This window comes from Desulfobacter sp. (assembly GCA_028768545.1).
Taxonomy (GTDB): domain Bacteria; phylum Desulfobacterota; class Desulfobacteria; order Desulfobacterales; family Desulfobacteraceae; genus Desulfobacter.
Genome location: CP054838.1, coordinates 4,231,715 through 4,462,400 on the forward strand (window position 1 = coordinate 4,231,715; position 230,686 = coordinate 4,462,400).

At 47.7% G+C, this 230,686-nt stretch carries 217 protein-coding genes, 2 tRNA genes and 14 pseudogenes (1 of these 233 only partly in view); 104 read left to right on the forward strand and 129 right to left on the reverse strand.

The features are described 5' to 3' along the window. The first annotated feature begins 163 nt into the window (after positions 1-163). Together HUN05_20550 and HUN05_20555 are read left to right on the forward strand one after the other, a co-directional pair. Positions 164-1,282 carry an ISAs1 family transposase gene (locus HUN05_20550; protein WDP87219.1) on the forward strand — a complete coding sequence of 373 codons (1,119 nt, stop codon included), beginning with the start codon at positions 164-166 and terminating at the stop codon, positions 1,280-1,282. 150 nt (positions 1,283-1,432) lie between these two features. Continuing rightward, positions 1,433-2,944 carry a hypothetical protein gene (locus HUN05_20555; GenBank protein ID WDP87220.1) on the forward strand — a complete coding sequence of 504 codons (1,512 nt, stop codon included), beginning with the start codon at positions 1,433-1,435 and terminating at the stop codon, positions 2,942-2,944. Positions 2,945-3,042: 98 nt separating this feature from the next. Here HUN05_20555 and yeiP read toward each other — a convergent pair whose 3' ends face one another. Beyond that, positions 3,043-3,609, reverse strand: coding sequence for an elongation factor P-like protein YeiP (gene yeiP / locus HUN05_20560; GenBank protein WDP87221.1), 567 nt, complete (start codon positions 3,607-3,609; stop codon positions 3,043-3,045). A 443-nt stretch (positions 3,610-4,052) separates the two neighbouring features. On the opposite strand from yeiP, the gene HUN05_20565 reads away from it, so the two are divergent. Further along, complete coding sequence (locus HUN05_20565; GenBank protein ID WDP87222.1) at positions 4,053-7,148, forward strand: trypsin-like peptidase domain-containing protein; 3,096 nt, start codon at positions 4,053-4,055, stop codon at positions 7,146-7,148. Here HUN05_20565 and HUN05_20570 read toward each other — a convergent pair. From HUN05_20570 to HUN05_20595, 6 genes are all read right to left on the reverse strand, one after another. Continuing rightward, a complete protein-coding gene (locus HUN05_20570) occupies positions 7,141-8,472 on the reverse strand; it encodes a replication-associated recombination protein A (GenBank protein ID WDP87223.1) in 1,332 nt (443 codons plus the stop codon). The genes HUN05_20565 and HUN05_20570 overlap by 8 nt on opposite strands. Beyond that, positions 8,469-9,929, reverse strand: coding sequence for a ribosome biogenesis GTPase Der (gene der, locus HUN05_20575; GenBank protein ID WDP87224.1), 1,461 nt, complete (start codon positions 9,927-9,929; stop codon positions 8,469-8,471). Before der ends, HUN05_20570 begins: the two co-directional genes overlap by 4 nt. Positions 9,930-10,103: 174 nt before the next feature. Then, positions 10,104-10,589 carry a tetratricopeptide repeat protein gene (locus tag HUN05_20580; GenBank protein WDP87225.1) on the reverse strand — a complete coding sequence of 162 codons (486 nt, stop codon included), beginning with the start codon at positions 10,587-10,589 and terminating at the stop codon, positions 10,104-10,106. A gap of 12 nt (positions 10,590-10,601) precedes the next feature. Further along, the gene (locus HUN05_20585) at positions 10,602-11,987 is read right to left on the reverse strand and encodes an adenylate/guanylate cyclase domain-containing protein (protein ID WDP87226.1); all 1,386 of its coding nucleotides are present in this window, start codon (positions 11,985-11,987) and stop codon (positions 10,602-10,604) included. 295 nt (positions 11,988-12,282) lie between these two features. Continuing rightward, positions 12,283-12,588, reverse strand: coding sequence for a hypothetical protein (locus HUN05_20590; protein ID WDP87227.1), 306 nt, complete (start codon positions 12,586-12,588; stop codon positions 12,283-12,285). A 390-nt stretch (positions 12,589-12,978) separates the two neighbouring features. Next, positions 12,979-13,926, reverse strand: a complete 948-nt coding sequence (locus HUN05_20595) for a DegT/DnrJ/EryC1/StrS family aminotransferase (protein ID WDP87228.1) — start codon at positions 13,924-13,926, stop codon at positions 12,979-12,981. Between the two features lie 162 nt (positions 13,927-14,088). Between HUN05_20595 and HUN05_20600 the strand changes: the two genes are divergently transcribed. Further along, positions 14,089-15,303 (forward strand): ISL3 family transposase, encoded by a 1,215-nt coding sequence (locus HUN05_20600; GenBank protein ID WDP87229.1) that lies wholly within the window; start codon positions 14,089-14,091, stop codon positions 15,301-15,303. A 118-nt stretch (positions 15,304-15,421) separates the two neighbouring features. On the opposite strand, the gene HUN05_20605 is transcribed toward HUN05_20600, so the two are convergent. Genes HUN05_20605 through HUN05_20615 form a run of 3 tightly spaced genes read right to left on the reverse strand, consistent with a single transcriptional unit; the run spans position 15,422 to position 18,144 of the window. Further along, the gene (locus HUN05_20605; protein WDP87230.1) at positions 15,422-16,606 is read right to left on the reverse strand and encodes a methyltransferase domain-containing protein; all 1,185 of its coding nucleotides are present in this window, start codon (positions 16,604-16,606) and stop codon (positions 15,422-15,424) included. A gap of 21 nt (positions 16,607-16,627) precedes the next feature. Then, the gene (locus HUN05_20610) at positions 16,628-17,635 is read right to left on the reverse strand and encodes an IS3 family transposase (protein WDP87231.1); all 1,008 of its coding nucleotides are present in this window, start codon (positions 17,633-17,635) and stop codon (positions 16,628-16,630) included. Beyond that, complete coding sequence (locus tag HUN05_20615; GenBank protein ID WDP87232.1) at positions 17,632-18,144, reverse strand: hypothetical protein; 513 nt, start codon at positions 18,142-18,144, stop codon at positions 17,632-17,634. The genes HUN05_20610 and HUN05_20615 overlap by 4 nt, the downstream gene beginning before the upstream one ends. A gap of 248 nt (positions 18,145-18,392) precedes the next feature. On the opposite strand from HUN05_20615, the gene HUN05_20620 reads away from it, so the two are divergent. Continuing rightward, a complete protein-coding gene (locus tag HUN05_20620; protein WDP88167.1) occupies positions 18,393-19,562 on the forward strand; it encodes an IS4 family transposase in 1,170 nt (389 codons plus the stop codon). A gap of 182 nt (positions 19,563-19,744) precedes the next feature. On the opposite strand, the gene HUN05_20625 is transcribed toward HUN05_20620, so the two are convergent. The 4 genes from HUN05_20625 to HUN05_20640 all read right to left on the reverse strand — a co-directional run bounded on the left by HUN05_20625 (position 19,745) and on the right by HUN05_20640 (position 22,251). Beyond that, the gene (locus HUN05_20625) at positions 19,745-20,956 is read right to left on the reverse strand and encodes an IS256 family transposase (protein WDP87233.1); all 1,212 of its coding nucleotides are present in this window, start codon (positions 20,954-20,956) and stop codon (positions 19,745-19,747) included. A gap of 72 nt (positions 20,957-21,028) precedes the next feature. Continuing rightward, positions 21,029-21,784 (reverse strand): hypothetical protein, encoded by a 756-nt coding sequence (locus HUN05_20630; GenBank protein ID WDP87234.1) that lies wholly within the window; start codon positions 21,782-21,784, stop codon positions 21,029-21,031. A 286-nt stretch (positions 21,785-22,070) separates the two neighbouring features. After that, positions 22,071-22,148, reverse strand: a tRNA-Glu gene (locus HUN05_20635). A 27-nt stretch (positions 22,149-22,175) separates the two neighbouring features. Continuing rightward, positions 22,176-22,251, reverse strand: a tRNA-Lys gene (locus tag HUN05_20640). 352 nt (positions 22,252-22,603) lie between these two features. Here HUN05_20640 and HUN05_20645 point away from each other — a divergent pair. From HUN05_20645 to HUN05_20710, 14 genes are all read left to right on the forward strand, one after another. After that, on the forward strand, positions 22,604-22,972 hold the full coding sequence (locus HUN05_20645; GenBank protein WDP87235.1) for a hypothetical protein: 369 nt from the start codon (positions 22,604-22,606) through the stop codon (positions 22,970-22,972). Between the two features lie 79 nt (positions 22,973-23,051). Beyond that, positions 23,052-23,375 (forward strand): hypothetical protein, encoded by a 324-nt coding sequence (locus HUN05_20650; GenBank protein WDP87236.1) that lies wholly within the window; start codon positions 23,052-23,054, stop codon positions 23,373-23,375. Further along, positions 23,372-24,223 carry a hypothetical protein gene (locus HUN05_20655; protein WDP87237.1) on the forward strand — a complete coding sequence of 284 codons (852 nt, stop codon included), beginning with the start codon at positions 23,372-23,374 and terminating at the stop codon, positions 24,221-24,223. Before HUN05_20650 ends, HUN05_20655 begins: the two co-directional genes overlap by 4 nt. Continuing rightward, positions 24,216-25,880, forward strand: coding sequence for a glycosyltransferase (locus HUN05_20660; protein WDP87238.1), 1,665 nt, complete (start codon positions 24,216-24,218; stop codon positions 25,878-25,880). The genes HUN05_20655 and HUN05_20660 overlap by 8 nt, the downstream gene beginning before the upstream one ends. Positions 25,881-26,083: 203 nt before the next feature. Next, positions 26,084-27,253, forward strand: coding sequence for an IS4 family transposase (locus HUN05_20665; protein ID WDP88168.1), 1,170 nt, complete (start codon positions 26,084-26,086; stop codon positions 27,251-27,253). A gap of 27 nt (positions 27,254-27,280) precedes the next feature. After that, the gene (locus tag HUN05_20670) at positions 27,281-27,517 is read left to right on the forward strand and encodes a hypothetical protein (protein ID WDP87239.1); all 237 of its coding nucleotides are present in this window, start codon (positions 27,281-27,283) and stop codon (positions 27,515-27,517) included. Positions 27,518-27,534: 17 nt separating this feature from the next. After that, complete coding sequence (gene pseB, locus HUN05_20675) at positions 27,535-28,536, forward strand: UDP-N-acetylglucosamine 4,6-dehydratase (inverting) (protein ID WDP87240.1); 1,002 nt, start codon at positions 27,535-27,537, stop codon at positions 28,534-28,536. Beyond that, complete coding sequence (gene pseF, locus HUN05_20680) at positions 28,533-29,249, forward strand: pseudaminic acid cytidylyltransferase (GenBank protein ID WDP87241.1); 717 nt, start codon at positions 28,533-28,535, stop codon at positions 29,247-29,249. The genes pseB and pseF overlap by 4 nt, the downstream gene beginning before the upstream one ends. A 271-nt stretch (positions 29,250-29,520) precedes the next feature. Next, positions 29,521-29,874 carry an Ldh family oxidoreductase gene (locus HUN05_20685; protein ID WDP87242.1) on the forward strand — a complete coding sequence of 118 codons (354 nt, stop codon included), beginning with the start codon at positions 29,521-29,523 and terminating at the stop codon, positions 29,872-29,874. A 15-nt stretch (positions 29,875-29,889) separates the two neighbouring features. After that, the gene (locus HUN05_20690) at positions 29,890-30,537 is read left to right on the forward strand and encodes an Ldh family oxidoreductase (GenBank protein ID WDP87243.1); all 648 of its coding nucleotides are present in this window, start codon (positions 29,890-29,892) and stop codon (positions 30,535-30,537) included. Next, entirely contained in the window at positions 30,537-31,088 is a 552-nt protein-coding gene (locus HUN05_20695; protein ID WDP87244.1) for a hypothetical protein, read from the forward strand. The genes HUN05_20690 and HUN05_20695 overlap by 1 nt, the downstream gene beginning before the upstream one ends. Continuing rightward, positions 31,051-31,263, forward strand: coding sequence for a hypothetical protein (locus HUN05_20700; protein ID WDP87245.1), 213 nt, complete (start codon positions 31,051-31,053; stop codon positions 31,261-31,263). Before HUN05_20695 ends, HUN05_20700 begins: the two co-directional genes overlap by 38 nt. Position 31,264: 1 nt before the next feature. Beyond that, on the forward strand, positions 31,265-32,443 hold the full coding sequence (locus HUN05_20705) for a Gfo/Idh/MocA family oxidoreductase (protein WDP87246.1): 1,179 nt from the start codon (positions 31,265-31,267) through the stop codon (positions 32,441-32,443). Next, positions 32,428-33,474, forward strand: coding sequence for a glycosyltransferase (locus HUN05_20710; protein WDP87247.1), 1,047 nt, complete (start codon positions 32,428-32,430; stop codon positions 33,472-33,474). The genes HUN05_20705 and HUN05_20710 overlap by 16 nt, the downstream gene beginning before the upstream one ends. Before the next feature lie 2 nt (positions 33,475-33,476). Here the strand turns inward: HUN05_20710 and HUN05_20715 are convergent, their stop codons facing one another. After that, a complete protein-coding gene (locus tag HUN05_20715; GenBank protein ID WDP87248.1) occupies positions 33,477-33,707 on the reverse strand; it encodes a hypothetical protein in 231 nt (76 codons plus the stop codon). A 93-nt stretch (positions 33,708-33,800) separates the two neighbouring features. Between HUN05_20715 and HUN05_20720 the strand changes: the two genes are divergently transcribed. Both HUN05_20720 and HUN05_20725 read left to right on the forward strand, forming a co-directional pair. Beyond that, positions 33,801-33,983 carry a hypothetical protein gene (locus tag HUN05_20720; GenBank protein ID WDP87249.1) on the forward strand — a complete coding sequence of 61 codons (183 nt, stop codon included), beginning with the start codon at positions 33,801-33,803 and terminating at the stop codon, positions 33,981-33,983. A gap of 56 nt (positions 33,984-34,039) precedes the next feature. Continuing rightward, positions 34,040-35,200, forward strand: coding sequence for a hypothetical protein (locus tag HUN05_20725; GenBank protein WDP87250.1), 1,161 nt, complete (start codon positions 34,040-34,042; stop codon positions 35,198-35,200). Here HUN05_20725 and HUN05_20730 read toward each other — a convergent pair. Continuing rightward, positions 35,131-36,015, reverse strand: coding sequence for an IS3 family transposase (locus HUN05_20730; protein ID WDP87251.1), 885 nt, complete (start codon positions 36,013-36,015; stop codon positions 35,131-35,133). The genes HUN05_20725 and HUN05_20730 overlap by 70 nt on opposite strands. Further along, entirely contained in the window at positions 36,015-36,524 is a 510-nt protein-coding gene (locus HUN05_20735) for a hypothetical protein (protein ID WDP87252.1), read from the reverse strand. The genes HUN05_20730 and HUN05_20735 overlap by 1 nt, the downstream gene beginning before the upstream one ends. A 739-nt stretch (positions 36,525-37,263) precedes the next feature. On the opposite strand from HUN05_20735, the gene HUN05_20740 reads away from it, so the two are divergent. From HUN05_20740 to HUN05_20815, 16 genes and pseudogenes are all read left to right on the forward strand, one after another. Further along, complete coding sequence (locus HUN05_20740) at positions 37,264-37,704, forward strand: hypothetical protein (protein WDP87253.1); 441 nt, start codon at positions 37,264-37,266, stop codon at positions 37,702-37,704. Positions 37,705-37,708: 4 nt separating this feature from the next. Further along, positions 37,709-37,987, forward strand: a complete 279-nt coding sequence (locus tag HUN05_20745; GenBank protein ID WDP87254.1) for an EscU/YscU/HrcU family type III secretion system export apparatus switch protein — start codon at positions 37,709-37,711, stop codon at positions 37,985-37,987. 518 nt (positions 37,988-38,505) lie between these two features. Next, positions 38,506-39,200: pseudogene (locus tag HUN05_20750) on the forward strand (flagellar hook-basal body protein). A gap of 16 nt (positions 39,201-39,216) precedes the next feature. Then, a complete protein-coding gene (gene flgG / locus HUN05_20755; protein WDP87255.1) occupies positions 39,217-39,999 on the forward strand; it encodes a flagellar basal-body rod protein FlgG in 783 nt (260 codons plus the stop codon). Between the two features lie 169 nt (positions 40,000-40,168). Next, positions 40,169-41,338 (forward strand): annotated as a pseudogene (locus HUN05_20760) (IS4 family transposase). 79 nt (positions 41,339-41,417) lie between these two features. Next, entirely contained in the window at positions 41,418-42,302 is an 885-nt protein-coding gene (flgA, locus tag HUN05_20765; GenBank protein WDP87256.1) for a flagellar basal body P-ring formation protein FlgA, read from the forward strand. Positions 42,303-42,321: 19 nt separating this feature from the next. Then, positions 42,322-43,041: a flagellar basal body L-ring protein FlgH gene (locus tag HUN05_20770; protein WDP87257.1), complete on the forward strand. Its 720-nt coding sequence runs from the start codon at positions 42,322-42,324 to the stop codon at positions 43,039-43,041. 13 nt (positions 43,042-43,054) lie between these two features. Continuing rightward, positions 43,055-44,101: a flagellar basal body P-ring protein FlgI gene (locus tag HUN05_20775; protein ID WDP87258.1), complete on the forward strand. Its 1,047-nt coding sequence runs from the start codon at positions 43,055-43,057 to the stop codon at positions 44,099-44,101. A gap of 19 nt (positions 44,102-44,120) precedes the next feature. Further along, complete coding sequence (locus HUN05_20780; GenBank protein WDP87259.1) at positions 44,121-44,534, forward strand: rod-binding protein; 414 nt, start codon at positions 44,121-44,123, stop codon at positions 44,532-44,534. Positions 44,535-44,581: 47 nt separating this feature from the next. Further along, positions 44,582-45,085, forward strand: a complete 504-nt coding sequence (locus HUN05_20785; protein WDP87260.1) for a hypothetical protein — start codon at positions 44,582-44,584, stop codon at positions 45,083-45,085. A gap of 3 nt (positions 45,086-45,088) precedes the next feature. Beyond that, positions 45,089-49,234, forward strand: coding sequence for a flagellar hook-associated protein FlgK (gene flgK / locus HUN05_20790; GenBank protein ID WDP87261.1), 4,146 nt, complete (start codon positions 45,089-45,091; stop codon positions 49,232-49,234). A 13-nt stretch (positions 49,235-49,247) separates the two neighbouring features. Continuing rightward, on the forward strand, positions 49,248-51,947 hold the full coding sequence (locus HUN05_20795; protein ID WDP87262.1) for a hypothetical protein: 2,700 nt from the start codon (positions 49,248-49,250) through the stop codon (positions 51,945-51,947). Between the two features lie 43 nt (positions 51,948-51,990). Next, the gene (locus HUN05_20800; protein WDP87263.1) at positions 51,991-52,098 is read left to right on the forward strand and encodes a hypothetical protein; all 108 of its coding nucleotides are present in this window, start codon (positions 51,991-51,993) and stop codon (positions 52,096-52,098) included. A gap of 13 nt (positions 52,099-52,111) precedes the next feature. Next, positions 52,112-52,354 (forward strand): carbon storage regulator CsrA, encoded by a 243-nt coding sequence (csrA, locus tag HUN05_20805; protein WDP87264.1) that lies wholly within the window; start codon positions 52,112-52,114, stop codon positions 52,352-52,354. Between the two features lie 6 nt (positions 52,355-52,360). After that, positions 52,361-52,807, forward strand: coding sequence for a flagellar assembly protein FliW (gene fliW, locus HUN05_20810; protein ID WDP87265.1), 447 nt, complete (start codon positions 52,361-52,363; stop codon positions 52,805-52,807). Positions 52,808-52,970: 163 nt separating this feature from the next. Further along, on the forward strand, positions 52,971-54,170 hold the full coding sequence (locus HUN05_20815; GenBank protein WDP87266.1) for an IS256 family transposase: 1,200 nt from the start codon (positions 52,971-52,973) through the stop codon (positions 54,168-54,170). Between the two features lie 201 nt (positions 54,171-54,371). Here the strand turns inward: HUN05_20815 and HUN05_20820 are convergent, their stop codons facing one another. From HUN05_20820 to HUN05_20840, 5 genes and pseudogenes are all read right to left on the reverse strand, one after another. Further along, positions 54,372-54,737: a flagellar protein FlaG gene (locus tag HUN05_20820; protein ID WDP87267.1), complete on the reverse strand. Its 366-nt coding sequence runs from the start codon at positions 54,735-54,737 to the stop codon at positions 54,372-54,374. A gap of 46 nt (positions 54,738-54,783) precedes the next feature. After that, entirely contained in the window at positions 54,784-55,164 is a 381-nt protein-coding gene (locus HUN05_20825; protein ID WDP87268.1) for a hypothetical protein, read from the reverse strand. Between the two features lie 24 nt (positions 55,165-55,188). Next, positions 55,189-55,646 (reverse strand): annotated as a pseudogene (fliS, locus tag HUN05_20830) (flagellar export chaperone FliS). A gap of 24 nt (positions 55,647-55,670) precedes the next feature. Further along, on the reverse strand, positions 55,671-57,359 hold the full coding sequence (gene fliD, locus HUN05_20835; GenBank protein ID WDP87269.1) for a flagellar filament capping protein FliD: 1,689 nt from the start codon (positions 57,357-57,359) through the stop codon (positions 55,671-55,673). A 131-nt stretch (positions 57,360-57,490) separates the two neighbouring features. Then, a complete protein-coding gene (locus tag HUN05_20840) occupies positions 57,491-60,433 on the reverse strand; it encodes a flagellar protein FlaB (protein ID WDP87270.1) in 2,943 nt (980 codons plus the stop codon). Between the two features lie 199 nt (positions 60,434-60,632). On the opposite strand from HUN05_20840, the gene HUN05_20845 reads away from it, so the two are divergent. Further along, positions 60,633-61,784, forward strand: coding sequence for a tetratricopeptide repeat protein (locus HUN05_20845; GenBank protein ID WDP87271.1), 1,152 nt, complete (start codon positions 60,633-60,635; stop codon positions 61,782-61,784). A gap of 64 nt (positions 61,785-61,848) precedes the next feature. Here the strand turns inward: HUN05_20845 and HUN05_20850 are convergent, their stop codons facing one another. After that, positions 61,849-64,668, reverse strand: coding sequence for a hypothetical protein (locus HUN05_20850; protein ID WDP87272.1), 2,820 nt, complete (start codon positions 64,666-64,668; stop codon positions 61,849-61,851). 111 nt (positions 64,669-64,779) lie between these two features. Between HUN05_20850 and HUN05_20855 the strand changes: the two genes are divergently transcribed. Then, a protein-coding gene (locus HUN05_20855; GenBank protein ID WDP88169.1) for an IS3 family transposase occupies positions 64,780-66,230 on the forward strand; the annotation gives its coding sequence in 2 pieces (ribosomal slippage) (positions 64,780-65,167 and positions 65,167-66,230; 1,452 coding nt in all). A 79-nt stretch (positions 66,231-66,309) separates the two neighbouring features. Here HUN05_20855 and HUN05_20860 read toward each other — a convergent pair. The 9 genes and pseudogenes from HUN05_20860 to HUN05_20900 form a co-directional block, all read right to left on the reverse strand. Beyond that, the gene (locus HUN05_20860; GenBank protein WDP87273.1) at positions 66,310-66,726 is read right to left on the reverse strand and encodes a hypothetical protein; all 417 of its coding nucleotides are present in this window, start codon (positions 66,724-66,726) and stop codon (positions 66,310-66,312) included. Between the two features lie 98 nt (positions 66,727-66,824). After that, the gene (locus HUN05_20865) at positions 66,825-67,127 is read right to left on the reverse strand and encodes a hypothetical protein (protein ID WDP87274.1); all 303 of its coding nucleotides are present in this window, start codon (positions 67,125-67,127) and stop codon (positions 66,825-66,827) included. A gap of 12 nt (positions 67,128-67,139) precedes the next feature. Then, complete coding sequence (locus tag HUN05_20870; protein ID WDP87275.1) at positions 67,140-67,550, reverse strand: hypothetical protein; 411 nt, start codon at positions 67,548-67,550, stop codon at positions 67,140-67,142. Beyond that, on the reverse strand, positions 67,495-68,661 hold the full coding sequence (locus HUN05_20875) for a hypothetical protein (GenBank protein ID WDP87276.1): 1,167 nt from the start codon (positions 68,659-68,661) through the stop codon (positions 67,495-67,497). The genes HUN05_20870 and HUN05_20875 overlap by 56 nt, the downstream gene beginning before the upstream one ends. 15 nt (positions 68,662-68,676) lie before the next feature. Next, positions 68,677-69,423, reverse strand: a complete 747-nt coding sequence (locus tag HUN05_20880; GenBank protein WDP87277.1) for a FliA/WhiG family RNA polymerase sigma factor — start codon at positions 69,421-69,423, stop codon at positions 68,677-68,679. Positions 69,424-69,443: 20 nt separating this feature from the next. Continuing rightward, positions 69,444-70,337 (reverse strand): MinD/ParA family protein, encoded by an 894-nt coding sequence (locus HUN05_20885; protein WDP87278.1) that lies wholly within the window; start codon positions 70,335-70,337, stop codon positions 69,444-69,446. After that, positions 70,338-71,423 carry a protein FlhF gene (locus HUN05_20890; protein ID WDP87279.1) on the reverse strand — a complete coding sequence of 362 codons (1,086 nt, stop codon included), beginning with the start codon at positions 71,421-71,423 and terminating at the stop codon, positions 70,338-70,340. Further along, positions 71,416-73,511, reverse strand: a pseudogene (flhA, locus tag HUN05_20895) (flagellar biosynthesis protein FlhA). The gene HUN05_20890 and the pseudogene flhA overlap by 8 nt, the downstream one beginning before the upstream one ends. A gap of 100 nt (positions 73,512-73,611) precedes the next feature. Beyond that, positions 73,612-73,983: pseudogene (locus tag HUN05_20900) on the reverse strand (EscU/YscU/HrcU family type III secretion system export apparatus switch protein). A 150-nt stretch (positions 73,984-74,133) separates the two neighbouring features. Between HUN05_20900 and HUN05_20905 the strand changes: the two are divergent. Beyond that, positions 74,134-75,348, forward strand: a complete 1,215-nt coding sequence (locus HUN05_20905) for an ISL3 family transposase (protein WDP87280.1) — start codon at positions 74,134-74,136, stop codon at positions 75,346-75,348. On the opposite strand, the gene HUN05_20910 is transcribed toward HUN05_20905, so the two are convergent. From HUN05_20910 to HUN05_20995, 18 genes and pseudogenes are all read right to left on the reverse strand, one after another. Then, the gene (locus tag HUN05_20910; protein WDP87281.1) at positions 75,337-76,005 is read right to left on the reverse strand and encodes an EscU/YscU/HrcU family type III secretion system export apparatus switch protein; all 669 of its coding nucleotides are present in this window, start codon (positions 76,003-76,005) and stop codon (positions 75,337-75,339) included. The two genes, HUN05_20905 and HUN05_20910, sit on opposite strands and share 12 nt — an antisense overlap. Before the next feature lie 3 nt (positions 76,006-76,008). Continuing rightward, positions 76,009-76,797, reverse strand: a complete 789-nt coding sequence (gene fliR / locus HUN05_20915) for a flagellar biosynthetic protein FliR (protein ID WDP87282.1) — start codon at positions 76,795-76,797, stop codon at positions 76,009-76,011. Between the two features lie 13 nt (positions 76,798-76,810). Then, positions 76,811-77,080, reverse strand: a complete 270-nt coding sequence (fliQ, locus tag HUN05_20920) for a flagellar biosynthesis protein FliQ (protein ID WDP87283.1) — start codon at positions 77,078-77,080, stop codon at positions 76,811-76,813. A 3-nt stretch (positions 77,081-77,083) separates the two neighbouring features. After that, entirely contained in the window at positions 77,084-77,848 is a 765-nt protein-coding gene (gene fliP, locus HUN05_20925) for a flagellar type III secretion system pore protein FliP (protein WDP87284.1), read from the reverse strand. Continuing rightward, on the reverse strand, positions 77,841-78,236 hold the full coding sequence (gene fliO / locus HUN05_20930) for a flagellar biosynthetic protein FliO (protein ID WDP87285.1): 396 nt from the start codon (positions 78,234-78,236) through the stop codon (positions 77,841-77,843). Before fliO ends, fliP begins: the two co-directional genes overlap by 8 nt. Further along, positions 78,233-78,574 (reverse strand): flagellar motor switch protein FliN, encoded by a 342-nt coding sequence (gene fliN, locus HUN05_20935; GenBank protein ID WDP87286.1) that lies wholly within the window; start codon positions 78,572-78,574, stop codon positions 78,233-78,235. Before fliN ends, fliO begins: the two co-directional genes overlap by 4 nt. A gap of 2 nt (positions 78,575-78,576) precedes the next feature. Then, a complete protein-coding gene (gene fliM, locus HUN05_20940) occupies positions 78,577-79,569 on the reverse strand; it encodes a flagellar motor switch protein FliM (GenBank protein ID WDP87287.1) in 993 nt (330 codons plus the stop codon). A gap of 7 nt (positions 79,570-79,576) precedes the next feature. Further along, on the reverse strand, positions 79,577-80,170 hold the full coding sequence (locus HUN05_20945; GenBank protein WDP87288.1) for a flagellar basal body-associated FliL family protein: 594 nt from the start codon (positions 80,168-80,170) through the stop codon (positions 79,577-79,579). A gap of 301 nt (positions 80,171-80,471) precedes the next feature. Next, on the reverse strand, positions 80,472-83,018 hold the full coding sequence (locus HUN05_20950; GenBank protein ID WDP87289.1) for a flagellar hook-basal body complex protein: 2,547 nt from the start codon (positions 83,016-83,018) through the stop codon (positions 80,472-80,474). 43 nt (positions 83,019-83,061) lie between these two features. Further along, on the reverse strand, positions 83,062-83,349 hold the full coding sequence (locus HUN05_20955; GenBank protein ID WDP88170.1) for a hypothetical protein: 288 nt from the start codon (positions 83,347-83,349) through the stop codon (positions 83,062-83,064). 12 nt (positions 83,350-83,361) lie between these two features. Beyond that, on the reverse strand, positions 83,362-84,171 hold the full coding sequence (locus tag HUN05_20960; GenBank protein ID WDP87290.1) for a flagellar hook capping protein: 810 nt from the start codon (positions 84,169-84,171) through the stop codon (positions 83,362-83,364). Between the two features lie 12 nt (positions 84,172-84,183). Further along, complete coding sequence (locus HUN05_20965) at positions 84,184-85,863, reverse strand: flagellar hook-length control protein FliK (GenBank protein ID WDP87291.1); 1,680 nt, start codon at positions 85,861-85,863, stop codon at positions 84,184-84,186. A 630-nt stretch (positions 85,864-86,493) separates the two neighbouring features. Continuing rightward, positions 86,494-86,943 (reverse strand): annotated as a pseudogene (locus tag HUN05_20970) (hypothetical protein). A gap of 157 nt (positions 86,944-87,100) precedes the next feature. Further along, on the reverse strand, positions 87,101-87,559 hold the full coding sequence (gene fliJ, locus HUN05_20975; protein WDP87292.1) for a flagellar export protein FliJ: 459 nt from the start codon (positions 87,557-87,559) through the stop codon (positions 87,101-87,103). Positions 87,560-87,569: 10 nt separating this feature from the next. Continuing rightward, positions 87,570-88,910 (reverse strand): annotated as a pseudogene (locus tag HUN05_20980) (FliI/YscN family ATPase). Continuing rightward, positions 88,907-89,908 carry a flagellar biosynthesis/type III secretory pathway protein gene (locus HUN05_20985; protein ID WDP88171.1) on the reverse strand — a complete coding sequence of 334 codons (1,002 nt, stop codon included), beginning with the start codon at positions 89,906-89,908 and terminating at the stop codon, positions 88,907-88,909. Before HUN05_20985 ends, HUN05_20980 begins: the two are co-directional and overlap by 4 nt. After that, the gene (gene fliG / locus HUN05_20990) at positions 89,895-90,908 is read right to left on the reverse strand and encodes a flagellar motor switch protein FliG (protein ID WDP87293.1); all 1,014 of its coding nucleotides are present in this window, start codon (positions 90,906-90,908) and stop codon (positions 89,895-89,897) included. Before fliG ends, HUN05_20985 begins: the two co-directional genes overlap by 14 nt. A 3-nt stretch (positions 90,909-90,911) precedes the next feature. After that, positions 90,912-91,988: a hypothetical protein gene (locus tag HUN05_20995; protein WDP88172.1), complete on the reverse strand. Its 1,077-nt coding sequence runs from the start codon at positions 91,986-91,988 to the stop codon at positions 90,912-90,914. Here HUN05_20995 and HUN05_21000 point away from each other — a divergent pair. From HUN05_21000 to HUN05_21010, 3 genes and pseudogenes are all read left to right on the forward strand, one after another. Then, positions 91,873-92,373 carry an Lrp/AsnC family transcriptional regulator gene (locus tag HUN05_21000; protein ID WDP87294.1) on the forward strand — a complete coding sequence of 167 codons (501 nt, stop codon included), beginning with the start codon at positions 91,873-91,875 and terminating at the stop codon, positions 92,371-92,373. The genes HUN05_20995 and HUN05_21000 overlap by 116 nt on opposite strands. A 36-nt stretch (positions 92,374-92,409) precedes the next feature. Continuing rightward, positions 92,410-93,672: pseudogene (locus HUN05_21005) on the forward strand (diaminopimelate decarboxylase). Positions 93,673-93,699: 27 nt separating this feature from the next. Then, positions 93,700-94,011, forward strand: a complete 312-nt coding sequence (locus HUN05_21010) for a divalent-cation tolerance protein CutA (GenBank protein WDP88173.1) — start codon at positions 93,700-93,702, stop codon at positions 94,009-94,011. A 20-nt stretch (positions 94,012-94,031) separates the two neighbouring features. Here HUN05_21010 and HUN05_21015 read toward each other — a convergent pair whose 3' ends face one another. The 3 genes from HUN05_21015 to HUN05_21025 are packed head-to-tail and all read right to left on the reverse strand — an operon-like array spanning position 94,032 to position 96,766. Further along, entirely contained in the window at positions 94,032-94,892 is an 861-nt protein-coding gene (locus HUN05_21015) for a tetratricopeptide repeat protein (protein WDP87295.1), read from the reverse strand. 9 nt (positions 94,893-94,901) lie between these two features. Beyond that, positions 94,902-95,525 (reverse strand): hypothetical protein, encoded by a 624-nt coding sequence (locus HUN05_21020; protein WDP87296.1) that lies wholly within the window; start codon positions 95,523-95,525, stop codon positions 94,902-94,904. A 26-nt stretch (positions 95,526-95,551) separates the two neighbouring features. Next, a complete protein-coding gene (locus HUN05_21025; protein ID WDP87297.1) occupies positions 95,552-96,766 on the reverse strand; it encodes an ISL3 family transposase in 1,215 nt (404 codons plus the stop codon). Between the two features lie 556 nt (positions 96,767-97,322). Between HUN05_21025 and HUN05_21030 the strand changes: the two genes are divergently transcribed. After that, entirely contained in the window at positions 97,323-98,171 is an 849-nt protein-coding gene (locus HUN05_21030) for a hypothetical protein (GenBank protein WDP87298.1), read from the forward strand. On the opposite strand, the pseudogene HUN05_21035 reads toward HUN05_21030, so the two are convergent. Then, positions 98,119-99,333: pseudogene (locus tag HUN05_21035) on the reverse strand (ISL3 family transposase). The gene HUN05_21030 and the pseudogene HUN05_21035 sit on opposite strands and share 53 nt — an antisense overlap. A 205-nt stretch (positions 99,334-99,538) precedes the next feature. Here HUN05_21035 and HUN05_21040 point away from each other — a divergent pair. Both HUN05_21040 and HUN05_21045 read left to right on the forward strand, forming a co-directional pair. Then, complete coding sequence (locus HUN05_21040) at positions 99,539-100,096, forward strand: hypothetical protein (protein ID WDP87299.1); 558 nt, start codon at positions 99,539-99,541, stop codon at positions 100,094-100,096. Positions 100,097-100,564: 468 nt separating this feature from the next. Beyond that, entirely contained in the window at positions 100,565-102,421 is a 1,857-nt protein-coding gene (locus HUN05_21045; protein ID WDP87300.1) for a GNAT family N-acetyltransferase, read from the forward strand. 183 nt (positions 102,422-102,604) lie between these two features. Here the strand turns inward: HUN05_21045 and HUN05_21050 are convergent, their stop codons facing one another. After that, the gene (locus tag HUN05_21050; GenBank protein WDP87301.1) at positions 102,605-104,365 is read right to left on the reverse strand and encodes an AMP-binding protein; all 1,761 of its coding nucleotides are present in this window, start codon (positions 104,363-104,365) and stop codon (positions 102,605-102,607) included. Between the two features lie 145 nt (positions 104,366-104,510). Here HUN05_21050 and HUN05_21055 point away from each other — a divergent pair, with 145 nt between their 5' ends. Then, on the forward strand, positions 104,511-105,509 hold the full coding sequence (locus HUN05_21055; protein WDP87302.1) for a tRNA-dihydrouridine synthase family protein: 999 nt from the start codon (positions 104,511-104,513) through the stop codon (positions 105,507-105,509). Between the two features lie 63 nt (positions 105,510-105,572). On the opposite strand, the gene HUN05_21060 is transcribed toward HUN05_21055, so the two are convergent. Then, entirely contained in the window at positions 105,573-107,573 is a 2,001-nt protein-coding gene (locus HUN05_21060; protein WDP87303.1) for an FAD-dependent oxidoreductase, read from the reverse strand. Positions 107,574-107,588: 15 nt separating this feature from the next. Continuing rightward, positions 107,589-108,293 carry a MerR family transcriptional regulator gene (locus HUN05_21065; GenBank protein ID WDP87304.1) on the reverse strand — a complete coding sequence of 235 codons (705 nt, stop codon included), beginning with the start codon at positions 108,291-108,293 and terminating at the stop codon, positions 107,589-107,591. Positions 108,294-108,858: 565 nt separating this feature from the next. Here HUN05_21065 and HUN05_21070 point away from each other — a divergent pair. From HUN05_21070 to HUN05_21080, 3 genes are all read left to right on the forward strand, one after another. Further along, positions 108,859-109,695, forward strand: a complete 837-nt coding sequence (locus tag HUN05_21070) for a DUF4405 domain-containing protein (GenBank protein WDP87305.1) — start codon at positions 108,859-108,861, stop codon at positions 109,693-109,695. 59 nt (positions 109,696-109,754) lie between these two features. After that, entirely contained in the window at positions 109,755-109,850 is a 96-nt protein-coding gene (locus HUN05_21075; GenBank protein WDP88174.1) for a hypothetical protein, read from the forward strand. 272 nt (positions 109,851-110,122) lie between these two features. Beyond that, positions 110,123-110,656, forward strand: coding sequence for a universal stress protein (locus HUN05_21080; GenBank protein WDP87306.1), 534 nt, complete (start codon positions 110,123-110,125; stop codon positions 110,654-110,656). A 90-nt stretch (positions 110,657-110,746) separates the two neighbouring features. Here HUN05_21080 and HUN05_21085 read toward each other — a convergent pair whose 3' ends face one another. Together HUN05_21085 and HUN05_21090 are read right to left on the reverse strand one after the other, a co-directional pair. Continuing rightward, a complete protein-coding gene (locus HUN05_21085; GenBank protein ID WDP87307.1) occupies positions 110,747-111,538 on the reverse strand; it encodes an alpha/beta hydrolase in 792 nt (263 codons plus the stop codon). 40 nt (positions 111,539-111,578) lie between these two features. Beyond that, positions 111,579-112,997 carry an MFS transporter gene (locus tag HUN05_21090; protein WDP88175.1) on the reverse strand — a complete coding sequence of 473 codons (1,419 nt, stop codon included), beginning with the start codon at positions 112,995-112,997 and terminating at the stop codon, positions 111,579-111,581. A gap of 103 nt (positions 112,998-113,100) precedes the next feature. Between HUN05_21090 and HUN05_21095 the strand changes: the two genes are divergently transcribed. The 4 genes from HUN05_21095 to HUN05_21110 all read left to right on the forward strand — a co-directional run bounded on the left by HUN05_21095 (position 113,101) and on the right by HUN05_21110 (position 116,442). Next, positions 113,101-113,481 carry a hypothetical protein gene (locus HUN05_21095; GenBank protein ID WDP87308.1) on the forward strand — a complete coding sequence of 127 codons (381 nt, stop codon included), beginning with the start codon at positions 113,101-113,103 and terminating at the stop codon, positions 113,479-113,481. Continuing rightward, complete coding sequence (locus HUN05_21100; protein WDP87309.1) at positions 113,393-114,373, forward strand: DUF1848 family protein; 981 nt, start codon at positions 113,393-113,395, stop codon at positions 114,371-114,373. The genes HUN05_21095 and HUN05_21100 overlap by 89 nt, the downstream gene beginning before the upstream one ends. After that, positions 114,370-115,344: a tRNA dihydrouridine synthase DusB gene (gene dusB / locus HUN05_21105; GenBank protein WDP87310.1), complete on the forward strand. Its 975-nt coding sequence runs from the start codon at positions 114,370-114,372 to the stop codon at positions 115,342-115,344. Before HUN05_21100 ends, dusB begins: the two co-directional genes overlap by 4 nt. A gap of 345 nt (positions 115,345-115,689) precedes the next feature. Next, the gene (locus tag HUN05_21110; GenBank protein WDP87311.1) at positions 115,690-116,442 is read left to right on the forward strand and encodes a hypothetical protein; all 753 of its coding nucleotides are present in this window, start codon (positions 115,690-115,692) and stop codon (positions 116,440-116,442) included. A gap of 52 nt (positions 116,443-116,494) precedes the next feature. On the opposite strand, the gene HUN05_21115 is transcribed toward HUN05_21110, so the two are convergent. The 6 genes from HUN05_21115 to hisI are packed head-to-tail and all read right to left on the reverse strand — an operon-like array spanning position 116,495 to position 120,700. After that, positions 116,495-116,794, reverse strand: a complete 300-nt coding sequence (locus HUN05_21115; protein WDP87312.1) for an HNH endonuclease — start codon at positions 116,792-116,794, stop codon at positions 116,495-116,497. Between the two features lie 14 nt (positions 116,795-116,808). Beyond that, on the reverse strand, positions 116,809-117,693 hold the full coding sequence (gene era / locus HUN05_21120) for a GTPase Era (GenBank protein WDP87313.1): 885 nt from the start codon (positions 117,691-117,693) through the stop codon (positions 116,809-116,811). Continuing rightward, positions 117,690-118,295, reverse strand: coding sequence for a YihA family ribosome biogenesis GTP-binding protein (locus tag HUN05_21125; GenBank protein ID WDP87314.1), 606 nt, complete (start codon positions 118,293-118,295; stop codon positions 117,690-117,692). Before HUN05_21125 ends, era begins: the two co-directional genes overlap by 4 nt. Then, positions 118,292-119,449, reverse strand: coding sequence for a pyridoxal phosphate-dependent aminotransferase (locus HUN05_21130; protein ID WDP87315.1), 1,158 nt, complete (start codon positions 119,447-119,449; stop codon positions 118,292-118,294). The genes HUN05_21125 and HUN05_21130 overlap by 4 nt, the downstream gene beginning before the upstream one ends. Position 119,450: 1 nt before the next feature. Beyond that, positions 119,451-120,326, reverse strand: a complete 876-nt coding sequence (locus HUN05_21135) for an ATP phosphoribosyltransferase (GenBank protein WDP87316.1) — start codon at positions 120,324-120,326, stop codon at positions 119,451-119,453. Further along, a complete protein-coding gene (gene hisI / locus HUN05_21140; GenBank protein ID WDP87317.1) occupies positions 120,326-120,700 on the reverse strand; it encodes a phosphoribosyl-AMP cyclohydrolase in 375 nt (124 codons plus the stop codon). Before hisI ends, HUN05_21135 begins: the two co-directional genes overlap by 1 nt. Before the next feature lie 200 nt (positions 120,701-120,900). On the opposite strand from hisI, the gene HUN05_21145 reads away from it, so the two are divergent. Further along, a complete protein-coding gene (locus tag HUN05_21145) occupies positions 120,901-123,306 on the forward strand; it encodes a PBP1A family penicillin-binding protein (GenBank protein ID WDP87318.1) in 2,406 nt (801 codons plus the stop codon). Positions 123,307-123,455: 149 nt separating this feature from the next. Here HUN05_21145 and HUN05_21150 read toward each other — a convergent pair whose 3' ends face one another. The 6 genes from HUN05_21150 to HUN05_21175 form a co-directional block, all read right to left on the reverse strand. Then, a complete protein-coding gene (locus HUN05_21150) occupies positions 123,456-124,505 on the reverse strand; it encodes a radical SAM protein (GenBank protein ID WDP87319.1) in 1,050 nt (349 codons plus the stop codon). A 12-nt stretch (positions 124,506-124,517) separates the two neighbouring features. Beyond that, positions 124,518-126,074, reverse strand: coding sequence for a ribonuclease III (rnc, locus tag HUN05_21155; protein ID WDP87320.1), 1,557 nt, complete (start codon positions 126,072-126,074; stop codon positions 124,518-124,520). 32 nt (positions 126,075-126,106) lie between these two features. Beyond that, a complete protein-coding gene (dksA, locus tag HUN05_21160; protein ID WDP87321.1) occupies positions 126,107-126,469 on the reverse strand; it encodes an RNA polymerase-binding protein DksA in 363 nt (120 codons plus the stop codon). Between the two features lie 115 nt (positions 126,470-126,584). Then, positions 126,585-127,862: a glutamyl-tRNA reductase gene (locus HUN05_21165; protein ID WDP87322.1), complete on the reverse strand. Its 1,278-nt coding sequence runs from the start codon at positions 127,860-127,862 to the stop codon at positions 126,585-126,587. Between the two features lie 19 nt (positions 127,863-127,881). Beyond that, positions 127,882-128,655 carry a cytochrome c biogenesis protein CcsA gene (ccsA, locus tag HUN05_21170; GenBank protein ID WDP88176.1) on the reverse strand — a complete coding sequence of 258 codons (774 nt, stop codon included), beginning with the start codon at positions 128,653-128,655 and terminating at the stop codon, positions 127,882-127,884. A 59-nt stretch (positions 128,656-128,714) separates the two neighbouring features. Continuing rightward, the gene (locus HUN05_21175; protein ID WDP87323.1) at positions 128,715-129,383 is read right to left on the reverse strand and encodes a bifunctional precorrin-2 dehydrogenase/sirohydrochlorin ferrochelatase; all 669 of its coding nucleotides are present in this window, start codon (positions 129,381-129,383) and stop codon (positions 128,715-128,717) included. Positions 129,384-129,480: 97 nt separating this feature from the next. Between HUN05_21175 and HUN05_21180 the strand changes: the two genes are divergently transcribed. Beyond that, positions 129,481-130,323, forward strand: coding sequence for an amidohydrolase (locus HUN05_21180; protein WDP87324.1), 843 nt, complete (start codon positions 129,481-129,483; stop codon positions 130,321-130,323). Positions 130,324-130,405: 82 nt separating this feature from the next. Here the strand turns inward: HUN05_21180 and HUN05_21185 are convergent, their stop codons facing one another. The 7 genes from HUN05_21185 to HUN05_21215 form a co-directional block, all read right to left on the reverse strand. Further along, positions 130,406-132,205 carry a PAS domain-containing protein gene (locus tag HUN05_21185; GenBank protein WDP87325.1) on the reverse strand — a complete coding sequence of 600 codons (1,800 nt, stop codon included), beginning with the start codon at positions 132,203-132,205 and terminating at the stop codon, positions 130,406-130,408. Between the two features lie 77 nt (positions 132,206-132,282). Continuing rightward, positions 132,283-132,972, reverse strand: coding sequence for a response regulator transcription factor (locus tag HUN05_21190; GenBank protein WDP87326.1), 690 nt, complete (start codon positions 132,970-132,972; stop codon positions 132,283-132,285). 25 nt (positions 132,973-132,997) lie between these two features. Next, positions 132,998-133,624: a phosphate signaling complex protein PhoU gene (phoU, locus tag HUN05_21195; protein WDP87327.1), complete on the reverse strand. Its 627-nt coding sequence runs from the start codon at positions 133,622-133,624 to the stop codon at positions 132,998-133,000. A 182-nt stretch (positions 133,625-133,806) separates the two neighbouring features. Continuing rightward, the gene (locus HUN05_21200) at positions 133,807-134,274 is read right to left on the reverse strand and encodes an ATP-binding protein (protein WDP87328.1); all 468 of its coding nucleotides are present in this window, start codon (positions 134,272-134,274) and stop codon (positions 133,807-133,809) included. 4 nt (positions 134,275-134,278) lie between these two features. Next, positions 134,279-135,406 (reverse strand): fused response regulator/phosphatase, encoded by a 1,128-nt coding sequence (locus HUN05_21205; protein ID WDP87329.1) that lies wholly within the window; start codon positions 135,404-135,406, stop codon positions 134,279-134,281. 3 nt (positions 135,407-135,409) lie between these two features. Beyond that, positions 135,410-135,730, reverse strand: coding sequence for an Hpt domain-containing protein (locus HUN05_21210; GenBank protein WDP87330.1), 321 nt, complete (start codon positions 135,728-135,730; stop codon positions 135,410-135,412). Positions 135,731-135,808: 78 nt separating this feature from the next. Beyond that, a complete protein-coding gene (locus HUN05_21215; protein WDP87331.1) occupies positions 135,809-136,978 on the reverse strand; it encodes an IS4 family transposase in 1,170 nt (389 codons plus the stop codon). A gap of 541 nt (positions 136,979-137,519) precedes the next feature. Here HUN05_21215 and HUN05_21220 point away from each other — a divergent pair. The 4 genes from HUN05_21220 to HUN05_21235 all read left to right on the forward strand — a co-directional run bounded on the left by HUN05_21220 (position 137,520) and on the right by HUN05_21235 (position 140,482). Beyond that, positions 137,520-137,768: a cytoplasmic protein gene (locus tag HUN05_21220; GenBank protein WDP87332.1), complete on the forward strand. Its 249-nt coding sequence runs from the start codon at positions 137,520-137,522 to the stop codon at positions 137,766-137,768. A gap of 135 nt (positions 137,769-137,903) precedes the next feature. After that, complete coding sequence (locus HUN05_21225) at positions 137,904-138,737, forward strand: substrate-binding domain-containing protein (protein ID WDP87333.1); 834 nt, start codon at positions 137,904-137,906, stop codon at positions 138,735-138,737. Between the two features lie 15 nt (positions 138,738-138,752). Further along, positions 138,753-139,439 carry an ABC transporter permease gene (locus tag HUN05_21230; GenBank protein WDP87334.1) on the forward strand — a complete coding sequence of 229 codons (687 nt, stop codon included), beginning with the start codon at positions 138,753-138,755 and terminating at the stop codon, positions 139,437-139,439. A 2-nt stretch (positions 139,440-139,441) separates the two neighbouring features. Continuing rightward, positions 139,442-140,482 (forward strand): ATP-binding cassette domain-containing protein, encoded by a 1,041-nt coding sequence (locus HUN05_21235; GenBank protein WDP87335.1) that lies wholly within the window; start codon positions 139,442-139,444, stop codon positions 140,480-140,482. 180 nt (positions 140,483-140,662) lie between these two features. Here the strand turns inward: HUN05_21235 and HUN05_21240 are convergent, their stop codons facing one another. The 3 genes and pseudogenes from HUN05_21240 to HUN05_21250 form a co-directional block, all read right to left on the reverse strand. Beyond that, positions 140,663-141,094, reverse strand: coding sequence for a hypothetical protein (locus HUN05_21240; GenBank protein ID WDP87336.1), 432 nt, complete (start codon positions 141,092-141,094; stop codon positions 140,663-140,665). Next, positions 141,069-141,593: an IS630 family transposase gene (locus HUN05_21245; GenBank protein ID WDP87337.1), complete on the reverse strand. Its 525-nt coding sequence runs from the start codon at positions 141,591-141,593 to the stop codon at positions 141,069-141,071. Before HUN05_21245 ends, HUN05_21240 begins: the two co-directional genes overlap by 26 nt. Continuing rightward, positions 141,590-141,862 (reverse strand): annotated as a pseudogene (locus HUN05_21250) (IS630 family transposase). The gene HUN05_21245 and the pseudogene HUN05_21250 overlap by 4 nt, the downstream one beginning before the upstream one ends. 151 nt (positions 141,863-142,013) lie before the next feature. Here HUN05_21250 and HUN05_21255 point away from each other — a divergent pair. Together HUN05_21255 and HUN05_21260 are read left to right on the forward strand one after the other, a co-directional pair. Continuing rightward, a complete protein-coding gene (locus HUN05_21255; GenBank protein WDP88177.1) occupies positions 142,014-143,144 on the forward strand; it encodes an IS4 family transposase in 1,131 nt (376 codons plus the stop codon). A 238-nt stretch (positions 143,145-143,382) separates the two neighbouring features. Then, entirely contained in the window at positions 143,383-144,594 is a 1,212-nt protein-coding gene (locus tag HUN05_21260) for an IS256 family transposase (protein ID WDP87338.1), read from the forward strand. Positions 144,595-144,650: 56 nt separating this feature from the next. Here HUN05_21260 and HUN05_21265 read toward each other — a convergent pair whose 3' ends face one another. Next, positions 144,651-145,277 (reverse strand): hypothetical protein, encoded by a 627-nt coding sequence (locus HUN05_21265; protein ID WDP87339.1) that lies wholly within the window; start codon positions 145,275-145,277, stop codon positions 144,651-144,653. 56 nt (positions 145,278-145,333) lie between these two features. Further along, the gene (locus HUN05_21270) at positions 145,334-145,516 is read right to left on the reverse strand and encodes a hypothetical protein (GenBank protein ID WDP87340.1); all 183 of its coding nucleotides are present in this window, start codon (positions 145,514-145,516) and stop codon (positions 145,334-145,336) included. Positions 145,517-145,603: 87 nt separating this feature from the next. Between HUN05_21270 and HUN05_21275 the strand changes: the two genes are divergently transcribed. The 4 genes from HUN05_21275 (at position 145,604) to HUN05_21290 (ending at position 148,330) form a co-directional block, all read left to right on the forward strand. Beyond that, positions 145,604-146,533, forward strand: coding sequence for an HD domain-containing protein (locus HUN05_21275; protein ID WDP87341.1), 930 nt, complete (start codon positions 145,604-145,606; stop codon positions 146,531-146,533). After that, positions 146,530-147,024 carry a hypothetical protein gene (locus HUN05_21280; protein ID WDP87342.1) on the forward strand — a complete coding sequence of 165 codons (495 nt, stop codon included), beginning with the start codon at positions 146,530-146,532 and terminating at the stop codon, positions 147,022-147,024. Before HUN05_21275 ends, HUN05_21280 begins: the two co-directional genes overlap by 4 nt. Before the next feature lie 98 nt (positions 147,025-147,122). Next, on the forward strand, positions 147,123-147,428 hold the full coding sequence (locus HUN05_21285) for a YhbY family RNA-binding protein (GenBank protein WDP87343.1): 306 nt from the start codon (positions 147,123-147,125) through the stop codon (positions 147,426-147,428). Between the two features lie 65 nt (positions 147,429-147,493). Further along, positions 147,494-148,330, forward strand: a complete 837-nt coding sequence (locus HUN05_21290; protein ID WDP88179.1) for an MBL fold metallo-hydrolase — start codon at positions 147,494-147,496, stop codon at positions 148,328-148,330. Here the strand turns inward: HUN05_21290 and HUN05_21295 are convergent. Further along, positions 148,313-149,236 (reverse strand): alpha/beta fold hydrolase, encoded by a 924-nt coding sequence (locus HUN05_21295; GenBank protein ID WDP88178.1) that lies wholly within the window; start codon positions 149,234-149,236, stop codon positions 148,313-148,315. The two genes, HUN05_21290 and HUN05_21295, sit on opposite strands and share 18 nt — an antisense overlap. A gap of 211 nt (positions 149,237-149,447) precedes the next feature. On the opposite strand from HUN05_21295, the pseudogene HUN05_21300 reads away from it, so the two are divergent. The 7 genes and pseudogenes from HUN05_21300 to ychF all read left to right on the forward strand — a co-directional run bounded on the left by HUN05_21300 (position 149,448) and on the right by ychF (position 154,219). Next, positions 149,448-149,831: pseudogene (locus HUN05_21300) on the forward strand (IS4 family transposase). A gap of 100 nt (positions 149,832-149,931) precedes the next feature. Continuing rightward, positions 149,932-150,114: a hypothetical protein gene (locus tag HUN05_21305; protein WDP87344.1), complete on the forward strand. Its 183-nt coding sequence runs from the start codon at positions 149,932-149,934 to the stop codon at positions 150,112-150,114. Between the two features lie 56 nt (positions 150,115-150,170). Then, positions 150,171-150,713 carry a hypothetical protein gene (locus tag HUN05_21310; GenBank protein WDP87345.1) on the forward strand — a complete coding sequence of 181 codons (543 nt, stop codon included), beginning with the start codon at positions 150,171-150,173 and terminating at the stop codon, positions 150,711-150,713. Between the two features lie 28 nt (positions 150,714-150,741). After that, a complete protein-coding gene (locus HUN05_21315; protein WDP87346.1) occupies positions 150,742-151,953 on the forward strand; it encodes an IS256 family transposase in 1,212 nt (403 codons plus the stop codon). Positions 151,954-152,099: 146 nt separating this feature from the next. Beyond that, positions 152,100-152,270, forward strand: coding sequence for a hypothetical protein (locus tag HUN05_21320; protein WDP87347.1), 171 nt, complete (start codon positions 152,100-152,102; stop codon positions 152,268-152,270). Between the two features lie 22 nt (positions 152,271-152,292). Beyond that, positions 152,293-153,048, forward strand: a pseudogene (locus HUN05_21325) (IS4 family transposase). A 100-nt stretch (positions 153,049-153,148) separates the two neighbouring features. Continuing rightward, on the forward strand, positions 153,149-154,219 hold the full coding sequence (gene ychF / locus HUN05_21330; protein ID WDP87348.1) for a redox-regulated ATPase YchF: 1,071 nt from the start codon (positions 153,149-153,151) through the stop codon (positions 154,217-154,219). A 79-nt stretch (positions 154,220-154,298) separates the two neighbouring features. Here ychF and HUN05_21335 read toward each other — a convergent pair whose 3' ends face one another. The 3 genes from HUN05_21335 to pyrR are packed head-to-tail and all read right to left on the reverse strand — an operon-like array spanning position 154,299 to position 155,750. Beyond that, complete coding sequence (locus tag HUN05_21335) at positions 154,299-154,703, reverse strand: hypothetical protein (GenBank protein ID WDP87349.1); 405 nt, start codon at positions 154,701-154,703, stop codon at positions 154,299-154,301. A 3-nt stretch (positions 154,704-154,706) separates the two neighbouring features. Further along, on the reverse strand, positions 154,707-155,210 hold the full coding sequence (locus HUN05_21340; GenBank protein ID WDP87350.1) for a molybdenum cofactor biosynthesis protein MoaB: 504 nt from the start codon (positions 155,208-155,210) through the stop codon (positions 154,707-154,709). Between the two features lie 3 nt (positions 155,211-155,213). Then, entirely contained in the window at positions 155,214-155,750 is a 537-nt protein-coding gene (gene pyrR, locus HUN05_21345; protein ID WDP87351.1) for a bifunctional pyr operon transcriptional regulator/uracil phosphoribosyltransferase PyrR, read from the reverse strand. Between the two features lie 147 nt (positions 155,751-155,897). Here pyrR and HUN05_21350 point away from each other — a divergent pair, with 147 nt between their 5' ends. The 6 genes from HUN05_21350 (at position 155,898) to HUN05_21375 (ending at position 160,094) form a co-directional block, all read left to right on the forward strand. Continuing rightward, positions 155,898-156,506: a molybdenum cofactor guanylyltransferase gene (locus HUN05_21350; protein WDP87352.1), complete on the forward strand. Its 609-nt coding sequence runs from the start codon at positions 155,898-155,900 to the stop codon at positions 156,504-156,506. Positions 156,507-156,564: 58 nt separating this feature from the next. After that, positions 156,565-156,924 carry a molybdenum cofactor biosynthesis protein MoaE gene (locus HUN05_21355; protein ID WDP87353.1) on the forward strand — a complete coding sequence of 120 codons (360 nt, stop codon included), beginning with the start codon at positions 156,565-156,567 and terminating at the stop codon, positions 156,922-156,924. 32 nt (positions 156,925-156,956) lie between these two features. After that, on the forward strand, positions 156,957-157,439 hold the full coding sequence (gene moaC, locus HUN05_21360) for a cyclic pyranopterin monophosphate synthase MoaC (GenBank protein ID WDP87354.1): 483 nt from the start codon (positions 156,957-156,959) through the stop codon (positions 157,437-157,439). Continuing rightward, positions 157,439-158,620: a DNA recombination protein RmuC gene (locus HUN05_21365; protein WDP87355.1), complete on the forward strand. Its 1,182-nt coding sequence runs from the start codon at positions 157,439-157,441 to the stop codon at positions 158,618-158,620. Before moaC ends, HUN05_21365 begins: the two co-directional genes overlap by 1 nt. Next, positions 158,613-159,845, forward strand: a complete 1,233-nt coding sequence (locus HUN05_21370) for a murein transglycosylase A (GenBank protein ID WDP87356.1) — start codon at positions 158,613-158,615, stop codon at positions 159,843-159,845. The genes HUN05_21365 and HUN05_21370 overlap by 8 nt, the downstream gene beginning before the upstream one ends. 99 nt (positions 159,846-159,944) lie before the next feature. After that, positions 159,945-160,094 (forward strand): hypothetical protein, encoded by a 150-nt coding sequence (locus tag HUN05_21375; protein ID WDP87357.1) that lies wholly within the window; start codon positions 159,945-159,947, stop codon positions 160,092-160,094. A gap of 37 nt (positions 160,095-160,131) precedes the next feature. On the opposite strand, the gene HUN05_21380 is transcribed toward HUN05_21375, so the two are convergent. Continuing rightward, positions 160,132-160,458, reverse strand: coding sequence for a pentapeptide repeat-containing protein (locus HUN05_21380; protein WDP87358.1), 327 nt, complete (start codon positions 160,456-160,458; stop codon positions 160,132-160,134). Between the two features lie 400 nt (positions 160,459-160,858). On the opposite strand from HUN05_21380, the gene HUN05_21385 reads away from it, so the two are divergent. Together HUN05_21385 and HUN05_21390 are read left to right on the forward strand one after the other, a co-directional pair. Beyond that, the gene (locus tag HUN05_21385; protein ID WDP87359.1) at positions 160,859-162,070 is read left to right on the forward strand and encodes an IS256 family transposase; all 1,212 of its coding nucleotides are present in this window, start codon (positions 160,859-160,861) and stop codon (positions 162,068-162,070) included. A gap of 620 nt (positions 162,071-162,690) precedes the next feature. After that, on the forward strand, positions 162,691-163,524 hold the full coding sequence (locus HUN05_21390) for a site-specific integrase (GenBank protein ID WDP87360.1): 834 nt from the start codon (positions 162,691-162,693) through the stop codon (positions 163,522-163,524). A 446-nt stretch (positions 163,525-163,970) separates the two neighbouring features. On the opposite strand, the gene HUN05_21395 is transcribed toward HUN05_21390, so the two are convergent. After that, positions 163,971-165,182 carry an IS256 family transposase gene (locus HUN05_21395; protein ID WDP87361.1) on the reverse strand — a complete coding sequence of 404 codons (1,212 nt, stop codon included), beginning with the start codon at positions 165,180-165,182 and terminating at the stop codon, positions 163,971-163,973. A gap of 56 nt (positions 165,183-165,238) precedes the next feature. Here HUN05_21395 and HUN05_21400 point away from each other — a divergent pair, with 56 nt between their 5' ends. After that, positions 165,239-165,907 (forward strand): hypothetical protein, encoded by a 669-nt coding sequence (locus tag HUN05_21400; protein ID WDP87362.1) that lies wholly within the window; start codon positions 165,239-165,241, stop codon positions 165,905-165,907. On the opposite strand, the gene HUN05_21405 is transcribed toward HUN05_21400, so the two are convergent. After that, a complete protein-coding gene (locus HUN05_21405) occupies positions 165,833-166,249 on the reverse strand; it encodes a hypothetical protein (protein WDP87363.1) in 417 nt (138 codons plus the stop codon). The two genes, HUN05_21400 and HUN05_21405, sit on opposite strands and share 75 nt — an antisense overlap. Before the next feature lie 224 nt (positions 166,250-166,473). Here HUN05_21405 and HUN05_21410 point away from each other — a divergent pair, with 224 nt between their 5' ends. The 6 genes from HUN05_21410 to HUN05_21435 all read left to right on the forward strand — a co-directional run bounded on the left by HUN05_21410 (position 166,474) and on the right by HUN05_21435 (position 170,737). After that, on the forward strand, positions 166,474-166,740 hold the full coding sequence (locus HUN05_21410; GenBank protein ID WDP87364.1) for a helix-turn-helix transcriptional regulator: 267 nt from the start codon (positions 166,474-166,476) through the stop codon (positions 166,738-166,740). Between the two features lie 180 nt (positions 166,741-166,920). Next, complete coding sequence (locus tag HUN05_21415; protein ID WDP88180.1) at positions 166,921-167,925, forward strand: hypothetical protein; 1,005 nt, start codon at positions 166,921-166,923, stop codon at positions 167,923-167,925. Positions 167,926-167,951: 26 nt separating this feature from the next. Next, positions 167,952-168,170 (forward strand): 4Fe-4S binding protein, encoded by a 219-nt coding sequence (locus tag HUN05_21420; GenBank protein WDP87365.1) that lies wholly within the window; start codon positions 167,952-167,954, stop codon positions 168,168-168,170. A gap of 143 nt (positions 168,171-168,313) precedes the next feature. Further along, positions 168,314-168,772: a MarR family transcriptional regulator gene (locus tag HUN05_21425; protein ID WDP87366.1), complete on the forward strand. Its 459-nt coding sequence runs from the start codon at positions 168,314-168,316 to the stop codon at positions 168,770-168,772. A 51-nt stretch (positions 168,773-168,823) separates the two neighbouring features. Next, entirely contained in the window at positions 168,824-169,390 is a 567-nt protein-coding gene (locus HUN05_21430; protein WDP87367.1) for a methyltransferase domain-containing protein, read from the forward strand. Positions 169,391-169,693: 303 nt separating this feature from the next. After that, positions 169,694-170,737 carry a 3-deoxy-7-phosphoheptulonate synthase gene (locus HUN05_21435; protein WDP87368.1) on the forward strand — a complete coding sequence of 348 codons (1,044 nt, stop codon included), beginning with the start codon at positions 169,694-169,696 and terminating at the stop codon, positions 170,735-170,737. 281 nt (positions 170,738-171,018) lie between these two features. Here HUN05_21435 and HUN05_21440 read toward each other — a convergent pair whose 3' ends face one another. The 11 genes and pseudogenes from HUN05_21440 to HUN05_21490 all read right to left on the reverse strand — a co-directional run bounded on the left by HUN05_21440 (position 171,019) and on the right by HUN05_21490 (position 188,911). Then, positions 171,019-172,152, reverse strand: a complete 1,134-nt coding sequence (locus HUN05_21440) for a hybrid sensor histidine kinase/response regulator (protein WDP87369.1) — start codon at positions 172,150-172,152, stop codon at positions 171,019-171,021. An 11-nt stretch (positions 172,153-172,163) separates the two neighbouring features. Continuing rightward, positions 172,164-174,503 (reverse strand): PAS domain S-box protein, encoded by a 2,340-nt coding sequence (locus tag HUN05_21445; protein WDP87370.1) that lies wholly within the window; start codon positions 174,501-174,503, stop codon positions 172,164-172,166. Beyond that, positions 174,504-175,361, reverse strand: coding sequence for a CoB--CoM heterodisulfide reductase iron-sulfur subunit B family protein (locus HUN05_21450; protein ID WDP87371.1), 858 nt, complete (start codon positions 175,359-175,361; stop codon positions 174,504-174,506). Further along, positions 175,358-175,909 (reverse strand): 4Fe-4S dicluster domain-containing protein, encoded by a 552-nt coding sequence (locus HUN05_21455; protein WDP87372.1) that lies wholly within the window; start codon positions 175,907-175,909, stop codon positions 175,358-175,360. Before HUN05_21455 ends, HUN05_21450 begins: the two co-directional genes overlap by 4 nt. A 22-nt stretch (positions 175,910-175,931) precedes the next feature. Beyond that, entirely contained in the window at positions 175,932-179,387 is a 3,456-nt protein-coding gene (locus HUN05_21460; protein WDP87373.1) for a response regulator, read from the reverse strand. A gap of 124 nt (positions 179,388-179,511) precedes the next feature. Continuing rightward, on the reverse strand, positions 179,512-180,633 hold the full coding sequence (locus tag HUN05_21465; protein WDP87374.1) for a formate dehydrogenase: 1,122 nt from the start codon (positions 180,631-180,633) through the stop codon (positions 179,512-179,514). A gap of 29 nt (positions 180,634-180,662) precedes the next feature. Further along, complete coding sequence (locus HUN05_21470) at positions 180,663-181,088, reverse strand: hydrogenase iron-sulfur subunit (protein WDP87375.1); 426 nt, start codon at positions 181,086-181,088, stop codon at positions 180,663-180,665. 15 nt (positions 181,089-181,103) lie between these two features. After that, positions 181,104-184,532, reverse strand: coding sequence for an FAD-dependent oxidoreductase (locus tag HUN05_21475; protein ID WDP87376.1), 3,429 nt, complete (start codon positions 184,530-184,532; stop codon positions 181,104-181,106). Continuing rightward, positions 184,525-186,258 carry a response regulator gene (locus HUN05_21480; GenBank protein WDP87377.1) on the reverse strand — a complete coding sequence of 578 codons (1,734 nt, stop codon included), beginning with the start codon at positions 186,256-186,258 and terminating at the stop codon, positions 184,525-184,527. Before HUN05_21480 ends, HUN05_21475 begins: the two co-directional genes overlap by 8 nt. Before the next feature lie 492 nt (positions 186,259-186,750). Further along, positions 186,751-187,387, reverse strand: a pseudogene (locus tag HUN05_21485) (P-loop NTPase). 135 nt (positions 187,388-187,522) lie between these two features. After that, complete coding sequence (locus tag HUN05_21490; protein ID WDP87378.1) at positions 187,523-188,911, reverse strand: sigma 54-interacting transcriptional regulator; 1,389 nt, start codon at positions 188,909-188,911, stop codon at positions 187,523-187,525. Positions 188,912-189,273: 362 nt separating this feature from the next. On the opposite strand from HUN05_21490, the gene HUN05_21495 reads away from it, so the two are divergent. The 10 genes from HUN05_21495 to HUN05_21540 all read left to right on the forward strand — a co-directional run bounded on the left by HUN05_21495 (position 189,274) and on the right by HUN05_21540 (position 196,317). After that, a complete protein-coding gene (locus HUN05_21495) occupies positions 189,274-189,657 on the forward strand; it encodes a hypothetical protein (GenBank protein WDP87379.1) in 384 nt (127 codons plus the stop codon). A gap of 31 nt (positions 189,658-189,688) precedes the next feature. Next, positions 189,689-190,549: a P-loop NTPase gene (locus HUN05_21500; GenBank protein WDP87380.1), complete on the forward strand. Its 861-nt coding sequence runs from the start codon at positions 189,689-189,691 to the stop codon at positions 190,547-190,549. Continuing rightward, positions 190,549-191,448, forward strand: a complete 900-nt coding sequence (locus tag HUN05_21505; GenBank protein WDP87381.1) for a P-loop NTPase — start codon at positions 190,549-190,551, stop codon at positions 191,446-191,448. Before HUN05_21500 ends, HUN05_21505 begins: the two co-directional genes overlap by 1 nt. Positions 191,449-191,497: 49 nt before the next feature. Next, positions 191,498-191,875 carry a NifB/NifX family molybdenum-iron cluster-binding protein gene (locus tag HUN05_21510; protein ID WDP87382.1) on the forward strand — a complete coding sequence of 126 codons (378 nt, stop codon included), beginning with the start codon at positions 191,498-191,500 and terminating at the stop codon, positions 191,873-191,875. A 25-nt stretch (positions 191,876-191,900) separates the two neighbouring features. Next, entirely contained in the window at positions 191,901-192,260 is a 360-nt protein-coding gene (locus HUN05_21515; protein WDP87383.1) for a NifB/NifX family molybdenum-iron cluster-binding protein, read from the forward strand. Between the two features lie 188 nt (positions 192,261-192,448). Next, the gene (locus tag HUN05_21520; protein ID WDP87384.1) at positions 192,449-192,703 is read left to right on the forward strand and encodes a zinc ribbon domain-containing protein; all 255 of its coding nucleotides are present in this window, start codon (positions 192,449-192,451) and stop codon (positions 192,701-192,703) included. 158 nt (positions 192,704-192,861) lie between these two features. After that, entirely contained in the window at positions 192,862-193,383 is a 522-nt protein-coding gene (locus tag HUN05_21525) for a PocR ligand-binding domain-containing protein (GenBank protein ID WDP87385.1), read from the forward strand. An 88-nt stretch (positions 193,384-193,471) separates the two neighbouring features. Then, a complete protein-coding gene (locus tag HUN05_21530; protein ID WDP87386.1) occupies positions 193,472-194,587 on the forward strand; it encodes an RNA methyltransferase in 1,116 nt (371 codons plus the stop codon). 95 nt (positions 194,588-194,682) lie between these two features. Continuing rightward, positions 194,683-195,498 (forward strand): protein phosphatase 2C domain-containing protein, encoded by an 816-nt coding sequence (locus HUN05_21535; protein WDP88181.1) that lies wholly within the window; start codon positions 194,683-194,685, stop codon positions 195,496-195,498. 78 nt (positions 195,499-195,576) lie between these two features. Continuing rightward, positions 195,577-196,317 carry a DUF547 domain-containing protein gene (locus HUN05_21540; GenBank protein WDP87387.1) on the forward strand — a complete coding sequence of 247 codons (741 nt, stop codon included), beginning with the start codon at positions 195,577-195,579 and terminating at the stop codon, positions 196,315-196,317. Here HUN05_21540 and HUN05_21545 read toward each other — a convergent pair. From HUN05_21545 to HUN05_21560, 4 genes and pseudogenes are all read right to left on the reverse strand, one after another. Next, positions 196,290-197,039: a glutamine amidotransferase gene (locus HUN05_21545; protein ID WDP87388.1), complete on the reverse strand. Its 750-nt coding sequence runs from the start codon at positions 197,037-197,039 to the stop codon at positions 196,290-196,292. The genes HUN05_21540 and HUN05_21545 overlap by 28 nt on opposite strands. Next, entirely contained in the window at positions 197,036-197,422 is a 387-nt protein-coding gene (locus HUN05_21550; protein ID WDP87389.1) for a CbiX/SirB N-terminal domain-containing protein, read from the reverse strand. The genes HUN05_21545 and HUN05_21550 overlap by 4 nt, the downstream gene beginning before the upstream one ends. 87 nt (positions 197,423-197,509) lie before the next feature. Further along, positions 197,510-199,084 carry a 4Fe-4S binding protein gene (locus HUN05_21555; GenBank protein ID WDP87390.1) on the reverse strand — a complete coding sequence of 525 codons (1,575 nt, stop codon included), beginning with the start codon at positions 199,082-199,084 and terminating at the stop codon, positions 197,510-197,512. Positions 199,085-199,100: 16 nt separating this feature from the next. Then, positions 199,101-200,056, reverse strand: a pseudogene (locus HUN05_21560) (DUF362 domain-containing protein). Positions 200,057-200,365: 309 nt separating this feature from the next. Between HUN05_21560 and HUN05_21565 the strand changes: the two are divergent. Further along, positions 200,366-200,983: a GAF domain-containing protein gene (locus HUN05_21565; protein WDP87391.1), complete on the forward strand. Its 618-nt coding sequence runs from the start codon at positions 200,366-200,368 to the stop codon at positions 200,981-200,983. Here the strand turns inward: HUN05_21565 and HUN05_21570 are convergent. Beyond that, complete coding sequence (locus tag HUN05_21570) at positions 200,980-201,645, reverse strand: NAD(P)/FAD-dependent oxidoreductase (protein WDP87392.1); 666 nt, start codon at positions 201,643-201,645, stop codon at positions 200,980-200,982. The two genes, HUN05_21565 and HUN05_21570, sit on opposite strands and share 4 nt — an antisense overlap. Before the next feature lie 128 nt (positions 201,646-201,773). On the opposite strand from HUN05_21570, the gene HUN05_21575 reads away from it, so the two are divergent. The 3 genes from HUN05_21575 to HUN05_21585 all read left to right on the forward strand — a co-directional run bounded on the left by HUN05_21575 (position 201,774) and on the right by HUN05_21585 (position 205,107). Next, a complete protein-coding gene (locus HUN05_21575) occupies positions 201,774-202,730 on the forward strand; it encodes a class I SAM-dependent methyltransferase (GenBank protein ID WDP87393.1) in 957 nt (318 codons plus the stop codon). Next, a complete protein-coding gene (locus HUN05_21580; GenBank protein WDP87394.1) occupies positions 202,730-203,233 on the forward strand; it encodes a DUF309 domain-containing protein in 504 nt (167 codons plus the stop codon). The genes HUN05_21575 and HUN05_21580 overlap by 1 nt, the downstream gene beginning before the upstream one ends. Before the next feature lie 380 nt (positions 203,234-203,613). Then, positions 203,614-205,107 carry a hypothetical protein gene (locus tag HUN05_21585; GenBank protein WDP87395.1) on the forward strand — a complete coding sequence of 498 codons (1,494 nt, stop codon included), beginning with the start codon at positions 203,614-203,616 and terminating at the stop codon, positions 205,105-205,107. Between the two features lie 15 nt (positions 205,108-205,122). Here the strand turns inward: HUN05_21585 and HUN05_21590 are convergent, their stop codons facing one another. The 8 genes from HUN05_21590 to HUN05_21625 all read right to left on the reverse strand — a co-directional run bounded on the left by HUN05_21590 (position 205,123) and on the right by HUN05_21625 (position 213,938). Beyond that, complete coding sequence (locus HUN05_21590) at positions 205,123-205,359, reverse strand: hypothetical protein (protein ID WDP87396.1); 237 nt, start codon at positions 205,357-205,359, stop codon at positions 205,123-205,125. A gap of 117 nt (positions 205,360-205,476) precedes the next feature. After that, complete coding sequence (locus tag HUN05_21595) at positions 205,477-206,646, reverse strand: IS4 family transposase (GenBank protein WDP88182.1); 1,170 nt, start codon at positions 206,644-206,646, stop codon at positions 205,477-205,479. A gap of 552 nt (positions 206,647-207,198) precedes the next feature. After that, positions 207,199-209,208 (reverse strand): ABC transporter ATP-binding protein, encoded by a 2,010-nt coding sequence (locus HUN05_21600; protein ID WDP87397.1) that lies wholly within the window; start codon positions 209,206-209,208, stop codon positions 207,199-207,201. Next, positions 209,205-210,128, reverse strand: coding sequence for an ABC transporter permease (locus tag HUN05_21605; GenBank protein ID WDP87398.1), 924 nt, complete (start codon positions 210,126-210,128; stop codon positions 209,205-209,207). Before HUN05_21605 ends, HUN05_21600 begins: the two co-directional genes overlap by 4 nt. 8 nt (positions 210,129-210,136) lie before the next feature. Beyond that, positions 210,137-210,586 carry an ABC transporter permease gene (locus HUN05_21610; GenBank protein WDP87399.1) on the reverse strand — a complete coding sequence of 150 codons (450 nt, stop codon included), beginning with the start codon at positions 210,584-210,586 and terminating at the stop codon, positions 210,137-210,139. After that, positions 210,480-211,013, reverse strand: coding sequence for an ABC transporter permease (locus HUN05_21615; protein WDP87400.1), 534 nt, complete (start codon positions 211,011-211,013; stop codon positions 210,480-210,482). Before HUN05_21615 ends, HUN05_21610 begins: the two co-directional genes overlap by 107 nt. Before the next feature lie 10 nt (positions 211,014-211,023). Further along, positions 211,024-212,238 (reverse strand): ISL3 family transposase, encoded by a 1,215-nt coding sequence (locus HUN05_21620; GenBank protein WDP87401.1) that lies wholly within the window; start codon positions 212,236-212,238, stop codon positions 211,024-211,026. Between the two features lie 395 nt (positions 212,239-212,633). Then, positions 212,634-213,938 carry a hypothetical protein gene (locus HUN05_21625; GenBank protein ID WDP87402.1) on the reverse strand — a complete coding sequence of 435 codons (1,305 nt, stop codon included), beginning with the start codon at positions 213,936-213,938 and terminating at the stop codon, positions 212,634-212,636. A 286-nt stretch (positions 213,939-214,224) separates the two neighbouring features. On the opposite strand from HUN05_21625, the gene HUN05_21630 reads away from it, so the two are divergent. Beyond that, a complete protein-coding gene (locus HUN05_21630; GenBank protein ID WDP88183.1) occupies positions 214,225-215,394 on the forward strand; it encodes an IS4 family transposase in 1,170 nt (389 codons plus the stop codon). Here HUN05_21630 and HUN05_21635 read toward each other — a convergent pair. The 12 genes from HUN05_21635 to HUN05_21690 form a co-directional block, all read right to left on the reverse strand. Next, positions 215,391-216,854 (reverse strand): hypothetical protein, encoded by a 1,464-nt coding sequence (locus HUN05_21635; GenBank protein ID WDP87403.1) that lies wholly within the window; start codon positions 216,852-216,854, stop codon positions 215,391-215,393. The genes HUN05_21630 and HUN05_21635 overlap by 4 nt on opposite strands. A 105-nt stretch (positions 216,855-216,959) precedes the next feature. Continuing rightward, positions 216,960-217,619, reverse strand: a complete 660-nt coding sequence (locus HUN05_21640; protein WDP87404.1) for a TetR/AcrR family transcriptional regulator — start codon at positions 217,617-217,619, stop codon at positions 216,960-216,962. Positions 217,620-217,821: 202 nt separating this feature from the next. Continuing rightward, positions 217,822-218,919, reverse strand: coding sequence for a dTDP-glucose 4,6-dehydratase (gene rfbB / locus HUN05_21645; protein WDP87405.1), 1,098 nt, complete (start codon positions 218,917-218,919; stop codon positions 217,822-217,824). Between the two features lie 13 nt (positions 218,920-218,932). Next, positions 218,933-219,475, reverse strand: coding sequence for a hypothetical protein (locus tag HUN05_21650; protein ID WDP87406.1), 543 nt, complete (start codon positions 219,473-219,475; stop codon positions 218,933-218,935). A 202-nt stretch (positions 219,476-219,677) separates the two neighbouring features. Continuing rightward, positions 219,678-220,019, reverse strand: a complete 342-nt coding sequence (locus HUN05_21655) for a hypothetical protein (protein WDP87407.1) — start codon at positions 220,017-220,019, stop codon at positions 219,678-219,680. Between the two features lie 13 nt (positions 220,020-220,032). After that, positions 220,033-220,605 carry a SurA N-terminal domain-containing protein gene (locus HUN05_21660; GenBank protein ID WDP87408.1) on the reverse strand — a complete coding sequence of 191 codons (573 nt, stop codon included), beginning with the start codon at positions 220,603-220,605 and terminating at the stop codon, positions 220,033-220,035. 137 nt (positions 220,606-220,742) lie between these two features. Continuing rightward, positions 220,743-221,063, reverse strand: a complete 321-nt coding sequence (locus HUN05_21665; protein ID WDP87409.1) for a hypothetical protein — start codon at positions 221,061-221,063, stop codon at positions 220,743-220,745. Between the two features lies 1 nt (position 221,064). Next, positions 221,065-221,916, reverse strand: coding sequence for a mechanosensitive ion channel family protein (locus HUN05_21670; GenBank protein WDP87410.1), 852 nt, complete (start codon positions 221,914-221,916; stop codon positions 221,065-221,067). Between the two features lie 180 nt (positions 221,917-222,096). Then, positions 222,097-224,061, reverse strand: a complete 1,965-nt coding sequence (acs, locus tag HUN05_21675) for an acetate--CoA ligase (protein ID WDP87411.1) — start codon at positions 224,059-224,061, stop codon at positions 222,097-222,099. 71 nt (positions 224,062-224,132) lie between these two features. Then, a complete protein-coding gene (locus tag HUN05_21680; GenBank protein ID WDP87412.1) occupies positions 224,133-225,404 on the reverse strand; it encodes an OFA family MFS transporter in 1,272 nt (423 codons plus the stop codon). A 282-nt stretch (positions 225,405-225,686) separates the two neighbouring features. After that, positions 225,687-227,066, reverse strand: a complete 1,380-nt coding sequence (locus HUN05_21685) for a sigma-54-dependent Fis family transcriptional regulator (GenBank protein ID WDP87413.1) — start codon at positions 227,064-227,066, stop codon at positions 225,687-225,689. A 77-nt stretch (positions 227,067-227,143) separates the two neighbouring features. Continuing rightward, positions 227,144-228,685: a cache domain-containing protein gene (locus tag HUN05_21690; GenBank protein WDP87414.1), complete on the reverse strand. Its 1,542-nt coding sequence runs from the start codon at positions 228,683-228,685 to the stop codon at positions 227,144-227,146. 205 nt (positions 228,686-228,890) lie between these two features. On the opposite strand from HUN05_21690, the gene HUN05_21695 reads away from it, so the two are divergent. Then, positions 228,891-229,334 (forward strand): hypothetical protein, encoded by a 444-nt coding sequence (locus HUN05_21695; GenBank protein ID WDP87415.1) that lies wholly within the window; start codon positions 228,891-228,893, stop codon positions 229,332-229,334. A 40-nt stretch (positions 229,335-229,374) separates the two neighbouring features. On the opposite strand, the gene HUN05_21700 is transcribed toward HUN05_21695, so the two are convergent. The 3 genes from HUN05_21700 to HUN05_21710 all read right to left on the reverse strand — a co-directional run. Next, positions 229,375-229,626 carry a hypothetical protein gene (locus HUN05_21700; GenBank protein WDP87416.1) on the reverse strand — a complete coding sequence of 84 codons (252 nt, stop codon included), beginning with the start codon at positions 229,624-229,626 and terminating at the stop codon, positions 229,375-229,377. A 3-nt stretch (positions 229,627-229,629) separates the two neighbouring features. Continuing rightward, positions 229,630-230,193 carry a YaeQ family protein gene (locus HUN05_21705; protein ID WDP87417.1) on the reverse strand — a complete coding sequence of 188 codons (564 nt, stop codon included), beginning with the start codon at positions 230,191-230,193 and terminating at the stop codon, positions 229,630-229,632. Between the two features lie 103 nt (positions 230,194-230,296). Continuing rightward, on the reverse strand, positions 230,297-230,686 hold the 3' portion of the coding sequence (locus HUN05_21710) for a dihydrolipoyl dehydrogenase (protein WDP88184.1). Its footprint extends 1,014 nt past the window's final position; only the last 390 of its 1,404 coding nucleotides appear in the window; its start codon lies off the right edge, out of view; its stop codon occupies positions 230,297-230,299.

Sequence of the window (230,686 nt, forward strand, 5' to 3'; positions counted from 1 at the left end):
CTATGCCGTCCTGGCGGGCCGCTCATTTACGCCACTCCACCCCCTTCACCCTATCCCAGCCTGGCTCTCCTGGCTTGTTATAGTATATGAGCATCGAACAAAATTTTCCTAGACATCGCTGCACAGATACGATATATATGGCAATAAACACAAGGAGTTGCCAATGAACGAAAAAAAATCTCTTGAAACTTTTTTTGACAATATTCAGGACCCCAGACACCACAATAAGCTTCATAATTTAATTGATGTCGTCATCATCGCAATTTGTGCGGTAGTTGCTGGCGCAGACACTTATGAGCAAATTGAAAACTTTGGCAAAAAGAAAAAAAGGTGGTTGTCAAAATTTCTAAGCCTTCCCCATGGGATACCCTCCCATGAGACCTTTGGCAGAATTTTTGAAAGGATGAACCCGAATGAATTTCAGAGCAGTTTTATGCACTGGGTTCAGTCGGTTGCAAAGATGACCAAAGGTCAAGTCATTGCAATCGACGGCAAAACTCTAAGGCGTTCACACGATACCTCCAATGATAAGAAAGCCATTCATATGATCAGTGCGTGGGCTTCGTCTAATAAAGTGGTTTTAGGGCAATTAAAAACCGAAGAAAAATCAAATGAAATTACGGCCATTCCAAATCTTTTAAAACTTTTAGATATCTCGGGCTGCATTATAACCATTGATGCCATGGGCACTCAAAAGAAAATCGCTGAAACCATAATAAACAAAGGGTGTGACTATGTCCTTGCCCTGAAAGAAAATCATAAAACCTTGCATGATGAAGCGGTACTTTTTTTCAATAAAATGGAAGAAATGAAAAATCAGGGGTACCAGTTTAATGAACAGACCAGTGTTGACGGAGGGCACGGTCGAGTCGAAACGCGCAGGGCTGTGATAACCTCTGATATTGATTGGTTTGAAGATAAAAAAAGTTGGAAAGGTTTGAAAAGTATTGGAATGATTGAATCCACCCGGGAAATGGACGGCCAGATCAGTCATGAAAAGCGATATTATATATCGAGCCTGGATAGCGACCCCAATATTTTTGGTAATGCTGTCAGGAGGCATTGGGGAATTGAAAATTCAGTGCATTGGGTATTGGATATTGCGTTCCGTGAAGACGAAAGCAGAGTCAGAAAGGGGAACTCTCCTGAGAATTTTGCAGCGATTCGGCACGTTGCATTAAATTTATTACGGAACAATAAGACATTTAAAGGGAGTGTAAAAACCAAAAGGTTGAATGCTGCTATGGATATCAAATATCTGGAGGAAGTTATGTTTGGATGATACTTGAACCAATCAAAACTATAGGCACTTTACAATATTTACATGCGTGAGCCCTGCCGATTTAAAACTCGTGATTGACAAACCCGGGCAAAAGCCCAAAAATGGTATGAGGTTAACCGCCAAACCCAATCAGCCTTTTAAGGATATTAAATGAAAACCAATGTTGTTGTTGCCGGATGGGGACAGGTGACCCAGCCCAAACAATTAAAAACCCTGCCCCAGGATCCCATGGGGATGATGGTTCAAGCCTCTGTTGCAGCAGCCCGCAACCTTAAAACCCCGGATCTGCTGCCACGGGTTGAGGCGATTTTAACGGTAAAAAGCCTGAGCGTCTATTATAAAACCCCTGCCCAGGACCTGGCCCAAAGACTTGGCGCCTCTCCAAAGATCAATTTTGAATCCCGGATCGGGGGCAACTCCCCCCAGACCCTGATCAATACGGCAGCGGGCATGATTGCCAGAAAAGAGGTAAATTCGGTATTGGTGGCCGGGGCCGAAACCTATGTGCCAAGGTCATTGGACCCGGAAACTCCGGATCGAATAAAGCCGGACAATGCCCTGCTCCAGGGCATCCCCAAAGATTATACAGGAAATGACGCCTCAGGGGTCACCCCCCTTGAAGCCAGGTACGGAATCCAGCACCCCATGCAGGGGTTCCCTTTGTTTGAAACCGCTCTTTGGGCGGCATCAGGCATGGATATTTCAACTTACCTCAACAAAGTGGCAGCGTTCTGGTCCCAATTCAGCCAGAGAGCCTCAACCCACCCCTATGCATGGACAAAAACAGCCAAAGCGCCCGAAGAAATCCTCAGGGTGTCAGACCAGAACCGGCCCATTGCCTTTCCCTATACCAAATTCATGAATTCATTTGTTACCGTGGACCAGGGTGCGGCCATCATCCTCATGTCCCAGGATTATGCCAAAACCCATGGATCGGCCAGGGGCAGAACCGTTTATTTTTCCGGTGGGGGATATGCCCAGGACCGACAGCAGTTCATGATCCAGAAGACTGATTTTACCTCAAGTCCGCCCCTGAAGGCTGCCGTTAACAAGGCCCTGCATAGGTCCGGATTCAGTTTAGAGGATATGGACGCATTTGATCTTTACTCCTGCTTTCCCTCTGCTGTTTCCATTGCGAAAAAAATGCTGGATATTAAAGAGAATGACCCAAGACCCATGACCCTCACCGGCGGGCTTGGCTTTTTCGGAGGACCGGGCAACAATTACAACCTTCATGCCGTGGCCACCCTCTGCAGCCGCATTGCCCAGGGCCTTACAAAAACCGGGATGGTCACCGCCCTTGGATGGTTTATGCACAAACATGCGGCAGGCATTTACTCTTGCCTGCCCCCTGAAAAGCCTCTGGATACCATGGATATTGAGGACAAAGAAAATTTTATGGCCGGACAAGCGCCTGTTAAACTAGATCCGAACCCGTCCGGAACGGGCATCATAGAAACATACACCATTGTCTACAACCGGGACCACTCCCCGGCCTACGGGGTTGTCTACGGAAAAACCCAACCCGGAGATCGCTTTATCGGCAGGACACCCTGGGACCCTGCCCTGTTTGAAAGATTATCAACAAGGTGCATGGTGGGCCGGAAGGTCTCTTTGACGATGGATCCCCAAACTGGCCTGACCCTTGCCAGGCTAACCTAAAGCCGGTCAAATAATTTCAATCCTGGGAGCCGCCTGTCCCGGAAAGGACTGTTGCCGGAAAAAATGCCTGAATTTAAATCCCGGCTGAACTCATATGCTCAGGCCCTGGATATAAACTTTCGGGTCTCGATATTCACCTTTATCATCTCCCCGGGTTCAAGATATTCCGGCACCTGGATTTCAACCCCGTTGGAAAGGGTGGCAGGCTTTGTCCTGGCCGTGGCAGAGGCCCCTTTGATACCGGGAGCGGTTTGGGATATTTCAAACACAAGCGCCAGGGGAATCTCAATGGCCACCATGTTTTCGTCAATGATCAGCCCTGTGATATCCTCCATCCCGTCTGTGAGCCATACCAGTTCATCTTCAATGGAATCTTGTGCAATCATGTACTGGGCGTATTCCTGACTGTCCATAAACACGTGGAAATCTCCGTCAGGATAAAGGTATTGAACCGGTTTTCGTAAAAGGGCCACATCTTCTAAAATGTCATTGCCCTTATAACTTGCCTCAAATTTCTGCTTGGTTTTGATATTGTTGAACCTGACCTTGTAAAGGGTAACCGCCCCTCTTGCAGAGGGGGTTCGGACATCAATGTGTTTTACCATGTATACTTGGTCATTGATCTCCACAACATTCCCTTTCTTTAAATCACAGGCCTTTGGCATCTTATCTTCTCCTGAAAATTGGTTTTAATCACACCCTTAAAAAAAGATATTATTATCATCCAGGCCCCAAATTTAAAAGCCATTGTTTAAAATCGGGAAGACGGCTGGGTCAACCCAAATCCACCGCCTAATTTTATATTTGCTTTAATATGGGGATATTCCGTGCTTTCCTGGCCACCAGCAAGGTACCATATTGCGGCGCCAAGCGAGCGACGAGTGAGGTGTATAAGCCATACTCCGCAGGGAGGAGCAAGCGAAGGCAACGCAGAAGATGGTGCCTTGATGGTGGATCAGGGGTCAAGCGAGTGCAAAACCTTGACTATCCATGGTAAAAAATCTATCATTTAAAGAGAATTGTCCATCTTGTTTTCATCATAGTACGCTCCGGATACAGACAAAAAATACCTGAATACCAGGCATCACCCCTTATTTAGGGAGGATGAATGAAACATTGCACATCATGCGGACAAATACTGGCCCAGGGTATTGCCACCTGCCCGGCCTGCGGCAGCAGCCTTATTGCCGGCATAAAAGCCATTGATGATTATCAAATCCAGGCCATCATCCATGAAGGCCGCTCCTCCCTTGTCTGCCGGGCAATCCAGAAGGGAAAGAAAACCCCTGTCACCCTCCGTCTGTTCACAGATCAGTCCGGGGTAGACCAGAAAATTGCCGCCCGGCTGGAAGAAGAGTTAAACACCCTGGACAAACTGCCCCAGGATCTTTTTGTCCGGCATTATGCCATTTGCCAGAGCAGCACAGGGCATTGGTACAGGGTGAGTGAATGGGTGGATGCGGACAATTGGGGCAGTATATTTGTTTCCGGCCTATTAAAAGACCAGCGCCGAATGGTCACCCTGTTCTACAATATCGCTTCAGCCCTTGCCTGCCTCCACCGCCACGACCATTTCATGCCCTATCTCATTCTTGAAGATATCCTTCTGCCCAAAGACAACCGCAAAAGCCTGGCAGTCAAAATCAACTATAAATTGTCCAGATTTCTTAATGCCAGGGCCACCCACCACGGCCCCATGCTGAAAAAACTGCTCAAATACCACCCGGACATTGTCAATAAAAGGGCCATTGATTTTAGAACAGGCATCTGGTCTTTGGGAAAAATTTTCATTGAACTGCTCACGGCTGACCACAACCTGACCCGGTTTTCATCCCGGGTGGACCAGATCAAGGGGCTGGACCAGGAGCTTACCGTGCTGTTAAAAATAATGCTCTCTGATGATCCTGACCTTCGCCCCCAGTCCATGGACAAGGTGGTCTCAGTCCTGGGAAAAATTCTGGAACACCTTCCTTCAAAACCCATTGACCGGGCAATGGACAGACAAAGGCCCAGAATGTACAGGGAAATCATCAGGTTCAAGCGGACCATGGCTGTCCTGATCATCCTCATCATAGGGTATGCAGCCATCACCACCTTTTTTTATTACACTGAAAAACCAGGCCGTGAAGAGGAAAGGTTTACCCAATTTCTGGAATCCCATACCCGGTCCATTGGATTTTTAATGGTGGAATACTGGTTAAAAGACCAGGACCGCATTCTTTACAAAAACAAGGTGGAAGGCACAGCCTTTCTTGTGGATGAAAAAGGATATCTGCTCACCAACCGCCATGTGGCCTGCCCATGGCTTGAAGATGCTGTCCTGTTCCGGATCCGTGCCAGGCTGAAGGAAAAAAATCTGGAATTGGGCCATAGGATGTTTCTCTGGTTTAAAGGGGCAAAGGCCTTTAACCGGTTCCAGGGATTTGACCAGAGCGCAGATCTTGCAGATCTCTATTATCTGGCCGGGGCCTTTAAGTCCGAGGGAAAAAGCAATCTCAGGGTGGTGGGAGTTCCCATGGGATTTTACCGGCCGGGCAACCGGATCCATTCTCCCTTTCAACAGGATTTTGCCGTATTAAAAATAGACACCCTGCCCGAAAGGCTCCATGCCCTGCCCATGGAAACCCGCCAGGACCCCGAAGACATCAAACGGCTCTCCCCCGTGATTATCATGGGATTTCCTCTGGGAAGCCAGACCCAGGATGAACGGATAAACGCAAGTATCACCAGGGGACATGTGAGACGGACATCCAGAGAACTCATCCAGGTGGATTCCTCCATTTACAAGGGAAACAGCGGCGGTCCTGCTGTAAATGAAAAGGGGCGGGTGATCGGGATTGCCTCGGGTGTGGTCATAGACCAGCCATCGACCCGGAACCCTTTGCACACCCCTTTATCTGACTTCGGCCTGGTACTGCCCATTTTAGAACCTGCAAAATTTGTTCAAAGCCTTAAGGCGGGCAAGCCCAAATGGGACGGATTTTTGGATTTTACCCTGGAAAAAAAACTTGACCAGGTATTGGCACTAGCCAATACCCAGGATTACCTGAATGCGGCTCAACTGGCCCATACCCTGCTTGAAACCAGCCAGGACCCGGCCCTTATCTTTACGACAGCACTGTTGGATTTTTGTGAAAACAATTTTAATTCCAGCAGAGCGCTTTTTACCCGCCTGATATCCATTGAAGGCGAAAACATGATGTCACGGCTGATGCTCTATATAATTGACTGGCTGACCCTTGGGGATAACAGCCAGGACCTTACCCAACCGCTGTTTTCCATAAACTGGCAGCACTCAGATGAATTTATAGGGTACCTGGCCCGGACTCTAAATTCAAAACAAATGATAAATCCTTCAATCATGGACTATGAAAACCCTTCTGAAAAAGCATGGCGATTTTTTATTCAAGGACTGATCCTGGAAAAACAAAATAAAATAGGCAGGGCCATGTCCATCTACAAGGAGATTGTATTGGCATCCGGTGCCAGCGACCATCTTTATTTCATGAGCTTTTCCCGGCTCAACACCCTCATGGACAGGGAAGCTGTTTTTACCAGGACCCGGCAAGAGCACCTTGGCCGTCAAAACAGGCTGTGGGAAAAGGCTCGTCAGCAAAGGCTTCAGGCCAAAGAGAAATATGCCAAAAGTCTTGCCCTGGTCCAGACATTTGAATCCCTGAAAACAGACCAGGCCCCAAAAGAGGCCGCCATTGAATCCCTGATTGCCTTGTCCCCGGACAACAGAACCATTATGGGCAGAGCCGCTTTTTTCTATGCAGCAGAATCCCAATGGGAAAAAGCCCTGGACCTCATTGATTTATACTTTAAGGTGCCTGCCAGGGCCCCCCCCCTAAGCCTGAGCCTGGGGCTTCTTAAAGGTCAGATGCTTAAAATGCAGGGCCGGATGGATGATGCCAGACAACATTTGATCAAATTCCAGGACAGCACCCATGCGCCCTGGTACAGAATTCTCATCAAACGATTGCTGGCAGATGCCAAAGAAGAAACCTTGATTAAGCTGGCCGCCAAGAGCCCTGCCAGGCTGATCACTCTGCATACGGCCCTGGGCATGGATGCCGAAGCCGGCAAAGACCTTAAAAAAGCCGCTCTCCATTACAGGGAGGCCCTGGGAACTTACCTGGAATCATGGAATGAATATGATCTGGCCCGGGCCAGGCTTTTGGGATTCAGGCAGGTCAATTAGATTTTTCGGCATCCTTTTTAAGGGCAATCCAGGCTTCAAGACGCTGTTTGACCGTTTTTTCATATCCCCGGGGACTGGGATAATAAAACCGGGTCCCTTCCATGGATTCGGGCAGATAGGACTGGGGCACGAACCCCTCCTTAAAATCATGGGCATATTGATACCCTTTGCCATACCCCATTTTTTTCATCAGCCCTGTGGGGGCATTTCGGATATGCATGGGCACAGGGGTGTACCCATGTTGTTTTACCGCCTCTTTTACGGCCTTGTGGGCGGCATACACGGCATTGCTCTTGGGTGCTGTGGCCAGATAGACCGCGGCCTGAAACAAAGACCCGTCCCCTTCGGGACGGCCCAGACGGCGAAAAGAGGCATCTGCATTCATGGCCATGGTCAGGGCTCCGGGATCTGCAAGCCCCACATCTTCTGTGGCAAACCGGATCATCCGTCTGAGCATGTAAATGGGATCATCGCCTGCGGCCAGCATCCGTTCCAGCCAATAGATGGCAGCATCCGGATCAGAACCTCTCAGGCTTTTGATAAAGGCGGAAATCAGATTAAAATGCTCTTCACCGGCCTTGTCATAGCGCAGGACTTTCTTTTCAACGGCCGCTTTTATATCCTGGATATCAATTGTTTTTTTATCAGCCCAGTGAAGGGCTGCGGTTTCAAGGCTGGCCAAGGCCATGCGGGCGTCCCCCTCGCACAGGGCGGCAATATGGGCCAAGGCCTGTTTTGAAAACAGGTTTTCGTCCAAGCCAAGGCCTTTTTTTTCATCTGTCAGGGCCCGTTTGAGGATCACAAGAATGTCATCCTGGCCCAGGCTCTTGAGGGTAAAGACCCTGCACCGGGAAACCAGGGCCGGATTGACCTCAAAGGAAGGATTTTCCGTGGTGGCCCCGATCAGGGTGATCAGCCCGTTTTCCACATGAAAGAGAAAGGCATCCTGCTGGGCTTTGTTAAACCGGTGGATCTCATCCACAAAAAGCAGGGTCCGCTTCTTGTAAAGCCGCCGGTCCTCTTTGGCCTGGCCAATGATCTGCCTGACCTCTTTGACCCCGGAAAGCACGGCAGATATTTTTACACACTTGCTCTGGGTCTCATTGGCAATGATATTAGCCAATGTGGTCTTGCCGCAACCGGGAGGCCCCCAGAGAATCATGGAAAACACCCGGTCTGCCAGAACTGATTTTTCCAGCAAAGAGCCCTGGGCCGTGATATGGTCCTGTCCCATCATATCGGCAAGGGTTTGGGGGCGCATCCGGTCGGCCAGGGGTGCGTCCTTGGCCATGTCTTCCTTGGCCTGTCGATCAAAGAGATTCATAGGGTTGAATTTTTCTGATCCCGTTCCCGTTTTTTCCGGCTCTGCTCCTTTCGCTGCTTGAACTTTTTAACGGTAATTTTTTGTTTCTTCTTCTTGATTCGTTCAAACTCCCGGGTGTTGCCGGAAAACTCAATCTTTCCTGTTTTTTCCCTGAAAAAAAGTTTTATGGGCGTAAGGCTCAACGGGATCATCTGGCGAAGCTGATTGACCAGATACCGTTTATAGGAAAAATGGACCGCCTTGGGATAATTGACAAAACAGACAAAGCAGGGCGGCCGTGTGGCCACCTGGGCGGAATAGAAAAATTTGAGCCGCTTTCCCTTGTAAAGGGAAGGCTCCTCCCGGTAAACAGCATCTTCAATGATCCGGTTCACCATGCCGGTATTAATTCGGTGACAATATTCGGTATACACCTTGAGCACCTCATCAAAGATTTTGTGGCAGCGCTGGCCCGTTTTGGCTGAAATGGTCATGGCAGGGGCATAGGCTAAAAATTTAGACATCTGGCGCAACTCTTTTAAAAAGGCCTGCTGCCCTTTTTCCGCCTTGTCCACCAGATCCCACTTGTTGAGTATAAAAATAGCACCACAGCCTCGTTTTTCCGCATACCCTGCAATGGTGATGTCCTGGTCTGTAATCCCCTCGGAGGTATCCACAAGAATCAGGGCCACATCACAGTCATCCAGGGAATCCAGGGCTTTGAGGATGGAAAATTTTTCCAGTTTATCACTGACCTTGCCCTTTCTTCTAATCCCTGCCGTATCCTTGAGAATAAACTGCCGGCCCTTGTGGGTCACACTCAGTTCAATGGCGTCCCGTGTGGTTCCGGCCTTGTTATTGACCACCACCCGTTTTTCACCGAAAAGCTTGTTGGCAAGGGAGGATTTGCCCACGTTGGGCCGGCCCACAATGGCAATGCGGATGGGGCCGTTCTCCTCATCTTCTTCCAGGTCGGAGACTGTCTCGGGCAAGGCTGCCACAAGATCATCCAGAAAATCTCCCACCCCCACCCCGTGCTCGGCAGAAATGGTATGAAAGTCGTCCACCCCAAGGGAGTAGAAATCGCCAAGTTCATCCTCCTGTCTTGAGCTTTCAATTTTATTGATCAAATAAAAAACTTTTTTTTCTGTCCTGCGGAGCAGGTCGGCAAGCTCCCGGTCATAGGGGGAAAACCCGGCTCTTCCGTCCAGGATAAACACCAGGACATCTGCCTGGTCCACCGCCTTTAAGAGCTGTTCCTTGATCTGGGAGGCAAAATAATCATCATCCGTACTCAAAAAACCGCCCGTATCCACCAGGGTGAATTCGGTCTCCTCCCATTTGGCATCTGCATAGTGCCTGTCCCGGGTGACCCCGGGCATATCATCCACCAAGGCCTGGCGGGACCGGGTAATTCTGTTGAACAATGTGGATTTGCCCACATTGGGCCGGCCCAGAAGGGCCACAACCGGTTTCATATTTTAAATCTCCAAAAATTTATATAAAAAATCAGGATATTATACACCAAATACCTGATTTTAGAAACAGTCCTGACCCACCCCGGGCTTAAAAGTTTCAAATGAGAAAGATTTTTTTACATTACATACAGGAAACAGCCTGGTTTCAACGCCGGAAATCCCTTTTTTGGGGGGTCAATCAAGGCCCAGTTCAGTCATTTTTTCTATGATCTTAGAGGCAAGCACCCTATCCTTATAGGGAAGCCTGGTTTCCCAGGTTCCAGGGGACTTTTCATAGATGGCCCTGGCAGCGGCCAGGGTTTCCTGGCGTGCTTTTTGAGAGTCTCCCAAAAGATCATAGGTCAGACCCAGATAGGCATGGACCGGCCAGAAATAGGGATCTTTGACCAGGGCCTGTTGGAATATGTCTGCAGCTTTTTCATACTCTTGGGACAGATAATAGGCATGACCAAGGTTCCATAAATACCAGGCCGGATATTTTGGATCCAGGCGCATGGCCTGTTCCAGGGATTTAATACCCTCTTGGGGGCGGCCGGCCCAGGTGAGCTGTTCCCCCAAAGAGGCCAGCCACTTGGCATTGCCCGGTTCAAGGGATATGGCCTTACGGATCTGGGCAATGCCCTTATCATGCTGATGGGTCCATAAATACACATGCCCCATGAGCCCGTACCCCTAACTCTCTTCAGGATTTACGGCAATGGGTTTTTCAGCCCAATCCATTGCCGTTTTAAGGGACTGGGGGTCCTGGTCCACCCCAAAGATCCACTGGATGAGAATGGCCTGACCCAGAGCGGCCTGTGCCCGGGCATAATCAGGCGCCAGGGCCAAGGCGCGTTCAAACATGACCTTGGCCTCAACCGCTCCGTTTTTCATCTTCCCGGACATGAGTTCAACGCCCCGAAGGTAATAGTCATAGGCCGCCGGATCCACACTTGTTTTCTTTGTAATCCGCTCCTGGTCATCAGAGGTGAGTTCCACGGCCAGGGCCTTCACAATTTTCAGTCTCACCTCATCCTGGACGGAAAACAGATCTGCCAGCTCCCTGTCATATCTCTGGGCCCAAATATGCCCTTCGGACTTGGCATCAATGAGCTGGGCCGTAATTCTCACCTGTTCGCCCTGCTTTCGCACACTGCCCTCCAGTACATAACGGACCCCGAGTTCCCTGCCGATCTGATCAATTTTCACAGGTTTTCCCTTGTAGACAAAGACTGAATTTCTTGCAATGACAAAAAGTCCGGACACCTGGGACAGATCCGTGATCAGATCTTCGGTCAACCCGTCTGAAAAATAATCCTGGCTTGGATCCTGACTCATATTCTCAAAGGGCAGTACGGCCAGGCTCGGTTTTTGGGGCAGGTGCAGGGCAAGCAGGGTGGAGGGTTTGGAATCGGAAAAATTATTTTTGTGCTTCAAGTGAGCCAGGCCCAAGGCAAGACAGACACATACAACCAAAAAAATGATCCTCTTTTTTTTTCGGGTCCGGGGATCGTCGTGTTTACAGGCATAGGTCACATGACTCGGGGCTTTAGGACTCGTGACAACCCGGTATACCCTCACCTTGTCAGAAATATTTTTAAGGGATTTTTCTCCCAGGTATTCATACCCCACAGGCAGCAGCTTTTTAACCTGGTCAAAGGCAGATCCGGAAATACAGATTCCTCCGCCAGGGGCAATGCCCTCAAGCCGGGCCGCGATGTTGAGCCCGTCTCCAAAAATCTGGTCCCCGTCTTGGATTACATCTCCAAGGTTGATCCCGATCCGTAAGGCCATTTTCCGGTTAGGGGGTAAGTCTTTGTTCTTTTCATTTAAAGCGGCCTGGATACTCGCCGCCACCTGGACTGCATGGGCAACAGATACAAACTCAGACAATAAATTATCCCCGGGAGAATCCACCACACGACCCTGATAAGCCTCGATTTCCCCTGCCATGATACGGCGGCAGACTTTGAGCATCTTAACTGTTTTCACATCATCATCAGCCATGAGGCGGGAATAATCCTTAACATCAATGGAAACAATGGCTGCAAGCTTACGCCTTAGGTTGGGATCGTCCATGATGATGGTCCGCCTTTTTACCTTTGTGCTGATTTATTTCATTTACAACCGGAATAACAACATACCGGATCCATTAAAATGCCAGAAAGTTGGATAAACATATGGACCTGCCACCCTGATGTCAATCTCAAAAATGTTAATTTTCGTTAACCTTGGTTCCTGGATTATGTTTGGGGCAGACTCAACCTTGAGATCTGTCATTCGAATCCAGACAAGAAAAAAAGATTTCATAAGGGCCGATGGCTTGGTTTAAAGTCAAGGCAAAAAAAAATTATAGCCCCCGGGCCAATCTGTTTCAGGCAAAAATACTGACACCCAAAGACTGTTTTTTTTGATTTAATTCCTGCTCAAGCTTTTCTTTTTCCTGGAGATACTCCCGTTCAAGCTGACGGGATTCTTGGAAATACCGATCCTCCAGATTTTTTTCCTTTTCACTGTACACCTGGTCAATGGCCTTTGCTTCCCGGGAAATATTTACGCGATCAATGTCGCCCGACCGCCCTTCTGAAGGTTCAGGTCTGCTGATATTACTATTGGTGGATTTGATCTGCTGACCCGGGTATCCCGTAAACGATGAATTTTTGGATATTGTGGTCAACATAATGGCATATCCTGTACTTAAAACGTTGAGTGCCGGCTTTGCACCTTCTGCATACCAGGTATAATGAGACTGCCAAACCAAGGGCCTGTCAATTTTTTTTATTGACAAATCAGGTATTTACCCGTTGAACCTGCCTATTCATTCAGTTGAGCCAAAGTTTTTATCACCCCCTCAACAACCCGGCCGACATCCGAGTCAGACATCGCCGGGAACAAGGGCAGGCTCAAGCATTGGGAATAGTAGGTTTCCGCTCCAGGGCATCTTCCCCTTTGATAGTTGTACTTTTGAGCATAATAGGGTTGCCAATAGATAGGGATATAGTGAATCTGACAATAAATATCCATTGCCCTCAAGGCCTGGTAAATTTTTTTCCGCAGAGCAGATCCCCCTTTAATCCGGATAGGGTAAAGATGGGGACAGGCAGGCCCTTCCAATCTGTCCGGGGGAAGGATCAAAGAAGCGATCTTCCCAAAGGCCCGGTTGTAACAAGAGACAATCTCCTGGCGCCGGGCTTTGAATGCTGACAGCTTTGAATGCTGACAGCTTTTCAAGCTGGGCAATGCCCAGGGCACATTGAAGGTCGGTAATCCTGTAGTTGTATCCCAGGTCCGTCATTTCATAGTACCAGTCCCCCTGTTCCGCTTGTTTGGCCTTTTGGGTTTCCATACCGTGACTTCTGAGCCTGCGCAGCCGTTTGGCAAGACCTTGATCATTGGTCATCACAGCCCCGCCCTCTCCTGTGGTCACGGTTTTTACCGGGTGAAAGGAAAACACAGCCAAATCCGTATGGGCACAGGAACCGCAGTCATAGGTTTTCCCCCCATCCTGGTATTGGGACCCAAGGGCATGGGCTGCATCCTCAATCACCTTGAATCCATATTGATCGGATAATTTTTTGATGGCCGGCAAATCCGCCGGAACCCCTGCAAAATCAACCGGGATCACCAGATCAGGCACTTTTATTTTTCTACAATATCTATCCAGATCTTCAGGAGAAAGACAAAGGGTTGAAGGATCAATGTCAATAAAATCCGCCTGCCCCCGGCAATACTCAACGCAGTTGGCAGAGGCCAGAAAAGAGATGGGAGAGGTCAGGCCAAGATCCCCGTTTTTCACCCCCAGGGCCATACAGGCAAGGTGGAGGGCCGCAGTACCGCTGGCACAGGCCACGGCATATTTGGCCGTGGTAATTTTACACATTTTTTTTTCAAACTCCGCCACACCCGGACCTGTGGTCAAAAACGGGGCCTCCACGGCGTTCATTACCGCTTTGACATCATTTTCATCCACAGACTGCCGACCATAGGGCAATATTTTCAAATGATCTTTCTCTGACATTATTTTACCTTTCTGGTTCATCAGAAAATCGCGTACCTGGACTGAGAAACATCACTGGGAAGGCAATAACACAGTAAGGATTTTTATGCTTGAAATGATGGTGTGAACATGATCATGTTCTAATTTTTTTGTGTTATTCGCACAAAATCGGAGAATGAATTAATGTCCACAAGCTTCATATACCATGCCTTTGGCCTTCGTGACTACTTTTATAAAACAACACGTTTCATCGGTGGAATAATCACTTTTGAACTCATACCAAAACCGGAGGCGGTAAAATGCCCGGAATGTAATTCCAGGTCCGTCACCAGGAAAGGGATTGTGACAAGAGATCTCAGAACAATACCGGTAGGTTCAAAACCCGTGATTCTCAGGACGGCTATCCAGAGAATTTGGTGTTCGTTCTGTCAATTTGTCCGGCAAATCAAACTATCCTTTGCCCAGGAGGGGAAAAGCTATACCCGGGCTTTTGAACGGTATGTCTTGGAGTTGTCTCAGTTCATGACAATCAAAGATATTGCCATCCATTTAAGGATCAGCTGGGATACGATAAAGCAGATCCAGAAAGAAGACCTGCTGAGGCGTTATCGAAATATCCCCCTTGAGAAAGTCCGGCAGATTGCCATAGATGAAATTTCCATAGGGAAAGGGCATAAATACTTGACCATCGTGATGGATCTGGAATCCGGTAGAATTCTGCACGTGGGAGAAGGAAAAGGTGGTGAAGCTTTGAAATCTTTTTGGACAAAAGTGAAAATATCGAAAGCAAAAATCAAAGCCGTCAGCATCGATATGTCCCCGGCATACTTGAGTGCTGTTATTGAAAATCTTTCTGGTTCAGCAATTGTCTTTGACAGATTTCATGTTGTTAAATTGTTCAATGAGAAACTGTCGGATTTCAGGCGAAAGCTCTACAACCTTCTTGCCAATACCGGGCAACAAAAACTTCTGAAGGGAGTCCGGTGGCTTTTGTTAAAAAATCCCGAAAACCTCAGTGATGACAAGAAGGAGGCCCAACGGTTAGAAGAAGCATTGAAAATAAATCAGCCGCTATTGGTAGTCTACTACATGAAAGAGGAACTCAGGCAAATATGGAATCAAAAGAAAAAAGAAACAGCTGAAAAGATAGTCAGCAATTGGATCAATCTGGCCAATATTTCCAAAATTCCAATGTTGATGAAATTTGCCAAGACCTTGGCTGTGCACAGGCAAAGAATCCTTTCATACTATGATTACAGGATATCTACAGGTCCTTTAGAAGGGACAAATAACAAGATAAAAACCATGAAACGGAAAGCTTATGGATACAGGGATTCGGAGTTTTTCAGGTTGAAACTTTTGGACCTTCACAATAAAAGGTACGCATTAATCGGATGAACCACCTTTCTCTCAGAGGATGAGACCCTATTACTATTCTTTTGCATCTTACTTTATCTGATTTATTTTAAAATAGGCAAAAAGTTTGTGATTATTAAATCATGGGCAATAGCATCTGTCATATTTTCTGACACATGCCCATATATCCCGAAGGAGCCATATCTGGGATACTGCCAAAAAGGTTAAGCCGGCTGTCATGCTGGTAAGGCTCTTCCGGCCCGGATGATTTAATTTCAATCATTTTAAATTTATCTTTGAGTAACTCCTGAAATCCTGAAAGAGTGTATCGATGATAATCATCAGGGAAAGAGTGAAATTTTAAATTCAGAGGTACCCCAAATATAAAATATCCGTTTGGTCGTAATATTCTGTGCAATTCAGAAATGGCGGACAGTATATCTTTAACATGTTCGAGAACCCAGATGCAAAATACGACATCATATGATTCATCTGAAACAACGCCTTTCAAATTTTCAATATTTCCTACAATATCGGCTTGAAGACTTTGGTTAAAATCTAATTTGGTGTAGGATGCTTTATTCTTAAAATAATTTTCGTAACAACCGCCCATTTTATCCTGATCATCAGATGAACCGATATTCAGCACATCTCCTTTCATGGCCTTGCAAATTTCTTGAAAATAAAGATTACTTACCTTCATAGTGCCTGTCGCTTCTTTGACTTTTGCCCGGATAACATATTTTTGAGTTAGTGCCTGCTCCTCAAATTTTTCCATATCGAAATTCAATTGTTTGAAAGGGTTTGATAGGATAGAGGCGAAGGCTTGATACTTTATATCTTGATTGTATAACCGGTCAAAATTCAGGACATGGTACCCCACGCCATCAAATAGATCACTTATGGTAGAAAAATTATAAAAACGGATATGCTCATTGCTTGGCAATTGATCATTTCCATATTCCCAGACGCCTTGGATTAGATTGTAAATTGTAGACCAGTGACCCCAATTTTGGAAAACCGCAACAATCATTCCGTTTTCAGATAAGAAATCTATCAGGGAGGTCAGAAATTTCCAAGGATCAATCATACTTTCCAGAACATTCAATAATAGAATGCAATCAACACTTTTTTTTGCAATCCCCAATTCTTCTAAATTCAAACACTCTGCATTACCACTGATGAGCTTCAATCCATCCTTGTTTATTTTTGATACGATTTGCTTTCTTTCCAAAGAATGGTTTACCGCGTAGTAATCCGTTTCAGGATTGGCTGCACTATAAAGTTTAAAAATATCTGTCGAAAATTGTCCGAATTCAACAACTCCGGAATGTGTCAATGACAATGAGACACTCTATGCCTAAAATTAAGCTCCAATAATATCCTTCTCTTTTTGTTCCGGTTTGTTAATCCAGGCTTCTTCTGGTAAAGCCGGTGGCCTCGGTATTTTTCCCTTAAATCGTTTTGGGTTTTGAATAAATGCATCCTCCAATGTTCGGCAGCGAGATTCATAAATATCTTTAGCAATGCCATAATGAAATTGTTCTGGGGTTACCAGGCCAATACCAGAATGGTAATGCTCTTTGTTGTAGTATCCAAAAAAATCCTGGCAGAAGGTTCTTGCATCCTGAATAGCACCAAAAGTTTTGGGAAATTGTGGACAATATTTCAATGTTTTAAACTGGGCTTCAGAGTATGGGTTATCATTGCTGACATGTGGTCGACTGTGGGTTTTGGTTACCCCTAAATCGACAAGAAGCTGGGCAACCCCTTTGGATTTCATACTGGCTCCCCGATCTGCATGTAGCCCAAGCTGACCGGGTAATATCTTCTGGTTTTCACAGGACTTTTCAATTAGCTTTTTGGCCAATGCTGTTTGTTCTCTATGGGCGACCATCCAGCCGACAACATACCTGCTGAAAATATCCATGATTACATATAGATAGAAGTAGGTCCATTTTGTGACACTTTTCAACTTGGTAATATCCCAGGACCAAACCTGATTAGGTCCGGTTGCCAGCAATTCAGGTTTTTTATATTTCGGGCGATTTACCTGCCGTCTTCGCTCCGGCACAGAACCATGTTCTTTGTGAAGAAGCCGATACATCGTTCTGATGGAACAATAGTATTGCCCGTTATCAAGAAGAGAAGCATATACCTGATATGGGGCTCGATCTTGATATTTTTCAGAATGTAAAATATCCAAAACCGTTTGTTGTTCATCAGAATTCAAAGAAAGGGGAGATCCGGTCCGACTAACTCCAATATGTTTTTTTGGAGAATGAAATCTGTAAAAAGATGATCGGGGAATACCGAAAGCCTCACATGAAGGCTTTTTTCCAATATCGCAACTTAACGTTAGGGCGGCATTCATAAGTCTTCTCCTTTGAGGTCGTCCAGATTCTGCTGGATTCCCAGGATCTGAGAAATTTTTTTTTGAGCTTCAATGATGAGTTTCGCCTGCTTTAGCTTGTGCTCTAATTTGAATTTCTCTTTTTGAAGTCTGGCGACCTCTATGGCCAATGGGTTTTTCTTTTTTGGTTTCCTTCCTCGTTTTCGAGGTGCCATGGCATTGAGAAGTCCTTTGTCCCGAGCTTTGCGCCAATCGGTTAAATTTGATGAATAAAGGCCTTCTCTTCGAAGAATCTTGCCGATCCCTCCGATTTCGGTACAATTTTCAATCTCTTGGAGAATACGCAGTTTATAAGAAGCAACGAATCTACGCCGGGGTTTTTTTTCAGGTACTTCAGGATCAGGGATTGAATCCTGGCTCCCCAAGGAGGCCCCAACTTCAGTCGCCCCATGGGCTCCTTCCATTGGGGCCTCCTTGGGGGCTGCCTGATTTTCGGATTCAGGTAGTAGGTTCATTTTTATCGGTTTCATAAGTAATAATCCTTACCCGCCCTACACTAATTTATCAATGGGTAAGTGTCTCACTCACATTGTCACAGAGGGCTCTTGAAGCCTTTTCAGGTAACTGGGGCAAAAAATTATGTGTATAATCAGTAGTGTCCGGTTAGGTTGTTGCGTATAAAAAGCATCTAAAATCATTGAAAAAACAGTCGGTTTTGTGTTGACAAATGTGCGTAAAAATTTTTGTGCGCCTTGAAAACTTAACTCAAGGAGCTCAAATGACGCACATCTCAGTCCCTAAAAAACAACTACGGTCCCTGAACTTTGACAATTTCAGGTGCCCTCTGATAAAGTCACTTTCAAAAGCACCGGAATTACAATCTCGAGGAGACCGCCCTTTAAAAATGACATTCGAAGATCAGATAAATGCTTTGGTTTATTTCCATCTTCAGGAGCACAAGTCTGCCCGACATTTAATTCAGGATCTCAAGGAGAATGTTTTTGCTAAAGAAAATATTGCGCCAGACGGTGGTATCAGCCGTAGTAGTTTCTGTGAAGCCATCAATCACAGGGGACTCGAACAACTGCAATTTATCTTTGAGGATCTTTATAAACAGGCTCTTGAGTGTCATCCGGGTGAACACGCCGAGTTAGGAGAGTTGGTTTCCATTGACGGTAGTCTCATAAATGCAGTCCTTTCAATGCACTGGGCGAACTACAGAAAAGGAAGTAAAAAAGCCAAAGTACATTGCGGATTTGACATTAATCACGGAATCCCAAACAAAATCTTTTTGACTGAAGGCAACGGCGCTGAACGCACTTTTGTTCCCAAAATACTTTCCAAGGGGCAAACAGGTGTTATGGATCGTGGATATCAATCCCATAAAGAATTTGACCTGCTTCAGGAGCAAGGCAAACATTTTGTCTGCCGTATAAAAACCAGGACAACAAGAACAATTATTGATAACCACGAGACCCCTTCCGACAGCTACATTTTTTATGATGCACTGGTTAAACTTGGTACTCCGAATCAAAACCAGACGAAAAGGCCTGTTCGGGTTGTTGGCTATAAAATTGCTGGCGTCAAATACTATGTGGCAACTGACAGGCATGATTTAACAGCGGAACAAATAGCAACAATTTATAAACTCCGGTGGACCATTGAGGATTTTTTCAAATGGTGGAAAGAACATCTGAAGGTATATCATCTCATTGCCCGCAGTGAATACGGCCTTATGGTTCAGATTCTTGGCGGCCTTATCACTTACCTGTTACTGGCAATCCATTGCCAAAAACAGTTTAATGAAAAGGTCACGATCAAAAGAGTTCGGCAGCTGCGAACCGCCATTCTAAATGACCTGTTTGGCTGCGAGGAGCAGGGCTCTCATAGTTCAAACAGGGACAATATTGTCAAAGATCAAAAAATTATTGAGCAAGCAAAAACCTAACCGGACATCACGGGAATGTTCAGAATTCTGTGTCACGGTTTCGGTTCCCGGATCTGCCTCAGCGCCAGCGGAAGTAAAAGTCAGGTCCGAGAATGGGCCTTCAATCAGCCACGTCGGAGGAGTTGACTTTTGCTGGAGTGGAGTTCCTGGAACCATCTTTTCCATCTGTAAATAAATCCCTATCAAATTCCCAGCTCTTTATCCAGCCGGCCTTCAAAGAAAATTGCCAACTGGGAAATTGTCAGTGACCAATTTTGAATCGGCATTGTCCATTTTTTACTGGCGTTCTGGATCCCCATGTAAAGCAGCTTTAACAGGCTGTCCTGGTTCGGGAATGATCCCTTTGTTTTGGTCAGTTTTCGAAACTGTCGATGCACAGCCTCAATGGTATTTGTGGTGTATATTATCCGTCGAATCTCTTCTGGATATTTAAAGAAATGACTGAGGCGTTCCCAGTTGTTCCGCCAGGATTTTATCACAATCGGGTATTTGTCATTCCATTTATTTTCCAAGATATCCAGTTCTTCTTCGGCCAGATCCTTATTGACCGCTTTATAAACACGTTTTAGATCTGCCATAAATTCCTTTTTATTTTTGGAACCAACGTATTTCAATGAATTTCGGATCTGGTGGACTACGCAGAGTTGAACTTCTGTGTCCGGGAATATGGTCTCAATGGCCTCGGGTAAACCTTTTAGACCATCAACACAGGCAATCAGGATATCTTTTACCCCTCGGTTTGAAAGGTCTGTTAACACCTGCAGCCAGAAGTTCGCACCCTCATTCTCGGATATGTACAGCCCAAGAACCTCTTTGCGGCCCTCGATATTCACCCCAAGAATTGTGTAAACGGCTTTGCTGCCGACCTTTCCGTTTTCTCGTACTTTATAATGTATGGCATCAAGCCATACGATTGGGTACACATTTTCCAACGGCCTGGCCTGCCATTCTTTGACGGTATGGATGATTTTATCGGTAATGGTGCTCAGAGTGGCATTTGAAATCTCAAGTCCATAGATTTCCTGTAAATGGGAAGCCATATCATTATAACTCATGCCCAGGCCGTAAAGGGCTATTATCTTTCTTTCAATTTCATCGCTGAGCGTTGTCTGATGTTTTTTGACGATCTGTGGAGAGAAGGTTCCGGCCCTGTCACGCGGGGTTTCCAGCTCAAATTTACCATCCAGGGATTTAATGGTCTTTTTGCTTTTTCCATTACGGCGGTTGGCAGAAACTTCCTGCCCAAGATGGGACTCCAACTCTCCTTCAAGAGCAGCTTCAGCAAGATTTTTGATTAATGATTTAAGGACGCCGCCCTTACCTGTGAAGGGTTTACCTTCCTGGATGCCTTTAAGGGCTTTTTGAAAATCAAATTCGGTGTTTTCTTCGGTCATGTCAGTTCTCCTTATTTAGCTGAGTATATCAGCTTTGATTCAACTGACACAGAATTTTGAACGCCCTCGACATCACTGATCTAAAATAGCATTTTTCATATCTCTGTGATCTTTTTGACAAGATGAATTCATTTCCTTACCAAGGTTTTTTGAATCTTTTTTTGCCGGAACAATATACTTTAGTGTTGTTGCCTGCTCCTCAAACCTTGTTAAATCTACGTTCAATTGCTGGAAGGCGTTTGAAAAAGCAGAAAAAAAGGACTGGTATTTATTATCTTTTAGGATTCTTCGAAAATATTTGGTAATTCGAAGTCCAGACATTTCAAAAAGTTCGGAAATCGTAGCGGCTGAAAAAAAACGAATCCGTTCTTTTGAAGAGACATAATTATCTTTAAAAAACCATTTGCCAACGATAAGATTATAAATAGTTGACCAGTGACCAAAATTTTGAAAAACGGCTATAATCATTCCGTTTTCAGATAAATACTCGACCTGATGATTCATAAATGACCATGGGTCGATCATATTTTCCAAGACATTTAATAGAATAATGCAATCAACACTTTTCCTTGCAACACCCATTTCCTTTAAAGACAGGCTCTCTGCATTACCTATAATATCAGTCACGCCACCTTTACGTGGTTTTAATGCGATTGCCTTTTTTCTTAGCAAATGGTTTACGGCATAATAATCAACTGCCGGATTAGCCTCACTATAGAATTTAAAAATATCTGTCGGGCATAGTCCGAACTCAACAATCCTTGAAGCGTCTTTCGGTAATTGAGGCAGAAGATCGGAAACTATTGATTCATCATTTTTTAGAGCCATAGGTTCAATTGCCTTTTATCTTAAAGAAGGGATTAAATATCAGTCTTACTTATTGTTCTTAATAACCTCAATATCGGTTACCGTCAACAAAGCAAAAAAAACAGAAAACATAAGGATAAAAAAACACTGTGCTCAGGAGATAAAGACACAATCCAGACTCATTGGTTCAACAGCCCGGCAACCAGGCCTTGAAATAACAAAAAATAGAAAAAACAAATTAGAACGAAGGTTGCCCAAAAAAGCAAAAAGGCTTTCAGCAGATTGCTGAAAGCCTTGATAGTCTAAGTGGCGTCCCCAAGGGGATTCGAACCCCTGTCGCCGGCGTGAAAGGCCGGTGTCCTGGACCAGGCTAGACGATGGGGACGCATGGGTTTTCTGGAAGCCTAAGTGCTGGTGGGCCGTGCTGGGCTCGAACCAGCGACTCTCTGCTTAAAAGGCAGATACTCTACCAACTGAGTTAACGGCCCGTAGGCAGTTCCGAAAAACAGGGGCAATCTATATGTTTTAAGGGGGTTTGTCAACTCTTTTTTACAACTTTTTATCCCCTTGTTTTCCCATGCCCGGCCATGGCATGTTTTGGAAAGATGAAATTATTGCCGCCCCTTGGAATGATACCGGAAGATTATACCCTCAAATCCAGCCCTTACCCTCCATTAAAAATAGATCGGCTTTAAAATCAAGGTCATAGCAACCCGTCCTTTTTGGTACGTTCTTTGCTATATTTTATCCAGAAAATTTCCCATTTGAGTATGGGTTGTGCTCAAAAGATGACTATTAGATTTTAATAAGAGGCTTACCCTGTTTGCAATTGATTAACACATGGCACTAAAAATTCTAAATAATAGGTTGGCCCGGCTTCCAGGCTATCTGGAGCGGATATCAAGCGGACTCAAGATCAGCAAAGCTGATGATGGCAATTCCAAAAGAATGATTGCCGACGCCCTCAACTCACAGACAAGGGGGCTTGGACAAGCCATTAAAAATACCAATGACGGGATCTCGATTGTTCAAATTACTGACGCTGCCCTGGAAGAAACCGTCAATATTTTGAACACCGTCAAGGCCATAACCATCCAGAGACATGTTGCCAAAGGCATGGAAAGGCCTGGATCACCCGATAGTCGGACATCAAAGTCTTATCTTCAAAAGAAACACGCCTGGTCGGAACCAATAGGAATTTTATGTTGATAATGAAACCAAATCCAACTATATTCATGAGAATGCATACCAGGCAGAACCATAAACCCCTTCTCAGGGATGGTATCCGTTGAAACCAAATAAAAACATCATCTGGATCATCCAGGCCAACCAGACCACACCGGTAATTGTCGATTTTTTAAAAACCTTGCAGACACGGGTGGAAAATCATATCAGCCTGGAATTCTGGGTGCCGGAGACCTCTGCGGGGGAAATGGATAAACTAAAGGCCCTGAGCCCCACGGTTTATAAAACCGTCACCCGGACAGCCGCCTTTTCAGACAAAGTCTTTGAAGCCAAAAAGCAGGCGCTTGAAGGGGCCTGTTTCAGCCAGGGCCTGCTCATTTCAGATGTCCTGCTTTTAGATGACCTGGGGGGGGCAATACCCGGATGACCACTCTTGATATCGCCCCGCCAGATAACACCTGTGCAATCGTCCTCCAGATCCCCTCTCCTTTAGGCTCTTCGGAAATTGAGGAGACCAATTTTCATGCAGCCACCCTCTGGGCCAGACAGAACAAAATCCCGGTGATCGGGTATGAACTTCTGCCTTTGGATACCCAATGGCCCCTTGCCCCATCCCTGGTGGACGGGGTCATCACCCGGTATCCTGAGACCTGCGCATACTTAAAGAAACAGCTTGGCCACAATAATATCTGGCAGGTGCCGCCTTACGAAGCTGCGATCTTCACCTCTGTTGCCACAAGTTTTCATTTAAACGGGGTCAAGACCAGCTATCATTACCGGAACCTGAATGCGATACCGGCCGACAGAACCGTGCTTTACCTGCCCCACAATGTGGCCATGATTTATGAGTATAAAAAACTGATCCAGGTTTTAGCCCCCCTGGGACAAAAACTCCACCTGATGTTCAGTGTGGGAAACGACCAGGTCCGGGGCAGCTATACCCATGAACAGATGATTGAAACCATATATGAAAAAGAGCTAGCCCAGTTCGGCTCCCATTCATTCCACAACATGAACAACACCTGGGAAATGATGATGGCCGATGCTGTTGTGGCCTGTTCTGCAGGACTCAACACCCTCATCGGCGAAAAAGAGCTTCCCTGTATTATATTTGATCCATATATGCCTGAAATTCTTCGGGGAAACAAAAAAAGAACAAAGGACAAACATAAATTGCGAACCTTTGTTGAACAATTGATTCTCTCCCACCCATTTAAAATTGAACTGGCCGATATTTTAATGATGATGGTCAAAACAAAGGAAAGAGATGTCTGATTTCTGGAAGAATAAAACCATTCTGGTCTATATTGCCCTGGCCCACCATACCCGGTTTATCTTCCCTGTTGTTGAACAGCTTGCCAGACAAGGGGCCAAGGTTCTTTACCTGGTCGGCCAGGCTGAAAGATCCCAGGAAATAACCGCCATCAACCTGGGCCTGGAGTATACCCATGTGTTTGACTGGGTCTGTGAAAAAGACCAGGATGAAATCCAGGAAAACTATCAGCGTTTGAGACAGGTTTTTTCAAACAGCTTAAAACAAAGCTATCTGTACTCAACACCCCCTGTCACGGTCACGGACAAAACCATCTATTCCACGGCCATGGAATATGTGGGATTTAAAAACGCCATCAAAAAAAACAAGCCCGACCTCTGTCTTGCCCTTCACGAACTCAACCGCTGGGGAAAGATGTTTGCCTTTTGGGCCAAAAAATTCAATGTACCGATTTTGACCTTTCAAGAAGGCCTATACTACGGAATGGACTATGCCTATACCGGGCATTTGCAGCACTCCACATTCAACCTGGTCTGGGGCAATCGAATCAAACGCAAGCTTGCAGATTATGAAGCCCCGGCAAACCGGATCATCGAAGTGGGCAATACCCATTTAGCAGGGGAAATCAAACGCCAGGCAGAACATGGGATTCGGAAGAAAAAAAGCAAAGAATATCAATGTGAAAACAAACTTGCCATCCTCCTTCTTTTTTCAGGAGAGATCCCGGAAATCACCCAATTGCATCCCCTTTTTAAGGCTGTGGCTGAATCAAAGGAGAGCAGGCTTTTTATCAAATTTCACCCGGCAGCCAAATACGAACAGGTGGCCCATTGGATTTCCCTGATCCCCAAGCCCTACCAATCCGTCATCACCACATTTTCAGGGGATGACCCCCTGTACGATCTTTTGTCCATGAGTGACGTGGTCCTGCTTGCCCAGGCCAGCACCACAGGGCTGGAGGCCCTGTTCTTCGGCAAACCCCTGGTGCTTCTGGACATTAAAATGACCCAGAAACTGCCCTATTCATTTACCGAGTTCAATGTGGCGGCAAAAATGACACCCCAAGCCTTTGGAACAGCAGTTTTGAAAAACAAAGATTTTTCCGGGCTTACAGACCCAAAAGATATTGACCAGTATCTGAAAGATGAGCTTTCAGGAACGAAAAATGCCATTGAACGGGTGGTGGATATTTCTAAACAGGTCATTAAAGCAAACCTAAGATCTGCCCAAGCCTCCCTTAATTCATCGGCAAACACGTCCAAAGACTGGTCCATCATCCTTGAACTGCCCCAACACCCAAACGAGATATTAAGGCAGCTTGAGGCCCTTGCCGTACATTCGGAAAACAGCGGCAGCTTTGAGGTGATCCTCATTGAACCCCCAAATTTATCAAAGGAGGCGATTGGCATCTTAGACACCCTTAAAGGAGATCTGATCCGGCTTTCCATAAAAGAGGGTCAGACCCTGACAGGGATGATGAACACGGCGGCCTGCCTTGCCTCCGGCACCTTCCTGATTTTCATGAAAGACACCCTTTTACCCATGAAAAACTGGCTTTGTCATCTAAACTCCGGGATAAAAATAACGCCCCGGTCTGTCCTTACCAATACCTGCCGGCTGATTTTCCCAAGGCTCAAAAGGAAAACCAATTTCAAATGATTGATCACCTCATTGCCGTTCATCGTTCCCAATTTTTAACCATGGGCGGATTCAATGAAAAAACCGGGTCATACTCAGTAGTGTCCGGTTAGGTTGTTGCATATAAAAAGCATCTAAAATCATTGAAAAAACAGTCGGTTTTGTGTTGACAAATGTGCGTAAAAATTTTTGTGCGCCTTGAAAATTTAACTCAAGGAGCTCAAATGACGCACATCTCAGTCCCTAAAAAACAACTACGGTCCCTGAACTTTGACAATTTCAGGTGCCCTCTGATAAAGTCACTTTCAAAAGCACCGGAATTACAATCTCGAGGAGACCGCCCTTTAAAAATGACATTCGAAGACCAGATAAATGCTTTGGTTTATTTCCATCTTCAGGAGCACAAGTCTGCCCGACATTTAATTCAGGATCTCAAGGAGAATGTTTTTGCTAAAGAAAATATTGCGCCAGACGGTGGTATCAGCCGTAGTAGTTTCTGTGAAGCCATCAATCACAGGGGACTCGAACAACTGCAATTTATCTTTGAGGATCTTTATAAACAGGCTCTTGAGTGTCATCCGGGTGAACACGCCGAGTTAGGAGAGTTGGTTTCCATTGACGGTAGTCTCATAAATGCAGTCCTTTCAATGCACTGGGCGAACTACAGAAAAGGAAGTAAAAAAGCCAAAGTACATTGCGGATTTGACATTAATCACGGAATCCCAAACAAAATCTTTTTGACTGAAGGCAACGGCGCTGAACGCACTTTTGTTCCCAAAATACTTTCCAAGGGGCAAACAGGTGTTATGGATCGTGGATATCAATCCCATAAAGAATTTGACCTGCTTCAGGAGCAAGGCAAACATTTTGTCTGCCGTATAAAAACCAGGACAACAAGAACAATTATTGATAACCACGAGACCCCTTCCGACAGCTACATTTTTTATGATGCACTGGTTAAACTTGGTACTCCGAATCAAAACCAGACGAAAAGGCCTGTTCGGGTTGTTGGCTATAAAATTGCTGGCGTCAAATACTATGTGGCAACTGACAGGCATGATTTAACAGCGGAACAAATAGCAACAATTTATAAACTCCGGTGGACCATTGAGGATTTTTTCAAATGGTGGAAAGAACATCTGAAGGTATATCATCTCATTGCCCGCAGTGAATACGGCCTTATGGTTCAGATTCTTGGCGGCCTTATCACTTACCTGTTACTGGCAATCCATTGCCAAAAACAGTTTAATGAAAAGGTCACGATCAAAAGAGTTCGGCAGCTGCGAACCGCCATTCTAAATGACCTGTTTGGCTGCGAGAAGCAGGGCTCTCATAGTTCAAACAGGGACAATATTGTCAAAGATCAAAAAATTATTGAGCAAGCAAAAACCTAACCGGACATCACTGGGTCATACTCTTTCATGGATCTTTGCCTTGAACACGGCAAAACAAACAAGGAAGGGTGTACTTATCTGCCCAAGGTCTGCCTGACAGCTCTCACGGACTGCAAACAAACAAATCCGAACGAGGCTGTCCAGTTTTACGGAAAATGGCAGGGCCATCTTTGGGAAACCCAGGACGCTTTTTATAAAAAAGAAAAAATAAGCCGGGAAGCTTTAAATACGGCAAGACTGGCCAAATCCATGGCAAATATTTAACCTAAGGATGTTTAAACATGCTTAACAATAAATCCATTTTAATTACCGGCGGCACAGGTTCTTTTGGCAATAAATTCACTGAAACGCTCATCAGCCGGTACAAGCCCAAAAGAATTGTCGTCTTTTCCAGGGATGAACTCAAGCAGTTTGAAATGAGCCAGGTATTCAACCAAAAATGCATGCGGTATTTTATCGGGGATGTCAGGGACAAGGAAAGGCTGACCATGGCCATGAACGGCATCGACTATGTCATCCATGCAGCCGCCTTAAAACAGGTGCCCGCAGCCGAATACAACCCCACAGAATGCATTAAAACCAATATAACAGGTGCTGAAAATGTCATCCATGCGGCCTTGCAGAACAACGTTGAAAAGGTAATTGCCCTGTCCACGGACAAGGCGGCCAATCCCATTAACCTGTACGGGGCCACCAAACTCTGCTCGGACAAGCTCTTTGTGGCGGCCAACAACTTTGCCGGTACCAAAAAAACCGTCTTTTCAGTGGTCAGATACGGAAATGTGGTGGGGTCCAGGGGATCTGTGGTCCCTTTTTTTGAAAAACTCATCAAAGAAAAAACAGATCATCTGCCCGTCACTGACAAAGACATGACACGGTTCTGGATCACCCTTCAAGAGGGGGTAGATTTTGTTATTAAAAATTTTAAACGCATGTCAGGGGGCGAAATTTATGTCCCCAAAATTCCGTCTGTGAAAATCATGGATCTGGCCTCTGCCATGGCCCCGGACATCCCCCAGAAAATTATCGGCATACGACCCGAGGAAAAACTTCACGAGGTCATGTGCCCGGCGGATGATTCCCACTTAACCGTTGAATTTGAGGACCATTTCATTATCCTGCCCTCCATTAGATTCAGGGGAAAAAAAGTGGACCAAACCATGAACAACCTTGAAGAAAAAGGAAATCATGTCAAACAGGGATTTGAATACAACTCCGGAACAAACCCCCATTTTCTGTCAAAAAATGAAATTCTTGGATACAACGAGACCATCAAAAAATGAACGTATCAAAGGCAGTTGCCATCATACCTGCAAGGGGGGGGGGGAGTAAACGGATCCCCAGAAAGAACATCAAATTTTTCTGCGGCAAACCCATGATGGCTTATTCTATTGAGACTGCCCTTAAATCAGGTCTGTTCGACAAAATCATTGTCTCCACAGATGACGACGAGATTGCCAAAACAGCTGTTGAATGTGGAGCTGAAGTTCCCTTTGTCCGGCCTGCATCCCTTGCCGACGATTATGCCACCACCATAGATGTCATCAACCATGCCATTCAATGGCTCAATAGAAATGACCGAGTTTATGATCTTGCCTGCTGCATCTACCCCACAGCGCCCTTTGTCCGGCAACAAGATCTGAAAAAAGGGTATGAGGCCTTAAAAGAAAAAAATATCAATTTTGCATTTCCTGTGACCAGTTTTCCCTCTTGCATTTTCAGGGCACTGAAACTTGCCTCAGACAAAAAAATTGAAATGTTCTGGCCCGAAAACCTGAACGCAAGGACCCAGGATCTGCCCGAAGCCTTTCACGATGTGGGCCAGTTTTACTGGGGAAAAACCAAATCATTTTTAAATACAGACTCGATTTTTGGAAATCATACCCGTGGCCTGATCATCCCAAGATATCTTGCCCAGGACATTGACACCCCTGAGGACTGGGAGCAGGCAGAACTGTTTTTTAAAAGCCTGAATCAGACGACGGATTCTCCATGAAAACCCAGTAGTGGAATTAAGACAAATGAACTCATTTAGATCAGGCTGTTTATCCAAATAATGGATAATAAAATGAATCAAAACCTTGCACATGAGGGCAAAACCATAGTTTTCTTGACAAAAAACAATATCCTGTCCAAGTTAGCAGGTAAAAGGACGCTTCAAATGTATCAGGTAAGCGCAAAAAACAAAATATGTAACAATGTACCTGGATGGAACCTGCCCAAGGATGAATCCCAATGTATTTGTGTACCCAAAACAGGAGAAAAAAATGGAATTTATAAAGAGTGATGCCGCCAAACAAATCATCAAAGGCGGCTTGCTTAAAGAAGGCGTGGAAAACCAAACTGCAGAATATGTTGCCCAGGGACTGACCTTGACCTCTTTGCGGGGAACCGACTCCCACGGGATACGGCTGATTCACCATTATCTTGCAGCAGTCCAATCCGGCCGGATCAACCCTACCCCGAAGTACTCTGTTGAAAAAACGATGCCCACCATAGCCATATTAGATGCAAATCATACCTTTGGTCATGCCGCTGAAATGGCAGAGGAGTTCGGCACGGGAAACGTGGCCATTAAAAACTCCACCCATTTTGGGGCAGCTGCCTATTTTGCTCTATAAATTGCAGGAAAAGACATGATCGGCACAAGTTATACCCACTCAGACTCCCTGATCATTCCCACCCACGGCAAAAAAAGTTTTTTAGGGAACAACCCGGTCTGCTTTTCAGCCCCGGTCAAGGGAGAAGGCCCTTTTTGTCTGGATATGGCCACCAGTATCATTACCTTTAATGCGGTTCGCCAATTGCAGGAACGGGGCGAAAAAGCACCTGAGAACGTGGGCACGGATAAAAACGGGATCCCCACCACCAATGCCGATGAAATTAAAATGCTTTTGCCCGTAGGCAGTTATAAGGGATACGGCCTGAGCCTGATGGTTGAAATTCTTTGCTCCATGCTGACCGGCATGCCCTATGGCCCCCATATTTCAAAGATGTTTGAAAGCATAGAACAAAAAAGATACCTTGGTCAGTTTGTAGGGGCCATGAATATCAACGGGTTTATCCCGGTTGAAGAATTCAAAACCCGGATGGCCCAGATGATTGACGAACTGAGGAATGCGCCCCGGCTGGACCCGGATAAATCCGTGATGGTGGCAGGTGATCCTGAAAAAATCAGGTTTTCAGACCGGAGTGTCAAAGGCATTCCTGTAACACCGGCCGAACTGGAGGGTTTCCAGCAATTGAGCACCACCTATGGCCTGGGTGTGGATCTGGAGGGATAATGGAAAAACAAGAAAAAATCATCGCCATGATACCGGCAAGAATCGGCTCCACAAGGTTGCCAAAAAAGAACCTGGCCCTGATCAACGGCCAACCCTTGATATCCTATGCCATAAATGCAGCCAAAGCCTCGGGCATCTTTGACAGGATCATTATCAATGCAGACCATGCCGTTTTTGATAAAATGGCCCAGCGCTACGGGGTGGAATTTTATCACCGTCCAGAACATCTGGGCAGCTCAGCCACCAAGTCCGATGATGTGGTGATGGACTTTATTGACAAACATCCCGGAGATATTGTCTGCTGGGTTAATCCCACCTCCCCTTTGCAGACCGGACAAGAAATCAAAAAGGTGGTCACCCACTTTCAAACACAAGGCCTTGACAGCCTGATCACAACCATTGACCAGCAGGTCCATGCCAACTTCCAGGGTAGCCCTCTTAACTATAAAACGGATGAACTATTTGCCCAGACCCAGGACCTTGTGCTCGGTGGAACTCTTTGTTTACTCAATTATGATGTGGAGGACCGCTGTCTTTGCCCAGGCCTATGAAAAACAGGGGCATGCCCTGTTTGTTGGAAAATCCGGGTTCTATCCGGTGGACAAGTTTAGCGGGGTCATCATCAAACGCAAAGAAGATCTAAAACTGGCCGAATTTATTCTCAAATCCATGGCAAACACCTCAGATGATCAGATTGAATACGACCCTCTTGTAAAGGATATTTAAGATGGTTTACGATACTCCCATAGACCTTTTAATCGTTGGAGCAGGCATGTATGTCTGCGGCAGGGGGACAAACGGTTTAGGGACCATCCTGCCGGCTGCATTTGAAGCAGTACGCCAGGGAAAAATCAAAACCATCCACCTTGCTTCGGCTACAAAAAAGAGTGCTGATCTTGCAAAAATTCAATCCAATATCTTAAAGGAAGTTACCGGCGTTTGCCCTGAAATCCAATTTTATCCTGAAAAAAAAGATGACCCTAAAGCCTATTTAAATGCTGTCTCACAGATCAAAGCCCCATGCGCCGCCATTGTATCAGTGCCTGACGCCCTGCACTTTGAAATCACAGCCAACCTGATAAAAAAAGGGATTCATGTCCAGGTGGTCAAGCCCCTGGTGCCGACAAAAGAGGAAAACCAGGCATTGATCCGGCTGAAAAACAAGCATCAAATTTTGGGGTGTGTGGAATACCATAAACGGTATGACCAGGCCAACCTCAAGCTATACGATTTAATCCGAAAAGGGGCCCTGGGCGATCTGCTCCACTTTAGAATTAATTACAGCCAGCGTAAAACCATCCCAAGGAACATGTTCAAAGGATCGGTGGAAACCACCAATATTTTCCAATACCTGGGGGTACATTATGTGGATCTGATCTATTTTTTAACCCATGCAGTTCCGGTGAGGGTCATGTCCATGGGAATGAAAAAATATCTTCTGGACCAGGGAATTAACACCTATGATACCATCCAGACCCTTGTTGAATGGAATCACGGCCAAGGGCAGTTCTTGTCATCACATCTTACCGGGTGGATTGATCCGGATATATCAACGGCCATGTCTGACCAACGCCTTGAGGTGATCGGAACAAAGGGCAGATACAGAAGCGACCAGAAAAACAGAGGGGTCACCTTTGTGGCGGACGACCACGGGTACGAAGAGATCAATCCGTATTTCAGCCAGTTTTACCCGGATCAGGAAGGGGATTTCATGCAGATCCAGGGGTATGGGCCCAAAAGCATTCTTCAATTTATCACAGATGCCGTGGATATCGTTCACAATAGAAAAGATGTGGAACGCCTCAACCAGATCCGGCCGTCATTTGAGTCCTCAATGGTGGTTTCCGGGGTGCTGGAGGCATCAGAAAAAAGTCTTGCTGAAAATAATATATGGATAAAGATTTAAAAGGACAAACAGGACACATGAAAATATCCATCATCATCAGAACCAAAAACGAAGAACGCTGGATTTCATCCTGCCTTAAAGGTGTTTTTTCACAAAGCTACAAGGATTTTGAAGTCATCCTTGTGGACAACGAAAGCACAGACTCTACTCTGGCCAAGGTAGAGCAGTTCCCAGTAGAAAAAATTGAGCACTGCACCGAATATCTACCGGGCAAATCCCTCAATATCGGCATCGCAAGGGCCCAAGGCGAATATATTGTCTGCCTTTCAGGTCATTGCATCCCCACCAACGCACAGTGGCTGGAAAACTTATTAAAAGGATTTGAAGATGACAAAGTGGCAGGTGTCTATGGACGTCAGGAACCTTTGTCTTTTACACCGCCGGGAGACAAAAGAGATCTGATGATCGTGTTCGGCCCGGAACGACGGGTACAGGAAAAGGACAGTTTTTTCCATAATGCCAATTCAATGATCAAAAAATCCGTGCTGGATGCCTACCCCTTTGACGACAAAGTTACCAATATCGAAGACCGGGTATGGGCCCAGTTAGTACTGAACCAGGGGTATAAAATTGTATATGAACCCTCGGCCAGTGTCTATCACTACCATGGCATCCACCAGGACGGCAATGTCCAGAGGGCAACCAATGTGGTCCGTATCATGGAAAATCTGGAGCAGACGCCCTATGAAAAAAACCAAAAAGCCATGATCCAGGATATGAACATCACTGCCATAATCCCTATCAAAGGGATCTCAGGCACCCTTGGGGGGGCACCTTTGCTCCAATATGCCATCAATTCGGCAAAGGCAGCCAGATACATTGATCAGGTGGTGGTTTCAACCGACAATGAAACCACCCTTAAAACAGCCCAGAAGATGGGAGCAGATCATGCCTTTTTAAGGGACCCCTCACTTTCCATGGACTATGTGGGCTTAGAAAAAGTTTATAAATCCACCCTCAATCACCTGGAAGAGTCCAATATTATTTCAGATGCGGAATGTGTCAATGACAATGAGACACTTTATGCCTAAAATTAGGCTCCAATCTTATCCTTCTCTTCCTGTTCCGGTTTGTTGATCCAGGCTGCTTCTGGTAAAGCTGGTGGCCGAGGGATTTTCCCCTTAAAGCGTATTGGGTTTTTAATAAACGCCTCTTTCAAAGTTCTACAGCGAGACCCATAAATCTCTTTAGCAATGCCATAATGAAACTGTTCCGGGGTTACCAGGCCAATACCAGAATGGTAATGCTCTTTGTTGGGGCGCATTCCCATTTTCCCGGTTTTAAAAAGGCCTGTCTTTTAGAGCAAAAAGAATGATATCCTCTGTTACGCTGAAATGAACATAAATGGATTGTGCTAATGAAGAAAGCTGAAGATTGTAATACTGTTGATGAAGTCCTTGCATGCCTCAAAGAACTGGAAGAAGATCCAAATCGCTTGGTTCGTAACGCTAACGAATTAGAACAGATGGAGCAGGAAATCCTTGAGTATACAAATCGGATAAGCGCCTTTTTTTTAAAAAAAAGATCCAGGCCTCAGTAGATTCCTCTGAACAGGTCGACCAAGAAAAAGAATTGATGTCCAATTGGCCGGGACGGATGAAAAGCGAAGGGCTTGAGACCGTTTGGATTCAGCTTTGTACAGATAGTTCGGTTGATATTCATGTTCGATACTATCGAAGGTCCTGTGACCGCCGAAAAGGAAAAAGATATAAAGGTGCATACGCTGGCTTAATCCTTCTTGGAATCCATGATCGCTGCTCGCCTGCTTTGGCTTCTATGGTGAGTTCTTGGTCAGCCTTATTAAGTTCTTTTGAAGAAGTCCGTCAAGTGCTTTGTGACCGTGGGATGACGTTGGGTATAAAGGTCATCCGTAAACTGACCTATCGGTACGCAGAGCGGGCTCGAGCCGAACAACAAGCGGGCCGAATCCCATTAAATGATAGAGATTTACTTGAAGGGCGGCGAGTCGTTATCAGCACTGATGGTGGCCGCACTCGGCTCAGAGAGAAGAAAAGGGGACCAAAAACCCAAAAGGATAGAACCCGATTTCGTGGGGCATGGCGAGAACCCAAGCTTTTGATCATTTATGTAGTGGACGCCCATGGAAAACAAGAAAAAAGCTTTTCACCATTTATTGATGGCTGTTTCAATGGACCGGATGGTGTATTCCACTTGTTAAAGGGTTATTTGAACTCCCTTCATATTCAGAACTCAGACAAAATACTGTTTGTTGCAGATGGGGCACATTGGATTTGGAATCGAATCCCCGGACTTCTAAAAGCATTGGGTTTGGCTCCTGAGCGTGTGTATGAACTTCTCGATTTCTACCATGCAGTTGAGCATCTGGGTACAGTAGCAGGCTTAAGGAAGACCTGGTCATCCAAGGAACGCAAACGCTGGGTATCGAAGCAGCGAGGTCTTCTGCTGAAGGGAAAGGCGATTGAGGTGGTACAGGCCGTCCAGAAGCTTTGTAGAGGCAGAAACAGTAAGGCTATCAAGACGGAACGGGATTATTTTGTGCGCAATGAACTGAGGCTTAATTTCTCAACTGTAAAAGCGTTGAACTTACCTATTGGCAGCGGTGCTATTGAAAGTTCGATTCGGAGAGTCGTGAATTTACGTCTTAAAGGTCCATGCATCTTTTGGTATCGGGAGAATGCAGAAAAAATGATTATGCTGCGATCATTTTATAAAGCAGGGCGTTGGAACTGCCTGAAGCAGATGGCAAACATGCACAATCCAGTGCCAGCGGTATAACCGGGAAAATGGGAATGCGCCCCTTTGTTGTAATATCTAAAAAAATCCTGGCAAAAGGTTCTTGCATCCTCAATCGAACCAAAATGATTTGGAAATTTTGGACAATATTTCAATGTTTTAAATTGAGCTTCAGAGTAAGGGTTATCATTGCTGACGTGCGGTCTGCTGTGGGTTTTGGTTACCCCTAAATCAACAAGAAGCTGGGCAACCCCTTTGGATTTCATACTGGCTCCCCGATCTGCATGAAGTCCAAGCTGACCGGGTAATATATTTTGGTTTTCACAGGACTTCTCAATAAGCCTTTTGGCCAATGCTGTTTGTTCCCTATGGGCGACCATCCAGCCGACAACATACCTGCTGAAAATATCCATGATTACATACAGATAGAAATAAGTCCATTTTGTGACGCTTTTCAACTTGGTAATATCCCAGGACCAGACCTGATTCGGTCCGGTTGCCAGCAATTCAGGTTTTTTATATTTCGGGCGATTTACCTGCCGTCTTCGTTCCGGTACAGAACCATGTTCTTTGTGAAGAAGCCGATACATCGTTCTGATGGAGCAATAGTATTTTCCTTTATCAAGAAGAGAGGCATAGACCTGGTATGGGGCCTGGTCTCGATACGTGTCCGAGTGAAGAATATCCAAAACCGTTTGTTGTTCATCAGGATTCAAAGAAAGAGGAGAGCTGCCCCGCTTTGATTTCACCTGTTTTTTCGGAGAATAAAACCTATAAAAAGATGAGCGAGGGACACCGAAAGCCTCACATGAAGGCTTTTTCCCAAGATCGTGACTTAACGTTAGGGCGGCATTCATCAGTCGTCTCCTTTGAGGTCGTCCAGATTTTGTTGGATTCCCAGGATCTGAGAAATTTTTTTTTGGGCTTCAATGATGAGTTCCGCCTGTTTTAACTTATGCTCTAATTTAGATTTTTCTTTTTGAAGTCTGGCGACCTCTGTTGCCAATGGGTTCTTCTCTTTGGATTTCCTCCCTCGCTTTCGAGGTGCCATGGCGTTGAGAAGTCCTTTATTCCGGGCTTTGCGCCAATCGGCTAAATTTGAAGAATAGAGGCCCTCTCTTCGAAGTATCCTACCTATTCCTCCGGATTCATTGCAGTTTTCAACCTCTTGGAGAATACGCAGTTTATAAGAAGCAGTGAAATTACGCCGGGGCTTTTTCTCAGGAACTTCAGGATCAGGGATTGAATCCTGTCCCCCCAAGGAGGCCCCAATTCCAGTCGCCCTATGGGCTCCTTCCATTGGTGCCTCCTTGGGGGCTGCCTGTTTTTCGGACTCTGGTAGTGGGTTCATTTTTATCGGTTTCATATAAGTATTGCCTTACCCGCCCTACACTAATTTATCAAGGGGTAAGTGTCTCACTTATATTGTCACAGGGGGGATTTGAAAGAAAAGTTTATTGCAATGGAGAAGGCTTAATGATTTTAAACCCCAAGATTTTGTCTTCTAAACTGATTCTTCAAAAACATTCCGGAAAACCCGTGCCCATGCCGGAAGTGAAAACAGGGCAGTTGCTCCGTGCACAGGTGGTTGCCCTCCTGCCCCAGGGCAAGGTAAAGATTTTCGTGGCAGGCCAGCAGGTGATTGCCAAAACAGATCTGCCTTTGACACCGGGAACGGACATTTTACTTGAAGCCTTCCGCAATAAAGACGGGGTGTCATTTAAATTGGCTGGGCCTGAAACGCCAACCCGGCCGGCCAATATTCGAGCCGGACGTCATGGGGCCCTGGTCCGGCTTTTTTCCCAGATCAACAGTGCGCTTCCTGAGCTTGGCAAGACTCAAGAGCCTTCCATCCAGAATATTCTTCAAACCCTTTCTTTGAAATCAGGGACCCGGGATGACCGGTTTTTACCCCGGCTTCTGGAAAATATGGGATTGACCCTGGAGAAAAAAGTTCAAACCGCCATGCTTTCTTCGGATAAAAGTACGATTACCCCCAGGATGGATCTTTTGGGCAAACAGGATTTAAAGGCTGCAATACTTCAGTTTTTATCCCTTGAATCAGAAGTGCCCCCAAAGCAAGCCTGCGGGGAGTGGCAAATGCATTGGAAAATTTACAGCAGCTCAACACCCAGACCGGGGATTCCAACCGGTTTGTCATTCCCTTTCCCATGCTCGCAGGCGAGCAGCTTGATTTTGGCCAGTTGTTTATCAATACCGGCAAGAAAAAAAATGAAACCCAGGCCGGAGAAAACCGGGTTATCCAGATTGCATTTTTGATGAATATGACAGCCCTGGGCCGTATCAGGGCAGATTTTTCGATTTTGAAAAAAGAGATTACAGGCCGGTTTATGCTGGAAGATCAAGAGTGCTGCGATTATATGAATGGGTTGATCCCTGAGTTGAAACATCAGCTCATATCTTTGGCCTACAGGCCGGGTAAAATTGAATGCCAGGTTGCAAAACCCCGGGCCCTGTCGGCAGATGCTCTTATTCAATCCATGATCAAACCGGATGAATCCAGGGGGCTGGATCTTGTGATCTAAGGTTATGACCGGAAAAAAAGAGATAAAAAAAGCCGTTGCCCTAAGGTATGACCGAGAGGTTGATGATGCCCCTAAAGTCACGGCCAAGGGCAAGGGCCGGGTTGCCGAAAACATTATTGAACTGGCAAGGGAACATGGAATCCCCATCAAGGATGATCCCGACCTTGTCCAAGTCCTGGCTTCCCTTGAGATTGACCAGGAAATTCCGCCAGAGATCTATGTTGCGGTTGCCGAGCTTCTGGCCTTTGTCTATTCTGCCAATTCGGAAAAATCGTCCAAATGATCTTCGGATGAATCTTTTTTGATATCCTGGGGCAGTTTACTGCTGTCCACCAATCGATTGCATTCCTGACAGACCAATTTGAATTTATTTACATTGCCCCTGAATAATCTGCTGTGGCAAAACGGGCAAAAGTAATCTTTAAGTTGTGTGTCTACCTGATGGGTCATTTATTATCGCTCCAAAATCATGAAAGGGAAAATTATTTTCTAGCCTCAAATGGATCAGATTGCAAGCGAAATCTCAAATACCGCTGTTGATTCTGGCCATGGGGAATTTTTTTCTGGTGGCGTCAAATATCGGGGGGTGCGGGTGTTGGGGGTTTGGCAATTGAGAAGTGAAAATAATTTTGGCATTTGGCATTTAAAATAAAACAAAATGAATATTTCCTTGATTTATAATGGGTTAGCGGTCGAGAGGGGCCTGTTCTGTTTTTTGCCCGGAAGATTTCATTGATCCTGGCATCTGTCTTGCAATTTTTGGGATTGAACAAAAATATCAGGAATAATGAGGCGCCTTTTATGATTTTAGAAATGACACGGCCGGTTCAGGGTGGATTGAGGCAGGAGCGGAAACTCGAAGCGGTTTCCAACAACCTGGCCAATGTGGATACAAGCGGATTTAAAAAAGATCTGGTCAGTTTTGACCGCCAGTTCAAGGCCCAGCTTAACAAGGATTTTTCCCAGGGAGACATCAGGAAACAGGGAACCCGTTTGATGTTGCCCTGGCTGGCCCCGGGCTTTTTAAAGTTGAGACTGCCGATGGTATCCAATACACCAGGAACGGTAATTTTTTACTCAACTCTGAAGGGGTGCTGGTGGACAAGTCAGGCAACCCTGTTTTGGGCCAGGGCGGGGCCATCATCATCGATCTTGCCAATGTTGATGCCCAGGGTCCTGAAATTAATGAAACCGGTGAAATCAGGGTGGCAGGGGATGTGGTGGATACTTTGGATGTGGTCAATTTTCAGGACAGGGACAAACTTGAAAAAGCAGGTGATAATCTGTTCTCCTACAATGGGAACCCAGGAGATGAGATTGCCGTGCAGGCACCGGTGATCAAGCATATGGCATTGGAAGGATCCAACGTTCAGGCTGTGGACGAGATGGTAAAAATGATTGACTACCATCGGATGTTCGAGACCTTTACAAAGTCCATAATGACCTTTGACGAGCTTGACGAAAAAGCCATTACTCAAGTGGGTATACCCAGATAATATGTGGAGGTAACAAATGATTCGATCTCTTTATTCTGCTGCAACCGGTATGGGTGCACAGCAGATTCAAACCGATGTGGTGGCCAATAACCTTGCCAATGCAAGTACGGCAGGGTTTAAAAAATCCAGGGCCAATTTTGAAGATCTCATGTACAGAAAAATGCTAGTGGCCGGCCAGACAACCCCGGGTGGCGGTCAGGTCCCGTCCGGGATCGAGATCGGCATGGGCGTAAAACCTGCCGGAGTTCAAAAGATTTTTACCCAGGGGGATTATGTGGAAACCGGGAACACCTTTGATTTTACCATCCAGGGCAAAGGCTTTTTCAGGGTGCTCCACGGAGACGAAGATCATTATACCCGTGCCGGCAGTTTTACCCTGGACAGTGAAGGGTTTATCACCTCGCCTGTGGGCGACCGGCTTCAGCCTGAGATCTCCATTCCGGTTGAAGCCGTGACCGTGGTGCTTCAGGATGACGGTACCCTGACGGCCTTTGATGCCAACGAGGAAATTCTTGCCGAAGAAAATGTCCTGGTGACCACATTTATAAATCCGGCAGGGCTTTCAGCCCAGGGTCAGAACCTGTTTTTACCCACCGAAGCATCCGGGGATCCGGTTGAAGGCACTCCCGGGGAAGACGGGGCCGGCACCACCCTAAACAATTGGCTGGAAATGTCCAATGTCTCTGTGGTGGAAGAAATGGTGAACATGATTGTGGGCCAGCGTGCCTATGAAGCCAACTCCAAATCCATTCAGACGGCAGACTCCATGCTGAGCACTGCCAACGGGCTTAAACGATAGGACTTATGGATAAAAAAGGTTCAAAATTTTGTATTTTGATTCAGTAGTGTCCGGTTAGGTTGTTGCATATAAAAAGCATCTAAAATCATTGAAAAAACAGTCGGTTTTGTGTTGACAAATGTGCGTAAAAATTTTTGTGCGCCTTGAAAATTTAACTCAAGGAGCTCAAATGACGCACATCTCAGTCCCTAAAAAACAACTACGGTCCCTGAACTTTGACAATTTCAGGTGCCCTCTGATAAAGTCACTTTCAAAAGCACCGGAATTACAATCTCGAGGAGACCGCCCTTTAAAAATGACATTCGAAGACCAGATAAATGCTTTGGTTTATTTCCATCTTCAGGAGCACAAGTCTGCCCGACATTTAATTCAGGATCTCAAGGAAAATGTTTTTGCTAAAGAAAATATTGCGCCAGACGGTGGTATCAGCCGTAGTAGTTTCTGTGAAGCCATCAATCACAGGGGACTCGAACAACTGCAATTTATCTTTTAGGATCTTTATAAACAGGCTCTTGAGTGTCATCCGGGTGAACACGCCGAGTTAGGAGAGTTGGTTTCCATTGACGGTAGTCTCATAAATGCAGTCCTTTCAATGCACTGGGCGAACTACAGAAAAGGAAGTAAAAAAGCCAAAGTACATTGCGGATTTGACATTAATCACGGAATCCCAAACAAAATCTTTTTGACTGAAGGCAACGGCGCTGAACGCACCTTTGTTCCCAAAATAGTTTCCAAGGGGCAAACAGGTGTTATGGATCGTGGATATCAATCCCATAAAGAATTTGACCTGCTTCAGGAGCAAGGCAAACATTTTGTCTGCCGTATAAAAACCAGGACAACAAGAACAATTATTGATAACCACGAGACCCCTTCCGACAGCTACATTTTTTATGATGCACTGGTTAAACTTGGTACTCCGAATCAAAACCAGACGAAAAGGCCTGTTCGGGTTGTTGGCTATAAAATTGCTGGCGTCAAATACTATGTGGCAACTGACAGGCATGATTTAACAGCGGAACAAATAGCAACAATTTATAAACTCCGGTGGACCATTGAGGATTTTTTCAAATGGTGGAAAGAACATCTGAAGGTATATCATCTCATTGCCCGCAGTGAATACGGCCTTATGGTTCAGATTCTTGGCGGCCTTATCACTTACCTGTTACTGGCAATCCATTGCCAAAAACAGTTTAATGAAAAGGTCACGATCAAAAGAGTTCGGCAGCTGCGAACCGCCATTCTAAATGACCTGTTTGGCTGCGAGGAGCAGGGCTCTCATAGTTCAAACAGGGACAATATTGTCAAAGATCAAAAAATTATTGAGCAAGCAAAAACCTAACCGGACATCACTGATTTTGATTGTCTTCCAGATCCTGGCGGCCTGGCATTGTGCTTTTGTTTTTGCCGGGGATGCGCCCTTGCATATTGTAATTGAAGAGTTCAGCCAGGTAAAAGGAGACCAGATTTTTTTAAAGGATATTGCCAGTATCCAGGCCAAGCCCTATATCAGGGAGGTTTTAGAAACCGTATCATTGGGAAGATCTCCAAAACCAGGTATGATGAAGGTGTTAACCCGGGCCCGTGTGCTTTCCCATTTAAGAGGGCATCCTGCACTGCCAAAGGATATATCTGTGGCCTGCCCGGATAAAATTTATGTCAAGCAGCGGTTTCAGGTGCTTGAAAAGGCCGATATTCGTGCCCGGGTGGATCTTTTTTTGTCTGATTATTTTACGGACAAAGCGTATGAGATCAAAAAGCTTCGGATTCAAAAAACAGGGGTCTATCCTGCTGGGGAATTGACCATGGACTGCTCATCTGAACGGGCTGTGGATAAAAATGGAAATCTGAGCCTGTCCATTGCTGTTTGGGTGGATGGCAAAGAGGTGGACTCCATTCGCATCAGAGGGAAAATTGCTGTTTACCAGAAAGTTGTCTGTGCCGCCAGGCATCTTGAAAAGGGTCACCCCCTTGCACAAACCGATGTGGTGCTGGTCAAAAAAGATATGTTCAGTCTCAGAGGAGAGGCTGTAAGAGATGTTATGGCAATGTCCGGTCAGGTTTTGAAAATCGATGTGATGAAACATACACCCATTAAAGAGGATTGGCTTGTGCCGTTGCCCTTAATCCGGAAAGGAGAGGTCATCGTGCTGGTGGCCAGATCCGATCATATGAGGATTGTCACTTCAGGCATTGCCAAAGAAGACGGGTTTAAGGATAAAATGATGAAAGTTGAGAACCTGGGATCCGGGAAAATCCTCCGGGGACTGGTCAGGGAAGGATCAACCGTTGAAGTTATTTATTAAGGAAAAAAGGGAGGATGTTATGACATCCGGGCTTAAAAGTATAAAACAGGGATTGATACTGGTATTGATCTGTTTTATGGGCGTGGGGTGTACGACCTCGGGCAAATCCGACATGGCCGTGCTTCCCAGTGGGGATGCAGGTCAGACCGCCCCTTCCATTCCGCCTGATTATTCCGCCGGTCGTGCAGCAGAAGGCTCTTTGTGGAACGAAAGCCGTGGGTCCATGTTTGAGGATACAAGGGCCAATCATGTCGGCGATACCGTAATTGTTGATATTGTAGAAAATTCCAGCTCCAAGATGGATGTTAACACAGAGTCTTCAAGAAAAAGCGCCATGAACGTGGGAACGCCCACGATAAACGTTCTGGGATATGAAACCGCCCTTGGCGGAAGGGGAACCCCTTCTCTTATCGGCACAAGTTTTGATAATTCGTTTGCAGGCGAAGCTGAAAGCGACAGGGCCGGCCAGGTGACAGCCTCCATTTCCGCCCGGGTGGTTGAGGTGTTGCCCAACGGTAATTTAAGCCTGTTCGGAAGAAGGGCCATGAAAGTGGATAATGAAGTTCAGTATATCACTGTGTCAGGGGTGATAAGGCCCCAGGATATTTCTGCAACCAATAGGGTTCAGTCAACCTCTCTTGCGGATTCAAGGATAGAGTATTATGGAAAAGGCGCCTTGTCAGACAAGCAAAAGCCTGGATGGGGAACCCGAATCATTGATAATATTTGGCCCTGGTAAAAAGGCGGATTCTATGGAATTTAAAAAACGCAGTATCAAAATATTGATTTTTCTGGTTTTGGCGGTTTGGGTATCTCCTTTTTCCCTTGAGGCGGCCAGGATAAAAGATCTTGCCGCAATCAAGGGTATACGCTCAAATCAATTGACCGGGTACGGCCTTGTGGTCGGGCTCAACGGCACAGGGGATAAAGACAAGGTCAGTTTTACACGCCAGTCTCTGGTCAATATGATGAAGAAAATAAACATCCATGATGCCGGAGGGCAGCTCAAGGTCAAGAATGTGGCCTCGGTCATGGTCACAGCCGAGATTGAACCCTTTGCCAGGATCGGAGACCGGATGGATGTTACGGTATCTTCCCTTGGCGATGCCAAAAGCCTTAAAGGGGGAACCCTTTTAATGAGCCCCTTAAAGGGGGTTGACGGACAGGTTTACGGACTTGCCCAGGGGGCGGTCAGCCTTGCTATTCCTTCCGGTGCAGGCGACAGGGACAGCCATCTTCTGGTGGCGCGGGTGGTGGACGGGGCAACCGTGGAACGGGAGATTCCATTTAAACTCGACGGAAAACACCATCTTATTCTTTTCTTGTTCCGACCGGATTTTACCACGGCAAGACGGATGGCTGACACCATCAACATCACCGTGGGCAAGGGAAGTGCACAGCTGATCGATGCCAGTGCCCTGCGTTTAAAAATACCTGAGAAGATGAGGAAGGCCTGGGTGGCAGAGTTTATCGCCGACATTGAAACCCTGTCTGTGGTTCCGGATGCGCCGGCCCGTGTGGTGATCAATGAAAAGACCGGAACCGTGGTGATCGGATCTGATGTCACCATATCAAGCGTGGCCGTGGCCCATGGGGATCTTTCCGTGACCATCAACCCTCAAGGCGGGGCAGATGAAGAGCCCCAGGAAGACCGGGTGATGATGCTTGAAGAAAATTCCACCATTGGCGAGCTGGTCCGGGGGCTGAATGCCCTGGGGGTTAAACCCAGAGATCTGATCAGTATCCTTGAGGGAATAAAGGTGGCTGGCGCACTCCAGGCTGAACTTGAGATTCTATAGACGTGTGAAAGGATAGACCATGACAGGACCTGTAAATTCAATCCAAAACCAGATGCTTGCCTCTCAACTGGCCCAGATAAAGCCGGTTGACCCTGAAAAGGAAAAGGAACTCAAAGAGGCCTGTGAAGGGTTTGAGGCGATTTTTACCCAGAAAATACTTCAATCCATGCGCCAGACCCTGCCCGGAGATGCCCTGTTTCCCAAATCCAACAGCATTGAGGTATTTGAATCCATGTACGACCAGCATCTCACCGATCAATTGTCCCATGCCTCAAGAATTCTTATTCGATCAACTGAAAAAAACACTTTAACCTTTCTTTTTTCCTTCCATTCTTTCCTTTTAAGATCTGGTATGAAAGTTGCTCTTTATCCCTTTAGATATAAAAAAAATGGGCCAAAGGGAAAATTATTCCCTGATGGAACCAGGCTTTAAGCGCAACAAACGCTTTAAAGACTGATGATCAAAGGAGAAGAGCCAAAATGGAAAAAATTGCCGATGACATGTCAGGCCTGCTTAACGAGACCCTGGGATTTTACAAGGAACTCAAAGTACTTCTTGAGGCTGAAAAAAAATATATCACAGATATGGATGTCCAAAAACTCTGGGATTCCACGGACAGAAAAAAACAAATTGTTGAGTCCATTGAATCCATGATCGCAAGGATCCTTGACCGGGTGAAAACCTATGTGTCCGATTTTGAAATGGATGTCAGGTCCTTTCGGGTCAGGGAGGTGGTTGCAGTCCTTCCTTTGAAAATGAGAATCAAGTCAGGGCTTAAAACAATCGGGCTTAAAATTGATGGGCTCAAACATGAGATTGGACTCATGGCCAATGAAAATAAACGGTATATTCTGGAATATCTTTCTGTGATTGACGGTGTTTTCAGTACGATTAAACAGCGTCCGGATCAGGATCAGTATTCTTCTTACGGCCATATCCTTTCATCCAACGAAACCACCCGTCTTATTAATGCAGAGGTATAAACCATGTCAGGCATATCCTCCACTCTAAGTATTGCCAAGACCGCCATTTCAACCCAGCAGCACGGGCTGAACATTACCGGTCAGAATATTGCCAATGTCAACAATCCGAATTATTCTGTCCAGTCTGCAGATCAGACCAGCCGCAAGCCAGCGGCTTATGGGGGGTTTTTATTTGGTACGGGCGTGGATATGTTTCAGATTCAACAGAGTGTGGATGCCCTGCTTGAAGCAAGGCTGACAGGGGAACAGTCCACCCAGGCCTCATTGGAGGAGCAGGAATCTTATATGCGGGTGCTGGAAGGTTTTTTTGACGAATCCAGCGAGACCAGCCTGACCACCGTGCTGACCGAGTTCTGGAATTCCTGGCACGATCTGTCCGACAATCCCCAAGGCTCTTCTGAACGGGTTGCCATTTACGAGAGCGGGAACAAGCTGACCAACCGGTTTGAAAGCACTGTCCTGGATATGGACAAATTACTGACAGACATATCTTCGGATATCTCTGCTGCTGTTCAGCAGATCAATACCCTGTCCGTAAAAATTGCAGATTTGAACAGGAAAATTTTATCTGCTGAGATTTATAGGACAGCCAATGACCAGCGGGATCAGAGGACCGCATTGATCAAGGAACTGGGCGATCTTATTGATATTTCCACCTTTGAACAGGGAGATGGTGCCCTGATCGTTAATGCGGCCAACGGTTTTACCCTGGTCAACGGGGTGGATTCCTACAGCCTGAGCATGACGGGCAAGGATGTGGTCTGGCAGGGATCAACCGGTTCCGGCCAGGTGATTACAGATAAGATCACCTCGGGCAAGATCGGAGGGCTTCTGGAAATACGGGATTCGGTGATTCCCAAGTACCAGGCCCAGGTCAATGAATTGTCCCGAGAGATGATCTGGGCCATTAATTACCAGCATTCCCAGGGGGCCGGGCTGACCTATTACAACGAACCTGTGGTGGGGGATTATCAGGCAGATGAGAGCGGGTGGCTGACCAGTTTTGAATTCGGGGACAAAATTGATTTTTCAAAGGCCTTTACCATGTGGCTGGAAGATAAAACCGGGGCGTCCACCGAATACTCCAGAATCCATATGGACATGGGGGAGTCAGAGGCCAGGATTACCAACTGGCAGGGGGCGGCCACAGGGGGAAACCAGTCCATCTACAAGCTCACCGTCATGGACTCTGCCACCCTCGGGGATATGGAGGTCATGGAAACGGATGGTTCAGGCCTTGCCTCGGTCCAGACCAACGGGTCCACCTCAGGTGTTGCCACCTCCCTTGACGGGGCCATTGCCGGCCAGACCCTGACCGTTTACAACGGGCCCACAGGTACCAGCGTGATCGAGATCAAGGATGTGGGCGGAGACGCAAAACGGTCTGCCGCATCCATTGCCCAGGCCCTAAGCCAGGTGGACGGGGTCAGTGCCTATGCATCAGCCACCTCAGCCACCTATCAGCTCATTGATAACGGGGGGATCCAGGACGGGGACGAGGTGAAATTTTCTCTTTATGTTGACGGCGTTGTTCAGGCCCAGAGTTTTATCCGGGATTCCGTTTCAGCCACCCTCCAGGAGCAGTATGAAAATGCCTTGCTGGCAGGTGTTGAGGCTATGAATCTTATCAACGAGGATGATGACCTTTATCTTGACGGCCTGACCCTGAACTCCAGCGCGGGCAGAACCTTGGGAATCCAGGATTTTGAAGTCCAGGACAATACCGGGATCCGCCTGGACAATTTTGCTAATTTTGATTCCGGAGACACGGTGACCTTTGTGGTGGATTCAAGTATTTCAGGTTCAGGCACGGCCGCCGCCAGTACAACCTCCGTGGATATTGATTTAAGCGGGGTGGATGTAAATGATGCCGGTGAGATGGCCAAGGCATTCAGCGAGGCCATGGCAGCCGAACTGGACACCAGTCTCTTTTCGGTGGTGCATGATCCATATACCAATTCAGTGGTGCTCAGGACCCTGGACGGATCAGGCATCCGGCTTCGCAACGGATCAGGAGATACCGGAGACGACGCCCTGGTCAATGTGAGTGCATTGGGCGGGAGCAATACCACTTCAGGGGCGGCCGATACCGAACTTCGGTTTAACAATGTTGTGGATGCCTCGGACACGGTCCGTTATGACGCCATTGCCCTTGCCGTGGACAATATGAGCTTTTCAGGCCAGGGCACGGGTACCCTTATTGCCGAAAGCACGGCAGGTGCGGGAAATAAAAATGCCGTTATCACAGGCACTGTGAGTGTGGTTGCCAAAGAGGGTATTGTGCTTCAGTCTACTGCCGCCGGTGCCGGCGGGCTTTTCAGTACCAACACCGCCACCCGGGGCAGTTCTATCCTTACCTTTGGAGGGGAGGGCGGATTTTCAGGGTTTTCCACGGCCGGCGGGGAGACCATCTCTTTTGACCTTGACGGGCATCAAATCCTTTTTGACACCACGGCAGGGGCAGGCACCTCAGATCTTGAACTGGCCCAGCTCTTTGAGACTGAAATTATTTCAGATCTTGCCGCCGCCGGTGTGGCAGCCGATTATACCGTGGTCAGGACGGCCAGTTCCATCTCGGTTATTAAGAATATAGACAAGGAAGAACCCATTAAGGTTGAAAATTTTTCAGACACCTTGGGCGCTTCTGCCACATTCAGGGTGCTCACGGGCACAGGAAAAGGAACCAATTCCCCTGAAAATGATCTTCTGGATGCAGATCCGTCCAAAACCTATAGAAATTTTACCACCTCCAGCCTCTACGATGATGAGGGGGTGATCCGGTGGGAACGCCTGGATGCCGACGGCGTCAGGACCGGGGCCACGGGTCTGATCCATGTGGAAGATGAGGGAGAGGTCACCATCATGGAGGGGGGAAAGGAGACCCTGACCTTTGATATCGCTGCGGGCAGTCTTGTGGCGGGAAATACTTTGACCATCAATACAGATGCCCAGGGCCGGCCTGACCCTTTGGATTTTAGAATCACGGGCCGGGCCAATTCCATTAATGAACTTTACCAGTTCAAGGTGGTCTCGGGCGGCAAGGTGGGTCACCTTCCTGGAGAAGGCGAAGAGCCTTTGGTCATTGAGTGGTCCAACTCCGTGACCACAGGGACCTTTACCATTGAAGGAAATGATCCCCCATATACCCCTCTGGCCCCGGTAGAGGTCCAGGTGGACGGGATGAATTTTAAAATTTACGACGGCACCTTGTTTGCCGGTGATGTCTTTACCGTGACCACCGGGAGTACAGGGATTCCTTTGTCCCAGACCCCGGAAGGCAATCCCACAGGCGAGACCCTTTCAGACTGGCATTGGACCCTGGATTCGTTTTCCGAAGAGTTTAACCGCCAGGGCACGGGCCTTAAAGCCTCGACAACCATTGACAACCGTTTGGAGTTCAAGGCCTCAGATACCTATTACACCATTCAAAATACCCAGTATTCAGGGGAAAACGGGTTTTCCCAGGACAATGTGGAAATGAAGGTCACCGATTGGAGCGGTCTTGATTTTGCCGCCAGTGATCTGAGGTTTGAACGGTCAGGCTCGGGTGTCTGGGGCGTTTTGAACGATCCAACCGGGGGCAGTCTTCAGATTTTACCCCCGGGCGGGGATGATGACGGGTTTGCATTTTCAGATGACGGATCATCTGATGCAGGCCTTGCTGCTGCTGCCGGGATCAACACCTTTTTTGAGGGCCAAGATGCCCTGACCATGGAAATGAATACCGCACTCAAGGACACCAATCTCATTGCGGCTGCAAAGGTGAATGGAACCACCGGGGTGATTTCCAGCGGGGATAATGCCAATGCGCTCTCCCTTGCAGATGCCCAGTTTGTGGAAAAAAGCCTGAAAATATGGACCTTTGAACGGGGCAGCGAGGCCCAGTCAAGCAATACCTATGCGACCCTGGATGATTATTTTAATACCCTGATCGGTTCTCTGGGGATTGAGTCCCGAACCATTAAAACTTCAAAATCCTTTGCAGACACCATGGTCAATAATATTACAGAACAGCGGGATGCGGTTTCTGCCGTGTCTTTGGATGAAGAGATGATCCAGCTCATGAGATACCAGCATGCCTATTCTGCGGCGTCAAAACTGCTGTCCGTATCTGATGAGATGCTCAATACCCTGATTTCCATGAGGTAACAGGAGAGTTAAAATGAGAGTTCCCAATATCAATACCTATTATACGGCCACCTACCTCCTGGGCAATTTGACCGAGGATTTGAAAAATACCAATGAGGTGACAAGCACCCAGAAACAGATCAATGAAATTTCAGATGATCCCCTGGGATTGAGTCAGACTTTGAGTATTAAAAATTCAATCGGAAACCTGGACCAGATCGAAGAAAATGTGATCATGGGCAAATCATGGCTTGAGACGAGTGAAAACGCCATGACCAGTATTAATAACCTGATCCTGGATGCAAAATCAGAAGTAAACCGTCTTGCCAATGATTCCACCACTGTCGATGAACGGCAGGATGCCATTGAACGCATTAACAGCATTGTCGAGCAGATTGTCTCTTTGGGCAATACCCAGGTCAACGGGAATTATATTTTCGGGGGCACAGAGACCAATACCATGCCCTTTGTCTACGATCAGAGCACAGAGCCCAACCAGGTGCTTTATACGGGCAATTCCAACCCCTTTGAGATCAGAACGGATAAAAATTCACAGGTCCAGGTGGGCAGGGACGGCCAGGAAACTTTCTGGGGCGATGAAGTTGAAATCAATTCAACCAATAACACCATTGTAATTAAAGAAGACAACGGTCACGGGTCTGCATCTGAAAAAATAATGAAAGCCGTTATCCCGGACGGGCTCTATTCCACCCAAGACCTTGAAACCGCAGTCAGGAATGCCTTGAACCAGGTGTCGGCCAAAGAGGGATACAACGCAAGTTATCTTGTGGATTATGATGATGAAACCCAGACCTATTCCATCCGTGAGGACGGATCCTATGACGGATACCTGAGAACAGAGTTTAAGTGGGAATCAGGGGGCAATGCCTATATCAACGATATCAAAACCGCTTCCTCCATTGATCCGGATGATGTCTCCATTACTACCAATACGGATGCATTGACCATAGGGACGCCTGAACCTGCCGGCACCAAACCCTTTACCCTGGTCTGGCAGGGAGATGACACATCGAAGATTGTCAACAATCCAGGGTATGTGATTACCCCTGAAATTATTTCAGGCACTGCCGAATCAGTTGACATTGATCTGGATGAAAACGGGGTGCCTGATATCAGTATCCGGCTTGACGGACCGGTTGACAATCAAGGGGACTATATCTCCTTTGAAATTATTCCCCCCATGGGTGACCATAGTGCCGGCCATGAAATCGGTTTTAACGGAGACAATATTATCAAGGCACCGCCCGTGTCCGACACCGAAGCCGCATACGTTACCGAACTTGTGATCACGGACGGAACAAACGATTCGATTTTTTTTAGGGAGGTGAGTTCCACCGGCGGGATCACCCCTTTGTCCATTGATTTGAACACCACGGGAGCCGATGTTACCTATACGGATATGGATGCCCTGGCAAAGGATATTGAAAATAAGCTGGAAACCCCCAGTGCTGCAGGTCCCAATCAGATCGAGTACAATGTCTCTTATGACGCCTCAACCAGCCGGTTTAAAATCCATGAGCTGGGTGCTGATTTAGATGAGTTTCATCTTGACTGGAGCGCAAGCAATGCCGCATCCACCCTCGGGTTTTACCCTGTGGACGACTCAACGGTTTATCCCTCTTCAGATACCCCCCTGGACCGTACCATTATTCTTGATGCGTCAAACAATACCTTTACCTTTGGGGAAACCGATATCGGGGCAACCGCCGGCACCACCATCACCGCCACCGTTGCTTTGGGCACCTACCGTAATGCCACAAGTTTTGCCGCTGCCGTGGAGGCTGCCCTTGATGCGGCATCCACCAATGTGCCGCCGGCAGATTATTCAGTGACATACAATGCCGGTACCAACCGGTTCAACGTCCAGGATGTCAGCGCCAATATTTCTGATTTCAGCCTGCTCTGGGAGAGCGGGGGACCTTCCAGTGACACCATTGCCAAGTCCCTGGGGTTCAGCCCTGATGTGGATGTTGAACAAAAACTGTCCTTTGATTCAAATGCATCCCCCGTGGTCATGACCATTGACGGGGATAACAAATGGGTGGAGTTTGCCGAAACCGATGCTGACGGGAATACAGTTACGGCCAGCATCGCCATCCCCGAAGAAGAGTACACTGATCTTAATCATCTGGCCTCATTGATCCAGACCGGGATGAAAGAGGCTTCATTTAACAAGGTGGATTATGCCGTCACCTATGATGGGACCGAACAGGAGTTTATTTTTAAAAAATCGGGAAATGCCGATATCTCCTCATTTAAAATGCTCTGGTACTCCGGGGGGTATAAGCAGTCAAATGCCGCAGATCAGCTGGGATTTTCACCTGCCAGCGATGATACAACCCATTTTTCCATCTCGGACAAGGAAATTGTCAATATCACCATTGACGGTTCAAATGACAAGTTGGATTTTCTTGAGATCACCCAGGAAGATGTTCATTTAAAAACCAGCCGCCTCACCGCCTCAATTGCCCAGAAAACCTACACCAGTCATGAACAGCTGGCAAAAGAGGTGGAAAAAGCCATGGAGGCTGAATCCCTTAAGAACGGCAATCGGATTGATTATACCGTGGCCTGGGATGATGTGACCCAGAAATTTACCATCAAAGAAAACGGCCATGATCTTGAGGAATTTAGTCTCCAATGGCAGTCAGGGGACAATGCCCCCTTATCTTTGGGGGGAACAGGTCAGGTCATCCATTACCAAAGAGGTTAACTTAACCCTTACAGAACGCCGTTCAAACATAGAAGATGCAGATATGATAGAATCAATTATGAACCTTAAGAATATTGAAACTGCCTACGAGGCGGCCCTGGCGTCAACCTCAAAAGTGCTGAGCATCAGCCTTGTGGATTATCTAAGATAAGAATAGGGATAATATGCTTGTTTTAACCCGGAAAGAAAATGAAAAGATCAAGATCGGGGACGAGGTTGTCGTAAGTGTCCTCAGTGTTGAGGGCAATAATGTGAAAATCGGTATTGACGCACCCAGGGAGATCACCATATTGAGAATGGAAGTCTTTGAACAGATCCAAAAAGAAAATATTGAATCTGCTGAGAAAGACCTGGGCGACATTACACAGGCTGCAGCATTGATCAAGAAAAAATTTTTCAAGGAGTAAGGAACGTTGAAAATAGGTACCAGAAAATTTGGTGAGGTTCAGATTGATGAGACAAAAATCCTGTCCATGCCCGAAGGGCTGCCCGGGTTTTCAGGATTTGAACGCTTTGTACTGCTTGAAGATCCTAAAACTGCCCCGTTCTGCTGGTTTCAGTCCATAGACGAACCCAACCTTGCTTTAGTGGTCATGGATCCCACTATTTTTAAGCCGGACTACAATGTGGGGATAGACAAGATCATCAAGGATCTTGGATGGACGGATATAAACAGGGATGAGGTGGTTGTTTACGTGGTGGTGAACATCCTTGGAAAACAAGAAAAGCAAAAGATTACAGCCAACCTTTTAGGCCCTCTGGTGATCAATTCAAAAAACAATCAGGCTGTACAGGTGGTTATTTCAGATTCCACTTATTCTTGTCAGTACAATATCCTGGAACCGGAAATGTCTGAATAACCAGCATGCCCTAAAGAGGCAGAAACCAGACGGAAGAGCGGTATTGGCAACTGATCTCAATAAAAAATCAAACGCTTATGATCCTCTACCTTGGCGAGGGCGTTCAAAATTCTGTGTCAGTTGAATGAAAGCTGATATACTCAGCTAAATAAGGAGAACTGACATGACCGAAGAAAACACCGAATTTGATTTTCAAAAAGCCCTTAAAGGCATCCAGGAAGGTAAACCCTTCACAGGTAAGGGCGGCGTCCTTACATCATTAATCAAAAATCTTGCTGAAGCTGCTCTTGAAGGAGAGTTGGAGTCCCATCTCGGGCAGGAAGTTTCTGCCAACCGCCGTAATGGAAAAAGCAAAAAGACCATTAAATCCCTGGATGGTAAATTTGAGCTGGAAACCCCGCGTGACAGGGCCGGAACCTTCTCTCCACAGATCGTCAAAAAACATCAGACAACGCTCAGCGATGAAATTGAAAGAAAGATAATAGCCCTTTACGGCCTGGGCATGAGTTATAATGATATGGCTTCCCATTTACAGGAAATCTATGGACTTGAGATTTCAAATGCCACTCTGAGCACCATTACCGATAAAATCATCCATACCGTCAAAGAATGGCAGGCCAGGCCGTTGGAAAATGTGTACCCAATCGTATGGCTTGATGCCATACATTATAAAGTACGAGAAAACGGAAAGGTCGGCAGCAAAGCCGTTTACACAATTCTTGGGGTGAATATCGAGGGCCGCAAAGAGGTTCTTGGGCTGTACATATCCGAGAATGAGGGTGCGAACTTCTGGCTGCAGGTGTTAACAGACCTTTCAAACCGAGGGGTAAAAGATATCCTGATTGCCTGTGTTGATGGTCTAAAAGGTTTTCCCGAGGCCATTGAGACCATATTCCCGGACACAGAAGTTCAACTCTGCGTAGTCCACCAGATCCGAAATTCATTGAAATACGTTGGTTCCAAAAATAAAAAGGAATTTATGGCAGATCTAAAACGTGTTTATAAAGCGGTCAATAAGGATCTGGCCGAAGAAGAACTGGATATCTTGGAAAATAAATGGAATGACAAATACCCGATTGTGATAAAATCCTGGCGGAACAACTGGGAACGCCTCAGTCATTTCTTTAAATATCCAGAAGAGATTCGACGGATAAATACCATTGAGGCTGTGCATCGACAGTTTCGAAAACTGACCAAAACAAAGGGATCATTCCCGAACCAGGACAGCCTGTTAAAGCTGCTTTACATGGGGATCCAGAACGCCAGTAAAAAATGGACAATGCCGATTCAAAATTGGTCACTGACAATTTCCCAGTTGGCAATTTTCTTTGAAGGCCGGCTGGATAAAGAGCTGGGAATTTGATAGGGATTTATTTACAGATGGAAAAGATGGTTCCAGGAACTCCACTCCAGCAAAAGTCAACTCCTCCGACGTGGCTGATTGAAGGCCCATTCTCGGACCTGACTTTTACTTCCGCTGGCGCTGAGGCAGATCCGGGAACCGAAACCGTGACACAGAATTCTGAACATTCCCACCTTGGCTGGAGTTTCAAATCAAACCTTATTACGCCTTCTGATCGAATAGCATCCCGGTGAACTCTTCCATTTTTTCTTTAATGGCCAATAACTCTTCGGATGGAATCTGCTTGATCAATTGATCTGTTTGACGATCCTTGATTTCCACAACAACCTGGTTGGAAAGTTTTTCGTGGATGGAAAATCCGATACTGGTCTGCAGCCCGTCCATAAGTTCGTTTAACCCTTCGGCCAGTTCCTTGACTTCCTGAACAGACAGGGATTGTTCTTTGTCTTCCTGAGATTTTTGTTCTACCTGGGATGCTGCTACAGACACATCAATTTTTGTTGCCTCTGGCGGGGCAGCCGTTCCTCCTGAACCATTGATCGGATTGATGCTGGTCGTGATATTCATGGAACCTCCTTGTTCGCTTGTTAATCTAATCGTTTAGTTTGTTAAATTAATCACCCGGGGTCTGGTTGAAAAAGAATAGGGGGACCGGTAGGAACCAATGACCTTTTGTCATTTTTTTCATTCTGGCCTTGAGGTTTTCCCGGTACAATTCAACTTTTTCTTTGAGCATCAGGTTCTGATTTTGCAATTTATTCATCTGTTTTGAAAAAGTCAAGATCATTGATCTGAGTTGAGCCTCATCATATTGTTCGGTTCGGGCAAAAAATAGGTTTAATTGATCACTCAGCTGGTTAAAGGCCTGATGTCTTTTTCCCATTTGATCTTCAAGATCCGGCATAAGCTCGGTCTGAAAGGATTCAATATGTTCTGCCTGTATGCTGTCCAGCACGGCCATGGCATGTGTGATATTTTCAAATTCCTGGTTCATTTTTTTCCCCTTCGCATATGAATCTCAGACTGAAATGGCTCTGAAACGGCTCGTTGGCGCATTGCCCGGATATTGGCTTGCCATGTTTTTCCGGAGGACAGGTTTGCTCTTTTGTCCCATAACCTGATTTTCCCAGATCTCTTTGAGTTTGGAAATATAGGTATGGTCTGGGTTAAAATTTTAATATCATTGGTCAGGGAGACCTTGGGCAGCTCCGCCAGGATGGAGGCATATAACCCCCTTAAAAACTGGGTGCTCTCATCGGTCATTGTTGAATCCACAGAGGCATTCAACTCGGCAACAATGGCAATGGTCTTGCTCAGGTGCTCCCCTCTTTTTTGGATATTTTTTTCTTCAATCCCTGCCTTGGCAAGCTCTAGGTTTTTCAAAGCGGTTTTATAAAGGGCAAGGATGAGCTGTTCAGGACTCATGCCCTCATAATGATTGTTCAAATAGCTGTTGATTTCAGCTGTTCCAGCCATTTATACCTCCTGGGTAATTCTTGGTTATTTTTCAGTCGTCTTGGTAAAGGAGTCAATAATGGTGTTCATTGCCGTTGACTGGGCGTTGAGTGAACTAATGGTTTTATCCAGCAGTATAAACTGCTTGGTCATGGTATCATACTCTTTATCCAGCCGTGCCGTGGCAGCCTCAATACTTTTATCCAGGTTCTCCATTCGAATCTGGGCCGAATCAATCTCGGTTGAGACCAGGCCCTGGGAACTGACCATCTCTGTAATACCGTCGTCAATGATATCCCCGAGCCCTGTAATCCCTGCATCCGCATCTCCGATAAACAGGGTCTGCACCGCGTCCGGATCAGCTTCAACCGCCTGTTCAAGCTTGTCCTCGTCCAGGCTCATGGTCCCGTCCTTGTTGATTTCAACCCCGAGGTCCACCAGATTAATATATTGGGAGTCTGGATTGATTGAGGTGGTGATCAGAGAACTGAGCTTGGAGAGCAGGGATTTCATGTCAAAGGAGTCAGCAAGGGGCGATGTTAATTCATCGTCTTCATCCTCAGTGGATGTGCTGTCCCCATCGCTTCCTTTGATTTCGGCGATCAGTTCATTAAATCCTTTAACCAGAGATTTTATATTTTCTTTAACAGGATCCAGGTTCCTTTGAACCCCTAAGGAGGTTTCCCCTGCTTTTTTAAAGTTCAAGGTGACACCGGAGATGACATCGGTGATGCCTGAATTGGTCTGGCGCTGGTATTCCACCCCGTTGACCTTGAAAATTGCATTTAAAGAGGCTTGATCCGCACCGGTCATTTCTGCCATGGGCAGGTTCTGGATGACCAGGCGGTTTTCTTCCCCTGTATTATTTGCCGTGAGTGTAAGCTTAAAGGGATTTTCAGAGGTGCCGGTATCTACAATGCTTGCCGTGACCCCGGGGTTGTCTGATGCGGCATTGATGTCGGCTGCAATCTGTTCATAGGTAGTGCCGGGAGCCACGCTCAGGTACATGGGGTCTTCATCCCCTGCCTTGCCGATTGAGATGGTAACATCAGCAACGGCAAAATCAGCCCCTTCAACGCTGACCTGGGAATCTGCCGAGTCGCCGGGAGATGCTGATGCCAGGCGGATATAAAAATCCCCGTCCTCGATGGTCCCCAAGGATGCCATGACAATGAGATTTCCCTCTTCGTCCTTGTTGGCTTCTGACGAATTTATTACCCCGACAATCTGGGTCAGGCTCATCCCGGGATTCAGGTCAATATCAATGGCCTGCTGGCTTTCAAGTGCCCCGTATTTAATGGCCATGGTCGAGCTTTCCGTGGTCACGGACTCGTCTTTGGATGCAATACCTGTATCAGGCCCTTCGTAGATAATGGTGTCTTTTGAAGGGACCCCATCGGTCTGCCAAGAACTGAAAACGGCTTTCTGGACCACTTCAATGGAATGGGAGGAGGATTCAATACCGTTATTTGCCGTGGCCGTCAGGATATCTTCGTCTGATACAGATGTTTTGGTATTTAAAAAATCAGATTCAAGGGAGAGAGAAAGGGCACTGGATTTCATAGAAAAAAGTTTAGAATTAACCCCGTTATAGGCATTAATTTTTTCCTGAAGTTCAGTTTTTTGAGTTTCTTTGGCTGTGATCGGGGCTTTTTCAGCGGTTTTCAACTGATCTAAAATATTTTGAAGGTCAAGTCCTGACCCGATGCCCAAAGTGGTGATTGCTCCTGCCATGGTTTTTCTCCGTTCCGTTAACGGCGGTTTACGCCTAATTAATTATATATATCATCGGACATGGGCCCGAAAAACATGAGAAAAAAAAGAAAAAGGCCCCGGAATAATTCCGGGGCCTTGAAGTTTAGGGGTTATTGAAGCAGGCTCAATATATTCTGGGAACTTGCATTGGCCTGGCTCATGGCAAAGGTCCCTGCCTGGGCCAAAATCTGCAGCTTGGTAAAGTTGCCGGATTCATCAGCAAAATCAACATCTCTTATGGTTGATTCTGCAGAAAGTACATTCACCCGGGTGGTGGAGATATTGGCAATGGTGGAGTTAAGCTGGTTCTGTACTGAACCCAAGTCCGCCCTGACCTTGTCAAGATCCCGCAACGTGGCGTCGGCCACGGCAATGGCTGTCTGGGCGTTGTCCTGGGTCAGGACATCCACATCCGAGAGCCGGGCCGTGGATGATTCACTCATCTTGGCCTGGGCACTGTTTCCCCCGACATTGGCGGTGATTGTACTGCCCGAGGCAATAATAGAACCTTGTTTCAGGGTCAGCGGATCGGTCAGCACATTTATGCCGGCGGTGGTGATGTCATTTTCAAGGGTTTTTCCTGCCTTGTAGACATTGCCGTCATCTGCGGTAATATCCGTGGTCAGATAGGTGCCTGCAGTGATCAGGCTGCCCTGGGCAAGAGTCGATCCTCTTTCAATCTGCATCTGGGAGCCTGCGGCCACCTCTTCATCCTGATCCAGGGTGATGGTACCGCCGATGGAGGATCCTGCCTTGATAAAGGTGGTGGTTTTTTCAAGGGTGGATCCGATACCCACGACCTGTTCCTTGGTTACATTGACATCACTGGCCAGTTCCACCCTGCCGTAAAATTGGGACCCGTTGCGCATGATGCTGGTGTTGCCGAGAATAGATCCTTTACCCAAGGTGATTTCCTTGCTGATGTTGGCCATGTCATCCACCAAGGTGGATCCTGCTTTCAAGGTTACATCTGCATTGTTCTTAGAACCGGCCTTTAAGCTGGAATCCTCGGCAATAATTGATCCTGCTTTTGCCATTATGTTTTTATTGGCAAGGGTAGAGCCTGCTGCGGCATTGACATAATCACCGGCCCCGGCTGGATAATCATTTAACAGGGTGACATCCTGGGTTAAGACCCCTGAATAGGTGGTTCCGTCAAGGCCGGTAATTCCGGTTCCTCCACTGGCCACATAAGAGCCTGCCTTGAGTACGGTACCTGCCTTGAGGGTGGAGCCCGAAGTGATACTGGATGTGGCGGTCAGCTCATCGGTCTGGTGGATTTTATAGTCCTGGCCGGAAACAATGGTGGCGCTTCCGATCATCGTACCCACCTCAAGGTAGGACCCCAGGCCAATGGTGGAATCCACCGTGGTCTTTTCTGTGGCATCAATCACCACATTGCCGCTGACAATGGCGGTCTGGGCGGCCAGGATGGTTCCGGGCGTCAGGGTTGAGCCCGAGGCCAGGGTGCTGTTCCCGGTGGTGGGCGGGGTCTGTTCCACCGTGACACTCACCCCTGAAAGATGGATGTTGGATGCCAGGATGGTGCCTGCGGCCAGGATAGAGCCCGAGGCAATATCGTTATCAGCCGTGGTGACGGCCGTGGTTTCGATTACAGATTCTCCTTCAAGCTGTACCCCAGTGCCGATCTGGGTTCCAGCGGCCAGTACACTGCCGGAACTTACGGTGGAATAACTTGCCAGAGTACTTGGGGCGGTGGTGCTCGAAGAGGTGCCCGAGGTGGTCACATCTCCGTAAATGATCCCCTGGAACTGTATGATGGAGTCTTTGCCGAGGACGGATCCTCCGGCAAATTTTGAGTCCTGGGTGGTGACTAAATTATCTGTAAAGACGGCATTGGTCACTATATCCTGACTGGTGGTCCAGCCAGCCCCCAGAATAGAATTTTTGGTGATTTTAGAGCCTGGTTCAAAGGACGCGGGCATTGTAAAGGCGTCTGATTTTAAGATATCCATCTTATTGGTCAGGGTGACCACCTCTCCGCCGTCCACATTGGTGATGACAATGTCATTGGCCCCTGCCTGTGTGAGTTTGATCTCTCCTACGGTGGACAGGTCCTGGCCTTTGAAAACCGAGCTGAATCCCTCATCATCCGCCTTGACCTCAATGGCCCTGCCGTCGGTTGAGGTCAGCGTCAGATAGCCTCCTGCATCCACGGTGGCCCGAATTCCGTGCTGGGGGCTTTTAGAGTTGATGGCCTTGACCAGGGCACCGTCGGTGTCGTTTTTCACCACATTGATCCCGTTCATCACGATTCCGTTGATTGAAAATTGGGATAAGGTGCCTTCTCCGATGGTGGATATGGTGGTTGATGTGACATCGGCCTGGGCTGAAATACCCAGGACATCCGAGAGTTTGTTGATGGAGTCAGCCACGGCTGCCATGCTGTCTTCCCTGGAGTTGCTAAAGGCAATCTCGGTTGCCTGGAGCTGGAAGTTTTTATCCTGGAGTGTGCTGTAAATGGCGATCTCAACCGTTCCGGGTTTGTCATCTTCAAGGGAGAATATTCCTGTGGTCACATGGCCGATCTTGGTGGATTCGGATGATGCAATGGATATGTTTACGGTTTCTCCGGAATAGGCACCGATCTGGAATTTTTTGTCTGTAAACTGTCCTGACAAAAGTTTCTGGCCGTTGAATGAAGTGGTTTTAGCGATGATGTCCAGCTCTTCCATCAATTTGTCTATATCCGCCTGGATGGCAGCCCTTGATTCTGTGGTCTGGCCGTCCTGGGCCGCCTGGATGGCTTTGGTCTTGATGGTGTTGACGATATTAATGGATTCTTCCAGGGCCGCATCTGCAGTCTGAACAATATTGATACCGTCATTGGCATTTTTGATGGCCTGGCCCAAACCCATTCCCTGGGAGCGGAGGGAGTCGGCAATGGACATACCCGAAGCATCATCTGCCGCCTTGTTGATCCGTAAGCCTGAAGATAGGCGTTCTAAGGATGTGGACAGCTGGTTGTCGTTTTTTACCATGTTCTTGTGTGCATTCAACGCCGACACATTGGTATTGATTCTAAGTGCCATAAGTTTTCCTCCGTGTAAATGGATCCTCCATGTTAAATCTCAAGTGGGGAAAGTATTTCCGGCGTTTTATGCTGGAGAGGGAAATATTTTCCGCCTCGTTCTTGATTTTCTGTCGTTATTAGCTATTTAAGCAACATCTGTGCCATGGGGCAAAGAGCTGTAATTATGAGTGCTATACGTCGCGGTAAGGAAAATTGCCTTGACAGGGAAAAGATTCTTGGCTACTCCATTTGAAATGAATAATCCTTTAACAGACAAGATGAATCAATTATACGCAGAGGCATTACAGGCATTAAATTCAGGAGATTTACAGGAGGCCTTAGCCTTTTCCAGGGAGATACTTGCTGTTTCCCCTAATAATGTTGCGGCTATGAATAATGTGGGGCTGGTATTTTTGAAACAAAAAGAATACCACAGTGCGGTTGAAATTTTTGAAAAGGCGGTGATCATAGACCCTGGGATTGCCCAGCTCCACCACAACCTGGGGTTGAGTTTGCATAAACGGAACCGGCTGAATCCGGCTGCTGCAGCGTATCAAAAGGCTTTGACACTCGACCCGGATTATAAGGAATCTTTGCAGAATCTGGGGGCCGCACTAAAAAATCTGGGCAGGCCTGAAGCCGCGCCTGAATACTACCGCCGTCTTCTCGAACTTTCTCCTGACGATGCAAACGCGAGATTTATGCTGGATTCTCTTATGGGAACAAATCAGGAGAAAAAGGCACCTGATGAGTATGTGGCGGACTTGTTTGATGAATATGCTGATCATTTTGAAGATCAGTTGCTCAAAAAATTAGAATATCATACCCCTATGGAACTGAAAAAAGCCTTTGTCTATTTTTTGGGCGGAGTAAAACAATTTAGGCATCTACTTGATCTGGGCTGCGGGACAGGGCTTGTTGGAGATGCCTTTCACGGATTTGCATATCGTCTGACCGGGGTGGATCTATCCGAAAAAATGCTTGAACATGCCCGGGGTAAACAGTTGTATAATCAATTGATTAAGGCAGATTTCAGAAGTTTTCTTAAACAGTATATGGACAGATATGATTTGGTTGTTGCAGCAGATGTTCTGGTCTATACAGGAATTCTGGATGACGTTTTTTTTCTGCTTGGTCAAAGAATGGAAATAGGGGGATATTTTGTGTTTTCCACCGAGGATAATCCTAATATCCATGAATTTTCCCTGCTTAAAAGTGGGCGGTACGGCCATGGACCAATGTACGTTCAGTCTGTTGCACTTAAGAATAATTTTATGGTCAGGATGTGTCGGCCCGTTAGACTCAGAAAAGAAAAGGGCAAATGGCTCGGAGGGAATGTTTTTATTCTGGAGTGTATGGGAGATAAATAAAAGAGCCCCGGAAAATTTTCCGGGGCTCTTTTGGTTGTAGGGTTAATGATTTATATTACCGCATTTACTGGAGCAGGCTCAGTACATTCTGTGAGCTGGCATTGGCCTGACTCATGGCAAAGGTGCCTGCCTGTGACAATATCTGCAGTTTGGTAAAGTTGGAGGATTCTTCTGCAAAGTCAACGTCTCTGATGGTGGACTCTGCGGAGAATACATTTACCCGTGTGGTTGAAATATTGGCCACGGTTGAGTTGAGCTGGTTCTGTACGGAACCCAAGTCCGCTCTTACCTTGTCCAGATCTTTCAAGGTGGCATCTGCCACGGAGATGGCAATCTGGGCGCTGTCCTGGGTCAGGACACTGACATCGGAGAGCCGGTTGGTTGTACCCTCGCTCAGTTCAGCTGTGGCAGAGGCACCGCCGGCATTGGCTGCCAGGGTGCTACCTTCGGCAAGAACAGATCCTGCCTTTACAGTCATGGCTTCACTGAGTTTATTGATCCCGCCTGTGGTGATGTCGGCTTCAGCCACCTGGCCTGCAAGATATACAGAACCGTCGGCCGCTGTGATGTCATTGGTCAGGTAGGTTCCTGCGGCAATCACAGAGCCGTCAGCCAGGCTGGACCCTGCTTCAAGCTGCATCTGGGTACCGGAGGCTACTTTTTCATCATTGGCCAGGGTAACGGTACCGCCGATGGAGGAGCCGTTGGCGAGCGTTGAGTTTGCCGCTAGCTTGGTGCCGGCACCCATGGTGAATTCCGCTATGATGTCCATATCTTTTTTAAGGGTCGCTTCACCACCAACGGTAGAACCTGCCGTAATAAAGGTATCTTTAAGGGCAATGGTACTTCCGGCGCCAACATTTTGGTCCTTGGTAAAGTTGACATCCCCCTTGAGGTTGATTTTACCGTAGAAGGTGGACCCTTCCCTGAGAACACTGTTTGCGGTGAGGACAGATCCTGTCCCAAGCTTGATCTCTTTGGTGATGTTATCCATGTCAGCTGTAGTGGTGGATGCCTCCTTTAAGGTGATATCCGAATTGATCTTGGATCCCACAAGGAAACTCGACCCCTCAGCATAGGAAAAGCCTGCCTGGGCCATCATATCTGATCCTGCAATGGCAGAACTCTTCAGGGTAATGTCTGCCGCAATCTTTGAGGTGTCTGCCAGAGCTGTTCCGTCAGCCAGCACCGTACCTGTCTTGGCCGTAATGGCTGCAGCCAGTGTAGTGGCGCCTCTCAGGGTTACAACAGTACCCATGATCGTGCCTTCACTCAGGGTTGATCGGCCTGCAATGACGGTGCCTACATTTCCTGTGTAATCTTCAACGGTGGTGGTTGCAGTGGACAGGGTCATGTCAGTATAAATAGTAGACCCGGATCCAAATGCAGTGCCGTTGGAAAAGCTGGAACCGGCAGCAAGATCAGCGCCATGGGTCAGGGTAACGTCTGACTTAAGGGTGATGTCTGTACTCAGAACCTCGCCGGAACCTGCAGTGGCAGTATAAGCGGTGCCGTCAATATCCGTATAGGTCAGACCGGACGCAATTTCGGTACCTGCCTTAAGCACGGTACCTGCTTTGAGCACGGTGCCCGAAAAGGCCGCACTGGTTGCGGTGGTCTCGGCGGTCTGGAAGACGGTGATTTCTTGGTCGCTAAACTTGGTCCCATTACCCAGAACCGTTCCGATTTCAAGCTTGGAGCCTGATCCGATAGTACTGGAGGCCGTGGTGGCATCTGTGGTTTCAACGATATACTCGTTGGCACCGAGAACAGTCAAGCTTACAATGGTGGATCCTGCAGCCAGGGTGGTGTTGGCTTTAAGATCACTGTCTCCCACTGTTGCGGCTGTCTGTTCAATGGTTGCCTTGGTGTCAGTCAGTACTGTGTTGGATGCCAGCACAGTTCCTGCCGCCATAATGGCGCCTGATATGATGGTGTCATTTGCTGTGGTGGCGGCTGTCTGCTCCACAATGGTGGTGCCTGCAAGCTGAACTCCTGTACCGATTTCGGATCCGGCGCTCAGGATACTGCCTGTTTTAATTAAGGAATAAAGGCCTGCCGTACTGGGGGCTGTAGTGCTGGTGGTGGTTTTACCTGCAGTGACATTCCCGTTCACAGTTCCGTTGAAAATAATATCAGAGCCTGAACCGGTTACAGAACCTGCCGCCAAGGTAGAGCCTTCTGTGGTAGTGATATTAGAAGAAAAACCGCCTGAGGCCACAATATCCTGACCCGTGGTCCATCCTGCACCCACGACTGAGTTTTTGGCAATTTTAGATCCCTTGGCTGCAGTCGCCTCAGAGGAAAATTCTTCTGACTTGGTGATATCCAGTTTGTTGGTCAGGGTAACCACGTCTCCGCCGTCCACATTGGTGACCACTATGTCGTTGGACCCGGCCTGGCTCAGGTTGATATGACCTACAGTGGAAAGGTCCTGTCCCTTGAAAACCGAGGCAAGGCCTACATCGTCGGCCTTGACCTCAATAGCCCGGCCGTCAGTGGAGTTCAGGGTTAAGGCACCTTCGGCACTGACCGTTGCTCTTACCCCGTGCTGGGAGGTCTTGGCATTAATGGCCTTGACCAAGGCGCCGTCAGCATCATTGGCAACTACATTCACACCATTCATGGTGATGCCGTTGATGGAAAATTCAGCCAGAGTGCCGGCACCGACGGTGCTGGATGTGGTGGACTGAACTTCAGCAGATGCTGAGATGCCCAGAACATCAGACAGTTTATTCATGGCGTCAGCAACTGCTGCCATGGAGTTTTCACGGGAGTTGGTATATCCCACCTCAACCGCCTCAAGCTGGAAGTTTTTATCTTGGAGGCTTGAGTATACGGCCAGTTCAACACTGCCCCCTCTGTGACAATATAAGTGAGACACTTACCCCTTGATAAATTAGTGTAGGGCGGGTAAGGCAATACTTATATGAAACCGATAAAAATGAACCCACTACCAGAGTCCGAAAAACAGGCAGCCCCCAAGGAGGCACCAATGGAAGGAGCCCATAGGGCGACTGGAATTGGGGCCTCCTTGGGGGGACAGGATTCAATCCCTGATCCTGAAGTTCCTGAGAAAAAGCCCCGGCGTAATTTCACTGCTTCTTATAAACTGCGTATTCTCCAAGAGGTTGAAAACTGCAATGAATCCGGAGGAATAGGTAGGATACTTCGAAGAGAGGGCCTCTATTCTTCAAATTTAGCCGATTGGCGCAAAGCCCGGAATAAAGGACTTCTCAACGCCATGGCACCTCGAAAGCGAGGGAGGAAATCCAAAGAGAAGAACCCATTGGCAACAGAGGTCGCCAGACTTCAAAAAGAAAAATCTAAATTAGAGCATAAGTTAAAACAGGCGGAACTCATCATTGAAGCCCAAAAAAAAATTTCTCAGATCCTGGGAATCCAACAAAATCTGGACGACCTCAAAGGAGACGACTGATGAATGCCGCCCTAACGTTAAGTCACGATCTTGGGAAAAAGCCTTCATGTGAGGCTTTCGGTGTCCCTCGCTCATCTTTTTATAGGTTTTATTCTCCGAAAAAACAGGTGAAATCAAAGCGGGGCAGCTCTCCTCTTTCTTTGAATCCTGATGAACAACAAACGGTTTTGGATATTCTTCACTCGGACACGTATCGAGACCAGGCCCCATACCAGGTCTATGCCTCTCTTCTTGATAAAGGAAAATACTATTGCTCCATCAGAACGATGTATCGGCTTCTTCACAAAGAACATGGTTCTGTGCCGGAACGAAGACGGCAGGTAAATCTCCCGAAATATAAAAAACCTGAATTGCTGGCACCAGGACCGAATCAGGTCTGGTCCTGGGATATTACCAAGTTGAAAAGTGTCACAAAATGGACTTATTTCTATCTGTATGTAATCATGGATATTTTCAGCAGGTATGTTGTCGGCTGGATGGTCGCCCATAGGGAACAAACAGCATTGGCCAAAAGGCTTATTGAGAAGTCCTGTGAAAACCAAAATATATTACCCGGTCAGCTTGGACTTCATGCAGATCGGGGAGCCAGTATGAAATCCAAAGGGGTTGCCCAGCTTCTTGTCGATTTAGGGGTAACCAAAACCCACAGCAGACCGCACGTCAGCAATGATAACCCTTACTCTGAAGCTCAATTTAAAACATTGAAATATTGTCCAAAATTTCCAAATCATTTTGGTTCGATTGAGGATGCAAGAACCTTTTGCCAGGATTTTTTTAGATATTACAACAAAAAGCATTACCATTCTGGTATTGGCCTGGTAACCCCGGAACAGTTTCATTATGGCATTGCTAAAGAGATTTATGGGTCTCGCTGTAGAACTTTGAAAGAGGCGTTTATTAAAAACCCAATACGCTTTAAGGGGAAAATCCCTCGGCCACCAGCTTTACCAGAAGCAGCCTGGATCAACAAACCGGAACAGGAAGAGAAGGATAAGATTGGAGCCTAATTTTAGGCATAAAGTGTCTCATTGTCATTGACACATTCCGATCAATGACAAGCTGCACCTCGCCCTTGGGAATGGAAAGCTATTCTGCAATGGTATCAATATCCATCTGCTGATAGTAAAGGTCAATAATCTGATTTTGCTGGTTCAATACATCCACGCCTTTGGCTGGGGAAAGCGCAGGGCCTGCTGCCGGCCGGGAGCGTATGATTTGCTGCTGCTGTTCAAGTTTTTCCTGGCAGGTTTCAGCCCGGGAAAGCAAAAGATTGATACTGATCATCTTTGAATCAAGGGGATCGTTTAAATCTTTGGAAATCTTTTTCTTTTCACGGATCGACCCCTCAAACTCAAGGGCAGCGGCTTTAGATGCCTCCACCAGAGGATTGAGCTTTTCCATGATGTTCCGGACCGACTCTACAGCGTCCCTGGCAGCCTCTTGCTCCTCTTGGATCGTTTCACTTTCCCCAAAAGCAAGGTCATCTCTACTCTGGGACGACATTTGATTGACCCGCCGGACAAAGAGAAAAAGCAAAAAAAATAAAACCAAGTCCACAATAAACAAAACCGCGACCAAAAATTCCAGTGAAATATATTGGGTCATGCCTTTACATCCAGCAACCGGCCTGTGGCATCAGGGTCTAACGCCAACTCTTTTTCCCGGTTTCTTTTTTTTAATTTTTTTAATTTTCTGGCCCGGCGCTCCTCTTCTTTTTTTTTCCGCCGTTTTAGCTGGTCAGAGGCGTTCGTGTCCTGAATCGTAGAATTTTGAACAACCTCCTGTGCCTGCTGATGGGCCGCAGCCTGATCCGGGCCCGGTTTTGGCAAATGGGCTTGGTTATTAAGCTCCTGGGCAATACCGGACTGCTGAAGTATCTGGTTATGTCCGGGGACTGTTGTCATCCTCCCCCCTTATCAGCTTGTTCTAAAGGTTTTAAAACTGATTTTTTTGATATAATGGGGCGGCAACACTTTTTTTAATGAATTTTCAACCCCCCATATCAGATCAGCTTCTGTCAACTCATCCTGCTTTTCAGATACCAGCCGGGTCTGAATGGATTCATAAATCAGATCCCGGTAAAAGGAAATATTGTTACTTATTTCATGATAAGCCCTTTGATCGGAATAATCAATAGAGATATCAGCATACACATAGGTCATCTTTTTTGACAATTCAGATGCCAGGATAACAAAATCAGCCAGAACGATTGTTCCGGAACGCCGGGTGTTGAGCAGGGCCTGTTCCTCTTCAATGGTAACGCTGGCAATTTCAAGATCCCGGGTGCCTTCCTGGACAGACTGGGGAACAGATTCCCGCTGGGGCAAAGGCTCTGTTTTTTTTGGCAAAAAACAAAAAATAAACCGAAGGAACAGATATTCCCAGAACCAAAAAGGCCGAAACCGTTGCCAGAACCAGCTTTGATTTTAAAAGCCTTCCCAATTTCCCCAGTTTTACCGGTCTTGGGGTCTCATCCCCGGCATCTTGAGAGTCTTCACTCTCCTCTAAAACCACCTGGTCGGTATCCAGGTCATCGTCCTCAAAACTTTCAATAAACTCTTCAGAATCAAAGGCATCATCATCAAGTTCATCTGCCAGAGCATCTCCTAAGACATCCTCATCCTCCTGGTCAGCCGCCATCAAAAGGGTATCAATGTCATCCTGGGAAATCAGGATATCATCCTCGTCCAGAATATCCCCTTCGTCGTCAGAATCCTGAAGCAGGGCATCAATGTCTTCCTGGGTGACATCACTGTCATCTCCGCTGTCCAGGTCCAGATCAAACAGATCTGCATCCTCGTCTTCCAATCCCTGGTCAATGTCATTGGACAAGTCATCTGTCAGTTCATCGGCTGTTTGTTCATCCAGATCCTGATCTTCAAGGTCGGACAAATCAACAACCTCCTCTTCGGATGGTTCAGGGTCTGGCGCGTCCAAGGGGATATCCAAATCCCCCACGGGATCATCCCCTGGGCTGTCCGGCTGAGATGCATTTGAAATCAGTTCGTCCATGGTTTCCTGGGTCACAAGGCAGTCTGCAACCGCCATGGCCTGTGATTCTTCAATGACATCATCCAAAGGCTCCTGGCTTGCCGTCTCTGCACTGTTTTGAGTCTCAGGAACGGCCAGGTCCTCTGGTTCAACCGGTTCATCCAAGTCTGGCACATCTTCTGCCAAAGGGGGGTCATCAAGAAGAACAACCTCATCATCTGCTTTGGGCTCATCTTCCAAAGATTCGGATTCTTTGTCCTCGTCTGAATCAGTGCTGATCAATGCCTGAATATCATCCAGGGAAATTTGTTCATCATCATCCTCAGGGGCATCATCCTCAAGGGCATCTTCCGGCGCTTTAGGCGCGCTATTGTCGGAAGAAGCCATGAGACTGTCAATATCATCCTGAGAAATTAAACTTTCTTCTTCTAAACTTGGATCAGACATGATACCCCCTGTAAATTATCTTCCATAGTCTTCAAGCCGGGCTTTAAGCTTTATCAACACAGCTGAATGAATCTGGCATATGCGGGATTCGGTCAATGACAATACCTCTCCGATTTCCTTGAGGGTCAGTTCATCATAATAGTAAAGGGAGACCACAAGCTGTTCCTTTTCACTCAGCCCTTTAATGGTTCCGGCCAGCACCTGTTTTAACTCGGCCCTGTCAAACTGATCGGCTGGATTGTCCTCTCCCTTGATTCCCGATTGAAAACGGGTTTGAGAATAGGTGTCGTTTTTTTTGGTTTTGATGAATTCATCCAGGCTCAACACGGCAGCACCGTGGATATCTGCCAGCATTTTCTGATAGGTACCAAGGTCAACCCCAAGGCCGCTGGAAATCTCCATGTCCGTTGCCGGCCGACCCTTTTCATCTTCAATCGTCTTTTGGGCCTGGCTAATATCCTGAATTTTTTTCCGCATGGATCTTGAATAGGTATCCATGCTCCGAAGCTCATCTAAAATCGCCCCTTTGATCCGATACTGGGCATAGGTTTTCAAGCTGACATGTTTGGATGGATCAAACTTATCCACCGCATCAATCAACCCCAGGGAACCGGCTGACATCAACTCGTCAAAAAAAACACTGGCAGGCAGCCGCATGGCGATTCTGGATGCAATGTATTTGACCAGGTAGGCGTATTCCACGATACTTTCCTGACGCCAGGCATCTCTTTTATTTTCTTTTTTATTTCCCTGTTTAACCATGGCTCCCTTAAGGATTTCCTTTATTCAACAGCCTCAAACACCCGGTTCATAAAAAATGTTAAATTCCCGTCGGAGTGACTCTGCCCGCCTGTCCGGATCAAGGTCTTGGCAATGGCGTCGATTGCCTGACCTGCAGGTGTCCCGGGAAAGGCATCCAACAACAGGCTTCTTTTCCTCACCGCGTTCTGAAGGGCCCGGTCAAGGGGGATATATCCTGCATACTCAAGAACCACCTGATTTAAAAATTTATCCAATGCATTGCTCAAAGAGCTGTACACCCTTTTGGCATCGCTTTCCTGGTCTACCATATTTACCACCAGTTTAAAATGCCGGGTGCCGTATTCCTGGGACATCACCTTCATCAAGGCATAGGCATCGGTAATGGATGTGGGCTCGGTTGTGGCCACCACAAGGCACTCATCAGATGCGGCATTAAAGTAGAGTACATTTGAAGAAATCCCTGCACCCGTATCCAGAAAAATTATATCTGCCTGATCTGCCAGGGATTCAAACTCGGCAAGCAGGGTGAGTTTTTCCCCCTCGTTCAACTGGGTGAGATCGGCAAAACCGGACCCCCCGGGAAGAATGCCGATGCCATGACGGGTTTTCATCATGACCTGGTCAATGGATTTTTCTCCTGAGACCACATGGCGGATGTTGTATTCAGGCCTCAGGTTGAACACAATATCTATATTGGCAAGCCCCACATCCGCATCAATGATGATCACCCGTTTTCCCATGCGGGTCATGGCCACGGCCAGATTACCCACAATATTGGTTTTTCCCACCCCGCCTTTACCACTGGTTACGGCAATCACCCTTGGATAGGTTTTCACCTGTGAGGCCACACTTGCTTTTCTTTTTTCCATGGCATTGGTTCTGGCCATTTGTCGAAGTCCTTTTGCCTGATCCACCTAATCTCCTTTGGGGCTTTTTCTAAGGATTATTTTCAATAATTGTTGTTTTTCCGGAACAATTAAATCTTCAGGAACTTTCTGACCGTTTGTGATGAGCGACACAGGCATGTTAAAGTCGCTGACCTGATCCAAAATTTTACCGCATCTTTTGGTTTCATCAACTTTTGTAAACACATAGGTATCTGGATTAAATACGGAAAAAGCAGATGCCGCTTCTTTCATATTAATCAATTCAGAAGTAACACTCAAGGTTAAATGAACCGAGATCTTAAAATCATTTTTAATCAAACCAAGAATTTCATCTAATTTTTCCTTGTCATAATGACTGTGTCCTGCCGTATCAATGAGCACCATGTCCATGGATTTCATCCGGTCCAGGGCACAGGACAGATCCTGCCCGCTAAAGGCCGGCACACATAAAAGCCCCATGATCCCGGCATAGGCTTTGAGCTGTTCAAATGCCCCGATCCTGTAGTTATCAATGGAAATAAGCCCCACCTTCATCTTGCGGTTAAAGGTTAAAAAGGCGGCTAGTTTGGCAATGGTTGTGGTCTTGCCCACCCCGGTAGGGCCGACAAAAGCGGCAACATGGAGCACGCCTGAACTATTGTTTCTTTTAAAACAATCTTGAGTTTCCAGCCGGTTCAAACAAAGTGACATTACTTTTTTCTTCATTGCCTTGACCCGCAGATTCTGCTCCATATCCGCTGACAGGGATTGGACCGCCGTTTCGATCAATCCGGCAGCCAGTCGCTCACTCACACCGCTGCGAAGCAATGAGGCCAGAATACCCACAAATTCAAAGTTACGGCATAAAATCGGCTGCATCCCGCTGCCGAACCCGGCAATGGATATGATATCCTTAATCTCCGCAATATCTGATTTCAGGTCATCCAGATCAATATCCGGTGTCTCAGGAGAACTGATCCCGGCTTCCACCTCAAACATCTGGGTCCCATAGGGATTTTTGGGAGACTTGGGTATCTTTCGGGTAGACAGAATCATGGCATCTGACCCCATTTCATCTTTAACACTGGCAAGGGCCTCCTGGATATTGGCTGCCCGGAAGATTTTCTTATTCATTTTGCAAACTTACCTTTCCAACGGCCTGTAAATTAATGTCATCCACTATCTCTGCATGGGATACCACAAAAACAGTGGGAAGAGAAGATTCCACAAGTTTACGCACATGGCGGCGAAGGGTCGGTGCCGTCATCAGTACCGGCTGGGTATTGATGGCAATGAGGCGTTCCACCTGTTTGGAGACCGCCCCCACAAGTTCGCCGATCAGGGAAGGATCCAGGGCCAGGTATGCCCCATGCTCTGTCCGCTTGATATTTTTTGCCAGAACCTCTTCAAGCTTATGGTCCAGGGTGATCACCTGAAGTACCTTTCCCTCCTGAAGATAGGGGGCCAGCATCCCCTTGGCAAGACGCTGGCGAACGTACTCGGTGAGCAGGTCAGGATCTTTGCCTGCCGGTGCAAAATCAGCAAGGGTCTCCACAATGGTCAACAGATTTCTGATGGAAATTCTCTCCCGTAAAAGATTCTGAAGCACTTTCTGGACAATACCAATGCTCAGCAAATTGGGAACCAGTTCTTCAACGGCCTTGGGGCTTGTTTTTGCAAGGTTATCCAGCAGATGCTGAACATCCTGGCGACCCAGCTGGTCATAGGCGTTATTTCGCACAATTTCAGTCAAATGGGTGGCCACCACTGTGGAGTTGTCCACCACGGTATAGCCTGCAAATTTGGCCTCTTCCTCCCGCTCTACCGGGATCCACAAGGCCGGCAGATTAAAGGCCGGCTCCACAGTCTCAACCCCTTCAATGGGCTGGGCCACCCCGCCCGGATCCATGGCCAGATAATGGTTGATCATCAATTCCGACCCGGCAGCCTCAACCCCTTTTATCATCAGCCGATACTGAGCCGGGCTTAAATTCAGATTATCCCGGATATGAATGGGAGGAATGATAATGCCCATCTCTGTTGCAAATTGACGGCGAATGGCCTTAATCCTGCCGATCAGGGTGCCGTCCTGCTGCTTGTCCACCAGCGGGATCAGACCGTACCCCACTTCCAGTTCAATGGTATCCAGGCTCAAAAGATGTTCCACTTCTTCGGGCTCGCCTGACACCTCTTCTTCTGCTTCGGTTTCGGCCAGGGCCGTTTCCCCCTCATCCTCTTCTTCCTTGAGAAAATACCAGGCCAGAGTGCCCATGGTCAGCCCCAGGGTCATAAAGGGAATGAACGGCAGCCCCGGAATCAGTCCCATACAGAAAATAATCACAGATCCGACCAGGACAGGGGTGGAGCTTGAAAACAAATGGGCGGCAAATTCTTTACCCATCTTTGTCTGGGCACCGGACCGGGAGACCAGAAGACCTGCTGCCGCAGAAATTAAAAGCGCGGGAATCTGGGAAACAAGGCCGTCCCCCACGGTCAGCAGGGTGTAGTTGGTCAGGGCCTCCCCCATTTCCATGCCCTGCTGAACCCCGATGACAAAGCCTGCACCAATATTGATCATGATGATGATAATGCCGGCAACCGCATCCCCCCTGACAAACTTGGAGGCACCGTCCATGGCGCCGTGGAACTCTGATTCCCTGGCAATGGCCGCCCGTCTTTCTCCGGCCTCAATTTCATCAATCATCCCGGCATTCAAATCTGCATCAATGGCCATCTGCTTGCCCGGCATGGCATGGCATCCAAGGTAAACCGGGCAGCCACTTCTGCAATACGTCCCGCACCCTTGGTAATGACCAAAAAATTAATCAAAACCAGGATAATGAAAATAATCAGGCCCACCACATAATTTCCCCCGACCACAAAATTGCCGAATGACATGATAATGGCGCCGGCAGCCATGGGCCCTTCACTGCCGTGGAGCAGGATCAGCCGTGTGGACGCCACATTCAATGAAAGCCGAAACAAGATGAGCATGAGTAAAAGGGAGGGAAAAATGGCAAATTCCAGAGGTTTGCTGGTATACATGGTGGTAATCAGCACCACAATGGCAAAAGAAATATTCAATGCCAGAAAAAAGTCGAGAATAATCGGATGAAGGGGAAGGATCATTGCCATGAGGATGCCGATAAAGGCAACGATCATAAAAATATCAGATGATTCTTTTTTTAACCCGGCCAGAATCCCGGTTGCTTCTCCTGCCATTTATACCCCATTCATTTCTGACAATGGCGTCAAAAATTTGTCGTTATGCTTATTGTCCCTGTTTGAGCCGATACACGTATGCCAACAGTTCTGCCACTGCCTAGTAATATTCCAAGGGGACCTCCCCTCCGATATCTACATACTTATACAAATTCCGGGCCAATTGTTTATCTTCCACCAAAGGAACTTCATTTTCCCGGGCAATATGGCGAATATTTTTTGCCACAGGCCCTGCGCCCTTGGCCACCACCATGGGGGCCTCCATTTTCATATTATCATATTTCAAAGCCACAGCCAGCCGGGTGGGGTTGGTGACCACGACATCGGCTTCAGGCACTTCGGCCATCATCCGCTTGCGGGCGGCTTCCTGCTGAAGCTGACGGATCCGTGACTTGACCATGGGATCCCCTTCTGTCTGCTTGGCCTCATCCTTTACCTCTTTTTTGGTCATCTTCTGTTCATCTAAAAACTTCCGGTTCATCAGAAAATCGCGTACCTGGACTGAGAAACATCACTGGGAAGGCAATAACACAGTAAGGATTTTTATGCTTGAAATGATGGTGTGAACATGATCATGTTCTAATTTTTTTGTGTTATTCGCACAAAATCGGAGAATGAATTAATGTCCACAAGCTTCATATACCATGCCTTTGGCCTTCGTGACTACTTTTATAAAACAACACGTTTCATCGGTGGAATAATCACTTTTGAACTCATACCAAAACCGGAGGCGGTAAAATGCCCGGAATGTAATTCCAGGTCCGTCACCAGGAAAGGGATTGTGACAAGAGATCTCAGAACAATACCGGTAGGTTCAAAACCCGTGATTCTCAGGACGGCTATCCAGAGAATTTGGTGTTCGTTCTGTCAATTTGTCCGGCAAATCAAACTATCCTTTGCCCAGGAGGGGAAAAGCTATACCCGGGCTTTTGAACGGTATGTCTTGGAGTTGTCTCAGTTCATGACAATCAAAGATATTGCCATCCATTTAAGGATCAGCTGGGATACGATAAAGCAGATCCAGAAAGAAGACCTGCTGAGGCGTTATCGAAATATCCCCCTTGAGAAAGTCCGGCAGATTGCCATAGATGAAATTTCCATAGGGAAAGGGCATAAATACTTGACCATCGTGATGGATCTGGAATCCGGTAGAATTCTGCACGTGGGAGAAGGAAAAGGTGGTGAAGCTTTGAAATCTTTTTGGACAAAAGTGAAAATATCGAAAGCAAAAATCAAAGCCGTCAGCATCGATATGTCCCCGGCATACTTGAGTGCTGTTATTGAAAATCTTTCTGGTTCAGCAATTGTCTTTGACAGATTTCATGTTGTTAAATTGTTCAATGAGAAACTGTCGGATTTCAGGCGAAAGCTCTACAACCTTCTTGCCAATACCGGGCAACAAAAACTTCTGAAGGGAGTCCGGTGGCTTTTGTTAAAAAATCCCGAAAACCTCAGTGATGACAAGAAGGAGGCCCAACGGTTAGAAGAAGCATTGAAAATAAATCAGCCGCTATTGGTAGTCTACTACATGAAAGAGGAACTCAGGCAAATATGGAATCAAAAGAAAAAAGAAACAGCTGAAAAGATAGTCAGCAATTGGATCAATCTGGCCAATATTTCCAAAATTCCAATGTTGATGAAATTTGCCAAGACCTTGGCTGTGCACAGGCAAAGAATCCTTTCATACTATGATTACAGGATATCTACAGGTCCTTTAGAAGGGACAAATAACAAGATAAAAACCATGAAACGGAAAGCTTATGGATACAGGGATTCGGAGTTTTTCAGGTTGAAACTTTTGGACCTTCACAATAAAAGGTACGCATTAATCGGATGAACCAAACTTCCATTTCTGATAGGCATAATCCAGAAGGGCCAGCACAATCATGATCAGACAGACCTTGATAAAAATCCAGCAGGACTCCACCAGAAGAAACAAAAGAATACTGCCTGTGCTGTGGTCATACAGCCTTACAATGTCCGAGATCTCACCCATGGTAACCCAATAGCAGACAAGACTGACCACCCCGACCTTGACCAGGGTCTTTACAAATTCCACCACAGCTCTGGAAGAAAACTTATTCTTAAATCCGTTGATGGGATTCAGCCTTGAAAACTTGGGTTTCAAGGCCTTCCATGAGATCTCGAATCCCACCTGGGCAAAGTTGGAAAGCAGGGCGGTTATATACACGGCGCCGAACACGGGCAGACACATGAGAAAAATTTTCTGGGAATGATAGACCATGAGCCGGACAACGTCCAAAGGATTTAATTCAGGGATCCGTTCAAACCTTAAATTAAAATTAAACACCTTGCCCACTTCTTCGTACATAAAAAAAGCAGACCAGTACAGGGCCAAAACACCGCCCAGCAGTACAAAGACAGAAGGGATTTCCATACTTTTTGCAACCTGGCCCTCTTCTCTTGCCTTACTGAGCTTTCTCGACGACGCGTCTTCAGTTTTCTCTCCGCCGCTCTCGGGATCTTCAGCCATGATTTATCCTCCGCCCATATAAAATAACAAATACAGCATCAGTTTTCTAAAGGGTTCCAGATACTCCCGGGTCATCAGGCCGATAATTTCAAGGGTCACCCCGAAAAAAAGCAATCCCACCACAATTTTCACAGGAAAGGCAACGATCATCACATTCATCTGGGGAGAAAACTTGGAAATCAGGCCAAACCCCACATTCACAAAGGTGAGTGCGGCAATCACCGGCGCCCCTATTTTAATGGACAACAAAAAAAGATTGCCCCCCACTTCAAGAACTTTTTCCAAAAGGGCGGGGTGAAGCATGAAAAACCCCATGTGAACCAGTTCAAAGCTGTCAATCATAGACATGATCACAATATGATGGCCGTTTAATACCATAAAGACAACCACACAGACCCAATACCCGATCTGGTCCATGATCGAAACATTGGCCCCGGTCTGGGGGTCCAGCACGTTGATCATGGCAAAACCGATCTGGAATCCAATCACCTGGCCTGCCAGCTGAACCGCCCCGAAAAAAGCCCTCAAGCAAAGAGCCAATGTCATGCCAATGGCAAATTCTGCTGCAATTAAAAGCCCGGTAGAAATGATATCCATGGGAAAGCGTTCCAGATCCACCGGCACTACTGCATAAAATAGCAAAGAAAGGACCAGGGCAAGACCGAGTTTAAGAGGGTTTGGAAACACATTGGAAGAAAACAAAGGAAACATGAATAAAAAGACTGAAATCCGCATCAATACCAGCATAAATATTCTAAACCGTTCAGGTTCGATAATATCGAGTATCTCCATGGATTGTCATTGTTTAGCGGATATACATGGGAATATTCTCAAGAATATTTGCGGTAAAGGCCGTCATTTTTTCCAGCATCCAGGGTGCAGCAAAAAGAAGGCCTAAAAACACGGCAATTATTTTGGGAACAAAGGTCAATGTCATTTCCTGGATCTGGGTCACCGCCTGGAATACACTTACGGCAAGGCCTGCAATCATGCCTAAGCCCAGCATGGGCATGGAAAGGTAGATGGTCAAAAGAATGGCGTCTTTGGCAAAGGCAATGACAAATTCAGGGGTCATGGCTTATACTCCGAAACTTTTTAACAAAGAGCCTGAAATCATATGCCAGCCGTCCACCAGTACAAAAAGCATGAGTTTAAACGGCAGGGATATCATTACCGGCGGCAGCATCATCATACCCATGGCCAGAAGAACGGATGCCACAACCATGTCAATGACTAAAAAGGGAATATAAAGAATAAACCCCACAATAAACGCTGTTTTAAGTTCGGAAATCACATAGGCAGGGATCAGCACCAGCAGGGACAAATCCTCACGGGTCTGGGGCTTTTTAATCTCAGCCTCTTTGACAAACAGGGCAATATCCGCCTCTCTGGTATTGATGAGCAAAAATTTTCGAATGGGTTTCTGGGCCTCTTCAAATGCCACATCATAGGCCATTTCCCGTTCAAGATAGGGGTTCAAAGCCGTGTTATAAATTTCCAGGGCCACAGGCTTGATAATAAAAAAAGTCATGAACAAGGCCAGCCCGATAAGCACCTGGTTGGGGGGACTTGACTGGGTGCCGATGGCCTGGCGAAGAAAATGAAACACCACCACCAGCCGGGTAAACGGGGTCATGAGGATGAGAATGGCAGGGGCCAGGGAAAGAACCGTAAGCAGAGCAATGATTTCAAGAACCACTGCCACTTCTTCAGGTTCAGTGGCCTGGGTCACATTCAACTCCAAAGAAGGGATGGGAAAGGTGACGGCCCAGGACAGGTCTGCCATGAGCAGTATCATGCCCAAAACCAAGCCCAACCGGATAAAAAATCGGTTTTTATCCATTGTCACGGCTCCTGTCTGTACCGGAACTCTCTTGAGTCTTAAGGTTCGGCTTCAGGATCCGCCCTAAAAAATCTGAAAATTTGGACCCGGTATTTTCCAGGGCAGAGACCTGATCAAGATCAAGGTCACAGGATCCCAGTCTGGAAATATTGGACGGGGTCACGCCGATGAGCATGACTTCACCGGCCACAGAGACAAGCACCAGCTTTTCCTTGGGGGCAATATGATGAACCGAAAGGACCTGGATCAGCTGTTTTGACCCCTTTGCACCTCCCAGGCCCGAAAACCGCCGGAACAGGTAAAAGGCCAGCAGAAAAAAGCCCAATACCACAAAGAGCATGCCAAAGGTCCGGGCAAAGGCAAACCAAATATCGGTATCTGTATTCATTGTTCTTCCGCTGCCAAAGATTTTACACGGTCAATGGGGGTGATAACGTCGGTGAGGCGCACACCGAACTTTTCGTTGACCACCACCACTTCTCCCCTGGCAATGAGCTTTCTGTTGATATACACCTCCAGGGGTTCGCCGGCCAGTTTGTTCAGCTCGATAATGGACCCCTGGCCCAATTGAAGCAGATCATTGACCAGCATTTTGGTCTTTCCAAGTTCAACTGAAAGCTCCAGGGGAATGTCCAGAATAAAATCCAGCTCTCTTGCCTGCTGTTCCTCTGTTTTCTCCGTGCTTTCCTCGGATTCTTCCTCTGTAATGCCATTTTCATCAACCATGATTAATTCTCACAATCTGTTATAATTTTTTCATTGATCTTAAAGGCCTGAAATCCCCTTTGCACCCCGATATACCCGGTCAATTTCTCAAACCCGTCAACAAAACAGGACAGGGGATCAGCAGCGTCATTGTCCAGCTGAATCACATCCCCAGGCTGCATGTACAACAGTTTTTCACCGGTGATCTCTGTTTTTCCCAATTGGATTCTCAGGTTGATCTCAGACTTTAAAATCACCTCTTCAATCATCCGCCGCCAGTTTAAATCAATCTCTTCTATTTCCGCCTGAACCCCTGAAGACAGTTTATTTCTCATGGGTTCAATCATGGAATAGGGATAACAGACCACAAGATTTCCCGCGGCCTGCTCCAGCTCGATTTCAAACCGGGTCACAATGACCAGGTCCGTGGGCAGAACAATGGCCGTAAACTGGGGATTCATTTCAGAGCGTATCAAAGAGGCTCGTACCGGTTCAATGGGCACCCAGGAGGCTTCAATATTTTTTAAAATCGCAATGACCGCCTTTTTGATCATCACCTCTTCTATGGTGGTAAACTCACGCCCTTCCACCCGGGCCTTGCCCAAGGCCTCCCCTCCGAAAAAGGTATCAATGAGATTATAGACCAGCTGGCTTTCAAGCACCACAAGCCCGTGCCCCCTTAAAGGCTCCATCCTGAACACATGGAGACTTGTGGGTACGGGAAGGCTCCTGACAAACTCGGAAAATTTCAGGGTGTCAAAGGGATTGGCGCTGAAATCGACATTGGTCTGCAAAAGGGAAGATAAGGTGGCCCGGACTTCCCTGGAAAGGCGTTCATTAATAACGTCAAAGGTGAGCATCCTGGCCCTGACCACCTTGTCCTGGCTGGTAAAATCATAGGCAATGATCCCTTCAGCCGGTTCAGCCTGGGGCACCTCCGCCTCAGTTTCAACCTCACCTGAATCCAGACCGTCTAATAGACTGTCAACCTCATCCTGGGATAGAATTTCACTCATGACACCATCACTGCATTAGAAAGTTGGTAAAATAAATATTTCTGATTGTCACCTTGGGAAACATGGCATTCATCCGTTTGAGAAGCGCATATTTAAGTTTGATCTTCCCTTGCGAATTTCTCAATTCAAGCCAGTCCATCTCCCTTACCTGGGCCTCCACAATTTTACGAAGCCTGTCCTGCATCGTGTACACCTGCTTTCTATACCTGTGATCCGTCAGCTCCAACGATACATTGAGACTGATCATTCCCATGGAGGATCCCTTGCTCAAGGAAATCCGCTCAAAGGGTTCCAAAACCACAATATCTTCAAAGACAATCTCAGCCTGTTCCGGCGTGAGACCCTCCTGGGAAACCTTGGCCGGATCCGTTTTTTGTGCATCGGTTTCATCTGAACCCGAAAAAAAGAAAAGCAGCGCCCCTGCTATCACCAGCAAGAGGATAACCGCGGCCAGTACCATGATGATCAATTTCTTTTTGCCGGCCCAGACCTTGGCAAGAAAAGCAAATCGTCTTGGAATCTTTTCAGACGAATCCTCCGTCTGTTTAAGGTCTTCATCCATATTGTCTTGGTTGGGGTCTTCCAACAGGTCGTCAGCCACAATGCCTCCTGGTGATTTACATATGTCGTCTTGTTTAAGCACCCTATACAACAGCAATCCTTATGCCAGGCCTTCTCTATTTCAATAAAAAAAAAGGGAGAATAAAAGTTTGATCAATTATAAGCCCGGCCCGCGGGATTTGCAAAAAGATTTTTATCCCATGAACACCCCGAGGGGACAGATAAAAGAACCTGTCCCCTCGGGGTGTTTGAAAAACACGTCAAAAACAAAACCCACCTGTCAAATTTTTGACGAAAAACGATCTGCTGCCCTGAAAACTCATCCCAGAGACAGCCCTGGCCTATCGTTTCATCTGAATCACGGTCTGCATCATATCATCCACGGTGGTCACGGTTTTGGAATTTGCCTGGAACCCGCGCTGATTGGTAATCAAGGCCACAAACTCTTCTGAAATATCCACATTGGACATTTCCAAAGAATTGGGAGCAATGGTGCCAAGTCCGTTTTCACCGGGCTTATTGGTAATGGCCGTACCTGAGGCACGGGTTTCCCTGAACAGATTTCCCCCTTCATTGGAAAGACCGTAATTGTTGAGAAATTTGGCCAAACCCACACGGAAAAGGCGAATCAGCTGACCATTGGAGTAAATTCCTGTCATTACCCCGTCCGAAGAAACATCCACGCCCTGAAGATCTCCTGCGGAGTATCCGTTTGCATCCTGGAATGCCGTGGATGAGGATTTGGAAAACTGGGTGGTGGACAAGGACCCGTTGACAAAGGCGGAATTTTGATAGACTGAGCCCAGGTTCAACTCAATATCAGTCTCTGTGGCGCCGAAATCACCGCCTATAAAATCGGTATTAAAGCTGAAAAAACCGCTGGTCTCTATATCGTTTTTATCAATTTCCGTCCATGCCGTGGATCCCACAATATCAAAATCAATTTCACTCCTGTTATTGTAGGGATGGGCAGAAGCACCGAACTTCAAGGGATCATCAAAGGTAAACCGGATATCATCATTGTCAGAATCATTGCCCGATCCGTCCAGGTCAATGACCACCTCTTCCTGATCCCCTTTCAGGGTGGCATTGGCATACTCCACAGGCGGCACATCCGGATCCACGGAAAACAAGAGAGATGCCCCTGCAGCCACTGCACCGCCGGCCGTCGGTGTGACCCTAAGATCCAGGGTGCTGTCCCCGTCAAAATCAATGTCAAATGTCTGGGCCCCTGAGGTGGAATAGGTAATGGCTGCGGCAGCATATTCCTGGGGCGGGGTCGGATCCATCATAAAGGCAATGGACTGACCGTCAGCAGTGGTCATGGCAGCGCCAAAGGTATACTCAATGGTCGATTCCCCTGCTGAATCATTGTACCAGATATCAAATACCACATTGGTGCTGGATGAGGCTGCCGTATCAATGGCAATGGTGGCATTTCCCACAGCCGCAGAGTTCGGCAGCGGCCCTGCCGAACTCAGGGACCATTGGGTGCCGATCCAGTGGAGGGTGGGGGTGGCACCGGCAGTATCGGTGGCAATGGAACCTTCTGATCCTGCGCTCTGAACGGAAATCACAGGATCGTTGGTGGGCACAAAGGTATAGGTACTGGTAAAATCCTCAATTTTAACCCCGTCATTCCAGTCCCATTGAGTGCCGTCATAGCGCATTTTAATATTCTGGGCCACCATGCCCATGTCTTCGGCATTGTTGACCACCATGGTGGCGGCAGTTGTGGCTAAAGTACCGCCGGTGCTGTTTGTCATGGCCACCCCGGAAACCAAGGTGCCGGCGGAATTGGCAAGATCGGGATTACTCCAATACCACTTTCCGGTACTGCCCACATTGGGGTTCCAGACAATACCCAGTCCCTTTGAATCATGGGTCATCACACTGGGGTCATTGATCTCCAGGGTGGTGTTGTCATTGGCCGTATCCCCGAAATACCTTGTGCCTTCAATGCCCTGGACATGGATATTGTTAGGATCATTGATGTCAAACCCAAAGGAATCGGTTGCCACGGCCGGCTGGTCAAATTTAATTTTCAGATCGGGATCTGTCTGGGTGGGGCTCTGCTGGTTGAGCACCAGATGGACTTCCTGGTTATCCGAATAAACAATGGTGGCATTGGGATAATTGGCCGGTTTTTCCGAATTTTCAATGATCCCGTTGTTGTTGGCGTCCACAAAATTCCAGGCAGACCCGTTAAACTCAAAGGCAAACCCGTACCCGTCCTGGGCCAGTTCCTCTGAATTTAAGATCTCATAGTGGATGGCATCGTTGGTGTTCACCCCATTGGCCTGAAAATTACCCAGACGGCCGGTAAACTCACTCATGGTCAAATCCAGGATATCACCGCTGCTCTGGGAAAAGGTAATGGTTCCGCGGGCCAGCAACCCCTGGGCGTCCGTGCCCTGAACCATGTTCCGTTTGTCTTCTTCCGGGTTGCAGGTGATGATGTACTCCCATTCAGTGCCGGATTTTTTATCGTAAAACACAGAGACATCATGGGTACTCCCTAAAGCATCATACACCTTGAGCACGGTCTGGTATTCATAATTGGTGGATTTCATATAGGTATCTTCACTGGAGTCCCAATTGTTGGACAATACCACGGATTTACTGGCGGCATCTACATCCAGATTGGTAACAGCCGTGATCTGGGTGCTTTTCTTGGGCGGATTGGTAAAGGCCTGGAGAACAATATCATTGATGGCGCCGATATCATCCCCAGTCTCGGAATCCAGTTCCCACCCCTGAACCACATACCCTTCAGGATTTACCAGTTGGCCGTCCTTGTTGAACAAAAAAATACCCGTTACCTGAAGGGCATTTCCCATGTTTTTAAGGCCGCTGGTCCCTGTAAATAATGAACTTGATAAAGACATAATCCCTCTCCTGTGCTTATATGGCTTTCATGTACTTGGCTGTTTAGTTGTTCACGGCGGTTATGGAAAATAGAGCAACCAGCCGCCCGCTGTCCTGGAGAACCAGAAACTGGGTCCCGTTGGCTTTTTTAATACCTGAGACCTCTTCAGTCACAAGAGTTTTGGCGGTTCCGGATTCACTGGTTACCGTATAGTAGTACAACCCGTCTGACACCCCGTGACCGTCATCTCCGACACCATTCCAGCTCACGGTATTCTCTCCGCCTGAGGTATCTTCCTTGTCCACCTGGATGGTTCTGACCAGATTGTCAAAGACATCGTAAATTTTAATGGTTGACGCTTCCTAGCTTTCAAGTTTAAACCCAAGGTCTGCACCCTGAACCACCCCTTCATCCACTTCAATAATGGGCTGGTTCGAGGTGATGGTTTTGCCAAGGTAACTCATGGCGGAATCCACAGGGGTATTATCATCCTCAATCGTGTTCACTGAACTTAAGGAGTCAGGATCAAGCAGAATGCCCTGGACCACGAGATAGGCCTTATCATTGGAGTAGGCAATGCCTTCCACCGTGCCGGTGACCTTGTTGGGCACCTGGGCAAACCCTGAGCCGGTATTGCCCAGAACCGTGTAGGTATAGGTTCCGTCTTCCACTGCCTTGCCGCTGTTGTCTGTTCCGTCCCAGGAAATCAAATGAGATCCGCTGCCCTTTGTGCCCAGGGGCAGATTCTTGATGGTATTTCCGTCGGCATCGGTGATTTGGACAATGATCTCGGTATTCCGGGAAAGGTTGAAGAATCCACCCGAGACCTGCCCTTCTTTGACCTGCATGGAATCCACCTCACCGGTCACCTGTTTGCCCATATATCCCATGAGATCTTTTTCAGAATCATTGGAAAAGGAAGTTGCCAGACTCTCCATGCTTTCATTGAGGGTCATGAGCTGTTCCAGCTGGGAGAACTGTGCCAATTGAGCGGAAAATTCAGAGCCTTCCATGGGGTTGAGGGGATCCTGATTCTGGAGTTGTGCGACCAGCATGGTTAAAAAGGCATCCCTTCCCAGGGCATCACTTTTTTCATCTTTTTTAGTTTCTGTGGACTTATAACCGCTGACAAGGCCGTCAAGGGCTGAATTTCCAGATGCTGAAACCGTCATTATCTCTCTCCTTTAGGCAACAAAATGGTATGACCCGTCCAGAAGTGTCCCGGCATCTGTGAGAACCGGATCATCTCCCATTTCCAAATTTTTCCCGTCAATTCCCTGTTTTCCCCTGCCTGAATTTTTCTTGTTAGAATTGCCTGCCTGAGTTCCGGTATCGGCCATGGACTGCTTAAAATCTGAACTCATATTCACATCAAAACTGTCCAGGCTGATACCGGCACTGGTCAATGCGGTCTTTAGTTCATTGAGATTAGACGTCAGCATCTCTTTTGCCGCATGATTTTCAGTGATAATGCTGACCTTGATACTATTGTTCACATTATCGATGGTCAGGCTCAGCCGTCCGAGGTGTGCCGGTTTGAGCTGAAGCGTAAGGCTGGTCTCCCCCTGGTTCACCGCCCTGACAATACTCTTGTTTACCTGGTGGGTCACATAAGAGGGCAAGGCACGTTCCGGGGCTTTTGCCCTTACCGTGCTGGCGTCAACCTCATTTTTTCCCGCAGATACGAGATTGGAGGAAAAATCACTTGCCTGGGCTGTTTTTGTTTTCGTCTTTGGCGCAAAATGATTCTCGGACCTGCCCTTTTTCTCTTCTGCGGCATCACCGTTCCCATGTTTTGAGAATGCCGCCTCCATCTCCTTTAAAAGAGAGGACACCCCAGGTTCGGAACTGGTCGAAGCTTGAGAAGAAAGCCCGGTCTTTGCATTTTTCCCCTTGTCCGGGATCATGAGATCATTTTTAAACTGGTCCTTGACCTGCTGAAACGAAAACTCAGGCACACTGGTTTTATCAGAGGCCAGGGCAACCGACTGAAACAATTTGTCAATCATGGCAGTGGTTGACTCTTTTGCAAACGCTTGAGTCCCTGAATTTCCTGGCTGATCCGTCCCCTGCTTTTGTTTAATATAGTCATCAAACACCCCAAGCAGGTCTTTTAAACTGATTTTCCCTTCTGTGTTACTCTCCATGGCAACCGTGTTTGACAGGCCGAGCATCTTGTCGAGGATGGATGATGGATCTTTTATTTCAATAACAGATCCGGCCTGGGCATATTGGGTTTGAATCTCTTTTAACTCGTTGGCAAGGATATTAAGGCTGATCCCCTGGGGTCCTTTGTCTGCCGCTTCAATCATTTTTTGAACAGCATCCTTTGAAAGACCTAACTCATCTAACAGGCTGATGATAAAAGGAAGTGCGGAGGTCTCCAAAAAAACATCTTCTGGCTCTGCATTCTCCTCAGGCAAAATTTCCAGGTCAGAAAGACCGGCCATGACCTGGTCAAAGGAAATCTCTTTTGTTCCTGCCTTTTCTTTTAACCCGGCAATAAGATCAGCCACTTCATCAGGATCAAATCCCGCTTTGATTAACAGCTCGTTAAGCGCATCCAGGCCCTGGGGGTCAATGGTAAGCTTAGTCAAATCACCGCCCGACATTTTCAAAAGCAGGGTCTCCAGGTCAGACAAAAAAACCTGTCCGCTTTTGTCCGCAATTACGCCGTTATCGGTTGACGCCTCTGGATCAGAGATCTTGTTGCGTTCACCTTTTTGGGCAACCTGTTTGAGCACGGAGTCGAACCCGGCCCCGGCTGCCGGCAGTCTGTCTATACCCAAAACAGAGGCTTTTGCCTCACCGGCCCGGACCATATTCGGCATTGTATTTGTCATGTCAACCAAGTGCATATTCATAAACCACCTATATATAAATTCCTATGGATCCAAATAAAAGCAACCATCATGCCAGTATCGGTTCAAAGAAATTTGACCTGTATTTTCAAAAGCTTACAAGATAGTTTGTTTTTGAATACTTTTTGAATCCCCCGGATTTGGAATATATTTCCCCGTGTCTGGACCTTTCAGGGAAAATATTACCCAGGGCTCAGGCCAATAGATTTTGAGTCGGCCTAATTTTGAATCGGCATGATGATAACGACCTTCCCAGTCGTTGGCAGAAACAGCACGGCGATTAAAACTTTCGAAAAACCAAAGAAGATATGGATGTTTATGGGGGGCTCAAATTAATTTTCCGATCTGGTTCAAAAGCACCCATAAAATTATACCCTTCCGTATAGTTCAAACGGAATGTATTTATGAGAACCGCTATAAATATGGAATAGGATACCTTTGGCTGGATCTTTGGAAAAATGATCCCCAATATATTTCAAACCCGCTTTATTGGCTGGATTAAATCAACGGCTGAATGGTTTAAGGACAAATGATTTCAATAGAGGGTAAAGGGTTGAGGTGTCGGCAGGATAAATCCAAGAAAAAAGCCATTCATATGATCTTTGCATGGGCATCCTATGGGCAAAAAGGGGACTATTTTTTCTTAAAGGCAAGTCTTTCACTTATTTTAGCAGCTTTTGCTGAATCTACAAATGAAAGGATCTGTGATGCAGATGCTTCCCGCATCCTTAAAAATATTTCCTGGGCCACTTCAAGTTCCATTTTATCGACAATCAGAGCAGCAGCCTTGGGTTTCATGCCTGCGTACATTTTTACCAGACGGGCCATTTTAGCCTCAAAGGCTGCATCTTTTTCCAACTATAGCCGGGTCTTTTTTTCTTCCAGGTTTGCCAAATCATTGTTGATCTGTTTTTTAAGGGCAGTGAGAGCCGCCAGTTTCTCATCAATCTGGGCCTCATAGGTTGCAAGCTCTTTTTTCTCCTGGTCAAGGCTCTCTTTGGCCGAGGCAATGGCCTGTTTTTTCTCTTCAAGCCCCCTTAAAACAACCTTGGCCGGATCAGGGCATTCAGGGCATTCAGGACATTCAGGACAGGGCTCAGCGGTTGCCTCCCCTTCTTCCGGGGGCGCTTGTTTTTTATCATCGTCTGCAGCAAAGGCCATGGACAATTGAACATGGGATAAATCCACAACCTGAACCCCGGTAATGAGAAAAACAAGTCCAAGACAAAAAATAATATATCTAAATCTGTACATTTATAATCTCCCTGGCCTTTTTCAATGATGCGATTTCATCCAGTTCCTTTTGTTCCTGACGGATTATCTCGCGGGTGTATTCATCGGCCCGTCTTTCCCTTAACCGCTCCATGGCTTTTTTGTCAATGGTTCTTTTTTTCAACAGGGATCGTTTTTCTTCCATCATCTTTTCCAGTCTAATTTTCCGGTCCTGCTCTTCTATGATCATCCGGTCCAGCACGGACAAAAACCCGTGGTGGAGATTAAACTCTCTGGAATTCACCCCTTTTTCCACAAGATGATCCAGCCTTAAAGCAGAGGTTTCACGATTTTCTTTCAAGGTCTGAATCTGGTGTGTGCATTCATTCATCTGGGACACGGCCTTGGCCATTTCCTGGCGGGCCATTTGTTCAAGATGGCGTTTATATTTGAGCAGGGATTCAAGTTTAAATTCAAAGCGTTTCATGGGCCCCTAATTATCTACCCGTGATCTCTACTGCAGATTTAAGTCCTGCCACACTGGCGGGATGATCCATTCTGACCTCTATGTTCTGCCTCAAAAACTGATTAATCCTCGGCATCAGCCGCTTTGCCTGATCCACATTTGGATCAGACCCGTCCACATAGGCACCGATGGTGATCATATCTTCCACATTTTTATAGGCAGCCATGATGTTTATCGCCTTTTCCCTCACCGCCATATGATCGGATTCACTCACATCCCGCATCACCCTTGATACACTGGCCATGACGTCAATGGCCGGGTAATGGCCCTGGTTGGCAAGATCTCTGGACAATACAATATGTCCGTCCACAATGGAGCGGACCGTGTCTCCCACAGGGTCATTCAAATCATCGCCCTCAACCAATACCGTATAGATTCCAGTGATGGATCCCCCGGATTCAAGTGCGCCTGCCCGTTCAAGCAGAACAGGGATCTGCACAAAAAAAGAAGGGGTATACCCCCTTGTGGTGGGCGGTTCTCCGGCGGCCAGACCCACATCCCTTACTGACATGGCAAACCGGGTAATGGAATCCACCATGAGCAGAACATTTTTTCCCTGGTCCCTGAAATATTCGGCAATGGTGGTGGCAAGATAAGCGCCGCGCATCCTTGTCAGGGGAGGAGAATCTGAAGTCGCGGCCACGACAACGGCCCGTTTAAGCCCCTCTTTTCCCAGGATATCTTCCACAAAATCCTTAACCTCCCGGCCACGTTCGCCGATCAACCCGATAACCACCACATCCGCATTGGTATGTTTGGTCATCATCCCCATGAGCACACTTTTTCCCACACCAGACCCGGCCATGATGGCCACCCACTAGCCCCGGCCCAGGGTAATCATTGAATTAATGGCGCCAATGCCCACATCCAAGGGTTCTTTAATGGATTTTCGTTCCAAAGGTCCTAGGGGTTTACCGTAAAGATAATAGGAACAGGTTGAACCAATGGGTCCTTTTCCGTCAATGGGGTCCCCCATCCCGTCCACCACCCGGCCGAGCATCTCATCGGAGACGCCGACCATGGGCGAAGATGCCACCGGAATAATCCGGCTTCCCAGACTGATTCCCCGGATAGCGCCAAAGGGCATGAACAAGGCCTTTTCCCCTTTAAACCCAACCACCTCCGCCTTGACTGCCAACCCCAGGTCATTGATAATGCTGCAGATCCCCCCGACACCAAGACCTAAACTGTCCCCTTCTGCAATCAGGCCGATGACCTGGGAAACCCGGCCTTCGGGCATCACCGTTCTGGCACCGTCCACCGCCCTTAGATACGGGGTGAAATCAAGGCTGTCCAAACGATCTTTTTTCATGAACGGCCCGCCTCTACAATGGCGTCATATAAGGCCTTAAGCTTGGATTCAGGATCTGTGGATATGGTGGCAGCAGCGCTCTCTATACGGCAGCCGCCTCTGGGAATCATGGAATCCGATGAAACCGATACATGTTTTAAGGTTCGCACAGATTCAAAAAATTCGTCTTTAACCATCTGAACATATTCATAATCATCCGTTGAAACGCTCAAAGAAATCTGTTCAGGTGCCACAAGGGATTTTAAGGCATCCATAATCGTATGCTTAACCACCTGTTCATCCAGTTCGAGTTTGGCCAGCACCGCTTTTTGGGCAATCTTATAAACCAGCTCAACAATCTGCCCCTCATACCGCTTCAACAGCTTATCCAGCAATTGATCCGCCGTTTCAAGTGACTTTTTAAAAGGATCCAAAATTTCAGCCATCTGGCCTGCGACCTCGGCTTGAGCCTTTTGTCTTCCTATCGCTTCTCCTGCTTCAATCCCCTGGGCTTCCCCCCGGGCAAACCCGTCAGCCTCACCTTTTTGGACACCTTCAGCCTCCCCTTTGGCAAATCCTTTTTCATACCCCTCTTTTTTACCTTCGGCCTCGCCTGAGGCCCGGCCCTGAATCAGGCCCTTGGCAAACCCCTGCTCAAATCCCAGCTCTTCAGCAGAGGCCTGGGGCACCTCCTCTTCAGCAGGGGTATCCTGTTCTTCGAGCCCTTTGGATTCAGGCAGATCCTGCTCTCCACCGGTTCCCTCGATCAAAGGTTCAAAAACATCCTCTTGGGTGATCTCTTTGCTAAAGGAATAAAGGGCCTCAAAAAAGACATCCTCCTCTTCCAGTTCAGAAGGGTCAAACAACATTTTAAACCGGTTAAAATCAGGTTCCTGATCCTCTGTCTTCTGGGAAAGCTCCTGCTCAAAACTCTCAAGAGACCCCAGATCAATGGGTTTAAAGTCTTCAGTGTCCTGAGGATCATCAGGATTGGGCTTATCAATATCAGACAAGGACATCATCCTTTCCTTTCCCAAGCGTTATGGTGCCGTCAGCCTCAAGCTCTTTGGCCGCTCTGACCACTGCCTGCTGAGACTCTTCAACTTCTGCCAAACGAACAGGCCCCATGGCTTCCAAATCATCCTTGAGCATTTCACCAGCCCGCTGTGAAAGATTGGAAAAAATCTTTTCCTTCATCTCTTCTGTGGCCGTCTTCAATGCATAGGTGAGCTGCTGTCCTTCAACCTTCTTGAGAATTTCTCTCATGGCGGTATCACCAATGCCGGTCAGATCCTCAAAGACAAACATGAGGTTCCGGATTTCATTGGCCATTTCCGCATCATCCTCTTCAACATATTCCATGACCGAGTCTTCAGTGGATTTATCCACACCGTTGATAATATCCACCAGCACTTCCAGGCCCCCGGCTTTGCCGCCCGGGCCGACAGCGCCTGAAAGTTCGTATTTCAAGGCTTTGTCCACATCCCGGACCACATCCTCGGAAATCTGCCCCAGGCGTGCAATTCTCAGGGCAATATCCCCTTTTTGCTCGTCAGGCAGGCTCATAATGATCTCTGAAGAAATTTCCGCCGGCATGTGGGCCAGAATCATGGCAATGGTCTGGGGGTGATCTCCCTCCACATAACCTGCCAGGGTACCGACATTGATATTCCGGCTCCAGATAAAGGGTTTGTCCTGTTTTTTCTTTTCCAGGTCCTCCAGAATCGCTTTGGCATCTTTTTCTTTAAGGGGCTTGGATACCACACTTTTAATAAAGGCATCCCCTTCCACGATCATTTTGGCATCACCCTCAAATTTTTCCACAAAATCCAGGGAAACCGCTCTGAGCATTTCCGGAGTAATATGGTCTATTTTTGACATTTCAAAGGCAATTTCAGAAATTTCCTGTTCATTCATTTTTTCAAACACAGAGGTGGCGTAATCCTCTCCCAATGTCATAAGGAAGATTGCGGCTTTCTGGCACCCGGTCAAATTTTTAGGATCCAATACATCTACCATGATTTACTCCTCTGCTTCCTCTTCAGTTTCACTGACCCAGCCCTTGATAATATTGATGGTCTTAAACAGGTCTTTATTGGCATAATATCGGGCCTTTTCATTGGGAGACATGTTTGCCAGATAGGCTGCCCGCTCACTGGCGGACATCTTCTTGATGAATTCCTCTTTCTGCTCTTCGGTCATCATTTCTAAGAATTCACGCTGCTGGCTGGCATCCATGTCAACAAACTCAGGCTCTTTGTCCCCTTCTTCAAGAAGCGCAAGCTCTTCGGGTGACGGCAGGGCTTCCTGCTCGACCGTGACCTTGATATCCCGGACCGTCTTGATGATGGGCCGGATAATAAACAAGAAGAGCACCAATACCAGCAAGAGGTTTGCAATGAGGCGGCCGTATTCCTTCTGGACCATTTTCCATCCGGTAATTTCAGGTTCAGCCCCTTCAAGCTCTCCAATGGAAGCAAAGGGAAAACATTCCATGGAAACCTGGTCGTTCCGGTCCTCACTGTATCCCATGGCCTTGATCACAATGTTCTGAAACTGCTGCATTTCCTGGGCAGGCCTGGGCACATATACCCGTTTGGTCTCTCCGGTCTCATCGGTCTGAAATTCGTAACTGCCGTCAATCACGGCAGCCACTGACAACCGTGTCAGGGTCGACATGGGTTTCTGGGTCTGCCGGCTCCGCCGGCTGATTTCATAGTTGACCGTATCATCTTTCTTGTTAACCCGTTCGTTGGTCTGCTCCCCGGCCTGCTCGTCTTCGGTGATGAGATTCACGCTGGAAGGAATACCGATGTCATCGGTAATCTGGACAATTTTTTCCGCTTTGTTCTTACGGCTGCGGATAAACTCTCCGCCCCGTTCAAAGGGATCATAAATTTCTTCGTTCATCTTATTTTCAGAAAAATCCATTTCAGAGGTAACCCTGACAATGGCCTTGTCCTTGCCCACGATCCGTTCGAGCATGGTCTGGATCCTCTGGGTGAGGTTTTCTTCAAACCTGACCTTGTACTGGTATTGGGAATCGGCCAAATTTTCCGCATTGATCCTGGCCTGTTCAGCTTCTGTGGAAGTGTCCAGAAACATCGGTATGGCGCCTTCGGCTGTCCTTGAACGGATTAAAAAATTAGAAGCCCGCGGGATCATCCAAGGCTACGAAGTCAGGCTGAACCCTGAAATGTTTGACTGCGACATGACCGCCTTTATTCACATCAAGGTCCACTCGCCGGCACTGATTCAGCCAACCGGAGAACAATTAACCGCAACAGAACAGGTCCAGGAAGTTCATTACCTGGCCGGAGGAGACACCCTCATGGCCAAGGTCAAAACCTCTGGGAACAAGGAACTTGAGTCTGTTATTCAACAACAAATCGCATCCATTGAGGCCATTTGTGCCACGAAAACGTCAATTGCCCTTTCCACCTTTAAAGAGAGCGCTAAAATAAAACTGCCAGACCAGATTTAACAGATCTGCTGCCAATCGTATAAGGAATCTTACACCATGCCCATGTCAATTGATTTTAAAACCAGACTGGCACCCATACTTGAAGAAATTGTCAAAACCTTTGGCACCCCGTTTCATATTTACGATGAAACCGGTATGATCGAAACCTGTAACCAACTCAATCGTGCATTTGCCCCCATTAAAGGGTTTAAAGAATTTTTTGCCGTCAAAGCCCTGCCCAATCCCCATGTCATGGACATTCTCAAATCCCGGGGTTTTGGGTTTGACTGCTCCTCAATTCCTGAAATCTCCCTGGCCCGTCAAGTCGGCAGCAAAAGCAACGACATCATGTTCACCTCCAAAAATACCAGTCTGGATCAGTTTAAAACAGCCCTGGACCAGGACGGGTGCATTATCAATCTGGACGACATATCTTTGCTTTCAAAGCTTCCTCAAATTCCGGAAATGCTATGCTTCAGGTACAACCCGGGTGCCAAACGAAACGGCAACACCATTATTGGCAATCCTGTGGAATCCAAATACGGGGTCAGCCATGACCAAATTTTCAATGCCTATTAAAACGCCTGCCAAGCCGGTGTTAAAAGATTCGGAATTCACACCATGCTGGCCTCCAATGAACTCAACTTTCAGTATATGGTTGATACGGCAGATATGCTTTTGGACCTGATTCAAACAATTCATGACAGATCAAAGATCCAATTTGAATTTATCAATATCGGCGGCGACCTGGGCATTCCCTATACACCGGATACCCCGAAATTTGATATCCAGTCTATGTCCCAAGGCATTATCCGCTCTTTTAAGGCCTTTGAACTCAAAAACAACTGGGTGCCCAAACTCTATATGGAAAGCGGCCGGTTTATCACAGGCCCCCACGGTGCCCTGGTGACCTCGGTCATCAACCACAAAAACATTTACAGAGACTATGTGGGGGTGGACGCCTCCATGTCCGCCCTGATGCGGCCGGGGATGTACGATGCCTATCACCATATTCACATCAATGGAAAAGAAAATGCCCCCCGGGTTAAAACAGTGGATGTTGTGGGGGCCTTGTGCGAAAATAACGATAAATTTGCAGTTCAGCGGGACCTGCCCCAAACCTGCGAGGGCGACATCTTGGTTATCCATGATACAGGGGCCCACGGCCATGCCATGGGCTTTAATTATAACGGACACTTAAGACCCAAGGAATTGATGCTCAAACAGGACTTGAGTGTTGAACTGATCCGGCGAGAAGAAACCATAGAAGATTATTTTGCAACTTTGAATTTTACCCCCAAAACCTTTAAGGCGGGGTAAAAAAACAAAGCCCACCAAGGAGGGATGATGACCCATATCATGGTGCTGGTCACCTGTTCAACCCAACCCCGTGCAGACGGCCTGGCCCAGGCAGTAATAGAAAAAAAACTGGCCGCCTGTGTTCAGATCCATCCTGTCACAAGTCTGTATACCTGGAAAAATAAAATCCACAAAGATGCTGAGTACAGACTGATCATTAAAACCAGGTCAACACTTTACCCGGAACTTGAAACCTTTATCAGAGAACAACACGAATACGAGGTGCCACAAATCGTACAAGTGCCCATTAAAAAGGGGTTAACGGCCTATCTGAACTGGATAGACCAGAGCACAAAATAAAAACAATCACCCCCCCCTTGTCAGGCAAATTTTTTATCCACAAATTGTTTTGCCTTTTCAGGGTCATCCCCCCGGCATTTACCCTTTTTACAGGCAAACTCCAGGGCCTTGGCCCGGTCTTTTCCCTCCACAGCGCACCACATCATTCCGGACAAGGCCCCGAGCCCGTCCGGATTCAATGCCAAAGCGTTTAAAAAGGCTTCTTCGGCCTGGTCATGGCAACCGTTTTTATACAGACCCCATCCGGCAAGGTCCTGGACCAGGTAAGATTCGGGACAAAGGGCACGGGCCTTGTCAAAAAAGGTCAAATCAATGGGCCTGTCCTGATCTCCCACATAGTTCAGATATAAGGCATTCAGGGCCGAACCCAGAGAATCCAGCCCCGCCACGCTGATATGCTCGGGCCAAAGGGCGATCCTGCGTCCTTTAAATCCCACTCCGCAATGGTCAAGCCAGTCAAACAAGGCATGGCGAAACTCTGAAAACCCGTCATCAAAAGCCAGGCTAAATTCTGATCCAAGACAGATATTATCACGGGTATCGTGTAAGCGGACCTCAATGAACACCGTGTGTTTCGAACAAAGATAGGTTCCCTCCATCCAAAACCTAACCTTTTGTCTTTTTCCCAATTCCCGAATATCTTTGAACGGACCATTGCCATGGCAATAGTCTGTCAAGTCCTTGGACCCGGGAAATATTTTTTTGACCCGCCAGCCAAACCAGCACTCCAAAAGGCCCTGGTGAAGGCAAAACAAATTGCCAAGCAAAAAATGGACACCAAGGCCGACCCCATTCATATCCTGGCCTGATACCGGCTGAAACGGCATCACAATCAGCTTGGGCCTCTCCTGTCCCAGATTAATTTTTTCTTTGTCAGACATATGTTTCCTTTAAATTTTAAACTGGTTTAACTGAAGATAGAGTATCTTGGCCATATTGCTTCTCAAATTGGCTTCAAGGCTCTCCTTGTCATCCTTTGACAATTCATCCCAGGTTTCAGGCATAAAATTAATTTCCAGCTGGGAAAACCGCTCTTCACGCCTGGTATGAAGTATCCGCCGGCTATTTTTCCGGCTCAATGACAAATGCATGGACACATAGGAGCGGGGCAACTGGCTGATCAGTCCCAAAAGAATTTTTCTGTCTGAAAATCCATAGCCAAACATGCCCTGGGTTTGACGTACCTGCCTGGGCACAATTTCCAAAAGCATGTCCACCTCACCGGCCTTGAGGGCTGATGCATCCTCAACAACCTCAACGGCGTACCCCTTTGCCAGAAGGTAGTCAACCACAATATCGGTAAACTGGTCTTTGAGTTCAAGATCTTCAACCACCAAGGCTTTTTGATTGACCGCAAGGGTCTTTTGTTTGATATAATAGGGATGTTCGGGAAATAAATTTAGCACCCCGAATTTTATGGGCAAAAGCGCCCCCTTTTCTGCTCCGGCCCCGAAACAGCCGGAAAATCCCACCACCATGACCAGGATTGCAAATAATTTAATTAGGTTTTTCACAGCACGCTCCATATATCAAATCCGGTTCATCCGATTAATGCGTACCTTTTATTGTGAAGGTCCAAAAGTTTCAACCTGAAAAACTCCGAATCCCTGTATCCATAAGCTTTCCGTTTCATGGTTTTTATCTTGTTATTTGTCCCTTCTAAAGGACCTGTAGATATCCTGTAATCATAGTATGAAAGGATTCTTTGCCTGTGCACAGCCAAGGTCTTGGCAAATTTCATCAACATTGGAATTTTGGAAATATTGGCCAGATTGATCCAATTGCTGACTATCTTTTCAGCTGTTTCTTTTTTCTTTTGATTCCATATTTGCCTGAGTTCCTCTTTCATGTAGTAGACTACCAATAGCGGCTGATTTATTTTCAATGCTTCTTCTAACCGTTGGGCCTCCTTCTTGTCATCACTGAGGTTTTCGGGATTTTTTAACAAAAGCCACCGGACTCCCTTCAGAAGTTTTTGTTGCCCGGTATTGGCAAGAAGGTTGTAGAGCTTTCGCCTGAAATCCGACAGTTTCTCATTGAACAATTTAACAACATGAAATCTGTCAAAGACAATTGCTGAACCAGAAAGATTTTCAATAACAGCACTCAAGTATGCCGGGGACATATCGATGCTGACGGCTTTGATTTTTGCTTTCGATATTTTCACTTTTGTCCAAAAAGATTTCAAAGCTTCACCACCTTTTCCTTCTCCCACGTGCAGAATTCTACCGGATTCCAGATCCATCACGATGGTCAAGTATTTATGCCCTTTCCCTATGGAAATTTCATCTATGGCAATCTGCCGGACTTTCTCAAGGGGGATATTTCGATAACGCCTCAGCAGGTCTTCTTTCTGGATCTGCTTTATCGTATCCCAGCTGATCCTTAAATGGATGGCAATATCTTTGATTGTCATGAACTGAGACAACTCCAAGACATACCGTTCAAAAGCCCGGGTATAGCTTTTCCCCTCCTGGGCAAAGGATAGTTTGATTTGCCGGACAAATTGACAGAACGAACACCAAATTCTCTGGATAGCCGTCCTGAGAATCACGGGTTTTGAACCTACCGGTATTGTTCTGAGATCTCTTGTCACAATCCCTTTCCTGGTGACGGACCTGGAATTACATTCCGGGCATTTTACCGCCTCCGGTTTTGGTATGAGTTCAAAAGTGATTATTCCACCGATGAAACGTGTTGTTTTATAAAAGTAGTCACGAAGGCCAAAGGCATGGTATATGAAGCTTGTGGACATTAATTCATTCTCCGATTTTGTGCGAATAACACAAAAAAATTAGAACATGATCATGTTCACACCATCATTTCAAGCATAAAAATCCTTACTGTGTTATTGCCTTCCCAGTGATGTTTCTCAGTCCAGGTACGCGATTTTCTGATGAACCTCAAATCCGATTCAAATGTTAAGTTCCAATTCGGTTTAACCACCTGTTATTTGTCATTTCACCTGAAAGATCAAGGCGATTTTCATTCCAGCACGGTTTGGCGCCTACCTTAACATCATTTTGTCTTCAGAGGCAAACTTTGACCGGATGCGAGCATTCGGCCAGCACCACCGGCCAAAGACCTGTAATCCCTGGTTGGCTCTGAGTTTGTTTCCAGAACCGGGCCCCATCCTATCCTGGGGGTACTAAAATTCATCCAAATCTATGAGTCATCCATATTTTGTTTTTACTTGTGCCTTGATCCAGATCGGCTTTCCTTTTATATTATGGCATTCTCTTTTTTAAGAGACTGTTGTCTTAAAATATCATGAATCAAACAGGCAACCCCGGAAGAACGAGGTGAAATTTATGACAAAACGTCCCATACCCATCAAACTCAAAGAGATTGGCGATATTGTTGCCCGTCACCTGGGAGATAAGGAGACCATAAATTGTTATATCGGCTCCAATGCCGCCACCCCAACCGCCAGTATCCAGGGTCTCACCCATGCCATAAAAAACAATACCGGGCAGCTGCCCTTCATGAAAATGATCCATATCCTTCTCCACGGCCCTGTCCCCTATGTGGAAGAGGGGCTCCAGGACCGGGTCAAGGCCTATTCCATATTTTCCGGCGGTGAGGTCAGGGAGGCTGTAGACCAGGGTCGTGCCTATTACCTGCCCTGCACCCTGGTCAATATGGACCGGCTTATGGGCAAAGGCTGCGGCTATGAAATCGATATGGTCATCATGAAGGTTCGGCAGAATACCGCCACAGGGGAATACAGTTTAGGCCTTTCCGTGGATGCCATCCATGCCGCCCTTGAAACAGCCACCCTTGTCATTGCGGAGCTGGATCCATCCATGCCCTTTACCCAGGGCCAGAGCGTGATCTCCCAAGAAGACATCGATTATATCATTGAAGAGGGTATAAAACCGGTCTACACCTTTGAGGCGCCTGATTTTGAGCACCTGCCCAATGCAGACAAAAGGATCGGCCAGCTCATTACCGAACATTTTCTTAAAGACGGCACCACCCTCCAGGTGGGGATCGGAAAAATCCCGGATGCTGTGGTAGGTGTCATTGCCACCTCGGGATATAAAGATCTTGGGGTTCAGACTGAACTTTACGGGGACGGCCTGATGCTCCTTCAAAAAAAAGGGTTCATCCGATTAATGCGTACCTTTTATTGTGAAGGTCCAAAAGTTTCAACCTGAAAAACTCCGAATCCCTGTATCCATAAGCTTTCCGTTTCATGGTTTTTATCTTGTTATTTGTCCCTTCTAAAGGACCTGTAGATATCCTGTAATCATAGTATGAAAGGATTCTTTGCCTTTGCACAGCCAAGGTCTTGGCAAATTTCATCAACATTGGAATTTTGGAAATATTGGCCAGATTGATCCAATTGCTGACTATCTTTTCAGCTGTTTCTTTTTTCTTTTAATTCCATATTTGCCTGAGTTCCTCTTTCATATAGTAGACTACCAATAGCGGCTGATTTATTTTCAATGCTTCTTCTAACCGTTGGGCCTCCTTCTTGTCATCACTGAGGTTTTCGGGATTTTTTAACAAAAGCCACCGGACTCCCTTCAGAAGTTTTTGTTGCCCGGTATTGGCAAGAAGGTTGTAGAGCTTTCGCCTGAAATCCGACAGTTTCTCATTGAACAATTTAACAACATGAAATCTGTCAAAGACAATTGCTGAACCAGAAAGATTTTCAATAACAGCACTCAAGTATGCCGGGGACATATCGATGCTGACGGCTTTGATTTTTGCTTTCGATATTTTCACTTTTGTCCAAAAAGATTTCAAAGCTTCACCACCTTTTCCTTCTCCCACGTGCAGAATTCTACCGGATTCCAGATCCATCACGATGGTCAAGTATTTATGCCCTTTCCCTATGGAAATTTCATCTATGGCAATCTGCCGGACTTTCTCAAGGGGGATATTTCGATAACGCCTCAGCAGGTCTTCTTTCTGGATCTGCTTTATCGTATCCCAGCTGATCCTTAAATGGATGGCAATATCTTTGATTGTCATGAACTGAGACAACTCCAAGACATACCGTTCAAAAGCCCGGGTATAGCTTTTCCCCTCCTGGGCAAAGGATAGTTTGATTTGCCGGACAAATTGACAGAACGAACACCAAATTCTCTGGATAGCCGTCCTGAGAATCACGGGTTTTGAACCTACCGGTATTGTTCTGAGATCTCTTGTCACAATCCCTTTCCTGGTGACGGACCTGGAATTACATTCCGGGCATTTTACCGCCTCCGGTTTTGGTATGAGTTCAAAAGTGATTATTCCACCGATGAAACGCGTTGTTTTATAAAAGTAGTCACGAAGGCCAAAGGCATGGTATATGAAGCTTGTGGACATTAATTCATTCTCCGATTTTGTGCAAATAACACAAAAAAATTAGAACATGATCATGTTCACACCATCATTTCAAGCATAAAAATCCTTACTGTGTTATTGCCTTCCCAGTGATGTTTCTCAGTCCAGGTACGCGATTTTCTGATGAACCATTATTACCAACAAAAAAAAGAAAATCAACACGGGATATTCAACCACCAGCCTGATCATGGGCACCCAAAATCTATATGACTATGTGGACATGCGCTCCCAAGTCCAGATGCGGCCGTGCATGTATACCAATGCTGCCGGCACCATCCAGGCATGCAGCCCTTTTCTGTCCGTAAACACGGCCATTGGCGTCGATTTAAGCGAGAATGTATGGGCGGATTTCATTGACCCTTCCCGGTATTACGGTGGCGTGGGCGGCCAGCCTGATTTTGTCAGGGCGCTTAGCCACAGGCACTACGGCACACCGGTGATTGCCATGAAAAGCCTTGCCCGAAGCGGCAAGTCAAAAATTGTACCGGCCTGCCCCTCAGGCATTACCCTTACGGCATCTGCCTATGACGGGGTGGAGATTGTCACGGAATACAGAATCGCAGACCTAAGGGATCTGCCGTTGGGATTTAAAGGCCTTGCCATTGCCAGTATCTCCCATCCAGATCACCGGGAAACCTTGCTCAAAACCATTTTTGATGATCCGAGGATGACAAAGCCAAAAGGATTTTCCTTGGATAAAATCCCGCCCGGGGTAACCATGTATTCAGGAAAAGTGGGATTGTAACAGCCATGATCCCCCGGGTATGACACCAAGGGTATCAGCCAACGACCTGAGCCCAGAGCGGATCAGGATTCAAACACTAAAAAAAACTTCGACCCCGTCATGGGCCAAAGCCCGCATATTTCACAAAGCGTTTTTGCCTTAGCTGCAAGGCACAGACCGAGAAGCCGTAGTCCTTTACTGCGAGCGGACTGTAACGCAGCAGATGAGGTAAAACGCCTTGTCCGAAGGGTAATGTTTTGTATAATGGAAAACGACTTAAAAAACGACACAACCAATTATAATAATATAACTTTTTGGTAAAATACTTAAAATTTCATGAAATATTCGGGATAGCCCTGAACGTGATGGAAAAAAGCCTGGGATTTAGGTCCATGAATGGCAGCTTGGTTTCTGCTGTACTTTAAGATAAATATGGTTAATAATTAGAAATTTGCAGATCAATCCCATTGACCCGGCAGGAGATAAACTATGGATCTAAAACAGGCATGCCCGGAAAAACTGCTGACCCCGGAAGAGAGTGTCAAAAAAATTCAAAACGGTTCCAGGGTTTTTATCGGCACAGGATGCGGTGAGCCCCAGCGGTTGATCAGGGCAATGATTGAAAACCAGTCCATCCAAGATATTATCATTTACCAGATGATGTCCGCCACCCTCTCCGAATATGTCAATGATGAAAATTTTCTATCCCGGTTCTCCATTAAACTCTTTTTTATTTCCATGCTCATGCGGCAGTTTGCCTTTGAAGGAAAGATTGACTATATACCGGTATATCTTTCCCAGATTCCCAAAATTTTCAAAGACAATGAAATCGGCCTTGATATTGCCCTGATCCAGGTCTGCCCGCCGGACAAACACGGATTCTGTTCTCTGGGCATTTCAGTGGATATCACCCTGTCCGGGATGAAAAATGCCGACCTGGTCATTGGACAGATCAACCCCCAGATGCCAAGGACCTGGGGAGATTCTCTGGTCCATATTGATGAAATTGACTTTCTCGTGGAATATGAAGAGCCTTTGCTGGAATCCCTGCCCGAGACAAAAAATCAAAAGGTGATCGAACGTATCGGGCACTACGTGAATCAGCTGGTGGATGACGGGGCCACACTCCAGATCGGATTCGGCCATCTGCCCGACGCAGTCATGCCCTATCTGGCCAATAAAAAAGATTTGGGCATTCACACCCAGGTCATCACGGACGGTCTTCTGCCTTTGTTCCGGCAAAAGGCCATTACCAACCGCCAGAAAAACTACCTTGAAGACCGGGCCGTCACCTCCCTGTGTATGGGATCAAAAGAACTGTATGAATTTGTCAACGACAACCCCATGTTCTATTTTCGCTCCTCGGAATTTGTCAACGACCCCAATGTGATTGCAAAAAATGATCATTTCATCTCCATCAGTTCTGCCTTAGAAGTGGATCTTACCGGACAGATCTGCACCGACTCCAAAGGCTATCTCTTCTACTCGGGCATTGGGGATCAGGTGGATTTTATACGGGGATCTTCCATGTCAAAGGGAGGATTTTCCATTGTGATCATCCCCTCCACAGCACAGAACGGGGAGGTCTCCCGTATTGTTCCCCACTTGAGTGAAGGGGCGGGGGTGGCCACCACAAGGGGGGATATTGATATTATTGTCACAGAATACGGGATTGCCGAAATAAGACGTAAAAGCATTTCACAACGGGTCATGGAACTGGCACAGATCGCCCATCCCAAATTCAGGAGCGAGCTGATCGCCCAGGCCAAACAGCGGCATTATATCTTTCCCGACCAATTGCCGCCCACCAGCCAGGACCTTCTTTTTTTGGACTCCTACAAAAACACCATGACCCTGCCCGGGGGAAAAAGCCTTGAGGTAAGACCTTTGCTCCCGTCGGACGAATTTGAATCCAGACACTTTTTTTATTCCCTTCAGGAAGATTCCATCTATTACCGGTTCTTTAATAAAAGAAAGGTCTTTTCCAGAAAAATGCTCCAGCAGCAATGGGCTGAAGTGGATTATCGGCGGAACATGAGCCTCATTGCCCTGGTGCAAAAAGGCCGGCGCAAACAGATTGTGGCCATTGGCTCCTATGCTGAAGTTGGAGAGGATGTGGCTGAGGTTGCCTTCCTGGTCAAAGAAGAGCTTCACGGCAAAGGCATTGGCTCCTTTTTACTCGATGACCTGGAAAAAATCGCCAAGAAAAATAACTATACCCAGTTTATTGCAACGGTATTGGCGGAAAATCAAAAAATGCTCTACGTGTTTGGGAAAAAATACCCCGATGCAAAATTCATCCGTTCCGGCACAGGAGAGGTGGAAGTGGAAATGCCATTTTCCTGAGGCCAGACGCCTTGCAGCCAAAGCAAAGTCGATTCGTGAAATATGCGGGCCAAACACCAGTGTCAGAATCAGGCGCGGGCGTGGCCTTTTTAGGGTCTCTGGACAGAATCACGGTCCGGGTGCCGTGATCAATCGTACAAAAAATGCCCCTGATCACCCAAGGGCATTGAATGGGGTAACCCCCTATTTATTTTTTGAGCTCAGCTCTGGGAAATCCCAGTAAAAATACTCTTTTATTTCATCTTCCCCGTCCGTATCCATACGGCTGACTTCATTTTCTCTGAGTTCAATACGACGGATCTTGCCTGAAATGGTCTTGGGTACCTCCTGAACAAATTCTATAATCCTGGGAATCTTGAACTTGGCCAGAATATTCATGGTATGTTTGAACAGATCCAGGGCAAGCGCCCTGTTGCCGATGCATCCGGGATTGAGGATGACATAGGCCTTGACCAGCTGGTAGCGATTTGGATCCGGAGCCCCCACCACAGCAGCCTCGGCCACGCCCGGATGCTCCAGCAGGGCGCTTTCCACCTCAAAGGGACCGATCCTGTAATCACTGGATTTGATCACATCATCGGCCCGGCCCACAAACCACCAATACCCGTCCTCATCAAAGGAGGCCCGGTCACCGGTGTAGTAGAAGTTATCCACAAAAACCGAACTCATTTTTTCAGGATTTCCAATATACTCGGAAAAAAGGCCGATGGCCTGCCAATTATCCATCTTGACCACGATATGGCCGACCTGATCGGGCCGGGTAATCTCATTTCCCTCATCGTCGGCCAAGGCCACGTCATACATGAACGAAGGCCTTCCAAAAGATCCTGACCGCATCTTGCCCGCCATCCAGGGGTAATTGCCGATCATGGCTGTGGACTCGGTCTGGCCGTAAAAATCCCTGATTTCCGTACCCGTATGGTTTTTCCACTGGGTAATCACTTCAGGATTCAAAGGTTCCCCCGCAGATATGGACTGGCGAAGGCAGGAAAGGTCAAACGTGTCAAGATCCATGTTCACAAACATGCGCCAAGCCGTGGGCGGCCCGCAAAAAGTGGTGACCTTATTTCTGGCCAGGGCATTGAGATAGGCCTGTCCGTCCATGGTGTCAAATCTAAAGCCGGCAACCGTGGCCCCCACGTTAAAGGGAACAAAAAACGAAGACCAGGCCCATTTGGCCCATCCCGGAGCGCTCAGATTATGGTGAATATCATCGGATCTTACCCCGATCATGACGCTGGTTGATAAATGGCCCACAGGATAAGAAACAGCTGTATGGCCCACCCGCTTGGGAAGCCCTGTGGTGCCCGAGGTAAAAAAGCAGAAGAGAATCTCATCGGATGCGGTCTGAGCAGCCGTTGCCTGGTCAGATTCATTTTCGATTTCATCAAAGGAAATCCACCCCTCTTTTTTTCCAAACACCAGTTTAACCTTTGGATAGATTCCGGTCTCTTCCATGGCTTTTTCAAGAATATCCACAGAGGTCTCATCGGCCATAATAACATCGGGCTTATAGGTTTCGAACCTGAACTCAAGCTCTCTTGGGGTCATGGTGGTGGCGGTGGGCACGGACACGATACCCGCCTTGATACAGGCCAGGCTTGCAAACCAGATTTCAGGGCAAAGGGGCGTCATCATGTACATATTGGACTTTTGCGCCACGCCTTTGGCCCTTAAAAAATTAATCAGTTGATTGGACTTTTGACAAAGCGCCTGATAGGAAAAAGAACTGGTTTCCAAGGTATGGATATTATGATAAATCAGGGCAAGTTTGTCCGGGTTCTGGGCCACATGGATGTCTTCAAAAACCTCTTGGGCCCAGTTAAAATGCGCGGGAAGAGTCATGGCATTCAGATTTTCAAAGAATGATTCGGCTTTGACCTGTTTTTCCCCATTGTCTGGCATCTGGTTGATACGGATGACCTCTTTAAAAAGCGCTTTCATACCGTTAAAACTCTCCTTGCAATCCGGATTAATGTTATGTATAGGTGATGCAAAAATATAGATTTTTATAATGGATCACCCATAGCTTGTCAAAATTTTTTTTACCCCGGAACTTGCGGGGCACCCCCAAAACCCAGGCCAACCCATGACAAAAGATACCATTACCCTTATTCTGGCGCCCCTGCAAGGGTTCACTGATCTAACCTTCAGAACCGTGTATGCAGATCATTTTTCAGGCATTGATCTTGCCGTGGCCCCCTTTATTTCCACCATGGGCGAACAACGGCTGAAACCCTCAAGAATCAAAGATGTGGACCCTGAAAAGAATAAAAACCTGTTTGTTATTCCCCAGATCCTGAGCAATGTGGCCAAGGATTTTATCTTTCTGGCCGACCATCTAAATGCCATGGGCCATAACCAGGTAAACTGGAACCTTGGCTGTCCCCACTCAAAAATAGCCAAGAAACAGCGGGGATCCGGCCTGCTTCTCTATCCTGAAAAAATAGACGCCCTCCTGTCCGAAATCATTCCTGAAATGGCCCCCTCGTTGAGCGTCAAAATTCGTCTTGGCCGACGAAACAAAGATGAAATCCATGAACTTTTAGCGGTGTTCAACCGGCATTCCATTGACGAAATCATCCTCCACCCCCGGACCGGGGAGCAGATGTATACCGGCAGATCCGATCTGGACGCCTTTGAAAGGGCAAGCCAGAGCACACAACATCCACTCACCTATAACGGGGATATTGTGGATCTTGCATCCTACACCCATGTTCAAAAAAAATTCCCAAATATCAACCGGATCATGATCGGCCGGGGCATTCTGTCCAACCCCTTTCTTGGGGAAGAGATCAAAAACATTCACCCCACCCCCCAAGATCCGTCACAGCGGCTGGCAAGACTCAGGGCGTTTCATGACGATCTTTTTGCCGCCTACGGCAAAATTTTTTCAGGGCCCGCCCACCTGACCGGACGGATGAAAGGGGTCTGGAGTTATCTTGGCCCTTCCTTTGAAAACAGCAAAAAACCGTTGAAAAAAATTGTCAAAGCAAGATCTGTCCCGGCGTACGAGGAGCGGGTAAATGCTTTTTTCGATCTAAACCTTAGGTTTAATCCAGGCCGGCACAAGGCCGGCACAAATTAAAGCCCAACTCTGCTGCCTTGAAGCTACACCTTCATAAATTTTGCAGCCTTGGAAAAAATACGGTTAAAGGTCCATGGCGGCAGCATATCCTGCATGGACGGCATCAAAGGCCATGCCCACAGCCAGGGCATCCCCAATGACCCGATAATCAAGGCCCATCTCTTTGACCATAGATTCAAGGGGATTGTAGGAGGCGGATCCTGCCGCCACCACCACGGTGTCCGCCGTCATCTCGACAACCTTGCCGTCCTGCTCCACCTCAAGACCCTGGGGGGTAATTTTCACCACCTTTGATGCGGTCATGGTTTCAACGTTCAGCCGGCCCATATCCTGGAGCATCCCCCATTTGGTGGATTTACCGATATCCTTGCCAATACGGTCGGTCATCTCAACAAGACAGATTTTTTTGCTGCCATGGGTGGCCATTTTAAAAAGGGCGTCAGGAGACTCTGCCTTGTTTACAAAGAGAAATTTCAAGGTATGGGCATCCATGGTCCCTTTTTCAGCCAGAAAAAGTGCGGTTTCAACCCCCACGGCCCCGCCGCCCACAATGACCACTTGATCACCTGTGCTCACCTTGTCTTCCAACACCTCCCAGGCACCTGCCACATGGGGCAGATCCATTCCGGGAATGGGGGGAACAAGGGGGCCGGCCCCGGTTGCCAGGATCACAGCATCAGGGTTCAAAGCGTTTAGGATATCTTCATCCACTTCCTGATTCATGACCACAGAAATTTTTTCAGCCGTAAGCTGGTTTTCAAGGTCAAGGGCAAGCTGGGCAAATTCCTCTCTTCCGGGAGGGGCGGCAGCCAGGTGAAGCTGTCCTCCCAAACGGCCGGACCGCTCGTACAAGGTAACCTCATGCCCCCTTCGCTTGGCAGTCAGGGCACAGGTCATGCCGGCGGCACCGCCTCCCACCACAACCACCTTCCTGGATTTTGCAGCCGTCTTCTCCTGGACCTCATGCTCATGGCCGGCCAGGGGATTGCACAGGCATTCCACATGTTTGAGTTTAAAAAGATGATCAAAACATCCCTGGGCACAGGCAATGCAGTGGACAATCTCATTTTCCCGGCCGGTTTTGGCCTTGTTGGGCAAATCAGGGTCTGCAATCAGACTGCGGCCCATGGCCACCATATCGCAATACCCCTGTTTGAGCATGGTTCTTGCGGTTTCAGGGTCATTGATCCTGTGGCTGGCAATCACCGGCACATCCACGGCCAGGCGAATATCCCGTGCCAAATACCCGAATGCCCCCCTGGGAACCTGGGCCACGATCTGGGGCACCCTTGCCTCATGCCAGCCCACATTGATGCACAGTGCATCCACAGGGCCCTGGGACAGGGCACGGGCATATTCAAGCAAATCGGCCCGGTCATTGCCGCCGGGCATGAAATCATTGCCGTTCATTCTTACGATCAAGGGGAAGTCAGGCCCCACAGCCTGCCTGACCGCATCGACCACCTCAAGGCCGAACCGCATCCTGTTTTCCAAAGATCCCCCGTATTCATCTGTTCTCTGGTTGGTCAAGGGGGATAAAAACTCAGAGATGAGATAGCCTGTGCCGCTTAAAATTTCAACCGCATCAAATCCGGCCTGTTTTACCCGGGCGGCTGCGGCCCCAAACGCGGCAATGGTTGTTTTGATCTCTTGGGAATCAAGGGCCTTGGGGGTCTCTTTGGTCATTCTGGAGGCAACGGCAGAGGGGGCCACCGGCTGTTTTCCATCAAGAAAAAATGAGAAATTATAACGTCCTGCATGGTTGAGCTGAACCGCGGCCAATGAGCCGTTTTCCTGAATGGCCGTTGCCAGCCGGGCAAGTCCGGGGATAAATCGATCATCATGGGCACCGATATTCTGGGTATTGCCCGACAATTCATCCACTGTGGCATACCCCACACAGATCAAGCCAGGACCTCCTTTGGCCCTTCGGGCATAAAAGGACACAATCTGGTCCGTGACTTCAAACTCCTGGGCCATGCCCAGATGCATGGCCGGCAGATAAATCCGGTTTTCAATTTCCAAGCCATTAATATGAATGGGGTCAAACAGGGGATCTCTCATTCTGCCTCCTAAATATTATTCTTTTTTAAGTCCTTTGAATCCAATCAATTTTTTTTGCAGGGTCCGGTCAATCACATAGGCCCTTAAGCCCCTGGCCATCCGGGTCAGTTCCAGGGTGAGCAGGGCATTTTCTTTATACCCCAACCCCTGGGTATACGACTCTCTTAAACCAATCTCAGCGGCCACGATCTGTTTTGCAAATTTGGGATAAAAGGCCAGGTCATCCGGATCCAGGCCCCTTTCCATGCAGGATTTCAGCTGCAGTGCCAGTTCAAGGTCATGTTCATCAAACAGGGCGGGTTCCAGGGGAATGATCAACCCAAGCCGGCAGAGCCTGTCCAATTGCTCAGGCCCAAGCCCGGATGCCTTTGCAAAATCCGCCGCATCCATTTTTTGGGCAGCCCCTCCAAATACAGTGGACTGAAGTTCGAGCAGAGGGGTAATATCGCGGCCCTTGTCCATTTCTCGAAAAAGCCCTTTGATGGCAGCCAGGGGCAGGCGGTGGCTGGCTTGAATTTTTTTGATAAACCCGATCCGATCAACACAGGCCGGATCATAATAGGCCATGTTGGGACTTGTCTTAACAGGCCGGGGCAGCAGCCCCTTTTTCACATAAAGCAAAATAGTGGACTTGGCCACTCCGGCAGCATCAGCCAACTCCTTCATCTTGAGCATGGGCTCGTCCGTACTATTTCTCGGTCGTCCCCCTGTTATGGCCATATCCAATCTCCTCTGTCTCGCCTGCAAAGCAGAAAGTAAAAACTACCACTTTGCACTTTTAGGTCGAACTATAGCCAAAGAGAATCTTAGAGTCAAGCCTGCCTTTTAAAATTCAGCACACCCTCAACGCCGGGGCCGGATGATGCTGTCAGCTTTTTACTGCCAAACCCTGATACGTGGAGATCTTCTGATCATTTTTCAGGACAACACTTGAAGAAGAAAATCAATCTTTTTTTTCAAATCTATCTTTCTTGGTCTTGCCTGTCCCCTGACAGGCCTCTTTCATTCATGTGGAAATCCCCATTTTAGGAAGGATATAAATCTGGAGAAGAAAATACACAAGGATGACGCCGCCTGCCAATAATAATGTTTCCATTTGAAATCCCCTTGATATAATATTAAAAAAAATAACAACGTTGCATATAAACCTTAAATATAACAATCCTTATGCATTTTCCAGTAAAGACAAAATTTTCCAGGCAGGCTTGACCCTAAAAGAGAAAAAAACATCACCGGACAAGACCCTGTGTAACTATTTAAAAATATCCTGCAAAAGGAACTCCCTATGAGATTGCGCAAAATTGTCTCTTTGACCGCTTTGATCTCTTTTGTTCTGATTCTGATCACCAGTATCATCCTCTATATTGTTCCCCATGGCAGGATCGCCTATTGGGCTGACTGGCATCTTTTCGGACTTAGCAAATCCCAATGGGGTGAACTTCACGTGAATCTGGGCATTTTGTTTATCATCACCCTGGGCCTGCACCTCTATTACAATTGGCAGGCTGTCATGGCCTATTTAAAAAACAAAAAAACAAAACTCATTTTTTTTACAGCCAATTTTAATGCGGCCCTGGCAATCACCCTGGTGGTGGTCACAGGGACCTATTTCATGGTTCCGCCGTTTTCTTCAATTATCGGTTTTAGCCAATCCATTAAAGACAATGCCGCGATTGAGTATGGCCAGCCTCCCTTTGGCCATGCGGAACAATCTTCTTTAAAGGCCCTGACCCAAAAGAGTCAAATTCTGTTAAAGGATGCAAAACAACGGCTGGATCGGGCAGGGATCAAAGTCACCAGCCCGGACCAGATTTTCCTGGACATTGCCCGGAAAAACAACCGCTCACCCCGGCAACTATTTGAAATCATCAGCCCGGACCAGGGCAGATACCTTAAAAAAAAGATGCCCCCAACCGCCCCGCCTGGCGCGGGAAACAAAACCCTGAATGCCTTTTGCCTGGAATACGAAATTGATCCTGAACTGGTGATCAAAATCATGGCGTTTAAAGGGCTTTTTCTATCACCTGAACAAACCTTGAAACAAGGGGCCGAACATAATCATATCCCCCCGCAAAAACTTTACAAAATGATCAGAAAAGCAGCCTTAAGTCAGAAACTATGATTAAAAAAATTCAAACAGGGCAGGTTCTGACCCTGAGAAAAGAAAAAAAGGAAACCCCCATGCCTATTTTTGAATACCAATGTGACGCCTGTAAAAATGAATTTGAACGCCTGGTGTTCGCAAACGACAAATCAAAAATCAAATGCCCCAAATGATCAAGTGTAAAGGTGACCAAAAAAATGAGTCTACCAAGCCTTAAGGCAGGTGCAAACTGCGCCCCCACAGCGGGTAAACCCTTTTCATGAGCAAGCTGATATCCTGCGCCGGTCGGCGCAGACCTGAGCTGCCATGGGATAAAAAATCATCCCCTTTTTGTCAATTTTCAATGGTCTGTCCTGTAAAAAAAATGAAATAGGCTTGCATATCAATGGGGTTTATTTATTATATGAAGCATATTTATGAAAATCTAAAACCAAATTGGAGACCCATGATGATACAAAAAATCAAACGGATTCTATTTGCCTCAGACCTATCCTATGACATGAAAGAAGTGTTTGAACACGCGGTGTCATATGCCACCTATTCAGGCGCGGAGATTATTGTCCTTCACGTGATGGAAGAGGCCAGCAAGAATTCAAAAAAACGGGTGAGAATGGCATTTGGGGAGACCTTGTACCAAAACATTAAAAATGAACACAAAAGCGGGGCCCATGATCTTCTTACCGGAAAAAATGTAGACGCCCTGCGCATCCGCCAGGCCATTATGGGGTTTTTCTCCAATGGGGAGCCCGATAAAATGCCAGAGCAGGAAGCCTCTCCCATTGAAAAAATCCTGGTCACCGAGAGCCTTTCCGTTGCCGGAGAGATCTCCAGGACGGCTGTGGAGGAAAAATGCGACGCAATTGTCATTGGCTGCAAACAGCAGGGACTTTTGGCAAAAGCCATGGGCGACCATGTGCTCAGAAAAGTCTTGAAGCAGACCTCGGTCCCGGTCCTCATTGTTCCTTTGGCCAAAAAATAGCCCTGACCGAAACAAGAGAAAGGCTCGAATAATTTTAAATTTGCCCCCAACCAAGGAATCGAGCCAAAAGACAATTATTGAAAAAGGCCTTTAAAAATTGCCTGAACTAAACTGCCTGACCTGATCCAGGTAGGGAATCATGCCCCAAGCAAAGATATTGTTATGGTCGGCTCCCTTGATTTCAAGCAGGTGCTTTTTAATTGCCGGGCAGGCATCATGCAGGGCCTTGCCGTCTGAAAAAGGGATTAAACGGTCAAACTGGGCATGAATAATCAGACAGGGGCTTTTGACCTTTTTGATCTTGTCAAGATTTCCCATGGACTGGCCTTCTTTAAAGCCAATGGCCTCGGGATCCAGGCCCAGAACCCTTAACAAGGGCTCGGTAAATGCAAACCCGCTTTCCACAATCAAGGCGTGGAAAAAAAAGTCGGCCGCCAGACAAATGGCAGGAGCGCTGCCCAGAGAGCGGCCCATCACGGATATGGGGCCGCTCATCTTTTTTTGCTTCATCATGGTTTTCAAAAAATTTAAAACCTTAGGCCCGTCTTCCATCATGGCAGACACCGACGGACGGCCTGTGGACTCACCATACCCCCTGTAATCCACCACAAAAAGATTCACCCCTCCGGCCTGGAAAAAGGCGTTCCCAATATCGTCATAATCTGAAACAATCTCTCCGTTTCCATGGAAAAACAGCAACACCGGCTTGTCAGGATCTCCAAGATGCAAAGAGGCACCCAAAGCCACATCCTTTTCCACCGGGATCATCATGTCTTGGCGGTTCTGATCTGCTCGCCTTTTTCCGTCCTGACGTCTGGGATGAAACAAATAGGCTGTCACCCCTGGCAGGTCAAGGGATTCATACCCCTCAAATTTGCTCATAGCCCCTCCCCCTTTTATCCATCAGTTTGGTTTAAAAACCTTAAGGTTTTTTCCAGGATCTCAAATCATTGCCATAGGCCAGGGTCAACCCAAACCCGAGAAGGGCAAGGCTGACACCCGCGGCCATGGCATACCTGAACCCTGTCATAAAAAAAGGGGCCATGCCCGGGGTATAATGGTCCAGGCCCACCCCCTGGGTCAGGCCGGTAAATGTTCGGGTAAAGATGCTCGAGGCCAAGGCCACCCCCACCACCATGCCAAGATTCCTGGCCGTGGCCATGGTGCCTGCAGCAATCCCCCTGTGTTCAGCCGGCACAGCCCCCATGATGGCCGCACTGTTCGGAGAGACAAACAATGCCGTTCCCATACCGGCCAGGGAAAGACGCCAAAAGAGTCCAAATTCCCCGGTTGAGGGAGACAAGGTTGCCATAAAGGCCAGAGAAATGGCCAGGCATCCCATGCCTGCAGAACAGAGCAGCATGGACCCCAGTCTGTCGGCCAGCCCCCCGGAAACCGGGGAGATCACCAGGAGAAATATAAAAGGAACAATCATAATCAACCCTGTTTTAGCCGGTGAAAACCCGCAGATCAGGCTCAGATAAAAGGGCATCATAAAAACCAGGGAAAACAAGGCTGCAAATAAAAACAGGGCTGCGCCCAGGGGCAGTGAAAACCGCCTCACCCTCAACAATCCAAGGTCAAGAAGCGGATGGACAGCCCTTTGTGCATGCACGACAAATCCAATAAAGGCCATGATTCCAATGGCCCAGCAGCCCCCCCCTTTAAAGGAGAAAAACCCCCAGTCCGGAGACCGGATCAGACCGATGATAAAACTTGCGACCCAAATTGCCATAAACAGACTGCCGTAAATGTCCATGGATTCATGGCTGGAATGTCCCCTTTTGGGTTTCAGGGCCCAGCGGCTCCAGACCAGGGCGACCAGGCCCACGGGGATATTAATATAAAAAATAGTTGGCCAGGCAAAATATTCCAGAATAAAGCCCCCGGCAACCGGCCCCAGGGTAAGGCCTGCGGCCACACAGGTTCCCATCAGCCCCAAGGCCCGTCCCCTGTTCGCAGGCTCAAAGGCGTCAACGATCAGGGCAGGTGAACAGGCCATGAGCATGGAAGCTCCCATGCCCTGAACAGCCCGGGATAAAATCAGCCCGGCTGCGGTCCCGGAAATGGCGCATAAAAACGATCCCAGGGTAAAAACGGCAAATCCAAGCCTGTAGACCCGGGGCCGGCCGATAATATCAGAGAGCCTGCCAAAGGTAAGCAAAAAAGAGGAAACAAATAAAAGATAGACGGTCACCACCCATTGGATGGTCCCCATGGTCTGGGAGAGATCTGTCATGATAAAGGGAAGCGCAACATTCACAATACTGGAATCCAGTGTGGACATAAAAAGCGAAAACGCCACCAGAAAAAACACCTGCCATTTTTTATCCAAACATATCCTCCATGGCCTTGATACTCAAGGCGCTCAATTCACATCTTTTGATATTTTACAGATTATGGTATATCTGGCCCGTTGACAAGAAAAATTACCCGGGGGAGTCATGACCACGATTAACGATATTGTATTGATCCATTTGGAAGATTCACCGGTCTCTTTTGCCCGGGTTGAAAGCATTTTGCCCGACCATAAAAAAGACTGGTACCAGATCAAGCTGCTTATGCTTCAAATCCCTCTCCAAGTCGTGACCTGGATATTAAAGGACGAATATATTAGCGGGGATGATTTTTTCATGAACGGGAAAAAAATGCGGCTGGAACGTGTTAAATGCCCAGACACCCCCCTTGAAACGGACCCGAGTGTCCCCCGCCCCAAGACCACCGGGCCGGACCCGGATGCCTCTTCCAAACAATCCCAAGGGAAAATCATCTCCTTTGCCGACCTTAAAAACAATAAAAACAACCCGGAACCGGATATTGGCTAAACCCAAAATCATTTTATCGGCATCCAGACGGACCGATATCCCCGGATGGTATACCCCCTGGTTCCTTGACTGCATAGACCAGGGATATTTTACGGTCACCAACCCCTTTAACCAAAAATCACGAAAGGTGGATGCCACACAGGACAAGGTTCACACCATTGTGTTCTGGTCAAAGAACTTTAAGCCCTTTCTCGGGCTCAACGCCCATAAAATCCTGGCAGACAAGGGGTATAACCTTTTTTTTAATTTCACCATCACCCCCCCTGATCCCTTGCTTGAGCCGGGGATCCCGGACCTGGACTCAAGGCTTGCCCAGGCAGAGCAACTCTGTTCAGCCTTTGATCCTTCCCAGATCACCTGGCGGTTTGACCCCATTTGCGCCTATCAATACCAGGGTGAATCCAAGACCAATTTGGACGGGTTTGAATATATATTAAAAGCCCTTTCTGCCATGGGCATTTCCCGGTGCGTCACCAGTTTTTACGATCCGTATAAAAAAGTGAACTTGCGAATTCGCAAAATGAAAAACTCAGGCCCTTTTGACCTTGAATTTCTCCCCTTGGATTCCCAGACCCAAACCCAGGTGATTCAAAAAATGGGCAAACAGGCAGAATCAAACCAAATGGAGCTCTTTCTCTGCTGCCAGGGCGACCTGGCCCGAAAATTAACGTCAGAAACAAATGTCATGGAAAATGCCTGCATCAACGGCAGGCTTTACAAAAAATTATTCGGGGGCAACCCTGAAACCGCAGGGGATTACGGACAACGGCGGCAACAGGGGTGCAAATGCACCCGATCCGTTGATGTCGGGTCATATGATCTTCACCCCTGTTTTCATAATTGCCTGTTTTGTTATGCCAGGACAGGCCAGGATTTAAAACCGGACAAATGAAAATAAAAAACCTGAATATAAACGGTACCACCTTTCTGGCTCCCTTGGCCGGCATCACCAACCTGCCGTTCAGGCAGCTGGTCAAAGAGTGCGGCGCGGCAGTGGTCTGCTCTGAGATGATCAGTGCCAAAGGCATATTTTACAACTCTGAAAAAACCCTGGTTCTTCTGGAATCAACGGCGGAAGAAAAGCCATTATCAGTCCAGATATTTGGTTCAGACCCGGAGTCCATGGGAAAAGCAGCCGCTTTTATTGACCAAAAAACAAGTGCGGATATCATTGATATCAACTTTGGGTGCAGTGTTAAAAAAGTGATCAAACAAGGGGCGGGGGTTGCTCTGATGAAAGAACCGGGCCTTGCCTGCGATATTTTGCAGGCCGTGCGCCAGGCCACCACCTTGCCCTTTACCATTAAAATCCGGTCAGGATGGGATAATTCCGGGAACCAGGCCCTGGCCCTGGCAAAAATAGCCCAAAACCAGGGTGTGGATGCGATTGCTATTCACCCTAGGACGGCTGCCCAGGGATTTAAAGGCAAGGCAGACTGGACCCATATTAAACGGCTCAAACAGGAAATTGATTTACCCGTGATTGGAAACGGGGATATAAATTCCCCTGAAGATGCCGCCAAGATGATGGCACTCACCCAATGCGACGGGGTGATGGTGGGCCGGGCAGCCATGGCCAATCCTTTTATCCTATCCCAGATTGAAGCATTCCTGGATACGGGCAGATATGACCTTCCTTTGCCCGGCCAGGTGTTCAGAAAAATGGAACGGCTGATCCGGCTTTATGTGGACTATTTCGGCGAATCTGCCGGCTGCAAAATGCTTCGGGGCAGACTGGCCTGGTTTGTCAAAGGACTGCCGGGCGCTACGGCGTTTCGCAGGGCTTTATCCGGTCTTGAAAACCAACACCAGGCCCTTGAGCTGATTCAATCCTATGAAAGAACCCTGGAACAAAGGCAATAAACATGATTGTGCATTCCTTTGGCGAAATCGGCTGCAGCCTTTAACCTACCTTGATCAAAGAGTATAGGTTAAAAACAAGGGCCCTGTCTTTTACGCATCTTTGGGCTGACCCCGTGAATTTGGATTAAAAATTTTAAGTGTATCCCAAGTCCTGGAAATCGTAAAAAATACTTGACAACCCAAATAAAACAATAGATAAATACCCTGCATTCTATTATAGAATGTATTTAAAATATATCATATAATGTTCGCATTTGATCAAGACCGATTAATACTTGAAGTCATAATTCTTCAAAAATAAATTGTGCGACATGGGTTTATATTCCTAAGGAGGAAGCAAATTAGATGAACGATTTTTTACAAAGCCTTCGTAATGGTCAGGCTGAGAAACAGCGCACCCCCAAAACGCGCAAAAACTGCGACAATTCATACCAGTATTCAAGCGGTTCCAGATTCCATTCCTATGGCGGCGGATATTCCAAAACCAGAAATCCCCAGATGAAAAGGCAACAGCCCCAGGCCGGAAATCAGATGCCGGTTGAAAACACCAATATGGACATGATGATAGAGGCCATGGACACCCTGGCCACCCAGGTAGAAACCCTGGTCAAAAACCAGGAGTATATGATCGTTGTTCAGGAAAGAACAGCAGACCTGCTTCAACGCCAGGCAGATGCCATTGAAATGGTCATGACCCATCTCAATATTGCACCGGATATGTCCATCCAAACGCCCCCGGCCTTTGAAAACCATTATGTTTCCTCCCAGGAAGAAACAGAAGACGAGCTTGACGGCACCGTAGAAGAGCTGCTCAAGGCAGAACTTGCCCAGGAAAAAGAAAAAACCAAAAAACCGGCCAAGCCTGTATTAAGGAAACGCAGAAAAGTGGTGACCAAGCCCCCTGCCGTACAACCGACCCCAGGGGATGCCAAGCTCTTACCCAGAGAAGAGGTCATGGGCATTATCGATTCCATGAGAAAAGAGGGCGCCACCTATGATCAGGTTGCAAAACGTCTTATTGATCTTGGACAGCCGACCTTTTCAGGCCGGGGCGAATGGCACGCCCAGACCATTCACAGACTCTGCAGTAAAAAATAAAAAAAAGTAATACCCAATACTGGCAGAATGGGGACACACCCTATTCTGCCGGTTATTTACCGGTTTTAAGACCTTCCATATACTCCCCCCACTCTGCAGGCAGCATCTGTTTTTTCCGGGTATTGCACTCTTTGCAGCAGGGCACCAGATTAAATTTTTCAGACCGTCCGCCCCGTGCAATGGGGATCACATGATCCATGGTCAACTCTTTGGGTAAAAACCTGCCCTGGCAATAATGGCAGATCCCGATAGATCTCTTTCGTTTCCACCACTGGCTTGCCCGAAGCGTTCTGGCCTTTGCCCGTTCCTTTTTCAGAACAGATTCGTCGCCAAAGGAAAAATAAGGGTCCATATCCAGCCTATGAATTAATATCCGAACTCACTGAGGCGACGTTCATTTGATACCCAGTCTTTGGTGACCTTAACAAAAAGCTTGAGCAGGACCTTGGATCCGAGCATCTCTTCAATATCTTTACGGGCACTTGTGCCGATACGCTGGAGCATGGATCCTTTTTTACCAATGATGATGCCTTTCTGGGAATTGCGGACCAGATGGATACTGGCATGGATGACAATCAGTTTTTTCTCCACCTCAAATGAATCCACGGTCACGGCACTGGAATAGGGAATCTCCATTCCCGTAAGCCTGAACACCTTTTCCCTGACGATTTCACTGACCATAAATTTTTCAGAAACATCGGTAAAGGTCTCTTCAGGGTAGAGCATAGGACCTTCGGGCAGGCGGGATTCCACCTCTTCAAGCAGGGTCTCCACCTGGATATTTTTCTTGGCAGAAACCGGAACAATGGATTCAAAGGCATACAAGGCATTAAATTCATCCACCAATCTGTACACCTCTGATTTTTGGGACAAATCAATCTTGTTCAGCCCGAGCACCACAGGTTTTCCGGTTTTTTCCAGACGCTGGACAATCAATTTTTCAGCGGAATAATTTCTTGCGGCCGTATCCACCATAAACAAAATGAGATCCACATCCTCAAGAGCCTGGAGGGCCTGGTCCACAATCCGCTGATTCAGCAGGGTACTGCTCTTGTGTATGCCCGGCGTGTCCACAAACACAATCTGGGTGCAAGGTCGGTTGACAATCCCCAATATCCTGTCCCGGGTGGTCTGGGGTTTTTTAGAGGTAATGGATATCTTCTGGCCCAACACCTGGTTGAGCAGGGTGGATTTACCCGCATTGGGTGCACCGATAATACCCACAAATCCGGACCGGTTTGGTTTTGTCATATCTCATCTCCCTGGGTATACCAGTCAATCAGGTTATCAATTTCATCCATAATGGTCTCCCGGCCTTTCCGGGTTTTGGCGGAAAACAGGATCACCCCGTTTTTCTCCCGGTTCAGCTGGGAACAGATGGCCTCAAGCTGTTTGGCCTGTTTTGTCTTGGATAATTTATCTGCCTTGGTCAAGACCACCAAATACGGCATTTCGTGGGATTCAAGCCATTTGGCCAGTTCAAACTCTTCTGCTCTCACATCCCTGCGGATATCAATGAGCAGCACCAGGCCCATAAGATTATTCCGCGCGGAAAGATATCGTTCTATCATGGGCTGCCACTGGGCCCGAACTTTTTTGGAGACCTTGGCATACCCGTAACCGGGCAGGTCCACCATGGACAGGGCCTCGTTGACCAGAAAAAAATTGATCAGCTGGGTACATCCCGGCCTGGAACTTGTCTTGACCATATTCTTTCTTTGGATCAAGGTGTTGATCAGCGAAGATTTCCCCACGTTGGAACGGCCGGCAAAGGCGATTTCCGGGAAATCATACTCTGGATAATGGGCGGGTTTTACAGCGCTTTTGACAAATTCGACCTGGCAGATTTTCATAGGTATTTTTTTAAATATCCTTCCATTCGGTCCATGCCGATCTTAAGGTTTTCCATTGAGTTGGCATAGGAAAACCTTAGAAACCCTTCCCCGTTGGCCCCAAAATCTATCCCCGGGGTCACCCCGATATGGGCCTTGTCCAGGATATCAAAGGCAAGTTTATAGGAATCCATGGAGATATGCTTGACATTCACAAAGACGTAAAATGCCCCTGTGGGCTCTACCATGATCTTAAATCCCATTTCCTTGAGCCTTTGTATCATGAATTTACGCCGCTCATCATAGGTCTTGCGCATGAGATCTGTTTCTTTTTGGGCTTGGGTCAGGGCCGCGGCCCCGGCCAGCTGGACCACGGAATTGGCACAGATGAAAAAATTTTGCTGCAAGACCTGGAGAGTCCGGACAAAAGATTTCGGGGCGATCAAATACCCGAGACGCAGCCCGGTCATGGCAAACAACTTTGAAAATCCATTGAGCACAAATGCCTGGTCTGTGAATTCCAATATACTATGGTCTCTTCCCTCATAGGTCAGGCCGTGGTAAATTTCATCTGAAATAATATAAAGCCCGTGTTCCTTGGCCACGCTGACAATCTCTTTCATCCGTTGGCAGGGAATGACGTTGCCTGTGGGGTTGGAAGGTGAATTGATGAAAATCGCCCGGGTTTTGGGGGTGATCTTCTCCCTGATGGCGTCAGGCGTGTACACAAACCCTTCTTCCTCTGAGACCGTCACGGTCACTGGCACACCCTGAACATAGTGAATAAAATTGGCGTAACAGGCATAGTGAGGATCAGAGATGATGACCTCATCCCCGGGATTCACCAGGGCTGAAAAAAGCAGAAGCATAGCAGGGGATGTGCCCGAGGTCACCAGGATATGACCCGGATCGACATCGGTCCCATAGGTGCGCTTATGATAGGCAGAGATGGCCTCCCTCAGCCTCAGATCCCCCAAGCTGTGGGTATAGGAGGTCTCATTTTGGGACAGGGCCTCAACACTGACATCATTCACACATTGGGGAACGTTGAAATCCGGCTCCCCGATCTCCATATGAATCACATCGATCCCCTGGGCCTCCATCTTATGAATCTTTTCCAGTACATCCATGACGATAAAGGGGGTAATTTTTTCACATCTTGACGCCGGTTTCATCTTAAAGCACCTTGTTCAACGAGTACTCAATAATGCCTTCAGCACCCTCTTTGAGCAGTTTGGGGATAAGATCCCGAACCAGGCTGTTTTCAATGATGGCTTCAACCGCAAACCAGTCGGACTGGTAAATGGAAGCCACGGTGGGGCCTTTTAAGCTGGGTAAAAGTTCAACAATGGCCGGCAGCTTGGACGCTTCAACGTTCATCTTAATGCCCACAAGCTTTTCCGCCACAAGGGCGGCCTTGAGCAGCATGGCAATCTGTTCGATTTTTTCCCTTTTTTTGGGATTTTCCCAGGCGGTTTTATTGGCTATCAGCTGGGTATTGGTCTGCATGACCTCGTGGATGACTTTCAGGTTATGGGCCCGGATGGTGGATTCGGTTTCCGTGATCTCAACAATGGCGTCGGCAAGCCCTGAAACAATTTTGGCTTCGGTGGCCCCCCAGGAAAATTTAACATTGACATTAATGCCCCGCTCTTTGAAAAACCGCCGGGTATACTGAACCAATTCCGTTGAAATGGTCTTGCCTTCAAGGTCTTCAAGGGTTTGAATGGGGGAGTCGCTGGCCACGGCAATGATCCAGCGGCAGGGTCTTGCAGAGACCTTGGAGTAAACAAGATCACAGACCACATGGACATCTGACTCGTGTTCAGCCACCCAGTCCAACCCTGTGAGGCCGGCATCAATAACCCCGCTCTCCACATTGATGGACATTTCCTGGGCCCGGCACAGGGCACACTCAATGGTATTGTCGTCAATATCAGGAAAATAGCTTCTTCCCTCTACATTAATTTTCCATCCAGACCGTTTAAACAGGTTGATCGTTGCGTTCTGAAGGCTCCCTTTGGGGATACCCAGCTTTAATATCTTTTCCATTATTTGTATACCTTTTCCGGGTCAAACACCCTCTGTTCAACAATGTTAAATTCGTTATCTTCGACTGTCTTAAAAAAACAAGTTTTATAGCCAAGGTGACAGGCTGCCCCGCCCACCTGTTCTACCTTTAAAAGCACAGTGTCATTGTCGCAATCCACCCGTATCTCTTTGACATGCTGAACATGACCCGAGGTCTCCCCTTTTTTCCACAGCTTGTTTCTGGACCGGCTAAAATAAACCGCCCGCCCCGAAGCCAGGGTTTCATTAAATGCATCCGGGTTCATATATGCCAGCATCAACACCTCACCGGTCTTAGCATCCTGGGCAATGGCAGGAATCAACCCGCCTGTTTTTTCAAAATCAAGTTCTAGCATGATGTAAATCGTCCTTTAATCTGATGCATTCTTTTATGAATGCTAGTATTAAAACCTTTATATTTAATGGTTTGGCCCTGAAAAGTCAATTTATATATTCAGGATACCGGTTTTCATTCCCTTTCATAGGTATTGCCATCTTACCACGAATCTGATAAAACCAGGTATTTTTATCAAAATAGACAAATTTTCAGGACTTTATGACAACAAAAAAGAGCCGCTCCCAGATCCTTAAAAAAAGAGGCAGAAAAAAAGAAAAAAGCCTGTTTTTTTCCATTTTCAAATGGTCATTCATCTTTTTTATCCTGGTCACGGCCGTGGGGTGTGCTGGCCTTGCCGGCCTGTTTTTCTATCTGAGTCAGGACCTGCCCAAAATCAATACCCTAAAGGATTACCGGCCTGCCACAGTCACCAATGTCTTTTCTGATGACGGCAGAAAAATCGGTGAATTTTATAAGGAACGCAGGATTGTCATCCCATTGTCAGACATGCCGTCCAACCTGCTCAATGCATTTGTTGCGGCCGAAGATTCCCGGTTCAGGGAACACCCGGGCATTGATATTCAGTCCATTGCCCGGGCCTTTATTAAAAATTTTAAGGCCGGCACCATTGTCCAGGGCGGGTCCACCATCACCCAGCAGGTCACCAAATCATTTTTGCTCACCCCGGAAAGAACCTACAAGCGCAAACTCAAAGAAGCCATACTGGCCTATAAAATTGAAAAAAAATTTTCCAAGGATGAAATTTTATTTCTCTATCTGAACCAGATTTATTTAGGTCATGGCGCCTACGGAGTGGAAGCGGCGGCTGAAAACTATTTTGGCAAACATGCAAAGGATCTGAGTTTGGCCGAGGCCGCCATGATGGCGGGCCTGCCCCAGGCCCCCAGCCGATACAGCCCCTTCAGATTTCCCAACCGTGCCAAACAGCGCCAGATTTACACCCTCAACCGGATGAAAGAAGAGGGCATGATCTCCAACCTTGATGTGACAGAGGCAATCAACACCAAACTGGATATCAAACCCAGGAAAAACTGGTTCATTGAACGGGTGCCCTACTATACCGAACATGTCAGACGGTATGTTGAAAAAAAATACGGGCCGGACATGCTCTACAACCAGGGGCTGAATATCCATACCGCCGTGAACATTGACCTTCAAAAAATCGCCCGGGCCGCTGTAAAAAAAGGGCTGACAGACCTGGACAAACGAACCGGATACCGGGGACCAATCAAAAACATCACCGCGCTTCAGGTGGAAGGATTTTGTCGCGAAACCGCCCGGGAACTCAACGGAACCCTGCCCCAGAAAAACGGAATTTACAAGGGTGTGGTCCTAAAGGTGGACGATGAAAACAAAGTAACCCAGGTCCGGGTGGGAGACGTATACGGATTCATCCGCCTGGCCACAATGACCTGGGCCCGCAAACCCAACCCCAACCGCGCCTATTATGAAACCAAGGTCAAAACCCCTTCCCAGGTGCTGAAAACCGGTGATGTGATTTTTGTAAAAGTGATCAACGAAATCATGGAAGACCGAGAATATGAATTTTCCCTGTACCAGGAACCCGTTGCCCAGGCCGCCCTTTTGAGCATTGAGGCTGAAACAGGACATGTGAAAACCATGATCGGCGGCCGGGATTATCGAAATTCCCAGTTTAACCGCGCTTACCAGTCCCGCCGTCAGCCCGGCAGCGCGTTTAAGCCCATCCTCTATGCTGCGGCCCTGGACAAGGGATATACGGCAGCCAGCGTTATCATTGATTCCCCCGTGGTCTTTGAGGATACGGAACGCGACTTTATCTGGAAACCCCGCAATTACAAGGAAAAATTTTACGGCCCGATCCTGTTCAGGGAGGCATTGGCCAAATCCCGAAACATCGTCACCATCAAGATACTCCAGGATATCGGGGTTGACTATGTGATTGATTATGCCCGAAAACTTGGAATCACCTCACAGATAAACAAGGACCTTTCCATTGCTTTAGGGTCTTCGGGTCTGTCCCTTCTTGAGATCATCAATGCCTATTCCGTGTTTTCCAACCTGGGATATTTTATTGAACCTGTGTTTATCACCAAAATCTACGACAGGGACAACACCCTTTTGGAATCTTCCAAACTGGTCAGAAAAAAAGTCATTGATATGAGTACAGCCTATATCATGACCAGCATCTTAGAAAGTGTGGTCAAATCAGGAACCGGCCGCCGGGTCAAGGCATTGAAACGGCCCGTCGCCGGAAAAACCGGCACCACAAATAATTTATACGATGCCTGGTTTCTGGGCTACACCCCCAGGTACACCACAGCTGTCTGGGTGGGCCTTGACCAGGAAGCGCCTCTGGGCAAAGGAGAGACCGGCTCCAGAGCCGCAAGCCCCATTTGGCTGGATTATATGAAAAACACCCTGGAAGGAAAACCGGTGCGCACCTTTAACGTCCCCGAAGGCATTGTCTTTGCTAAAATTGATGCCGAAACCGGGCTTTTGCCCATTGAAGAGAGCAAAAAAACCCTGTTTGAATGTTTTAAGGAAGGCACCATCCCCACAGAACAGTCACCCAAGCCCAATGCGGTATCAGGCTCAGAAGACCTTTTCAAGCAAGGGATTTAATCCCTGACCCACCATCAAAATACCATCTTCTTCGTTGCCTGCGTTTGCTCCTCCCTGCGGAGTATGACTTATACACCTCACTCGTCGCTCGCTTGGCGCCGCAATATGGTACCGCCTGGTGGCCAGGAAAGCACAGAACATCCCAATATTTAAACAAATATGAAATTAAGCGGTGGATTTGGGTTAATCCCGACCTGATCCAAATCCATCCCTTTGTCACAGAGAATTGAAAATTCAATTCCAGGATATCGGCGGCGCAACTTTTCAAGGTTTGTTTTCCTGTCTCCCTGGAGCCTGGAAAGGGATCTTGGGTGCACCTTCAAACTCAGCTGTTTCGGCCTAAGTTCTTCCCCGATCCCCTCGATGAGTTCACAGGCGCGGTCAAACATAAGGGCCGAATAGACCAGATGCCCGAAAGCCGGGTGCCAGGGGCCTGCAATCATCTGATCCGGATCATCCATCATCTCACCGGCCTGAAGCCCCATGCGAGCCACAAAAACCCCTGCGTTTTTAAAAATTTCCAGCATCTGCTTGACCTGTTCAACCGCCTGGTTAAGGTCCAAAGGCGTATATTCACCCGATGCATACCATTGGGCCAGCCGGGACCCTGCCAGCACCAGCACCGGATAGATCCGGGCCATATCAGGAGAAAGTTCTGACAATGCCCTGACAGTGGCCAGGGCCCTGGACAAAGAGTCTCCGGGTAGGCCGGCCATGACCTGGACCCCGACTTTAATCCCCGCTGCCTTAAGGGTCTGGATTGCCCTGAGGGTATCTTTTCTTGTATGCCCCCGCTCCGAAATTTCAAGTACAGCATCATCCATGGACTGAACCCCGAGTTCCACCAGATCAAGACCATGGCCGCGGACCAGGTCCAAAACCTCTTCACTAATGGTATCCGGCCTTGTGGAACAGCGAATGCGCTGAATCAGCCCCCTGTCCTGATAGGGCTTGACCTTTAGGAGCAGAGCCCGAATTTTAGCCTTGGAAAGCCCCAGAAAATTGCCTCCGAAAAATGCCAATTCCACCTGGGTGCGATTTCCTTTGAACGATAGATATTCCCGGATCACATCATCGATATTGGAAAACTTGGGATTGGATTGTTTTTTTCCCGTGATAATGGACTGGTTGCAAAAAACGCATTGATGGGGACATCCCTGATGGGGGATAAAATAAGGAATCACCAGAGGGGCAGTCATTGGCGACACGGGTCAGGAATCAGGATTCAATATGGCCAGGGCATTTCGTGCGGCATCCTGTTCTGCCGCCTTTTTGGTTTTCCCTTTTCCCCTGGCCTTGATGGACCCTAATATCAGACAGATTTCAAAGGTCTTGTCATGGTCGGGACCCATTTCCCTTTCCACAACATATTCAGGCACGGTGCCATAATGTTCCTGGGCATATTCCTGAATGCAACTTTTATGGTCCATGGTCCGGCTGAATACCAACATTTTTTTAACCGAATCCCCAAACAGGTCCTGGAGAATCACCCAGGTCTTGTCAAAACCCGCATCCAGGTAAATTGCAGCAATAACAGCTTCAAAGGCATCTGAAAGAATGGAATTTTTATCCCCCCCGCCAGACAGGAACTCTCCTTTGCCCAACTTTATGAACCGGCCAAGGTCAATTCTCCTGGCCATTCGGGCCAGGCCGGGTTCGCTGACCAGGTTTGAACGCAATTTGGACAATTCGCCTTCCGGCTTGGACGGATCGGCTTCCATGAGCATCTGTCCCACGCATAGACCCAATACGGCATCTCCCAAAAATTCCAGGCGCTCGTTGTCAGACTCGCAACTGCTCTGATTTTCATTGAGAAAAGACCGGTGGCAAAGGGCATTGGACAAAAGGGAAATATCCTTAAACTGATATTGAAGGTTCTTTTCAAGAAGATCCAGCCTGGGGGGATATCGCAGCTCGGTCAAACGTTCGGTCACAGCTTTGAACACAGATGGCCGGACCCTCAGGTCTCCTTTTCCCCGGCCAAGGTCGACCCCCTTGTTAAAGCTGCCGTGAAAATCAGACCCGCCTGTGGCCACAAGATTCTTTTTTCTGGCCATGGCCGCAAACCGCTCTATCTGCTGGGCATCATGGTCGGTATAAAAGACCTCAATACCTTGAAGTCCCTGGGCTGCAAGCATATCCACAAAGGGTTCAAGCCCCCGGCTGACCTGAAATTCCAAAAGGCCGGGATGGGCCAGCACCGGGATCCCCCCCGCGTCCAGAATCAGACCAATGGCCTCTTTGCATGAGATCTTAAACTTGTCCACATAGGCCGGTTTATCCTTGCCCATATAAAGGTCAAAAGCCTGCTTAAAACTGTTCACATACCCTTTTTCCACCAACAGCTCGGCAATATGGGGACGACCTGTCTGACGCGCCCCGAACCGTTTTTCCACCTCGGCCAGGGTGATATCAAAACCGATCTCATTCAGCTTTTCAATGATCTTGGGGTTTCTCTGTTCACGGGACTTGACAGCCTGGTTCAACACCTGATTAAGGCGCCTGTCATAAACGGAAAATCCATACCCCAGCATGTGGACACTGCCAAGGAATTTAAATTCTAAAGGGGGAGTACAGGATATTTCAACCCCTGTAATGAATTCCAGGGGATATGAGGGAACGAGATGGGCAATCTCTTTGACTCCGGCAATGGAATCATGATCCGTCAGGGCAATGGCCCTGACACCCGTTTCCCTGGCCAGATCAAGGATTTGTAAAGGCGTCAGGGAACCGTCCGAAGCCGTCGAATGTATATGAAGATCAATCAAGAATAATAATATTCGCCTTGGCTCTGCTTTTCTTAGATACCAAGCGCTTTCTCCATATCTTCTTCCCGGGTTTTACACTCAATACACTGGGTGGTCACCGGCCTTGCCTTAAGACGCTCAATGGAAATATCTTCTTCACACCCCTCACAGATGCCAAAGGTGCCGTTTTCAATCCGTACCAGGGCTTTTTTAATTTTTTTAATTAATTTATGCTCCCGGTCTCTTATCCGAAGCTCAAAACTTCTCTCAGCCTCATGGGACGCCCGGTCCGTGGGATCGGCAAAATTCTCTTTGGGCTTGGTCATGCCCGTTACCGTGCTGTCGGCATGGGAAAGCAGTTCAGTGAGCCTCTCTGTCAGCAAATTCTTAAAAAAATCAAGTTCTTGTTTTTTCATGGCCTTGTCCTCACTTTGTAATGTACAACTACCAGCGCATCAGAATTGAATATTATATTCTGATCTTTTTTCAAAGTAAAGACTTAAATTGCCTGTAAAATAAGAGCAAACAAAATTATTCTTTCTCTAAAATGTCCAAATTAAATAATTGACGGGCCACATTCAAATACAGGGAATCGTCACGATGGTCCCCTGTATTGCGTAAAAAAAGAATGGGATCATGTATGGCCCGGGTGGCAATGGCTCGGGTCATCCGCTCTATGGACTGGATATCCTGTGCAGACAGATGGCCCAACCCGGGCAGGGTTTTTTTAAACTCCATATCCACGATGCCCGTCATTTTATCGTTGATGGCCTTGATGGTAGGTACGATGGACAGGCCGTCCAGCCATTTTCGAAAGGCAACCAAAGCCTCTTCAACAAATCGTGCCGCCTTGACGGTTTCCTGCTCCCTTGCCTGAATATTGGATTCCACGATATTCTTTAAATCATCGATATCATAGACATAGGCATTAGACATCCGATTGATCCTGGGATCAATATCCCTTGGCACGGCAATGTCAATAAAAAACAAGGTGTTGTGTTTCCTCTTTTTCATGACCTGCTTGACCTGGTCCCGGGTCAGCACATAATCGGTGGCCCCGGTGGAACTGATGATAATATCCACGTCAGCCAGGGCAGCAACCCTTTCTTCATACTGAACGGCAGTGCCGTTAAACTTCTGGGCAAGGGTCAGGGCATTTTTAAAGGTCCTGTTGGCCACCACAATCTGCTTGACTTTATGGGCCATTAAATGCTCTACGGCCAACTCTGCCATTTCACCGGCCCCGAGCAGCATCACGCTCTTGGTGGACAAATCCGAGAATATCTTATTGGCAAGCTCTATGGCGGCATAGGAGATGGAAACCGCATTGTCCCCAATGCCGGTCTCTTTTCTGACCCGTTTTGCCACTGAAAAGGCCTTGTGCATCATCCTGTTGAGCAACACTCCGGATGCCCCCACAGTTACCGCTGTTTTATAGGCTTTCTTAACCTGGCCCAGAATCTGGGGTTCTCCCACCATCATGGAATCAAGACTGGCTGCCACACAAAACATGTGGCGGATGGCATCATCATCTTCAAGAATATAAAGAGAAGACCTGAATTTTTCCACAGGCAGGTCTTTATGGGAAGAGATAAACTCAATCATCTTTTCGATCTGATCCCCGGTTTCAGGGATATAGACAATCTCTGTGCGGTTGCATGTGGAAAAAACCAGCCCCTCCCGGATGCAGGGATCTTCTTTAAAAGATTCCAAAGCAGCCAGGGTCTCGTCCGAAGAAAAGGATAATTTTTCCCGGATTTCCACCGGGGCGGTTTTATGGTTGGCACCAATAAGTATAATTTTTGACATGGTTTGCTTCAATGTTTTGCTATTGGGTAAAGGCCTGGTGATGTCCGCCAAGGATCAGGTTCACGCCCAAAAAGGTAAAAATAATAATGGCAAATCCCACAATGGACATGATGGCAGATTTCCTGCCCCGCCATCCCGAATACAGGCGCAAATGCAAAAGAGCGGCATAGATCAGCCAGGTCCCCACGGAAAACACCTCTTTCAAATCCCAGCTCCAGAACCTGCCCCATACGGATTTTGCATAAATAAATCCGGTGACCAGGCCAAAGGTCAAAAGGGCAAACCCGGTGGTAATGCAAGTGTATGAGACCATGTCCAGAAAATCCAACGAGGGCAGCCGTTTGAAAAAAAATCCAGGACTCTTGCCCTTGATTCCCATCTCCTGAATCAGATAGAGGATGCCGGCACCGCAGGCAAGGCCCAGAGCTGCATCCCCGGTGAATATCAGGACAATATGGGCCACAAACCAGACGCCTTTAAAAATCTTATCCGGCGCCACAGGGGTTGACGGAAGAATAAGAACGGCAAGCATTGTGGCAGATAATATGCCAGTGGCAAATATCCCCAGGATTTTAAGGTTAAACCGATACTGGACATAGAGAAACATGGCGCCCAAAGCCAGGGCAGACATGGAAAGGCTTTGAACCAGGTTGTGAACGGGAAAACCGCCCGTGGTCACCCCGGCAATAATCATTGAGACCAGGTGAAGAACCACCGCCAGCACCACGAACCCGAAGGCAACCTTCTGAATTCTGTCCTTTTGATGAAAAAGATAACAAATATACCCGGCCATACTGATAAAATAGATCAGGGCGGCGGATTGCAAAAGCATATTGGAAAAATTCATTTTTATTATACTTCCTTGTTAGGGCGGGGTGCAGACAGGCGGTCAAAGGTAAAATCATCTCCCATTGTTTGGGCCAGCACAGCATCGATCTCGGCCATGTCACCCCGGGCGATCAGCCCAGCCAGGTCCGCTTCCACCAAGGCGTTTAACTTTTGTCTATGCCCCTGGGGATCATGGCCCTGGGCAAGCATTTTTTTTCTGATATTGGCCAAAAGGATCAATGCCTCACCATACTCGGGACCCAGCATTTCTTCCAGCTCTTTTCTTAACTTTCTGGCCATGGCAGGACTGGCACCGCAGGTGGACACGGCAACCAGAAGATCGCCCTGCTCCACCACCGAAGGAAGGATAAAATCCCCCTTGTCTTTGCCGTCAACAACATTGCATAAAATCCCTGCCGTTTGGGCGGCCTTTCGGATCTTAGAGTTCAAGGTCTTGCTGTCTGTGGCCGCAAAGACAAGGCTGATCCCTTCCAAATCCGAAACCTCAAAGGGCTTTTTAACCAAACAAATCGATTCGGTTTCAACAAGCTTGGCAGAAAACTCAAGGCTGACCACCCTGACCCGGGCATGGGCCTTTGCAAGCCCCACAGCCTTGCGGGCCCCGACCTGGCCTCCGCCCACCACCAAGCAGGACCTGCCTTTTACATCCAAAAATACGGGATAATATTTCATAATACCTTGGGGTATTCATTCCTTGTTTGAATAAAAGATTTAATATATATTGTCCCTTAGGATTTTTCAATATTTATTCATTTTGAGGACATTTGAAGTGATTATTGACTCTCACACCCACCTATTCCCTGAACAGGTCAAAACAGACAGATCGGCTTTTTTTGACAATGAACCTGAATTTAAACTGCTCTACAACTCTTCCAAGTCTAAGATCATAACCTTGGAACAGCTTTTGCCCACCATGGACCAGCACCGGGTGGACGTCTCAATTATCTGCGGGTTTCCATGGCGAAACCCGGACTATGCCAAAGCAAATAATGATGCCGTGATCGAAGCGGTGCAGTCGCACCCGACCCGGATACGGGGGCTGGCCTGTTTTGACCTGGCCTGGCAGGGCGCGGCCCGGGAAGCTTCCCGGTGTCTGGATGCGGGACTTTCAGGGGTCGGAGAGCTTGCCTTTTACCTTTCCGGCATTGACCCTGAAGCCATCCGCCTTTTGGAACCTGTGATGGCCCTGCTCCTGGAAAGGGGAAACCTGCCGTGCATGATCCACACCAACGAGCCTGTAGGCCACCCATACCCGGGTAAAACCCCCATCACCCTGGAACAAATTGATCATCTGGCCAGGGCATTCCCGGACAATAAAATCATCCTGGCCCACTGGGGTGGGGGCATCTTTTTTTACCACATCATGAAAAAAGAGATGAAAGAGCGGCTTAAAAATATCTGGTATGACACGGCGGCCTCTGTCTTCCTTTATGACCCCGGGGTTTATGATATGGCCGCGGCAGCCGGGGTGATTGACAAGGTATTATTCGGCACAGATTATCCATTACTCACCCCGGACCGATACTATAAGGACCTGGACCAATCAAACCTTTTGGAAAAACATAAAAAAATGGTGCTGGGAGATAATGCAAAAGACCTGTATCAGCTTTGAACGGGTCATAACGCAGCTTGGCTGCCACGGGTGCTGACCCTTGGGATGGTCAGCACCAGGACAGATTTTCAAATCGGCCAGCTCAGGCCGAAGGCAGGGTAATGGTAAAACAACTGCCCTTCTCCTTGAGGCTTTCCACCTCAATGCGGCCCTGGTGATATTGGACAATGTGCTTGACAATGGCCAGTCCCAGACCTGAACCGCCCTGGTCGCGGCTGCGGCCTTTATCCACCCGGTAGAACCGGTTAAACAATTTGGGCAGATGTTCCCTGTCAATTCCCGTGCCCGTATCACACACCTGGATCTTGATCCGGTGGCCGCTCAAGGTCACCTTGATGGTCACCTGTGTATCTTTTCCATTATACTTTACGGCATTGTCCAGCAGATTGAATATGGCCTGCTCCATGAGAATGGGGTCCACCCGGGCACAAATATGATCCGGGCATTGGACTTCGATGTGAATATTTTTCTCATCTACCTGTTTCCGGCAGAATTTAACCGCACCCTGAATCAACAAAGACAAGGGATGGTCCTCAAGCCGGATGTCGGTTCCCTTGAGACGCTCAAGACGGGCCAGGGCCAGAAGATCATCAACAAGGGTGATCATCCGGTTGACATTTTTCTCAATGATGCTGAAAAACCGGATAAATTCTCCCAGGCCATCCTCTTTTGGGACCCGGCTTTCCATCATCTGCCCAAGGGTCTCAACAAATCCTTTGATGGTGGTCAAGGGGGTTTTGAGTTCATGGGAAACATTGGCTGCAAAATCCTTGTGCATGGTTTCCAAAAGCCTTATACGGGTGATGTCATGGAAAATAACCAAGGTGCCCATCCGGTTTTCATTTGTATCATAAAGGGCTGTGGAATGGATATTGAGGATAATAGGTTCATCCCGTTCAATGACAATATCGTCTTCCACAGGCTCGTGGGTGGACAAGGCCTTCTGGATAAAGGTCTGAAGTTCATAATTTCTGGCCACTTCCAGAATATTTCGGGTTTTAAGCATGTCAGGGGCAAAATCAAAAATCCGGGCCGCCGCAGTATTGATGGTGATAATCTCTTCGTTTCCGTCAATGGCGATCACCCCTTCTTGCATGCTGGTATGAACCGCCTCAAGCTCCCGGCTCCTGTTTTTGGCATCCACAATTTTCCGGTCCAGGGTTCTGGCCATAAAATTCATGGACCGGGCAAGTTCGGAAAGTTCTCTGGTATCTGTCGAAGGCAGGCGATCAGAAAGGTTGCCCCGGGAAAAGGCCTCGGCCCCTTTTCTCATCTCTTCGATTGGGATGGTGATCCGCCTTGACACGTAAAGGCTGGCCAGTCCGGCGGCCAGAACCGTCAGGATCACGGTATAAAAGATGCTGTTGCGCACCGTTGAAATTTTCGTATCAATGTCTGAGATGGAAACCGCGGTGCGGATCACCCCCATATCTTCTTTCTGGTGGGTCAGCGGAAGGGCAATATACATCATGGTTTTATCCAAAGTGGAACTATACCGGATGGCCACCCCTTTTTTACCATCAAAGGCCGCCTTTATCTCAGGCCTTGCCTGGTGGTTTTCCATGGTTTCAACTCTGGCAAAGGAATCACCGATCACCTCTCCTGAAGGCCAGATCACCGTGACCCGGGTTTGAATTTGTCTGCCCACTTGTTTGCACAGAAGATCGATCTGCTGGGCATCGAGTTTGTCAAAAGAAAGGGCCCGGGCAAACCGGTCCTGAACCAAATAGGCCCGGACCGTTAACTCTTTTTCAGAATTTTCCAAAAAAAAGGTCTTAAAATAACGGGTTGAATACCAGGCGACCGCAGACAGGGATAAAAGGATGATGATGAGAAATGAAGGAAAAATCCGCCAAATCAATTTTGATTTTTTACGACCCATGAAAATTTTTTAGCCCAACTTAATTTACCAGTAAATTAAACAGCCCAAAGCCCGAATCTTGGTCGACCTTCAGCCCCCTATTCCTTAAAACGGTATCCCACACCCCGAACCGTTTCAATGCAGAATGCATATGCCTTGAGCTTTTTACGCAGGCCCACAATAATAACATCAATACTCCGCTCGGTCACGGCATAATTCTCCCCGTGGATGGCATCCACGATCTGGCCCCGTGTAAACCCCCATCCTTTTTTCTCGGCCAGAAAAGAGAGAAGCTCAAACTCGGACAGGGTCAATTCCAGTACCTCACCCTCAAGGGTCACGCAATGCCTGGCCCGGTCAATCACCATATTTCCTTCCTGGCGGACACGAACAGGGGTATCGCCTGAATGTCTATGCCGCCGCCTGAGGATGGCTCTGATCCGAGCGGTAAGCTCCCGGGGACTGAAAGGTTTTGACATATAGTCATTGGCCCCGAGTTCAAGGCCTGCGACAATATCAGCCTCTTCACCCTTGGCCGTGAGCATGACAATGGGGATATCCATTGTTGCCTGGTTATTTTTCATGTACCGGGTGACCTCAAGCCCGTCAATGCCGGGAAGCATCAGATCCAGTACAATAAGATCCGGGCAGGATTGTTTGGCAATCTTAATGGCCTCTTCCCCGGTCATGGCCTGGAGAATATTATACCCCTCTGTTTTCAAGTTAAACCTTATGAGTTCAAGAATATCTTCTTCATCATCAACTATCAGTACGGTTTCTTTGGACATGGTTTAATCCTGTAATCATTAATATTTAGGAATGCCGGATAATCTCGCCTTCAATCAGGTAAATCACTTCTTCGGCAATATTCTTGGTATGGTCTCCCACCCGTTCAATATGCCTGGAAATCAAATACATATTGATGATCTCTTCAACCATTTCAGGATGGGTTTGAATATCATCCTTCATTATCCTGTAGGCATCGTTTCTCATGGCATTGACTTGCTCATCCATTTCTCTGACCCGATAGGCCAGATCCACATCCTGGCTGACCAGGGCATCCAGGCTCAGTTTAAGCATTTTAGCCGCCTGTTCAGCCATGGCGGTATAATCATACTTAAATCTGTTGGAATTTTCAGCAGAAATTGTATACCGCTGGGCAATCCTCTCCAGGTCATTGTTAATCTTTATCACGGCAACGATCAACCGCAAATCCGCTGCCACAGGCTGGTACAAGGCAAGGATTTTCAGACACTCCTCTTCAACTTCGACCTCTTGCTCATCAACTTTAAAATCTGTATCAATAATGTGCTGGGCCTGGATAATATCCTGGGTTTGAACGGCATAAATGGCTTTTTTAAACCGCTCTTCCACCATGGCCCCTAAAGAGAGGATCTCTTTTTTAATCTTGTGCATGGCCCGGGTTAAATGGGTGGTCATCAACGTCTCCTGAATATGCATTTTCCTTCTTTGTATCAATGAAGACCTTTTATACCTGCTCTGTTAGATTTGTGTTAGCCCTTTGTTAAGGCCCCATTAAATCCTTGTCTCTCTGTTGCGCAAGAATTTGGTTTTTTTATGAAAACACATCAGAACCAGGCTGAACACCCCATGGGAAATTGTTAGTTTGGTTTAAAGACAAAAAAATCAGGCCCAATCTTTTTTTCCAGGTACAAGATATTGCCTTGAAGGTTATACTCGCACCGATCAAAATAGGTGGTCATAATCGGCATGCCCCTGCCGTGATCCGCCTTTTCATCCAAAAGCGCCTTTTTTGTGCTCTGCCAGTTAAACCCCTTTCCCTGGTCTTCGATGCGCAAACCAATGATATCTTTTCTGCCGATATCCAGAATAAAGGCCACCCGTTTATGGGGATCGGATTTATTTCCATGGCGGACCGCATTGGTCAACCCTTCGCGCATCACCAGGTTGACGGCAAAAAGATGGGGGGAAAATCGGGGGCCTTTGGATTCCAGAAACAAGGTGACAGCGGCGCAGGCATCATCAATATGAGACATGGTGGAAGAAAACAGGATCTGCAGTAAGGTATCAGATTGTGTTAAATCATAGATGTCGCTGCTCCCGGGCATGGGGCTACACCTCAACGCAAAGGAGGACCACATCATCCTCAGGCGGGGTGTTATCGCCGAACAACTGCCGGATCAGCACTTCCGGGGCCTTGCCATAGGGAACCTTTTTCAAACCGGCATAGGCGGGCAGAAGACTGTCGGCTCCGGTGGCCCAGGTAATCTTATTCTCAGCCGATTCCACCAGGCCGTCTGAATAGATAAAAAAACGGTCCCCCCGGGCAACGGAAAGCCTTTTCTGTCCAAAATTGGCATCGGAAAACATCCCCAGGATATCCCCTTCCGTCTTGACAAGATAGGGATCTTTGCCCTGGGGCATACACACCACCGGGGGATGCCCTGCATTGACGATGGTCAGCTTCATGGTGCTGCGGTTCAAATGCATATAACAGGCCGTCAGATATTTTCCCGGCGGCAGGATCTCCACTAAAACATCATTGATCATCTTCATGCTTTCTACCGGTGAGTAAACCGGGGTGCAGTTCTGGGCCAAAAGCGCCTTGACCGAGGCGGTCATATAACTGGTTTCAATATCATGGCCTGAGGAATCAGCCACAAAATACCCTGTGATATTTCCGGATATGTTCAAAATATCGTAAAAATCGCCGCCGGCCTCCTCAAGAGCCTTGTAAAAAACGCCGAAATTGGCATGGGGAAACTCTTGGGGCTGGGGCAGCATTGCGGCCTGGGCCTGGGTAACCTGGCGCAGTTTGCCTGCCTGTTCCTGAATCAAAGAATTGGTGGCAATGGAAAGCTTGAGGTGAATCCTTACCCGGGCCAGCACCTCCTGGGGGTGAAAGGGCTTGATAATATAATCCACGGCCCCCAGCTCAAACCCCCGAAGCTTTGCATCCACCTCTGACACACCGGTGAGAAAAAGCACGGGAATGGTGGAGGTAGCGGCATTGTCCTTTAATTTTTCAATGACCTCAAACCCGCTTTCTCCGGGCATCTCAATGTCCAGTAAAATCAGGTTTGGCTGTTGTTCAAGGGCGATCTTTCTGACATCAGGACCATTATCCGCCGAATATACCCCATACCCTTCTTTGGTCAGGGTTTTTTCAATGAGCTTAAGATTTACCAGGTTGTCGTCAACCACCAGCACAGTATAGGGCTGAACATTTTTCAAACCCATTTTTTAATTCCCCGGCAACTGGTTTTCAATACCGGTCAGGCAACGTTCAAGTTCGGATAAGTAAGCGGCAAACCCCTCAAGGCTGCCTTGCTTTCCCTGAAGCTCCATTTTCTGGGCAAGACCGGCCATCTCATCAAACCCCATATTGCCGGCAGCCCCTTTGATTGAATGGGCGGCAGCGGACGCATCCAAAGGATTTTGATCATCCATTCCCTTTTGGATCTTGTCCATATCAGACCGTGAGGTGGTGATGAACAGGTCAACCAATTCCAAAAAATCTTCCGCGTCAATTTCCAGCCGGGCTGCCAAACTTTCAAAATCCATGGAAACTCCTTGTATGACATATGATTTAGGGAAGAGTTTATTCACTTAAAAAGTATAAGGAAAATCAGTGATGTCCGGTTAGGTTTTTGCTTGCTCAATAATTTTTTGATCTTTGACAATATTGTCCCTGTTTGAACTATGAGAGCCCTGCTCCTCGCAGCCAAACAGGTCATTTAGAATGGCGGTTCGCAGCTGCCGAACTCTTTTGATCGTGACCTTTTCATTAAACTGTTTTTGGCAATGGATTGCCAGTAACAGGTAAGTGATAAGGCCGCCAAGAATCTGAACCATAAGGCCGTATTCACTGCGGGCAATGAGATGATATACCTTCAGATGTTCTTTCCACCATTTGAAAAAATCCTCAATGGTCCACCGGAGTTTATAAATTGTTGCTATTTGTTCCGCTGTTAAATCATGCCTGTCAGTTGCCACATAGTATTTGACGCCAGCAATTTTATAGCCAACAACCCGAACAGGCCTTTTCGTCTGGTTTTGATTCGGAGTACCAAGTTTAACCAGTGCATCATAAAAAATGTAGCTGTCGGAAGGGGTCTCGTGGTTATCAATAATTGTTCTTGTTGTCCTGGTTTTTATACGGCAGACAAAATGTTTGCCTTGCTCCTGAAGCAGGTCAAATTCTTTATGGGATTGATATCCACGATCCATAACACCTGTTTGCCCCTTGGAAAGTATTTTGGGAACAAAAGTGCGTTCAGCGCCGTTGCCTTCAGTCAAAAAGATTTTGTTTGGGATTCCGTGATTAATGTCAAATCCGCAATGTACTTTGGCTTTTTTACTTCCTTTTCTGTAGTTCGCCCAGTGCATTGAAAGGACTGCATTTATGAGACTACCGTCAATGGAAACCAACTCTCCTAACTCGGCGTGTTCACCCGGATGACACTCAAGAGCCTGTTTATAAAGATCCTCAAAGATAAATTGCAGTTGTTCGAGTCCCCTGTGATTGATGGCTTCACAGAAACTACTACGGCTGATACCACCGTCTGGCGCAATATTTTCTTTAGCAAAAACATTCTCCTTGAGATCCTGAATTAAATGTCGGGCAGACTTGTGCTCCTGAAGATGGAAATAAACCAAAGCATTTATCTGGTCTTCGAATGTCATTTTTAAAGGGCGGTCTCCTCGAGATTGTAATTCCGGTGCTTTTGAAAGTGACTTTATCAGAGGGCACCTGAAATTGTCAAAGTTCAGGGACCGTAGTTGTTTTTTAGGGACTGAGATGTGCGTCATTTGAGCTCCTTAAGTTAAATTTTCAAGGAGCTCAAAAATTTTTACGCACATTTGTCAACACAAAACCGACTGTTTTTTCAATGATTTTAGATGCTTTTTATATGCAACAACCTAACCGGACACTACTGAAGGAAAATAACTAAAATTGTAAACCTGCAAATCATTTTTGACCGCTGTCCTGGATATTTTCACCCCTATAGACCCTGCAAAAATCAATGAATAAAATCCAGCTAAACGTTGACAACCTGTTGGATCTGTCCCATATTTTGCCCTACACGAATTTAAGCGCCAACATCTGTACGACAAAAAGGAAAGCTGATTATTGATAAAGGAGAGGCCATGGGAGCATGTCACAGACATCGTTCACGTCAAACCCCTTACAAATGCGCAAAAGAAAATGTATTTTTCTGCAAGGAATGCCTGGAGTGCAAAGATCCAAAACACTATTGCAAATACCGACCCGACTGTGCCGTGTATATGATCACCCGAAGAGGACTTGATCCGAATGAAGCCAACGCATAAATTAAGTGATTAAAAAACAATGAAAAAAGACACCCACCAGTTTATCCAGGAGTACAAAGGAATTGCCGCCTTTGGCATGAGCCGGAAGACCGATGAAGAGACCCTTATATTCTACTTGCAAAAGTTCAGTGAAGATTCATTTATGAACGCCTTGATTCCCCGATTAAGTGATGAGGAACTTGAAGAGATCTATCTCAAGGTTAACCATTACCTGCAAAAACATATTTCCGAAGAAGAATACCATGGACTGTTTTTAAAGGACCGGTAGGCATTTTTTGTCAGTTAGGGTTATTTACACTCTTCCTGTTTCAAATCAAGCCATATTGGCTTGACAGAATTAACATATTACCATAGTTTTTAACCGTACCACCCCCTCTCAAAAATTAAAATCAAAGGAGAAAAAATGGACGCGAAAAAATGGATGTCAGGGCTCATGGCTGCCCTGTTTGTATTGGCGATTGCCTTTACGGCCCAGGCAGGCCCGAAAAAAGAACTTATGATGGCCACCACCACCAGTACAGACAACACAGGCCTTCTGGATTATCTGATTCCCCATTTTGAAAAAGAGACCGGGATTACGCTCAAGTGGACCTCCACAGGCACGGGCAAAGCCCTGAAGCTGGGACAGAACTGTGACGTTGACGTTCTTCTGGTCCATGCCCCCCCGGCGGAAAAAGCCTATATTGAAAAGGGATTTGGCAAGGACAGACGAGAGGTCATGTACAATGATTTTGTCATTATCGGTCCCCAAACAGACCCTGCAGGCATCAAGGGCTTATCCATCTCAGACGCCCTGGGCGCTGTAAAGGCCAAAACCGCTCCTTTCATGAGCCGGGGGGATGACTCCGGTACCAATAAAAAAGAAAAACTGCTCTGGAAAAACGCAGGCATTGACCTGCCGGACAAGGAAAAATGGTATGTCCAGACCGGACAGGGCATGCTTGCCACCATCAATGTGGCCCAGGAACAAAAGGGTTACACCATGACGGACCGGGGCACCTATATCAAATACCAGGACCAGCAGGGCGGCAAAGCCCCCCTGACCATATTGGTGGAAGGAGACAATATCCTGCTCAACCAATATTCTGTTTTGACCCTGGACCCCAAAAACTGTGCCGCAGCAAAGTATAACCTGGCCATGGCATTTTCCGATTGGATGGCCTCTGATTCTGCCCAGAAAAAAATCGGGGAATTCAGACTTCTGGGGCAAAAATTATTTATCCCCAATGCCAAATAGCCCCACCCTTGAATAATGGAATACCTTGCCCAAGGCTTTATCAAAGCGCTGGAACTGCTGATCAGGGGGGATGTTTCCACCTGGTCGGCCGTTTTGGCAACCCTAAAGGCCTCCAGCTGGTCCATGGGGATGAGTCTTTTGGCAGGCCTGCCCTGCGGATTTATTCTCGGATATTTTGAATTTCCATTCAAACGCCATGTCAGGACTTTGGTGGACACCCTCCTGGCCCTGCCCACAGTCTGCGTCGGTCTTCTGGTATACGCCTTTATCTCCTCCCAGGGCCCCTTGGGAGAATGGAAACTTTTATTTTCCCTGCCCGGGATTGCCATGGGCCAAGCCATTCTGGCCTTTCCCATTGTCACGGCCATCACCGCCTCCATTGTTGAAAATATTGACCCGGACCTGAAACTGACCCTAGTATCCCTGGGAGCCGGGAAAAAAGATATTATGTTCACCTGTCTGTGGGAGGTTCGGTTCGGCATTATTGCCGCCGCCGTAACCGCCTATGGCCGGGTACTCACTGAGGTGGGAATCTCCATGATCGTGGGGGGAAACATCAAATACCATACCCGGACCATTACCACGGCCATTGCCCTGGAAACCAACAAGGGAATGTTTGCCGACGGTATTGCCCTTGGAATCGTACTCATGGCCATTGCCTTTGGCGTCAACATCAGCCTCTCCTTTTTACGGAAAAAATAAGCATGGGTGATATACTCTATGAATTAAATCAGGTCCGCCATTATTACGGGAACAAGCAGGTATTAGACATAGAGGCGCTAAAAATCCCCAAAGGCAGCATTCTGGGCCTTTCAGGGCCCAACGGCAGCGGAAAAAGCACCCTGCTCAAAATCTTGGCCTTTGCCATGGCCCCCAGCCAGGGACAGGTTAAATTTAACAACCGCAAAGAACGTCCCATGTCGCCGGGAATCCGCTCCAAAGTCACCCTGCTGACCCAGAAGCCCTACCTTCTCAAGCGGACCGTGTTCGACAACGTCATTTACGGCCTTAAAATCCGAAAAGACAAGGATAATCTTCACCAGCGGGCCGCCCATGCCCTGGAACGGGTAGGCCTGAATTATGATGATTTTCACCATCGGTTCTGGGATGAACTTTCAGGCGGAGAAGCCCAGCGGGTCGCCATGGCCGCCCGGTTAATCCTGCACCCCATGGCCCTTTTATTGGATGAACCCGTCGCCAGCGTGGATACCAAAAGCGCAACCCTTATCCGCAAGGCGGCCATGTCGGCAAAAAAAAGCTGGGGCTGCACCCTGGTCATTGTCAGCCACGACCTTTCCTGGCTTCACCAATGCAGCGACACAAAGATTTCCATGGCAGAGGGACGGATATTTTCAACCGGAGAAGAAAGCATGATTCCCCGGCCATACACCCTTCTTCAGGACAGCGGGTCAGCCCATCCCAAGGACAGGGTTCTGGTCAAGGATCTGGGAAAAAATGCATTTATCCGGCTATCCCCGAAAACCGGGAAAACCGCCGTGATCCCCAAGGAAAAAATCAAACTCTGTTTGTCAAAAGAAAATAACAACGGGTATGATAATCAGATCAGGGCCAGCATCACCCAGATGCTGCTGGAACAAAAAAACAACAATATCCTGACCACCATTCAGGTAGACAGCTTTTCTTTAACCCTGAGCCTGTCCCATGACCAGGTAAAAGCGCAAAGCCTGTTTCCGGGCAAACAGATCATCCTCATGTTCCGGGCACGGGACATTGCCTGGCGCTGACCCAGGCTTTTTTTACCCCAGGGCTGCCTCCCCCAGAGTCTGGCAGAACCTAAAAAAGCCCCATCTTCTTTGGTCCCAAAGCGTTGCGGTAAACGATTCCGCTCCAGGGTGTCAATGTATAAAATGGGCTCATTAACAATTAAGTCACCGGGAGAATCACAAGGGGCTGGGGATGTTTTTCTAATTTACTTTTCGAAACGTCATGATATCTGTAAAAAGGTTTTCTAAATCTTTTGATTTTATAAAGTTTATTATATTTTCAGATGAATCCGTAATCATGGGCTCCACTCTTATGGTCTCAGATTTTGAGTTTGATTCTTCCGGCACATCCTTAACTGAAACAACACCAACGAGTTCACCATCTTTAATTGATTTATTAACTAAATCTGAATCCATAAAGCTAACGGATAAAACCTTATTTTCATTGGTCAGCAAATATTTGAAAAACAAATAATCTTTGTTTTTCTTAGAAATATTTCTGGATTCATCTAAAAACTGAAAATTCCCAAAATACTGTTTATCAATTACGGTAGGATACATTGTAAAAAAGCCAAAATCTAAGGAAAGATTATAGCAATGCCGATAATTATTTATACATCCTGATAATTTCATCAATCGTTTCGTTTTCATTGTATTCACGGATGGTTTTTAGGGCCGCAAAATCGTGTTCAATCGGATTGAGATCCGGTGAATACGGGGGCAAAAACAAAAGAGCTGCACCAGTTCTTTCTATCAAATATTTGGTTTCTTCGCCCTTGTGGAAGGATGCGTTATCCATCACAACGACATGATTATCGTTCAGATGTGGACTCAACTGGTGTTCGATCCAAGCATTAAAGATATCCGCATTGCATGTTCCCTGAAACAAAAATGGTTCTTCAAAACTATATTCGATGCGGGCAGCAATCAAAGACGTTCGAGGGTGCTTTGTTCCTGCAATCAAACCATGAACACGCTGCCCTTTGAGAGCATATCCATAGCGACGGGTTGTATAAGGCGAAAAGCCGCTTTCATCAACATAAACAAACGTTTTGCAACGACGTACATAACGTTCACGAAGACGAAGATATGCCTTTCTTTTGCTGTCGCTTCGCTCCCTGTATCCCGTCATCTTTTTTTTCGAGTGATTCCGAGTTGTTTCATATTATACCAGATACAGGCACGGGATACTCCGAAATGCTGCGCCCTTTCCGATTGTGTCATGTCATCATTTGTCTCCACATGGAGGCGCAAAGCTTCCAGATCCAAACTTCGTGGTCCTTTTGGACCGGGTTTCTTGTATGACAAACCATCTTCGGCAGACGTCCAGTTGTGAACACTTCCACGGGATACATTAAACTGACTGGCAGCTTCCGTCTTGCTTCCTCCATTTTCTACAAAATCTCAGTAGTGTCCGGTTAGGTTGTTGCGTATAAAAAGCATCTAAAATCATTGAAAAAACAGTCGGTTTTGTGTTGACAAATGTGCGTAAAAATTTTTGTGCGCCTTGAAAATTTAACTCAAGGAGCTCAAATGACGCACATCTCAGTCCCTGAACTTTGACAATTTCAGGTGCCCTCTGATAAAGTCACTTTCAAAAGCACCGGAATTACAATCTCGAGGAGACCGCCCTTTAAAAATGACATTCGAAGACCAGATAAATGCTTTGGTTTATTTCCATCTTCAGGAGCACAAGTCTGCCCGACATTTAATTCAGGATCTCAAGGAGAATGTTTTTGCTAAAGAAAATATTGCGCCAGACGGTGGTATCAGCCGTAGTAGTTTCTGTGAAGCCATCAATCACAGGGGACTCGAACAACTGCAATTTATCTTTGAGGATCTTTATAAACAGGCTCTTGAGTGTCATCCGGGTGAACACGCCGAGTTAGGAGAGTTGGTTTCCATTGACGGTAGTCTCATAAATGCAGTCCTTTCAATGCACTGGGCGAACTACAGAAAAGGAAGTAAAAAAGCCAAAGTACATTGCGGATTTGACATTAATCACGGAATCCCAAACAAAATCTTTTTGACTGAAGGCAACGGCGCTGAACGCACTTTTGTTCCCAAAATACTTTCCAAGGGGCAAACAGGTGTTATGGATCGTGGATATCAATCCCATAAAGAATTTGACCTGCTTCAGGAGCAAGGCAAACATTTTGTCTGCCGTATAAAAACCAGGACAACAAGAACAATTATTGATAACCACGAGACCCCTTCCGACAGCTACATTTTTTATGATGCACTGGTTAAACTTGGTACTCCGAATCAAAACCAGACGAAAAGGCCTGTTCGGGTTGTTGGCTATAAAATTGCTGGCGTCAAATACTATGTGGCAACTGACAGGCATGATTTAACAGCGGAACAAATAGCAACAATTTATAAACTCCGGTGGACCATTGAGGATTTTTTCAAATGGTGGAAAGAACATCTGAAGGTATATCATCTCATTGCCCGCAGTGAATACGGCCTTATGGTTCAGATTCTTGGCGGCCTTATCACTTACCTGTTACTGGCAATCCATTGCCAAAAACAGTTTAATGAAAAGGTCACGATCAAAAGAGTTCGGCAGCTGCGAACCGCCATTCTAAATGACCTGTTTGGCTGCGAGGAGCAGGGCTCTCATAGTTCAAACAGGGACAATATTGTCAAAGATCAAAAAATTATTGAGCAAGCAAAAACCTAACCGGACATCACTGAAATTTTATATATCTCATACTATATTTCCAGTTAATAAGTGGTTTTTTATAGAATAGAGATTTGATTCTTCTATCTACTAAAAATTAGTATCCAGAAGTACGATAAAAACACTACAATTTTTGATGGCTCAGAATGATGACGTTTTTCCTTTTTTACGAGGGCGTTCAAAATTCTGTGTCAGTTGAATGAAAGCTGATATACTCAGCTAAATAAGGAGAACTGACATGACCGAAGAAAACACCGAATTTGATTTTCAAAAAGCCCTTAAAGGCATCCAGGAAGGTAAACCCTTCACAGGTAAGGGCGGCGTCCTTACATCATTAATCAAAAATCTTGCTGAAGCTGCTCTTGAAGGAGAGTTGGAGTCCCATCTCGGGCAGGAAGTTTCTGCCAACCGCCGTAATGGAAAAAGCAAAAAGACCATTAAATCCCTGGATGGTAAATTTGAGCTAAAAACCCCGCGTGACAGGGCCGGAACCTTCTCTCCACAGATCGTCAAAAAACATCAGACAACGCTCAGCGATGAAATTGAAAGAAAGATAATAGCCCTTTACGGCCTGGGCATGAGTTATAATGATATGGCTTCCCATTTACAGGAAATCTATGGACTTGAGATTTCAAATGCCACTCTGAGCACCATTACCGATAAAATCATCCATACCGTCAAAGAATGGCAGGCCAGGCCGTTGGAAAATGTGTACCCAATCGTATGGCTTGATGCCATACATTATAAAGTACGAGAAAACGGAAAGGTCAGCAGCAAAGCCGTTTACACAATTCTTGGGGTGAATATCGAGGGCCGCAAAGAGGTTCTTGGGCTGTACATATCCGAGAATGAGGGTGCGAACTTCTGGCTGCAGGTGTTAACAGACCTTTCAAACCGAGGGGTAAAAGATATCCTGATTGCCTGTGTTGATGGTCTAAAAGGTTTTCCCGAGGCCATTGAGACCATATTCCCGGACACAGAAGTTCAACTCTGCGTAGTCCACCAGATCCGAAATTCATTGAAATACGTTGGTTCCAAAAATAAAAAGAAATTTATGGCAGATCTAAAACGTGTTTATAAAGCGGTCAATAAGGATCTGGCCGAAGAAGAACTGGATATCTTGGAAAATAAATGGAATGACAAATACCCGATTGTGATAAAATCCTGGCGGAACAACTGGGAACGCCTCAGTCATTTCTTTAAATATCCAGAAGAGATTCGACGGATAATATACACCACAAATACCATTGAGGCTGTGCATCGACAGTTTCGAAAACTGACCAAAACAAAGGGATCATTCCCGAACCAGGACAGCCTGTTAAAGCTGCTTTACATGGGGATCCAGAACGCCAGTAAAAAATGGACAATGCCGATTCAAAATTGGTCACTGACAATTTCCCAGTTGGCAATTTTCTTTGAAGGCCGGCTGGATAAAGAGCTGGGAATTTGATAGGGATTTATTTACAGATGGAAAAGATGGTTCCAGGAACTCCACTCCAGCAAAAGTCAACTCCTCCGACGTGGCTGATTGAAGGCCCATTCTCGGACCTGACTTTTACTTCCGCTGGCGCTGAGGCAGATCCGGGAACCGAAACCGTGACACAGAATTCTGAACATTCCCTTTCTATGGGCGTCCACTACATAAATGATCAAAAGCTTGGGTTCTCGCCATGCCCCACGAAATCGGGTTCTATCCTTTTGGGTTTTTGGTCCCCTTTTCTTCTCTCTGAGCCGAGTGCGGCCACCATCAGTGCTGATAACGACTCGCCGCCCTTCAAGTAAATCTCCATCATTTAATGGGATTCGGCCCGCTTGTTGTTCGGCTCGAGCCCGCTCTGCGTACCGATAGGTCAGTTTACGGATGACCTTTATACCCAACGTCATCCCACGGTCACAAAGCACTTGACGGACTTCTTCAAAAGAACTTAATAAGGCTGACCAAGAACTCACCATAGAAGCCAAAGCAGGCGAGCAGCGATCATGGATTCCAAGAAGGATTAAGCCAGCGTATGCACCTTTATATCTTTTTCCTTTTCGGCGGTCACAGGACCTTCGATAGTATCGAACATGAATATCAACCGAACTATCTGTACAAAGCTGAATCCAAACGGTCTCAAGCCCTTCGCTTTTCATCCGTCCCGGCCAATTGGACATCAATTCTTTTTCTTGGTCGACCTGTTCAGAGGAATCTACTGAGGCCTGGATCTTTTTTTTAAAAAAAAGGCGCTTATCCGATTTGTATACTCAAGGATTTCCTGCTCCATCTGTTCTAATTCGTTAGCGTTACGAACCAAGCGATTTGGATCTTTTTCCAGTTCTTTGAGGCATGCAAGGACTTCATTAACAGTATTACAATCTTCAGCTTTCTTCATTAGCACAATCCATTTATGTTCATTTCAGCGTAACAGAGGATATCATTCTTTTTGCTCTAAAAGACAGGCCTTTTTAAAACCGGGAAAATGGGAATGCGCCCTACCCTTGTTGCCTTGTCTACCGAGGTGGTCAAAGAGGCATTTTCAGCCAATTTACGTTTAGCGCCTGCACTGGGAACCGTCATGACGGATCTTGAAAAACTCATTTCCAAAGCCGTGGATTTCCTTTCTTCAATTGAATCGCTCAAGGGGGTTGAAAGCCTTATCGGACATGACTATGAGACCCACACCCACTCGATCAAGGTGGGGTGGCTTTGTGCCGTATTTATCAAGGCCAACCAGGATCTTTTTGATCTAAAGGGGGTTGACGATCTCAAGGCATTGATCCTTGAGGCCACGGTTGCAGGATATCTCCATGATATCGGGAAGATTAAAATTCCCAGGAATGTCATCAATAAACCCGGACGGCTCAATAATCTTGAATATATTCTCATGCAGTCCCATACCGCCTATGCCGCCTCCATGCTCTTTGAAAAAGGCGTGTCACGACAGGTCATGCAGATCATTGTCTATCACCATGAAAATGAGGACGGCAGCGGGTATCCCTGCGGGCTGTCCGGGGATGAAATTCCTTTGCTGGCCAAAATCTGTCATATTGCAGATGTATTTGATGCCCTGACTTCAGAGCGATCCTATAAAAAGGCAAAAACCCCTTTTGAGGCGTTAAGGCTTATGGCAGGGGATAATCCCTATCTTGACACCCTGAAAAAATTTGAAGCCGAAGCCATGGAAAATAAACGGCTGCCCATGACCGCCATTGTCCGGGATGATTATGATGCCAAACTCAGGCGCCTGCGGGAAAGGGAAATTTTGGAGGAAGAGGCCCAAAAAAGGGTGGAAGCCAGGATGAAACTTCGGGACAACGGCATGGCCCATTGTTTTGATACAAATTTGCTCAAACGGTTTATCAAGACCATCAACCTGAGTGAAAGCTTTGATCTGTCCGAGCTGTCATGATCATCCCGTGGCAGGCCAAAGATGAGTTTTTTCAGGTGGGCCGGTTTTTTTCCCTTGTTGATGAACGCAGGGGAAAGGACCTGGACCCGGTCCGGGATCTGGCAGAAAAAATTGCAAATGAATTTGATGCCATGGGACCTGACCTGGACCTGATCTGCGCCCAGACCTGTCCTGAATGCCGGGATAATTGTTGTGAACGGGCCACCATCTGGTATGATTTTAAGGATATGCTCTATCTTTATTTTGGGTTGGACCGGCTGCCTGACAGCCAGGTTTTCAGGAAAAAAAACGCCCTTGCCGTCTCTTGTATTCATCTGGGGAATCAAGGATGTCTTTTGGCTAGGAAAGAACGGCCCTTTGTCTGTACCTGGTATTTTTGTCCCAACCAGAAACAGACCTCTCTTTATCCGGATCAGGCCTTGAGGGTGGAAAAAATTAAAGCCCTTCGGACCCAAGCTGCCACGGTTTTTTGTACCATCACAGCTGGATGAACGGCCCTAAAAATTTCCATGACCTCTCTGTTCTGTTCTTTTGATCGGGGTTGTGATAAGATGCCGAATTTTAAATTGATATATGAAGGAAACCATACGTGACCGAGTTAAAAGGATCCCAGAGAAAATATTTAAGAGGGCTTGCCCACAAACTGAACCCCGCCGCCTTTGTCGGCCAGAAAGGGATCACCCCCTCTCTTGTGGATGAAATCGATGCCGCCCTTGATGCCTCTGAATTAATTAAGATCAAGTTCGTGGATCACAAGGGAAAAGAGGTGAAAACCGCCCTGGTTGAAGAAATTTCAAAACGCAATCGCTGCCATGTGGCCGGCATTGTGGGCCATGTGGCCATTCTTTATCGTTGCCATGCCCTTGCTGAAAAACGCAGGATCAAACTGCCCTGATCATTGTCAACCAAGGAAATTATCCTGTGTCAGATATTGTATTCACCGTGCTCAACGGAAACTCAATGAAGCTTGACGGGGGGAGCATGTTCGGCAATGCCCCCAAAGCCCTGTGGGCCCAGTGGATGCCGGCAGATGACCGGAACATGATCGAGATTGCTTCCAAATGCCTCCTGGTCCAGACCTCCAAAGAAAATATTTTGTTTGAAACAGGGGCCGGTGCTTATTTGTCCCCAAAGATGAGGCAGCGGTTTCAGATCAGAGAATCCCGCCATGTGCTGCTTGAATCCCTGGCCGATCACGGCCTTGACCACAGGGAGATTAGTCATGTCATCCTTTCCCACCTCCATTTTGACCATGCCGGCGGGTTGTTGGCCAAATGGGAACAGGGCCGGGATGATCTTGAGTTGTTATTCCCCAATGCCGCTTATATTGTGGGAGAGAAGAATTTTTTCCGTGCCTGCACCCCCCATTCCAGGGACCGGGCATCCTTTATCCCGGGGCTTGCCGCCATGCTGGAAGGTTCCGGACGGCTCTCTTTAAAAAAAGAGGGGGACAGGCTCTGCCTGGACCCGGTTGAAATCAGCTTTATGGAAAGCCAGGGCCATACCCCGGGCATGCTGGTCTCATGGATCCGGGCAAAGGATAAAACCCTAGTGTTTACAGGCGATCTGATTCCGGCCCATCCCTGGGTCAACCTGCCCATTACCATGGGGTATGACAGGTTTCCTGAAGGACTGATAGATGAAAAGCAACAATTGCTGGACCGGGCATTAAAGACAAATGCGCTTCTGGTCTATCCCCATGATCCCCTGTGTGCGGCCTCTTATCTTGCCAAGGACCCGGAAAGACAAAGGGTCAAACCTGCCAATCCGTTTTCAGAGTTAAGCATGGTTGTTTAAAAAAGAGACAGCCTGTTTTTCAGACCAGTAGACGCCTTGTTTGTCAAATTCAACAAATCCCACATGCCCGCCTGACCTTGGCATTCTCAGGGTGATGTTTTTGTTGTATCCCGCCTCTGACACTGGAAAACATTCCTTGGGCAGGAAAGGATCATTTTGGGCATTGATGATCAGGGTCGGTATGTTTATTCGGGGGATAAACTGCCGGCTGGCGCATTTTTCCCAATAATCCTCTGCATTTTTAAATCCGTGAATGGGGGCGGTATACCTGTCGTCAAATCCCTTAAAGGTGGTAATGGCTTCATAGCCCCGGTCGTTTATGGCATGGGGCATTATCTTCATCTTTGCTTTGATTTTTTTCCGGAGCAGGATTAAAAACCGTTTCATATAAAGCCTGTTCGCAGGGCGTGACAAAACAGCCGCACTGGCCTTAAGATCGCAGGGCACGGAAAAGGTTACGGCTTTTGAAACTTTTGAATTGACCTTGTCCCGGCCCAGATGAACCAGGCTCAGGTTGCCCCCTAAGCTAAAGCCGATCAATGCGATTTCATTGTAACGGCCCGTTGCACAGGCATGGTCAATGACCTCGGACAGATCGTCTGTGGCACCGTTGTGGTAAAATTTGAGACAGGCGTTGGGTTCTCCGCTGCACCCCCTAAAATTCCATGCCAGAGCATCCCAGCCGCCCTGGTTCACTGCCCTGACCATGCCGGTGATATAATTTCGGGTGGTATTGCCTTCAAGTCCGTGGGAGATCACCGCCAGGCGGTTACTGTGGATGCGTGACCAGTCAAGATCCAGAAAGTCCTTGTCAGGAGTTGATATCCGCTCCCGGGTATAGGTGATGTCAATTTTTTTCCTGAAAAGTACAGGATAGATGGTCTGGATATGGCCGTTCCCTAACATCAGGGGAGGGCGGTAGATTGTCTGGGTCAAACCAAGGTCTCCTTTGCCGCGGTATTTTAACTCAGTAGTGTCCGGTTAGGTTGTTGCATATAAAAAGCATCTAAAATCATTGAAAAAACAGTCGGTTTTGTGTTGACAAATGTGCGTAAAAATTTAACTCAAGGAGCTCAAATGACGCACATCTCATGTCCCTAAAAAACAACTACGGTCCCTGAACTTTGACAATTTCAGGTGCCCTCTGATAAAGTCACTTTCAAAAGCACCGGAATTACAATCTCGAGGAGACCGCCCTTTAAAAATGACATTCGAAGACCAGATAAATGCTTTGGTTTATTTCCATCTTCAGGAGCACAAGTCTGCCCGACATTTAATTCAGGATCTCAAGGAGAATGTTTTTGCTAAAGAAAATATTGCGCCAGACGGTGGTATCAGCCGTAGTAGTTTCTGTGAAGCCATCAATCACAGGGGACTCGAACAACTGCAATTTATCTTTGAGGATTTTTATAAACAGGCTCTTGAGTGTCATCCGGGTGAACACGCCGAGTTAGGAGAGTTGGTTTCCATTGACGGTAGTCTCATAAATGCAGTCCTTTCGGGCGCATTCCCATTTTCCCGGTTTTAAAAAGGCCTGTCTTTTAGAGCAAAAAGAATGATATCCTCTGTTACGCTGAAATGAACATAAATGGATTGTGCTAATGAAGAAAGCTGAAGATTGTAATACTGTTGATGAAGTCCTTGCATGCCTCAAAGAACTGGAAGAAGATCCAAATCGCTTGGTTCGTAACGCTAACGAATTAGAACAGATGGAGCAGGAAATCCTTGAGTATACAAATCGGATAAGCGCCTTTTTTTTAAAAAAAAGATCCAGGCCTCAGTAGATTCCTCTGAACAGGTCGACCAAGAAAAAGAATTGATGTCCAATTGGCCGGGACGGATGAAAAGCGAAGGGCTTGAGACCGTTTGGATTCAGCTTTGTACAGATAGTTCGGTTGATATTCATGTTCGATACTATCGAAGGTCCTGTGACCGCCGAAAAGGAAAAAGATATAAAGGTGCATACGCTGGTTTAATCCTTCTTGGAATCCATGATCGCTGCTCGCCTGCTTTGGCTTCTATGGTGAGTTCTTGGTCAGCCTTATTAAGTTCTTTTGAAGAAGTCCGTCAAGTGCTTTGTGACCGTGGGATGACGTTGGGTATAAAGGTCATCCGCAAACTGACCTATCGGTACGCAGAGCGGGCTCGAGCCGAACAACAAGCGGGCCGAATCCCATTAAATGATGGAGATTTACTTGAAGGGCGGCGAGTCGTTATCAGCACTGATGGTGGCCGCACTCGGCTCAGAGAGAAGAAAAGGGGACCAAAAACCCAAAAGGATAGAACCCGATTTCGTGGGGCATGGCGAGAACCCAAGCTTTTGATCATTTATGTAGTGGACGCGAGGGCGTTCAAAATTCTGTGTCAGTTGAATGAAAGCTGATATACTCAGCTAAATAAGGAGAACTGACATGACCGAAGAAAACACCGAATTTGATTTTCAAAAAGCCCTTAAAGGCATCCAGGAAGGTAAACCCTTCACAGGTAAGGGCGGCGTCCTTACATCATTAATCAAAAATCTTGCTGAAGCTGCTCTTGAAGGAGAGTTGGAGTCCCATCTCGGGCAGGAAGTTTCTGCCAACCGCCGTAATGGAAAAAGCAAAAAGACCATTAAATCCCTGGATGGTAAATTTGAGCTAAAAACCCCGCGTGACAGGGCCGGAACCTTCTCTCCACAGATCGTCAAAAAACATCAGACAACGCTCAGCGATGAAATTGAAAGAAAGATAATAGCCCTTTACGGCCTGGGCATGAGTTATAATGATATGGCTTCCCATTTACAGGAAATCTATGGACTTGAGATTTCAAATGCCACTCTGAGCACCATTACCGATAAAATCATCCATACCGTCAAAGAATGGCAGGCCAGGCCGTTGGAAAATGTGTACCCAATCGTATGGCTTGATGCCATACATTATAAAGTACGAGAAAACGGAAAGGTCGGCAGCAAAGCCGTTTACACAATTCTTGGGGTGAATATCGAGGGCCGCAAAGAGGTTCTTGGGCTGTACATATCCGAGAATGAGGGTGCGAACTTCTGGCTGCAGGTGTTAACAGACCTTTCAAACCGAGGGGTAAAAGATATCCTGATTGCCTGTGTTGATGGTCTAAAAGGTTTTCCCGAGGCCATTGAGACCATATTCCCGGACACAGAAGTTCAACTCTGCGTAGTCCACCAGATCCGAAATTCATTGAAATACGTTGGTTCCAAAAATAAAAAGGAATTTATGGCAGATCTAAAACGTGTTTATAAAGCGGTCAATAAGGATCTGGCCGAAGAAGAACTGGATATCTTGGAAAATAAATGGAATGACAAATACCCGATTGTGATAAAATCCTGGCGGAACAACTGGGAACGCCTCAGTCATTTCTTTAAATATCCAGAAGAGATTCGACGGATAATATACACCACAAATACCATTGAGGCTGTGCATCGACAGTTTCGAAAACTGACCAAAACAAAGGGATCATTCCCGAACCAGGACAGCCTGTTAAAGCTGCTTTACATGGGGATCCAGAACGCCAGTAAAAAATGGACAATGCCGATTCAAAATTGGTCACTGACAATTTCCCAGTTGGCAATTTTCTTTGAAGGCCGGCTGGATAAAGAGCTGGGAATTTGATAGGGATTTATTTACAGATGGAAAAGATGGTTCCAGGAACTCCACTCCAGCAAAAGTCAACTCCTCCGACGTGGCTGATTGAAGGCCCATTCTCGGACCTGACTTTTACTTCCGCTGGCGCTGAGGCAGATCCGGGAACCGAAACCGTGACACAGAATTCTGAACATTCCCTGAATTTACGTCTTAAAGGTCCATGCATCTTTTGGTATCGGGAGAATGCAGAAAAAATGATTATGCTGCGATCATTTTATAAAGCAGGGCGTTGGAACTGCCTGAAGCAGATGGCAAACATGCACAATCCAGTGCCAGCGGTATAACCGGGAAAATGGGAATGCGCCCGTCCTTTCAATGCACTGGGCGAACTACAGAAAAGGAAGTAAAAAAGCCAAAGTACATTGCGGATTTGACATTAATCACGGAATCCCAAACAAAATCTTTTTGACTGAAGGCAACGGCGCTGAACGCACCTTTGTTCCCAAAATAGTTTCCAAGGGGCAAACAGGTGTTATGGATCGTGGATATCAATCCCATAAAGAATTTGACCTGCTTCAGGAGCAAGGCAAACATTTTGTCTGCCGTATAAAAACCAGGACAACAAGAACAATTATTGATAACCACGAGACCCCTTCCGACAGCTACATTTTTTATGATGCACTGGTTAAACTTGGTACTCCGAATCAAAACCAGACGAAAAGGCCTGTTCGGGTTGTTGGCTATAAAATTGCTGGCGTCAAATACTATGTGGCAACTGACAGGCATGATTTAACAGCGGAACAAATAGCAACAATTTATAAACTCCGGTGGACCATTGAGGATTTTTTCAAATGGTGGAAAGAACATCTGAAGGTATATCATCTCATTGCCCGCAGTGAATACGGCCTTATGGTTCAGATTCTTGGCGGCCTTATCACTTACCTGTTACTGGCAATCCATTGCCAAAAACAGTTTAATGAAAAGGTCACGATCAAAAGAATTCGGCAGCTGCGAACCGCCATTCTAAATGACCTGTTTGGCTGCGAGGAGCAGGGCTCTCATAGTTCAAACAGGGACAATATTGTCAAAGATCAAAAAATTATTGAGCAAGCAAAAACCTAACCGGACATCACTGATTTTAACTGTCTTATTGCCTGCAAATTTGATATATTATTTAAGTTGTGAAGTAAATTTTAAAATGCAAAGGGATGATTAAAATACTATGAAGGTTGGCATCATTGGTCTGCCCCAGACAGGGAAAAAAACATTATTTCAGATTTTGACAGGCAACGAAATTACAGATCTTGCAAAGGCGTTTAAACCCGTTCCGGGCACTGCCGATATCCTCGACTCAAGGTTCAACACCCTGGTTGATATGTACGATCCTGACAAGCAGGTGCGCGCCCGGATTGATCTTGTGCTTCTGCCCAAGATGGAGGCGGAAACCATTTCCAAGGGAGATATTTTCAAGGATATTGCGGACATGGATGCCATCTGCCATGTGGTCAGGGCCTTTGAAGATGATTCCATCTACCATGCCGAAGGGTCGGTGGATGCGCTCAGGGATTTTCATATGGTCAATTCAGAGCTGGTGATGCACGATCAGATCTTTGTTGAAAAACGGATTGAGCGTTTGGCGGCCATGGTCAAAAAGATCAAGGATGAAGACCAGAAAAAAGAGCTGGTCTTGATGGAGAAGATGCTGGTCCACCTGGAAGAGGAACTGCCCCTGCGCCTCATGGATTTGACAGAGGATGAATCTAAAATGATCCGGTCATATCCGTTTATCACCTTGAAAAAACTGGTCATTGCCGTGAACGTCTCAGAGGATGACCTGGGCAATGAGGCCTTGCTCGAAGGATTTAAGGAGAGTTGCGACAGGTTTATGATTGAGGTGATGCTGGTCTCAGCAAAGGTGGAGGCTGAAATTGCCCTGCTGGATACCCAGGAAGAAAAACAAGAGTTTCTTGAGGACCTGGGCATTAAGGCCACAGCCCTTGAAACCCTGACCTCCCTTTGTCTTAGTTCTTTGAATTTGATTTCTTTTTTTACTGTGGGCAAAGATGAGGTTCGTCAATGGCTGGTCCGCAAAGCGGCCAAGGCCCCGGTTGCCGCCGGAGTGATCCATTCAGACCTGGAGCGGGGATTTATCCGGGCCGAGGTCTTTAAATATGATGAACTGGTCTCCCTGGGGTCAGAGGCGGAGCTTAAGAAAAACGGCAAGTTTAATGTGGAAGGCAAGGATTATGTGGTTGAGGACGGGGATATTTTAAATATTCGTTTTTCCGTATAAGGCTTAGAAAAGATCAGGACCCAAAGGCTGGGACGGCAGGTATGCCGCCTGGCCTTTGGTTTTTTATGAATGCCTGGATTTATTCAGGGGAATTGGCGTGGGCCTGGGTGATGCGGTCTTTGACATAGGCCATGTCCCCGGCATCATATTCGTAGAGGTCAAAGCAGCATGCGTCTTCTCCGAGAAGGCCCTCGGGAACAAAGTCGCCGGCCTCTTCAGGGTCTGTGACCATTTCGCCGTAGAAACAGACCGAGAGCCATCTGTCTTCAGGGTCATCATCAATCACGTCGACCATGGCAAAAAGGGGACGCTTGGTCTGGGCGGCATGACAGGGGCGCAGAGAATAGGTGACTCCGGGCCGGGCATTGAATTCCAGCCGGGTCTGATCAAGTCCTTTCAGGTGGTCCATTAATTCCACAAATGCCTTGCGGGTCCGGTTGTCATTGTCTTTCCATTCTGCGACAAAGGTTTCCAATTCAGTCATATTCTATTCCTTTATGTGTTTTAACAGATGTCCGAGTTCCGGAAATATCAGTGAGTTACAGGCGAGTTTGCAGGCGTTGAGGCTGCCTGGCATGCAAAAGACAATTCTGCCTTGTACTATGCCGGCCGTGGCCCTGGACATGATGGCGGCAGAGTCGATCTGCTCAAAGCTGAGCTGGGCAAACACAGGGCCAAAAGCCGTAAGTTCCTTGTCAAATAAGGGGCGGACCGCTTCAATGGTGACATCCTTCGGGCTGATGCCGGTGCCTCCGGTCATGATCACGGCATCCGGGCAAACTCTTTCGGTAATATGGACCAGAAGATCCCTTATGGCCGCAATTTCATCGGTAACCACCTGGTGGATGACCACCTCATGACCTTCTTTTTTAGCCTGCTTTTTGATCCAGGTCCCGGCTTTATCATTTTCCAGTGTTCTTGTGGTGGAAACCGAGACCACGGCAATGCTCAGTTTTACAGGGCTTGATTTTTTATGTAAAAGGCTGCTCATGATTTATAATAGTTCCTTGTATACGCTGTCTTCCTTGTCATGTTCCTTTACAAGCACATGGATCATGTCCAAAGGTTCGGTATCTTGAAATATGCCTTTGTAATCGGCTTGAATGGGCAGCTCCCGATGACCTCTGTCCACGAGAATGGCAAGCTCGATGCGGGCAGGCCGTCCAAAATCCATCAGGGCATCCATGGCAGCCCTGATGGTTCTGCCGGTGAACAGCACATCATCCACAAGGATGATGTTTTTATCGTCCACTGAAAAGGGAATCTTGGACGGCCTTACAATGGGCTGATGACTGATTTTGGTCCAGTCGTCCCGGTACATGTTGATGTCCATGCTGCCCACGGGAATCTGACTGCCTTCAATGTCCAGGATCTGGTCTGCCAGCCGTTTGGCCAGAAAATCTCCCCGGGTCTGGATTCCGACCAGGGCCAGGTTTTGAACTCCCTTATGGGTTTCGATGATTTCATATGCGATTCTGGTGATGATCCGTTTGAAATCCTGATGGTTGAGAATGTTTTTTTTGTGTTTCATACCCTGCCTTTTTATAGATTTTCTTTTGGCTGTAAATTTACCTATCATCTTTTTTTTGCCACGGCAACACCTTGATTTTAAGTCCAAGATCCTATAGTCAAGTGGGGATGAACTTTAGCAAGAAAAAAACCGGGGAATACACGTATTTTGGAAAAAATTGATTGTACAGGGGTCATTCTGGCCGGTGGGAAAAACAGCCGGCTTCCCGGGAAAAAAAAAGCATTTCACCAGGTGGGAGAAACGATCATCCTGGATAAGATTTATTCTCTTTTTTCCAAATTGTTCAGTCAGGTGATCCTGGTGGTGAATGATCCAAAGGAATTTGCATCCATGGATGCCCTGGTGGTCACGGATATCATTCCTGCAGGATGCGCACTGGCAGGCCTTCACACAGGACTTTTCTACTCAGCCTCTCCATGGATTTACGCCACGGCCTGCGATGTGCCCTTTATCAGTGAAACCGTGATTCAATACCTGTTGAGCCAAAGAACATCGAAAAAGGAAATTATTATTCCTCGAACCCGGGAAGGTCTGGAACCCTTATCCGCTCTCTATCACAAATCCTGTCTGCCACGGATGGAAACAAATTTGAGCCGGCAGCGGTTTATGATTAAAAAATGTTTTACGCCCAAAAAAGTGCTTGAGGTATTGCCTGAGACATTGGAAACGCTGGATCCAAAGATGCGGTTTAAATTTAACGTCAATACGCCTGAGGACCTGGCATTGGCAAGGACCATGGCCGGGGAGTCGTCCTGACCGGATTGTTTTGAACCCCTGAATTTAACCGAAGACTGATAATTTTTAAGGAGGCCCCATGGATTTACCTGCAATGATCAATGAAATGAGAAACCATCCGGATTTTTCCAAAGCCGGCATGGTGCTTTACCATAACGGGGTGGTCCGGGCCACCTCCAGAGAGGGAGAGGCCGTCACAGGGCTTGAGGTCAAGGTGGACCATAAGCGTTTAGACGAGATTTTGGCCCAGGCCAGGTCACAACCGGGGATTGTGGAAGTCCTGGTTCATATAGAGGCTGACAAGCCTTTGACCGTAGGAGATGATGTCATGTTCCTGGCCGTTGCCGGTGATATTCGTGAACATGTGATCGAGACCCTGACCCATACCCTGAATCGGATCAAAGGGGAAGCCACATCCAAAACCCAGATTTTTGCCTGATCCCTTAATTTTTTGACCAGCAAGGAGTGACAATGAAGGAATTTACCCATTTGGATGACCAGGGCCGGGTCAGAATGGTGGATGTGGGCAATAAAGCCCCCACCAAAAGGCAGGCCATTGCCAGGGGGCGTATTACCATGACCCCGGAGACCCTGAGCATGATTCTGGATGAAAAGGTTAAAAAGGGAAACGTGCTTGAGACCGCACGGATCGCCGGTGTTATGGCGGCCAAAAAGACCTGGGATCTGATTCCCATGTGCCATCCCATCAACCTGACCTATGCCAGGGTTGATTTTTTACCCAACCGGCCCATCAATGCCATTGACATTGAGGCCGAGGTCTCTTTGACAGAGAAAACCGGGGTGGAAATGGAGGCGTTGACAGCCGTTTCTGTTGCGGCCCTGACCATTTATGACATGTGCAAGGCCTATGACAAGGCCATGGAAATATCCAATATCCACCTGGCGGCCAAATCCGGGGGAAAAAGCGGCACCTATCGTTCGGAAAAGACCTGATGACAGGGATTACCATGGAACAGCTTGGGTTTTTCAGTGCCGGCCTTGCTGCCGGCATTGTGCTTGCCGCATTGGCTGCCCGGTTCGGCCTGTTTTTTTTTGCCGACCGGTTCAGGGAATTGTCCTCCCAGGCCCTGTATGAGAATTCTTTAAAATTCATGGACCTTGCCCAGTCCCATTTTAAGGGGTATGTGCAGGAGGCGCGGCACGATTTTAAGGCCAAGGGGGACGAGATAAAGCAGGCTGTGGACCCGGTTCACAGGGTGCTGGACAAATATGAACAGCGCCTGGGAATTATGGAAAAGGACAGGGAACATGCCTTTGGTTCCATCAGCCGTTATTTGACAGAGATGGCCAAGACCCAGCAGCAGCTTTATCTGGAAACCGGAAATCTGGTCAAAGCCCTTCGGGTGCCCCATGTCAGAGGGCGCTGGGGAGAGATTACCCTGAAAAGGGTGGCTGAACTTTCCGGCATGGCCGAGTATTGTGACTTTTTTGAGCAGGCCGTAGAAGGGCAGGGCAAAGGGGCTTTGCGTCCGGATATGGTGGTCACCCTGCCGGGCAGCCGGAAGATCGTGGTGGATGCCAAAGTGCCTTTGATGGCCTATCTGGATGCTCTAGAAGCCTGTGATGAAAAAGAGAGAAACGCCAGGATGAGGGCCCATGCCGGACAGGTCCTGGCCCATGTTTCCCAATTGTCATCCAAGCAGTATTGGTCGGCATTTACCCCGAGCCCTGAGTTTGTTGTGCTTTTTATCCCCGGTGAAAATTTTTTTTCCGCAGCCCTTTCCCAGAAGCCGGATCTCATTGAAAAAGCAATTGAACAGGGCGTGATTCTGGCCACCCCGACCACCCTCATTGCCATGCTCAAGGCAATATCCTATTCCTGGCGCCAGCAAAAGGGATATGAAAATGCAGAAGCCATAAGAGATTTGGGGTCTGAGCTTTTTAGCAGGCTTTCCACCATGACCGACCATATGAACCGCCTTGGAAAGGATATTGAAAAAACAGCCGCCACCTTCAACAGGACCGCAGGGGCCATGGAAACACGGGTGATGGCCTCGGCCCGAAAATTTGAAACCCTGTCTGTGGCCTCCGCTCCCTTGCCTGAGCTGTCTTCTATTTCCCATGAAAAGAGCGTCACCCGTCACCTGGTAAAAAGGACAATGACCGATGACTAGCGCAAACAGTTTAGAGCAGCCCCCCTTTAAACGGGCAGTGGTTTTGTTTTTTTTTCTGGTGTTAAGCCTTATCCTTTTTACCGGATGCCGGGGCAAAACCACTCCAGAGGATGTGGTGCAGGTCCCTGTGGTAAAAATATCTTCAAGGCAGTATCCTAAATTTTTGGACACCCTGGGATTTGAGAATCTTGAATCCGCCATTGACCAGAGCCTGGTTTATTTTAACCGGGTGCCCCCGACCCGGACCTATGTGTACGGCAAGGATCAATACGATGCCGTTCACATGATCCATTCCCTTGAGACCTTTAAACAATTTTTAATTGGCCGTCCCACCGGGCCTGAATTGAATCAATTTATCCGCAAGTGGTTTCATGTGTATAAAAGCGTGGGAAATACCAATGGACAGGTGCTGTTTACAGGATATTTTGAGCCCACTTACAAGGGCAGCCTGACCCGAAGCGACAATTTTTCCTTTCCGGTATATTCCATGCCCCAAGATCTTTTCCAGATTGATCTGTCCAAATTTTCAGACAAGTATAAGGGGCATAAACGCCTCATGGCCCGGGTGGCCCAAGAGACCGGCCAGGTTTTGCCCTATTATGCCAGAAAAGAGATTAATACCACCCCTGATTTTGAAAAAAGGGCAGAACCTGTGGTCTGGCTGGCCTCCAGGGTGGACCGGTTTTTTCTGGAGATCCAGGGATCGGGCCGGATGGCTTTGGAAAACGGAGAAGAACTCAGGGTTCACTATGCCGGATCCAACGGTAATGCCTATAGATCCGTTGGCAGGTATTTGATTGATAAAAATGAGATCCCCCGGGAGAAAATGTCCATGCAGGCCATCCGTGAATGGCTGGAGAAAAATCCCTCTCAAATGGATGAGGTGCTGCATTTTAACAAGAGCGTTGTGTTTTTTAAGGCAGGCAAGGGAGGCCCCTTTGGCAGTATCGGCGTGGCCATCACCCCGTTGCGGGCCATTGCCACAGACCCCAAGGTCTTTCCCAAGGGGGGGCTGGCCTTTGTTGAGACGGCGCTGCCCGGAAAAGAGAACCAGCCTAAAGATGAGTGGGAACGGGCCTCGTTTTTTGCTTTAAACCAGGATACGGGCGGGGCCATCAAAGGGCCGGGCCGGGTGGATATCTTCTGCGGAAACAGGAACTGGGCCGAATTTACAGCCGGCCATATGACAGCCCATGGGCAGATCTATTTTCTGGTGATGAAATAAATCCCGGCATTGTAACCTTAATTTCGCTTGATCAGCAATTGAAAAAGAGGGATCAAAAAGCGTTGTTCACCACATGTTGAGCTTCAAAGGAAAATAAAAATGATCATTATTCATGAGTCGGATCGATACGATGACCTCATCACTCTTTTCATTGAAAATGAATTGGAATTTTCAGAAAAGGATAAACAAATTCCAGACACAGTGGTCAAGTACTGGGAAGCACTTGATGGTGAAAAATGTATAGGATAGTTCATTCGGCAAGGATATGTCTGACTATCCATTCAATTTATCGACAATTTGAACATTTATAGTTTTTACATTTGCAACCGTTGGTCCAGGTTACACCGGACAGGACAACGTCCAGGTTAACACCGGACAGGTCAGCACCGGTCAGGTCAGCACCGGTCAGGTCAGCACCGTCGAGTTTCGCACCGGACAGGAAAGCATCGGACAGGTTCGCACTGTCCAGCTTAGCACCGGTCAGGTTGCAACCAGGACATTGTTTCGTCTGTTTAAGCCGGCTCAGGTCTTTTTCATCAAAGGCCCTCGCATGAACCGTACACAAAAGAGATAGAAAAATAACCAAAGAAAAAATGTTGAAAAATCGAATCATCGTTTTGTTCCTTTAAACCTAATTTTTAATATGTCAGAAAAGTTGCCAAATACGTATAATAGGGAATGTCGACAATAATCAAATCAAACGCGCAATATCTACCCAAAAAAGGATTAGAAAGTCAAACTAATATTGATACAATCCTGATTTCAGTCAAAGAAAGAGTTTAGATTACTGAATTTTCTGTTTTGCAGCCTTCTATAATCAATTTAAATACCGGATAACGTTGATTGACCGACTCATGATTATCCTAATCTTTTTCCATAAAAAATTTAACAGGGCATAATCTTGATTTTGGCCCACAACCCCGGAACATGGTCGCATACTACATAAAGGGCGTTCAAAATTCTGTGTCAGTTGAATGAAAGCTGATATACTCAGCTAAATAAGGAGAACTGACATGACCGAAGAAAACACCGAATTTGATTTTCAAAAAGCCCTTAAAGGCATCCAGGAAGGTAAACCCTTCACAGGTAAGGGCGGCGTCCTTACATCATTAATCAAAAATCTTGCTGAAGCTGCTCTTGAAGGAGAGTTGGAGTCCCATCTCGGGCAGGAAGTTTCTGCCAACCGCCGTAATGGAAAAAGCAAAAAGACCATTAAATCCCTGGATAGTAAATTTGAGCTGGAAACCCCGCGTGACAGGGCCGGAACCTTCTCTCCACAGATCGTCAAAAAACATCAGACAACGCTCAGCGATGAAATTGAAAGAAAGATAATAGCCCTTTACGGCCTGGGCATGAGCTATAATGATATGGCTTCCCATTTACAGGAAATCTATGGACTTGAGATTTCAAATGCCACTCTGAGCACCATTACCGATAAAATCATCCATACCGTCAAAGAATGGCAGGCCAGGCCGTTGGAAAATGTGTACCCAATCGTATGGCTTGATGCCATACATTATAAAGTACGAGAAAACGGAAAGGTCGGCAGCAAAGCCGTTTACACAATTCTTGGGGTGAATATCGAGGGCCGCAAAGAGGTTCTTGGGCTGTACATATCCGAGAATGAGGGTGCGAACTTCTGGCTGCAGGTGTTAACAGACCTTTCAAACCGAGGGGTAAAAGATATCCTGATTGCCTGTGTTGATGGTCTAAAAGGTTTTCCCGAGGCCATTGAGACCATATTCCCGGACACAGAAGTTCAACTCTGCGTAGTCCACCAGATCCGAAATTCATTGAAATACGTTGGTTCCAAAAATAAAAAGGAATTTATGACAGATCTAAAACGTGTTTATAAAGCGGTCAATAAGGATCTGGCCGAAGAAGAACTGGATATCTTGGAAAATAAATGGAATGACAAATACCCGATTGTGATAAAATCCTGGCGGAACAACTGGGAACGCCTCAGTCATTTCTTTAAATATCCAGAAGAGATTCGACGGATAATATACACCACAAATACCATTGAGGCTGTGCATCGACAGTTTCGAAAACTGACCAAAACAAAGGGATCATTCCCGAACCAGAACAGCCTGTTAAAGCTGCTTTACATGGGGATCCAAAACGCCAGTAAAAAATGGACAATGCCGATTCAAAATTGGTCACTGACAATTTCCCAGTTGGCAATTTTCTTTGAAGGCCGGCTGGATAAAGAGCTGGGAATTTGATAGGGATTTATTTACAGATGGAAAAGATGGTTCCAGGAACTCCACTCCAGCAAAAGTCAACTCCTCCGACGTGGCTGATTGAAGGCCCATTCTCGGACCTGACTTTTACTTCCGCTGGCGCTGAGGCAGATCCGGGAACCGAAACCGTGACACAGAATTCTGAACATTCCCACCACATATCGGGTTTGGGGCTCAGGAGAAAAGATGACAGCTCATACCATAAGTGTCTGCTGGATACTCGTTAAGCATGTTTCAAAAGTCTTTGAATTATTTTCATTCTTTCTCTATGTTTCTGGTTGCATTTTTTCCCATAGAGTGATTATTTCAGTTTATGTGAAAAACGCTCTAAGAAAAAATCACCATCCTTTTCAGTCGTTTATCACTCGGATATTCATGATATGCGGTTGTTATTTTGGAATGGTATGCGCCACCCGCAGATCACCAATAAACGGAATCGTTCAATTTCTTGTTGAACACAACCGCTTCGCGGAAAGCAAGGTCAGTCAAGCCTCTTCGCCGTTGCCGGACAAGTCGGCCACTACCATATAATATCCCTTTATATTTACCCGGTGTTATTTCATCATTCTCCTGATTATCCACCCATAATTCAGGAGGTAAAAATGACACAACTTCGCAAGCAATTTGAAAGACACATGAGCCTTCACAGGCTTTCGCCCAAAACCCACAAAGCGTACATGAGCGCGATTAAATCCCTTGCGCTTCATTACAAACAGTCGCCAGACAAGTTAACCGATGAACAGCTCCAGAATTATCTGGACTATATCATTGTGGAGCGAAAGCTGTCATGGAACACCTGCAATGTTCAATTTTCCGGAATAAAACGATTTTGTAAGCACGTGTTAAAAAAAGAGCCCAAGCTGTCCATCCCGCCCAGACCCAAGGAAAGAAAGATTTTCATGGCACTGAGCCAGGAAGAGGTTGAGCGAATTTTAAACGCCTGTGGCAATCTCAAACATTACACTCTACTTTTGGCTGTTTACAGTGCAGGACTGAGGGTCAGCGAGGTGGTCAAGCTTCAACCCATCCACATCGAAAGATCTTGCAAGATGATCAGGATCGAACAGGGCAAAGGCCGAAAAGACAGGTATACGGTATTGTCAGATATCCTGTTGAAAACCCTTGAGAACTATTGGCAGACCTACCGTCAGGGTAAATGGATTTTCCCGGGTCAGACCAGGGCCAGGCATTTAACCATCGATTCAGCACAGCGGATTTATTATAAAGCCAAGATGAAGGCCGGTGTGGAACGGGGCCGAGGCATCCATACCCTGCGCCACAGCTTTGCGACCCATCTTCTGGAACAAGGGACCCGGACATACGTGCTTCAGCAGATGCTGGGCCATAAATCCATCAGGACCACGGCCAAGTATCTTCACATCAGCAAGGAGGCCATATCCCAGGTTGTAAGCCCGGCTGACACGGTGCTTCAATGATCGGCAAATGCTGCATTAAAAGCAGCAGACCCCAACATGACATTGCTGATATATTCAGACATGCAGGTAAACGCTTTTTGGAAAACATCAACGCCTCACACGAGCAGATCAAGGTAATGAATAAAATCATCACCTGCCGGACAGCAGCTTTAGGAGGTCATCTTGATTGTTGAAGCTGTAGAAAAAGGTTGAAAACACTGGAGATCCTGATCGTTTTGTGCTAGATTTTTCTTGTAAACATATAGAAAAGCCACTGAACTGTTGGGAGTAAAAACGGGAATGTTCAGAATTCTGTGTCACGGTTTCGGTTCCCGGATCTGCCTCAGCGCCAGCGGAAGTAAAAGTCAGGTCCGAGAATGGGCCTTCAATCAGCCACGTCGGAGGAGTTGACTTTTGCTGGAGTGGAGTTCCTGGAACCATCTTTTCCATCTGTAAATAAATCCCTATCAAATTCCCAGCTCTTTATCCAGCCGGCCTTCAAAGAAAATTGCCAACTGGGAAATTGTCAGTGACCAATTTTGAATCGGCATTGTCCATTTTTTACTGGCGTTCTGGATCCCCATGTAAAGCAGCTTTAACAGGCTGTCCTGGTTCGGGAATGATCCCTTTGTTTTGGTCAGTTTTCGAAACTGTCGATGCACAGCCTCAATGGTATTTGTGGTGTATATTATCCGTCGAATCTCTTCTGGATATTTAAAGAAATGACTGAGGCGTTCCCAGTTGTTCCGCCAGGATTTTATCACAATCGGGTATTTGTCATTCCATTTATTTTCCAAGATATCCAGTTCTTCTTCGGCCAGATCCTTATTGACCGCTTTATAAACACGTTTTAGATCTGCCATAAATTTCTTTTTATTTTTGGAACCAACGTATTTCAATGAATTTCGGATCTGGTGGACTACGCAGAGTTGAACTTCTGTGTCCGGGAATATGGTCTCAATGGCCTCGGGAAAACCTTTTAGACCATCAACACAGGCAATCAGGATATCTTTTACCCCTCGGTTTGAAAGGTCTGTTAACACCTGCAGCCAGAAGTTCGCACCCTCATTCTCGGATATGTACAGCCCAAGAACCTCTTTGCGGCCCTCGATATTCACCCCAAGAATTGTGTAAACGGCTTTGCTGCCGACCTTTCCGTTTTCTCGTACTTTATAATGTATGGCATCAAGCCATACGATTGGGTACACATTTTCCAACGGCCTGGCCTGCCATTCTTTGACGGTATGGATGATTTTATCGGTAATGGTGCTCAGAGTGGCATTTGAAATCTCAAGTCCATAGATTTCCTGTAAATGGGAAGCCATATCATTATAACTCATGCCCAGGCCGTAAAGGGCTATTATCTTTCTTTCAATTTCATCGCTGAGCGTTGTCTGATGTTTTTTGACGATCTGTGGAGAGAAGGTTCCGGCCCTGTCACGCGGGGTTTCCAGCTCAAATTTACCATCCAGGGATTTAATGGTCTTTTTGCTTTTTCCATTACGGCGGTTGGCAGAAACTTCCTGCCCGAGATGGGACTCCAACTCTCCTTCAAGAGCAGCTTCAGCAAGATTTTTGATTAATGATGTAAGGACGCCGCCCTTACCTGTGAAGGGTTTACCTTCCTGGATGCCTTTAAGGGCTTTTTGAAAATCAAATTCGGTGTTTTCTTCGGTCATGTCAGTTCTCCTTATTTAGCTGAGTATATCAGCTTTCATTCAACTGACACAGAATTTTGAACGCCCTTTATAGAAAACAAGAAAAAAGCTTTTCACCATTTATTGATGGCTGTTTCAATGGACCGGATGGTGTATTCCACTTGTTAAAGGGTTATTTGAACTCCCTTCATATTCAGAACTCAGACAAAATACTGTTTGTTGCAGATGGGGCACATTGGATTTGGAATCGAATCCCCGGACTTCTAAAAGCATTGGGTTTGGCTCCTGAGCGTGTGTATGAACTTCTCGATTTCTACCATGCAGTTGAGCATCTGGGTACAGTAGCAGGCTTAAGGAAGACCTGGTCATCCAAGGAACGCAAACGCTGGGTATCGAAGCAGCGAGGTCTTCTGCTGAAGGGAAAGGCGATTGAGGTGGTACAGGCCGTCCAGAAGCTTTGTAGAGGCAGAAACAGTAAGGCTATCAAGACGGAACGGGATTATTTTGTGCGCAATGAACTGAGGCTTAATTTCTCAACTGTAAAAGCGTTGAACTTACCTATTGGCAGCGGTGCTATTGAAAGTTCGATTCGGAGAGTCGTGAATTTACGTCTTAAAGGTCCATGCATCTTTTGGTATCGGGAGAATGCAGAAAAAATGATTATGCTGCGATCATTTTATAAAGCAGGGCGTTGGAACTGCCTGAAGCAGATGGCAAACATGCACAATCCAGTGCCAGCGGTATAACCGGGAAAATGGGAATGCGCCCACAAGGGTATCTGTTTTTTGCTTTGGATCAATGGCCTCGTGATTCAGGATAAATTCAAGATTCTCCCGGATATAGGCCTTGTATTTTTTCGCCTCTTTTTTATGAATAAAAACGCTTTTTCTTTTTCCCAGCAGCTCCATCAGCCTGTGCTTATCAATGGACAGACTGTCCACTAAAAGGCAGCGAAACCGATATCGCCCTTTTTTTGGGGGGTATCGTTCAAACAATGAAAAATCGGTCAAAGAATCAGGATTGATGGACAAAGGCTCAATGGACACAAAAGAGCTGCCGTCGTCAAAATACTCTGCTGCCAAACCCATTACATCTGCTCCTTTTCTCCGGTAAACGTTTTAAAACTGTATATTGCGATTTAACAAAAGCCCGGGAATATGTAAACCCCGGCTACAAAAAGCCTTCCCCGGACCATAAGGGCTTTTTCCTAATTTTTCCGGGGCAATAAAACGATTGGCCTAAAGAACTTGACCCGGCATGAAAATTGCTTTATCGTTATTTTACGATAAACGATAATCAACCAAGGCGACCTATGGACACCCAACAGCTGGCCAAAATTTTTAAGGCCCTGGGCCATCCCACCCGGGTTAAAATTGTGGAACATCTCATCCGGATAAACACCTGTGTATGCGGGGAAATCGTGGATATATTTCCCTATTCCCAGTCCACCATCAGCCAGCATTTAAAAAAACTCAAAGAGGCGGGGATTGTCTGCGGAGAGGTGGAGGGACCCAAAACCTATTTTTGTGTGGACCAAAAAATACTCGAGCAGTTTAAAACCTATATCAACTCTCTATAGCAAGACAAATTGATGACAAAAGATAAAACCCCAAAAGGCAGAGATCAAACCCCAAAGGGTCTGTCCACAGCAGGCGTCAGAATCATGCCGGCCATGGCCAAAAGCGCCCAGCCCGATAATGGCCCCCAACCTCTGGTTCAAAAACCCGGATACACCCTTTGCCGCTGGGTGGACAGGTTCATTGAAACCAAGGCAGGCCCGGTCCCCATAATCAAAACCCGGCTTACGGCCGGTGAATGGATGTCCACAACCCTTGTCAGGTGCGGGATAAACAGACACAACTATACCCTCTGCCCGGGCCTTTACGGGGTAGGACAGCCCCATGAAGGCTCCGAGGTGCTGGTCACGGCCAACTTCAAACTCAGCTTTGACCATTTAAGAAGAACACTTTCGGGCATCAATGCCTGGATCCTGGTGCTGGACACCCGGGGCATCAATGTCTGGTGTGCGGCAGGCAAAGGCAGCTTCGACACAAAAGAACTGGTATCAAGGATCAAAGAGGTGAAACTTGACAGTATCGTCGCCCACAAACGGTTGATCCTGCCCCAGCTGGGCGCAACCGGGGTTAATGCCAAAGAGGTGAAAGCGCTTTCCAAATTCAGGGTGATATACGGCCCGGTCCGGGCAAAGGATCTGCCCCTTTTTTTAAAGAACAATAAAAAGGCAGACCCTTTTATGCGCCAGGTCACCTTTACCTTTTTAGAACGGCTTATCCTGACCCCTGTTGAGGTTCAAATTCTGTTTAAGCCCGCCATAATCGCAACCGTGGTTCTTTTTATTCTTTCGGGTATCGGCCCTGGAATCTTTTCATTTACCTCGGCCTGGACAAGAACAGGGTATGGTCTATACGCCCTGGCAGGCGGCATTTTTTCAGGTGCCGTGATCACCCCCATCCTCCTTCCCTGGATCCCGGTAAGGGCCTTTGCCCTCAAAGGAATCCTTCTGGGCAGTGCCGCAGGGGCAGCCCTGGTCTGGAAACTTTGCCCCGAATCAATCTCATTTTCCCGGGCCCTGGCCCTGTTTTTATTCACCACGGCAACCAGCTCTTTTCTGGCCATGAATTTCACCGGCACCACCCCGTTTACCTCACCTTCAGGGGTTGAAAAAGAGATGAAACAATATATTCCCGTCCAGATGATCCTGATGGGATTATCAACCGGACTCTGGATTTACAGCGGGTTTTAACCTTAACCCTGACAAGGGAAAACAAAATGAAAAAATTTAAACATTATGGGGCCGTTGCCACCCTGGTCCTGAACCCGGATCAATGCATCGGATGTGCCCTGTGTACCCAGGTCTGCCCCCACCAGGTATTTGAAATGACAGACCGCTCGGCCAGAATTTCTGATCTTGACGCCTGCATGGAATGCGGGGCCTGTGTCACCAACTGCCCCACGAATGCCCTGGGCGTGACCCCGGGTGTGGGCTGAGCCGCCTATATTATCCAGGTCTGGATAAAAGGCAAAGAAAAGGCATCCTGCGGTCCCGGGTGCTGCTGACCGTCCCTTTCTATAATTTTAAAAAAATTATAATTGACAATTGTGTTTAGTGTGTATACATTTTTAGCATTGTGATGATTGAAAAACAAAAAATACACGGCAAGTTCAGATCCATCATGGAACTGGCATTGGAACTGGAAAAAAAACCCAGAAAATTTGGAACAGACAAGGATCTGTCACACTCTGAAATTCACCTCATAGAAATCATTGGGGATCACGAAGGGCTCAGTGTAACAGAGATTTCCAAGCTCATAGGAGTCACCAAAGGGGCCATTTCCCAAAGCCTTAAACGTCTTGAAAAAAAAGGGCTTACAGCCAAATCCACAGACCCTGATAACCTGTCCAGGGTTCTGGTGGACCTGACCGCCAAGGGAAAGACTGCCCACTGGGCCCACAAGGACTGGCATGAAAATATGGACGGGGGATTTAATCGGTACCTTGAAGCGCTGGACATGGAAAAGACCAAATTCATTCTGGAATTTTTAACCCGAACAGAGGATTTTCTGCACCGCAGGTTAAACGCTTCAGAATAAAAAAATTTTAACCCAAGCGTATAGCAGCTAAACACAAAACAAGGAGAAATCATGTACAATTCATCGTTTAAGGGTGATGTCTGCAGCCATAGTCATTCTTTTGTTCTGGACAATTTTATCCGAAAAATTTTTCAAAATCCCAAACGGATCATTGGGCCCTATATCCAGCCCGGAGATACGGTAATCGATCTTGGGTGCGGACCTGGATATTTCTCCATTGATATGGCAAAAATGGTGGGGGATGACGGCCGGGTCTTTGCCGTGGATATCCAGGAACAAATGCTTTCCAAGGTGGCCCATAAATCGGTATTGAACAATCTAACCCAGGTGGTCCGGCTTCACCAGTGCACCCAGGAAGAAATCGGCCTGGACAAAAAAATCAAGGCAAATTTCATCCTGGCCTTTTACATGGTCCATGAAACCCTGGATCAGGAACGCTTCTTTGCCCAGGTAAAAAACCTGCTCCATCCCCAGGGCAGCTTTCTCATTGTGGAACCCCCGTTTCATGTCTCCCAAAAGCGGTTTGAAAAAATCACCCAAAATGCGCTTGACCATGGATTTCAAATAAAAGGCACGCCCAGGGGCAAGGGCGGAAAAAGCATTCTTTTGACCCTGTAAACCAGAAACAAAAAGGCCGGCCTTTGCCCAAAAAACCTAAGTCATTGAAAAAACGCAAAAAAAATAATCCTCATTTTTCTTGACACCCATGATAAATTATGGTCTTTTGATATAAATTTTAAACAAGGACAATCCATGAACAATCGCAAAACAGACAGATTTTATTTTTTCGGGTATTATTTTTATATCCATCTGCCTGTATTGCGCTGATTTCTTTTTAAACGATCCAAGCCGCAGGCAGACACCGCCTGCGGCTTTTTTTATTCAAGGTCCCAGGCGACACTCCCTGCAAAGGAAATTGCCATGAAACAGACCTATGATGTAAATGTCAAAGAATTCAAACCCCTGACCTCTCCGGCCACGATCAAAGACGAACTGCCCGTAACGGACCCCGTAGCCCAAACCGTTATCCAGGGCCGCAAGGATGTTGAAAATATTCTTAAAGGAAAAGATAAACGCCTTTTGGTCATTGCCGGACCCTGCTCCATCCATGATACCCAAGCTGCCCTGGAATATGCCCAGAAGATGAAAGCCTTGAGAGAAGAGGTGGGTGACAAGATAAACCTGATCATGCGGGTCTATTTTGAAAAACCCAGAACCACGGTGGGGTGGAAAGGCCTGATCAATGATCCCTTTCTGGATTCCACCCACAATATAGACCAGGGGCTTCATTGCGCACGCTCTTTGCTCATTAATATCAATGCCATGGGGCTGCCAACGGCCACGGAAATCCTGGACACCATCACCCCCCAGTATATTGCAGGGTTGCTCACCTGGGTGGCCATAGGTGCTAGGACCACAGAATCCCAGTCTCACAGGGAAATGGCTTCGGGACTTTCCATGCCCGTGGGATTTAAAAACGGCACCGACGGCAGCCTCTCAGTGGCTGTCAACGCCATGCAGGCCTCTGGTGCGCCCCAGCATTTTCTGGGCATTGATCCAAACGGGTCCACGGCAGTGGTCTGCACCAAGGGCAACCCGTACGGCCATATTGTCCTCAGGGGAGGTCCCACGCCCAATTACGATCCGGTCTCCGTGGGCAAAGCCCAGGATCGGCTCAGGGAAAAAAATCTCATGGATTCAGTGGTGATTGACTGCTCCCACGACAACTCCGGCCAAAAGTTCAAGGGCCTGGCCTTTGTTTTCAAAAGCGCCGTGGATCAGCGGTTGGACGGCAATGACAAAATTGTGGGCCTGATGCTGGAAAGCAATCTGTTCGAGGGCAACCAGAAATGCAAGTGCTGCGGAGATGCCTCCACCCTCAAATACGGGGTATCCATCACAGATGAATGCATCTCCTGGGAGAGCACAGAAAAACTTATCCGGTGTGCCTATGACCGCTTGTAAAAAAAAGTCACCCCATGTTACAGGGGTCTGCCGGCCTATCCCGAATATTTCACGAACCGATTTTGCTTTAGCTTCAAGGCGCCAGGCCGCGAAGCCTAGTGACGTTACTGCGAACGGTCTGCAACACTGCAGATGAGGTAAAATCGGTTCGCCCGAAGGGTGACAATTTGTACTGGTGAGGTTGGTTTGGCAAGCAATGATAATTTGCTGTATTTAAAGATATTAATATCCGTTTTCCTCAAGTTGCCAGTTTCTGACCTTCAGGTTATGAAATATTCGGGTTAGGTGGCGGCAGACAGGGGAAGGCGGATCACAAAGGTTGTTCCTTTTTGAACCCGGGACTCCACCTCGATACGCCCCTTGTGCTGGGTGATGATGCTGTGGGCGATAAAAAGGCCGAAACCCGTCCCTTTTGAACTTTTGGACGAATAAAAAAGTTCAAATATTTTTTCCCGGGTGGCCATGTCCATCCCGCATCCATTATCCTGGATCCGGATGGAAAGATGATCTTTTTTCTCTTCAATGCAAAGCGTGATAAGATGGTCTTTTCCAGAACCGTCTTCTGCACAGGCATCAATGGCATTGTCCAGGATATTAACCAGGGCCGACATCATGAACCCCGGGTCTGCCGCCATGACCTCAGGGGCCTTGTCCGTGACCAGGCAGAACCGGATGGGCCGGCTGCCTATTTTAACGGCCATGGTTTTAGAAATTTCTTCGGCAAAGGCCTTAACCTTTACCGGTTTGACCAGGATCTTGCGCTCCTTGGAATACATGAGGATATCCAGAATCAGTTTTTTGATCCGGTCAATGGCCTGATCCAGCATATCAATGCCCTCTGCCATCCCTTTTGTGTCTTGCCGGGCCATGGCGGACCGGGCCAGGTAAAGCCCCCCGTCCAGGTTGGTCAGCACCCCTTTAACATCATGGGAAATGGTGCCGATCATCAGGCCCAAAGAAGAGAGATGACTGGTGAGCTTGGACTTTTCCAGGACTAAAAGTTCCAGGGCCTGGGTATATTCAACCAGTTTCTGCCGGGAAATAATTTTTTCAACTGCCTTGGATACGGACAGGGAAAGAATATCCACATTCACCGGCTTGGTGATAAAATCCATGGCCCCGAATTTCAGGCTTGAAATGGTCAGGTCCATATCCCCATGTCCTGTGATCATGAGCACTTCGGTATCAGGATTTTCCTGCTTGACCTGCCTTAACAGCTCCACCCCGCCCATAACCGGCATTTTAATATCCGTAATCACAATCAAAGGCCGCGCTTTATGAAAAAGTTCCAGGGCCTGTTTTCCGTCTTCGGCCAGAATCACCTCATATCCCTCATCTGCCAGTGCAATCTCAAGCACCTCCCTGATATCTGCCTCATCATCCACAATCATGATTGAAAATTTTGTTTTATCCATGGTCCCTCCTGTCAGGAATAGATAATGTCAAGATCCTGGTCATGGTGGGCTGGAAAACGGATCACAAAAAGGGCACCTCCCCCTTTTGCACCGGCCGCCCGGATACTTCCCCCGCAATCTTTGATAATGCCGTAACTAATGGAAAGGCCCAGGCCTGTGCCCTTGCCTACTTCCTTGGTGGTAAAAAAAGGTTCAAACAACCGGTCTGCAACCCCGGCAGCAATGCCTGTTCCCGAATCCTGAATTTCAATCACCAGATACTGCCCTCCCCCCTTGTGAACGGGTCTTAATCCTGAACGGGATTTTCTAACCCGGGTCCTGATGGTGATTTCATCCCCGTACCCCGGGGTCTGACCCTCTTGTTTCCACTTGGCTTCAATGGCGTCCCTGGCATTCATGATCAAATTGATAAAGACCTGCTCAAGCCGGTCAGGATCGGCCAGAATCATGGGCAGATCCTTTTTTTTGTCCCAGACCACCTCTATACCGTGAATCTTCAGCTGCTGGTTGAACATCTCAAAGGTTCTCTGGAGCACGTCATTGATCCTCACCGGTACCAGTTTAATTTCAGACTTCCTGGCAAACTGGCGCATGTGGTGGATAATTTTTTCAGCCCGGTCCACATTGGCATCAATCTTTTCCATGAGCCGGTTCAGAATCTCATCTGATATTTTCTCTCTTCTGTGTCTCTTTTTAAGGCAGAAACTTGAAGAGGACTTGATCACGGAAAGCGGCTGGTTCAGCTCATGGGCTATTCCCGTGGACATCTCACCTAAAGTGGCCATTTTGCTGGCATGAAGCAAATGCTGTTCTGTTTCCAGGCGCTGGGTAATATCGTTGATGGTAATCAAAAACACTTTTTGCCCGGAATACTCAGAGGGCGATACCCACATATCCACATCAATCACCCTGTTTTGACTGTCCAAATGCTTGATCTTGCTGATCTCATGCCGGCGTCTCACCTGAAGTTCAAGTTCAGATCGGTCTTCGGGTCTGAAAAAATCGGAAAAACACGAAGCCAGCATCTTCTCTTTTGAGTATTGATAGACCTCAAGAGCTTTGATGTTGCAATCAAGGACCTTAAAGTCCGCCTGGTTGACCACAAAGACGGGGTTGGAAATATTGTTGAATATGGCATGGTATTTTTCTTCTGACCGGGCAAGATCTTTTTCCAGCCGCCTGCGCCGGGTAATATCAATGCTCATCTCCATGGCGGCCGTGACATTGCCCTGTTCATCCCAAATGGGGGCTGTAATAAAAATCCAATGGGTGGATTCTCCGTTTTTTCCCATGCCTTCGGCTTCACCATAGTGGGAACGTCCATCCCTGAAAGTTTTATCCACGGGGCAGTCTTCGCATTTTTCATCCCGGCCCTTGTAGGCGTGATAGCAAAGAGACCCCGGCTTGGGGTCAAACCGGTCCTTGAATACCCGGTTATACCGAAGCAGCCTGTAATTTTTATCCTGGACCGCAATCATGCATGGGGCCTTGTCAAAAAGGTCCTGGTATTCGTCTTTTTGTTTTCTGAGCTTGGCCTGATTCTGGCCGATCTCATGACCCATCTGCTCAATGGCCCGGCCCAGAAGATCGATTTCATAATCCCGCCCGATTTGAATCCTGGCATCATACTGGCCCCTGGCTATTTTCCGGGTCCCGTCAATGAGTTTGATGATCGGTTTTTTTACAAACTGAAGAATGGAAAAAAATAAAATCACGGAAATAATAAAAATAGTGGACAGGGCCAGTTTGATGATTCCCTTTTCCATTTTTAAAATCTGACGGTCTGCATCGTCCAGGGAAACCACCACATCCAGGGTGCCGAGAATTTTCTGGTTCTGGGGATGGAAATGGCAGTCGCCTGTGGCACATCCCGGTTCATTGCAGATGGGCTGGACAATGCCCAAAAGCCTGTATCCCTCGGATGAAAAAAAATAACGGCTCCGTTCTTTAAGAGAGATCCGGTCCGGGGGCGGAGACGTTTTATGGCAGATATCACAGGCCACCGCCTTGATGTCGGCAAAGGTGTCAACTTCACCTTCATGGTTGGTGAATTTGACCTGGCCGTCCTTGTTATAAATCCTGATATTCTCAATCCCGGGCTGGGACGCAATATTATTGATGATCTGGTTGATGTCGTCCCGGGAGTTGAGCATCATGGCATAGTGGGTGCCAAGCTTTATGGAATTGGTCAGCCGGTCTGTGCTGTCCACCAGGGTTTTCATATTCTGGGTTTTAAGGTTGTTGATATTGACATAGGCCCAGACGGAAATGGAAAAAATCACGGTCAGGCCGACAATGATGATCAGCTTGGAGACCAGGCTGTACCGGATATATGTCAAAAACCGGTTCATCTATCCTCCTGTGAGTTGAACATTTTCACTCAGGTTCAGTTCAAGACCCAGACGGTCCCTGGCAATGCCCATGGCAAGTCCTAAAAACTGGGGCAGATACAACACGGGAACGGGATGGGCCTTGTCTTGATAGGTTTCAAGATTCATCTGGCACATGGGGCAGACCGTTACAATGCAATGGGCATCTTTTGCATTGTCTAAAATTTTGCCCACAAGATATTGACCCACGTCAGGTTTGGTCGTGGCATTGGAGGCGCCGCAGCATTGAGCCCCCATGTCCCAGTCCAAAACCTGAGCCCCTGCAGCCTGAATCATCTCATCCATGGAATGGGGGGATTCAGGATTGTCAAAAACGGTAAACGGCCGGAGGCATTGGCATCCGTAATAGGGCGCAACTTTAATGCCTTCCAGAGGATTTGAAAACGGCAGACCCTTTTTCCAGTCCACATCCAGGGATAAAACATCTAAAAGGTGTCTGACCTTAAGATGGGTTTGAACTGACAGATTCTCCTTTGAAAGCACCTGGTTGATCCCCTCCCTTTTGGCCTTATCCTTTTCCAGGTCGAACTGGGCTGTTTTCAAATTCAAATAGCAGGCCGAACAGGGCACCAGGATGTCCAGAGGCTCTTTTTCCGGATCAGGCCGGCTGTTTTTTTCTGCCAGGGCAAGGTTCCGGGCACCCAGCGCAAGGCCGATACCTGAATCCACAGCCTGGGCAGCCGTGGCCCCGCAGCAGGTCCAGTCGTCAATCTCAAGCAGATCAGCCCCCAGAGAAGTCATCAGGGCCGTAACAGAAATATCATACTCCTTTGCCGTGCCTTTTAAAGAGCATCCCGGATAGTATAAATAGGATTTCATATCCCCTCCTGATGCTGCACCGCCTCAAACAGGTCTGCAAGTTTTCCAGGACCCCGGCCGGGCAGTTCGGGTTTAATCTTCCCCTTTTTTAACAGGGAAATGCCCAAAGGGGCATAACTCAGAGGGGCCATTGGATTTCTCATTCCCAGAAAATACCGGCCCATAAGTTCCACTTCACGGACCCGCCCGTATTGGCGGACATTGTCCAGAAAAAGACGGTAAAACAAATCTGACTTTTTTGAATTTCCAAGTTTAAGCCGGGCCCCGATCTGTTTGAGTTCCCCCATGGCCCGGGTCAGTTCAAGCCCCCGGGGACACCTGAGGGTGCACCAATAGCAGGAGGAACACATGGTAAAACTGCGGCTGGCAAAAAGAAGGTCAAGCCGGTCTGTCAGCACCATCCGCCACATCTGCCGGGGGGTAATATCCATGAATTCGGCATTGGGGCAGGAGGCCGAGCAGGTCCCGCACTGGATACAGGATCTGACCATTTCTTTTACCTTTGCCACTGACGCCTGAATCTCTTCTGGGCAATCTGTCACAGGCATGGGGGTTCTCCTTTTTATCAGGTTACAGGGTCAGGACCCCGTCAATTACATTCAGATAATGCTGTTCCTCAATTCCGTCGACCTGGGCAGCCTTGCTGGGGCAGACGGCCGCACAGATCCCGCATCCCTGGCAGGCCACGGCATCCACCACAATTTTTTTGATTTCAGGATCCACTGCCCTGGCATTAAAGGGGCAGGCCGAAATACAGGCAAGACACAGACTGCAATAGGCCTGTCGAACCCTTGCCGCAGCCCCGCCAGAAGATCCGGATAAGATCCCCACGGCCCTTGCAGCCACAGCCCTTGCCATGGCCACGGCCTCACCCAGAAAACAAGGGCGGATACAAAGACCGCAGGCAAACACCCGGGGATGAAGCCCATCCACGGGCCTAAATTTGGGATCTGCTGCCTTGAAAAACCCAAACTCATCCTTCTGGGCCGTATACCTCTGGGCCAGCGAAGAAGACAGCTCGGGCACCACCCCTATGGCCAGGACCACGGCAGATGCATCAATCTCCAAATCCCTGTCCAGGATGGGATCATGACAGGTCACCCGGGGCAGGCCCTGGTCATCGGCAAGAATTTGGGGGGCTGTTTCTTTATCATAGGGAATAAATACCACCCCGGCTTCCCTGGCCCGGGTATAATAGGCTTCCAAAAACCCCGGGGTCATCATGTCCCTGTAAAAAATATAAATTTGAAGATCAGAAAATTTCGTCTTCAAGTCCAGGGCCCGGTCAAGGGAATGGGCGCAGCAGACCCTTGAACAATAATTTTTGTCTTTTTGTCTGCACCCATGGCATTGAATCATCACAAGACAATCCATTGATTCAGGGTCTATGGTTTGGGCCTCCACCCCCAGATCAAACGCTTTCTGGGTATACACATCCCCGGGGTATTCTTGGACAGGATCTGCCTCATGCCCGCCCGTGGCAAGGATGGTCACCCCGTGGTCCACCCGGACCGGGGTCTCGTTTTCATCTTGGACAATGGTGACCCATCGGCCTGAAAGACCTGAACTATCCGTCACTTGAGAGGAAAGATGAATGCTGACCCGATCATGGGCGGTTAAATCCTCAACCAGGGTATTTAAAAACTGAGAGGTATCGTCTCCCCCCTGGGCCTGACGGATCCAGGACAAATTTCCCCCAAGACGAGGGCTCTTTTCCACCAGATCCACATGGAATCCGCTGTCTGCAATGGCCTTGGCGCAACTCAGCCCTGCAATCCCCCCCCCGACCACAAGGGCCCGGTCAAAAAAGGGATCGGCCGGGGTTAAAACCGGATCAGCGGATTTCAGTTGTGAACTAACACGGCAGATCCCACGGGCCAGCTCCGGGTTTAATTTTTGAACCAGTTCATTGGCTTTAATCTTTTCTTTTGTGGGGCCGAGTCTGCCTGCCATGCCCAGAATGTCCAGCCCTTTGACCAGGTGTAAGGGCAGACCTGCAGCCTGCCCTGCCATGGCCCGTCGCTCCTTGGAAATCAAAAAAGGACACCCCCCAATCACCAGACGGTTGGCCGAACTTTTTTCAATAGTGGACAAGGCCTTTTCCCAGGCATCAGGACTGCAAAGGTCATCCATCATCTCAACAGCGTCAATGGCTGTATCCTTTTTGACCCTGGCCAGGATCTCATCCTTGTCCAGATTTTTGCCTAAAAACCTTGTACAGGGGCATACCAGGACAAAAATCTTGGGAGCCGACCGTTTAAAATCACCGCTCATAGGGGATTGCCCCTCATCTGCCCGAACCGAAGAATCATCATGAATGGTGGCTTTTGCCTTTTTGCTTGTCCTGCCGGCACCGGTCATGGTTTCCATGGCAGACATGGCAGCGGCAGAACCCAGGGTCACACTGGTTTCAATATCCTTTAGCCCGGCAAGGCCGCCGCAGGAAAAAATTCCCGGCCTTGAGGTATGGTCCGGCTCAGACCAGGGCGGGTCAATAAACCCCCATGGGTTGGTCTCAAGACTTAAGTCATCAATCATCTTCTTTGATCTAAAATCCTGCTTCTGGCCGTTGGCCAAAACCACCATATCAAACTCTTTTTCCAGGATCCGGCCGTCCAATACGGCATAACGCACGGTGATGCCGCAGGTGTCGCCCTCCAGACAAGGTGCCACAGAATGGACCCGGGCCCGGATAAACCCCACCCCCTGCTCCAGGGCCGTTTCCTTATAGGTGTCAAAGTCTTTGCCAAAGGTTCTCAAATCCATATAAAAAATATCAGCCGTTTCAAGGTCAGGATTTTTCTGGAAGGCCAGCAGGGCCTGCTTGATGGAAATCATACAACAGACACTGGAGCAAAACCCATTTTCCCGGTCTCTTGAGCCCACGCATTGAAACCAGGCAATCCGCTTGACAGGAAGGCGGGCCGCAGGAAAAACCTCAGGCCCGGTATGACTCAGGCTTCTTTCAAACTCCATGGCTGTCACCACCCCGGGGATAGTCTTGTATCCATAAATATTTTTATCCTGGTCCGGAGAATAAAACCCTGCACCCATGGCCAAAACCACGGCATCGACCTCTCGTATGGATGCATGGGCCATTCTGAACTTTTCATAGACTTTTTCCACCATGGCAATGACCTTTTCCGGTTCAAAGGGCTTGGTCACATAATCCAAAGCCCCCTCTTTCATTGCCGTAACCGCCGAATCCACCTCTGCATAGGCCGTCATCATGATCACCACAAGTTCGGGCATCATTGTCCGGGCATGTCCAAGAAGCGCCACCCCGTCCATGCCCGGCATCTTGATATCCGTGAGCATGATTTGAAAGTCCAGGCTCTCCATCAATTCCAGGGCCTGGCGTCCGGACTCGGCACTATGCACATTATACCCTTCAAGGCTGAGCCATTCTGTCATTGAATCCCGGACAATGGCCTCGTCATCCACCACCAGGATTCTAAACCCTGCCCTGTCCGGGGCAATGAGATGAATGGCCTGGGTAGGACAGGCCTGTTCACAGGCCCCGCACCGGGTGCAGGCACGAGCATCAATGGTCCAGGCATTGGCAAAGGACTGGGGCAACGGCGGATGTATGGCCTTGCATTGGGTGAACCCCTGGTTAAAGGGGTCGGCCATGTCCACGGGACAGACTTGCTCACAAATACCGCATCCCATGCATTTTCCAGGATCCACGGACAGGGCGCCCAAATTCAATGCCGCAGTAAAATTGCCGGGCTCCCCTTGAAGGGAGATCAAATCACAGGAGAGGCAAACCTCAAGTTTTTCATGGGCGAGCCCCCGTCTCAGGCAGTATTGGGAAGACTTGTCCCTCTCGGTCATGGGCAGCATCCGGCAGAGTCCGCAGCTGGAGGTGGGAAATTGATAGTCCAGCTGGGTCAACAGTCCGCCCGCATGGTCTGAACGGTCCACCAGAATCACGTCAAATCCGGCCTGCGCCAAGTCAAGGGCAGACCGGATACCGCTGACGCCCGCCCCCACAACCATTGTTTTTCCAATCTGGTCTTTCATAGGACCTCCATGGTTATTTTACTTACCCCCCAGACAAATTATTGAAATCATGGGGATTTGTTTTTCATTTTGGCCAGACGTAAATACCATGCGTGGCCAGTTTCTGCCCTATAGGCTCTGCCGGTTATTGAATGCCGACCACTTCAGGATACTCCTGGGCGTTAAACACGGAAAAAGGAGGTGGATCATCGCTTCCGGGATGATAATCAAAGGCCTTTTGAACCTGCTTTGCCACGGTGGAGAATAAGGTTGCCACAGGGATATTGGCAGGACATGCCTGGGTGCACTGACCGCAGCCCACACAGGCATGGCTCATATGGGCAAGGCGGGTAAGATGATAAAACAGGGTATCTGACGGCAGCTTAATCTTCCCCCACTTGTCTGCCCATTGGTGGTATTGAATGGGCTCATGGGAAAACACATCCGTGTTGAACACGCATTCCCGGCAATAACAGACCGGACAGACATTGCAGCAATTGTAGCAGTTGATGCAAGCCCCGAAAAACTGCCCAAGCTTGTCCAGAGAGTCTGTCTCCTGGGTCACCTTTTCAGCCATGGATTCAAAGGCCGCCTCACGGGTTTTGATCAATTGAGCGACCATGGGTTCCCTTTCCCCGGGCAGACTGGCCTCTTTTAAGGCACATTTTTCCAGGACCTCTTCGCCTTTTGGGGTGGCGCCCTCAATCACAAGGCCCTTTTCCCCTGAATTTGCGTAAAAAAAGAATCCCAAGTCCGCATGGTCAGGCAGAGGGGAGGTACAGACCGAACAGCTCCGGGCAGGGGCAAGGTCCGGATTGCAAGGATCGGCAAAGACCCTGGCGGCCCAGTCATTTTCTTTAGCCCCCCCATTTTTCATATAGGTTTGAAAGGCGTCGCGCTCCAGGGCCATGGGGCAGTCCATACCCATGATGATCAGCTCTTCCCGGCTGGCCTGGTTCAGTTTTTCAAGTTCGATAAAGGCAGAAATTTCACAGGGCCGAAGCCACACAGCCGTCTTTTTCCCGGCTTTTTTAAAGGAAAGCCTTGAGACCATCCGGGCCGCATTGATATAAAAACAAGGGCTTAAAAAAACCGCATCATCAATTTCTTCCGGCGATGCAATCAATGACGGCATCACAGAGATCTTGTCCGGCTGCCTCACCGGAAGAACCAGGGCATCCACAATTTTCTTTTCCATCATGGTTTTCATCAGGATTTTAAGATCCGCTTCCATGCCCTTTTTAGACGGTTCAATACTTGCTATCATGGGTCACCCCTTTTTGATAATAATTGATCTTAGGATACTCTTTTTTGCCTGGGCGACTGGCAAGGGCCAAGTTCCCTGATCTGATCCGTGAACCGGGTCATGATTTTTGCAAATTCAATCCCGTCACTGGCCCCGATCCAGGTCAGGCGAATCCGTTCCCTGTCAATGCCGAATTTAGGAAGGATCTCCTTGAGCAGTTTCATCCGCCTTCTGGCCTTGAAATTTCCGTTAATATAGTGGCAGTCTCCTGGGTGGCAGCCGGATACCACCACGGCATCCGCACCTTCAAGAAAGGCCTTGATCACATATTGAGAATCCACCATCCCCGTGCACATCACCCTGACCAAACGAACGTTTTCAGGATAGGTCAGCCGTGAAGTTCCGGCCAGATCCGCAGCCGTATAGGTGCACCAATTGCAGACAAAAGCAATAATGACCGGTTCATAATTTTCCATTCTTCCTCCTTAGGTCTAAGGGTTGGCCATGATGGTCGGGGCAAGGACCCCGCTGATTTCGGCAAACATCTGTTTTTTCATAAAATGACGGCTTGTGGCAGCGCCTGAGGGACAAAACCCTGAACAGCTCCCGCATCCTTTGCACAATGTCGTATTCACCACAGCCACATTAAGGCGATAGTCAAAATCAATGGCCGAATAGGGACACAAATTGATACAGGTCTGGCACCCGGCACAAATGTCCGGGTCAATGTATGAGGTGGTGGGAGAAATTTGAACCTCTCCTTTTGCCGCCAGAGCCAATGCCTTGGCAGCGGCACCCGAGGCCTGGGAGACCGTGTCCGGTATATCCATGGGCTTTTGGCAGCACCCGCTTAAAAACAGGCCGTCAGTCGCTGTGTTCACAGGTGCAAGCTTTGGATGTTCCTCTAAAAAGAATCCGTCTGCGCCCTGGTTTACGCCCATGATCCGCCCAAATGCCTCGGCATCGGATCTTGCCTCCATGGCCGTGCAGAGAATCACCATGTCCACAGGCACCCGGATCACTTTTGATATGAGAGTGTCTTCGGCAACAGCCACAAGCTTGCCCTCTTCCTCAGGTGCCTGGGCCCGGTCAGATACGCTGGCCACTTTTCCCCGGATAAAGATGGTGCCCTCTTCCTGGCACCGGCGATAAAACTCTTCATACCCTTCCCCGAAACAGCGCATATCAATATAAAAATCAAATACCTGGGTATCATGGCCCACCTTTTCCTTGATCAGATGGGTATATTTAAGGGCATACATGCAGCAAACCCTGGAACAATACTCATGGTGGTTCACATCCCTGGACCCGATACAATGGACAATGGCCACGCTTTGGGGCGGTGTGAGAAAACCGCCCTCCTTATCCCGCATGAGGATCTGCCCCCCTGTGGGTCCGGTGGCATTGGAAAGCCGCTCAAACTCTAGGGAGGTAAAGACATTGGGATACTTTCCATACCCGTACTGGGGCATGACTGACGGATCAAGCGTGTCGTACCCGGTTGCCATGATAATGGACCCCACCGTAAGAGAGCGGTGTTCAGGTGTCATGGAATGATCAATGGCATTGGCCTCGCAGGCATCTGCACAGGCCATGCATTCACAGCAGATCCCGCAGTTCAGGCACCGGCCGGCCTCTGCCAGGGCCTGGTCCTGACCAAACCCTGCCTCAACCTCACAAAAATCTGCCACCCTTGTCCGGACAGATTCATGATCCGTCTTGGCCCTTTCCAGGACCTGGATATTTTTTGGAATGGGGCCGTATTCAGGGACCTGGGGAGCTAAAGTCTCAAACAATGAATCCCTGGATTCAAAATCCTCACCCGCCTTTTTTTGGGCAAGCCGTTCATGGATATGGCCGGCCGCCCTTCTGCCCTGGGCAATGGCCTCCACAACCGTGGCAGGCCCCAACACCATATCCCCGCCTAAAAAAATCAACGGCTGAGATATTTCCAAGGTGTCAGGACAGACAGAGACCAGGTTTTTAGCATCAATTTCAAGGTCTTTTGTTTCAAGGCCTTCAAGATCAGGGTATTGGCCGATGGCTGAAATAAAGGTATCACAGTCCATGGCAAACTCACTGTTTTCAATTATCACCGGCCGGCACCTGCCGGATTCATCAGGTTCTCCCAGCTGGTTTCTGGAACAGACAAGACTTGACACCCGCTCATTTTCCCCTTCAAGCCTGACCGGGTTGGTCAGGCATTCCAGCACAATCCCCTCTTCAACGGCCTGGACAATTTCCTCTTCATAGGCCGGCATCTCATTCTGGGTTCGGCGATAGACCAGGGTGACCTGGCACCCTTTGATCCGCCGGGCAGATCGTGCCGCGTCAATGGCCACATTGCCGCCGCCCACCACCACCACCTTTTTTTCGCAGCCCGTATCACGCCCAAGGTTGATATCCCTTAAAAAAGACAGGGCATCCATGGCACCTTTAAACTCGTCTTCACCCTGAATGTTGAGCTTGAGCGGTGCCTGGGCCCCCAGGCCCAGGAAAACAGCGTCAAATCCCCGGGATTTAAGGGAATCTAAATTGATATCCCTTCCCAGTCGTGAGTTGGGGACAAACTCAATGCCATGGGCAAAAATATAATCGATCTCTTTGTCCAGAATTTCAGGCGGAAGCCTGTAATCGGGTATCCCGGTCCTGAGCATGCCCCCGGGCTTTTTTTGAGAATCAAAAAGACTCACCTGGTATCCCTCAAGTCTCAGATAATAGGCGGCCGTCAATCCGGCAGGACCTGCACCGACCACGGCCACCTTTTCCTCTCTGTCGCAAATTTCAGGAACCGGCAAAGGATCTGCCATGTCGGCTGCAAAGCGTTTAAGCTGACGGATGGCCAAAGGCTGGTCCACCTCTTTGCGCCGGCAGCATCCTTCGCAGGGATGGGGACAGACCCGGCCCAGCACCCCGGGAAGGGGGGCTCGTTCCATGATCAGTTCAAGGGCCCGGGTATATTTTTTCTGATTGATGAGCTGGATATATCCCTGGACATTGATCCCGGCAGGACAGGCGGTCACGCAGGGGGCCCGGTCTGCCTTTTCTATATTATAGGTAATGGGAATGGCCTGGGGAAAAGACCTGCCAATGGCCTTGCGCTGGGCCATGCCCATGTCCCAGGCATTGGGAATGGAGACAGGACACACCTTGGCGCATTCCCCGCACCCTGTGCACAAGGACTCGTTCACATACCGTGGAGACCTTGTGACCTCCAGGGTAAAATTACCCACAAATCCTGAGACCTGGGTGACCTGGCTCATGGACAAAAGTTCAATATTGGGATTCTGGGCCACCTCCACCATTTTAGGGGTGCCGATACAGGCGGCACAGTCCAGGGTGGGAAAGGTCTTGTCAAACTGGAGCATATGCCCGCCAATGGTGGTATCTTTTTCAATGAGATAAACATGGTACCCGGCATTGCCCATGTCTATGGCCGCCTGCATCCCGGCAATGCCCCCGCCGATCACGGCCATTTCAGGATGGACCTTGGACATGCCTGCAATCAAGGGGGTGTGAAACTTTACCCGGTGGACGGCTGCCGTGACCAGGTATTTGGCCTTGGTCGTGGCCTGGTCCGTATCTTCAGTGACCCAGGAGACCTGCTCCCTTACCGATGCCATCTGAAAATAATAGGGGTTGAGGCCTGACCGCTCACAAACCGCCATAAAGGTGTTCCCGTGAAGCCTGGGAGAACAGGAGGCCACCACCACCCGGTTGAGCCGGTAGTTGCTGATATCGGATTCAATCATGGCCTGGCCCGGCTCCGAACACATGAACTTATAATCCCTGGCCACGGCCACGTGGTCAAGGGTCTGGGCATATGCCTGAACTGCAGAGACATCCACACGGCCTGCGATATTCACCCCGCAGTGACAGATATACACCCCGATCCGCAATCCATCCGGCTGGTCAGTCATATTTTCCCTCCCTTGGGTTATCATTTTCACGGTCTGTTCCATTTTCCCGGTCTGTTTCAATGGGCGGCAGCTTGATCTGAAAACAGGTGCCCTTTCCTTCCAGGCTTTCCACCTCAATGGTTCCCTTGTGCCGCTCTATGATGCCGTAGGCTGTGGACAGGCCTAAGCCCACCCCATAGCCCTGGTTTTTGGTGGTAAAAAAAGGTTCAAATATATAGGGAAGGTCAGAAGAAGAAATCCCCTTGCCGTCGTCCCTCACCCGAAGAGATACCCGGTTTAGTTCAGTATCGTAGAGGGCATCCACCCGGATGTGGCCGGCAATCTGCCCGGAGTCTTCCGAAGCTGATTCTTTCCGGCCGGATCTTCCCGGGCTTAGGGCCACGGCGTCTATGGCGGAAATGGCGTTGAACACCAGATTAATCACACATTGCTGAAGCTGATTAAAATCGCCGTATACCCTTGGCAGGTCAGAATCATAGGAGGATTTAAGATCAATATTACTCAGTTCAATCTTATGGTTGCACAGCATCAGGCTGTATTGGACGAGTTCTGCCACATCCACGCTGGAAAACTCCAGTTTTGATTTTCTGGAAAATTTGAGCAGGCCTGACACAAGTTCGGAGCACCGATAGGTTTCCCGGTCAACCATTTCAAGGTAATCCCTGAACCGGTTCTGATTCTCCAAAGTTAAAGGCCCCTGGTCCACAAGCCGGATCATCAGCCGGATATAGTTTAAAATCCCGGACAAAGGATTGTTGATCTCATGGACAATGCTGGCGGACAATCGCCCTAAAGACATCATCTTTTCCTGGTGGAGCACCTTTTCCTGGCCCTGAATGGTCTGTTCCAAATCCCGGATTTTCTGGAGATCCCGGATAAAAAGGACCAGGCCCCGGGTCTGGCCCTCCTGGATCACAAGAGACCCTGAAATCTGCACCGGAATCCGCTCCTGCTCTTTTCCTTTCATCATGGTCTCATAAAGAAAGAGCCGGTCTTTTCCCCCGTACCCCTGGCGCACCAAATTCTGTTTTAAAGCCATAAAATCATTGTGAACAAAAAAATCGGCCAGTTTTCGGGTGTGAATCACCTGGGATTTAGGATAGCCCAGAAGAGATTCCATGGCATTATTGTAGGTTATGACTTGGTCATTCTTGTTGCATCCCAAAATCCCGTCCATTGAATTTTCAATGAGACGGCGCTGGTAATTTACATTTTGGATCAGCTCTGCAGAAGTTTTTAAATTTTCCTTTTCAAGAAGGCAGGTATAATCTGAAAGGGCTTTTTTATCCTGGTATCTGCCCATTGCCCGTTCCAAAGCCAGGTGAAGCCTGGCATCATCCACAGGCTTTGTGATAAAATCAGAGGCGTCCTGCTGAAGGGCAATGGTGGCCTTCTCAAGATCGGCAAATCCCGTGGTGACGATCACCTCGGTTTCAGGATAAAGGGCCTTTGTTTTTTCAAGGACCTCAAGCCCGCTAAGCCCGGGCATTTTGATGTCGGTGATGAGAATCTGGGGACGGTGGGCGCAGAGAAGCTCCAGGCCCTGGGTACCATTGGAAGCACAAATCACCTCATAGCCGGCATCGGTGAGGCTTAAATTCATGATCTCCCGGATATCGGGTTCATCATCTATGAGCAGTACCTTCCAATCCGACCTGGCATCCAGCAATACATTGGTGGTCCGTTTGGCCTGCCTTTTTGATGGTAAATCAAAAACAGTGGGCATGGGGCACCTCCTTGGCGTATTATCTATTTCAGAGCAAGCAGTGTGCCAGGGGCTGAAAAACGAGGTGCTTTGACTTAAGCTACTGGTATCAATAAAAAAACTAAAACATCAAAAAAAGGGCTAAAAGCATAGTGTTGCAAATTTGCAATCTTATAAATTTGCAATTTGGCTAAGTTAGTCCGCATATTTCACGAATGGATTTTGCTTTAGCTACAAGGCGTCAGGCCGTGAAGCCTTAAACGGTCAACAACCACGCAGATGAGGTAAAATCGGTTCGCCCGAAGGATGACAATTTCCACCTTAAAATTAATTTGGCAAACGATTATAACCTGCTGTATTTAAAATTTATTATCAGATTTTATCAACTTATCAGTTTCTGACCTTCAGGTTATGACATATTCGGGGTCAGGTGTCCCATGTGCATGAAGAAAAAGGGACCTGGAGATGACCAGGTCCCAGGGCAACGGTCGAATACCTAAAGACAGGCTCGAATCAAGAAAGGGCTGCGACCTTTTTGGCCAGGGATTTAAAGGCCTTTGACACGGGTGAAGACGGAATTTCTGCCTGGATAGACCGTCCTTTATCCTCCATGGTCACCAGGGCCGGATCCAGAGGGATCTTGCCCAGAAAATCAATCCCCTCACTCTCGGCGGTGCGCATTCCCCCTCCGCTCCCGAAAATATCCAGCACATCTCCGCAGGTGGGACAGGTATATCCGCTCATATTTTCAACCAAACCGAAAATATCCATTTTGACCTGATGACAGAACCGGATGGATTTTCTCACATCAGCCAGGGCCACTTCCTGTGGGGTGGTCACAATGATGGCTCTGGCATCTTTGATGAGCTGGGGTGATCTTTTTGTCTTCATTGACCTCAAGCCGCTCTTCAAGGCCAAGCATTCTGGGGATATCCGGTCCGTGTATGTCGATATCCATAAGCCCCACATTAAATCCCATGGTGGCCAGGGCTGTGGCAAGGTTGACCGATACGCTGGATTTTCCCACCCCGCCTTTGCCGCTCATGACCATAAACTTATGTTTGATTTTACTTAAGGCCTTTTGGACAAGGGGATCAGAATCCGGTTTGGGCGCATGCCCCATGATTTTATTTTTAGGTTTTACTTTCATGACACTCTCCTTGATGGTCTCCGGGCAATCATTTGCATATTCATATCAGAATCGCCGGGTCCCGGAACCCGGCAGGTGATGTACAAAACAAACCCGAAAAAGTATAAGCAAGGAGCATGCCAAAGATTTAGGAAATTAGATAAGATCTGTTTTTCGACGGTGACGGCCATCGATTTTGGGAAGGACAATGCCCAGTTTTTCAATTTTTCTGAACAGGGTGGTCTTATGGATACCCAGGTCCCGGGCGGCGGCCTGGCGGTCATAGTGATTTTTCTGGAGCACCGCCAGTATCACTTCCACCTCGGCTGCTTTCAGGGGGTCTTTTGAGGCCAGATGATCCAGGGCTTTCCTGGAATGCCGGACCAGGTGGGCAGGCAGGTGATCCGGAAGAATGTTGCCCTGATCGCAGAGGACAAAGGCATGTTCGATAATATTTTCCAACTCCCTGACATTGCCGGGGAATTCATGGGTCATGAGAATGGCCAGGGCATCCTGGCTGATCCCCCGGACCCTTTTGCCCCGGATACGGTTAAGCTTGTGGATGAAATGATCCGTTAAAAGGGGCAGATCTTCCATGCGCTGGCGAAGGGGAGGCAGATGGATGTCCACCACATTGATCCTGTAAAAAAGATCCTGCCTGAATTTTTCATCCATAACAAGGGTTGAAAGATCTTTGTTGGTGGCGGCAATGATCCGGACATCGGATTTTTCTTTTTTAATGCCGCCCAGAGGCTGAAACTCTTTGGTTTCAATCACCTTGAGCAGTCTGACCTGGAAGGCCGGACTGGTGTCCCCGATTTCATCGAGCAAAATAGAGCCCTGGTCAGCCAGGGCAAAAAATCCAGGCTTGTCCTTTACGGCATGGGTAAAGGCACCGGCCTTGTACCCAAAGAGTTCTGATTCCAAAAGGGTGTCTGGCAGAGCACCGCAGTTGAGCGCCCAATAGGGTCCTTTTTTCCGGGCGCTTAAATTGTGAATGGCCCGGGCCAGCAGGCCTTTTCCCGTACCGGTCTCACCGGATATCAATACGGTGGAGTCGCTCTGGGCAATCTGGGGTAGAAGCTGGAAGATCTTGATCATGGCGGCACTGTTGGCAATGATATCCCCCATTTTGTAATCTTCGTAAATATGCTTGCGCAGCTCTTCTATCTGACTGTAATCCCTGAAAATTTCCACCCCCCCCTTAACACGCCCCTGGCTGTCCTTTAATAAGGAGGTGGAAAGGCTGATGGGTATTTTTTTTTGATCGGCACTGATGATATAGGCGGAGGTGATGGAAAAGGGCCGGCCCTCTTTCATTGTCTTTTTCAGAGCACAATTATCCTTGCACATATTGGAACGAAAGATTTGATGGCAGGGTCGGCCGATGGCCTTTTGCCTTGGAATGCCGGTAATGGACTCCGCAGCCTTGTTAAAGGTCATGATCCGCCATTCATGATCAACGGTGAACACACCGTCGGATATACTGTCAATAATGATCTCAAATGTCTTTGGATCCATAAGATCCACATCCAGATATGACATATTCCCCCGCCTTTTTGAATACCCCCTTATCCCATACCCTAGCGGTCAAATCAAGTGGATGAATCAGGATCTTTTTATTTATCTACTGACCTGTCCGTAGTAAATTTTAAAACGGTCTTAAGATTGCGCCCCCGCCAATGCAACTGCAATGCGGGGTCGCTTTTTTGCTTCCAGACCCTTGACCTCGCGGTATACCCCAGGAAAAGATCAAGCATATTATGCTTTAATTTCAAGTGTTTAAAAAATAAAGTTTAAATATTTTTGTTATGGCACAGGCTTTGCTTTGCTTTAGATTCCCGGAAGATCAAACAAAGTTGATTTTCCCTAAATAAATATAAATACATGATGTGGAGATCCATCAGATGAAACGAGTTGTGTTCGTAAGCAGGGATAAAGATCAATTTGCAGTTGTTGAACAGATGCTGACCAGGAAAAATATGCGTGCTGAGTGGAGCGGAACCGGTAAAGATCTGTTGTCCCTGCTTTCGAATACCCCCAAGGGAGAATGGATAGACCTGGTGATCATGGATCAGACCCTGCCGGATATGGGTTCAAGACCCCTGGTTGAAGCCGTTATCGCCCAAAGCCCCATGACCAATTGCGTTGTGGCCGGTACCATGGAAAAAAAAGAATTTCACGATACCTTTGAAGGATACGGGGTACTCATGCAGATCCCGCAACACCCAAAAGAGGCTGATGCCCGAGACCTTGAGGCCCACTTAGACAAAATCGGGGCTCTGAGCTGATGATGACATCTTTGCCAAGGAGAATCACCCCATGATTATCAGCATAGCCAGCGGAAAAGGGGGAACGGGAAAAACCACGGTGGCCACAAATTTAACTGCCAGCCTTGACCGGGAACTGACCCTGTTAGACTGTGACGTGGAAGAACCCAATGCCCATCTTTTTTTAAACCCCAATATCACGGCCAAAGACAAGGTCAATGCTCCGGTGCCCGAAGTTGACGAGTCGCTTTGTACCTATTGTAAAAAATGCATGGAAATATGCAGGTTCGGCGCCATTGCCGTGGCCGGCAAAAAAGTTGTTACCTTTCCCGAACTTTGCCACTCCTGCGGCGGATGCGCCATTGTCTGCCCTGAAAAAGCCATTAAAGAGGCAGACCGGTCCCTGGGATTTGTGGAAACCGGGGTGCTTGACCCTTTGGACCAGGTAAAATTCGGCAGGGGCCTTTTAGATATCGGCCAGGTCATGGCCCCCCCTGTGATCAAACAGGTCAGAACCCATCAGGCCGATACGTGCCTGACCATTATTGATGCCCCCCCGGGCACCTCCTGTCCGGTCATTGCCTCCATGAAGGGAACTGATTTTGTGGTTCTGGTCACAGAGCCCACCCCTTTCGGGCTCCACGACCTGATTTTAGCCGTGGAAGCGGTTAAACTCTTGAAAATTCCCCACGGCCTTGTCATTAACCGGGCCGGCATGGGCAACGACGATGTAAAAGAGTATGCGGCCAAGGAAAACCTGCCCATTATCATGGAAATCCCGTTTGATAAAAAAATTGCCGTGGCCTATTCAAAGGGGCAATTATTGGTAGACGCCCTGCCGGAATACAAGGAAAAGTTCGTCTCCTTGTATGAAAAGATCAAAGCGTTGTTAAGTGAAGGGAGGGCTGCCTGATGAAAGAACTTGTTATTTTAAGTGGAAAGGGCGGTACCGGTAAAACAAGTGTAACAGCGGCATTTGCCAGTCTTGCCCAGAATATGATGCTCTGTGATGCAGATGTGGACGCAGCCGATCTTCATTTGATCATGTCACCTGATATCCAGGAAACCCATGATTTTTCAGGGGGAAATGAGGCCATCATCAATCCTGAGGCCTGTGTCGGATGCGGTCTCTGCCTTGAGCTTTGCAGGTTTGATGCCGTAAGCCAGGTGCCTGGCGAAGAGGTCTTTACCGTTGATCCCATCGACTGTGAAGGCTGCGGGGTCTGTGTGGACCTCTGTCCTGAAAAGGCCATTGATTTTCCCACCAAGATCTGCGGCCAGTGGTTTGATTCAAAGACCCGGTTCGGGGATATGATTCACGCCCGTTTAGGCATTGCAGAAGAAAATTCCGGACGCCTGGTGGCCCTGGTCAGGGACGAGGCCAGAAAAAGGGTAATGAAACAGCATTTAGACCTGCTGCTCACAGACGGCCCTCCCGGCATCGGCTGCCCTGTCATTGCCTCCATCGGACATGCCAATGCCGTTTTGATCGTGGCAGAGCCCACGGTATCGGGCATTCATGACATGGAGCGGGTGGCTCAACTGGCCGCTCATTTTAAAATTGCAGCCATGGTCTGCGTGAACAAATATGACCTGAATCCGGACCAGGCAGACGCCATTGAAGCCATTGCCAAAGAAAAAAATCTGGAAATGGTGGGAAGAATCCCCTTTGACCCGGCATTTACCCAGGCCATGATCCAGGGGAAATCCATTGTGGAGACCCATGGAGACTCACCGGCCGGAACGGCCATCAAAGAAATATGGAAGAGGGTGATTGCAAATCCGGCCATGACGCTGGACCGGCTTTGCTGATCCTTTAAAACCTTAAGTTTAATATACAGAACAAGGAGTTTATCTCACTATGGAAAACGGTAGAATTGCAATCCCCTCAAACGGAGAAGGGGGCCTTAACGGAACCCGGGCAGGCCATTTCGGACACTGCGATGTATTTACATTCGTGGATGTCAAAGATGGAGAAATTGAAAAAGTCACCACCCTGCCCAACCAAGAGCACGTACAGGGCGGTTGCATGGTTCCTGTCAACCTGCTGGCCGAACACCGGGTCAACGCTCTGATCGTGGGCGGTATCGGCATGCGTCCCCTCATGGGATTCCGCCAGGTCGGCATTGATGTATTCCACGATGACCAGCGCCCGGACATCGAGCCTGTGGTCATGGACCTGATCCAGGGCAAGCTCACTGAAATCCGTAATGACCAGGTCTGCGGCGGCGGTCAATAAACTCTTCTGCACTTAGGATATAAAAATGAAAATAGCTATCACATCCCAGGGCCAGGACCTGGACGCCCAGGTAGACCCCAGGTTTGGACGGGCCGCCTATATCATTGTGGTGGATACCGAAAGCCTCGAATTTGAAGTCATAGACAATGAAGAGAATAAAAATGCCTTCAAAGGTGCCGGTATCCAGGCGGCAGCATCCATCAGCGACCATGGTGCAAAAGTGCTGCTCACCGGTTTTTGCGGACCCAATGCCTATAAAACCCTGGCAGCTGCAGAGGTAAAAGTGGCCAATGATGCAAAGGGAACGATCAGAGAGGTCATTGAAGACTTTAAAGCAGACAAATTTGAATATGCCGACCAAGCCAACGCAGAGGGTCACTGGTAAGACAACCCACCTCAAGGGGCACAGAGTCAACCCCTTTGGGAGCGAACGCTTAATTGTTTGATTCAAAATTGCACACCTTGATAGAGCCCTGTTCTGGTGGCACCTTTTTACCCCTATCTTACACCCGTCTCATTAAAAAAGGTGTCATCAGTACAGGGCTTTATCCTATACGTGTTTAAGGAGGTTCCATGCCTTTGTATGATTTTCAATGTCTTGACTGCAGCAAAACCTGTGAAATTCTTTTGGTTTCCCAGAAGGATAGTCCCGTATGCACCCATTGCGGAAGCAGCAACTTAAAAAAACTTATGGCAGCCCACTCCAGTATGTCCGGAACCAGCAGATCTAAATTTCCGGGTCCCAATGATACCACCTGCTGCGGCTCTGCCCCGGGGGAAAAATCAGGATGTGCAGGTCCAGGCTCCTGTTGCGGAAAAACGTTTTAATTCGTATTAAACTCCCCCCCCTGTTGAACCAGCCGAAATGAGAACGGCACTCTTGTTGACTAAATTTTTAATGCCGTGCTAAAGTAACGGCATGAATAGCGGATAAAAATTTTGGCTTGGGCCAGGGGCCCAGCCAAACCTAAAAAGGGGAAATGTACATGGAATTAACAGATATCTGCTCTCTGTCCAGATGGGAAAAATTAGAAAACGACATTTTTGAAAAATTCAACTTCCAAGGCTCTGTATTCAACCCTTCAGGCATACGGATAACCGAGGTCAAAAACTGGAGCAATACCCTTTGCCCTGCCATCAAGGCCACGGAAAAAGGCCAGAGCTATATCTGTTCCATGGCCCATATGAACATGACGGCCATTGCCAAAAAGACAAAGGTCCAGGTGGTTGAAGAATGTGATGCCGGATTTTCCAAGATCGTGATCCCCATCTACCTTGGAGATGAATTTTTAGGGGTGGCCGGAGGCTGCGGCCTGGTTGCTCAGGACGGAGAGGTTGATACCTTTGCCGTGACCAAAATAACGGAAATGGACGAGGCAAAAGTAGAGGACCTGGCAAAGGATATGCCCACAATTTCAAAAGAAGAGATGACAGCGGCGGGTGATTTTATAGAAAGCCAGCTGACCCTTATCCTGTCAGAATCTGACAAAGGACGCCCTTCCAATTAAAAAAAACGCGGCAACTGCCTTTGAAAAGCGGGTAAAACGGAGGGTATCTGGCCGGGATCATGAATTTTTCGCCGTATGCCCCCCAAGGATGAGGGGGGTCTGCCAAAAGGAATTGGCAGCGTTGCCCCAAAGACTTGAACCGCTCTTACCCGCGGGTGCAGACATCTCAAACACCAGCCTGGTTCCCGGGGGAATCTCTTTTGTCACCCGGTTGTCCACCGCCTGTCTGGCCAATCTTTTCCTCGGCAGCCCCACCCGGATCCTCATGCGGGTGGCCAGCTTCAAGGCAGACCAGTTTTCCCTTATAGAAAAAAAAATCAAGGCCGTTGACTGGGAGCTGTTCCTGCCCGAACATACCCGTCTGGACATAAAGGTCTCCACAAAAAAATCAAGACTGTTTCATTCTGATGCCATTGCAGATCGGTGCCTGCCCTTGATTCTGGACCGGATTTCAGGCAACCAAACCCCAAAAGCGCCTTATTCCCAGACCCTGATGATCAGGGCGGACCATGATCGGTTTGAACTTTCCCTGGACATGTCAGGCATCCCCTTGTTCAAACGGGGAATCAAACAAAGGGTGGTCCAGGCCCCGTTGCGGGAAACCCTGGCCTTTGCCGTTTTAAAGGCCTTGGATTTTTCCCGGGATGATATTCTAGTGGATCCCATGTGCGGATCAGGCACCTTTTCCCTGGAAGGAGCCATGATTCAATCGGCCCTGCCCCCGGGGTTTTTCCGGCATTTTGCCTTTGAGGCCTGGCCCGGGTTTGGCCCCAAGGGGTTTGCCCATGTTTTATCAAAGATTAAACACAAGATCATCCTGACCGACGGCCCGAGTATCTTTGCCTCAGACATTGATCGAACAGCTGTTGAGAATTTAAACGCCGTAGCTCACACCCACAAGGCCCTGGAAAGAATCCAGGCTGCACCGCAGGATTTTTTCCAGATCATCCCGCCCAAAACTAAGAGAGGCAAAGGCGTGGTGGTTCTAAACCCGCCCTATGGCCGCAGGCTATGCAAAGGCCTTGACATGAAACTTTTTTTCAAAGAAATCGGGCAGAAACTGGCCAAAGATTTTTCAGGATGGCGGGCCGGCATTATCCTGCCGGACAGGCATTCGGCTGCGGCCTTAAATCTTCCCCTGACTCCCATGCCCATTTTCCACGGCGGTTTGGATCTTTATGCGGGCATAGGAAAAATCCCCTAAAAAATTTCCTATAGAAAATATCTATACAAACTGCCGCGGCCATTCAAATTTTCATTTTGATTTAAAGCACAGGTTTCCTATATTTTGTCCCGATGATTAAAGTTGACCACATATTGGAAAAAGGATCCGGCAAAATAAATGAAGACCGTCTGGTCATGGGTGAAAACCTGTTCGGGGTCTTTGACGGCGCCACAAGTCTTGATCCGGAATTGTCTTCCAAGAGCCGGGCAGACCGGAAAACCGGAGGCAGTCAGGCCGCCAGCATTGCAAGGGATGTATTTGCCCGAAACCATCATCCCCTGACCTGCCTGGGCCAATCCGCAAACCAAGCCATTTTCAACCGGATGATGGATTCAGGGGTGAACCTGGACCAGCCCGAACAATTCTGGAGCACCAGTGCCGCTGTGGTCAGGCTGAAAAACAACACCCTGGAATGGTTCCAGACCGGAGATGCCCAGATCCTGCTTCTCGGCAAAGACGGAACCATGGAGGTGCTGGCAGACCGCCCGGACCATGATTACCCCACCCTTGTGATGCTTAAAAACTCAGATGACAAGAGCCTGTCCAACCCGACACTCAAAACCCAGGTGCTCAAGGTCAGGTCCCTTATGAATAAACGATACGGGGTACTCAACGGAGATCCCAAGGCCATGGAATTTACCCTGAGCGGCACGGCCTGCCTTGACCGGGTAAAGACCATTTTATTGTTCACCGACGGACTGGCCCTGCCCAATCCATTGCCCAAACCCAAAAAAAACTTTGACGATCTGGCCGAAGATTTCAGGCAACTGGGACTCAAAGGGCTGCACAAAAAAATCAGAACCATTGAAAAACAGGACCCCAACCGCCACAAATTTCCCAGGTTCAAATGCCACGACGATATTGCCGCCATTTCAATTGACCTTGAATAAAGGCCGGCGCCGGAATCCAAATATAAAATTCATTTTAATTCACCCTTTCCCATGTTAGAAAGAAAAAGGGAGAAGGCAATGAAATTAAAAATAATATTCTTGTTCATGGTGATTTTTATCGGTGGCCAGGACCCAGGCCTGGCCCTGGGGGTGGACAATCAAATTTACGAAACCTTGTTGAGCCACCACGTTAAAAACAACCGGGTCGACTATGACGGGTTTAAAAAAGATGAGGCCCTATTAGATCAATACCTTGCCGTCTTAAGTGCGGTTGATCCAAAAGCCCTGGACCCGGACCATGAACTGGCCTTTTATATCAACACCTACAATGCCTTTACCATCAAGCTGGTTCTGACACGCTACCCCGAAATCAACTCCATCAAGGAGATCTCTTCTTTTTTTTCAAGTCCCTGGAGCAAAAAATTCATTCCCATCAACGGCTGGACCGTCTCCCTGGACCATATTGAGCACAAGGTGCTAAGACCCGAATTCAAGGATCCCAGGATCCATTTTGCCATTAATTGCGCATCCAAAAGCTGCCCGCCCCTGTTCAACCGGCCCTTTGAAGGGGATGAGATTCACACCCAGCTTGACCTTGTCACCCAAACCTTTATCAACACGCCTAAAACCACTTTTGTCAAAGACAATACCCTGTATCTGAGTAAACTCTTTGACTGGTTTGAAACGGATTTCAACAATAATGTGCTGGGATTTGTCCGCAGATTTGCCCAAGAGCCCCTTAAATCAGAACTGGACCGGGCAGGCAGCAAAATCAAAATCTCCTACCTTTACTATGACTGGACCCTCAACCGGCATTGATCGTCCATGACAAGGTCCCCGAAACGCTTGAGCAGGGCAGCGGCATAGGGGGTTTGTCCAAGGGTGTCAATCAATTGGTTCGGGTTCTGACCCTCTTTTTCCAGATCGGGTGTTAAATTTTCAATATATCCCCGGGTCACTGCGGCATCTGCCTCGGGATGAAATTGAACTCCCCAGGCCGTTTTTTTGATGCAAAAGGCCTGGTATGGGTCAAAATCATTTTTGGCCAGGACCTCGGCTGCGGCCGGCAAATGAGTCACGGATTGGGAATGAAAAAGATGAACCATGAAATTTTCAGGCAACTCCCTGAACAGGACATCTTTTTTTGCAGCAGGCAGACAATGGATCCGTCTGGTGCCGACCTCACTGCCCCGGGGATGGAAATCCACCCTGCCGCCCATGGCTTTGGCAATAATCTGGTGGCCGTAACAAATACCCAGCAGCGGAACCCTGGCCGCCACCATTTCCCGGGTCCAGGCCTCCAGGGCAAGGCTCCAATCCAGGTCCTGGGTAACCATGGCATGGGCCCCTGAGATAACCGCCCCTGCAATGGTCTCAGGATCAGGCAGGGGATGAGACTTTTCTGCGTTAACCACCTGGATCCGGTCCCTGTCCTGGCCAAGCCCCTTGATGATCCAGTCTTCAAAGTCCCCATACGCCTTGACCAGATCAGGAAAGCTGTCCCCGGCCTTGACCACCAGCAAATTTGACTTTACGCTCATTTGGCTGTTCCTTTATCCAGGTAGGAGACCATTTCGTCCAGAATCAGATCCTCAACAGAGGCCATGGCCCCCAAATGGCGGGTCAGGCAGAAATCAACCTCGGGATAGGCCTGAGCCACGGCGTTGACCAGCTCGGGCATATCGTTGAGAATATGGCTGCCCGCTGAAATAAAAAAGGGAAAAACCACAATCTGGCTGGCCCCACAGGAGACCTGGGTCTCTATCACCTCGGGCAGCAGGGGATCGGAAAATTGTAAAAAACCGTGCACCACCCGGTCAAACAAAGGTGAGGCCTTGGCAGCCAATTTTTCGACAAAGGCGGCCACTTCTGCAACTGACTCTTTTTTCCGGCTGCCATGGGCGGCCACAACAAGGACTTTCAATATCATTCTCCATAATAGTAAACCAATTTAATTAGAATAACACCCCAACCGCATTTGGCAAGCCAGGCCGGGAAAAAAATTTATTGCTCAATACAGGGATGGTCCCGGGGGGTATCCGCCATCAGATTCTGAGCCCTGGATTGCCCTTCTGCCCCCCGAAGTGTTCCTGCCCCTCACCCGTATGGCAGCCTCTCCGGGCACAGGACAGACATGTTCACAGATCCCGCACCCAATGCAGCGATCCGCTATCACATAGGGCTGCTTGAGCTTACGGGTCTGCCCTGATCTTGCCGCAATCTGAACCGCTTTAAACAGAATGGCTTTGTTGTGGGTGGGACAATGCTCTTCACAGACAAGACAATCCTGGCCGTCAACCCAGGGAAGGCAGCGGTTTTTATCAAAAAAAGCCTTGCCCATGACATGGGCCTGTTTTTCAGGCCGGGACAGCCCTTTAATGGCCTGGGTAGGACAGACAGAGGAACACAGGGTACAATTGAACTCGCAATGGCCAATCCTTGGCACCAGCACCGGAGTAAACATGGCATCAAGCCCCGTATCAAGCCCTAAGGGCTGAAGCCCCTGGGTAATGCAAACCTTCATGCATTCTCCGCACCTGACACAGACAGCCAGAAAATCCCTCTCATCCAGGGCCCCGGGGGGCCGGATCAGATCTGATTTTCCAGGGCCTGCCCCAAGCCTTGTCATCACAGGAACGGTCACCCCCATCACGGCGGCGCCCAGAATTTTCCGCCGGGACAAATCCACCGGCCGAGCCGGTCCAAGCCGGAACCTTGTGATTTGCTGGGGGCAATAGGCAAGACAATTGGTGTACAAATGACATTCTTGGCCCAGAAACTGATTTTCTTTGTCAAAGGAACCCATGGGACAAAGGGTGTTGCAAAGGCCGCACCCTTTGCACGTTTTTGGGGGCATCCGTTTTAAAATCGATGTGGAGGCGGCCAGACCTAAAAGTGCGCCCAAGGGGCAGATTGTTCTGCACCAGAACCGCCGGCCCAAAAACTCCAAACCCAAAATTCCTGCCAAAAGACAAAAGGAGACCAGAGAGAGATAATAAAAAGATTGTTTATGGGGCAAAAGATAGGCCTTGAACAGATCAAAAACAGGCTCAGTCAGCTGAGAGAGCCAGGCCGGCCCGGACAAATAAATTTGGTTAAATCCACTGGTCACAAGAAAATTAAACACAGGGTCCAGACTGAATGCCATGGCCCGGACCAGGAGGGCAAAAGGGTCAAAAAAACCCAGAAACTGAACGGAAAAAACAGAGGAAAGAACCAAAAAGATAAGGATTCCGTACTTCAGGTGCCGCCAGGCTGAAAAGGCCATGGGCGAATATTTGGGGCGGATCACCCGGGCCGCAATATCCGTCAGGGTGCCCAAAGGGCAAACCCAGCCGCAAAACCAGCGGCCAAAAACCATGGTCAGGCCCAGAACCAGAACACAGGGCCAGAGCAGAACAATCAGGGTCCGGGTGGCCAGGGTTACACAGACGCCCACCAAAGGGTCCAGCCTGAACCAGAGGTTAACGGCCAGATCAATCTTATCTGAACCTGAATATTCCGTAAGCCTAAAGAGCATTAAAAAAACAAAGAGGCAGGCCAGTTGGCTTGTTTGTCTCAGCCGCTTCCAATATTTTTTTTTCATGGCCAATCCAAAGAACTCATGTCTCAACCGCCATGACCTTCCATTGGTCCGGGTTCATTTGCCCAAGACCGAGAGCGGCCCCCTTTACCGTGGATTCAAGATCTTCAGGCGCCATGCCGAACAAGGTGGTGGCATAGCCGTCCACAGCCACGGGATCCAAGCCCAGGACCGTGGTGTCCATGGCTTTAACATCCTAAAGGCTCCCTCCTGAAGGCCCGTTCCGGACAATCACCCGGGTGGCGTCCACCAGGGTAAAATCAGGCTGGATCACCAGATTCAAATCAGCTATCCTTGCGGCCAAATCATAGTGCAGACGCCCCCGTGGTCCTCCGATCACGCCCATGGCGTTTTTGAGCCCGATACTAAGGCCTGCGCTGCTGTGGTGTTTGGCCACCGGCACATTAATATAAACATCTGCCTCAAGGGCGTCCCTGTAAAAGGACCATTCCTTTAGGGAATGACCCTTTTTGATCTGAACGGGCAGATATTTTCGTTCATCCATATACCGGCATTGAATCTTTTTTCCCCCAGAACTTCAAGGGCCGGTTTAATCCCGGAGTTCTGGTAGCACCTGCGCTCTTCATTGCAGGTTCTGTCAAAGACCTTTACCTTCAAGGCCCCTGCCTCCACAGCCATGAGGGCAAGTTCAGCCACGATCACCGGATGGGTGTTGGCCCCCTGTTCCACGGTTCTGTCCCAGCCGATATTGGGTTTTACCACCACGGTGTCACCTTGTTTTACAAAGGATTCCATGCCCCCGGCCCGGGTGACCAATGCCCGGGTCATGGCTGAAACGTCTCGGCCCCTGGCCACCCAAAGTTTGGAGACACCAGGTTGGGCGACACCCGTTTCCCTGATATCAAAAACAGGGGGTCCCAGGATCAGGCCGGCAGACCACAAAGAGACCTGTTTTAAAAATCGCCGCCTGGATGAATCCTGCCTGTCTGGATTGGTTTTGGTCCGTTTTTTCATGGCAAAGGTCCTCCTTTTGAACCAAAGGATTAAAACCATTTAATGGCCAGCCAATATACAGAATCGAGTCAACCCTGTACCGAACAAATTAATGAAAAGGCTTTGACGCCAGCCCCTGGATACTATATAGTAAAAATGCGTTTAAATCACACTCTTTTCAACAGCGTCGTTCTGACCTGGCATATCGATTTTGCTTCTGAGTTTAGTTCCTGGATTTGTTTTCTGCACCTCCCATAAGGGGTTTTTTGCATTCCAGGCAGATAACTGCCTGAATGCCGTCCTTATAATTACAAATCAAAGGAGGCAAAAATGGAGAATCACACCATGTATTACGACACCATCATCAAACTGACCACTGCCATATCCCAGTGTAAGGATCCCGAGGAAGTGGCTTTAATAACTGCGGAAAGTGTTAAAACCGCATTCAGGGCAAAGGGATGTTCTGTCTTTCTGGTGGACAAAACAACGCGGGAACTTGGCCTTGTGGCCTCATCCGGTCTGAGCCGGGAATACCTGGACAAGGGCCCGATTCATTTTATGCAGACCATCAAAGAGGCCAGGGACGCGGTCCCCATTGCCATTTATGATGTGTTTGACGACCCGAGGATTGAATATCCCGAAGCCGCTCAAAAAGAAGGGATTTCCTCATTGTTGGGGGTTCCCATTATCAGTCACAACAAAATCCTGGGCGCCTTGAGGGTCTACACCTCAGACCCCTGGGAATTTTCTTTTAATGACATCACCCTGGTCCAGGCCGTGGCCCTGATCTGCGGGATGGCCATGGACATGTGCCGGATGTACAAAGGCTTCAAAACCAGTATTGAAATCCTTAAAAACATGAGAAAAGACGATTCTTACAAATCCCACAAATGGACACCCTACGAAGGGGTGCCCACCTCTGTGGACCAGTCCATATGTGACTATTAAGAGGCCAGCAGGGCCTGTTTTACCGTATCAAGCCCCATGCGGTCGATCATCCGGCCCGTGCGTTCGCGCTTTGAGTGTTCCTTGTAATACGCGACCACCTTTGCCACCATGTTCTGGGCATCCGGGTCACTGAGGTTTTCAACCAGAATATCTGCCAGCCTGGGCCGTGCTGATCCGTTTCCCCCGATCATCACGGTCCAGCCTTTTGGGGTGCCGTAGAGGGAAATATCCTTGATACAATTTTCAGCGCACTGAATCTTGCATCCAGAGACCCCCATCTTCATCTTGCTGGGCAGGTTCATGCCGTGGTAAATCTGGTCAAGTGCCATTCCCATTTCAAGGCTGTCCTGGTTTGCCAGCCGGCAGTACTGGATGCCCGGGCAGACCTTGATGCTTCTCACACAAAGCCCTGTGGCATGCCCCGGATCCATGCCAAGATCCTTCCATACCCCGTCCACCTGGTCTTCTTCAATACCGATGATGGCAATTCTGGCGGCACTGGTAATTTTTAATTCAGAGACCTTGTATTTATCTGCCACATCAGCCAGGGTACGAAGGGTATCAGGTTTTACCACACCGCAGGGCATATGCGGGGCAATGGCATAGGAGGGATCATTTTTCCCCCGCTGACGAATCACCCCTTTTTCTCCATCCTTAAGCATTATGTTCTCCTTGAAATTCTCTTTATTTCAGGTTCTTCATCCTGTTATCCTATGCTTGTATTATTGATAAAAACAGATGTCAATGCCATCCTTGCCTTCCCCGGGGCAATGGTGTATGAACCTATGCCATGGACGCCTGTAAAAAAAATCAAGACCAGGCCACGATGCTGGCCAACCGGGTTAAAAAACGATACAAGCATTTGTACAAAAGATATAAACGCCAAGGACTTGAGGTCTTTCGCCTCTATGACTGGGATATCCCTGAAATAAGGGCGGTGGTGGACTGGTATGGCGGCCATCTGGTCATCGGGGAATACAGCCGGGAACAGTCAAGACCGGACTGGCTTCCCATGATGGGAGATGCCGTGGCAAAGGCCTTGAATGTACCCCAAGAAAACCTTCACCTGAAAATCAGAAAAGCCGGCATAAAAGAGGGGACCCGGTATCAACGCATAGACACCACCGACCAGAAAATTGCCATGGGAGAAAGGGATCTTCAATTCTTCATCAACCCCAGCGATTACGTGGATACAGGCCTTTTTTCAGACCATAGAAACACAAGGCAGCGGGTAAGAAAAATGTCTAAAGGAAAAGATTTTTTAAACCTCTACTGCTATACCGGTGCCTTTACCTGTTATGCGGCCAAGGGCGGTGCCCGGTCCACCCTGTCCGTGGACCGGTCTGAAACCGCCATCACCTGGGTAAAACAAAACCTGGCCCTGAACGAATTGTCCGGGCCTGAACATTGCCAGGTCCAAAAAGACACCCTTGATTTTTTAGATCAAGCCGTCCGTGAAAACCGCTCGTTTGATCTGGCAGTGGTGGATCCTCCGTCCTATTCCACCACCAAGCGCACTGAACAGCACTTTGACATTGCAAAAGACCATGTATTGCTCCTCAACCAGGTCTTTTTGCTCATGCGGCCCAAAGCAACCTTGTTTTTCTCAACCAACCACCAGAATTTTGATTTAAAAACAGATCAGCTCAATGTGGATCAAATCAGGGAAATCACAGACCAGACCATTCCTGAAGACTATGTCAACAAACGCAAAAAAATCCATCGATGCTGGGAGATCCAATTCTGATGTTTGATCCCTTTGAAAAACGGGTTTCCCGGGATATCAGAAATCAACTCTGCCAAAGCTTTCTGGACGCGCTGTCCCAAAAAGACTGGACCATATTTGAAAAGACAGCCTGCCTGCTCGTCAAAACAGCCCCTGACAAAGACCATATTGATTTTATCCATTCCAGGATGACACCCTATAAACTCGTATTTGAAAAGATTTTTCCTGTTGAAGCAGACCCCCTGAAAACCGCCTGGCTGCTCTGGGACAACGCCTTGTTTTTTGAATGCCACGAATGGGTCGAAGAGCTATGGCTCAAGGCCGGGGGCAGATCGAAAAAAGCCCTCCAGGCAATCATACGAACCAACGGGGCCCATGCCCTTGATGAGGCCGGGCGCAGGCAGGCCGCCATATCCTCGGCCCAAAAGGCCATGGCCCTGGTCAAAGAATTTAGAGCGCAACTGCCCTCCCCCTTTCATCCCGACGAATTGATCACCTCTTTGACCTCTCTTCTGGCAAAATAAAATCCCAGCCTTTGATCTGGTTTGGCTATATTTTAGGTTTTCGAATACTCATATTTTTTATAAGATTTGACACCGGATTGGCTTTTGCAATAAAATGATCACCAGATCATTTATCTGAATCTAAGATCTCCTTTAATGGGAGCGTTTGCCCAAAAATATCAAATAAATTCAAAAAATGGTCATTTGACCTCTTTTGAATAATTGCTGAAGATACCCGCTATAAAGGTAAAAAAGATATCTCCATTCAAGGCGTTGCATTGATCATCATCTTTTTTTTCGCCTCTTTTTGGGTATCAAAACAGTATAACCGCTGTTTTGAATATTTTTTCAACTGACCGAGGCAGAACCCCCAGGCAATTTCAAACCAAAGAGGAGGAGACATGGTGGCAGAAAAAAAGATTGACGATTGTTTGAGCACCCGGAATGGACATTTGTTTATCGAGCAATTGGATACCATTGATATTGCAGAACAATACAAAACTCCGGTCTTTGTAATTTCAGAAAACCAGCTTCGCCGTAATATCCGCCGCTTTCAAAAAGGATTTGAATCCAATTGGACGGACGGGCCGGTAAAGATCATGCCGGCAGCCAAAGCAAACTGGATTTTTGCAATCCAGAAAATAATTGCAAATGAAAACTGCGGCTGCGATATATATTCTGCAGATGAATTTTCAGTTGCCCTCAAATCCGGGTTTGACCCCCGATTCATTTCCGTCAATGGTGTTCCCAAGGAAAGAGACCACATATTCAGGGCCTTAAAAGAAGGGGCAAGGATTACCATCGACGGTATTGAAGAAATGGATGCCATTGAAGATGCCGCCCAAAAATCAGACAGGGTTGCAAAGGTCAGGGTCAGGCCGGCCATGGACGGGTTCACCAAATTCAGTGATTTTGTGCCGTCAGGACCGATATCAACCGATCTTGCCGCCCTGGTCTATAAAGGCGGGCTGTCCAGGGATGCTGTGATTTCAATTGGAAAGCGAATCATGAAATCCGACCGAGTGGAGCTTGTGGGGTTTCACGAACACCATGGCCGGCATGATGCCTCCACCAGATACTGGAAAGAGCAGATGAAAGCCTATGCCAGGGAAATGGGCATTATCAGCAAGGCCTTGGGCAATTTTCAACCCCGGGAGATTAGTATCGGCGGGGGATTTGCCTGCCCAAGAGATCCTTTTGCCTCAGAAGTTAAATTTTCCGAACCCTATGAGTATCTTTTGCTTCACATCCTATCCAAGGCCTTGACCCCTTTTCCCAAATTAAGATATCCCATCCTCTCCAAAATTCTGGAAAAAGCAGTGGTCTTCAAGCCAAAGGGGAAACCTGCCCCTTCAATTGAAAACTATGCTGCAGCTTGCTCAAAGACCCTTCAAGCTCATCTTCCTGAAAACGGTATTAATACCAAGGGGCTGATGCTCCAGGTTGAACCTGGCAGAAGCCTCCATGGAGACACAGGTATCCATTTAACTAAAATCATGAGCATGAAACATATGGAAACCCCCATCAAGTGGAGCCAGGCAGCAGTTGATACCACTGAATTCTGGTTTACCGGAGGCAGGTACGAGCATCATGTCTATGACTATATTTTTGCAAATAAAACAGACCGGCCGCTGGTGAAAAAAATGGATATCCTGGGCAGAAGCTGTTATGGCGACAGATTATTCCCGGCGGTCAAGGTACCTGCTGATCTCAAGACAGGAGATATTATGGCGATGTTAGACGTCGGGGCTTACCAGGAGGTTTCCATGAGTAATTTCAATGCGATTCCCCGGCCAGGCACCCTGCTGGTAAATGAGGACAAAATTTCAGTTATCCGCCAACCAGAGACCCAAGCAGATGTGTTCCGCCGTGACATGATTCCTGATTATCTATAGCCAGAAAATCAGGTGTCATGGCAAAAGGGTGAATCCTTCCGGGGTGTACTCTGCTTTAATCTGCTCCAGCACCCCTTGGAATGCGTCCATAATCTCTTTTGAAAACCTATGGCTGGCCCAGTATTTCTGGCAGCAGGCCCCGGAGGTAAGATACTGGCAGGGCCGGGCCAAATATATTTTCCAGGGGGCAGGGTCTTTTAAAAAAAGCTTGAGCCCCACAGGGGTCAGGGGGGTGGGGTTGTCCGAGGGCATAGACGAGGTGATCCAGGCCAGGCCGTCCCCTTCTATATAAACATGAATCTTTTTGTTTTGGCTCCCCTCCTCTAGGGATTGAAAGGCAAATATCTGGAATTTCCCAGTGATGTCCGGTTAGGCTTTTGCTTGCTCAATAATTTTTTGATCTTTGACAATATTGTCCCTGTTTGAACTATGAGAGCCCTGCTCCTCGCAGCCAAACAGGTCATTTAGAATGGCGGTTCGCAGCTGCCGAACTCTTTTGATCGTGACCTTTTCGTTAAACTGTTTTTGGCAATGGATTGCCAGTAACAGGTAAGTGATAAGGCCGCCAAGAATCTGAACCATAAGGCCGTATTCACTGCGGGCAATGAGATGATATACCTTCAGATGTTCTTTCCACCATTTGAAAAAATCCTCAATGGTCCACCGGAGTTTATAAATTGTTGCTATTTGTTCCGCTGTTAAATCATGCCTGTCAGTTGCCACATAGTATTTGACGCCAGCAATTTTATAGCCAACAACCCGAACAGGCCTTTTCGTCTGGTTTTGATTCGGAGTACCAAGTTTAACCAGTGCATCATAAAAAATGTAGCTGTCGGAAGGGGTCTCGTGGTTATCAATAATTGTTCTTGTTGTCCTGGTTTTTATACGGCAGACAAAATGTTTGCCTTGCTCCTGAAGCAGGTCAAATTCTTTATGGGATTGATATCCACGATCCATAACACCTGTTTGCCCCTTGGAAAGTATTTTGGGAACAAAAGTGCGTTCAGCGCCGTTGCCTTCAGTCAAAAAGATTTTGTTTGGGATTCCGTGATTAATGTCAAATCCGCAATGTACTTTGGCTTTTTTACTTCCTTTTCTGTAGTTCGCCCAGTGCATTGAAAGGACTGCATTTATGAGACTACCGTCAATGGAAACCAACTCTCCTAACTCGGCGTGTTCACCCGGATGACACTCAAGAGCCTGTTTATAAAGATCCTCAAAGATAAATTGCAGTTGTTCGAGTCCCCTGTGATTGATGGCTTCACAGAAACTACTACGGCTGATACCACCGTCTGGCGCAATATTTTCTTTAGCAAAAACATTCTCCTTGAGATCCTGAATTAAATGTCGGGCAGACTTGTGCTCCTGAAGATGGAAATAAACCAAAGCATTTATCTGGTCTTCGAATGTCATTTTTAAAGGGCGGTCTCCTCGAGATTGTAATTCCGGTGCTTTTGAAAGTGACTTTATCAGAGGGCACCTGAAATTGTCAAAGTTCAGGGACCGTAGTTGTTTTTTAGGGACTGAGATGTGCGTCATTTGAGCTCCTTGAGTTAAATTTTCAAGGCGCACAAAAATTTTTACGCACATTTGTCAACACAAAACCGACTGTTTTTTCAATGATTTTAGATGCTTTTTATATGCAACAACCTAACCGGACACTACTGATTTTGAATAGTAGTCCCGGAATTGTTCTCTTTTTTTTTAATTCCTGCCAGAATAATTCATAGGAGGTCTGAATGGGATTCTTCATTTCAAAGGGCTGAATAGAGGACATTTTATCCGTTTTCCTTAAGATCCAATATACCCATGGCACACGAGGGTAGCGCAAATCATCCCAAAACGGATGATCGCTGATAATCATCAAAAATTGTTTTATAATTTTTAGCCGGATACCATCTGAGCTTGAATGATATATGAATAAGATAATTGAAAGATTCGATCATGGGCTCATCCCCAGTTTGAAATTTTGAAAGGCAGATCCAATCATCCGCCTGGTTGGAACTAAGCACTCCCGGAAAAAAAATGCACCCTAATCCTGCCTGGAAATCATTCTTTTAAAAATTGTGGGGATGCGCTATGGACAGCTTTTCAGACAAAATGACATGCCACCCAATGATCCGCATCAATCATCTTGAGCAAAGGTGCTTTCTTTTCGCAGCGGTCTACTGCCTTTGGACAGCGGGTTTTAAACCGGCAACCCCAAACAAATGAAACCTTTGAGGGCATCTCATCTGACATCAGAGGCGCATTGGATGAGGGTTTAAAGGGATCCGGGCTGGGGATCGCGTTTAAAAGCGCCCGGGTGTAGGGGTGGATGGGGGTGCGATAGAGGGTTTCACAAGGGGCGATCTCGCAGAGTTTTCCCAAGTACATGACCGCCACCCTGTCGCATGCATTTTTGACAACCGACAGATCATGGGAGATAAAAAGCAGGGTCAGGTCATATTGTTTCCTTAAATTTTCAAGAAGGTTTAAAATCTGAGCCTGAATTGAAACATCTATGGATGATACGGGCTCGTCAAGAATTAACAAAGAAGGTTTTGTCATCAAGGCCCGGGCAATCTGCACCCGTTGACATTGCCCGCCGGACAATTCACAGGGCCTTCTGTCAAAAAGGTCAGGATCAATACCTGCCTGGTCCATTATTTCCAGAACCCTTTGTTTTTTTTGGGAGGCCTTTTCCTGGGGTATCATATGAAGGGGGTGGGTGATGGCCTCTCCGATTTTTCTTCTTGGATTCAATGCTGCCACAGCATCCTGGAACACGATCTGAAAATTGGGGCGAAGCTGTCTTAACCGCCGGTTTGAAACCTGGGTAAGATCTTCGCCCCAAAAAAGCACCCTGCCGGATGTGGGCTTGGGAAGCTGGATAATGGCCCGGGCCACAGAGGTTTTTCCGCACCCTGACTCTCCCACCAGTCCAAGGGTTTCTCCTTTAAAAATGTTAAAGCTGACATCGATGACCGCAGGCAGAACTTTTTTACGGCTCAAGGGATAATCCACCATGAGATTTTGAACATCCAGTACAGGGGTATTGTCTTTTTTCTTATCCATTTTATTCAATACCCAATGCCGCTTGTTTTTAATGGGATCTTGTTCAGACCCTTTGCCGGGAGAGGTCAGCGGATACCAGCACGCGGTCTTGTAGGCTTTATCATCCCCGCACAAAAAAGGCGGCTTTTTTTCATGGCAAAGCTGAGCCGCACAGGCGCAACGGGGGGCAAAGCAGCATCCCCGGGGCGGGGATATAAGGTTGGGCGGCCGACCGTCTATGGGGTTCAGCTTTGAATGAACCGGGTTTTCCAGGCGCGGTAAAGACTCAAAAAGGGCGCGGGTATAGGGCATTTTCATACGGGAAAAAAATGTTTTTGCAGGGGCGGTTTCAACCAGTTTGCCTCCGTACATGACCGCAATGTCCTGGCATCTTGCCGTGGCCACACTCAGATCATGGGTGACCAGAATGACGGCCATGTTCTGTTCTTTGCCCAGCCGGTCCAGAAGGTCTAAAATTTCTGCCTGAACCGTGACATCCAGGGCGGTTGTGGGTTCATCCGCAATCAATAATTGGGGATTGCAGGCAAGGGCCATGGCAATGACCACCCGCTGGCAAAGTCCCCCGGATAATTGATGGGGATATTGATCCAGACGCATCCCGGGTTTGGGTATTCCGGCTAAGGCCATTAATTCAACTGATTTTTTCAATGCCTTTTTGCGCCCCATTCCCAGGTGGTGCACCAGGGGTTCTGCAATCTGCCTGCCGATTTTCATTACCGGATTTAAGGCGGTCATGGGATCCTGAAAAACCATGGCGACCTGCCGGCCCCGGATTTTATTCAGCTCATTTTCAGGCAATGTGTTCAAGACGTTACCCTTGAACATTATTTTGGATTTTTCTGAAATCACGGCCCCCTTGGGCAATAATCCCAAAATGGATTTGCATAAAATACTTTTCCCGCAGCCCGATTCCCCCACAAGTCCGAGGATTTTTCCCTTTTCCACAGAGAGGCTCACCCGGTCAACCGCATGCACCACCCCCCTTGGGGTGGGAATCTTCACCCGGAGCTGGTCAATTAAAAGCAGGGGGCTCTTTGGTTTCAAAGCTGCCCCTCCCTGCCGTCCACAAGCCCTCTTATGGCGTCACCGATGATATTAAAACAGAGCACCGTAACAAACATAATGCCGGCCGGTATCAAACTGACATGGGCGGCCTCGTCCAGAACTTCCTTGCCGTCTGCGATCATACCGCCCCAGCTGGGCATTGGCGGGGGAACCCCCAGGCCTAAAAATCCCAAGGTGCCTTCAGCCACGATCATATAAGAGACAACCAAAAGGGCATATATCAACAGGGGCATCATAATATTGGGCAAAATCTCTTGAACCAGGATATGAAGATCATTTTGCCCCAAAGCCCGTGCAGCCATGACAAACTCCCGTTTGGCAAAGGCCAGGGTATTGGCCCTGGCCACCCGTGTAAATGCCGGAATCGTCAAAAAACCCAAGGCCAGTATGAGGTTCTTTAAGCTGGGGCCCAGGTGAAAGACCACGAGCAATAAAAGCACCAGGCCGGGAAAGGCCAGGATTGCATCCATGACAGACATGATAAATCCTTCCATCTTGCCTCTGTAAAACCCTGCCGCCATCCCGAGGATGCCTCCGATGATCAGCCCGACCAGGGGGGTTAACAGGCCGATGGTCAAAGACACCCGAGCACCGAAAATAAGCCGGGTAAAAATATCACGGCCCAGGGTGTCGGTTCCGAAAATATAGACGGATGGTACGCTGAGGTATTGGCCGTTTGCATGCCGAACCGGCATCTCACAAGGGGTGCCAGGAGGCGATGTTGGATTCTCCCAGTCCATATGACCATATTCGGGCAGAGGAAAATAATCGGCAAACAAGGCGCAGCCCAATACAATAAAAACCCAGCCCATAGAAAGCCAGAACCTTGCCCCAAGCTTTTCAGACAGGGACATGGGGGCCAAAACGATGAATTTATTATTGAGGTTATCGTCTCCCATAAATTCCGTCAATAGGGTTGCATCCGTATTCTGGGGTCAAGAATCGAATACACGGCATCCACGCAAAAATTTATGCCGACATAGGCCAGGGTGATAAACAGGATGCATCCTTGAACCATGAAAATATCCCTGCCGTAAATTGCGCCCACAAGAAGCCGGCCCACCCCGGGCAGGGCAAAGATGATCTCCACGATGAGGGCCCCGCCGACAAGATGTCCGATTTGAATTCCCAAGATGGTGATCAAGGTAAATGATGAGGGCTTTAAGGCATGGCTGAACAAAATTTTATAGGCGGGAATGCCCTTGGCCCGGGCCAGAAGGATATAATCTTCTTTTAAGGTGGCAATCATGTCACTTCTCAACACCCGCATTAAAGGCACCCACTCCACCAGGGCAATGCTCAATCCCGGCAGGATAAAAGACTGAATATTTTTTAAAAATCCCTGGGAGAGCGGCACATACCCTGTGGCCGGCAACCATCCCAGTTTTAATGAAAAAAAAATAGATGAACATGATGGACATGACAAAGACAGGGGTGGACATGAATCCAAATGCAAGTCCGGCGAGAAGATCATCAAAGCCGGAATTGGCCTTGTAGGCGCTTATTATCCCAAGGGGAACGGCCAGAAAAAGTGCAAAGAACTGGGCCACCAGCATGAGTTCAATTGTTACGGGCAGCCGTGCTAAAATCGCTTCAGCAACGACTTCCTGGGTGATGCTTGACACCCCGAGATCGCCTTGGAACACCCGTGCAACCCATCGAAAATACCGGGCAATGATATTTTTATTCAGCCCGAGCTGCTCTTGGATTTCGCTGACCTCTTCAATGGATGCATTTTCACCTGCGATCTCATGGGCGGCATCACCCGGCAGAAGATCTATCATCAAAAAGGGTTCATCCGATTAATGCGTACCTTTTATTGTGAAGGTCCAAAAGTTTCAACCTGAAAAACTCCGAATCCCTGTATCCATAAGCTTTCCGTTTCATGGTTTTTATCTTGTTATTTGTCCCTTCTAAAGGACCTGTAGATATCCTGTAATCATAGTATGAAAGGATTCTTTGCCTGTGCACAGCCAAGGTCTTGGCAAATTTCATCAACATTGGAATTTTGGAAATATTGGCCAGATTGATCCAATTGCTGACTATCTTTTCAGCTGTTTCTTTTTTCTTTTGATTCCATATTTGCCTGAGTTCCTCTTTCATGTAGTAGACTACCAATAGCGGCTGATTTATTTTCAATGCTTCTTCTAACCGTTGGGCCTCCTTCTTGTCATCACTGAGGTTTTCGGGATTTTTTAACAAAAGCCACCGGACTCCCTTCAGAAGTTTTTGTTGCCCGGTATTGGCAAGAAGGTTGTAGAGCTTTCGCCTGAAATCCGACAGTTTCTCATTGAACAATTTAACAACATGAAATCTGTCAAAGACAATTGCTGAACCAGAAAGATTTTCAATAACAGCACTCAAGTATGCCGGGGACATATCGATGCTGACGGCTTTGATTTTTGCTTTCGATATTTTCACTTTTGTCCAAAAAGATTTCAAAGCTTCACCACCTTTTCCTTCTCCCACGTGCAGAATTCTACCGGATTCCAGATCCATCACGATGGTCAAGTATTTATGCCCTTTCCCTATGGAAATTTCATCTATGGCAATCTGCCGGACTTTCTCAAGGGGGATATTTCGATAACGCCTCAGCAGGTCTTCTTTCTGGATCTGCTTTATCGTATCCCAGCTGATCCTTAAATGGATGGCAATATCTTTGATTGTCATGAACTGAGACAACTCCAAGACATACCGTTCAAAAGCCCGGGTATAGCTTTTCCCCTCCTGGGCAAAGGATAGTTTGATTTGCCGGACAAATTGACAGAACGAACACCAAATTCTCTGGATAGCCGTCCTGAGAATCACGGGTTTTGAACCTACCGGTATTGTTCTGAGATCTCTTGTCACAATCCCTTTCCTGGTGACGGACCTGGAATTACATTCCGGGCATTTTACCGCCTCCGGTTTTGGTATGAGTTCAAAAGTGATTATTCCACCGATGAAACGCGTTGTTTTATAAAAGTAGTCACGAAGGCCAAAGGCATGGTATATGAAGCTTGTGGACATTAATTCATTCTCCGATTTTGTGCGAATAACACAAAAAAATTAGAACATGATCATGTTCACACCATCATTTCAAGCATAAAAATCCTTACTGTGTTATTGCCTTCCCAGTGATGTTTCTCAGTCCAGGTACGCGATTTTCTGATGAACCTCAAAAAGGTAAACCAGGTGACACAGAGGACCACCAATAAAAGTTTTAATAGTTTTTTTAAAAATCTATTCATTGTTCAGCTCATATTTGAAAACGTACATGATCCGGGCAATACAGCACAGAGAAAAGGCGGTGCTGAGTGAAAGAAGAAAAATCAGGGGCTTATCAAAAATCACCCCATCAAAGATACCGGCTGTTTTTTTGCCTCTGACGTTTTTCTTATCAGAGAAGAGAAAAACAATACAGATTAAAAAACGGACAAGGGGTTCACCGCAATATCACCCACTGGATTTTTCCATGCCTCATACCCTGCCTTGTTAAGGACCTCAACAGCACCGTCAACATAGCCTTTTGAGTCCAGTTCCTGCAATATGGCAGCCCCTCTTGCCATATATTCACGGGGCAACAACTCTTGGGCCGGGACTTGAAAAAAATGATCCCCTCTCCGCCGGCATATCCCCTTTTCGGCCAGCAACCTGTCCACGGCATTGCTAAACTCGGGCCAAAAGGTTTCATGGGACCGGATGATTCGCGATAACCGGCTCAAAGCCAGGGCTTCAGGATCATTTTCATGGAGTGTAAACCAGGGCATAAACGAGATGGGACCCAGGTTATCAGGGCTGAAGGCAAACGCTTTGCAGGCCAGGCCCTCCTTTTTTTTCTCATAAACAAAATAACGGGCCTGAATGGCAAGACCGTTTGTCCCCACAATCATGAGTCCGTCACGCTCAAGAAATTTTCCTGCCTGGGCCACCATTTTTTTCCGGGTGTCTGGATCAAAGTAAACATGTACATTCATGCATCGAATCACCATAACAGGGGGAAGGCGGATATCTTTGATATCCGATTTGATCAGGCAAAGATTTTCTGACTCAAAGTTAAGCACATGATTGCGTATGAGGCGGCATCCGTCCTTTTCAAAAAGTTTCAGGGTCTTGCCAGGAAAAGGAACCCCCTGGTCTTTGAGGGTTGAAAAAAGCCGGGTAAAATATTTTCGGGTGGCTGTGGGATCCTGGTATAAGGCGCGGCCGTTCCGGCTCATCAAAGCCTGAAAATATTGATACCTCCCGCTTTTGTCAAAGCAGGCATAATGCCCCTCTTTATCGTAAACAATATAATCCGGAAACGAATAGTCCACCCCATAGACCTGCCAGTCAGTCAGGGCCTTGGCAGTATCAGATGCGGTTATGGGGGGAAACCCGCATCCCATGTCCAGAAAAACCAAGGCCTTTTTTCCCTTAAACCGGGTTTGATTTTTTATGTAGGCATCAAGCTTTCTGTGGCGATCGGGCAGCGTGATGGGAGGGATTTGTCCGCCCCATGCACTTGGCAGTATGGTCTTGATCGTGGAAAGCCAATGGATAAAATAAGGGGAAAGCGAGGTGATTGGATAATTGGACCGGTTCATGAGTTTCAGCGCCCGCACAATAAATTTTTTTGCCTCGGCCGGGTGTTCTGACATGGAAATACGATCTGTCATATCCCGGGGAAGCGGACCTCCCAGATATTTTTCCACAAGTTCATTAAATGAGGCCTCAGCTGTATTTTGCATGGGTTCCTCCAAAAAATTTTAATGGCCGTTTGACAGCCAGGCTTCGGATATGTTGAGGCCTTCTTCACCCAGTATGGGAAGGGCAATATTCCGGATATTTTTCTTTGCAAAAACATAATAGGTCCTGCCGAAGATAAATAAAAAAGGCTTTTCTGAATCAGTAGTGTCCGGTTAGGTTGTTGCATATAAAAAGCATCTAAAATCATTGAAAAAACAGTCGGTTTTGTGTTGACAAATGTGCGTAAAAATTTTTGTGCGCCTTGAAAATTTAACTCAAGGAGCTCAAATGACGCACATCTCAGTCCCTAAAAAACAACTACGGTCCCTGAACTTTGACAATTTCAGGTGCCCTCTGATAAAGTCACTTTCAAAAGCACCGGAATTACAATCTCGAGGAGACCGCCCTTTAAAAATGACATTCGAAGACCAGATAAATGCTTTGGTTTATTTCCATCTTCAGGAGCACAAGTCTGCCCGACATTTAATTCAGGATCTCAAGGAGAATGTTTTTGCTAAAGAAAATATTGCGCCAGACGGTGGTATCAGCCGTAGTAGTTTCTGTGAAGCCATCAATCACAGGGGACTCGAACAACTGCAATTTATCTTTGAGGATCTTTATAAACAGGCTCTTGAGTGTCATCCGGGTGAACACGCCGAGTTAGGAGAGTTGGTTTCCATTGACGGTAGTCTCATAAATGCAGTCCTTTCAATGCACTGGGCGAACTACAGAAAAGGAAGTAAAAAAGCCAAAGTACATTGCGGATTTGACATTAATCACGGAATCCCAAACAAAATCTTTTTGACTGAAGGCAACGGCGCTGAACGCACTTTTGTTCCCAAAATACTTTCCAAGGGGCAAACAGGTGTTATGGATCGTGGATATCAATCCCATAAAGAATTTGACCTGCTTCAGGAGCAAGGCAAACATTTTGTCTGCCGTATAAAAACCAGGACAACAAGAACAATTATTGATAACCACGAGACCCCTTCCGACAGCTACATTTTTTATGATGCACTGGTTAAACTTGGTACTCCGAATCAAAACCAGACGAAAAGGCCTGTTCGGGTTGTTGGCTATAAAATTGCTGGCGTCAAATACTATGTGGCAACTGACAGGCATGATTTAACAGCGGAACAAATAGCAACAATTTATAAACTCCGGTGGACCATTGAGGATTTTTTCAAATGGTGGAAAGAACATCTGAAGGTATATCATCTCATTGCCCGCAGTGAATACGGCCTTATGGTTCAGATTCTTGGCGGCCTTATCACTTACCTGTTACTGGCAATCCATTGCCAAAAACAGTTTAATGAAAAGGTCACGATCAAAAGAGTTCGGCAGCTGCGAACCGCCATTCTAAATGACCTGTTTGGCTGCGAGGAGCAGGGCTCTCATAGTTCAAACAGGGACAATATTGTCAAAGATCAAAAAATTATTGAGCAAGCAAAAACCTAACCGGACATCACTGTTTCTGAATTAACCTTGCGGGCAATGCGGCACATGATCTTTTCTCTTTGACCCGGATCCGTTGTCCTCCGCAGTTCCATGAGGGTCTTGTCCATCTCCTGACTGGTGTACCGAGATACATTCCACGGACTTTTGGAGTGGAGGACTGCCGTGGTGATCGGCCCCATATCATACGCCCCGGGGATACCCCAGGAGGTCATGTCAAATTTTTTGCTGACCAGCCGCTTGATGAGTCCGGGATAATCCGAAGGCACCGGGGTGATTTTAACCCCGATTTTTTTCATCATCTGCTGCATGATGACCCCGGCCTCTTTTCCCCTGTTGGTGGCCGTGTGAATATATTCCAGGGCCACAGGTTTTCCATAGTCTTGAATCAACTGCCTGGCTTTTTCCAGATCAGGGGCAGGATACCCCACATCCTTGCAATTGATCGCATCCCCAAACCAATGTTCCGCATGGGGCACGATATCCTTGAAACTCATGCGGATATATTGTTTCTGATCCCACCCCAGAGCAATGGCCCGGCGTACCCGAACATCATCTAAAGGGGGCTTCATATTGTTCATGGTAATGATACTTGCGCCCCGCCATTTGAGGAGATAGGTGGTGAATTCAGGATTTTTTTCCAGCTTTTTTACATGCATTGCCCTGTCGGTGATCATCAAATCTGCCTGTCCCGACGCCAGGGTGGCATATCGGGCGCCATGGTCGGGTATGGCCTTAAAAACCACTTCATCCAGATAAGGTTTGCCCTTTTGCCAATAGGCTGAATTCTTGGCAACAAGAAGATAATCCCCCCGTTTCCATTCTTTGAAAACAAAGGGACCCGTGCCCACCGGCGACAGGTTGTGGGTCCCGTTTTCAACTGCCGTGGGCGACGGGATAAGTGCGGAAAAACCTGAAGGGTTGGTCAGAAAGGCAGTAAAGGGCGTCCATGCATGTTTCAGATGAAACCGTACCTCAAATTCCTTGGTTTTTTCAACCGAGACAATGGGCTGGATAAGCAAAAGCCCTCTAAATCGATTTTCAGGATTCAGGATCCGTTTCCAGTGATGGACCACGGCATCGACGTTAAACGGGGTGTTATCGTGAAACTTCACCCCCTGGCGAAGTACGATGGTCCATGTTTTTCCATCTTTTGAGTTAACGGCAGACAGCCCCAGCCCTGGCAGCAATTCGCCGTTTTCTCCACGGCTGAAGAGTTTATCCATAACCAGACGTGCCACGATTCTTCCGCCGCCAACCAGGGACCGGGTCTTGATGGCATCAAATCCCCTGACATCCACTTCCCCTAAAAAGGTTAATCTGCCCCCGTATTCAGGGCCAGCTGCCTGGGCATGGGTGAAAAAAAACAAATTGCCGAATAAAATAAAGAATATAAAAAAAGAACTGAACAAACGGGTAAAAGACCTAAATGCTTTAACCCCTGTTGAATGAATCTTTTTCATGCGCACCTCTCCCATCAATGAGATTACAGACGATAATCTCCTGGTTTAATGAAAATAAAAGCCAGCGCGCTAAAGCCAACCGGTGGTATGGATCACCTTATAAAATTATTCTTTTTCATGATCCGGTTCAAGTTTACCTGCTTTAAACATCTTTTTGATTTCTTTGTCTATAAATCCGATATTTTCATTTTCACAATCGTAGGTGAGTTTGTATCCTTCTAATATGGAACGGCTCATGGCCACCACAAGGTTTTCCACCATCCCGTCGACTTCCAGCAGCTTACCCCAGTTTGAAATAACCGAGGTGGCCAGTCCGTGGGTATACATCCCCCGCGAATACCGGATCAAAAACATCTGTTCGCTTTCAAGTCCCTTAAAGGCTTCATACCCCCTAAGGGCTCTGGTCAGGCGGTTCCAGTGGACAACACGCATCTTGAGCTGAAGCGGGTTGTTCCTGCCGTCAAACATACAATGAAATAAATTATTCTCTGCCATGGCAAACCGGATATATCCCATGGACTGATCCACCCAGGCATCCCCGGTATAATGCCTGGTTTCATATTCCATGAGCAGATGCCAGGCCTTTACGACCACGGCATCCTTTAATTTTTCCAGGTTGTCGAAATAAGAATATACAGGCATGGTGGAACTGCCGATTTTCTTTGCAACAGCGGTAACGGACAGCCCGTCCCACCCGTTTTCCCGGGCAAGTGCATAGGCGGTTTCAACGATTTTTTCAGCAGTGAACTGCGATTTTCTCGGCATGGGATAATGTCCTGAATTAAATTATATAGATCCTATATATAAAGGGTCTATATAATAAGTCAAGTTATTTTTCAACCTTGAATAAACCCCAAACATCTAAAAATACAATACCTTATATTTGGACCCTCAATTTTTCCCCGGCATTCGGGATGTAACAATCATGTCTTTGGCTGTTGAACCCCAGGCTCAAAAACCTGGTCCTTTAAACCTGGGATTTCCCTGTGGAAGATAGAGAACTTTTTTCCATAAGTTTTTTCCACCAGGATTCATGGTCAAGATACCAGTCAATGGTGGTTTCAATGGCAGACTCAAAACAAAAAGAGGGGGCATACCCAAGCTGGGATTGAATTTTTCCAGGATCAATGGCATACCGCCGGTCATGGCCTGCCCGGTCCTTGACATGGGTGATCAAAGAGGCTGAAGGCTCTCCTTTTGCAGGCGGGGCTTTGGCAAACCGTCTCCCCAGTTCTGAATCCTGATCAAACCGTTGGTCAATGCATTGGCAGATGGTGTTCACAATCTCCACATTGGTCTTTTCGTTATTGCCCCCGATATTATAGGTCTGGCCGATCTTTCCATGGTTGAGGATCAGATCAACCCCGATGTTGTGGTCATCCACATAGAGCCAGTCCCGGATCTGCCTGCCGTCCCCGTATACCGGCAGGGGCTTTTGGTTTAAAATATTGGCAATACAGAGGGGGATCAGTTTTTCAGGAAATTGAAACGGGCCGAAATTATTGGAACAGTTGGAGGTGGTCACTCCAAGCCCGTAAGTCTCGTGATAGGCCCTGACCAGATGATCCGATGCTGCCTTGCTGGCCGCATAGGGCGAGTTGGGCGCATAGGGGGTGGTTTCACAAAAGGGGGATTCGGTCTTGCCCAGGGTGCCGTAAACCTCGTCCGTGGACACATGATGAAACCTGTGGGGCTGTCCCGTTCCCCGGTCCAGCCAGCATGATTTTGCCGCTTTGAGCAGGGAATGGGTGCCCACAATATTGGTCTGGATAAATTCGTCCGGCCCGAGAATAGACCGGTCCACATGGGATTCGGCAGCAAAATGAACCATGGTGTCAATACCATGGTCCTTGATCAGCGTTTCCACCATTGCCTGGTCAAGGATATTGCCGTGGACAAAATAAAATCCAGGGCGGTCTTTTATCTTTTCTAAATTATCCGGATTACCGGCATAGGTCAGGGCATCCAGAACCACCACCCGGTCGTCTGGATATTTTTTCTTCCAATAATACACAAAATTGGTGCCGATGAACCCGGCCCCTCCGGTAACAAGCAGATTGGGCATTCAATACATCCTTTTAATATACTTTTGCTTGCTCATTTAAATGGGCGTCCACGTACCGGGCCAGGATTTCCGCCGTGGCTCTGGGGGGACGGGCCTCAAGATAATGGTCAATAACGGCATGGGCAATTTCATGGGCAAGCATGCCTGAAAAAAGATCATCCACATTCACATAAATGGTATTGTACTCGTATAAATACCAGGCCCTCATGGCCCGGCCCTTTTTATATAAATTTAAATGGGCATTTTGCAAGGCCTGTCTGTCCGGATAAATACGGATGTTCACTTGCATGGGTTTTCTCATGTCTAAAATCAGCTGAACTTTTTCAACTAAACTATCCATTTTTTTGACCAGGTCTGCATATTTCCCCGGATCAGGACGGTCCAGAGCCGCCTTTTTAAACCCTGCAATATGTTTAACAGGTTCGATTTTCCGGTCAAATTTTTCAAGGTCTGAATCCCTTTGAAAATGCAGGATTAAATATCGGGTCTCAAGGGTCTGCCATACAAATTTGGCTGCAGCACCTGATCCTGGCCAGGCCAGAAAACAAAAAGCCACGCCATTTTAATCAAAGTTTAAAATGTTCATCTAATAATTTCCCCATCCGGCTAGATGCCTGACCATCCCCGTCAATATTGTGAATCTCTTTTTTCAAAATCAGAACTTTAAGATGCAGGGCCTTGATCATCTGGTTCAGGGAAACGGCCAGATCCTGGAACTGGTCTTTTTCCCGGATCTGAATCCGGAATTTAAGATCTCCTCAGGCCACCCTTTGAATATCGGCTTCAAACCGGTACATGGGGCCTGCAATCTTGTGGGAGACCAAAAGGGTGACAAGCCCCCCTAAAACTCCGATCAAAACAGTGGTGATCAGGGTGGTATACACCACCGAGGGCAGGATGGCCAAAGAGGTGTTTTCAATGACCAGCCTGGACCCCACATAGGTTGAGGTCAAAGAGTCTTTGGTATTAAACAGGGTCAGCCCGACACTGATGATTCCGCCCAGCAAGAGAATCAAAATAAATTGAGCCATGAAACGAACTTGAAACCCCTTGTTTATATAGTGCTGACTTCTTTTTTTTTCGGTTTTTTTTCGGGCCATGGCGGCACCTTCCTTATTTGTCTTTCACAATGGACGTGTTGATGGAAATATCGGCAGATTCCCTGAGTTGTCTTGTCCATGCGGCAAGTTTGTCTTCAAGGGTCCTGGCCAAAAGAATGCGTTTGATCTTTTCTCGAACGCTCTCGTAGGGTTGGCCCAACTCATCCTTGTTTTTCAGATAATAGGCTCGCATATCTTCTTGGGTCACAAGGATCTGAGCTTTGAACTGAGCGGTTTTCAGATCTAAAAGGGTGCGGATCAGGGTGGATTCCCAATATTTTTCAATGGTGCAAATAAAATCTTCCCGCTGGTCCAGGTTCAGGCTCACAGCCTCCTGGATCATCAATTCCTTTTGAACAAGATAGTCTGCAAACCGGGCCTTGTTTTCCCGGGTAATTTCAAGTTCAGGATCTGTATAGGCCTGGCGCTTGATCAGTTCGTTGAACCGGGCAAAGGAAATCCTTGTGTTGTTTACCTTTATGGCCTGGTCTTTTGAATCTGCCGAACGGTCCTGGCCGCAGGAGGTGAGCCCTGAAAGGCTCAGCCCCATGAAACCCGTAAAAATAATCCAGATAAACGTTTTCATCCCCCCCCCTTTGTTGATTTGCCGGCCGAATCTTAACTTCTGGCCAGACCCAATGCGGGGGGGTGATAAACAGGCTTAGGCTCCAAGGACGTTAAAAAGGCCCCCTGAAAATTTTCAGCTAAACAATACGGACACGGTTAAATCGTTTTTTCGTATTCGTTAAATATTTGAGGTTTTCCTGTGGCGTAATAGTTGACGGGGTCGTCTTGATCATTGACCACGGTGACATTGACCAGACAGCCCTCCTCAAGGCCCTGATCACCCGGCCGGGTGGCCATGGCAAGCTTCCACCCGTACCGCCAGGTGGTCACGTCGGAATCCAGTGGATTGTCCTCTTTGGGCGGAGAATAGCCCAAGATCAGCTCACCGTCTGTCATCTGCTCGAACCTGACCCGGAACCCCTTGGGTTTGACAATCCAGCCCTCGGCAATCTTTTTCATTCCTTTGGCAAGTTTCATCTTATGCGTCACCCTCCCCCATGGACATCTCCATGGCCATATCCATATCCAGGTTATCCATGGCCCGTCTGTGGGTTATATCCACCTGATGGTAGGCAAAATCAATACCCTCGGCATCAAAGCGAAGCTTTACCTTTTCAAGCATCTCGCATTTGGTCACCCAGTATTTTATGTTGTTCACCCAGCAGCGTCCTCCAATCTTTACCCCGTTGGACCCCAGTTCCAGCACATAAACCTGGGGATTGGGTTTGGCAAGTATCCTGGCATCCTCGATCATCAAGGCTTCAAGCACCCGTTTGGCCAGAGTCAGGTCCTGGTCATAGCGAATGGTCACATCCAGCTTTACCCGCCGTGTCCGGGTAAAATGGTAGTTGATCACAATATCGTTGAGAATCTGGCGGTTGGGAACAAAAAAAGTCTTGCCGTCAAAGGTCCGTAAACGGGTGTTCAATACGGTGGTGACTTCAACCTTGCCCAGAAGATTGCCTGCCTTGACCGTATTGCCCACCTTAAACGGCAGGGTGGGAATCAAAGGCCTGAAAATAACGATAATCCCAATGGCCGCCAGGACAACGATCATCATCAGGGCCACCAAAGGTCCCGGCTTAACGCCGATATTCATGGCCGAGGCAATGATGACCACCCCTAAAAGCAATACGCCTGTGCTGTTGGCCACAATGGAACCGACAGCAGCATTTTTAAAGACTTTGTCCATCAAAATTTTGATGGTTTTTATTGCCCATTTGGTGATAAAAAGCCCGATGATCAATATGATCAAGGCTGTTATCAACTCAAGGCCACGGTCCTGCATGAGCCTGCCCAGTTCCTGTAATCGTGTGACCTGATCTTCCATAACCTATCCTTCAAGTTTGAGTTCCACCCAAATCTGATACGAATCGTCTTTATGCCCCTATAACCAAAAACCAAGACCGGTGTCAAGAAAAAGTAAAAGGCCGGAAGATGTGGGCTTCCGGCCTTTGGAGGAAAAATCATAAAATGGAGAACATCCGATCATGACTTTATGAAAAAAATATTATTGGGTCAGCTCCTTGTGACTGTCAATGAGGTTGCCCACCACTTCAAGATCTGCCAGGGTGGAAATATCGCCAAGCTGATCAAACTCATCCGTGGCAATTTTCCTTAAAATCCGGCGCATGATCTTGCCCGAGCGGGTCTTGGGCAGGGCCGGGGCAAAATTAATGATATCCGGGGTGGCAATGGGCCCGATCTCCTGACGAACATGGGCCTTTAACCGGGCCAAAAGGTCATCCGAGGGCGCAGCACTCACCTTAAGGGTCACAAAGGCATAGATTCCCTGACCTTTGATGTCGTGGGGAAACCCGATCACTGCTGCCTCGGCCACCAGGGGGTGGCTGACCAGGGCTGATTCCACCTCGGCTGTGCCCATGCGGTGGCCGGAGACGTTGATCACATCATCCACCCGCCCTGTGATCCAGAAATATCCGTCTTCATCCCTGCGGCACCCGTCCCCGGCAAAATAATACCCGTCAAACATCTGGAAATACACCTTTTCAAACCGGTCATGGTTATTGTACACCGTGCGCATCTGGCCGGGCCAGGGTTCTTTTAAGGCCAGTATCCCGTCGCAGGCCCCCTCAAGCTCCTTGCCCGCTTCGTTGAGCAGCACCGGATTGACGCTGAAAAAGGGCAGGGTGGCACTGCCGGGTTTCTGGTCAATGGCGTAAGGCAAAGGCGAAATCATGATTCCGCCGGTCTCGGTCTGCCACCAGGTATCCACGATGGGGCAGTTCTCTTTGCCCACATATTTATGATACCAGCGCCAGGCTTCGGGATTGATGGGCTCGCCCACAGATCCTAAAAGACGCAGGGAGGACAGATCGTATTTTTCCACCCATTCTTCCCCCTGGGCCATGAGCGCCCTTATGGCCGTGGGTGCCGTATAAAACTGGTTGACCTTCCACTTGTCCACCGTGGCCCAGAACCGGCCCGGGTCCGGATAGGTGGGCACCCCTTCAAACATGAGGCTTGTGGCACCCTGGGAAAGGGGGCCGTAAACAATATAGGAATGGCCGGTGACCCAGCCGATATCAGCGGTGCACCAATAGATGTCCCCGTCATGGTAGTCAAAAATATATTTAAAGGTGGTGCCGGTATAGACCATATACCCGCCCACATTATGCTGAACCCCCTTGGGGGTGCCGGTGGACCCTGAGGTATACAGAATAAAAAGCGGATCTTCGGCATCCATCCATTCCACAGGACAGTCGGCAGACTGGGCATCGACAGCATCATGCCACCAGAGATCCCGGCCGGGACGCATTTCAACCTCTGAGTTGGTCCTCCGCACCACAAAACAGGTTTCCACTTCATGGCCCTGGGCCCGGCAATGGTCCAGGGCGGAATCTGCATTACCTTTCAAGTGAACGGCCTTGGCCCCGCGCATCACACCGTCCGTGGTGACCAGCACCTTGCAATAAGAGTCCATGATCCGATTGCCCAGGGCTTCGGAAGAAAATCCCCCAAACACAATGGAATGGATGGCACCGATCCGGGCGCAGGCCAGCATGGTCACGGCAAGTTCAGGAATCATGGGCATATAAATGGCCACCCGGTCCCCTTTGCCCACCCCTTTTGCCTTTAAGGCATTGGCAAATTGGCATACTTTTTCATGGAGCTGGCCATAGGAAATCGTAAGGTCCTCGCCCGGGTTATTTCCCTCCCAGATCAAAGCGGTCTGATCCCTCCGGGTTTCCAGATGGCGGTCCAGGCAGTTGTAAGTAATATTGGTTTTCCCGTTCTTAAACCATTCAATAAATACAGGGCCCTTGGAAATGGAATAATTATAATCCCTGACCTTGTCCCATTTTTTTTCCCAGTAAAACTGGTCTGCAATCTCAGCCCAGAATGTATCCGGGTCTTCAATGGAAGCCTTGTACATTTTTTCGTACTGGTCCATGGTTTTGATCCAGGCATTTTCGCGATGCTGATCTGGTGCATGAAATTTGAATTCGGTCATAAGCCTCTCCTCGTGGATATAGAACATTCAATGGGGAAAGGCCGGGCAGGCAATCAAAACGGCCCGGACAATCAGTTTTCTTCGCAAACAGGTTTACCGATAAAGCCGGTCTCTTCCCGGACTTCAGGGGCACGGGTCAAAAGCGCCAGCACTGCACCGGCAAGAAGCAGGCCTGCGGCCAGAATATAGGCCATCCTCGGACTGTGGGTATAGGCCACGATCATCTGACAAACCCTGGGGAAAACAAATCCCCCGATGCCCCAGGCTGAAAAGACAAGGCCGTAGTTGACCCCGAAATTTTTCAACCCGAAATAATCCTTGGTAGCCGAAGGAAACAAGGAAAGGTTGGTCCCGTAATTAAACCCGATAAAAGAGGCGGCCATCACCAGAAGGACCACCTGGCCCGGGGTAATAAATAAAAGGGAAAAAATGACAAAGGCCTGGAAAACCAGCATGATAAACAAGGTATTGGTCCGTCCGATTTTATCCGAAAGGATGCCGGCCACCACCCTGCCCCCGGCATTGCCCACGGCCATGAGGGCAACCACGACCCAGGCCATGGAGCCCATGCCGGACTTGGCCATGCCGGCCACCCCGCCGATGATCATGAGGCCTGCGCCCGAGGCCACACAAAAGATGATCCACAGCTTATAAAAAGAGGCGGTTTTCATCATTTCAGAAGGCGAATAGTCAATGCCTGGGGCTGTGCCAGGCGATGTGGCCGTGGCCCTGGCATGGGGATGAACATATCCCTGGGGCGGGTTGACAAGGAACTGGGCCAAAACAGAGACAATGACCAGAAAGGCAATGCCGAAAATCATCATGGACTGGCTCAGCCCGAATTGGTTGATCAAAAAGGTGCCCAAAGGGGCAATATAAACAGAGGCTATACCGAATCCGGCCACGACAATGCCTGCAATCATACCGGTTTTGGCCGGGGGAAACCACTTAATGGCCGGCGGGGTTGCAGAGGCATACCCAAACCCCAGGCCCAGGCCCATGAGCACCCCGAATCCCAGGATCCAGACAATCCAGGAAGTGGACAATGCAATGAGAATCAAGCCCGCACCGGTCAACACCCCTCCGATTACCGCGGTCACCTTAGGACTGGTTCTGTCCTGAACCCTTCCGGCAAATATCATGGCAAAGGCAAAGACCAGGCAGCAGACCGCGTACGGATCATTCAAAGAGGCCAGACTCCAGTTAAACACCCCGTCCCCTGCGGTAATGGACTCTTTGATGGACATTTTAAATATGGACCAGGCATACAAAATTCCCAGGGCCAGATTAATTCCCAACCCGGCAAATGTGACCCGCCATCCAAGATTTTTGATCTCTTTCATAATGCATCTCCTTTAGCTAAGCGCTGACCTGATTTTTGCCACATACTGATTCCCATTCATTTTTTATAAGGGCAATCAGCGTGCCTAAGGTGAAAATTTAATTTAATAGACTGATTTTAAAAGAAATTTATTAAAAACAGGAGATTTATATTTTCCATGGAAATTACAATAAAAGTTGTAAGTTTTAACGGACAGACCATCAGATATGGGGAAAAGAGAATCCTTTCCCGGATTTTACAATAAAAGTTGTGACGGATTTATCCCACGCTTGAAACCGCAAAATTATTTTTGTTCTTTGAGTTTTTGCAGCCGTTTGCTCAGGGCCTGCTGGGAGATGCCCAGAATTTTTGCGGCAGCAGACTGATTTCCCCCGCTCTTTTCCATGGCTTTTTCCACCAGATCGGCCGAGGCCTGTTTCAGGGTGGGTAAAGCGGCGGTTTTCCGGTCAGGTATGCCCGGCTTCGGATCATCCAGCCCCTTGAAAAGATCAGCTGAAATGGGACCTTTTTCATATCTTGACAGGGCATCATGGACCATGGATTTAAGCTCCCTGATATTCCCTTTAAAAGGATAGGTCTCCATGGTTTCGATGAGACGTTTGGGGATATCCGGAACGGGCTTGTCCAGGTCATTGGCGGCCTGGCAGACAAAACGGTCCAAAAGCAGGGGTAAATCCACCAGCCGTTCCCTGAGGGGAGGCAGGGTCAAGGTGTGGGTGGAAAGCCGGTAAATCAGGTCTTTTCTAAACACCTTTTTTTTCTCAAGGATCCAGAGGTCCTGGTTGGTCGAGGCGATTATTCTGACGTCTGAATGACGGATCTTGTCAGAGCCCAGTGCCATGTAATCCCCCTCCTGGAGCAGACGGAGAAGCTTGACCTGGGAGGAAAGTGCAAGGTCGCCGATCTCATCTAAAACCAGGGTTCCCCCGTTTGCCTGTTCGATCAGACCGGGCCGGGCCTTGTCTGCTCCGGTATAGGCCCCTGGCACATGGCCGAACAAGGTATCTGAAAACACATTGTCATCCAGTCCTGCCACATTCACCTTGACCAGCTTGCCCCTGCGCCCGCTCAAGGTATGGATGCACTGGCCGATAAGCTCCTTGCCCACCCCGGTCTCCCCAAATACCAGCACAGGCTTGGATGAAGGGGCAACAGCTTCCACATAATGAAAAATGGAATGCATCTGCTTGTCCTGGGTAATGATATGGGAAAAGGCTTTGGGATTTTTGATCTGGGCAAACAGGTCCTGGTGCAGGGGCTTGGTTTGATCTGTACGGGTTTCATTCCAGTCCAGGGCCTGGTTGACGGCCTTGAGCAGCCGATCCTGCTCAACCGGCTTGAGCAGATAATCCATGGCCCCGATTTTCATGCATTTGACTGCCGTATCCACCTCTATGGTTCCGGTGAGCACAATCACAGGAATCCTGGGCCAGGTTTTGCGGATGATTTTTAAAAGACGGCCCCCGTTGATATGAGGCATGTTCAAATCCAGGAGGATGAGGGCGGGAACCTGCCGTTCCATCTGACGAATCACATCCCTGGAATCACCAATGGTCGTGATATTGTCAAACCCTGCCATTCGCAGTGTGGTATCCACAGCCACCAGGATCTCTGGTTCATCATCAACAATGAATATGGGTCTGTCAAGGCCTGGGGTTTCCACAGCTTATCCTCCAAAGATGTTTTGAACCCGGTGCAAAAATACCTGCATATTGGTGTCATGCCTTGGGTATCTATAAATTATTTGGGGGTGCAGGGCAAGAAAATCCTGGCCAAAAAACCTTTGCCCTTTTCCGACTCAAATTCCAATATCCCCTGATGATCACTGACAATCTTTTCTGAAATAGAGAGCCCAAGTCCTGTCCCCCCCTCGTCCCTGCGGGTGGTAAAAAAAGGATCTTTGATCATTTTAAGATCTTCAGGCCCCACCCCGGGCCCGGTATCGCTGACCTGGATGATAATAAATGTCTTTTCCCGGTTTAAACAGGTTGATACGCTGATGGACTGGTCGTAATTTTCCAATGCCTGGCCTGCATTCACCAGCAGGTTGATGATCACCTGCTCTATTTTTTGAAAATCCCCTGTGACCATGGGCAGATTTTCTCCATAGGAGACAGAGATTTGCCGGGTTATTTTTTTTAACACCGTATGGGTCAAGTCCATGGATTTTTCAACCACCTGGTTAATATCAATTTTACCGTCCTTTTCCCGGGTTTCAGACGGCCTTGAAAAATCTTTAAGCTCGGAAATAATCCCTTTGATCCTTGTGGCCCCGTCCTCAATCGCTGCGAGCATCAATTCAATGCGGTGGCGCAAATCAGGATACTTCATATTGCAAACCCGGGCGTCCGGCGACAGTTCAAAATGCCGGTCCAGCACAGGTAAAAAGGATTTAAATGCCTTGGTCAGATTGGGGGCGTTGAGCATCAGCGAGGTGGCAGGATTGTTGATCTCATGTGCCACCCCGGCCACCAGGATGCCAAGGGATGTCATCTTATCGGCCTGGACAAGCTGTTTTTCCCTCAGCCTTGACTGGGCAAGGGCCGCAAGCCTTGCCCGTTTGGCCATGGCCCCGGCCCAGATAATATAGGCAGAGAGCAGCAAGACCACCCCCATGATCCCGAAACAGGCCAGGCTTAATTTTTGGGTCACCGCTGAAATCTCGGCCCGGACATCTTCCACATAAATCCCGGTGCCGATCACCCATCCCCAGGGCTCAAATCCTTTAACATAGGAAATTTTAGGCACGATCCGGTCTGAATTTTCCTGCCACTGCCAAAGATAATCCACAAACCCTGCCCCTGATTTTTCAACGGTTTTAACCATTTGTGCAAATAGTCTTTTCTCGGCAGGATCCTCAAATTCACCCACATGTTTCCCCACCAGGTCCGGTCTATAGGGATGCATGATCATCACAGGGGTATAATCATTGATCCAGAAATAATCTTTAAGATCCGGCCCGTACCGGAGGTGCTCAATATGGGCCATGGCCATTTTCCGGGCCTCTTCCATGGTCATCAGGCCCTGGTCGACCTGGTCATGGTAAAGGGCCAGACTGGACCAGGCGCTCTCGGTGAGATGAAGAATCCCCTCCCGCTTTCCATCCATCATATACTGATCCATCATGGGTATGATCAGCAGAAAAATGGTCAGAATAAACAGGCTGATGGTCAGGACCACCGGAATAATAATTCTTACGGGCAGGGCCTGCCAAGAGGAAAATTGAGAACGGGTATCAGACAAAAAAACCTTCCTTGATCTAGGGGGTGTTCTTGGATTCATATCTTGAGATCCCCCATTATGAAACGCTGGCAGATCCTTTAAACATATAAAATGTTTCTTTAAATATTGATAGTTTTTTTTCGCACAGGTAAGACAGGGTTGACCTGCCTGGGTGTTTTTATCCCCCTAAAAAAAGCATTGAATCCCAAACCGTTTCCAATATAGAATCAATTAAAAATATTCGTAAGATTCAAAGGGGCGAAAAATGAAACCCATCTTAACGTGCGCAGGGGTATTGGCGGCAGCGGCTGTGTTCTGCCTGTCCACAGAGTCTTTGGCCCGGGCAGGGGAAACCATCACCCTGAACAAGGCAAAGGGCGGCACCTATATGGTCATGGCCTATAATTGGGCCACCCGAACCTATTATTATCTCCATGGAAATATAGAGTCTGACAGCCAGAAAATAATGATCCCCCAGGGGTATGGGTCCACTATCAACCTGACAAAAGGCCGGGCAATCGGATCCCGTAATATGTACGAAAAAAACGACCCCGTGAACCCTGTTTTTGAACTCAAAAAAAAATCCAGCCGTGTTTTAAAAATAATGTATCAGGGCAAGGGGCATTCTATTATCCCCTCATCAAATCTAAACCCCATGATTCTGGGGGAGATGCCCGGTAAACCATTTAAACGGATGTCTCCTCCCTAAGCCCAAGGGAAAAAAGTGTTGTATCCCTTTTAAAACCCAGTCAGGAAAAAGACGGCCCCTCCAGGGCCAGGCCTGCCATTTCCACGTTGGTTCTCCAATCAGATGCGGAAAGCCCCCACTTACGGCAATCTTCCGGATCTGCATCCCGGTTAAAGGCCGCTTTCAGCCAGACCCCGTCCCGATTGTCATAGCAGAAGGCGGCAAAGGAATCATCCATGAGAAAGGTGGACGGAGAGGTGCTAGGATTCTGCCTCATCATCTCCCTGAGTTCATCAGCAGTTTTTGCAAACATAATTTACCTTTTGGCTGGTCGCCCGATATCCAATGGTTTCTGCAATATTGACCAGGCCACTTCGCATCCGCCCTGGTCACAAGAGACATAGATTATTTCGTCTGAAACAGTGACGGAAAGATCCATGGTCCGTTTCACAAGACCTGCCAAGGCCTGTATGCCCTTCCATTCAAATTGAAAAACCCCGGCGTTTAAGGTTCTGAATCGTTCAAGTTCCTTTGCCCACCAGGCATCTGACTTATAATTAAAAGAATAGACCCTGACCTCACGGGACCGCCGGGCTGCTTTTTTGATCCGGTCAAAAGACGGCTCCCCAATATCAATCCACAAAGAAATCTGGTCATCCAAGGTGCGCTCCCAGATATCAGGTTCTTCCACAGAGGAGAGGCCTTTGGTTAAACTTAAAGATTTTTCAGCATTCATGCAAAAGGCCAGAATCCTTGCCATCATGCGTTCCACCGTCTCCGAAGGATGCTGAGCAAGGGTCAGGTTCAAGGTATCATAATGATTGGCCTCAATATGGGCCAATGAAATTTTTGCCTTATAAATCCGTGGTTTTAATGCCACAAAACATCCTTTATCTTTATGTCGTTCCCAAACCATTGGGGTTAAAAACAAAGGACGAATAACCGAATACGCCCGGATCTGTCAACCCCTCTTTACAATCTTTTTACCGGCAACGTTCCAGGCGGAACTCTGGTGCAGGATCGTCCATCTGCCTTAAAATCTGCCCCAGGGCAGAGCGTAATGCTTCCTCGGGCACGGGATGGTAAAAGGGCATGGTCAAGGCCTGGGCCGCAGTCAGTTTCGCACCCACGGCCCAGGACAACAGATGGGCCATGTGTTCGCCAGCAGGTGCCATGAGCTCTGCCCCCAAAAGCCTGCCGTCCTTTTTATCAGCGTAAATCCGGGCAATGCCCGCAGCCTTGCCTAAAATCATCCGGGCCCGCCCCAGTTTCTCCCATGAGGCCCTGCCCGTCACAAATTGAATTTTCCGGGCGGTGAGAGCTTTGTGGGAAAGCCCTGCAATGGCGATATCCGGGGATGAAAAAGTGATGGT

Coding starts and splice junctions, on each gene's coding strand:
- HUN05_21085 (WDP87307.1), bottom strand. CDS start 111,538: ATGAGCAAATTTGAGGGGTATGAATCCCTTGACCTGCCAGGGGTGACA.
- HUN05_21050 (WDP87301.1), bottom strand. CDS start 104,365: ATGAAAGCGCTTTTTAAAGAGGTCATCCGTATCAACCAGATGCCAGAC.
- HUN05_21070 (WDP87305.1), top strand. CDS start 108,859: ATGAGATTGCGCAAAATTGTCTCTTTGACCGCTTTGATCTCTTTTGTT.
- HUN05_21575 (WDP87393.1), top strand. CDS start 201,774: ATGGACGCCTGTAAAAAAAATCAAGACCAGGCCACGATGCTGGCCAAC.
- HUN05_21335 (WDP87349.1), bottom strand. CDS start 154,703: ATGACTGAATTGGAAACCTTTGTCGCAGAATGGAAAGACAATGACAAC.
- fliQ (WDP87283.1), bottom strand. CDS start 77,080: ATGACCCCTGAATTTGTCATTGCCTTTGCCAAAGACGCCATTCTTTTG.
- HUN05_21260 (WDP87338.1), top strand. CDS start 143,383: ATGACCGAAGAAAACACCGAATTTGATTTTCAAAAAGCCCTTAAAGGC.
- HUN05_21455 (WDP87372.1), bottom strand. CDS start 175,909: ATGCCTGTGACAGATTGCCCAGAAGAGATTCAGGCGTCAGTGGCAAAG.
- HUN05_21530 (WDP87386.1), top strand. CDS start 193,472: ATGAGGGGGGTCTGCCAAAAGGAATTGGCAGCGTTGCCCCAAAGACTT.
- HUN05_20580 (WDP87225.1), bottom strand. CDS start 10,589: ATGGGGCATGTGTATTTATGGACCCATCAGCATGATAAGGGCATTGCC.
- HUN05_21555 (WDP87390.1), bottom strand. CDS start 199,084: ATGAAAAAAAAATATTGGAAGCGGCTGAGACAAACAAGCCAACTGGCC.
- HUN05_21665 (WDP87409.1), bottom strand. CDS start 221,063: ATGAAACTTGCCAAAGGAATGAAAAAGATTGCCGAGGGCTGGATTGTC.
- HUN05_21280 (WDP87342.1), top strand. CDS start 146,530: ATGATCATCCCGTGGCAGGCCAAAGATGAGTTTTTTCAGGTGGGCCGG.
- HUN05_20875 (WDP87276.1), bottom strand. CDS start 68,661: ATGTCTGATCCAAGTTTAGAAGAAGAAAGTTTAATTTCTCAGGATGAT.
- HUN05_20815 (WDP87266.1), top strand. CDS start 52,971: ATGACCGAAGAAAACACCGAATTTGATTTTCAAAAAGCCCTTAAAGGC.
- HUN05_21390 (WDP87360.1), top strand. CDS start 162,691: ATGACACAACTTCGCAAGCAATTTGAAAGACACATGAGCCTTCACAGG.
- HUN05_21500 (WDP87380.1), top strand. CDS start 189,689: ATGATTATCAGCATAGCCAGCGGAAAAGGGGGAACGGGAAAAACCACG.
- HUN05_21370 (WDP87356.1), top strand. CDS start 158,613: ATGACTAGCGCAAACAGTTTAGAGCAGCCCCCCTTTAAACGGGCAGTG.
- flgG (WDP87255.1), top strand. CDS start 39,217: ATGATTCGATCTCTTTATTCTGCTGCAACCGGTATGGGTGCACAGCAG.
- HUN05_21695 (WDP87415.1), top strand. CDS start 228,891: ATGAAACCCATCTTAACGTGCGCAGGGGTATTGGCGGCAGCGGCTGTG.
- HUN05_21095 (WDP87308.1), top strand. CDS start 113,101: ATGACCACGATTAACGATATTGTATTGATCCATTTGGAAGATTCACCG.
- fliJ (WDP87292.1), bottom strand. CDS start 87,559: ATGAAACGCTTTGAATTTAAACTTGAATCCCTGCTCAAATATAAACGC.
- HUN05_21245 (WDP87337.1), bottom strand. CDS start 141,593: ATGACGGGATACAGGGAGCGAAGCGACAGCAAAAGAAAGGCATATCTT.
- HUN05_21215 (WDP87331.1), bottom strand. CDS start 136,978: ATGACGCACATCTCAGTCCCTAAAAAACAACTACGGTCCCTGAACTTT.
- HUN05_21690 (WDP87414.1), bottom strand. CDS start 228,685: ATGAATCCAAGAACACCCCCTAGATCAAGGAAGGTTTTTTTGTCTGAT.
- HUN05_20725 (WDP87250.1), top strand. CDS start 34,040: ATGAAAAGCGAAGGGCTTGAGACCGTTTGGATTCAGCTTTGTACAGAT.
- HUN05_20690 (WDP87243.1), top strand. CDS start 29,890: ATGATCGGCACAAGTTATACCCACTCAGACTCCCTGATCATTCCCACC.
- HUN05_20685 (WDP87242.1), top strand. CDS start 29,521: ATGGAATTTATAAAGAGTGATGCCGCCAAACAAATCATCAAAGGCGGC.
- csrA (WDP87264.1), top strand. CDS start 52,112: ATGCTTGTTTTAACCCGGAAAGAAAATGAAAAGATCAAGATCGGGGAC.
- HUN05_20595 (WDP87228.1), bottom strand. CDS start 13,926: ATGTCAGAGAAAGATCATTTGAAAATATTGCCCTATGGTCGGCAGTCT.
- rfbB (WDP87405.1), bottom strand. CDS start 218,919: ATGCCCAATCTGCTTGTTACCGGAGGGGCCGGGTTCATCGGCACCAAT.
- HUN05_21445 (WDP87370.1), bottom strand. CDS start 174,503: ATGAACCGGTTTTTGACATATATCCGGTACAGCCTGGTCTCCAAGCTG.
- HUN05_21340 (WDP87350.1), bottom strand. CDS start 155,210: ATGAGCAGCCTTTTACATAAAAAATCAAGCCCTGTAAAACTGAGCATT.
- HUN05_20890 (WDP87279.1), bottom strand. CDS start 71,423: ATGAATAAGAAAATCTTCCGGGCAGCCAATATCCAGGAGGCCCTTGCC.
- HUN05_21670 (WDP87410.1), bottom strand. CDS start 221,916: ATGGAAGATCAGGTCACACGATTACAGGAACTGGGCAGGCTCATGCAG.
- dusB (WDP87310.1), top strand. CDS start 114,370: ATGAAAATAAAAAACCTGAATATAAACGGTACCACCTTTCTGGCTCCC.
- HUN05_20735 (WDP87252.1), bottom strand. CDS start 36,524: ATGAAACCGATAAAAATGAACCCACTACCAGAGTCCGAAAAACAGGCA.
- HUN05_20780 (WDP87259.1), top strand. CDS start 44,121: ATGACAGGACCTGTAAATTCAATCCAAAACCAGATGCTTGCCTCTCAA.
- HUN05_21510 (WDP87382.1), top strand. CDS start 191,498: ATGGAAAACGGTAGAATTGCAATCCCCTCAAACGGAGAAGGGGGCCTT.
- HUN05_21235 (WDP87335.1), top strand. CDS start 139,442: ATGGGTGATATACTCTATGAATTAAATCAGGTCCGCCATTATTACGGG.
- HUN05_21450 (WDP87371.1), bottom strand. CDS start 175,361: ATGAAATCCTATTTATACTATCCGGGATGCTCTTTAAAAGGCACGGCA.
- HUN05_20705 (WDP87246.1), top strand. CDS start 31,265: ATGGTTTACGATACTCCCATAGACCTTTTAATCGTTGGAGCAGGCATG.
- HUN05_20965 (WDP87291.1), bottom strand. CDS start 85,863: ATGAATATGCACTTGGTTGACATGACAAATACAATGCCGAATATGGTC.
- HUN05_21110 (WDP87311.1), top strand. CDS start 115,690: ATGAACGATTTTTTACAAAGCCTTCGTAATGGTCAGGCTGAGAAACAG.
- HUN05_21025 (WDP87297.1), bottom strand. CDS start 96,766: ATGTCCACAAGCTTCATATACCATGCCTTTGGCCTTCGTGACTACTTT.
- HUN05_20985 (WDP88171.1), bottom strand. CDS start 89,908: ATGTCCTTGTCTGATATTGATAAGCCCAATCCTGATGATCCTCAGGAC.
- HUN05_21045 (WDP87300.1), top strand. CDS start 100,565: ATGGATCTAAAACAGGCATGCCCGGAAAAACTGCTGACCCCGGAAGAG.
- HUN05_21595 (WDP88182.1), bottom strand. CDS start 206,646: ATGACGCACATCTCAGTCCCTAAAAAACAACTACGGTCCCTGAACTTT.
- HUN05_21545 (WDP87388.1), bottom strand. CDS start 197,039: ATGAGCGTAAAGTCAAATTTGCTGGTGGTCAAGGCCGGGGACAGCTTT.
- HUN05_21115 (WDP87312.1), bottom strand. CDS start 116,794: ATGGACCCTTATTTTTCCTTTGGCGACGAATCTGTTCTGAAAAAGGAA.
- HUN05_20700 (WDP87245.1), top strand. CDS start 31,051: ATGATGTGGAGGACCGCTGTCTTTGCCCAGGCCTATGAAAAACAGGGG.
- HUN05_21060 (WDP87303.1), bottom strand. CDS start 107,573: ATGAGAGATCCCCTGTTTGACCCCATTCATATTAATGGCTTGGAAATT.
- HUN05_21490 (WDP87378.1), bottom strand. CDS start 188,911: ATGTCATATCTGGATGTGGATCTTATGGATCCAAAGACATTTGAGATC.
- HUN05_21410 (WDP87364.1), top strand. CDS start 166,474: ATGGACACCCAACAGCTGGCCAAAATTTTTAAGGCCCTGGGCCATCCC.
- HUN05_21265 (WDP87339.1), bottom strand. CDS start 145,277: ATGAAAAGCGAAGGGCTTGAGACCGTTTGGATTCAGCTTTGTACAGAT.
- acs (WDP87411.1), bottom strand. CDS start 224,061: ATGACCGAATTCAAATTTCATGCACCAGATCAGCATCGCGAAAATGCC.
- fliG (WDP87293.1), bottom strand. CDS start 90,908: ATGGTAGATGTATTGGATCCTAAAAATTTGACCGGGTGCCAGAAAGCC.
- HUN05_21295 (WDP88178.1), bottom strand. CDS start 149,236: ATGTTAGGGAACGGCCATATCCAGACCATCTATCCTGTACTTTTCAGG.
- HUN05_21100 (WDP87309.1), top strand. CDS start 113,393: ATGCCTCTTCCAAACAATCCCAAGGGAAAATCATCTCCTTTGCCGACC.
- HUN05_20910 (WDP87281.1), bottom strand. CDS start 76,005: ATGGCTGAAGATCCCGAGAGCGGCGGAGAGAAAACTGAAGACGCGTCG.
- HUN05_21515 (WDP87383.1), top strand. CDS start 191,901: ATGAAAATAGCTATCACATCCCAGGGCCAGGACCTGGACGCCCAGGTA.
- HUN05_20655 (WDP87237.1), top strand. CDS start 23,372: ATGACCACTCTTGATATCGCCCCGCCAGATAACACCTGTGCAATCGTC.
- moaC (WDP87354.1), top strand. CDS start 156,957: ATGAAGGAATTTACCCATTTGGATGACCAGGGCCGGGTCAGAATGGTG.
- HUN05_21040 (WDP87299.1), top strand. CDS start 99,539: ATGGGCACCCAAAATCTATATGACTATGTGGACATGCGCTCCCAAGTC.
- HUN05_21205 (WDP87329.1), bottom strand. CDS start 135,406: ATGGGTTTGAAAAATGTTCAGCCCTATACTGTGCTGGTGGTTGACGAC.
- HUN05_20795 (WDP87262.1), top strand. CDS start 49,248: ATGAGAGTTCCCAATATCAATACCTATTATACGGCCACCTACCTCCTG.
- HUN05_21315 (WDP87346.1), top strand. CDS start 150,742: ATGACCGAAGAAAACACCGAATTTGATTTTCAAAAAGCCCTTAAAGGC.
- HUN05_21655 (WDP87407.1), bottom strand. CDS start 220,019: ATGGCCCGAAAAAAAACCGAAAAAAAAAGAAGTCAGCACTATATAAAC.
- ychF (WDP87348.1), top strand. CDS start 153,149: ATGAAGGTTGGCATCATTGGTCTGCCCCAGACAGGGAAAAAAACATTA.
- phoU (WDP87327.1), bottom strand. CDS start 133,624: ATGACCACCCATTTAACCCGGGCCATGCACAAGATTAAAAAAGAGATC.
- yeiP (WDP87221.1), bottom strand. CDS start 3,609: ATGCCAAAGGCCTGTGATTTAAAGAAAGGGAATGTTGTGGAGATCAAT.
- HUN05_21640 (WDP87404.1), bottom strand. CDS start 217,619: ATGCCGAGAAAATCGCAGTTCACTGCTGAAAAAATCGTTGAAACCGCC.
- HUN05_21680 (WDP87412.1), bottom strand. CDS start 225,404: ATGAAAGAGATCAAAAATCTTGGATGGCGGGTCACATTTGCCGGGTTG.
- HUN05_20715 (WDP87248.1), bottom strand. CDS start 33,707: ATGCGCCCCAACAAAGAGCATTACCATTCTGGTATTGGCCTGGTAACC.
- HUN05_21000 (WDP87294.1), top strand. CDS start 91,873: ATGGTCTGGATCCTCTGGGTGAGGTTTTCTTCAAACCTGACCTTGTAC.
- HUN05_21565 (WDP87391.1), top strand. CDS start 200,366: ATGGAGAATCACACCATGTATTACGACACCATCATCAAACTGACCACT.
- HUN05_21220 (WDP87332.1), top strand. CDS start 137,520: ATGAAAAAAGACACCCACCAGTTTATCCAGGAGTACAAAGGAATTGCC.
- HUN05_21080 (WDP87306.1), top strand. CDS start 110,123: ATGATGATACAAAAAATCAAACGGATTCTATTTGCCTCAGACCTATCC.
- HUN05_21030 (WDP87298.1), top strand. CDS start 97,323: ATGACAAAACGTCCCATACCCATCAAACTCAAAGAGATTGGCGATATT.
- HUN05_20825 (WDP87268.1), bottom strand. CDS start 55,164: ATGAACCAGGAATTTGAAAATATCACACATGCCATGGCCGTGCTGGAC.
- HUN05_21380 (WDP87358.1), bottom strand. CDS start 160,458: ATGATTCGATTTTTCAACATTTTTTCTTTGGTTATTTTTCTATCTCTT.
- HUN05_21075 (WDP88174.1), top strand. CDS start 109,755: ATGCCTATTTTTGAATACCAATGTGACGCCTGTAAAAATGAATTTGAA.
- dksA (WDP87321.1), bottom strand. CDS start 126,469: ATGAAAAAACAAGAACTTGATTTTTTTAAGAATTTGCTGACAGAGAGG.
- HUN05_21495 (WDP87379.1), top strand. CDS start 189,274: ATGAAACGAGTTGTGTTCGTAAGCAGGGATAAAGATCAATTTGCAGTT.
- HUN05_21305 (WDP87344.1), top strand. CDS start 149,932: ATGAAGAAAGCTGAAGATTGTAATACTGTTGATGAAGTCCTTGCATGC.
- HUN05_21585 (WDP87395.1), top strand. CDS start 203,614: ATGGTGGCAGAAAAAAAGATTGACGATTGTTTGAGCACCCGGAATGGA.
- fliN (WDP87286.1), bottom strand. CDS start 78,574: ATGGTTGATGAAAATGGCATTACAGAGGAAGAATCCGAGGAAAGCACG.
- HUN05_21475 (WDP87376.1), bottom strand. CDS start 184,532: ATGACTGACCAGCCGGATGGATTGCGGATCGGGGTGTATATCTGTCAC.
- HUN05_21700 (WDP87416.1), bottom strand. CDS start 229,626: ATGTTTGCAAAAACTGCTGATGAACTCAGGGAGATGATGAGGCAGAAT.
- HUN05_21505 (WDP87381.1), top strand. CDS start 190,549: ATGAAAGAACTTGTTATTTTAAGTGGAAAGGGCGGTACCGGTAAAACA.
- HUN05_20660 (WDP87238.1), top strand. CDS start 24,216: ATGTCTGATTTCTGGAAGAATAAAACCATTCTGGTCTATATTGCCCTG.
- HUN05_21540 (WDP87387.1), top strand. CDS start 195,577: ATGAAATTAAAAATAATATTCTTGTTCATGGTGATTTTTATCGGTGGC.
- HUN05_21210 (WDP87330.1), bottom strand. CDS start 135,730: ATGGATTTTGAAAGTTTGGCAGCCCGGCTGGAAATTGACGCGGAAGAT.
- HUN05_20720 (WDP87249.1), top strand. CDS start 33,801: ATGAAGAAAGCTGAAGATTGTAATACTGTTGATGAAGTCCTTGCATGC.
- HUN05_21290 (WDP88179.1), top strand. CDS start 147,494: ATGAAGCTTGACGGGGGGAGCATGTTCGGCAATGCCCCCAAAGCCCTG.
- HUN05_21470 (WDP87375.1), bottom strand. CDS start 181,088: ATGGAAAATTATGAACCGGTCATTATTGCTTTTGTCTGCAATTGGTGC.
- HUN05_20670 (WDP87239.1), top strand. CDS start 27,281: ATGGATCTTTGCCTTGAACACGGCAAAACAAACAAGGAAGGGTGTACT.
- HUN05_21135 (WDP87316.1), bottom strand. CDS start 120,326: ATGGAAAAGATATTAAAGCTGGGTATCCCCAAAGGGAGCCTTCAGAAC.
- HUN05_20610 (WDP87231.1), bottom strand. CDS start 17,635: ATGAATGCCGCCCTAACGTTAAGTTGCGATATTGGAAAAAAGCCTTCA.
- HUN05_21365 (WDP87355.1), top strand. CDS start 157,439: ATGACAGGGATTACCATGGAACAGCTTGGGTTTTTCAGTGCCGGCCTT.
- pseB (WDP87240.1), top strand. CDS start 27,535: ATGCTTAACAATAAATCCATTTTAATTACCGGCGGCACAGGTTCTTTT.
- HUN05_20960 (WDP87290.1), bottom strand. CDS start 84,171: ATGACGGTTTCAGCATCTGGAAATTCAGCCCTTGACGGCCTTGTCAGC.
- HUN05_20865 (WDP87274.1), bottom strand. CDS start 67,127: ATGACAACAGTCCCCGGACATAACCAGATACTTCAGCAGTCCGGTATT.
- HUN05_21435 (WDP87368.1), top strand. CDS start 169,694: ATGAAACAGACCTATGATGTAAATGTCAAAGAATTCAAACCCCTGACC.
- HUN05_21190 (WDP87326.1), bottom strand. CDS start 132,972: ATGTCCAAAGAAACCGTACTGATAGTTGATGATGAAGAAGATATTCTT.
- HUN05_21385 (WDP87359.1), top strand. CDS start 160,859: ATGACCGAAGAAAACACCGAATTTGATTTTCAAAAAGCCCTTAAAGGC.
- HUN05_21615 (WDP87400.1), bottom strand. CDS start 211,013: ATGATAGATCTTCTGCCGGGTGATGCCGCCCATGAGATCGCAGGTGAA.
- HUN05_21145 (WDP87318.1), top strand. CDS start 120,901: ATGACAACAAAAAAGAGCCGCTCCCAGATCCTTAAAAAAAGAGGCAGA.
- HUN05_20645 (WDP87235.1), top strand. CDS start 22,604: ATGGCACTAAAAATTCTAAATAATAGGTTGGCCCGGCTTCCAGGCTAT.
- HUN05_21240 (WDP87336.1), bottom strand. CDS start 141,094: ATGAAATTATCAGGATGTATAAATAATTATCGGCATTGCTATAATCTT.
- HUN05_21010 (WDP88173.1), top strand. CDS start 93,700: ATGACCCATATCATGGTGCTGGTCACCTGTTCAACCCAACCCCGTGCA.
- HUN05_21630 (WDP88183.1), top strand. CDS start 214,225: ATGACGCACATCTCAGTCCCTAAAAAACAACTACGGTCCCTGAACTTT.
- fliR (WDP87282.1), bottom strand. CDS start 76,797: ATGGAGATACTCGATATTATCGAACCTGAACGGTTTAGAATATTTATG.
- HUN05_21635 (WDP87403.1), bottom strand. CDS start 216,854: ATGAAAAAGATTCATTCAACAGGGGTTAAAGCATTTAGGTCTTTTACC.
- HUN05_21460 (WDP87373.1), bottom strand. CDS start 179,387: ATGAAAGACCAGATTGGAAAAACAATGGTTGTGGGGGCGGGCGTCAGC.
- HUN05_21425 (WDP87366.1), top strand. CDS start 168,314: ATGATTGAAAAACAAAAAATACACGGCAAGTTCAGATCCATCATGGAA.
- HUN05_20785 (WDP87260.1), top strand. CDS start 44,582: ATGGAAAAAATTGCCGATGACATGTCAGGCCTGCTTAACGAGACCCTG.
- HUN05_20880 (WDP87277.1), bottom strand. CDS start 69,423: ATGGTTAAACAGGGAAATAAAAAAGAAAATAAAAGAGATGCCTGGCGT.
- HUN05_21055 (WDP87302.1), top strand. CDS start 104,511: ATGACAAAAGATACCATTACCCTTATTCTGGCGCCCCTGCAAGGGTTC.
- HUN05_21480 (WDP87377.1), bottom strand. CDS start 186,258: ATGCCCACTGTTTTTGATTTACCATCAAAAAGGCAGGCCAAACGGACC.
- fliD (WDP87269.1), bottom strand. CDS start 57,359: ATGGCAGGAGCAATCACCACTTTGGGCATCGGGTCAGGACTTGACCTT.
- era (WDP87313.1), bottom strand. CDS start 117,693: ATGACAAAACCAAACCGGTCCGGATTTGTGGGTATTATCGGTGCACCC.
- HUN05_21590 (WDP87396.1), bottom strand. CDS start 205,359: ATGCCCTCGGACAACCCCACCCCCCTGACCCCTGTGGGGCTCAAGCTT.
- HUN05_21440 (WDP87369.1), bottom strand. CDS start 172,152: ATGGATAAAACAAAATTTTCAATCATGATTGTGGATGATGAGGCAGAT.
- HUN05_20585 (WDP87226.1), bottom strand. CDS start 11,987: ATGGACGATCCCAACCTAAGGCGTAAGCTTGCAGCCATTGTTTCCATT.
- fliM (WDP87287.1), bottom strand. CDS start 79,569: ATGAGTGAAATTCTATCCCAGGATGAGGTTGACAGTCTATTAGACGGT.
- pseF (WDP87241.1), top strand. CDS start 28,533: ATGAACGTATCAAAGGCAGTTGCCATCATACCTGCAAGGGGGGGGGGG.
- HUN05_21225 (WDP87333.1), top strand. CDS start 137,904: ATGGACGCGAAAAAATGGATGTCAGGGCTCATGGCTGCCCTGTTTGTA.
- HUN05_21275 (WDP87341.1), top strand. CDS start 145,604: ATGGGAATGCGCCCTACCCTTGTTGCCTTGTCTACCGAGGTGGTCAAA.
- HUN05_21605 (WDP87398.1), bottom strand. CDS start 210,128: ATGGGAGACGATAACCTCAATAATAAATTCATCGTTTTGGCCCCCATG.
- HUN05_21130 (WDP87315.1), bottom strand. CDS start 119,449: ATGAAACCGGCGTCAAGATGTGAAAAAATTACCCCCTTTATCGTCATG.
- HUN05_20620 (WDP88167.1), top strand. CDS start 18,393: ATGACGCACATCTCAGTCCCTAAAAAACAACTACGGTCCCTGAACTTT.
- HUN05_21580 (WDP87394.1), top strand. CDS start 202,730: ATGTTTGATCCCTTTGAAAAACGGGTTTCCCGGGATATCAGAAATCAA.
- HUN05_21520 (WDP87384.1), top strand. CDS start 192,449: ATGCCTTTGTATGATTTTCAATGTCTTGACTGCAGCAAAACCTGTGAA.
- HUN05_21185 (WDP87325.1), bottom strand. CDS start 132,205: ATGGGTCGTAAAAAATCAAAATTGATTTGGCGGATTTTTCCTTCATTT.
- HUN05_20770 (WDP87257.1), top strand. CDS start 42,322: ATGACATCCGGGCTTAAAAGTATAAAACAGGGATTGATACTGGTATTG.
- fliO (WDP87285.1), bottom strand. CDS start 78,236: ATGAATACAGATACCGATATTTGGTTTGCCTTTGCCCGGACCTTTGGC.
- HUN05_20860 (WDP87273.1), bottom strand. CDS start 66,726: ATGTCGTCCCAGAGTAGAGATGACCTTGCTTTTGGGGAAAGTGAAACG.
- HUN05_21405 (WDP87363.1), bottom strand. CDS start 166,249: ATGGGTTTGGCAGCAGAGTATTTTGACGACGGCAGCTCTTTTGTGTCC.
- HUN05_20550 (WDP87219.1), top strand. CDS start 164: ATGAACGAAAAAAAATCTCTTGAAACTTTTTTTGACAATATTCAGGAC.
- HUN05_20710 (WDP87247.1), top strand. CDS start 32,428: ATGGATAAAGATTTAAAAGGACAAACAGGACACATGAAAATATCCATC.
- HUN05_20695 (WDP87244.1), top strand. CDS start 30,537: ATGGAAAAACAAGAAAAAATCATCGCCATGATACCGGCAAGAATCGGC.
- pyrR (WDP87351.1), bottom strand. CDS start 155,750: ATGAAACACAAAAAAAACATTCTCAACCATCAGGATTTCAAACGGATC.
- HUN05_21465 (WDP87374.1), bottom strand. CDS start 180,633: ATGATAGCAAGTATTGAACCGTCTAAAAAGGGCATGGAAGCGGATCTT.
- HUN05_20730 (WDP87251.1), bottom strand. CDS start 36,015: ATGAATGCCGCCCTAACGTTAAGTCACGATCTTGGGAAAAAGCCTTCA.
- HUN05_20625 (WDP87233.1), bottom strand. CDS start 20,956: ATGACCGAAGAAAACACCGAATTTGATTTTCAAAAAGCCCTTAAAGGC.
- HUN05_21015 (WDP87295.1), bottom strand. CDS start 94,892: ATGTCTGACAAAGAAAAAATTAATCTGGGACAGGAGAGGCCCAAGCTG.
- HUN05_21200 (WDP87328.1), bottom strand. CDS start 134,274: ATGCCCGGGAGCAGCGACATCTATGATTTAACACAATCTGATACCTTA.
- HUN05_20905 (WDP87280.1), top strand. CDS start 74,134: ATGTCCACAAGCTTCATATACCATGCCTTTGGCCTTCGTGACTACTTT.
- HUN05_21625 (WDP87402.1), bottom strand. CDS start 213,938: ATGCAAAATACAGCTGAGGCCTCATTTAATGAACTTGTGGAAAAATAT.
- HUN05_20820 (WDP87267.1), bottom strand. CDS start 54,737: ATGAATATCACGACCAGCATCAATCCGATCAATGGTTCAGGAGGAACG.
- HUN05_21270 (WDP87340.1), bottom strand. CDS start 145,516: ATGAAGAAAGCTGAAGATTGTAATACTGTTAATGAAGTCCTTGCATGC.
- HUN05_20950 (WDP87289.1), bottom strand. CDS start 83,018: ATGTCTTTATCAAGTTCATTATTTACAGGGACCAGCGGCCTTAAAAAC.
- HUN05_20630 (WDP87234.1), bottom strand. CDS start 21,784: ATGGCTCTAAAAAATGATGAATCAATAGTTTCCGATCTTCTGCCTCAA.
- HUN05_21065 (WDP87304.1), bottom strand. CDS start 108,293: ATGGCCATAACAGGGGGACGACCGAGAAATAGTACGGACGAGCCCATG.
- der (WDP87224.1), bottom strand. CDS start 9,929: ATGAAACCGGTTGTGGCCCTTCTGGGCCGGCCCAATGTGGGCAAATCC.
- hisI (WDP87317.1), bottom strand. CDS start 120,700: ATGCTAGAACTTGATTTTGAAAAAACAGGCGGGTTGATTCCTGCCATT.
- HUN05_21175 (WDP87323.1), bottom strand. CDS start 129,383: ATGAAATATTATCCCGTATTTTTGGATGTAAAAGGCAGGTCCTGCTTG.
- ccsA (WDP88176.1), bottom strand. CDS start 128,655: ATGGCCGGGTATATTTGTTATCTTTTTCATCAAAAGGACAGAATTCAG.
- HUN05_21620 (WDP87401.1), bottom strand. CDS start 212,238: ATGTCCACAAGCTTCATATACCATGCCTTTGGCCTTCGTGACTACTTT.
- HUN05_21355 (WDP87353.1), top strand. CDS start 156,565: ATGGATTTACCTGCAATGATCAATGAAATGAGAAACCATCCGGATTTT.
- HUN05_20665 (WDP88168.1), top strand. CDS start 26,084: ATGACGCACATCTCAGTCCCTAAAAAACAACTACGGTCCCTGAACTTT.
- HUN05_20555 (WDP87220.1), top strand. CDS start 1,433: ATGAAAACCAATGTTGTTGTTGCCGGATGGGGACAGGTGACCCAGCCC.
- fliP (WDP87284.1), bottom strand. CDS start 77,848: ATGGATAAAAACCGATTTTTTATCCGGTTGGGCTTGGTTTTGGGCATG.
- HUN05_21125 (WDP87314.1), bottom strand. CDS start 118,295: ATGAAAATCTGCCAGGTCGAATTTGTCAAAAGCGCTGTAAAACCCGCC.
- HUN05_20840 (WDP87270.1), bottom strand. CDS start 60,433: ATGGCACTTAGAATCAATACCAATGTGTCGGCGTTGAATGCACACAAG.
- HUN05_21570 (WDP87392.1), bottom strand. CDS start 201,645: ATGCTTAAGGATGGAGAAAAAGGGGTGATTCGTCAGCGGGGGAAAAAT.
- HUN05_21150 (WDP87319.1), bottom strand. CDS start 124,505: ATGACTGCCCCTCTGGTGATTCCTTATTTTATCCCCCATCAGGGATGT.
- HUN05_20570 (WDP87223.1), bottom strand. CDS start 8,472: ATGAATCTCTTTGATCGACAGGCCAAGGAAGACATGGCCAAGGACGCA.
- HUN05_20600 (WDP87229.1), top strand. CDS start 14,089: ATGTCCACAAGCTTCATATACCATGCCTTTGGCCTTCGTGACTACTTT.
- flgK (WDP87261.1), top strand. CDS start 45,089: ATGTCAGGCATATCCTCCACTCTAAGTATTGCCAAGACCGCCATTTCA.
- HUN05_21165 (WDP87322.1), bottom strand. CDS start 127,862: ATGTCAAAAATTATACTTATTGGTGCCAACCATAAAACCGCCCCGGTG.
- HUN05_20745 (WDP87254.1), top strand. CDS start 37,709: ATGACCGGAAAAAAAGAGATAAAAAAAGCCGTTGCCCTAAGGTATGAC.
- HUN05_20565 (WDP87222.1), top strand. CDS start 4,053: ATGAAACATTGCACATCATGCGGACAAATACTGGCCCAGGGTATTGCC.
- HUN05_21660 (WDP87408.1), bottom strand. CDS start 220,605: ATGAAAACGTTTATCTGGATTATTTTTACGGGTTTCATGGGGCTGAGC.
- HUN05_21230 (WDP87334.1), top strand. CDS start 138,753: ATGGAATACCTTGCCCAAGGCTTTATCAAAGCGCTGGAACTGCTGATC.
- HUN05_21430 (WDP87367.1), top strand. CDS start 168,824: ATGTACAATTCATCGTTTAAGGGTGATGTCTGCAGCCATAGTCATTCT.
- HUN05_21525 (WDP87385.1), top strand. CDS start 192,862: ATGGAATTAACAGATATCTGCTCTCTGTCCAGATGGGAAAAATTAGAA.
- HUN05_20775 (WDP87258.1), top strand. CDS start 43,055: ATGGAATTTAAAAAACGCAGTATCAAAATATTGATTTTTCTGGTTTTG.
- HUN05_20615 (WDP87232.1), bottom strand. CDS start 18,144: ATGAAACCGATAAAAATGAACCTACTACCTGAATCCGAAAATCAGGCA.
- HUN05_21395 (WDP87361.1), bottom strand. CDS start 165,182: ATGACCGAAGAAAACACCGAATTTGATTTTCAAAAAGCCCTTAAAGGC.
- HUN05_21420 (WDP87365.1), top strand. CDS start 167,952: ATGAAAAAATTTAAACATTATGGGGCCGTTGCCACCCTGGTCCTGAAC.
- HUN05_21375 (WDP87357.1), top strand. CDS start 159,945: ATGATCATTATTCATGAGTCGGATCGATACGATGACCTCATCACTCTT.
- HUN05_20800 (WDP87263.1), top strand. CDS start 51,991: ATGATAGAATCAATTATGAACCTTAAGAATATTGAAACTGCCTACGAG.
- HUN05_20590 (WDP87227.1), bottom strand. CDS start 12,588: ATGTTGACCACAATATCCAAAAATTCATCGTTTACGGGATACCCGGGT.
- HUN05_21310 (WDP87345.1), top strand. CDS start 150,171: ATGAAAAGCGAAGGGCTTGAGACCGTTTGGATTCAGCTTTGTACAGAT.